The following is a 220,234-nucleotide window of genomic DNA, read 5'->3' as shown; positions in this document are numbered from 1 at the left end:
ACGAAGTATCTGACCTTTAGAACGGAGAAGAGAAGGGAACTGATAAGAATAACCGATACGGTAAAAGAGGCGGTTGAAGAGTCCGGGATAAAAGAGGGTCTATGTCTAGTCTCAGCCATGCACCTGACGGCGGCGGTTATAGTTCAGGATGACGAGGAGGGACTTCACGACGATATATGGGAATGGCTTGAGAAGCTTGCTCCTTTCAGGGCGGATTACAAACATCACCTTACGGGGGAAGACAACGCCGATGCTCATCTGAAGAATCTTCTCGTTCACCTCCAGGTGGTCCTTCCCATAACAGAGGGGAAGCTTGACTTAGGACCCTGGCAGGAGATCTTTTACGCCGAATTCGATGGACAGAGGCCGAAGAGGGTAATTATAAAGATCATAGGGGAGTAATTAAAAAAAAGACCCCCTCCCGACCGGAAGGGGATCCACACATTCTTAGAACTTCCAGTTCAGACCGACTGAGATGGAGTCTTGAACCATTTTGGCACCTGCGAGAACTGCACAATTCGTTCCTTGCGCACAAGCCTCAACTTTCTTGTCCAAGGCTCTTACATAGGAGAAGTCGACACCAAAGGTTTTAGAAACTTCGTAACCGACACCAAGGGTTATATGCTGCTCAGCTATTGCAGGAAAACCTATTAAGTTGAACCAAGCTATGTTGAAGTCTGAAAACGGTGCATTTAAATTGGGTATATTGGGTGCAGCAGGAGGTGTTGTATCCTTGTCCCCTCCATCTATAGGAGACTCTCCAAAGTTATAACCAATCCTGAGAGCAAGATTGCTTATAGGCCTGTACTCAGCACCTATAGCATAGACCCACTGGTCGTCCCACTGAAAGTCTCCATAACCGTCGGCATCCTTCCAGTTGATCCATCTTATATCAAGTCCAACTCTCAAACCATCCAGTGGGGCGGCACCTATACCAAAGGCAAATTCTTGAGGTTGCTGGAGTTTTAGGTCCTCATATATGTTTGTAGGATCCATCATCTGGTTATCGGCATCGAATACGTTCTTATAGGTCATAGAGACTGGAGATTGATAAGTTACACCTGCATAGAGAAAATCTCCAAAGTTAAGCGATGCACCAACTTGGAATCCTATGCCGAGAGCTTGAGATTGTCCACCACTGGCGTTCCAGCATGTAGCAGGATCCATAGGATCCGCACACATAACAGCTCCCATATCAAGTGATCCCCATGCTCCATGGAGAGCTCCGGATACAGTTATCATTTCATTAACTTTGAATGCTATGGCTGGGATTATTCTCATAAACTGAAAGGTTGTATGCATTTGGGCCAATCTTGGATCCTTGTCCCTATAATCTACTCCCATCCCCGAAACACCAAAGGCACCCAGACCAAATGTAAGTCTATCACTAATCTTGTAAACTATTCCTATTTCAGGAACTACGAACGTATCCGCTCTACTTTTAACGTAACCGGTATCCCCCATTCCTGGATACTGAAACCTACCCTTCACCTTCGGCATAAAGAGAATTCCACCGAACTGAACGGTGAACTTGTTCTCCATAACGCCCATCCAGGCAGGGTTCCTGAAGATAGAGTCAACGGATCCTACGGGCATACCTACACCTATTCCACCCATACCCCTCGAGGCGGGGGTAACCCCTATCATGTTGTCTCCGTTGGTTGCAAAGGTCAGCGTTGCCGTTGAAAAGAGAGCACTTATAAGTAACACTTTCCTCATCTTTCTACCTCCCTTTTACAGATTTCTCTTTGAATTTTAAACCCCAAGGGGTTCAAAGGTCGCTTTTCATTTTCTTATAGAGGAAGAACTTTAAGTTATATCACTATATTCGAATTTTCTTATAATCTCTCCTCCAAGATCGTAATCCGCAGCTTGAGTTATTTTAACTTCAATTATATCTCCCGGCTCTAAAGCGAGTCCTTCGCTCTCTATATAAATTACGCCATCCACCTCGGGAGCCTGAAGGTAAGCTCTGCCTTTGGGAACGAAGGAGAACTCTTCTGAGTGTCCGTCTATGAGAACTTTAAACTTCCTTCCGATGAGTTCTCTATTTTTCTTTGCCGTTATCTCCCTCTGCATTTCCATCAGCTCTTCTCTTCGTTCCTTCTTAACCTCATCGGGGACTGGATCTCCAAGGGAATAGGCGTGAGTGTCTTCCTCCTCTGAGTAGGTAAAGACTCCGAGCCAGTGGAAGTGCCCTTCCGATATGAAATCCCTTAGACGTTTAAAGTCCTCCTCCGTTTCTGCAGGATATCCCACGATAAGCGTTGTTCTCAGGACCGCTTGGGGTATCTCAGTTCTTATCTTTTCAACAAGATCCCTTACAAATCTCTCGTCGTAGCCCCGTCTCATGCTCTTCAGAACCGGTGTGGAGATGTGTTGTATCGGAATGTCGAAGTAGGGAAGAACCTTCTCAGAGTCCTTTATGTAAGAGATCAGATTACTGCTCACCTCCGTCGTATAGAGGTAGAGGAGTCTTATCCACTCTATCCCTTCCACCTTTTCAATCTCCCTCAATAGGTCTATCAGCCTGAACTCTCTGTAGAGATCCTTCCCGTAGTAGGTGGTGTCCTGGGAGACTACGTTTATCTCCTTAACACCTCGCTCTGCGAGGTCCTTTACCTCGGAAAGGATATCTTCGATAGATCTCGACCTGTGTCTCCCTCTGATCTTGGGTATGGCGCAGAAGGAGCAGAGTCGGTTGCATCCTTCCGCTATCTTCAGATAGGCGTAAGACTTAGGTGTAGTTAAGAGTCTGTAGGAACCGTTGTATTTCGGTTCAAGTCCCAGGTGTCTGAGTATCTCGTCCCAGCTCTGGGTCCCGAAGTAGGCTTCCACCTCGGGTATCTCCTTCTCAAGTTCCTTCTTGTACCTTTCTACGAGACAACCCATAACAAGGACTCTCTTGCCGCTTTCTACCGCCTCGAGTATGTTGTCTATGGACTCCTTCTTAGCGTCTTCTATAAAACCGCAGGTGTTCACGATTATGCAGTCCGCCTCTTCGAGTTCAGGGGTAAGCTCTACACCTGCACTCCTGAGCTTTCCTAAGAGTATTTCCGAATCGACTAAGTTCTTAGAACAGCCGAGGCTTATCAGGGCAATTCTCATGGGAGAATAATATAGTCCATGAACAGATGGAAGGACTGGAGAGATCAGGCTTACAGGGATATGGAGAGGGCTCAGTTAGACGTGGAGCACGGCTTTTATGAATGGGCATGTTTCACCGCTCAGCAGGCGGCGGAGAAGATGGTAAAGGCTCTCGGAATGAAGCTCGGTATTGAACTCTGGGGAAATTCCCTAACACAGATGCTCAAAGCCATCGCTGAAGAGAAGAGTATAGATATACCTACATCGGTTTCTGAGGCGGCGAGGGAGCTTGATAAGTACTACATACCCACAAGGTATCCCAACGGATTTGCGAGCGGGAAGCCGGCGGATTACTTTAGTAGAAGAGATGCGGAGAGGGCGCTCGGCTCGGCTCGTGAGATCTTCCAGTTCTGTGAAGGCTATCTATCTGGACAGGGAGAAGGTTCTTGAGGAGGTAAAGAGAGCCTCCGAGATTGCTAAAAGAACCCAACCCTTCGTGAAGGAGGTCTTCCTCTTCGGTTCTCTTGCAAGGGGGGAGGAGCACGGACTGAGCGACGTTGATATCCTCGTGGTCGTGGACTCCCTCAGGAGGGAGGAGTTCTGGGAGAAGTTCGGCAAGGTTCACAGGATCTTTGCGGATAACCTGAGCGTAGATTTCGATCTCGTTCTCGTGCCGGAGGAGGACTTTAAAAAGCACCCTGATAGGTTCGGAAAGCTCGCTCGGGTATAATATTCCTTCTTATGAAGGAGCTCAAAGAATACAATCCGAAGGAGATAGAGGAGAAGTGGTCCAAGTTCTGGATAGAGAGCGCCCTTTACCACGTCGAGAAGCCCGATAAGAGAAAGAAGTTCTCCGTTGTCATACCGCCTCCCAACGTTACCGGTTCTCTTCACATGGGACATGCCCTCAACTCCACCCTTCAGGACATAATCGTGAGATGGCAGAGGATGAAGGGGAGGCAGGTGGTCTGGGTTCCGGGCTTTGACCACGCGGGGATAGCGACCCAGTACGTTGTGGACAAACAGCTCCAGAAAGAAGGGAAGAACAGGTTGGATCTCGGAAGGAAGGAGTTTTTGAAGAAGGTGTGGGAGTGGGTTCCCAAGTCAAGGAACGCCATAAGGACGCAGTTAGAGAAGCTCGGGGTCTCGGTGGACTGGAGGAGGGAGAGGTTCACCCTCGACGAGGGCTTTTCGAGGGCGGTCAGAAAGGCTTTCAGAGAGCTCTACGAGGCGGGTCTCATATACAGGAGTCAGTACATAGTGAACTGGTGTCCCAAAGACCTGACAGCCCTCTCTGATCTTGAGGTTGAGCACGAGGAGGAGAAGGGAAAGCTCTGGTATATCAAATATCCTTTGGAAGACGGTTCGGGTCATATAACGGTCGCAACCACGAGACCTGAGACCATGCTCGGGGACACCGCGGTGGCGGTTCATCCCGAAGACGAGAGGTATAAGCACCTCATCGGCAAGAGGGTAAGACTTCCCTTGGTCAGGTGGAAGAGGAAGACCCTCACGGGTGAGGAGATAGACGAGCTCATTCCCATAATAGCGGACGAGAGGGTAAAGCCCGAGTTCGGAACGGGAGCGGTGAAAGTAACCCCAGCCCACGACCCCAACGACTTCGAGATAGGGAGAACCCACAACCTGCCCTCCGTGAAGGTGATGGACGAGAAGGCGAGGATGAACGAGAACGCCGGGGAGTTTCAGGGACTGGGAAGGTACGAGGCGAGGGAGAGGATAGTAAGGAGGTTGAAGGAGGAGGGACTCTTAGAGAAGGAGGAGGAGCACGTCCACGCGGTGGGGAGATGTTACAGGTGCAAAACAATCGTCGAGCCGATGGTCTCCGAGCAGTGGTTCGTCAAGGTCTCCGATCCGAGGATAAGGGATATTTCTATAAAGGTCGTAGAGGAAGGGATAAGGGAGAAGGAGGAGAAGGAGGTATTTCTCCAGCTCGCCGAGGTTACGGGACTATCCATAAACATACCCGTTGAGGACGAGATCTCAGGGCAGACCAAGGTGGTAGTTGTCCTCACCGAAGGTATAGAGTTCCTCGCAGGTGTGAGGGAGGGAGAGCTCGCCTACATCTACTATCCCGAAGGGAAACCTGAAAACGTAGATACCGCCAAGAAGCTCGCCTACGAGTTCATGAAGAAACCTACAGGTATGGAGTTCCTGATCGGAGTGGAGGGAGAGGTTACGGTTGCGAGGATGGGAGTTCAGCAGAACCTGGGAAAAGGAAAGTATCTCATAGCTCAGGAGGGGAACAGACTTAACCTCTACCGGTGGGAAGATAGCTCTTACGAGTTCTTAGAGGTCATAGAGACGGGAAGGGGAAGGTTAGAGCCCGCCCAGAGGTCCATAAAGGTTAGAGTTGAGAAGGAAAAGAAGGTGATCGAGGAGGAGAGGAGAGTAAGGTTCATCCCTGAGCATTGGAAGAAGTTCTACCTCGACTGGATGAACAACCTCAAAGACTGGTGTATCTCAAGGCAGATCTGGTGGGGGCACAGGATACCGGTCTGGTACTGTCAGGACTGCGGTGAGGTGAACGTCTTTACCGACGACGACTTTGAAAGAGCCTACGACAAGATAATCTTCAACCTGATAGCGGACGGAAAGATAGGAGTAGAGTTCACACCCGAGGAGATAGAGAAGATCCTCCACTCGCCTAACTTCGTCCACTCGGAGATGACTGTCTTAGACTTCTACAAGAAGTTCGTCTTTCACAGGTACCACTCCACCGAGATGGACGCCAACTCCCTGAGGCTCTTCTTCACGCAGGAAGCCAACCCGATGGCTATGCTCACCCCCGGAGTCTCCACCAAGGGACTCTACCGCTACGACTCCAAGAGCAAGAAGTGGAGGATGGTCTTAAGGTGCAAAAGGTGCGGATCTGAGAATCTCAGGCAGGAAGAGGACGTCCTCGATACATGGTTCTCCTCAGCACTCTGGCCCTTCGGCGTATTCGGATGGCCCGAGAACACGGAGGATCTAAAAAACCTATACCCGACCGACCTCCTCGTTACGGGTTTTGACATCATCTTCTTCTGGGTCGCACGGATGATAATGATGGGGACCTACTTTATGGAGGATATACCCTTCCACGACGTTTACGTCCACGCCCTCGTTCGGGATGAGAAGGGTCAGAAGATGTCCAAGACCAAAGGGAACGTGATAGACCCCTTAGACATAATAGAGAGGTACGGGGCGGACGCCCTCAGGTTCACCTTGGCGATCCTGACGGTTCAGGGGAGGGACATAAAGCTCTCCGAAAAGAGGTTTGAGGGATACAAGCACTTCGCCAACAAGATCTGGAACGCCTCCAGATACGTCCTGATGAACACTCCCGATGACTTCGCCTCCAACCTACCTTACATGGCTCCTCTGAGACCCGAAGATAAGTGGATAATGACGCTCCTGAGCGAAACCGCCGATAAGGTAAACAGAGCCTTGGAAAATTACGACTTCTCCCGCGCAGCTCAGGCTATCTATGACTTCTTCTGGTCGGACTTCTGCGACTGGTACATAGAGTTTACCAAAGAGAGGATCTACAGAGAACTCCCTGAGGAGGAAGAGGAGAAGGCAAAGGTTATCTCGGAAAAAACGACCGCTCTCTACACCCTCCACTACGTTTTGGAGAAGGCTCTCAGAATTCTTCACCCCTTTATGCCTTACATAACCGAGGAGATATGGCAGAACCTCCCAGCGAGCGATGGGGAGAGTATATCTTTGAAGGACTTTCCTGAGAAGAAGCAGGAGGAGATCTTCCCCGAAGAGACCGAGAGGGTGGAGCGGCTCAGAGAGATAATAACCGCCATAAGATCCTTAAGATCCGACCTCCAGATAGAGCCCTCCAGGAGACTGAAAGCCTATTACAGGACAGAGGGAGAGCTTTCAAAGAGCGTTATAGAGGAGTTCAAGAGCCACATTCTCAATCTCGCGAAGTTAGAGGAGTTCGAAGAGGTTTCCGAGAGACCCCAGAATACGGTAGCCACCTTCTCCAAGGACACGGAGATATTCCTCTCGGTTGAGGGACACGTGGATCTTGAAAAGCTTATAGAGAGCTACGAGAGGAAGAGGGAAAAAATACTTTCGGAACTCGAGAGAGTGAATAAAAAGCTCTCCAACGAGAACTTCCTCAAAAAGGCTCCTCCCGAGGTCGTGGAGAAGGAGAAGAGTATAAGGGAGGAGTTAGAAAGAGATCTTGAGAAGGTTGAAAGAATACTTAAAGCGATCTCAACGGCTACCTGAGTGAACATCACGAAGGAGAGCAATGTACGACATCTTAGCGGTTGTAGGAGCGTTGGTTCTCGGAGCTATACTTATCTATATGTTCGTTGCAATGACTAAAGCCATTCGGGAAGAAGGTAAAAGTACGTGAAGCTAACAGAGCTTAGAAAGGAAGCCTTTAATCCTCTCTATGCCCTCTTTCAGCTTTTCCTCCTCCCTCGTGTAGGCGAGCCTTATGTATTCGTTGGTTCTGTTCCTTCCGAAGTCCACCCCCGGCGTTACGGCAACCCTCGCCTCCCTCAGCAATCTTAGGGACAGGTCGTAAGAGTCTTTGGTGTATTTACTGACGTTAGCCCATAGGTAGAAAGCCCCCTGAGGCTTTGCGTCTATGTCAAAGATGTCTTTCAATCCTTCGTATAAAACCGCCCTCCTGCGGGCGAAGGTCTCCTTAACCTTATCCAGATACTCCCAGTCAAAGGCTTCTAAAGCCGCGTACTGGCTTAAAGTAGGAGCGGATATAAAGACGTTCTGGATAACTATCTCCGCATGCCTTACAAGATCCTCGGGCAGGATAATCCATCCTATCCTGAAGCCGGGCATGCAGAAGAACTTGGAGAAGCCGTTTATGACGATCGCCCTGTCGGAGAACTCCAAAGCGGTGTGTTCCTTTCCTTCGTAGACGAGTCCGTGGTATATCTCGTCGGAGATCAGGTATATGCCTTCCCTCTCGCAGTAATCGGCGAGCTTCTGGAGGGTTTCTCTCGAGTAAAGATTCCCCGTAGGATTTGCGGGGGAGGATATGTGAAGGGCTTTTATCTTTTTTCCTTCGAGCATATCAGTCCTTATCTCGTAGTTCGTGTCTTTGGAAACGGGAATGAACTCAGGCTCTATATCTAAGATATGGGCGAAGTTCTTGTAGCAGGGATAGGAGGGATCCGCAAGGGCTATCCTGTCCCCGGCGTTCAGGGCTATTGCGTAAGCGACGAGGAAAGCTCCCGAAGTTCCCGTGGTTACCGCTACCCTCTCGGGTGAGATCTCAACGCCGTATTTTCTCTTGTAAAAGTCAGCTATCCTCTCCCTTAGCTCGTGCAGACCCAAGGCTGGGGTGTAAAAGTACTTCCTCTCCTTTATAGCCCTCTCTAAAGCCTCCAAAACCTTCGGAGAGGGGTCAAGATCCGGTTCGCCTATCTCAAGGTGGATAACGTCTTCGTACTTCTTCGCCTCCGATAGGATGTCCATAACGATGAAGGGGGTGAGCTTATCCTTTCTATCCATGATGCGCTTGTTCGGGTTTGTCCGGTTTTCTTGTTACGTAGAGAGCAAACCCCGCCATTATTAAGAAGCCTAAGAACAAGATTATTAGCCCCTCCATAGTTAATCCTCCGGCATAACTTTTCAACCCACTACCAAAGATATTACCCCAATTGCAGCTATAACAAAGCCCACACTCGCGGTCAGCCTGTCAGTTAGAAAAGCACCTATCAAACCGACGGTGAAACTATATTTGGCAATATCGAAGAAGGTTTTAGCGAGTTCCTGCCTCTTTTTCACTCTTCCTCCTCCAGCTCATGATTATTTCCGTTACCTTCGCCGCCTTCTTTGGATCCATAGCCGCAAGGATCTGCCCCGCCTGACGTTCTTTGAGCCTTATCAGGATCTCAGCCGCTATCCTCGGCTTAACCTCGTTCAGAATCGCTCCCGCCTCGTCAGAAGGGGTCTTGCTAACTATCTTTATGAGCTTCTTTACCTCCTTTTCCTCCTCCTCCGTTAGGGGCCTCTTCCTGAGAGCCTCGAGCTTCTTTCTCTCCTCTATTATCTTCTTTAGCTTCTCGTCGATCACCTTCTCTATTTCCTTCAGCCTGTTTTCTTGCTTACTCCTCTCCTCCTGCATCAGCTTCTCCTGAAGGGCGCTCTGTCCGTAGGCGAGGAAAGACAATAGCAGAATCATTTTTAGCCCTTTCCTAAGGAGGTGGATAAAGCCGAGTTGGAGGAACTCCTTTTTAAGGGAAGAGGCGTAGTTTTCATAGGCTATCTTGTCCCTCAGTATTTTTACAGCTTTCTCCTCCCTTTTAAGATCTTTTAGGTTCTCTGTTTCCTCTTCCTTTGCCTCCTTGAGCTGGGCTATCCTCTTCTCTATCTCGCTTATCTTGGAGACAAAGGCTTTCTGTTTAAAGATCAATTTCAGCGCTTCTCCAGAGAGAGTTAGCTTCTCCTGACAAGCTCTAAGTTCTTCCTCGTACCTTCTCTTTTCCTCCAACAGCTTTTCTATCTCCTCCTCTATCTCCTTTATCCTTCTTGCCCGTTTTTTCTCCTCTATCTCTTTAATTCTCAGAATTCTCTTCAAATTCATCCTATCAACTCCAGAACCCTCCTGAGATCCTTCTTTGTGTTCATATTGAGAAAGGATATTAACTCCGGATCTTCTTTGTAGACGTCTTCCTCCGTCAAAAGGTGGTAGTCCACGCTTTCGAGAAATCCGATCACGCTCCTTCCGCCGAACTTGAGGTATTCCCCGAGCATAGGAAGGATCCCTTTTGAGTATATCCCTATTAGAGGATGGAGTTTGCCTTTTATAGAAAAGATGGTAACAGGCTCTCCAAACTCCCTTATAAGAATTCTAAGGACTTCCGGCTTTATTAGGGGAAGGTCGCCACTCAGTATCATAGCCCTGTCCATCCCTGTTTCTTCGAGAGCTGTATAGAGTCCTACCGCCGGTGACTGGTCAGGTAGAAGATCCTCTATAACGTCTGCATCAACGCCTTCGAACTTTTCCCTTTCTTTGGTCACCACATAAACTTTGGAACACACCTCCTTGGCAGCTCTTATAACGTAGTCTATGGTTCTAAGAGAGCCTATCCTGTAAAGGAGTTTATCCTCCCCGAACCTGCGGCTTTGCCCACCGGCGAGAATAAAACACTCCATCAATCTTTAATATATACGACAGCTCCGTTCTCGAGACGAAGCACCTTGGTGCCTTTAAGAGGATTTCCAGAAACTTTTATAATTATCCTGCTTCCCTCCCGCCTCCTAATCTCGTGAACTTCCTTGAGCTCTCTTTGTTCTGAAACCTTTCCTCTTGCCACCTTGATGGGAGTTTTCCTTACAGGTTTAACCTCTATCTTCCTATTGGCTTTAGCGACCTTGCTCTCCCTCTTAGGAACTTTCTTTGTTTTTAAGTTCGTCCTTTCGGAATGCGTTTTCTTTATGGATCCGGTCCTTGTGTGTGTATTCTCTAATCTCCGGGCGATCTTTGTGCCTTTCTTCCTAACGCTTGCCGTTTTCGGCTTTTCCCTTTCAGGAACGTAAACGAACACACCTGAAGGTATGTAATCACCCCTTATGTGGGGATTGAGATCTCGGAAGGTGCTCTCCTTCAGGCTCACGGTCCTTACAAACTCCCTTACACCTACTCCCTTGCTTACATATCTCTTGCCTATTCTCAGATTCTCAAGCTCAACGTTCAAGCCATATCTCTCCGGAGAGTAAGCTATCAGTAGAGCGGCGAAAAACATGGGAACGTACTTTCTCGTCTGATCAGGAAGAGCCCACTTGGATTTCCAGAAATCGGCCCCTCCGGTTCTTCTACGGACGCATCCTTCTCCACAGTTGTAAGCCGCGAGGACCAGCTCCCAATTCCCAAACATCCTGTAAAGATCCTTGAGATACCGCGCTGCAGCCTCGGTAGAACGGTAAAGGTCAAACCTCTCATCAACCGATCCGCCCACCCTAAGACCGTATCTTTTAGCCGTCTGGGGCATAAGTTGCCAGAGTCCACCCGCACCAGATCTTGACACTGCAAATGGGTTAAAACCACTCTCTATCAAAGGCAGAAGGGCGAGCTCCTCTGGAAGTCCGTACTTCCTCAGTATCGGTTTTATATAGGGTGCGTAGAGGTTCGCTCTCCTGAGGGCGGTTTCCAGACTCCTCTTATCTCTTAAAAATAGGCGAAGGTGCTTTCTTATTTCCTCGCTGTCAGGTATTCTCATACCCAGCTTTTTCGACTCCCTCCTGATTAGCTTCCTGTCTTCTTCGCTGAAGTAAAAGTGCCCCTTCTTCACAACTACAACGTCAGGTTTGTTCTTGTAGATCGCCACCTTTTTAACAGTAGGCGTGCATCCGAAGATAAAGAGCCCTCCCAAGACGAGAAGTATTTTTATCATCCTCAATAATTATAGGATCGGTGGGCTTCTCGAAGTTTATAATCTTACTTACCATGAACAACAGGAAGATAGTTCAGGAGGCTTTAGAGGTTCTTCCCGGAGGTGTAAACAGCCCTGTCAGAGCCTTCAAGGCGGTCGGAGGTGAACCGATAGCCCTCGTGAAGGGAAGGGGGTGCAGAGTCTGGGACGCTGACGGAAGGGAATACATAGATTTCCTCGCCTCCTGGGGACCTCTCATACTCGGTCATGCTCACCCGAAAGTAGTAAAGGCTGTAAAGGAAGAGGTGGAAAAGGGACTTTCCTTCGGGCTGACAAACCCTCACGAGGTAAGACTTGCCCATCTCGTTGTGGAGATGGTTCCTTCGGTGGAGAAGGTGAGGTTTGTAAACTCCGGGACCGAAGCCACGATGTCGGCAATCAGACTCGCCCGCGGTTTTACTGGAAGGAAGTACGTGGTGAAGTTCGACGGGTGCTACCACGGACATTACGATAGCCTCCTCGTGAGTGCGGGTTCGGGAGTGGCAACCCTCGGAATTCCGGGAACTCCGGGGATACCGGAGGAGATAGCAGGACTTACTATAGTCCTCCCCTTCAACAACAGGGATGCGGTCGAGGAAGCATTCTCAAGGTACGGCGATGATATAGCCTGTGTGATAGTCGAACCGGTAGCAGGGAACATGGGCGTTGTACTGCCCGAGGAGGGCTTTCTTGAATTTCTCAGGGACATAACAAGCAGGTATGGAACACTCCTTATATTCGATGAGGTCATAACCGGCTTCAGGCTTTCTAAGGGAGGTGCTCAGGAGCTCTTCAGGATAGAGCCGGACATCACCTGCTTAGGTAAGATCCTCGGAGGCGGCATGCCCGTGGGAGCATACGGAGGCAGGAAGGAGATAATGTCTCAGATAGCTCCGGAGGGACCCATCTATCAGGCGGGAACGCTCTCCGGTAACCCTGTCGCCATGGTCGCGGGTGTGGAAACCCTGAAGGAGCTAAGGGATAAAGAACCCTACTTAGAACTCGAGAATAAGATGGAGAAGCTCTCCGACGGTGTCTTCTCCATACTGAAGGATAAGGGAATAGCCCACAGGATAAACAGGGTGGGTTCGATGATGACCGTATTCTTCACCGACAGAGAAGTTAAGGACTTCGAAAGCGCCAAGAGTTCGGATACTGAGCTCTTTGCCTCCTTCTTTAGGAAGCTCTTGGAAAAGGGTGTCCTCATACCTCCGTCCCAGTTCGAGGCTTGGTTCGTGGGTACTGCCCACGAGGAAAGGGATATAGAAGAAGCCCTCAATAGGATAGAGGAGGCGGTAAGAGAACTCTGATGAGAAGAAGCTTCATATACGGAACCCTGCTCCTCGTACTAATTCTCCTTGTAAGCTTTTCTTACATATTCCTTAAAACCTTTTCCAAGGAAACCCTCGGCGTCCTATTCAATCTTAAGAGGAGATACCTCCTCTTATCTATCGTATTTCTTTTTCTATACCATACCTTCGACAACCTACGGCTCTTCGTTCTCTCGAGGGCGGTAAACCTCAAGTACTCCTTTCTCTACGGGTACATCATGTCCTTCGTAAATACCTTTGGTGCAACGGTAACCCCAGCCCACGTAGGAGGTGAGCTTGCCGCAGTCTACATGCTTCTCAGGAAGGGAGCAAGCGTCCACAAGGTTATGAGCATAGTTACTATGAAGACTATATCGGGACTCTCCTTCTTCATCTTAGCCCTGCCCATACTTGTAATTCACTTCAAGAGAAACCCCCAGCAGATAATCACGGTGTTGGAGATATTTATCGTTATAGTCGCCCTCTTCGGACTTGCCTATTTGCTGGGGAATCTTCTCTTTAAGAAGAACGTAAGCAGACCGACCCTCGGCAGGATAAGGGAGAGTCTGAAGAAGTACATCTATTATCTCAGGATTTTCAGCTTCAAGAAGAAGAGCTATCTGCTCGCTTCTGTCCTTTCGAGCGTCGGTTTATATATATGCTTCCTACTGATAGCCCCTGCTCTTGCCAAGGCTTTCGGGAAGGAGGGGAGCTTCTTTGAGCTATTTCTCTCCCAAGTAAGTCTCCTTTACGCTATCTTCGTCAGTCCCACCCCCGGCGGGAGCGGTGTGGGGGAGATCGGAGGTCTTGCCGTATTCGCCGGTTTCTTCGAGCCCTTCGAGCTCGGGGTATTTGTTATACTCTGGAGACTAATAAGCCAGTATATCAGCGCATTTCTTGGAGGAGTTCTGTTCGCCCTATGCTTGGTAAAAGATCTGAAGAGATAGGGAAGATCCTTGTCTTCTCAATACTCTTTTATCTTGCCTTCTCAAAGTTGAACCTGTGGTTTCTTATCGTCCCCGCCCTCCTTATCCTTCCAAGTATAAGAACCTTTCGCGGATGGTTTTTTGCGGGCTTTCTGTCCTTCCTGCTTTCCCTCCTGTGGATAAGGATAGCGATGATAGATTACGGAGGTGTTTATCCTATCGTCGCCTACTCCTTGATAGTGCTCCTCGTTCTCTTCCTAACCCTCTACCAGTTCGGACTGACCTACCTCCTGTGGAGGTTATTCAAATTCAACGTCCTCTTGCTTCCCTTCTTATGGGTTCTTGCAGAAGTACTGAGATCCCATATCCCCTACGGGGGTTTCCCGTGGCTCATACTGGGAGAACTCTCAGTAGATTTTCCTTTTCTCAAGAGCTACCTAAGCGCCGGCGGTGTCTTCCTCGGTTCTCTCATGCTCTTTTACCTCTCCCTCATACCTTACCTGATCAGGAGGAGAGTGGGAATTGTAGTCCTCCTTCTACTGTTCCTTCTACCCGCTCCCTTCTTCAACAGGGAGGTCAGGGAACCGAAGGACCTTAAGTTAGCCACAATTCAGCCGGTGGTTCCTGAGGAGGTAAAGCTCGACAGGAGAAGATTCTACGGGTACCTGCCTAAGTACTGGGAGCTTATGGACGAAGCTATCAAGTACAAGCCGGATATAATCTTCCTTCCCGAATCGGCTTTCCCCTTTTTTGCGGAGGAGCTCTATTCGAAGGGGGAAAAGCTCTTGGCTTACTCCCACAAGGCGGTTATAGTTACGGGACTGATAGATATAAGGTACGGTGAGGGATGGGAACCCTACAACTCCGTTTTCGTAATTCACGGAGGAAAGGTACTCGACTTCTACGATAAGACGAGGCTGCTTCCTTTCGGCGAGTACGTTCCCTTTCCCTTCGGCTTCGTGAAGGAGATATTCGGTGCCATCGCGGGAATAGATTACACGCCGGGAAGGGGGACAAGGTGCCTAAAACTCGACGGTATAAGAATAGGAACGCCTATCTGCTTCGAGGTCTCCTACTTCGGACTGGTGAGAGGTATGGCGGAGTGTGCCGATCTTCTCGCGGTCCTTACCAACGACGGCTGGTTCAGGGACTCGGACGGAACCTTCCAGCACCTCAGGCAGGCGAGGGTCAGAGCTCTGGAGAACGGAAGATACCTCCTCTGGGTGAACAACACCGGTCCCTCCGCCGTTATATCCCCCCAAGGCGAGATTCTCAAGGAGATTCCCTACGGGAAACCCGGCGTTCTATTCTTTAGTTTTCAGGAGTAGAGCCTCGAACAGCTCTCAACCCCCTCGACGGACTTTATGGACCTCATCACCTCCCTAAGATGCTTCTTTGTAGTAACGTCTATGGTGAAGTCCATGAGAGCGGTTCCGTCGCTCATCGTCTTTGTGGAGGACTCCCAGATGTTCGACCCCTTCTCCGCTATGCTCCTCGTTATCTCCGAAAGTATACCTATCCTGTCCTTGGCCTTTATCCTTATCCTCGTTCTGTACTTACCTTCGGGCCTCAGCTTAGCCCTTAAAACCTTCTCGGGGAAGTTCTCCATTATGTACTTGAGGTTTGAGCACCCCTTCTCGTGAAGGACTATCCCCTTGCCCCTCGTGATCACTCCGTAGATCTCGTCCCCGGGAACGGGATTACAGCACTTCCCTATCTCGTACATAACACCTTTCAGACCCTCCACGCTCGCCTCTCCCCTTCCCTCCTCTTCCTCCCTCTCCTGCATCCTCTTTTTGGGAAAGAGGAGCTTCATAACCTTAGAAAGGCTCAACTTTCCGCTCCCAAAGGCAACGAGAAGCTCCTCCTCGTCCTTGAACTTCACCTTCTTAGAGAGCTTCTCTAAGAGTTCCTCCTTAGAGAGGTTCGTGTTCTCCCTCAGCTTCTCGAATATCCTCCTCCCCTCGGCGATGAGCCTCTCCCTCTCGATCTGACGGAGGTAGTGCTTTATCCTCGTTTTAGCCTTGGAGGTGACCACGAACTTGAGCCAGTCGGGATTGGGCTTTTTCGTCGGACTCGTTATTATCTCCACCTGATCGCCGCTTCGGAGTCTGTAGTTTAGGGGAACTATCCTGCCGTTAACCTTTGCGCCGACGCAGTGATTACCCACCTCGGTGTGGATGTGATAGGCGAAGTCTATCGGTGTAGCACCGGCGGGAAGGACGACGAGATCTCCTTTGGGAGTGAAGACGAAGACCTCTTCGGAGAAGAGCTCCCTCTTGAGGTTGTCGAGAACCTCACCGGGGTTCCTGCTCCCCTGAATGTTCTCAACGAGCTCCCTCAGCCACGTGAATATCTCTCCCTCCTCTACCTTCTCCTTACCTTCCTTGTAAGCCCAGTGGGCGGCGATCCCTTTCTCAGCCCTCAGGTGCATGTCCCACGTCCTTATCTGGAACTCCACCATCTTCCCCTTCGGGGCTATGACCGTCGTGTGTAGGGACTGGTAGAGGTTAGGCTTGGGGAGGGATATGTAGTCTTTGAACTTGCCGGGCACGGGCTTGAAGATACTGTGGATCACTCCTAAGACGGCGTAGCACTCGGGAACCGAATCGACTATTATCCTCACTCCCAAGAGGTCGTGAACCTCCTCGAGACTTATGTTCTTCCTGATAGTCTTCTGCCATACGCTGTATAGGTGCTTCGGTCTGTAGGTTATATCGGCCTTTATCCCCAAGTTCTTCAAGCCTTCCTTGACCTTTGGGATTACGAACTTCTTGAGGTATACCTCGAGATCCTCCAAGGACTGGCTCACGAACTTCCTTACCCTCTCGTACTCCTTGGGGTATAGATACTTGAAGGAGAGGTCCTCCAAGCTCCTCTTTATCTCCCATATACCGAGTCTGTGGGCTATGGGGGCGTATATCTCAAGGGTCTCCTCCGCAATCCTTATCCTTTTGTCTCTCCTCAGATGACCGAGGGTTCTCATGTTGTGGAGCCTGTCGGCGAGCTTAACTATAACCACCCTTATGTCCTTAGCGGTAGCGAGTATCAACTTTCTGAAGTTCTCAGCCTGAGCTTCCTTCAGGTTCTTGAACTTTATCTTTCCTATCTTGGTGACTCCCTCGACTATGTCCGCCACGTCCTTTCCAAACAGCTCTTTGATTTCCTCGTAGGTGGCGTCCGTGTCCTCGAGAACGTCGTGGAGGAAACCTGCTATAACAGTTGTGGAGTCCATATTCAGGTCGGAGAGAATTTTCGCCACGTTCACCGGATGAACAACGTAGGGCTCACCCGACTTCCTAAGCTGTCCCTCGTGTTTCTCCAAGATATACTCGTAGGCTCTCCTTATACGTTCCTCTTCCCCCGGATAACGCTTCTCTATCTCTTCCAAAACTTCGTCCAGCCTAAGCTCTTTAACTGCCATTAGAATAAATATAGGCTTTTAGAGGGAGGAAAGATGTTATTGGACAAGTTTTTAGGCTTTCTTTCCAACAACATAGGGATCGATCTAGGGACTGCGACGACGGCCGTTTACATGCAGGGCAAAGGGATAATCCTCTACGAACCTTCGATTGTGGCTATCGACGTCAAGACGAGGAAGGTTCTCGCTGTAGGTAAGGAAGCTAAGGAGATGGTGGGGAAGACACCGGAGAACATACAGGCGATAAGACCCCTCAGAGACGGGGTAATAACGGACTTCGAGATAACGCAGGTTATGCTCTCCTACTTCATCAAAAGGGCTCTGGGTAACACGCTCTTTAAACCAAAGCCGAGGGTAGTGATAGGTGTTCCAACGGGGATAACTCCCGTAGAGAAGAGGGCTGTCATAGACGCGGCTAAGAGCGCGGGAGCGAGAGAAGTTTATCTGATAGCGGAGCCGATGGCAGCGGCTATAGGAGCCGACATGCCGGTGGATGAGCCCATAGGAAACATGGTGGTGGATATAGGAGGGGGAACCACGGAGATAGCGGTGATATCCCTCGCAGGTATAGTCGTTTCCAACTCTCTGAGGGTTGCGGGGGACGAGATGAACGAGGCTATAATCCAGTATATAAAGAGACAGTTCCACATACTCATAGGAGAACAGACCGCCGAGAGAATAAAGATAGAGCTTGGAAGCGCGGTAATGGAAGACGAGGAGAAGAGTATGGAGATACGGGGGCGGGACATGACGGGACTCCCGAAGACTATCAAGATAACCAACCACCACATTACGGAAGCTTTGGAGGATACCGTGGGAGCTGTTATAAATGCAATCAGGGTGACGCTTGAGAGAACGCCTCCGGAGCTCGCCGCTGACATAGCGGACAGGGGAATAGTGCTGGCGGGAGGAGGTTCGCTACTGAAGAACATGGACAGGAGGATCCAGTTAGAGACAGGGATCAAAGCCTTCTACTGTGAGGAGCCCCTTACCGCCGTGGCGAGGGGTGTGGGTAAAATCCTCGACAACCTTGACCTTATCAGGAGAATCTCCATGGAATGACCGGTAAGAGATTTCATATACTCTCCCTGCTGATAGTAATTTTTGGAATAGTAGTTTTCGTATCCGATCTATCTCACCTGTCCTACGTAAGGAGCGCAACGAAAGCCGTGAACGTGCTGGTCTCACCCATACTGAGGTTCAAGGAGAGGACCCTCTCTGAACTCGCCGAAGAGCTTGGGGCGTACTTTCACAGGGTAGAGGTAGAGAAGGAGAACGTAAAGCTCAGGAGAATGGTAAATACACTGCTCTTGACAGAAAAGGAGCTTCAAGCCTGCCTTTCCGAGCTGAACAAGTTGAGTGCAAAGCTGAACATCTCACCTCCCTTCGAGAAACTGAACTACGCTCTCTCGAGGATAATCTACTTCGACCCCTCTGGCTTCGATCTCTTCATAGTGATAGAGGGTGGTAGAGACAGGGGCTTTCACGAGGGCGATGTGGTGGTAACTGAGGATAGGATTGTGGGTGTTGTAGAAAGCGTCTTTGCATCCACGAGCAGGGTTATTACACCGTTCAACGAGAAGTTCTCTCTGTCGGCGGTCGTGGGTAAGAATAGTAAAAGGTACATATACAGGGGTGGTTTTCCCTTAGGAAACCTGCTTCACGTAAATGTGGAAGACGAGGTGAAGAAAGGAGAGGAGGTCTTCGTAGCAAGCCTAAAGAGAAAGATACCGACATTCCTTATAGGAAGGGTGGAAAGGGTCTCCCGGGGTAAAGATCCCTTCTTTAAAGAAGTTAAGGTGAAACCGGCGGTAGATCCGAGAGCCTTGGAGTACGTGTTTGTGATAAGGGGGAAGCGTTGAGGTTCTTCCTTTTACTCATCCTCCTCACCTTAATAGACGCCCTTTTTCTGCACGTCCTTTTCAAGCCCGGCTTTGTAGCTCCGGATCTCGTTCTCATAGTACTGCTTTCGAAGGCTTATCTGAAGGGGAGGGAGACGGTTCTCTGGGCTATACTCGGTGGTATCCTCCTCGACCTCCTAACCGACAGCATAGGGCTGAACCTTGCCGCCGAGGTTCTCTCAGTTTACGCCTTTCTACTTGTGATGGAAAGGTTTCTGATAAAGAGTGCCTTTACCTTTCTGATCCCTTCAGCCCTGATCCTGGCGTTAAAAAAGTTCTTCTCTCTATTTCTCGTGAGTATCAAGTTCTCCTTTGAGGTGAGTGTCTCCTATCTGGCCGTTTCTTGGATAGTAGAGCTTTCCCTGCTGTCCGGGATATACTTTCTCTATCTTAGAAAAAAGGAATGAGCAGAAGGCTTTTCCTCGCACTCGTCTCCCTCTGCGTAGGGATCTTTACCTTAATAGGTTCCCGGCTCTTTCAGGTTCAGATAGTTGAAGGAAAGAGGTACAGGGATCTCTCCAAGAAAAACTATCTCCGCAGGAGGTATCTGTATCCCCCAAGGGGAGAGATATACGACAGGAACGGGGAAAAGCTCGCTTACGATGAGCCGAGGTACGTTCTCTCCCTTGACTACCAGAGGTTGAATCGGGATGAACTAAGGAAGCTCGAAGACGCTTTGAAGGAGGTTTTCAATATAGACCTGCAGTCCGTTCTCTCTAAGGAGAAGGAAGGTATAGAACCCATCAGAATAAAGGAAGATCTAACTCAGGAGGAACTGAGCCTTTTTTACTCCAACAGTTACAGGCTCCCCGGTGTGTTCGTGGAGGTAGTTCCGAAGAGGGTATACCCCAAGGGGAAGTACCTGTGCCACGTTCTCGGATACGTAGGTTATCCCTCTAAGGGAGAGCTCAGGAGATACGGAGAAAGGATAGCCCTAAAAAGCTTGGTGGGAAAGCTCGGTCTCGAAAGAAGCATGGACAAGATCCTCTTGGGAAAGCTGGGGAAAGAGGAGGTTATGATAAACGCCCTCGGTAAGGTTGTTAAAACGGTCAGCAGGGAGGAACCGGTTAAGGGCAACAGCTTAGTTCTCACCATAGATATGAGAATGCAGAAGATAGTGGAGGACGTTTTCAACGAGTCGGGGCAGGTTGCCGGTGCGGTCGTATTGATGAACGCAAAGACAGGGGAGATCCTTGCCCTTGCCAGCTTCCCCGGCTTCGACCCAAACAGGGTTTACGAGAGGTGGAGCAGTTTGAAAAAGAACAGGCTAAAGCCCATGTTCAACAGAGCTACCAACGGTAGGTATCCTCCCGCCTCGGTCCTGAAGGTCCCTATCTCCTACGCCATATTAGAAACCAAGACCGCCTCCCCCTGGGACAGCGTTCTCTGCACGGGAAGTTACTACTTAGGAGATAGGAGGTTCTACTGCTGGAAAACAAGCGGGCACGGATCGGTAAATCTTATAAAAGCTCTTCAAGAGTCCTGCGACGTTTACTACTACACCTACGGATACGATCTGGGACCCTCCCTCATACTCAGGTACGCGAGAAAGTTCGGTTATGGGGATGAGGTGCCCTTAGAGATACCAGTTTCCAAGGGCTTCCTTCCCACTCCCGAGTGGAAGAGGAGAAGGTTCGGAGAACCCTGGTACGACGGAGATACGGTAAACCTAAGCATAGGTCAGGGATACATGCTCTCAACACTGATAGAACAGACTCTGATGATGATGGGGATAGTGAACAACGGTGTTATATACAAGCCCACTCTCATCCGGGAGATAAGGGATCCTTCGGGTAAAACGGTCTGGAAGAACAGAAGGAAGGTCTGGAAGGTGGTAAAGGGCAGGCAGGAACACTTCGCGATAATACGCAGGGGGTTGAGAGAGGCTGTGAGAAGGGGGACAGGAGCGTTAGCCTTCTCGAGGATAGTCGATATAGCTGGCAAGACGGGTACCGCTCAGGTAGCTTTAATAAAGAGGGGTGTTAAGAGAAAGAGGGTCCCTTGGAGGTTGAGGGATCACGCATGGTTCGTAGGCTTTGCCCCGTACAGGGATCCTCTATTTGTTATAGGGGTCCTTGTGGAGCATGGGGAGTCCGGAGGAAGGGTCGCCGCCCCCATAGCGAGAAGGATAATGGAGAAGATATACATCGAGGGGCTAAACAGGGAGCTTTAAACCTCGTCGGAAAATATGACTTCCGGTATATCGGTTTTTACTATTCCCCTTTCCCTTCCCAGTCTCAGGAGTAATCTGACCGCTTTCCTGCCATCGTGTCCGTAATCTACGGTTCTCTCGTTCACGTACATTCCTACGAACCTGTCCGTCCTCTCCCTGTCCTCCTGAAGATCACGGGCATAATCTATGGCGTAGGCAAGAGCCTTCTCCCTCTCCCTAAGGGAGTACTCTATACTCTTTCTCATGAGTCTCTCTATCTTCCTTATCGTTTCGACACCAAGATCCCGACGGACAACATTACATCCGAGGGGAAGGGGTAGATCGTACTTCTCCTTCCACCACTCGCCGAGATCGATTATCTTCGTGAGTCCGTGGTCCGAATAGGTGAGCTGACCCTCGTGGATCACAAGACCTGCATCTACGCTTCCCTTAAGCACCTCCTCTATTATCCTGTCAAAGGGTACTACGACCTCCTCAAAGTCGGGTTCGTAGAGCTTTAAAGTCAGGAAGGCTGTGGTTAGAGTTCCCGGAACAGCTACTCTCTTTCCTTTCAGAGAATCGAGCTCTTCCCTGGCGACTACGACCGGTCCGTAGCCCTCTCCAACGCTCCCACCGCTGGGAAGGACGAGGTACTTATCGGCAACGTAAGGGTAGGCGTGGAAGGATATGGCAGAGACCTCGTAGGTTCCCTTCAGAGCCTCCCTGTTCAAGCTTTCTATATCGGCGAGAACATGCTCTATCTCCAGACCTTCCGTGTCTATCTCTCCTTTAACGAGGGGATAGAACATGAAGGCGTCGTCCGAATCCGGGCTATGGGCTATACGTATCCTCATGGGGGATATTTTAAGGCATTATTCTGAGGAGTTTTAGTATGAAAATCAGGGCGTCCTGATTCAGGAAGACGATCAGGAATATAACGATCAGGAGCAGGACGGTGAACTTCTTATCAAGCCTGTATATCTCCTCGCGGAGGAATTTTTCTACCCGCTCTATCTTCTGATCGAGCCCGTGCATCTCCTCCCGAAGAGACTTTTCCATCCGCTCTGTCTTTTGATCGAGCCTGTGAATTTCTTCCCGAAGGGATTTTTCTACCTGCTCTATCTTTATATCAATCCTATGTATATCCTCTCTGACTTCCTTTATCTCCTTACGAATTTCTCTTATTTCTGTCCAGATCTCCTTTTCTTCCTTAACATCTGCCATGTTAATAATTTACTTCTTCTTAGGCTCGGGCAACTGGATTATAGGTGTCATATTTGTGTCGTAAGGGATAAGTATTATCGTGTTATTTCCACTTTCGGCGTAAGCCTTTATGTTTTCAAGGAACTTCCACATCAGGTACTCTTTGGTAAGCGATCCAGCTATTATCCTGTTCGCCTCGGCTATACCCTTAGCCTCTATCTTCTTCCTCTCCGCCTCTAACTTCTCCTTCTCAACGAGGAACTTCATCCTCTGGGCTTCCTCGAGTGCCCTCCTCTTCTGCTCTATGGCTTCCACTACCTTCCTCGGTAGCTTTATATCCCTTATCAGTATCTCGTCTAAGTGTATGTATCTCTTTTCAAGTTCACTCCTGACCTGCTGGGCTATCTTCTGCTGTATGAGAGCCCTCTCCTGATAGACCTGAGCGCTGTCGAGTGTAGCGATGACATCCCTGACCGCCGACCTTATCACGGGCTTTATTATCCTGTCCTCGTACCAGGGTCCGTACTCGACGTATATCTCCGCCGCCTTGTCGGGCATGATCTTGTAGAGTGTCGTCAGCTCCACGTTTATGGTAAGTCCGTCCTTCGAGAGAGCGTTTATGGAGTTGGCTCCCGTAAGGTCGTAGCTGTGGGTTCTGACTGACATCTTTTCAACCCTCTGGAGGAAGGGGACTATAAGATGGAGTCCGGGCTTCAGCTCTTCGTAGCTCGCCTTGCCGAGGGTGAGCTTTACGCCCACGTAACCGCTGGGAATAATGACGAAGGGATTTGAAATAAGGGCAATTATTACAAGAGCTACTATTCCAACACCTAAAGCCACAAGCCCCTTTGGAACCTGGGGAGGTCTCGGGTATCTCTGAGGATCGAAGTCCATTGAACTATAATACTACATCTGACCACTTACCCGATAGACGAGGTATGGACGAGGGTAATCTGATAAAGAGGATCGCCGACGGGGACGAGGAGGCACTTAAAAAACTCATAAGACTTTACAGAGACAGAGTTTTCCTTTACGTTTACGGACTCACGGGCAACTACGAGGACAGTGAAGAGATAACCGCTGAGACCTTCTTTCAGATATGGAGATCCGCAAAGAACTTTAAAGGTCTCTCAAAACCGAGCACGTGGATATTCGGCATAGCGAGGAACCTGACCATGAACCTGCTCAGGAAGAGGAGGAGGGAGCTGCAGGCTTACGAGCTTGAGGATAGGGACTTTCCCGTTCAGGACGAGGAACTTCCCCAGAACGTCGAACTTCTGCGCGCGGCGATAGAGAGGCTCTCTCCCATACACAGGGAAGTTATACACCTGGCCTTTTACGAGGAACTCTCCTACTCGGAGATAGCGAAGGTGCTGGGGGTGCCTGAAAACACGGTAAAAACGAGGGTCTTCTACGCAAAGAAGAAGTTAAAGGAGATCGTAAGGGAGCTTGAAGGTGAGCATAAAAAGGGCACTTGAGGAGTTCTACGAGGGTGTCGAGCCTCCAGAGGGGCTCGAGTACAGAGTGATAGCGAAGGTGGAGAGGGAGAGGAGGAAGAGGCTGAGGAGGCTCCTTGTAGCGGAGTCCCTCGCCCTCCTTCTGATCTCCGCGCTGCTCCTGCATGCCTACCTAGGATCGAAGGAGTATGAGGTCATGGGTGCGGAGGAGAGCGTGGCGGTGGAGGTGGTGAAGGATGCTTCCCTGATCGAACTATCGGGAAAGCTTTCTGAATACAACCTCCGCATAGAGGGACCCTACGGAGGTGTGTTCTACCTGAAGGGAGATCCGGAGAGTCTCAGGAAATTCTTAAAAGAGAACAGCGATCTCTTCCGCGCCGCGGACTGACTCTCTCCGGACGTAGCCCCTCCCGTCGGCGGTAAAGCAGGTGATACTGTAATCCCATATCTCCTCATCCTCTTTCTCCCAGAGCTTCCTGATCTTCAAATAGCTCCTCTCGGGAGGTATGCGATCCACAAGAACCCTGACATCTTCGGAGGAAAGCTCGAGGGAGCAGTAGTAGAGATCCCCTACCCTCCTGAAGGAGAAGTAGATGTACTCCCCGAGATCTTCTAACTTTATATCTTCAATGTCAACCTCGGGCAGGGAAGGCGATGGGTCGGTCAGAAGGGTTCCCACCGCTCTCCCGAGAGAGTAAACCTCAAGGGTCATCGGAAGGTCCGAGTAGTAGGGAATTCGAAGGGAAACCTCCGAAGAACCGGGGCAGAAGGCACTCAGCTGAAGCTCCTCCGAGAAGACCCTTATCACACTATTATCCAGAAGCTTCAGAAGCAGGCTCTTCTCCTTTATACTTACCTCGGCGTTCCCGTCAAACTCTTCTCCGAGTGAGACCTTCAAAGTCCACCCCCCGAAGCACCCGCCCTCCGTCTTGAGATCGCCGTAAACTCTCAGGAGGTAGCTCGGTCCCTCCAGCTTCCAGAACATTCCCTCCCTGTCCGTTCTGAACTCTATGCCTCCCTCCGAAGCGTAAACCTCATAACCCGAAGGGGAAGAATCTGTAAAGACCACGCTCAGGGGAAGGCAGTCCTGCTCCTCCCCCGTCCTGCAACTCTCTTCTGAGAACTCAACGGGACTCTCCGCCGAGGTGTTCAGGTAAACCGCCCTGCCGATTCCCGAAAGGAGGGCAAAGCCTCCCTTTCTAAGCTTCTCCGAGCTCACGCTTACGGTTTCCCCGTCCACAACGTAGCCCTCGCAGCTCCCGCTCAGCAGGAGGATCTCCTCGTCCGGAGGGAGCCTTACCTCGAACTCGTAGATCTTGGAGATCTCGAGGGTTGTATCCGAAGGCTTCTCCACAAACATAAGGACCCACTCCCCCGGAGATCTCTCGTAACCGATGTATCTCCCCGCGAGATAGCTTTCCTTACTTCCCTGCCCTCCCGTGCTGTCCCGAAGGTTCACGGAAAGGAGATCCCCGCTCAGAAGGTAGAACTCAACGTTTTCCTCCGGGACTCCTCCGTCGGCGAACTTCTCGACGCTCGACACAACTGCAGGGGTCGGATAGAGGTTTATCACCACCTCACCCGCCGGAGTGTTCTCAAGTTCCGAGCCGTAGTAAACGGGATTCCCCGAGGGGTCGAAGACGAGAGCCTCAAAGAGCCTCTCCTCTCCCGGCGGGATCTCTATATCGAAGCTGACCAGATCCCCCGGATAGAAGGGTCCTTCCTTTGATGTCTCTATCGGATCGAAGTCCGGACCCGATACCCTCACCCTTACCTCCGAGAAGTAGGGAACATCCACAACGCCGGTGAACCTGAGAACTACGGCGTTCTCCTCCCTACCTCTTCCGCAGGAGAGGATCAAGAAAAGAAGCAGAATCACGATCCGCATACTAAAATTCTAATCCGTGAGGGTGTTTATAAGCCTCCTCCTCTTCTTGTCGCTCTCCTTCTCGGAGACGGTGATAGTCCCCATTCCGGGGGAGAGGGAGGAACAGCCCGGAGGAAACGGAGGGGGCGGAAGCTCCGGCATAGGAACCGCCATAGGCGTCCTGATAGGGGCAGGTCTGATCTTTCTGGTAACCAAGGCTATTCTCGCCAAGCCTTCAGAACCTCCAAGGCTCGCCTTCATACCCTTCCAGTTCATAGTGGTTTATAAGGGTTCCCTCCCGGAGGACGTCGAAGTTTTAGAGAGCCTTAGCGTGGAGGATCTCAACTTCTCTCTCCTGAAGTGGGAGAAGGAGCCGGAGGAGCTGAAGAGGAGGCTGGAGAAGGAGGTTCTCATATTCCAGCCTAACTACGTTTACGAGCTGATGGGAGAGGTTCAGAAGCTGAATGAAGAGAATGAGGGAGACAAGGGAGAGGGCACAGTTGCGGTTCTCGACACGGGGGCGGATCCTAAGATCCTCGGAGACGCCCTTCTTTACGTGAAGAACCTCAGACCAGAGCCCTACAGGCCGGAGCCCCACGGAACGGCGGTGGCCTACCTCGTCCATCTTCCTAAGAAGGCGAAGGTTGCCCTATACCGGGTGTGCACGGAGAGGAGGTGCGACAGCTGGAGCATAATAAAAGCTCTCGCGGACGTCCTGAGGAGGGGCATAAAGGTGGTTAATATGTCCTTCGGCACAAGGGCGGAGGATCCGGCGGTAAAGCTCCTCATAAAGCTCCTTTCTGCGAGGGGCACAAAGATAACCGCTCCGGCGGGCAACTCACCCTCGGAGGAGCTCCCCTTCCCCGCGAGGGTTCCGGAAGTCATAGCGGTTGCAGGCTCCCCCTGCTTCCCTGAAAAGGTGTGCAAACTGGCTAATGTTAGAGAAAAATATATCTTTGAACTGCCCATCGGAAAAGTTAAAGGAACTTCCTTTTCCAGCGCATTTTATGCAGGGAAGATCGCCCGTTAATCTCCGTAATCTTGCATTATTAAATTTTAAAAGTTAATTTAGTATGCAGGAAACCTTAGCGGGAGGTGGTAGGTATGAAGAAGGGGTTTTTGTTCTATGTAAGCTTAGCCGTACTGGCAGTGCCCTTTCTGAGCATTGGTGGGGAGAGGGATACTGCTACGGACATGAAGGCACGGATAGTACAGAAAATTGAAGAGAAGCAGGCAAGGCTGGAAATGTATAAGCAGTGCGTTCAGAACGCGCAAACAAAGGACGACCTGAGAGCCTGCAAGGAACAGTACAGGCAGTCCAGGCAGTCTGACAACAACTAACCTCAAGGGAGGGATAGTCATGGTCGGTAGGGCGTTGCTCTTTTTAGGGACTTTGGCCGGAGTGTCGATGGGTGCTGTATTTAACGTTTCAACCCCCACAGAATTTCAAAACGCTCTTACAACTGCTCAGAGCAACGGAGAAGACGATACTATTATAGTTGCTCCGGGGGTTTACAACATAACATCAACCCTCACGTACTCTGCAGCCGCGACTGAACAGTACTCTCTCAAAATAGTAGGTCAGGATCCTGTAAATCCTCCCATCCTCGACGGAGGAGGAACAACTCAGATCATGAACATTGACACAACGGGAGCTACAGATTCCAGCGCGTACGTGCACATAGAGAACATGGTCTTCAGGAACGGGTATGTACCGATGGCGAGCGGAGGAGCGCTTTATGTCCGAACGACGAACGCGCCCATAATGTTGAAAGACTGCAGGTTTGAAGATAACTCCACTGATTTTGGTGATGGTGGTGGGGCTTTTCTGTCTACTGACAGCAGTACAGGCGTAGAAGTCCATAACTGTGAATTCTTTAACAATTTCACTGACGGAGGATACGGTGGTGGTTTATACGTTGAGGTAAGTAATAATGGGTACGTTTACATAAAAGACTCGCTCTTCATAGGCAACTACTCATATTACGAAGGAGGAGGAGCCTACTTAGAAATCTTCACGGGAAATATACACGTGGACTCTTCCCTCTTCGAAAACAACTTCTCCGATGAGGATGATGGTGGAGGGCTGTACGGTGAAACTACCGAGGGTTCTATAAGTGTATTTAACAGTACGTTTACAAACAACCAGTCTGAAGAGGATGATGGTGGAGGAGCCTTCCTGTACGTTGATGACCTGGGAGACATAAATATCTCCAATTCAACCTTTGAGGGAAACAGCTCCTATTATGATGGCGGTGGTCTGTACGCTTACGTTGATGGTTCCGGAGATATAAATGTAGGGAATACGGTATTCAGGAACAATAGCTCATCAGATGGCTACGGAGGGGGTGCTTACCTCTACACCGACTACGACAACATAAGGGTAGAGAACTCCCTGTTTGAGGGGAACAGTGCCGGTTATGATGGCGGCGGTCCGTACGTGTATGCGGATACGGATCTAATTATCATATCCACGCTGTTCAGGAATAACTCCTCCGACGAAGATGGAGGAGGCGCCTATTTGGAGAGCGATGAGGGCAGGCTTCTCCTGATGAACTCCGTGTTCCTCGGCAACGAGGCGTCCAATGACGGAGGGGGTGCCTATGCGGAAATAGGCAACGAATCTACAGATAACGTTGTTGCCAACTCCGTTTTCTGGGAGAATATAGCCGGTGACGACGGAGGAGGTCTCGCCTACGATCACGATGATCCCGCCCGCAGCGCTCTTGTCAACAACACCTTTGCCTTCAACCAGGCCACCGGTGACGGAGGCGGGCTGTGGTTTGATGGATGCTGTACCGACGTGGGTGGGGACTTCTACAACAACCTCTTCTGGCAGAACACCTCTACCTCTAATGGAGACGATATGTACATAAACGATCCGTCCGATCTGACCCTGATTAACCTTTTCAACAACAACTTCTCGGGCAACGCCGACTTTAACAATCCCCAGTCGGAGGATCTTTACTTCGAGACTTTGACAGGCTACACCTACAAATATGGAAACAACATTCAGCAGGATCCCCTATTTGTGGACGTGGTGAACGACAACTTCCACCTGTCTTCCAACTCACCTATGATAAACGCCGGAAACAACAGCGCTCCCCATCTACCCATCGAGGATATAGACGGTCAGAACAGGATAATGTTTGGCATAGTTGACATAGGAGCCGACGAGGCGGCCTCCGCTTCGGGAGGTGGAACGGGAGGAGGTAGTTTACCGAACATGAGCTTCTCCTTCGATCCTGCGGCCGGTATAAACTTCGGGAGTGTCTCCCCCAACGGATCCGTATCTCAAACACTATCCTTCTTCAACAACGGACCGGGTATCCTCTACATAAGGGAGGTTGGTCTGATAGACTCCAACAGCACGCTGACGATGGGACTGGTTCCCAGACAGCTCAGCTCCTCCCTGAGCGGTTTCACGATAACTTCCGACAGCTGTACCGGTGCCTCCATACCCGCGGGAGGTTCCTGTGAGGTCGAAATAAGCTTCACCGGTCAGGATGAGGGAACTTACTCGGTGCAGCTGGTTGTCAGGAGCAACGATCCGAACAACGATCCGCTGGTGATTCCCCTGTCCGCCACGGTAAGCTCTGGGGGCGGTGGAGGCTGTTCCTCCTCACCCGTAACCTCGATCCCCTTCTACCTTCTCATCCCCGCTGCCTTAATGGTGAGAAGGTTCCTGAGAAGGTGATCCCCCGCACCCCTCGCGGGGTGCCTTTCTTTTATCCTCCCTTTGAACTTTTTTACTTTTTTTTTACACTAACCTTAATGAAAAACGAAAAAAATGTTGAGTAAACCGAACAAAAACAACAAAAATCTTGACTTGCAATTAAGGTAGTTTTATAATTGGGGTAGCTTAAATTAACTAAAGGAGGGATGCATCATGAGCAAGAGGAAGAAGAAGCTACTCTTAGCTTCGGCGGTTTTCGCAGCAGGCATGTTTGCAGCCTCATGCGGTGGAGGAGGAGGCGGGACAACATCAACGACACCACCCCCACCACCCCCACCGGCACCTAATCTGGTCGGTAATGCTCTCGTTGGAGCGATCAAAGGCTTTACAACACCGGGAACTCTGATAGGCTACTACGTGGCTGACATCTACGATGACGGAACGGCGCAGTATACGGAGATACCCACACCCTTCGATGTCATGCTGGATTACGTACACGAGTTTTCCAACGGAAACGTTCTCCTCACAACGGTGGTAAACAACCCGGCCCCACCGCCACCATACATGCCTACGAACATGCTTTACTTCTACGACCACAGCACAGGCTCCATAACCCCCATATCTAACTGTGTAGACTACGCCACGGGAGCTACGGTGGGAGCAGGAACAACCCTTACTAATACTGTAGGGCTACCGAACTTCTACATAGACGATGTGGGTGGTGATATAGACTTTATAGTAACCTCCAGCGGGCAGTGTATAGCTCTCTCTGCTTCAGTTGGAGCAACCGATACCGCTTCAGAAAGACTGCTCTATGCCGGAAACAACTACTTAGTAATAGGGGACGGTACCGCCGCTGAGTCCGTTTATATAATAGATGTGAACGGAACTGTAACCCTTCTGGACGGCGTCGCTACTCCAGACGGGGCCATACCAGATCTAACAATTAACATCAACCCATTCCCAGCACCGGCTATAGTTTACGATAAGGTTCCCGGAACGGACATAATCCTACTCGGCGCCAATGGTGCCAACGCCATAATGTACATGATAAGAAGTAACGGCACCCCTGTCAGACTCGTGAACGAGGAGAATGTGATAGCCGGTGATAATCCACCCCCGAACGGTGTCCCCGCCGGCTGGGCAAAGATGAGGATGGATCAGAACGGAGAGGTTCACATAGCCTGGGTTGACGGAGGAGCAGGGGGTAATCTCTACTACGTTAAAACCCATTCGGTCGGCGGTATCAACGTCTACTCTTACCCGAACTTCTATCCCTTCGTAAATAGTACAGGGAGCGTAGCCCAGTTCGGATTCGACCGGGACGGTTATCTCTACTTCGTTTCCGACGCTGGCGCTGCAGGTTTAGCATCTTGTGAAACCGCTGCGGATGCTGGTTGGGGAGAGCTCATAGTCCTTCACATAGACAACACGAACACCGCCATAACACCCGCGGTTGACTGTGAGGACCATCCGCTAACAAGTACAGAGCTCGCTTCCATCATCGCCTTCCAGGACGGCGTGGTCGGTGTAGATACGGCTCTTAGTACCAACTATTTCCACTATCTGAGGGGTGCATCGCTTACGAACGCCGCCCTCGCTCCCAGGACACAGAACGCCTTCGTAGGTTGTTCAACGGCAAAGATATGGGAAAACATTCTATCACCGCCCCTCTACACCGGTGTTGAAGATAGGGTGTTCGAAGGTGAGGGAACGCAGACCGTCCAGTGTGCTCCTCCCACTGGGCTACCTTCATTCGCTTACTCCTGGCTTGCAGGGGATCCTTCGACGGGAACTTACTCCGGGGACGTTATAGACCCCTCAAGCGGTACATCCCTCACTACTGGAACAGCGGACACGGTACCTGAAATGCCCTTCTACATGGGCAGCAACAACCTCGTCTTCCAGATCGGAACCCCGGTTCCGTTTGCGACGACAGGAACTGCGGACTGTGTCGCCGGTCCCCTTACAAATCCGGCCGGAGGAAGCTGTGCCTCCTACTCTCTGTCCGCGCCTTACATAAACGGCGTCTACACGTGGGGCAACTTCCCCGCAAAGATAAAGACAGACACCAACATCATTTCCGACGGGGCAGCAATATCTTATGGATGGGATCCCCTGTGGCTTGGTGTGGCTCCCAACATCACCGCCGCCTTCTTTGGAACAACTATAAGCACTCCTTATATAGTCAACGCCCAGACGGGAACTGTTAACACAACGACCCTTCAGGTTCCCTTCTCCACAACTCTCTTGCCGGCGAGGGGCGGTAACGTAGACCTCGGCCTCTCCAAGGTTGTCAACGTATGGAGTCCTATTGGAGGCGCCTGCGTTTCGGTAGGGCTGTTCGACGGTCTGATGTACGACGACGGAACGCTGACGACCCCGCTCCAGATAAACTCGAGGCCGGCAGGTACCTGCCTCTTCAACGTCCTCAAGACGTGGTAAGCTTTAAAGGGGACCCTCGGGTCCCCCTCTTCTAAAAAATCTTCCGGAGGTTCCGATTATGAAAAGGACAATTGCACTGATCACGGGAGGGTTAGCTATGGTAGGAGTGTGGTACCTTCTCTCTCAAGGGAGTAACGAGCCTGCAAAGACGGAGGCGCTTACGCAGAAACCCAGAGTAAATCAGGCTTTTAAGAGTTTTCTCTCCCAACAGAAGGTAGAGGAGTCAAAGAAAACTGCTGAAAAGTCTGCAGAAAGCGAAGTGGTTCTACCCAACCCGATATTGCACAAGAGGTTCGAGGAAAAGGTTGAAAAGCAGGTTCGCTGGAAAAGTATGGAACCCTATGTAAAGGCTCAACAGGAGTTTAACAGGAAAGTACAGGAGTTTATGGGTTCCTACACCCAGAAGATGCTGGAAGCCCAGAAGAGTGGGGGTTCCTGGGTAGAAACATTCAAGGAATACTCTGCTAAGGTAGATACGCTAAACAGGTTGATGTACGAATTCAGAATTGCCGTTGCAAAAGGCGATCAGGCTGAGATACAGAGGCTGTCGGAAGAGATAAAGGCTATAGTTGGTGCTGCTCCGCCTGTGCCGCCAAAACGTTCTAAGGAAAAATACAGCATGTTTCAAAGATGATCAGGTGGGAGTTCTTGGATACTAAGAAGGATGCAGGTCTCAGATGGAGGTGTCTTGGGGAGGACTGCCAGACCTCCTGCTGTGTTAACTTCTTCCTCATCCACGTCCCGGTGGCCGAAGTCCCCCACCTCTCCAGATACTTCCCCGTGGTCGTAACCCTCAGGCAGACAGAGAGAGGGAGCGTAGCCTCCTTCTCCGCCGTTCTGAGGCTGAGGGAGGACGAGAGGGGCTGTATATATCTGAAAGAGGAGGGCTGTTCTCTGAAGGAGGAAAGGCCTTTTTTCTGCAAGGCTTACCCCTTCTCCGTAGTTCCCGCCAACGGTAAAAACCTGGTTGCCATAGACAGATCCTGCCCGGGATTCTCCGAGGAGGAAGGTGAGAACCTGTTTGCGGAGCCCGGCAAACTCAACGAAGTGTTCGATAGGGACTTCCTCTCCTACGCCAACCTTATAAAGGAAGATGCGGAGAAAAACGGAGTTCTCTTAGAGGAGATCCTTAACAACAAGCTACTGACGGGCGGAAGGTTTATCTACAAACTGGGAGACAATGAACAGAAGGAGATACCCTTTAACTTCGTTGATGAGAGAAAGCTCTTGGATCTGCCGAGGGATAAGATAAAGAGCCTTGCTGAAAAAGGGTTTATGTCAGTAATATACGCCCACCTGAATTCCCTCCAGAACTTTACAAGGCTTCTGAAAGCCTACACAGAAAGAAGGATCTGAGGGTACCATGTTTATACTGATCCTGCTGTTCCTCCTTTCCCTTGCTTTTTCCTACGATCCGAAGCTCAGCCCGGATCTCAGAAGGATCCTGCACGAGGGAGGCGGTCTATCTACTAAGGCGATAGGACTTGAGGAGGTAAAGGTTCTCTACCGCGACGGGAGGGTGGAGGTCGTTGACGTCGGCGAGGGAGATCTCCTGAACCTTCTGAGCAGGGAGGACGTTGTCTACATAGAGGCTCCGAGAGAACTTAAACCCCTGACTGATGTTGTAAGGGTTTCCTCTATAGGTGTTCACGGGAGCGGAAACCTGACACTCTCTTTAAGGACAAGAGACGGGCAGAGTTTGAGCATAAGGGGCTTCAGGATTTCTGGCGTAAATCTCAGCGGTAGCTGTACCGGTTCGCCCACAAGCCTAAGGTGTTCTTCGGGATCTCTTGATATAAACGTTTCCTCGAGCGGTGATTTCAGACTGATCATATCTTCCGAAAATGAAGAGGTGAGGGTATCGGACCTCAGCGGTGCTACAGCTTACTACTTGGGAACCTCGGCATCCCTATCGGGGAAAACCGGTAGGGGTGTCATTATAGCGGTAGTGGACACGGGCATAAACCCATGTCATCCCGCCTTTTTAAAAGGGGATGGCTCGACGAGGATACTCTTCTTCTACGAACCAAAGTCCGATAAAGAGTTAGACAGTGCCCAGATAAATTCTGAGATTCAAAATGGAAGGTGTCACTACGACAGCAATGGGCACGGAACACACGTAGCGGGCATAGCGGCCGGTGGCGACCCGAACACGCCCTATAAGGGTATCGCTCCCCAAGCCGAGCTTATAATTGTGAAGCTTGTTGACTTTACGGATACTGAAATCATCAAAGCGCTTGACTATCTGATAGAGAAGCGTCAGAGCCTGAACAAACCTATAGTTGTGAACATGTCTATCGGAGGACACTTCGGACCTCACGATGGAACCGGGCTACTGAGCAGGGCTGTGGACAACGCTGTTAATTCCGGCCTATTCGTAATAGTTGCGGCGGGCAATGAGGGAAACAGACCTATACACGCCCAGATGAACAACCTCACTTCTGAAGAAACGGTAAATCTGGAGACCCTTACCCCGGGTGGAGATCAGATAAACGGCTGGTACAGGGGGGGGAGCCTCTCCGTATCTTTCTGCAAGGGAACATCGTGTATAAGTGCTCCCTCGGGCGCTGTCGCGAGCGGGAGTTTGGGTAGCTGTTCCGTTTACATAGACAACTCTGTTACCTCAAGCCCCCTTAACGGAGATGGAGAGTTCCTTATAGCGTACGACTGCAGCGGTTCCTTTTCGGTTAAGCTGGATCCCGGATCAGGCACGGTTAGCAGGATAGATATGTACTTCGTGTGCCCCTTCTGTTACTCGGAGTTCAAGGATCACGTGCCTTACGGACCGTACGGAGGGGTGCTCGGAACCGTGGGTGTGCCGGGCGTTGCCAAAAAAGCGATAACCGTTGGGGCAATAACTTCTAAGCCTATTCTGGGAACCTCCGAGATAAACACGAGGTCTTTCGCTGACCTTGGGAAGATAGCCTTTTTCTCTTCAAGGGGACCTACGCGGGACGGCAGGACAAAACCTGATGTTGTTGCAGGGGGACTGTTCGTCTATTCCGCCTCGAACGATGGAAGATCGTACGTACCTCAGGCAGGGACGTCCATGGCGACACCCGTTGTTAGCGGAATAGTTGCCCTTATGTTAGAGGGATCTCAAGAAACCGCATCCTACTATACCTCAAAGCAGATAAAGGATTCTCTGGTTTTAAACGCGATAGCGGATCAATCCACAGGTCAGGTACCGAACAACATCTACGGATATGGGAAGGTTTACCTTGGTAAATCTGGAGTGGATGAGGATCAGGGGGGTAGTCCGAGTAAAACCTCTGGCGGCGGAGGTGGTTGCTCTGTATCAGGATCAGGTCTGTCAAATGGTATAATATTGATAACAGCTTTATTGTTATACAAACGCATACGGAGGCGCGCTCATGGAAAAGCGTAAATTCTACATTCTATCGATTGGGCTCTTAATATCTTCATGCTATACGCAGCCCCAAAATTGCCCCTCTGAAGAGAGGGTAACGCAACTTATGAAGAAACAGGGGGCAAAGACTGTCAATATTGAGAGCATAAATGAGGTAAAAGATATCCCCGGACTGTGTGAAGTTGTAATAAGGGACGGTATAAATCCTATTATCTTCTACATAAATAAAAGGGGAGATAGAGTTATAGTCGGCAATATTTTGGATGCAAACACTAATGAGAACTTAACCATAAAAAGGAAAAAGGAGCTTAGACGCCTGAGTAAGGATCAAGTTGCCCAACTTGAAAAGTTGGTTGATTTTGAACACGGCGAGGGTAATGTCGAAGTATATTACATAACAGATCCGGACTGTAAAATCTGCAGGCAACAGGAAAAGAAACTGCTTAAGTGGGCTGAAGAAAATAAAGTTAAATTAAAAGTTATCCTTTACCCCATTCCCATTCATAAAAAGGCTTATGATAGGAGTGTTTCAATCTTATGCGACAAGAAAGGGTTCAAAGGAGTTATGGAGGAGTATGAATCAGAGAATACGTGCACAGAGGGGAAAGAGAAAATCCTTAAAAATATGAAGTATCTGGGAACAGAATTAAAGCTCATAGGTCTTCCCCATGTAATAGGTAAAAACGGCCGTATAGTATCCGGAATCCTCAAAGAAGAGGATCTGAATAGCCTGATCAAATGACTAAGTCAAAAGGTTGGCAAGCACTGGTCTCCTTCGGTTTGAAAATCAGCAAGTCTCACGCTTATTTCAACATTTACAGATTCAGTATCTCCTCCAAAGAGTTCAACTGCATTGAAATTTGCGGTTGCTAAGTACTCGCATATACCAGTAAAAACGGTTACGGGAGGAAGATTTGTTACACATCCGTCAATATTAGTGTAAGTCACGGATACCTGTGATCCATACGACAGAACCTGCTCCTTTATCAGCTGAGAAATAAGGGAGAGCGCGAAGGTGTGGATTTCTTCATTGGGCTGTATCGTGAAATTTACAGCCTGCACAGTTGATGGTAGGTCGGGACATCCGTTTGTAAGGGTTTTGTAAGTTATATAAACATCCTGAAGAATCACGGGTGAGGAGTACGGTGAAATAGGCTCCCCTTTAAAATTCTTTTTTGGCTCAAGGACGAAGTCTATACTAACGTAATCATCGACCAAGCTGGTTCCAATACAGAGATCTACGGTTGTTGTTGCTACACAGCACACGTTTTGAAAATTCGGATAACTCGGCCCAACATCCCCACAACATATCTCACCTTCCTCACACACACCATCGCCGTCCCCACTTATTTCAACCGTCGGATCAACAGCCCACACCTGCACGGGAACGGTATGCCAGTAGGCCACATCACTTTGAAGGGGTTGAGGGCTTACGCTGCTCACGTAAAGTATGACACTGTTAAACTCATTTTCAAGCCCAGAACCGAAGTCTCCCTCTCCTCCACAGCCGTACATAACCCCGAGCAAGGGAAGAAGATAAACATATCTTTTCATAATCCTGCCCTCCGGTTAAGACCTGTATCTATTATACGGTAGGAGGAAGATAAAGTTTAGAAGTAAGTTAAGATAATAAAGCTGATGAAATGTGAAGTCTGCCTTTGGGAGAGAAAGAGAGATTTTGAAGGCTTCGTCCTCAGAACCTTCGATCTTTCCCCGGAGGAGATAGAGGTCAGGCTGAGGGGACTCAATTTCAAGCTCGAGGTAAGCCTCTGGGGGGTAGATATACTCTTTGAGGGAAGAGAAGATTGGGAGAGGGCAAAGGAGGAGATAGGGGAGTGGGTTTACTCTGGGAGCTGGGAGAGTATGGAAGAGGTTATAGGAAAGCTGCTGAGAGAGAAGGATCTTACTTTATCTACCGCGGAGAGCTGTAGCGCGGGGCTCCTTTCGGCGAGGATAGTTAACGTTCCCGGAAGTTCAGAGTACTTTGTGGGCGGTGTTGTGGTTTATTCCAACGAGCTTAAGAAGAAGCTCCTCGGTGTTAGTGAGGAGACCTTAAGGAACTTCGGGGCGGTCTCTGAAGAGACCTGCAGGGAGATGCTCAGAGGTCTTAAGGAGAGGTTCGGAACGGACTGCGGGATAGCGATCACAGGGATAGCTGGACCGGGGGGCTCAGAGCACAAGCCGGAGGGTCTGACCTACATAGGAGTTTACGTCGGTGAAATGATCCACATAGAGGAGAGAATATTTGGCATGGGGAGAAATCCCAACAGGTTCCTCTCCACTCAGGTGGCGATGAACACTCTGAGGAGGATGGTTGAGAGGTTGGAATGAGCGGGTTGGCTATACACGGTCTGCGCTTCCTGATGCCGATATCCTTACGTATGCATACAGGGCTATTAAACCGAGCCCACCGACAAGCGCCATCAGCACAGGGGTCTTGTACATACAATCTATTCTAAAGGAGGCGGCATGAAGGTACATTCCACGAGCTATGTGAGTAAGGAGGCGAAGATTGCCGAGGATGTAGAGATAGGAGCTTTTTGCATAATCGAGGGAGACGTGGAGATAGGCAGGGGAACGAAGATAGGAAACAGGGTAACGATAAAGGGAAGGGTGAGAATCGGCGAGAACTGCAGGATCTACGAGGGCGCCGTGATAGGTGAGGATCCTCAGCATCTGAGGTATGAAGGAGAGGAGAGCGAGGTGATAATCGGGAACAACGTGATAATAAGGGAGTACGTAACTATTCACAGAGGAACGAAGATAGACAAGATGAAGACGATAATAGGGGACGACGTTATGCTCATGGCCTACTCCCACGTAGCCCATGACTGCATAGTCGGAAAGGGGACGATAATGGCAAACTGTGCCACCTTGGGAGGTCACGTTGAAGTTGGAGAGTACGTCTTCATAGGTGGTCTCTCAGCGGTTCATCAGTGGGCGAGGATAGGTTCCTACGCGATGGTGGGGGGTCTCACGGGAGTGTCCCTCGATATACCTCCCTTTACAAGAGCTTCAGGTCAGCACGCTCTCCTCTATGGTGTGAATACAGTAGGCTTGGAAAGGAGAGGCTTCTCCAAGGATAGGATCAGGGCTATAAAGAAGGCTTACAGGTTACTCTTCAGGAGCAATCTTCTCAGGAAGGAGGCGATAGAGAAACTCCGTAAGGAGTTCGAGGGAAACGAGGATATAGAACTGCTTATAAACTTTATAGAGACTTCGAGGAGAGGTGTGGCAAGGGACGCGGGAAGCAAGGGATAGTGATGGAAAGGGTTCTTGAAGAATTCGACAAGTGGTTCCTGCACTTCGCTCTGGGTGTTGCGATAATACTGATTGTTCAACCAATTCCAAAAGGGGGCATTGATCTATCAACGACTTTTAAAGTAATAAGTGTGGTGGTTATTTTTCTTGCAATCGGAGGAGTCTTGCTATACCTTAGTTCTAAGGTGAGGACTAAGAAATGATAGATTTTGGAGACGCTGTTTTGATAGTAGGGATAATAGGTACACTGATAGGCTTAGTCCTTATATTCCTTGGACTGCGGGAACTTAAGAGAAAGGAAACCCAACCTTCTTAAAAATGAGAAAGGGTCGGAATGATGGACGCTTACACGCTTATGTTACTTGGGTTGGTAATCTTGGCTCTTGGTGTTACGTTCTTCCCTTTGACATTTATGAAACCCGAAAAACCCGAGAAAGCTAAATGAAAGCGGTTATACTTGCAGCAGGGCTTGGGACGAGGTTTAAGAGCGAGAAGCCTAAGGTTCTCCACGAGATCTTAGGAAAACCCATGCTGTGGTACGTGATAAACGCGGTAAGGAGGGGAGGTATAGAGGATATAGCGGTAGTTGTAGGTTACAAGGCGGAAGAGGTAAAGGAAGCTATAGGTAAGGGTGTGGAGTACTTCCATCAGGAAAATCCTAAGGGAGGAACAGCGGACGCCGTATTAGCCTCGATAGACTTCTGGAGGAACAGCGACGACTATCTGCTCATAGTGAACGGAGACTCTCCCCTGATAACCTCCGAGACGATAAAGAACATGCAGCGCTTTCTTGCTATGGTGGAGGAGTACGAGAAGGTGAGGCTCGCCGGCGTGGTTTTGACCTCTGTTCTTCAGGATCCCACCGGATATGGAAGGATAGTGAAGGAGGAGGGAACCGATAGGATACTGAGAATCGTGGAGGAGAAGGACGCCTCTCCGATGGAGAGGAACATAAAGGAGGTAAACGGTGGAGTTTACATGTTTTACATTCCTTATCTCCTCGAAGCCCTTTTCAAGATAAAGCCGAGCGAGGTGACCGGTGAGCTCTACCTTACGGACGTGGTCTCCTACCTGAGCGAGAGGGGGTATGAGGTCAGGAGCTTCATGGCTTCCGATCCTACGGAGATACTCGGTGTTAACAACCGCTGGGAGCTCAGCTTTGCGGAGAACATACTCAGGCTAAAGCTCATAAAGTTCTGGGCCGAAAAGGGTGTTACCTTCCATATTCCGGAAACCGTCTGGGTGGAGCCGGACGTTACGTTATCTCCAAATGTGGAGATACATCAGGGCGCGATCCTGAAAGGGAGAACGAAGATAGGAAAGGGCACTGTTGTCGGTCCAGGAGCGGTTATAGAAAACTCGGAAGTAGGGAGTTCGGTCAGGATAGGGGCTTACTCGATGATAGCCGATAGTCGGGTGTTAGACGGTGCGGTAATAGGTCCCTTCGCCCGCATAAGAAACGGATCTCAGATAGACGAGGAGGCGGAGGTTGGCAACTTTGTGGAGGTTAAGAACAGCAGGCTCGAGAGCAAAGTTAAGGCAAAGCATTTAGCTTACATAGGGGATGCTCAGATAGGGAAGGGGACCAACGTGGGCGCCGGAGTCGTAACCGCAAACTACGATGGCAAAAAAAAGCATGAAACCCATATCGGCAGGAACGCCTTTATAGGGAGCAACTCACTTCTGATAGCCCCGATAAGGATTGGAGACTTCGCTTACGTCGCAGGTGGTTCCGTGGTGAGTAAAGACGTCCCCGAAGGAGCCCTCGCCGTTGGAAGGGCTCAGCTGAAGATCCTCAAAGAAAAGGGAAAGAAGAAGCTGACCTGATCAGCCTCTCTGGGCTCTTATGAACAGGTCAGAGTAGATCCTTCCCAGAAGATCTATCATATCCCCGCTACCTTCCTTTACCTCGACAGCCGAACCCTCCGGTCCGGATCTGATAACCTTTCCGATAACCTTCACCTTCCTGTTCCTGTAGGTCAGGTAAAGTTCACACTCCCCTTCGGGGAATCCTGTATCCACGCTCAGGGAAGTCAAGCTTATGTCCACAAGGCTCCCTTCATAAATCCTTCCGGAACATACCGCCTCCACCCTTACGTCGAGTAAGCCTTTCACGCTCACCCTCGGGAGTTTCCTCCTATCCTCGGTTACAAAGTCCACCTCTGCCTCGAGACTCCTGTCCTCCTTCTTCTTTATCCGCATCTCAGCTATCAGATTCTTTTCGTTTTCCACGAGAGCGTACACAACATCGCCCTCTTTCAAGTTCTCGAACACCTTAAGGGGCAGGAGATAGCGAACCCTGACCTCCTTACCACCAACAGGATACAGATTAAAGGTCACAGGAGTGTAAACACCATCTACGGGAGCAAAGCCCCTGTACCTCTTACCCGACTGAAAGAGCTTCCTTACGTCTATCACTCAAGTACCTCCTCAGTATCTGATAGTAGTAGTTTATCTTGATCATCATCCTGTGGGCTTCCTCACTTCTGCCTATTCTGTCCGGGTGGAACCTTTTTACCATCTCCCTGTAAGAACTTTTCAGCCTATCTTCGGATATCTCGTCGAGGTTAAAGAATCTTACGGCTTCCTCCACCCTTACAGGATGCTTCCTTGGATTCTTGCAAAAGTCCCAGTAGGTTCTGACGTAGGTTCTTAGAAGATTTCTCTTTGTGTTTCTCAACTCCTCGAAGGAGGACACTATCACCGAAGGCGGGAAGTGGGAGACGAGTTTTCTAATTATCCTCCTGTCAAACCACTCTCTAAGAAAGGTCTCCTCGTCCAGATGGTTGTAAAGGCTGTAAAGCTCATAGAAGGAAGATATGAACTCATCGAGCTTCCTTTCGTACATGTACTCGACAACTCTCCTACAGAAAGAGCTCATCCCTCTTCCCCGGAGAGCTTACTCTCTATTATGCGCCTTGTATCCTGTATTAGGTGCAGGATAGCCTCAAGCTTGGAGGACACCTCTTCGTACTTGCCCCTGAGAGCCTCCATCCTGTACTGGACAAGATAAAATAGCTCTTCCACGTCCGAAGCCTGGTTTTTCTGAGAGTTCGCTTCCTTTGCCACCTCCTCTATATGCGTCTTCGCCCTGTTTACCTTCTTTTCCACATCCTTCAGGAGTCTGTCTATGTTCTCGGTGAACTCCATCGTCTTTCCGGCGAGCCTTCTGACCTCTTCCGCGACCACGGCGAACCCCCTTCCCAACTCTCCTGCACGTGCCGCCTCTATAGCAGCATTGAGAGCCAAGAGATTTGTTTGCTCCGAGATCTCGTTTATTAGGGTGAGGATCTTAGATATATCCTCCGACTGCCTACTGAGCTCGTTCACCAGCTCGAGGTCTCTCTTCAGACTCTCCTCCGTTCTTGCGGACGCCTCACTCATCTGCTTCACTATCTCGAGGCCGTTGCTAACTATCCGAAAGACCTCATCGAGTTCCGTAAAGCTCGCTGCCGCCTGAGAGGAGAGTCTATTTATGTCCTCAAAGATAGGTTCGAGCTGGGACTTCAGCTCTCCAAGACATTCACTATCCTTCTCTTCCTCCTCCACGGGAGACAGCTCTTCTCTCCTTTTAAAGACTAAGAAGGATTCTCCTTCAGCCACAACCTCTATGTCTTCGCCCATCTCCTCAATACTTCTTTCCCCGAGGATACTCTTACCGCTCTCGTTGATATACCTGATCTTACCGTCCTCTAAAAGGACCACACCCTCCTCAAGGCTCTCGATAACACTTAGCAGGAACCTGTTCTCCTCCCTGCATCTTCCGAGCTCCTCTTCGAGCTCCCTTATCCTCCTCTTGTCCCCAAACATAATCCACCTCACTTGAATATCTTTTCCATCTTTTCCTTCAAAACCTCCGGTGTAAAAGGCTTAACTATATAGTTGTTAACTCCGGCTTTCAAAGCTTCAAGGACGTTCTCCTTCTTAGCTTCGGCTGTAACCATCAGGACGGGGAGATGTTTAAGATCGGGATCGTTCCTTATCTCTTTCACTAAGGTCAGTCCGTCCATCTCCGGCATGTTCCAGTCGGTTATGACGAAGTCGTACTTCTCGTTCTTGAGCTTCGCGAGAGCCTGCTTCCCGTTCTCCGCCTCGTCCACGTTCGAGTAACCGAGCTGATTGAGGATCGTTTTTATTATCCGCCTCATGGTGCTCATATCGTCCACCACGAGAATCCTCGCATCAGGAGGTGGCATCGGCATCCTTTTTCCTCCTAAAGCCCGAATTCTTCGAGCAATTTATCAACATCCTCTTGAGATATTCTATCCTGAGAGAGTAGCTCGCTGACCTTTCCTTTTATCCCCGATATTTCCTCCTCTTTCAGATCTCTACCGGCGGTGACCTGCGAGACTATTATGTCCATCAGAGCTTTCTTGATCCTGTCGAGAACGTTGATGACAAGCTTTAACTGCTGACCGGCGAGATCATGAAAGGACATGTGGGTGTATAGCTCGAGCAGTGTGTTTAAGTTATCCGTATTCTTCTCCCTTATGGATTCGAGCCTCTCCCTAACCTTTGAAACGGGGTTCAGAGATAGTAGGAACTCGACATCCTTCTGTATCTGGTTGGAGTTCTCGTTTATCCTCTCAAGCAGGTTCATTATGGTGTGGGAGGTCTCTTCGAGGAAGGCCATAACGTCCTCTATATTCTTGGCCGTTTCTGGTATCAACTGGGAGCTTTCGCTCACCGGCTTCTTGATTCCCTCTATTACGTTCTCAAGCTCCTTTACGTTCTGTAGAAGCTCCTTTATTATCCCCTCAAGCTCCTTCATCCTACACCTCTTCCCTCGTGGTAAGTATAGGATTCTATCTTAACAGCCTTCTTCCCAGCCGACTCCCCCAGTATGCCCCTGAACATCGGAACACCCTCTACCTTTACTATCACCGACTCGGTGCTTCTACTGTCAAGCTGTATAAAATCCCCCTCCTTAAGCTCCACAAGATCACCCACGCTTATTTCTACGGAGGGAAGGACAGCTTCCAGAAGAACCTCCACTACCATCAGATTTTCAAGGATAACGTCCCTCAGGGTGCCACTTTCCGTTTCCGCAGTTCTCAAGATGTCCTTTATAGGATCTATAGTCCTCAAGGGGATAGCTAAGAATATGTCCCCCTTGAATCCCTCTATCTCCACCTCAAGGTTGATAACTATGACCCTTTCGTTTCTGCTTACCGTTATCAATCTCCTCGGGTTCTCCTCGAGCCCCGTGAACTCTATTCTCCCTTGACCTACGAACTCCTCCCAGGCGGTACTGAGATGACGGACGAGTATATCAACGAGGTTGCGGATTATCCTAAGCTCAAACTTGGTGAAGCTCTTTCCCTCCACCTTGTAGGGCTGTGCCGGTCCTCCGAAGATTATGCTTATTATCGTGTAGATCAGCCTCGTATCTAAGACTAAGTACATCCTACCGTTCAGAGCCTCGACGTTCAGAACCGCAATGGCTGCAGGCAGAGGTATCTTAAGGACGAAGTCCGATATCTTCTCCGTCTTTATCTCCTTCACAGATATGGTATCCAAGTTGAAAACTATACCTCTTAGCTCCGAGGTAACCGAGGCTATCCATTGGTTGAGTATCTGTTCGAGCTTTACAAGCCTTGTAGGAAGTATCCTCTCGAGCTGGTTTATGTCAAAGGGCTTGTACTCTACCTCCGCCTTCTCTCCTCCCTCTTCCTTACCGAGGGTCTGAAGCAGAAGGTCTATCTCCTCCTGAGAAAGGAACTCTTCATCTGCCATATCAAAATTTAAATATACCTTTCGGAAAACGATTAAATATTTTTAAGCAGGGAGGTTAAAAAATGAACGAGTGCGCCAAGTATATAGATGAACTCTCGAAGTTGACCGAAAGCCTTATGAAGATAGCCAAGCAGTCAAACCTCCTCGCCCTGAACGCCGCGATCGAGGCTGCGAGAGTAGGGGAGTCCGGGAAAGGTTTTGCCGTTGTGGCGTCGGAGTTCAGGAAGCTGGCGGACAACACCTCAAAGCTCTCCAAAGAGATAAAGACCATAGTGGACAAGATAGCAGAGTCGGTATCTTCGGAGGACGAAAATGAAACCGGATAAGTCCTACGGAATGCCTGATATCCTTGAGACCGGTAAGAACGAGCTGGAAATAGTTGATTTTCGCCTTTATGAGGATGTTCCAGAGGGAACTTACGAGTGGATCTTCGGTGTGAACGTGGCGAAGGTTAGGGAAGTCCTGAGAATGCCTCAAATCACCAAGGTCCCCAACATGCCTCCGGAAGTAGAGGGTATGGCGGAGATAAGGGGTAAGCTGATACCGGTGATAAGCCTCGCCCGGTGGATGGGCATAGATGAGCCTCCCGAAAGGAAGAGGTTCCTCCTACATTTGGAGTTTCTCCGGGAGAATGTGGGTGTTATAGTACACGATGCCAAGAGAATAAGAAGGATTTCTTGGAGCGATATAAAGAAGGCTCCCGACACGTTGAACCAGAAGTTGGGAGGGAGGATCACCGGTGTAGTAGATACGGAAGACGGGCTCCTAATAATCTTAGACTTTGAAGGGATACTCCACGACATAGGGCTCCTCAAGGTGTTCCGCGAAGCTGAGGCAAGGGAAGAAGCCAAAGAAACTAAGGAGACTTATACGATTCTCGTTGCGGAAGACTCTGCGGTAGCAAGGAAGATAGTGAAGGATATACTCGAGTCCGCAGGACATAAGGTAATAGAGACGGAGGACGGTCTCGAGGCTTGGAACGTTCTGAACAATTACTTTGAGAAGGCTAAGAGTGAAGGAAAACCTATAACCGATTACATACAGCTTGTTATAACGGACATAGAGATGCCCAACATGGACGGACTTACCCTCACTAAAAAAATAAAGGAAACCGTGGGTCTTATGGGGCTCCCTGTCATAGTGAACACGACATTGAGCGATGAAAGCAATAGACAGAGAGCTTTCAGAGTGAACGCCGACGGTTTTATAGTGAAGTTCGACGCTGAAGAACTCTTAGAGCTGGTTAACAAACTCGGAAAGGGGAGTAAACCATGATAAGCGACGAGATGAGAGAGATCTTTAGCGAGTTCGTCGTTGAGGCTGAGGAGAACCTCCAGAAGGTGGAGGAGAACCTTTTAGAGCTCGAGAAGGACCCTACCAACGAAGAACTGCTTAACGCCACCTTCAGAGCGATGCACACGCTGAAAGGCGGAGCCGGGTTCCTGGGTCTAAAGGCAGTAGTGGAGGTAGCTCACGCTGCGGAGGACGTTCTTGGAAAGCTTAGAAGTGGAGAGCTTACATTGACTCCAGAGATAAACGATGCGATCCTCGAGGCAGTGGACTTTATAAGATCCGCTTTACCGAGATATGAGGCGGGGGAAGATGTAGACGTTCCCGAGGATCTGGTTAGAAAGCTCAGGGAGCTTGAAAGCGGAGAAGTTTCTAAAACCGAAAGGAAGGAAGAGGAGAGCATAGACAAGCTCCTTGAAAAGTACGGATTCTCTCACCTCAAGGGGAAACCTATAGAGGAGATTCTTGAAGAGCTTATACTTCTTCCCCCGGACGAGAGGCCATCCGAGCTTATTGAGGAGTTAGATAAGATCCTGAGCTCTAGTGAAGTAAAACCCTCTGAAGAGAAGGAGAGGGAGGCTGAAGAGAAAATGATAGAAGCCTTAGACGAAACACGGGAAGAAACCAAGGAAGAGGCACGGGAAGAGAAGAAAGAAGATAAGAAGGAAACCCCTCCTAAGAGAGAGGTTCCTGTAAAGTCTGAGGGGGAAAAGATAGTAAGGCTCGATATCAAGAAGGTAGAGGATCTAATGAACCTTGTTGGGGAGCTCGTTCTTGAGAGAAACAGACTTTTGAGGGTCTTCCAGAGGGTAAGAGAGGAAACCTACTCAAAGACGATGGACGAGCTCGAAACTGTGCTCTCCTCCCTCGACAGGATAGTGGGGGATCTTCAGCTCGCTGTGATGAAGACGAGGATGCAACCGGTGAAGAGGCTCTTCCAGAAGTTTCCGAGGGTCGTCAGAGATTTAGCGAGGATGCTTGGCAAAGAGGTTGAGCTCGTCTTAGAAGGAGAAGATGCAGAGATGGACAAGACGGTCTTGGAGAAACTCGAGGAGCCTCTTATACACCTCATAAGGAACGCTGTCGATCACGGGATAGAGCCTCCTGACGAGAGGGAAAGGCTCGGGAAGCCGAGGAAGGGAACGGTTAAGCTTAGCGCTTACTACCATGGAGACAGAATTTATATAGAGGTGTCCGACGACGGGAGGGGTATAGATACGGAAAAGGTAAAACAAAAAGCCCTCGAACGTGGACTGATCAGTCCCGACAGGGCGGAGAAGATGACTGAGAAGGACATACTCTTTCTCATATTCCACCCCGGCTTTTCCACTGCCGAGGGGGTCTCTCAGGTCTCGGGAAGGGGCGTGGGGATGGACGTTGTCATGAACACGGTCTCCGCCTTCAGGGGAATGATAGATATAGAGACGGAGAGGGGAAAAGGAACGAGGATAGTCCTTTCCTTCCCTCTGACCGTAGGAATAATTCGCTCACTGCTCGTCTCGGTGAACGGAAGATACTTCGCCATCCCGATATACTCCGTACTCGAGATAATTCAGGGGGAGGACGCCCAGATAACCACCGTGTCGGGGAAGGAGGTTCTCATTCTGAGGGAGCTGACTATCCCGCTCATAAACCTCGGGGAAGCTTTGGAGATGGGAAGCGGAAACGTAGGCTACGTAATAGTCTCTCAGGTAGGGAGCCAGAAGGTAGCCTTTACGGTTGAGGACCTCTTCGGTGATGAGGAGGTGGTGGTGAAGCCTCTCGGAAAGATAGTCGGTGAGGTTCAGGGAATATCGGGAGCCACCATAACGGGAGACGGAAAGGTGGTTCTGATCCTCGACCTCGATGGAATTTTAAAGAGGGAAATGAGAAGCTTAGCGCTCTTGTGAGGTGTGTGATATGGCTGAGTTAATGCCTGTAGGTGAAACGAGCCCAGAAAGAGTCTTTACGAACTTTGAAGAGTTCTTGGGAATTTCTCTGGAAAGAGAGCTGATAGGTATACCTCTGAAAAAGATACTTACGATATCGAAGGTTTTAGAAATAGTAAAAGTTCCGTACACTCCCTCTTACCTCGTTGGGGTAATAAATCTGAGAGGTGAGATCATACCTGTGCTCTCCTTGAAACAGCTTCTTGGGCTTTCAGAGAGCAGGGAACCGACCAGGATAGTAGTTCTCGACTCACCACACGGAAAGGCTGGCGTGCTGGTGGACAGCATAGTAGGTGTTATAAGGGTTCCTCAGGAAAGACTCGAACCCAACCCCATGGTGGGAAGGTACAGCACCTACATAAGCAACGTAGCCCAAACCGAGTACGGTTTAATGGAAATCCTCGATATAGATAAACTGATCAATTCGATAATAGATAAAGACTAAAAGCCTATTTGCTCCAAGCTTAACGGTGCCTTACCCTGCCTGAAGAAGAGCTTAATAAAGCTATTTTCATAAAACTTGACACAAAATCACTAAAGGTTTAAAATAATTGACACATAGTAAGAGAGGAGGTGGAAAGATGGCTGAGAAGATCCTTGGAATAGACCTCGGGACCACGAACTCCGTTGTGGCTGTTATGATGGGGGACGAGGCTGTCGTTATACCAAACCAGGAGGGAGCGAGGTTAACACCTTCGGTGGTCTCATGGACCAAAGAGAAAGAGATACTCGTCGGAGAACCCGCCAAGAGAAGGGCAGTTCTCGATCCTGAAAACACCATATATGAGTCCAAGAGGTTCATAGGCAGGAAGTTCGACGAGGTAAAGGACGAAGCCAAGAGGGTATCTTACAAGGTGGTTGCGGACGACAAGGGAGATGCCGCCTTTGACGTTCCCAACGCGGGTAAGATAGTCCGTCCGGAGGAGGTGGGAGCCCACGTTCTCAGGAAGCTAAAGGAGGCTGCCGAGGCGTATCTGGGTGAGAAGATAACTAAGGCAGTCATAACCGTTCCCGCCTACTTCAACGAGAGACAGAGACAGGCTACCAAGGACGCGGGAAAGATAGCTGGTCTTGAGGTTCTCAGAATTCTGAACGAGCCAACCGCAGCAGCCTTAGCTTACGGACTTGATAAGAAGTCCGACGTCAAGATCTTGGTTTACGACTTCGGAGGCGGAACATTCGACGTTTCCATCTTAGAAGGTGGGGAAGGAGTTATAGAGGTCAAAGCCACCTCCGGAGACACCCACCTCGGCGGTGCGAATATAGACGAGAGAATAATGGAGTGGCTCATAGAGGAGTTCAAGAAGGAGACGGGGATAGATCTCAGGAAGGACAAGACCGCCCTCCAAAGGCTCAAGGAGGCTTCCGAGCAGGCCAAGAAGGAACTCTCCTTCAAGCTCGAGACGGAGATCAATCTCCCCTTCATAACGATAGATCCCAATACAAATCAGCCCCTCCACCTCCAGAAGAAGCTCACGAGGGCGAGACTTGAGGAGATGATAAAGGATCTCATCGACAGGACCATGGACATAGTCAAGAAAGCCCTCGAGGACGCCAAGCTAAAGCCCGAAGACATAGACGATATAGTTCTCGTCGGAGGATCAACGAGGATACCCCTCGTCCAGCAGAGGATAAAGGAGTTTTTCGGTAAAGAGCCCCACAAGGGGGTGAACCCTGACGAGGTGGTCGCCGTAGGTGCTGCAATACAGGCGGGAGTCCTCTCCGGAGAAGTCAAGGAGATACTCCTCGTTGACGTTACACCCCTCTCCCTCGGAGTGGAGACCTACGGAGGTGTAATGACCGTTCTGATACCGAGGAACACGCCCATACCCTACAAGAAGTGTGAGGTCTTCACGACCGCCGCGGACTACCAGACGGAGGTGGAGATCCACGTCCTTCAGGGAGAGAGACCCTTAGCAAAAGATAACAAGTCCCTCGGTAAGTTCTACCTTACAGGAATACCTCCCGCACCGAGGGGAGTTCCCAAGATAGAGGTCTGCTTCGACATAGACGCGGACGGAATACTACACGTTACCGCCAAGGATCTCGGAACGGGTAAGGAGCAGTCCATCAGGATACAGCCCTCCTCCGGTCTGACGCAGGAGGAGATAGAGAAGATGGTAAAGGAGGCGGAAGCCCACGCGGAGGAGGACAGGAAGAAGAAGGAGCTCATAGAGAGCAAGAACCAATTAGACCAGCTCATCTATAACCTCGAGAAAATACTCAAGGAGAACAGGGACAAGCTTTCCGAGGAGGACGTCAAAGAGGCGGAGTCCGTCATAGAGGAGGCTAAGAAGACGATACAGGAAGCGGAGGACATAGAAAGGATCAAGTCCATGACCGACAGGGTCTTAGAGGTCTCCTCCAAGATAGGAGCCAAAATGTACGAAGGCGCAGGCAAGCAGGCGGGAGGAGAGGAAGGTAAGAAAGAAGGAGGAGACGACGTAGTCGATGCAAAACCCGTTGACTGATCCCTGTTCCTCCCGCCCCTCCTCTTTCCTGTTTAGTGTAAGACGTTCTAAAGTAATCAGCAAACTCCAAGCTCCTTTTACTTGAAAACTTCCGAAAGAGAACCCTTGAAGAGCAAGATCAGATCATGCTTAGGATGTATGTCCCATATATCCCGCAAATTACCTTTGAGTTTGTGAAGGTTATATCTCGCAGACAACGGTTGTTCCCTGCATACCCACTTAAGCAGATCTTCAACTACGGTATCCAAAAAGTTCTTAAGGGTGGACGAAGAAACCAAGAGGGAAGCAGAAAGAATAGTCAGGAAGCTCGGCATTCCGATGTCTTCCGCCATATACGCTTTCCTAAAGGCAGTTCCGCCCTATCCTTATGAGGGAGGTCTTGCAAAAATAAGAAATGCAGAGCTGTCCGAGCCCTCTTTGAAGTCTCTCAGAGAACTGGAGGAGGGTAAAGTAGAACCATATTGAGGTAAAAAGTTAGGGGGGATGAATAATGATAAAAGACTGGTTCATTCCTCTGAGCGCGCTTGTGGTTTTACTCTTAATGGCATACTTCGCCTTCTTCACGGAACCTGACAAACCTTCCGAAAGTAAATCTTAGCCCGTTCAATACGGCTCTACCGCAGGTATAGGGCGGAACTGAGTTTGGCGGACCCTCTGAAAGCGGAGGTAAAATCACGATACTATATAATTCAAAGCATGAGTTTGAAAAGGAAAATAACCTTTTCTGTAGCTTTACCTCTGTTGTTCATGTTCCTCTTTTCGCTCATTCTTTCCGTAAAGTTCTGGTCTGATTACAACTCTTCAAAGAAGGTTATCGAGATTTCCGAGCTTGCCAAGGGTGCCCTGTTGCTCGTTCATGAACTTCAAAAGGAGAGGGGGATGAGTGCCGGCTTCGTGGGTAGCGGGGGTAAGAAGTTCGGCGATAAGCTACCGAAACAACGGACCGAGACGGATAAGCGCCTCAAGGAGTTCAGAGAGGTAGCGAAAAGGATTAAGCTCCCACCCAGAGCCAAGGAGGTTCTGGACAGGATCTCTTATGAGCTTGAAGAACTGAACTCCGTCAGGGATAGGGTGGACAACTTCGCAATTCGGGTAGGGGACGTAGTCCAGTACTACACCGCTATAAACGAGGATCTGATAGGACTTGTAGGTACGGCTACGAGGTACCTGCAGGATGTAGATGCTGTGGCGAGGGTGATAGCCCTCAAGGAGTTCTCCTATGCGAAGGACACCGCGGGTATAAAGAGAGCCCTCGTCAGCGTGGTCTTCGGGAAGGACTCCTTGGACACCAACATACTGGCGAGATACAAGGAGATAGACGGCAGGGAAAAGGCTCACATGAGGTCCTTTTCAGACGTTGCTCCCGAGGAATACATAGAGCTCTTTAAGGAATACTCGCGGCGGGAGGAGTTCGTCAGGGCGTTCGAACTTGAAAGGCTCGCCTTCTCTAAGGGGTCCGACTACGGGGTGGATGCGGAACACTGGTTTCAAATTCAAACCGAGAAGATAAATATCCTCAAGGAAATTGAGGACAAAATGCTCTCCGATGTGCGGAACTTCGCAGTAGCGTTGAGCAGATCGTCCCTCGTTAAGTTCGTTTCCGTTGTTGTTCTTTCTGTTGCGGTCTTCTTAGGGGTGTATATCTTTGTGCACAGAACGCTCCGCTCCGTAAACACCAGAATAGAGGACGTTGTAGGGAAGGTGGTTGACATAGCACGCAGGATGGAGTTCAAAGTGCAAGGCTCTTTGAGCGACGTAAAGGATGAGTTCTACCACCTTGAGAAGGCGGTAATTGACATGCTCACTAACATAGGTTCGGTGGTCCACAACCTGGCTGAGATAATGAAGGAGGTGGCGAAGGGTAGGCTCAGGCATAAGATTGAGGGGGATTTCCGCGGTGATGTAAAGATCTTGGTGGATAGCATAAACACCTCCTTAGATAACCTACAGAGGGCTATGGATTCGATAAAGGGAGTTATGGAGGCGGTTTCCAAAGGTAATCTGAGAAAGAGGATAGAAGAGGAGTTCAGCGGGGATCTTAAGGAGCTTGCAGAGTATATAAACAGCTCCCTTGACGATTTGCAAAAGGCTCTGCTCCAGATAAGGGAGGACATAGTAACGGTTACCTCCAACCTTTCAGGCATAGTTACCTCCGTAGATGAAACCTCCGAGGCTATAAGGCAGATATCGGAGGAAACCTTGAAAGCGAGGAACATATCCATAGATATGAAAGACACTATAGACGACGGCAAGAACAAGGTAGAGCTTATGCACTCTGCTATAAATCGCATAGTTGATGTGAGCGCGAATATAAACTCCATAACGGAGACGATAATAAACATAGCGGAGCAGACCAATCTCCTTGCCCTGAACGCGGCGATAGAGGCTGCGAGGGCGGGAGAGGTGGGGAGAGGTTTCGCAGTTGTTGCGGATGAGGTCCGCCGGCTCGCGGAGATATCGGGGAACGCCGCCAAGGAAATATCCGAGCTTGTTGAGAGGGCTCTCAGAACCGTTGAGGAAGGCAAGAACGCATCCGAGGAGGTGGTGGAGAGCTACCTTAAGATAGATGAGGTTACCAAAGAAATAGCCACCGCAATAGACGCTATAGCCACCGCTATGGAGGAGCAGAGCAGGGCGGTTGATACAATCAGGGACAACATAACCGAGATATCTAAGAGCACGGAGAGTATAGAGAACAACATAAAGAAGTTTGAGCTTTAGGGGGGTGAAGGAAGAATGAAAAGGGCAGTGCACACTGAAAAGGCTCCCAAACCGGTAGGTCCCTACTCCCAAGCTGTAGAGGTAGGAAATACCCTTTACCTCTCTGGACAGATAGGGATAGATCCGGAAACTAACAGGCTCAGGGAAGGGTTTGAAGATCAGGCGAAGCAGGTTCTATCGAACGTGGAGGCTGTTCTCGAGGCTGCAGGATATTCCAAGGAGAATGTAGTGAAGGTCACCATATATCTTACCGACCTTAGTAAGTTCGGGATATTCAACGAACTATACGAGGAATTTTTCAAAGATGTGGAACCCAAGCCGGCGAGGGTGACGGTGGGAGTTAAAGAGCTCCCTCTCGGAGCCGAAATAGAGATAGAGGTGGTGGCGGTAAAGGATTAAGTTATTAGTATGCTCTCTCTCAATATAAAACCCCCTTACGACGAGTCGGCTGAGAGATCGGTTCTCGGAACTATGCTCGCCGACCCAGATAACATACCCACGGTTTTGGAGTACCTCTCGGAAGAGGATTTTTACATAGAAGAGCACAAGCTCCTCTTTTCCATAATCGTCAAGCTCTGGCAGGAGCACGGAAACAACTGGGACGAGGTGGTCCTGAGAGACTATATAAGGAAGGAGGGTCTTGAGGAGAGGCTCCCCTTCGACTGGATCTTGGGGATTTACGAAGAAGCCGCTCCAATAAACACGTTGGAAACCGCCTGCAGGATAGTCAAGGAGAAGGCAGGACTGAGATCCGTCCTTGAGCTCTCCATGAACCTGATCAAGGATATAAAGGAGCTTCAGGACTTCAATACGATAATAGAGATAGCCCAGTCGAAGATATTCGAGATATCAGAGAAGACCACCGTAACCCACTACCACCATATAAAGGACGTAGCTAACGAAGTGATAAAGATGATAGACAACTTCAGAGAGACCGAGAGGCTTGTAACCGGGCTCTCGACAGGATTCACAGAACTCGATATGATGACCACCGGTTTCCATCCCTCCGACTTGGTTGTTCTGGCGGCAAGGCCGGGAATGGGTAAGACATCCTTTATGCTCACCCTCGTCCACCACGTTGCCTTCGTAGAAGAGAAACCCGTAGCCATTTTCTCCTTAGAGATGAGTAAAGAGCAGCTCGTTATGAGGCTCCTATCGAGTATGGCTGAGGTTCCCCTCCAGAAGCTAAGATCCGGCTTCGTTACTGAAGAGGAGAGAGAGAAGCTCCTAACCGCCGCCTTGGAGCTTTCCAAGTCCGAGATCTATATAGACGATTCCCCTTCCCTTACGACAACAGAGCTCAGAGTGAAGGCGAGGAAGCTTAAGAAAGAGAGAGGTGTAGAGTTTGTGGCTATCGATTACCTTCAGATGCTGAGGTCTCCCGTGAGGAAGTCCTCCCGTCAGGAGGAGGTCGCCGAGATCTCGAGGAACCTCAAAGCCCTCGCCAAGGAGCTCTCCTTACCCGTCTTAGCCCTCGCACAGCTCTCAAGGCAGGTGGAGCACAGGAGTGACAAGAGACCTCAGCTCGCGGACCTAAGAGAAAGCGGTCAAATAGAGCAGGACGCGGATCTAATAATCTTCCTCCACAGACCTGAGTACTACAAGAAGAATCCCTCTCCCGAGGAGAAGGGGATTGCGGAGATAATAGTTGCCAAGCAGAGGCAGGGACCCACAGGGATAATAAAGGTCGCCTTCATAAAGGAGTTCGCCAAGTTTGCCTCCTTAGCAACGCCTGCATCTCAGATAGAGGAGGACGTTTTCGAAGAAGAGGAGAGCTTTTCAGACGAGGACTACGACCTTGATTTTTAAGGGTGTGAGGGATAAAATTTAATTTCTGCATCCGGGGTAGCTCAGCTGGCAGAGCGGGTGGCTGTTAACCACCTGGTCGGGGGTTCGAATCCCTCCCCCGGAGCCAATATGATGTCTGTTTCGAACTCCTTCAGAGCCTCCTTCCGACTTGCCCGCACGAAGGAACTTGACTTTTTGCCTTCCTTTGCTATATATCAATCATCATATGAGGGAGTTAACCTTATGATGAAAGGTCTCTCTGAAATAATGACACTAGAAGAGACCGCAAAATATTTAAAAACTACAAGGGAAGGAAACCTTGAAAGTGGTGTTGATTTAAGATATGTTCAGAAGATACTCGGACATAAAAGTAGTAAAACAACGGAGATTTATACACATGTTAGTAAAGCAGGCATAGCAAGTACAAAAAGCCCTATTGACACATTTTTTAAAGGGAGGAAACCATGATTGCACCCAGAGGGATGTATATACGCAATATTGCGTATATACCACTAAATCATCAGGATATCCGCAATGCGGATATAAACGAGTTATCTGCCATTATGCCAATCAAAAATGAATATAGGAGGAATGAAAAATGAGTTTGGTTACAGAAATCCAGAAAGTCCATGACTTCCTATATAAAGAAATAGGGGACACAAAAATCTTGCTGCCTCTAATGCTGACGATATTGGATAAATACAAAGAAAAGAAAAAATCAGGAAGTACTGACCCAATAAATGACCTAAGAAATGAACTGCAAAGACTAGATAGAAGGATGATGGAACAAACACTACAAAAAATTAGAAGAGAACATTCAAATCTAAATCCATTATTGGAACGTTTAATAAACGATTCCTTAAATGCAATAAGTCCTGATAGACTTCCAGACGCTAAAATAGAGAGCAAAACAAAGAATTCTTAGAGCTGACAGTTTCTTAAGAGGATTGGAGAGGGAAGAGGATTTTATTGGAATTCTTTTTGAAACTTTGGCTGCTCACAGCGGAGTGTTTGATAAAAAAGAGGGGCGATTCTTTACTCCAAAAAATATTATTCTTACAGTAGTAGAAATAGTCGGGTCTCTTTTTGAGAAAAGTTCCGTTGAGTTTTCTAATTTATCAGTTTGCGATCCCTGCTGTGGCTCAGCCCGATACTTAGTTCACTGGGTAAATAGACTAAAGAGAGAGTATAATTTATCTGATAAATACATACAAGAAATTTATTCAAATAAGATTTTTGGAATAGATATAAGCCCAGATGTCGCAAGTTGGGCGGCGTGGAACATGATTTTCCACGGTGATGGAGCTGCTAACATAGAAAATGCAGACTCATTGAACTGGTATGGGTTTTTGGTCTATTGGGACTTAATCCAGAAGTTATTAGAGGAGCTCCAGGGAAAAATAAACGAACTGAAAAGGATGTATCGTCAAAGAGATGTGTTAAAGGTAATCGATCAAATAGAAGAAATATCAAATGTGGCTCTGGGGTTGAAAGAGAAATACGATGTAGATTTAGAGTCTGAAGAGATAAAAGGATTGTTTGTAATGCTCGACAGATTAATTGATCTTCACCACAAATTAAATTTAGAGTGGAATACTTTAGAAGAACTCAGCAGAAGAAGAGATTTTAAAAGTATAGCAGAAATAATAAAATTAAGCTGGTCAGATAAGCATTCAGAAATTAAGAATGGTTTTGACTTAGTAATAACCAACCCACCTTTTGGAAGAGGAAGTCAAGATTTGATGGTTACAAATCCGTTTATCCTCTGTCAATACAAATTAGCAACTGAGCTCTGGTTAGGAGATATGAGTAAAGAGATTGCCGAAAAACTTTTAGAGAAACAATTTGGAATGGGTATTGCAGACTTTTACAGGCAATGCCTAAGAGAGATGGGAATTAGTGAGGTAAAGGAAGAATATGAAATAAAATTCAAAGATCTACCAAGCAATCTGTTAAAAGCATTAGCAGCTAAACATGGTGTTTCAACGCGAGGAAAAACTAAAACTCAAATTGTAGAGGAATTACAAAACAAACTTAACCGTGAATTTCTGATATATGGTGAATTATCCTTAAATTTAAACTCGCTGCCTGACTCCTTTATCAAGAAACTTGCATCCAAAATTCTTTATGAAAAAGAAGGAGGAAAATCTAAGGTTGGTGAATTCTTGTACAAAAAGATTGAGGAGAAATTAGGGAGAGAATGGATAACAATCGAAGATGTTTATAATTATTCTAAGAAACTGGTTATAAGGGATAGTTCCACTGGTGATGAGCATATTATATATTATGATGATGCTGGAAGACCGATACTCTTCAAAGATGCTTTACCTAAACAGGTTGTCTTTCTTGAAGAGTTCTTAAGATTTGTTAAGGAGGGTGGGTATGTCTTTACGGTTGTGGATACTGGCGTCTTATCCAACAGCGAAGACGAATATGTAAGGAGATTTCTTTACAGAAATTCAAGAATTCATGCTATTGTAGAGTTTCCACACAATGCATTTAAAGCTGCAGGAACGGGTGTCAAAACCGCAGTTATTCTATATCAGAAAATGAAAAACCCACCTGAAGATTACGAAATCTTCGGCTCATTACCTCAGTATCTTGGTTATGTATTAAATAAACAGGATACCCCGCCAGATCCAGATCACAACGACTTGGGTAAAGTTCTTTGTGACTGGAGAAATTACATTGGCTTAGGCAGAATGTGTGATCCGTGCAAGAATCCAGACGCTAAGGAGGAAGAGTGTTGCGATTGGTATAAAAATGGATACTGCCCTGTCTGGAGGTATGAAATTGAAAAAGCGGATTTGTGAGGGGGTGGGGAGATGAAAGTGATATCAGAAATCTCAGTAATTTCAACGCTTCAGAATTATCAAAGGTTTTACCGAGCAGACCCTTACTCAGTTCATCCGAGGAAAGTGAGGAGTATTGAAAAGGTAAAAGAAATAGCCGAAGAAAATAGCTACGATGTTTTACCTCTACTAAAATTATTGGAAACACCGCCATCTTCGGGCAGAGGAGGTTTACCGCTTTCATCTGATGGGGAAGTTAAAATAGTAAAACCCGCAAATCTTACAGACTTATTTTTTGTAGATCTTACAAACTGTGAGAGAACTACCATTGATGCATACAATTCGTCAGAAAAAGGACGCCTGCAAGATGGAGATATTCTTGTCCTATCTGCCGCTCATGCAGAAGGATATATCGGAACAAATACATCCATAGTCCATTTAAACGATAATGAGAAAGCAATTTGTATAGGAGAACTAATTCGTCTGCGACCAAATATTGAAAAAATCAATCCTTATTATCTTATCCTCTATCTTAACAGCATGATTGGGAAATACATGCTCAATTATTCGGTAAGGGGCCAAACTGTTCATCTGTATCCAAAAGATATAGAACATTTACCCGTCTTACTACCTCCACGAGAAATTCAAGATTCCATCGGCAACAAACTAAAGCAAGCCATAGAGGCAAAAATTGAGGCGGAGAAGAAGAGGAAGGAGATTAAGGAGATTTACGCGGAAATTTTACCTGATACTGAGAGGTTAATAAGATATAAAAAAGAGATTTCCACTATTGTGAGGATTCAGGATGCTAAAAGGATTGGCAGAGTAGATCCTCAATATTTTTCAAAATGGATCAAGCAAATTATTGAAAATGTCCAGCAAATAGGTTGTTTCTTTTTGGAAGAAAGCAAATTTCTAAGAGGGAAAACTCCGAGTGAAAAGGAATATAAGAATTCAGGTGTATTTGTGGTAAAGGTTAGAAACATTCTCCAAGACGGAAGAATAGAGATAAAAGGTGAGAAAAGCTACATTGATGAAACTGACTTTGATAAAAATTACAAAAACTTTGCTATAGAATATGGAGATATTATCTTTGTAGCTACTGGAAAAGGGTCAATAGGAAGAGTAGGTATATTTCTCCATGATTTGAAAGCTGTGTGTTCTGGTGAATTGCTTATATATAGAGAATCTGACGAAATAAAAAGATGGCTCATCTTAGGATTATTTCTACAGCCAGTAATGCAGGAAGTGCTTGATAAGATAGCTTTGGGTCCAAGCGGCCAAACTCATCTCTACCCTAAACAAATAACTAAAATTCCAATACCTAAATTTTCAGAGGATAAAATCAGAATTCTTGTGAATAATTTGAAAAATTACTTTTCGGTAATAGATGAATCTTTACAGCTCCACATTCAAGCAATGGAAGAACTTAACAAACTTCTTGGCTTAAATTCTGGAGGTGATAATTATGAATAATTTGAAGAAAGAAGAACTTAAAAAAATAGTGGAGGAATTTAAACAACAGTATCTCAATACTGAGCGTGGAAAGGAGCATTTAGAAAGATATGAAAAAGAAAGGGAAGAGGTCAGAAAGGTTTTTAACGAAATCAAAGAAAAGAAGAGTAGGAAAGAAGATATTACAGATTTAGTTTTGTATAGGTTGCTTCCGTATCAGATTAACGAACCTAACGAAAAAAGAGGATATAGAACAAGTATATGGGGTGTTGTTACAAAGGATATTAAATCATGGTTTGAAAATGCTGGATGGCAAACTTCAGATAACTGGTCAAATGTTGCCGAAGCAATATTTAATCTAATTGAAACTTTAGTTGAAAATGATGATGTTGAGACTCAAAAAAGGGCAATAAAGCTGTTTGTGGAGAGTGAGTATAGCAAAGGATTTCAGACAGGATTTATAACACCAATACTTTACCCATTAAAAAATGACTTTCTAATTATAAATAATAAAACTGTTGACACTGTTCACTTCATTTCAAGGAATTTTTATGGAGAAGGGGTTAGAATTTCCACATTGCTTGATGAATATCTAGAAAATAATGATAAATTAAAAAAGTTTATTGAGACAGTATCTCAAGATATTCTAGAGTTCTTTGATTTTGATATATTTGATATGTTCTGCCACTGGATGTGTGACAAAAATTTGGGAGGTTATGCAAGAAAAGTTGTTTATGTTCCACATGAGGAAAGAGAGGCTATTTCTCTCGCTCGAACCACAGATGACCCTAAGGTATTAGGAGAACTCTATAAGCAGCATAAGGAAAAACCAAGAGTTGTAAAGGTTATCGTAAATAATCCATATTGCCCCTCTAATATCAAAAGAGATTATTTAGATTATGTCCTTAACAACTATCTTAGAGCGTATAAAGCCAGATTGAGAACATACATTACCGACTGGGATGACCTTCTTGATGCCATGGAGATATGTCTTGAAGTATGGAATCCACCTCGTGAGGTTGCACCCATTCCAGAAATAGATTTAGAAGACCCAAGAATGAAAGAAATCTTTGAATCTATACAGAACTACAAACAAGTTATTCTCTATGGACCACCGGGAACAAGTAAAACATACTACGCTAAGGGGTTGGCATTTGCCATAGCCAATGATCCGAACAACATCGAATTTGTCCAATTTCACCCCTCCTATTCATATGAAGATTTTGTAGAGGGCATTTTCCCTGAGGTAGATAAAGAGACTGGACAAATAGCCTTCAAAATTGAAGGCAAGATTTTTAAGAAATTGTGTAAAGAAGCAAAAAGTAATCCGGATAAGAATTATGTCCTTATAATTGACGAGATTAACAGGGCGGATTTATCAAAAGTATTTGGAGAGATATTTTCTGCTCTTGAATACAGAAAAGAAGTTGTTAAATTGCTATATTCAAGAGAGAGTTTTACAATTCCCACAAACCTATACATCATCGGCACTATGAATACCTTGGACAAGTCCACAGTAGATATAGACTTTGCCTTAATGAGACGGTTTAAATTTTTTGAAGTTGGGCCTGACACAAATGTTTTAAGAAAAATACTAAAAGAAAATGGAGTAGAAAATGATTTAATTGAAAAAATCATAGAGGTTTTTGAGAAAATACAGGAATTCTATCCATTGGGGCATGCCTACTTCAAAGATGTAAAGTCCAAGCAAGACCTGAAACTATTATGGGAGCATCAACTCTCTTTTCTTTTGAAAGAGTATTTCACTGATTTGAAGAAAGATGTCTATGAAAAAATCAGAGAGATATACTGGGAGGGACTTGAACTTGAGGATTGATCTCAAAGAATGGCAAGATATTGGGGAATTACCAGAATTTAGGGATAACCCTTTTTTGCCACTCAGGAGCATCTCCTCAGATATCAGACCATTCATTGATATAACTGATGTTTCTCCAGCTGGAGTAAGAATTAAAGCAAAGAATTATGTTGGCATTTTACCCATAAGTGAAGAGATTATAATAACAGTTAATCCAAAAGCCCCAATAGAAAATTTTCTTTACATACTTTACAAAGCTCAGGGAAGAAGAGTATCTATAAAGGACTTAAAGGAAATTGTGCAAGTTGGGAGAAGATACGCAAAAGAATATCCTAACGTTTTTCATTTTCTGATATATGTTCTCTTAGTTGAGTTAGAGAAGATAAAAAGATTTGGCTTTCTGAAAACATCACAATATTATACTCAAGATACACTAGTAAAAGGTAAATTGTTGGTTAAGGAAACAATAAATAGTTGGCTAAAAGGGAATAAATCAAAAGTTGTTTGTGGAAATTTTGAGTTATCTAAAGACAATCCTGAAAATAAAGCAATAAAATTTACTTTGTGGATGCTTTTATCTCTATATTCTCATTCGTTGCGAGGCGAAATAAGAAACAGCTTCTTTGAAAAATACAGGTGGTTTGAAGGTATTCCTTTACCACGAGGTATTGACTTTGTGAATGAGATTGAAGAAGCAATCACCTATCAAACTCTTCCAAATAGCAGGAGTTATTATTATGATATACTTAATTTGTGTATGTTTTTTATTACACATTCAACATTAGACATTAAATCAGCAAAAGAGGTTAAAGTAAAATCATTTGTAGTTGATATGAATAAAGTTTTTGAAGAGTACATTTATAATGTGCTTAGGGAAAAGCTAAATGAACAATATAAAGTAAAAAGATACCAGAAACGACCACTGTTCGATAATACATTGAAATACGAAATTGAACCAGATTATTTAATTCTAAAAAACGGCAATGCCATAATTATAGCGGATGCAAAATATAAAAACGAGCCAACAACTGATGACTTTTACCAAGTATTAGTTTATGCTGAAAGATATAATGTAACGAACAGCATACTTATCTACCCTTCTTGGTCAGGTGAGACCCATACTGAATCGTTTACATTCAAAGGGAAACAAACAAAGGTAATCTATTACAATATGTTGGATGTTGAAAGGTCGGAAGAGGACTTAATAACAACAATAAGGAGGTTACATAATGGGCGCAACGGCAGATAACAAGCGGGTATTTGGCTTCGGCTTACGCCTCCGCCCAAATTCGCTCCGCAAACTTCAGATACCCGCCAGCCGTTAGTAGAAATTTATAAGACCTGTTCAAATTTTGAAAGAGCTGTCAGGTAGGGAAGCCAATCAAACCACCTCTAAGATCCTCTCAGGTAAAACCTCTCCTACGATCCAGAAGTCAACGCCGAGTTCCTTAGCTTTGCTCTGCAAATAATCTTCCTTTTCCCTATCGATCGTGAAAAGAAGTCCTCCCGACGTGACCGGATCGGAAAGCAGGATAAGCTTCCAGAGATCCAGATCGCTCCTCAGATGTTCTCTTACAAAGTTCAGGTTATCTATAGCTCCCTTAGGATAAACCTTCCTCTTAACAAGTTCTACCGACAGCTCATATATGGGAATTCTGTCAAACTCTATTCTCGCACCTACCTCAGAGTTCATGCATAGGTTCCAGGCGTGCCCTAAGAGCCCAAAACCAGTGACGTCCGTGCAGGAGGTAGCTCCAAGAGATAGCATCAGGTCTTTCGCCTTATCGTTCAGTGTGAGCATATTCTCTATCGCATCGCTTATGTCCTTCTCCTCGAGCAGTCCCTCCTTTACACCTTTCACGAGTATTCCTGTTCCCACGGGCTTGGTAAGAACGAGAAGCTGTCCCGGTTTGGCTCCGCTCTGGGTTACGTATCTCCCATCAAGACACACCCCTGCAACGGCAAGACCGAACTTGGGCTCCTTGTCGTCTATCGTATGTCCTCCGAGGAGAACGGTTTTGGCCTCCCTCAGTTTATCCACCGCCCCCCTCATGACCTCTTTAAAAACGCTCACGTCAAGATCACAGTTGTTGAAACCCACTATAGCGAGAGCGTTTAAGGGAGTCCCTCCCATGGCGTAAACGTCGCTGAGGGAGTTTGCGGCGCTTATCGCTCCCCAGAGGTAGGGATCGTTGAGTATAGGTGTTATGAAATCAACCGTATGAACCCAGACGGTGCCGTTGTGTTCGTAGACTCCCGCATCATCCCCTATGGACACGAGCGTACGCTCGTCCGTGTAAACATCCAAGCCCTCTAAGATCTCCCGCAGGTCACCCGGACCCAGCTTGGCCGCTCAACCCGAAGAACGAACAAGTTTGAGAAGTTCCACCATGTTTAAAAGTTTAATGTTATCGAAAGCTCGGTTCTTTAGAGTTTTTGGAACCTTTGCCACTCCTTCCTTTGATAAAATCGAAACTACGAATTCGGGAAGAAGCTCGCCCTCATAGAGCTGAAATAAGAGCTTTCCTTATATCCTCAAGTTCTTTATCAGATACGGTTCTCATGTCGAGGAGGAGTTTATCCTCCCTTATCCTCCCTATAACCGGTGGATCGGCCGATCTTAGCCTCTTGCTAAGCTCCTCTACAGAAAGATCCTTGTGCCTTACCGCCACGCAGTAGGTCGGAAGCTCAAGCTCCGGAAGCGATCCCCCTCCGGGCTTGGCTATATCCTTCACAATTTCGGTCTCGAACCCTTCTAAGTTTTTCAGAAGCCTAAAGAGCTTCTTAGCCCTTCTCTTGAGAATCTCCTCCCCTTCGGAGAGCATCCTTACGACAGGTATCTCACCATACCTCCCCTCGAGATACAATCTGAGAGTCATCTCGAGCCCAGCGAGAGTCAGCTTGTCTATCCTCAAAGCCCTTGCCATCGGATTTTTCTTTATTCCCTCGAGGTAAGCCCTCCTTCCCACTATTATCCCAGCCTGAGGACCTCCCAAGAGTTTATCTCCGCTTCCGGAAACCACGTCTATTCCTGCCAAGATACACTCCTTAAAACTCGGCTCCCGTGAAGGAATGCCCAGCGCTTCAGGATCCATAAGTAGACCGCTTCCCGCATCGTAGTATGTGGGTATCTTGTATCTCCTGCCAAGCCCGGATAGCTCCTTAGGATCCACCTCATCGACAAACCCTTCCATGTAGAAGTTGCTCCTGTGAACCTTCATAAGGAGAGCGGTGCTTTCGTTTATTGCTCCCTCGTAATCGCTCAGTCTCGTTTTGTTGGTAGTTCCCACCTCCCTCAAGATTGCTCCGGAAGCCCTCATTATGTCAGGTATCCTGAAACTTCCTCCTATCTCCACCAGCTCACCCCTCGAGATGACAACCTCCTTTCCGTTTGCAAAGGTGTTAAGAACTAAGAAAACCGCTCCGGCGTTGTTGTTCACTACTAAGGCCGACTCTGCTCCGGTCAGCTCTTTTAAATAATCTTCCACGTGAGCGTTCCTCGAGCCTCTTCCGCCCTCTTCGAGGTCGTACTCGAGATTAGAGTAGCCTGCCCCTATCGCTGTTATGAACTCGAGCACCTCGGGATTTAAGGGAGCCCTTCCAAGGTTCGTATTTATAACTATTCCCGTAGCGTTTATAACCCTCCTGAGCTTCGTTTTCATCAGGTCCTCTATCCTCTTCCTTACCTCTTCGTATATATCCTCTACATCCGTTCTCTTCCTCTCCCTTATCTCCTTTCTGAACCTCTCCGTTACCTCCCTTGCCGCCCTTTTAATATACTCTTCCGGATATTTATCCTTAAACGTCTCTATCAGCTTCGATACCTGAGGTATCTTTCTGAAAAGGTTGTTCATATCGTGCTATTTTAATATCTATGCTCTGGATATTACTGTTCCTTCTCGCTATCTCCATATCGTGTTCCACAAAGCCAGAGGGGAAAGAAAGTAACTTTGAGATAGGTGTTAGAGGGAAGATCGAGTTAAAGCATAGCCGATGAGGTACGTCCTTTTCGCGACCGCAGGACACGTGGATCACGGTAAGACAACTCTCATAAAGGCTCTCACCGATATAGATACCGACAGGCTCCCCGAGGAAAAGAGAAGGGGATTGAGTATAGACATAGGTTTCGCCTACTTGGACTTCCCCGAGATAGAAACGAGGCTCGAGCTCATAGACGTTCCCGGACACGAGAGGTTTGTGAAGAACGCGATAGCTGGTCTGTGCTCCGTTTCCGGTGTTCTCCTGGTGGTAGATGCAGGTGAAGGTGTCATGCCCCAGACCGTGGAACATCTCCGAGTGGCTAAGAGCTTCGGAGTACGTAGAGGGGTCGCGGTTCTCACAAAGATAGACAAGGTAGAAAAGGATCTTGTGGAGGTTGCGGAGGAGGAGCTCAAGGACTTCCTAAGGAGGGAAGGGTTCAACGTACCTATAGTTAGGGTTTCTGCCTTTACTGGCGAAGGTTTGGAGGAGCTGAAGAAGGCTCTCAGAGAGGTTATCGAGGATTTGGAGGAGAACAGAAGAGAGAAGCCCCTGCATATATTCGTTGACTCAGCCTTTACAGTAAAGGGACACGGAACCGTTCTGAGAGGAAGCTGTTTTGAAGGTCAGGTTAAGGAAGGTGAGAGAGTGATTGTAGAACCCATAGGTGTGCTATCAAGGGTCAGGAGGATACAGAACCACGGCGTGTTCGTGAAAAGAGCTGTTGCGGGAGAGAGGGTGGCTCTGAACCTGCCAGAGGTTGATTTTGCAAAGGTGGAGAGAGGCTTCTGGGTTTTAAAGCCCGGAAGTTACGAGAAGAGCAGGCTCCTTCTCATAGGGACTGAGGTACCGCTCAAACCCGGCAGGATGTATCAGCTCTTCTTCGGAATGAGAGAGGTCAGGGGAAGGGTAAGAGTTATAGAAGAAGACCTTTATCTATTCAGGCTTGAGGAGGAGGTTGTGGTCCGCCGGGGGGACAGGCTCGTCCTGCTGGACTCATCGGGAAGTTTTCTCGGAGGGGGTGAGGTTCTTCATCCTAAGGTACGCGTGACTAAAAAGGCTTTCATAAAGGAAAACATCGAAAAACTGAAGGACAGCTTCGAGAGCTATCTCCTGAAGGAAAGGGGTCCACTCGGTTTAACGGTAGAGTTCTTCAGAAGACTGACCGGCGAGAATCCGAGGGTGGAGATTTTGAGATCAGAAGGCGTTGAGATAAAGGGTGTTTACTATCCAAAGGATCTCGTCGGGAATATGGAAAGGAAGCTAAGGACGTTCCTCGATAGAGAGCTCAAAGACGCCTTCGGCGTAGATAAGGAGAGGGTTAAGGAGAGGTTTTCGCTCAGCGACGAACTCTTCGAATACCTGCTTGGGAAACTTAAGAACTATCGGCTCCTGAACGAGCTGATAATAGATGAGAGGAAGAGCGATCTTACAAAGAATGAAGATTTCCAGAGGCTTAAATCAGTCCTTAAAGAAGGGATCAAAGAGGAAAGGGAGATACTCTTGGAGGGAGTGCCTAAGGAGATACTGAGCCTTGCGGTTAAGAGAAAGTACGTTCACAGGATAGGCGAATACCTCATAATCTCTGACGAACTGTTGAATAGATACATAGGCGAGCTTAAAGAAATAGGAGATACCTTCAACGTTCAGGAGGCTAAGGAGAGACTCGGTCTTACGAGGAAATACCTGATCCCGCTTCTCGAGTACCTCGATTACTTAGGTTTTACTGTTAGGGAAGGAAACGAGAGGAGGTGGAGGCGCTAAGCCCTCACAAGTTTTATTCTGTAAACGAAGCTCTTTGGCTCGAGCCAGTTCAGAGGTTCACCCTCCACCTCTGCGTAGGGGTATCCGAACAGGTTCAGAGGCTTTACCCTCTGGGGAGGTTCCAAGACGAGGTCCCTTCCCCAGTTGTAGGCTATCCAGTGGGGATCCCAGTTCCCGAAGAGATAACGGCGGGCGAAGTCCACCCTCGGATGGTTGCGGGAAAGTTTCTCCTTGAGTATCAGTTTTGTTACGTCCGCAGGATCGACCGGTATCCACTCACCCGCCCAGAACTCAGCCCTGCAGTGCTGCGCCTTGGTTATATCTTTGCTCCCGGGCTTTATGGAGAGCTCTTTAGAAAAGCTCGAGGGTAACACCCTTATACCAAATACCTCCCTTGCTGGAACACCCACCGATCTGCACAGTGCTACGAAGAGGGAACTCTGATCCGCACACTTCCCTCCTATCTTCTCTCCCTTATCAAGGAGTTCGAGCATGAGGTTAACATCACCCGGGCCACATCCCTTCACCTTCTCATCCCTGTAGGTATTATCTACAACCCAGTTGTATATAGCCCAAGCTTTCTGAAGGGGTGTCTTCTTTCCTTCGGTTACTTTTAGAGCCACCTCCTTGACCTTACCCTCCGTCGGGAGATGCTCTGTGGGTTGCAGGTATAGGGATAGCTCCCTGGGTGGTTTAAAGTTATCGTCCACAAAACTGACCCTTCTTGGAGAGAACTCTACCGCCACCTCAAGCCTCAGAATCTTCTTTCTGTCCCCACGAGGGAACTCGGCGTAAAGGGCGGGAGATCCGTAGGTTCTGTCCCTGTATATCCCCGTACGTCTGTAAGTCCCCTCAAACCTTAGACTAAGAACTCTCTGGTAGCCAGTATTTATAGGAAGCGGAAGCCAGAGGTGAGCCTCTCCTTCGTAGGGCAGATCCACATCGTAGCTGAGGGCAACCTTCCTTGAAGAGAAGGAGAAGCTTGGAAAAGCAAAAGATATACCGAAGGCGGAAATCCCTTTAAGAAAGTTCCTCCTGTTCATAACCCCACCTCCTCCCTTAGATTTTCTTATGTGGACAGCGGTGAATCCTACGAAATTTTTGCAATTAACTGGAGATACACTTTGAAAAATTTGCAGTATGACTTTACTCCATATATTACGGAGTAAGGAGTTCTATAATCAGTTTTAGGGGATGCTAAGGGACATAGATCTGAAGCTTTTGGAGATATTTTGTTGTGTTTACGAAAAAAGGAGCCTCACCGAAGCTACCAAATGCCTCCATGCCTCCCAATCTACTCTATCCTTTCATATCAAAAACCTTGAGAAACAGGTAGGGCAGAAGCTCTTTTACAGAAAAGGTAAAACCCTCGTGCCGACGACCTTGGCCGACAGACTCTACGATTACGCACGGGAACTGATGGATTTCAAACTCAGGTTAATAGAGGATATAGGCAAGTATTCGGGAAGACGGGGAGGAGTGGTAAGAGTCGGGGCGAGCAGTATCCCGGGGAACTATATACTTCCAAACCTTATAGGTGAGTTCACCGCAAGTTTTAAAGGAAACCTCAATGTAGAGCTCGTGATCGGTGACAGCAGAGAGATCTACGAGAAGGTGATCGGCGGTAATGTTGATTTCGGGATCATAGGTTACCTTCCGGAGAAGGAAAGTATCGAGTTCGTAAAGTTCTACGAGGACAGGATATGGGCTGTTGGAAATCCCGAACTCGAGGACAAAACTTACACCCTCGAAGAGCTTAAGTCTATTCCCTTGGTCATCAGGGAGGAAGGCTCCGGAACGAGGAGCATGGTAGAGGAGAAACTGAGAGCCTACGGGCTTTCTCTGAAGGATATGAACGTTGTGGCTACCCTGGGAAGCAACGAGGCGGTTAGGAAGGTTCTGAGATACGTGAGGGGATTCTCCTTCCTGTCGAACTACACGCTTAAAGAGGACAACTTCTTAGTAAAGCTCAGGGTCTCCGAACTGGGAAGTATAGTGAGGAATTTCTACTTGGTGAGGGACAGGTCACGCCCGCTGTCCCAACTCTCCCAAGATTTCCTGGAGTTTTTGCTTTACAAGTCTAAAACCTCGTTTGATTTTTGATATAAAACAATTCGATTTTATTTTTTGAAAAGTTGAATATAAAGATTGTCTTATATAAAGTTATTCGCATATAGAGAAGAAGATATAACGCCTGTCTTCCAGAGAATTGGCGTAAGCCCCAGGGTCAGAAAATATACTGCTATAAAAGGAGCTCACGAGGTCAATTTTTAGGCTTTTAAGTAACAGAGATATTAATTAAAAAGTTGAAAACTCCATAGAGGGGGTGTAAAGATGGAGATCTCAAGGAGAGGATTTCTCAAGCTTTCGGCAGGAGGCTTGGGAGCCGGCATTGTGGGAGGTCTTGGCTTCGACCTCACGCAGGCTCATGCGCGGGTGCGGGAACTCAAGATAGCCAAGGCTAAGGTTACAAAGAGCATATGTCCCTATTGCTCTGTATCCTGCGGCGTTTTAGCCTACTCCCTTTCAGACGGTGCTATGAACGTCAAGGACAGGATAATCCACATCGAGGGAAATCCGGATGACCCGATAAACAGGGGAACCCTTTGCCCTAAGGGAGCTACTCTGAGAGACTTCGTGAACGCTCCCGATAGACTTACCAAGCCCCTTTACAGACCCGCTGGAGCCTCCGAGTGGAAGGAGATAAGCTGGGACGAGGCTATAGAGAAGTTCGCAAGGTGGGTAAAGGATACGAGGGACAGAACTTTTATTCATAAGGACAGGTCCGGGAGGGTGGTAAACAGATGCGACTCCATAGTGTGGGCTGTGGGCTCGCCCCTTGGGAACGAAGAGGGGTGGCTCATGGTGAAGATCGGCATAGCTTTGGGTCTCTCGGCGCGAGAAACACAGGCGACTATATGACACGCACCTACGGTGGCCAGTTTGGCCCCAACCTTCGGAAGAGGAGCGATGACCAACAACTGGATAGACATCTCCAATTCGGATCTCGTCTTCGTTATGGGAGGGAATCCAGCGGAGAACCACCCCTGTGGGTTCAAGTGGGCTATAAAAGCCCGTGAGAAGAGGGGAGCTAAGATAGTCAACATAGATCCGAGATTCAACAGAACATCGGCGGTGGCTGACATCTTCGTCCAGATAAGACCTGGAACCGACATCGCTTTCCTCGGTGGTCTTATCAACTACATCCTTCAGAACGAGAAGTATCAGAAGGAATACGTGAGGCTACACACCACGGGACCCTTCATCGTGAGGGAGGACTTCGGCTTCAAAGACGGGCTCTTCACGGGATACGATCCTAAAACGAGGAGCTACGACAAGACCACGTGGGACTATGAGTTCGATCCCGCCACAGGCTATCCCAAGATGGATCCGGAGATGAAGCATCCGCGTTGTGTTCTCAACATCCTGAAGAAACACTACTCGAGATACACACCGGAGGTGGTCTCAAAGATATGCGGATGTTCCAAAGAGGATTTCCTCAGAGTTGCGGAGGAGGTGGCGAAGTGCGGAGCTCCCGACAAGTTCATGACGATCCTCTACGCCTTGGGATGGACCCATCACTCCTACGGCACCCAGCTCATAAGAACCGCCTGTATGCTCCAGCTCCTGCTCGGAAACATAGGCTGTCCGGGAGGTGGAATAAACGCCCTCAGAGGTCACTCCAACGTTCAGGGAATGACAGACCTCGCCGGCCAGAACAAAAACCTCCCAACCTACATAAAGCCTCCTAAACCCGAGGAGCAGACCTTAGCTCAACACCTCAAGAACAGAACTCCTAAAAAGCTCCATCCCACGAGCATGAACTACTGGGCGAACTATCCTAAGTTCTTTATTAGCTTCCTCAAGTGCATGTGGGGCGACGCCGCAACACCTGAAAATGACTTCGCCTACGACTACCTATACAAGCCCGAGGGAGGTTACAACTCCTGGGACAAGTTCATAGACGATATGTACAAAGGAAAAGTGGAGGGAGTGGTAACGGTAGCTCTAAACTTCGTAAACAACACGCCTAACGCCAAGAAGACGGTAAGGGCTCTAAGGAACCTCAAGTGGATGGTTGTAATGGATCCCTTCATGATAGAGACAGCCCAGTTCTGGAAGGCGGAGGGAGTAGATCCTAAGGAGATCAAGACGGAGATACTCGTCCTCCCAACGGCTACCTTCTTAGAGAAGGAAGGTTCCTTTACCAACAGTGCAAGGTGGATAAAGTGGAAGTACAAGGCTACTGACCCTCCCGGAGACGCCAAGGATGAGTTCTGGATATTCGCAAGGTTCTTCATGAAGATAAAGGAGCTCTACGAAAAGGAAGGGGGAGCGTTCCCCGATCCCATACTCAACCTTGTCTGGCCCTATCAGAACCCCTACTATCCGACGGCGGAGGAGATACTCACCGAGATAAACGGCTACTACACCAGAGACGTGGACGGACACAAGAAGGGAGAGAGGGTAAAGCTCTTTACAGCACTTAGGGACGACGGATCTACGGCCTGCGGAGGATGGCTCTACTGTGGAGTTTACCCGCCGGAGGGCAACCTGGCTAAGAGAACTGACCTGCACGATCCCCTCGGCTTAGGGACCTATCCCAACTACGCCTGGAACTGGCCCGCCAACAGGCGAGTTCTCTACAACAGAGCCTCCGCCGATGCAAAGGGAAGACCGTGGGATCCCGAAAGACCTCTCCTGAGATGGGATCCTGAAAAAGGAAGATGGGTAGGAGATACGCCGGACACTGCAGCCACCGCACCGCCTGAGAAAGGTATAGGTGCCTTCATAATGCTCCCTGAGGGAAGGGGAAGACTCTTCGCCGCCAAGAGCTACGCCACCTTCAAGGACGGACCCCTGCCGGAGCACTACGAACCTTACGAGTCTCCCGTGACCAACATCCTCCATCCAAACGTTCCCCACAACCCGGTCGCGAAGGTTTACAAGGCGGACATAGACCTACTCGGAACGCCTGACAAGTTTCCCTACGTCGCCACAACCTACAGGCTAACCGAACACTACCACTTCTGGACAAAGCACATATACGGAACTGCCCATCTCGCACCCGTGATGTTCGTCGAGATACCGGAGGAGCTGGCTAAGGAGAAAGGTATCCAGAACGGAGATATGGTAAGAGTCTCGACGGCACGGGCTTCCATAGAAGCTGTGGCTCTCGTTACCAAGAGGATAAAGCCCCTTCAGGTCGCAGGGAAGACCGTTTACACCATAGGGATACCTATACATTGGGGATTCGAAGGTCTGGTGAAGGGCGCTATAGCCAACTTCATAACGCCCAACGTCTGGGATCCGAACTCGAGGACGCCCGAGTTCAAGGGCTTCCTTGCCAACATTGAGAAGATAAGAGCTTAAGGGAGGTGGAAAGATGAGCACATTAACGACAGGCGGAACGGTAGGATTAGGGATTAAGAGGCTCTCCGCCTCCAAGGAACCCGATCTTTCAACGAAGACCTATCCAGAACTTGCGATCCTCGTTGATATCTCTGCCTGTATTGGGTGTAAAGCCTGCGAGGCAGCCTGTCAGCAGTGGCACGACACCACCCCTCCCATACTAACGCCCGAAGAGGTAGTCCAGAGGAAGATCGCAGGCTACCAGTCCCATCCGGATCTGAGGCCTGACACCTTCATGCTGATGAAGTTCAAGGAAGGTGAGACGAGCCGGGGATTTACATGGTTCATAACCAAGTACCAGTGTATGCACTGTAGCGAGCCTGGCTGTCTGATCGCCTGTCCCGTTCCGGGAGCTGTCATCCAGTATCAGAACGGTGTGGTGGACTTCGATCACTCCAAGTGTATAGGATGCAAGATGTGCCTTGTGGGCTGTCCCTTCGACGTTCCGAGGTACGACGCTAACAACAAGCCGTGGAAGTGTAATTTCTGTATTGACAGGGTGAGCGCGGGGTTAGAGCCCGCCTGTGTGAAGACCTGTCCGACCAACTGCCTCTCCTTTGGCTTTAAAGAGGACATGGTGGAAAAGGGTAAGAAGATCGTGGAAAGGCTCAAGAGCATGGGCTATCCGAACGCTACCCTCTACGATCCTCCCGGTGTTGGAGGAACTGGATACATCTACGTCCTTCCCCATGGAGACCACGTGGAGGACTATCAGCTCCCCGAGAACCCACGGGTGGATGCCTCGATAGCTCTGTGGAAGGGACCTCTAAAAACAATAGGAAGTATAGCCTTTTGGGGTACACTCCTTGGCGTGTTCCTTCAGCTGATACTTTGGGGACCGATAAAGGTCCTCGGCGGAAAGGAAGAGAAGAGTGAGGAGGGTTGATCATGGCGGTAGAGAGCACGAAGGCTTACGAAGAGCAGATAGAGAGGTTTTCAGCCCTCGACAGGGTTCTCCACTGGACCACAGCCCTCGCCTTCCTGTACTGCCTCCTGTCGGGGATAGGAATAGCCTACGCCAAGTTCAGCTGGCTGCTGACCCTTCTCGGTGGCGGTGAGTTCGCCCGCTGGCTCCATCCGTGGGCCGGCGTGGTCTTCTCAGTAGGTGCAGTCTTGATGATCTTGAAGTGGGCGAGGGACATGGTGATAACCGGAGAGGACATAGTTTGGCTCATGAAGATAAAAGCCTACATAAGCGGAAGGCACGAAGAACTTCCCGAAGTCGGCAAATACAACGCAGGACAGAAGCTTTACGCCTGGATAGTCTTCCTGAGCGCTATAGTCTTCTTCCTTACGGGTATAGTCATGTGGTTTCCTGAGAACTTCGGCATGGGGCTGGTTCGCTGGTCCGTAGTGATACACGAGATAGCCTTTATAATAGCCGGTGCCTTTACCGTAATTCATATATACATGGGAACTATAGGCGTTCCGGGCTCATTGTGGGGCATGATAGGAGGTAAGGTATCCGCCACATGGGCTAAGTTTCACCATCCCAAGTGGTACAGGGAGGTAAAGGGAGAATGAACGTATTCAAGCAGAAGGAGAGGGAGTTCGCCCTCGGGCGGCTCCCGGCTCTAAAGGAAAAATTCCCAGAATCTTCCCAGATCTTGGACTTCCTCTCCTGCATCTTGGAGTATCAGAACTTAATGATCGTCGATCTCTCCGAATCGCGACTATACTTAGACACTTTCAATGCCCAGAGTAGGGTAGAGAAGGGCAAACCTGCTTTTAAACTGAAGGATCTCGATCTATCACCCTTCCTCAAGTATCTCTATCCTTTACTCGAAAAGGCTTCTGAGTGCGGAACTCCCGAAATAGAGAAGGGATCTGAGTACTTGAGAAGTTTGGAAAGAGATGAACTCTTGTCTCTTATCAATTACTTCTTAGAGAGTCAGATGGCGGACGATGTATCGAGACTACTCTTTATAAGCTTTCTACAACCTATAATGTACGTATCCGCCGACAGGGTTAACTTCGAACAGGAGAAATGGCTCAAGAACCACTGTCCGGTCTGCGGCTTCAAGCCTTCCGTTTCCTTCCTTATGGATACGGAAGAATGGGAGGGAGCGAGGTTTCTAAGGTGTAGCCTGTGTCTTACCGACTGGCTCTATGTCAGAACCAAGTGCGTTAACTGTGGCAACGTGGAGGACGACAAACTCGATTATTTCACAAGTCCAGATATCAACTACATAGATATACAGACCTGTAAGAAATGCAACCACTACATAAAGATCGTTGATCTCAGGAAGGAGGGGCTCGCCGTGCCCGACCTCGAAGATATAGCTTCCGTTAGTCTCGATCTGTGGGCTCAGGATCAGGGTTTCGTTAAGTTCGAAAGAAACCTTTTCGGTTTCTGAAAATGAAGAGGAGGGACTTTCTTAAATCTATCTTCCTCCTCGCTCTGTTAAACTCGAAGTTTGCGATGGGGAAGAAGCTGGAAGTTTTAGGATGTTCCCTGTGGGACGACAGACTTTACAGGGTAGAACCACACAGAATGCTCTTTCAGTGGGTGAAGGAGGAGGAAAAGGGAGTCTATTCGGTGGGGATGGCATCGGTGCTGGCCGCCCTCTCCTATCCTCTCTACTCCATAAGGGTTAAGCCCGTAGGAACAAAGTTAGAGTTCGACGACAATCTCGCTACCGTGGAGGCTGGAAAGAGGATAGCTACGTTCCCCACGCCCCTTTCGGGTGAAGTGGTAGAGGTAAACAAAAAGGTTTTAGAGGATCCTGAGATCATAAACAGGAAACCCTACAGCTCCTGGATAGCTAAGATAAGGGCTACTAAGCCTGAAGAGACCATGAGCTTAAAGAGGGCGGACGAGGTTCTCCCGGTTATCAGAGAAGTTATAATCAACGAGGATGTAGATTGTTCGAAGGTAGAGGAGTAGGGAGAGGTTGGTAGGCTGGTGCCGCCCCTGGACTTCAAATCCAGCGGGAGGTCCCGCAGAGGGATCTCCGGAGGGTTCGATTCCCTCCCTCTCCCGCCAGACCTGAACATGAAAAGAATTTACTTGGACAACGCGGCTACCACGCCTCTCCTGCCGGAGGTCAAGAAGTTCTTGTGCGAATCCCTCGATACCTTTGGTAATCCATCAAGCCCTCACGCGGTTGGTAAGGAAGTAAAGGGGCTGATAGAGGATGTGAGGGGAAAGATAGCAAAAACTCTCAAAGTTAGTTCTGATGAACTGGTTTTTACCTCCTGCGCCACGGAGGGGAACAACACGGTCTTAGCGAGCGTTCTGAAGGGGAAAAGGGGTAACGTGGTTTTATCCGCGATAGAGCACAAATCGGTGAGTGAGGCGGTAAAGCTCTGGGGAGGAAGAGATGTAGAGATGAGGGAGGTCCCGGTTAATAAGGAGGGAGTGATCGATCTCGAAGAGCTTGAGAAGCTGGTAGATAAAGATACGCTCCTCGTATGCGTCATGTACGTTAGTAACGAGTTTGGAACGGTTCAGCCGGTGGAAGAGATAGCCAAGATATGCACCTCTAAGGGGGTCCCCTTTCTTTCAGATGCTGTTCAGGCAATAGGAAAGGTTCCCGTAGATCTTAGAAACGTTTCCTACGCCACCTTTTCGGGACACAAACTCCATGCTCCCAAGGGTGTGGGTTTTACCTTCGTTTCGGAAGGTTCTCTATATGAACCTTTGCTCGTGGGCGGAGGTCAGGAGAGAGGGAAGAGATCGGGGACCGAGAACCTGACGGGCATATTAGCGATGGGGAAGGCTCTTGAGGTCGTCTATTCTAAGTTTGAAGAAAATGTAAAAAGTCTGAAGAAACTCAGAGACCTTTTTGAAGAGCTTCTCCTCGAGGAACTTCCGGACGCTAAGATCGTAGGAAAGGAAGCCGAGAGGAATCCCTCCATATCTGCCGTAATAATGCCTAAGTTATCGGGGTGGGAGATAGTACAGAGACTATCTGAGGTCGGCGTAATGTGTTCTTCTGGTTCAGCTTGCACTTCTGGAGAGGTCCTGCCTAACCAACATCTCCTGAAGATGGGTTTCACCGCCGAGGAATCTATCCGAATGGTTCGCTTCTCCTTCGGTCTTTTGAACAACGAGGAGGAGGTAAGAGAGGCAGTGAGGAGAATAAAGGGTCTGTATAATTGAACAGATGAGGATTTTGCTCGGTCTCTTTGCAACAATGACTTTATGTTTTTCCATCGAAATCTACCTGTCACCCAGGTATATGATCTGGGAAGAGTTTGAAAACGGTGAGAAATTGCTCGAGGAGGAGGGTCCTATCTTCGCCGCCGGTATTAGAGGGGAGATAAGTTTCCTAAAGGCGGGGTTGGATATATACGGAGGGAGCGTAGAGTACGACGGACAAACTCAGGGGGGAGATCCCGTAAAGACAGACAGCCGCTACACGGGATCGAGCTTCTACTTCGGTGTCTTTAAGAGTTTCGGGGATAGGCCCGCCGTAGAACTCGACCTCCTGTACAGAGCAGAGCTGTGGCTCAGGGATATAAGATCCACTTCTAAGGCTATAGGATACAAAGAGTTATGGTTTTACGATCTGATAGCACCCGGAGTTAAACTGGAGTGGGATCCTGTTTACGCCTTTGCAAGGTACGGTTTCATGTTCAGGAACGCGAGGATGCAAGCAAATATAGCTGGTGTTCCAGAGCTCAGACCTAAGAGGGGTCCTTCCTACGATTTAGGTCTTGGCTTCCGCAGAAATCCCTTCGGGATGGAGTTATCCTTCTCTTACATAAAGTTCAGGAGATCGAATCCGAAGCCCTTCGACGGAGGTTACGTTCTCCAACCCGAATCCGTCCGCCGTATAGTGTCTCTGACGCTATTCTACAGCTTCTGAGCTAAGAGTAGAGCCTGTCTCCCATATCTCCAAGACCAGGAACTATGTAGCCCTTGGAATTGAGTCCCTCATCTACGCTGACGGTAAAGAGCCTGTGATCCGGATAGGCCTTCTCTATCCTCTCTATACCCTCGGGAGCGCAGACTATATGAACGCTCACCGTATCGTGGGGTCCGAACCTCCTCACCTCCTCGATAGCCTTCTCAAGCGTTCCTCCCGTTGCGAGCATAGGGTCAAGGATTACAACCCTCTTACCCTCTATCTTTGGTAGCCTCGAGTAGTATATCTTCGACTCCAAGGTCTCCTCGTCCCTCTTCATGGCTAAGAAACCGACGTTCGCGTTGGGAACGACCCTGAGCGCGCCCTCCAACATGGGGAGCCCGGCTCTCAGTATCGGAACGAAGACAACACTCTTCTCATCGATAAACTCGAACTCCCTCTTACCTATCCATATCTCCACCTCCCTCGGCAGGAGCTCCATATCCGAGAGGACCTCGTAAACCATGAATGAGGCGATATCTTCGAGCAAACCTATCAAGTCGCCTCTTGGGGTGGAGAGATCCCTTATCCTGCTGAGTTTGTGAATCAGTACGGGATGGTTTAACTTTTTAACCATTTTTACCTCCCTATTCCCGAGGTTATCTCTGTAAGTGGCAGGAGGACGCTCACCACTATTATTCCCACTACGACTCCTATAACGAGGATAGAAACAGGCTCTATCATCCTTACCCATAAGTTTATGCTTCTTAGGGCTTCCCTTCTGTACATCTCCGCAAGGAGATTGAGCATCCTCTCAAGCTCTCCGCTCGCCTCGCCCGTCTCGACAAGGTTTATAAAGAGAGGAGGGAAAATACCGGACCTTTTAAGGACCCACGAGAGACTCCTTCCTCTCTCTATCTCCTCGGTGAGCTCTTCCACTCTTCCCCTTACATAGCTGTTTCCCATACTCCCGAGCGCTATCCTAAAGGCTGAAGTTATGGGGACTGCCGCCGAGAGGGTCATGTAAAGGGTGTAAGCGAACCTCGAGAGATCAAAAGCGAATAAAATTTTTCCAATGCCGGGGAGTTTGAGGAGAAACTTATCCAATCGCTCCTTTCCGATGATCCTTTCCCGATAGATAAAGAGTAGAAGTAGTAGCGGGGAGAGGTAGAGGAGCAGAGTCATGAGGTCTGACAGGAAGATGATCCCCTTAGTTATGAAAGGAAGCTCCCTTCCAAAGCTCTCCAATACCTTGGCTATACGAGGGACAACGAACTTGATCGCCACGAAAAGAGCTACCACACTGAAGCCTATAACGATAGACGGATAGGTAACTGAGCTGATTATCTTCGACTTCATGTCCGCCACAGTTTCCAAGTGCCTGCCGGCTATCTCGAAGATCCTCTCCAAGTTTTCCCCTGTTTCGGCTGCTGTGAGCATCTGGGGAAGGAACTCTGGGAAGAGCCCGCTCCTCCTGAAGGCTGAGGACAGGCTTTCACCCCTCTCTACGTCCCCCTTTATCTGTAGGAGGGCGCTCGATATTCTCGAATCCTCCGTCTGGGAAGCGACGAGCTCCAAGGATCTTGCGAGGGATAAACCCGACTCCAAGAGTACGGAGAGCTGGGTTAGTATGAAGGCGAGTTCCTCTTCGGAGGGCTTTCTCAGGTGAAACTCCCTCTTCCAGAAGGGTCTTTTCTCGCTCACCTCCTCAACACTGAGGGGAACAACACCCTGATCCCTTAGCTTCGAGATCACCTCCCTCCTGCTCTCTCCGGAGATTTTCCCCCTTATCCTCTTACCTTCTCTGAGACCTTCGTAAAGGAACTCTCCCATCAGTAGATCCTCTTGTAGAGAATTTTATTCGCTCCTCTGTCGTAAACGAGCTCCAAGGTCGTTTCCACATCCCCCGTTCTGATCGTAGCCTTTATCCTGAAGTTCCTGCTCTTTACGTCTATGTAGTTCTGTATCCTGTACAGGATATCGAGGGTAACCCCCTCTACAAGGACGAGATCCTGAACCTTCTTAAAGGGCTTAGAACTCCTGTACTCTATTATCCTGTCCGCCACAGTTCCGTCTATTCTTGGATCGAGAGCCATAAGGACATACTTGGGAGCGGTGTTTACATTTATCTTTCCCGAAGAGTAGGCGCTCACGAGGCTGAGTAATCCAGGGTAGGTCACGTCTCCGACAGTTCTTCCGTACAGATCTTCCTGGGACATACCGAGGTATCTAAGCTCTTCGGGAGAGTCGAAGGGGGCTCTCTTTATGGGGTATTTGGTATCGAAGCTCGAGGTTTCCACACCTGTCCATGCGAGCATCCTGCCCACGTATCCGGGACTTATCTCCAAGAGCCCAAGGAGCCGCTCCATGATCTCCCTCTGGGTTTTATCCTTCAGGTGGTTCAGACTCACAAACCTATCTTCGTCGTAAATGACCACCTCGAGCTTACCCTTTTCAGTCTCCACTTCGAAGGGGAGAGCCCAGGGATCTAAAAGGGTGTCCACACTGTTATCCTCTCTCCTGAGTTCCTGAAGTATGTAGGGGATTAAAGAGGAAAGTGCGTGGTATGCTTGCTCCTTTGCGTACACTTCCCTTACAAACCTCTCCGCTGAGCCCGAAGATTGAAGGGTTGAGACCACGTAGCCCGAGAGGACCAAGAAGAAGGAGAGGACGAGTAGTATTACTACCTTGCGACCTCCCACTCGGTAATTAGCTGGTTACCCCTCTTGAAGTGGGATCTCAGTCTCAGGTGGAGTATGTCCTTGAGCTTCTTAAATCCCTCACCGCCGACGAGGGTAGGAACGTTCTCTCCTCCCACGATTACCGGCAGGTGTATTATCCTTATCTCGTCCACAACCCTCCTCCTTATGAACTCCCAGTTGATAGAAGCACCACCCTCCACCATCAGGGTCTTTATCCCCATATCGTAGAGCTGGGGAAGGAGTAGGTCGAAGTCTACAAGCTCGTCCCCGGCATAGATCACCTTCGCTCCCTTCTCCTTAATCCTCTCAACCCTCTCCTGAGGAGCCCTGCTGGTAGTAACTATGATCGTAGGAGCCTCTTCGGTGTTGAGGACGTTGGCGTCCAAAGGAACGTTGGCCGTGGAACAGGGGATTATCCTTGTTGGATTCTTCCCTTCGACGTATCTGACCGTTAAACTCGGATTGTCCGTTCTAACGGTTTCACATCCCACCATTATCCCGTCCACCTTCGCCCTTATCTCGTGGAGGTACCTGTAAGCCTCCTCATCCATAAGGCTCATCAACTCCTTGGAGGAGGCACCTCTGTATAGAGTCAGCTTCCCGTCGATGCTGACTTCGGAGACGATTATCACGTAGGGTCTCTTCATTATTCGTACTCCCTTCCATAGTTCTTGTAAAGGTAGATAACCCTCGTGAGGAGGGAGAAGAGGGTGAGGAGAGCTATGAGCTTTATACCGAAGTTAAGCCCCAAGGGGAAGTGGGCTCTCTCAAGGAGTGCAAAGATTATCAGAGTTATGTGGGTCTCGGGTCTTCCGAAGAAACCCACTCCTTCTAAGGGGTCCAAGATCTTACCCTTGACCCTCTCAGAAAAACCTATTTCGGCGTAGGCGACGGGTTTTATGAAGGAGTGGAGCATAGAGACCGTTACCGCCGTGACAGCTACGAAGGGTGAGGCAAAGGCAAACCCCACCGCTCCGAGAACGAAGCCGTCCACCCACTTGTCCGCTATCCAGTCGAAGACCGCACCGAACTTGGAAGCTCTCTCCGTCTCCCTCGCCACGACCCCGTCCATCAGATCGAAAAGTCCCGAAAGAACGAGAAAGCCCGTGGCTGTTAGAACCTTCTCATGATAGAAGAAGTAAGCGGAGAGCGTTCCGAGAAAGAGGGAAATAAGAGTTATCAGGTTCGGGTGTATCCCCGTCCTTGCCAAGGCGAGCCCCAAGGGGACATAGAGTTTCTTAAGGTTTTCCCTCTTGCTGGTCAGGTTCATTTCAGCTCCTTGCCCGTTATCCAGGGCATCATCTTCCTGAGCTCCTCACCCACCTTCTCTATAAGGTGTTCCCTGTCTCTCTCCAAGAGGGCATGGTAGACAGGTCTTCCAGCTTTATTCTCTAAGACCCACTCCCTTGCAAATTCTCCCTTCTGGATCTCTTTAAGTATCTCCTCCATAAGGGGCTTTACCCTCTCGTATATTCTCTCCCCTCGCGTCACATCTCCGTACTTGGCTGTGTCAGAGATGGAATACCTCATGCCCGATATTCCATACTGGTAGATGAGATCCACTATGAGCTTGAGCTCGTGAAGGCACTCGAAGTATGCCACTTCAGGCTGGTACCCCGCCTCGACGAGGGTCTCGAATCCCGCCTTTATGAGAGCTGTAACACCCCCGCATAAAACGGACTGTTCGCCGAAGAGATCCGTCTCCGTCTCCTCCTTAAAGGTGGTCTCTATAACGCCCGCTCTCGTCGCTCCGATCGCTTTGGCGTAGGCGAGGGCTTTGTCGAGACAGTTTCCCGAAGCGTCCTGATGTATGGCAACGAGTGCCGGAACGCCTTTACCCTCTTCGTACATCCACCTAACGAGGTGTCCGGGACCCTTGGGGGCTACCATGAAGACGTCCACGTCTTTTGGAGGAACTATCTGTCTGAAGTGTATATTGAAGCCATGGGCAAAGGCTAAGGTCTTTGATGAATCGAGGTTAGTTTCAACGGCTTCCCTGTAAAGATCCGGCTGAACCGTATCGGGAACCAAGAACATTATTATGTCCGCAACCTTAGAAGCTTCATAAGGGGTCATGACCTCAAAACCGTCTGCCTTAGCCTTCTCCCTCGATCTGCTCCTCTCGGGGAGGCCTATAACCACGTCAATTCCACTGTCTTTAAGGTTGAGGGCGTGGGCGTGCCCCTGACTTCCGTAGCCGAGTATAGCCACCTTCTTTCCCTTCAGGGGATCGAGGGAAGCGTCCGCATCGTAGTATATCTTAGCCATTTCTTACCTCCGCAAACTTCCTATCAGAATTATATAACAACACTTCCGCTATTATTTCGTTCGCAAGGAGCATGTACTCCTCCTTTATGCCAATACCTTTCTCGCCCTCCTCAAAGAATTTAAGAAGATGATCGGGTATAAGGCTTACCGTATCCTTAGGAAGCCCTTCCTTCAGCCTAAGCTTGAGCATAAGGAATTCCTCGAACCTGTCTTTCTCGGTGAGCCTGATCTTCATCGCCACCGGCGACTTTCCCTTCATTACGGAACCCATGTAGGATTTCAAGTTCTTTGTGTTCCCGTATCTCTCCTCCTTCAAAAATCCCCAAGCGGAAACGCCCAAACCGAGGAACTCCTCCATTCTCCAGTAGATAAGGTTGTGCCTGCACTCGTAACCCTCCTTAGCCCAGTTGGAGATCTCGTACCTCCTGTAGCCGAGAGCCTTAAGTCCTCTCCAAAGTCTATCGTAGATCTTGGCTATTTCCTCCTCTGAGGGTAGTTCTAACTTTCCAGAGAGAATCTGAATACCTAAGGGGGTTCCCTCGTAGGACGTGAGCATGTAGGCTGAAAGATGTTCAGGTTTAAGGCGTTCTACCATTTCGAGCTCCTTCTCAACGTCCCCAACCCTCTGACCAGGATAGGCGTATATGAGATCGATGTTTATATTTTCAAAGCCCGCCTCCCTTGCTTCAGAGTAAGCCCTTATTGAGTCCTCAATACCGTGCCTCCTACCGAGAGCCCTCAGCCCCTTCTCTAAGAAGCTCTGCACCCCGATACTGAGCCTGTTTACCCCCGCCTCCCTTATCCTCCTGAACTCCTCCCGTCTGTAAGTTTCTGGGTTGCACTCCACGGTTATCTCCTGAACTCCCGAAAGGTCAAGTATCCTGTCGAGAGAGTCTATGAGCTTAGCTATTAGCTCGGGATCCAAGATGGTCGGTGTTCCTCCTCCGAAGTATAGAGTTTCTATCTTTCTTTCGGTGTCGTGGTAGAACCGTGCTTCCTTAAGGATAGTAGCGATGTAATCTTCGTGATGGAAAGCGCCGGTGATAGAGACGAAGTCGCAGTAGGGACACTTGTAAGAACAAAACGGGATGTGAACGTAGAGACCTTTTACCATTACTCATAATTTACTTCCTTTACAAGAACGGGCATCTTTCCCCTGTATTCCCTGTAAATGCTCAGGAGCATGCCTATAGCGAGGCTGAAGGTGATCATGGAACTGCCTCCGAAGCTCACGAAGGGTAGCGGGATACCCACGACGGGAAAGAGACCGAGGGTCATCAGCATGTTAACCGAGTATTGAAAGAGGAAGAGGGAGAACACCCCCACAACGAAGAGCCTCTCCGAGGCTGTCAGGGCAACGTAGGTGTAGGATAAAATTCTTAATAGAAATAGCAGAACTAAAAGGGTGAGGATGATGCTCCCGATAAAACCCAGTTCCTCCCCGATGACGGAGAAGATGAAGTCCGTATGGGCTTCGGGCAAGAACATAAGCTGGGACTGAGTCCCTTTCATTATCCCTTTTCCCGTCAATCCCCCAGAACCTATCGCTATAACCGACTGGATCAGCTGATAACCGCTACCCAAGTAGTCAGAGTAGGGATCTATAACTGCTAAGATTCTTTTTTTCTGATAATCCTTCATAAGATCCCAGATCAAGGGCAGGAAGGCGATGAAGATCAACCCCAAGGCTATAAAGTATCTGAGCTTTACACCTCTCGCCAGAAGCATCGCAAAGAGGGGAACGAAGTAAGTTGCCGTAGTCCCCAGGTCTGGCTGTTTAAAGGTAACCACCGCAGGTATAGAAAGGGCTAAGAGAAGGAGAAGAACCTTCCTGTCCTTTAAACCCTTCACTATAGGAAGGAGATAGGCGCTCAAGAGTATAAGGGAGAGCTTCATGAACTCAGAAGGTTGTACGTTTATGAATCCGAGGCTGAGCCATCTCTTAGCTCCGTAGACCTCCTTTCCCGCAACCAGTACGAGAACGAGAAGGAAGAGATTAAAGAGGTAAATGTATAGGGATAGGTCGAGAATATTTCTAAACTTCTCCCTTGAAAGTATGAGTATAAGTATCCAGCTGAGGAACAGGTAGATAAGATGCTTTTTGAACAGGACGGGCATCCCCTCGCTGTGGGATGCGCTGTATATACCGATAACGCCGAATATCTGTATACCGACAAGTAGAAAAAGGAGTATCCAGTCTAAGCCCCTAAATCCCCCCAGAGATAGCATTTACAACCCTAATATTATCACCCTCCTCAACGTAATCCTCCTCGGATATAACTTCGTCGTTCTTCACAACGAGGGAGGAGAGGGGGGAAAGACCGAGCCTCTCCAAAAGTTCCTTAGCCTTCAGCCTCTTCTCCGGGAGCTCGATCTCCTTTCCTCTGTAAAGAACCCTTATGGGCATCTCGATGTATCGGATTGTACCTCATCTATGGCATCGAGGAAAGCCTCGAAGGGTCCCATGTTCCTCATAGCAACACCTTTAGGTCCCTTGAACTTAAGCCTTCCGAAGAACATAGCTTTCATCGGACCGTACTCCTTCCTTCCCATCTCGAGCCATCTCTTGGTGTCGGCGTACATGAGAAAGTCGTTGTCCGTTCTCTCGTCCTTCTTCCATCCGCCGTAAACGCACGTAGCCTTCCCGTTCTCGTTTTTTATCGTCAGCTGAACAACCTTATCTTTGCCACAGTCCTTCCGGTAGAGGAAAAGCTTCCTTTCGGGAACTTCGTTCCAAGCGCTGTTCTGTCCCAGCTCGTTCACAAGTGTGGGTGTGTTGTTCCACACCTCGCAAAAGGCTTTAGCCCATTCGGCGTCCATAAAGACCGGCTGGGCGAAGGAAAAAGATCCCAATAGAATTCCTCCTAGTACGAGCTTCTTCATCTTTTCACCTCCCGCTTTACTGCGTTCTGTCAATATTTAAAGCACTGAAATGACGTAGAAGTGTTAAGAATTTTTAATAGTTTAAAAAGCTATAAAAATATGCTAATAACCTAATCTTCGTCGAGGATCCTTTCCCCCTCTACTGAATAAAAGGGAACCTCATAAGAGGAGTAGTAGTAAGGGGTATAGGCTACGAACTCGCCGGCACAGGTATCAACACCCTTAAAGCTTGGTCTTATGCCGAACCTCCCCCTGAGTTCTCTCACCTCCCGCTCCTCAACTCCCCTTATTAAGGCTATCTCTCTGTCCGAGTAGCCGAGCTCCTTCGCTCTCCTTAAGAGATCCTCTGTAAGATCCTCCTTTAGTTCCTCCTCGAACCTCACTATCTCCTCTACGTTGTATAGAAACCACCTGTCTATCTTGCTGTACTCGTAGAGCTCATCGATAGAGTATCCCCTCCTTATCGCCTCCGCTATGTACCAGAGCCTATCTTCGTTTGGGATCCTTATGTTCCTTACAAGATCCTGATCGCTCACTTCGAGCTTAGGAAAGGCGAGACCGAACCTATCGAGCTCCAAGCTCCTTATAGCTTTAAGTAGAGCCTCCTTAAAGGTTCTCCCTATCGCCATAACTTCACCTACGGACTTCATCATCGTCGTGAGGGTCGTGTCCGCTCCCGGAAACTTCTTGAAGTCGAACCTCGGGATTTTGACCACCACGTAGTCTATGGACGGCTCGAAGGAGGCAGGTGTGAACCTCGTTATGTCGTTCTTGAGTTCGTCAAGGGTGTAGCCTACGGCGAGCTTTGCGGCGACTTTAGCTATGGGAAACCCGGTAGCCTTCGAAGCTAAGGCGGAGGAGCGGGAGACTCTTGGATTCATCTCTATGACGTAGAAGTCTCCGTTCTCTGGATTTACAGCGAACTGGATGTTGGAACCCCCTGTATCCACACCTATCTCCCTTATCACCGCTATGGAGGCGTCTCTGAGAATCTGATACTCCTTATCCGTCAAGGTTTGTGCCGGTGCCACCGTTATGGAATCGCCCGTATGAACGCCCATAGGATCGAAGTTCTCTATGGAGCAGACTATTATCACGTTGTCCGCCTTGTCCCTTATGACCTCAAACTCAAACTCCTTCCAGCCTATCAGGGACCTGTCGAGAAGAACCTGATGTATGGGAGATGTCTTCAAGGCAACGGCGAGCTTGTCTCTGAACTCTTCGATATTGTAAGCTATAGAACCTCCCGTCCCTCCAAGGGTGAAGGCCGGTCTCAGGATCACTGGAAAGCCTATCGCCTTGACCGCCTCGAGCCCCTCCTCCTCGGAGGAAACGACCGCACTCTCGGGAACCTTAAGACCTATGTTTTTCATAGCCTCTCTGAAGAGGTCCCTATCCTCTCCCTTCTTTATAGCCTCGTAGTTCGCCCCTATCATCTCCACACCGTATTTTTGTAGAATCCCCTCCTCGTACAGCTTCACCGAGAGGTTCAGGGCTGTCTGACCCCCGAGGGTGGGAAGTAACGCGTCAGGTCTCTCTATCCTTATTATCTCCTCCAGAATCTCCTCCGTTAGAGGCTCCACGTAAGTTCTGTCCGCTATCTCTGGATCGGTCATTATCGTGGCGGGGTTGGAGTTCACCAAAACTACCTCGAAACCTTCTTGTTTAAGAGCTTTGCATGCCTGGGTTCCTGAGTAATCGAACTCCGCCGCCTGACCTATGACTATTGGACCAGATCCTACGATTAGGATCTTCCGAATGTCTTTTCTCTTGGGCATTAAAAATGGTATTATAATAAACGATACAACTAAGACAGGAGGGAACTGATATGAAAAGACTTACTGCCCTTTTACCCGTACTTGGAATAGCTGCCGTAGCCGTTTTCTCCCAATCCTGTGCGACCAAGGCTGAAGTAGAGGCTTTGAGGAAAGAGGTAGAGGCTCTTAAGAAGGATACAGAACAGGTCAGGAAGGAAACGGAAGAGGTTAAGAGGGAAGCACAGGAGATAAAACAGCTCGCTGAGGAGATAAGCAGGAAGGTGGACGAGCACGCAAGCGATACCAGCATCCACTACGGCGGACAGTAAGGAGGTAAGATATGAGAAGGGAACTGATAGCTCTCCTTCCTGTTTTAGGTCTCTCCGCTGTCTTTGTAGTAAACCAGTCCTGTGCTACGAAGTCTGCCCTCGAGGAGGTTGAGAAGGAAGCTCAAAAACCTAAGGAGAACATCGTTCAGGCTAAAGAGAACCTTAGGGAAAGCAAGAGCCTCTTGGGAGAAGCGAGAAGGATTCTCGAATCCGCCAAAGAAAAGTTAGATCGACATATTGCGAACAAAGCCCTCCACACACCACCCCCACCACCACCTACTCCTGAAGAGAAGGCTCCGGAGTACGGAGAGGTAACCGTAGGATGGTGTGATACCCTGTGGGACATATCGGCAAGGATTTACGGTAACTCCCTCTACTGGCCCGCCATATATCACCTTAACGAGGAAAAGATCGGTGAGGATCCCTGGATACTTACTCAAGGGATAGTTCTAAAGTACAAGATGGAGCTTACAGAAGAAGAGAAGAACGAGGCGGTAAAAGAAGCACTCGAATGGGATCTCAAGTTCAAGGACAGACCGAGGTCTCCTAAGTGTCCTCCTAAGTGATTACTCCCACTCGATAGTAGAGGGGGGTTTGGAAGATACGTCGTAAACTACCCTTCCTACCCCCCTTACCTCATTTATTATCCTTCTCATAACGTGGTCTAAGAAGTCGTAAGGGAATCTGTACCAGTCGGCGGTCATACCGTCGGTGCTCTCCACAGCCCTGAGAGCGATAACCTTTTCGTAGGTTCTCACGTCTCCCATAACCCCAACGGATCTTATCGGGAGGAGGACGGCGAAAGCCTGCCACACCCGATCGTAAAAGCCATTTTTCTTCAGCTCTTCTATGAATATGTGATCCGCCCTCCTCAGTATCTCAAGATCTTCCCTGTTTACCTCTCCGATAATCCTTATGGCGAGACCGGGACCAGGGAAAGGATGTCTGCCGAGTATCTCCTTGGGAACTCCGAGGAGCTTCCCGATCTTCCTCACCTCATCCTTAAAGAGTTCTCTGAAGGGTTCTAAGAGCCTCAGGTGCATCCTCTCAGGCAGTCCCCCAACGTTGTGGTGGGTCTTTATCTTAGCTGCACCCTTTATACCCGCACTTTCAACCACATCGGGGTAGAGCGTTCCCTGCAAAAGGAACTCGGCTCCCTCTACCTTCTTCGCCTCCCTTTCGAAGACCTCTATGAAGGTGTTTCCGATTATCCTCCTCTTCTCTTCAGGATCCTCAATGCCTTTGAGTCTCTCCAAAAAGAGCTCGCTCGCGTCCACGACGGTTAGGGGAAGACCCAACGATCTTAAGCTTCTCTCCACCTCCTCCCTCTCACCGAGTCTCAGAAGCCCGTGGTCTATGAAGAAGCAGTGAAGCCTATCGCCGATAGCTCTGTGAACCAGAACGGAGGCTACTGTAGAGTCCACACCCCCGGAGAGAGCAGCTATAACCTTGGAGTCCCTCACCGTTTCCCTTATTTCCTTTATCTTCTCCTCTATAAAGTCCCCCATCTCCCAGTTTCTTTGAGCTTTGCATATCCTGTAAAGGAAGTTAGCCAAGAGCTCTTTCCCGTAGGTCGTGTGAACAACCTCCGGGTGAAACTGGAAGCCGTAAATCCTTTTATCTCCGCTTGCTATTACGGCGTGGGGGGAGTTCTCAGAAACGGCGAGGGTTTCAAAGCCCTCCGGAAGCTGAGAGACCTTGTCCGCGTGAGACATCCAGACGTCAAACTCTGTAGGGACTCCTTCGAAGATAGGATCTCTCTTTACGATCTTCAGCCTCGCCCTTCCGTACTCCTGCTTTTCCGATTTCTCAACCTTACCTCCGAGCTGATAGGCTATCACCTGAAGCCCGTAGCATATACCGAGTATGGGAACATCCAGATCGTATATCTCCTCGGGAGGGAGAGGGGCTCCCTCTGCATAAACGGAGGCAGGACCACCAGAGAAGATTATCCCGTAGGGTTCCTTCGATCTTATCTCCTCTATGTCCGTGTCCCAGTGGACTATCTCGCTGTAAACGCCAAGCTCTCTGACCCTTCTCGCTATGAGTTGGACATACTGAGAGCCGAAGTTCACTACGAGAACGGGACGCCTTCTCATAGGAAGTTTATTATAAGCCCGAGCATCAAAGGAGCAGCAGGTAGAGGATAAAGGAGGTAAGGATTCCGGCTATAAGATCGTCTAACATCACGCCGTAAGCTCCGGGGAGTTTCTCAAAGAGGTTCACTGGGAAGGGCTTGAATATGTCGAGAAGTCTGAATAGAACGAAGGCGAGGATGTAGGTTTTCAGATTCGGGCTTACAAGAATAAAGCAGGCGAGGTATCCTACTATCTCATCAATTACTACCTCCTCGGGGTCAGGCTCTCCTGTTATCCTGATGACTTCGTTGGAAGCTATTAGACCGGCTACGAAGAGAACGGCTATCGCCATGAGAATGGTCCAGAGATTGAAGGAGACGAGGTAAACGAGAGGTATTCCGAGTAACGTCCCCAAGGTTCCCGGAGCGAAGTTTATCCTGCCCACATAGAAGCCTGTGGCTATGAGCTCGTAGAGCACTCCTTTATAATAACTCACTCCGATGGAGGACAGGAAAAGATTGGAACGTATGGAGGACAGCCTCAAGGATTTAAAGAAGGACATAGAGAGTATGAAAACCCGTATGGAAAGATCCGAGAAACCGGACAGGTTCGGTATAGACGACTTCATTCAACAGGTTCTGGGAGCCTTCATAGTAGCGCTGCCTATATCGATGACCGAAGAGATATGGGAGATATCCCAGAAGCTCTCCCTGCTGAGGGTTTCTATAATTATGCTCGGAGCCCTGGTGGCGGTTTACTTCTTTATAAAGTACTCCCGTCTCCAGAGGTGGGAAACGGAGGATATAGGGGGCTTGCTTCCCTTGAGGTTGGTAACGAGTTTCCTGATAGCCTTCGTGGTCTCCTCGATCACACTCTACACTCTGGGTATATATCCCAACTTCCTGAGTAACGTGGAGTGGTTTCTGAAGACGTCTCTACTCGTTACAATCTTCTCGATTGTGGGAAGTCTCGGCGTGGATATGGTTAGATAGCCTTAGCGAGCCTCTTCCTGTAACTCTCGAACTCCTCGGGAAACTTCTCCATAGCCTGTTTAATCAACCTTCCCGCAACTGCACCGAGACCACAGATAGAGGTGGGTTGGATGTACTTGTTGACAAAGATGAACCCTTCCCAATCCCTCTCGGAAGCTTCGCCTCTGAAGATGTTTTCTAAGAGGTAAGCCTGCTCGTGGCATCCGACCCTGCAAGGAGTGCACTGACCGCAGGTCTCGTGCTCGTAGAACTTTGCCACCTGAAGGCATGCTTCCACTATATCGTCCTCTTCGGTGAAAACTATAACCGTTCCCGTCCCTCCGAACCCGAAGGGTGAGTAGTCCATCGGCATGTCAAGCTCCTCTGCGGAGAAGCAGTCTAGGGCACCGGAGAAGACCGCTTTTACTCTCCTGTTCCCCAAAGTTCCTCCCGCGTACTTGTATATAACCTCCCTTAGGGTTGTATTCATGGGAAGTTCGTAAACACCGGGCTTTTTAACCTTCCCACTTACGGGGAAGAGCTTGGGTCCAGCGTAATCGCTCGGTCCTATGTACCTGTACTCCTCCCATCCCATGCTGATTATGAAGGGGACGTTACAGATAGTCTCCACGTTGTTTACCACCGTCGGTCTTCCCCACAGACCCACCTGAACGGGATAGGGAGGCTTGAGCCTCGGATGTCCCCTCTTCCCTTCGAGGGACTCTATCAATGCCGTTTCCTCGCCGCAGATGTAGGCTCCCGCACCGCGGGCGACGTATATCTCTAAGTCGAAGCCTGAGCCGAGGATGTTCTTCCCGAGAAATCCCTTCCTCTTAGCTTCCTCGATGGCGTCCCTAAGTATGTAGTATCCGGCGGAATACTCTCCCCTTATGTATATGAAAGCTTCATTAGCTCCGATAGCGTAAGAGGAGATGATCATCCCCTCTATAAGCAGGTGAGGGTCCCTTTCTATTAGTATCCTGTCCTTGAAGGTTCCCGGCTCGGATTCGTCAGCGTTGCAGATGAAGTATCTGGGGGTAGGGTTCTGAACCGCGAACTTCCACTTGGTTCCCGTCGGAAATCCCGCACCTCCTCTGCCTCTGAGGGTACTCTTCTCTACCCAGTCTATTATCTCCTCCGGGGACATGTTGAAAGCCTTCTCGAGAGCCTGATACCCTCCGTCCTTGAGGTATTCCTCTATGGTATGGACTCTGGGCTTCTTAGCCCTTCTGAGGAGCATATTTAAAGCGGTCTCAGCGTATATCTCAGGTATAGCGGGATAGGATCTCATTTAACTTCTCCTCTCCTTCAAATTTGTAGGTGTCCTCGTTCACCATGAAAACTGGCGCTTCAGAACAGGCACCGAGACACTGGACGGGAACTATCTTGAACTTCCCGTCGGGTGTAACCTCTCCCGGCTTTATCTTCAAAATCCTCTCGAGAGCCTCCAGGAGCTTACGCTTACCCATGAAGTGGCAGACCACGCTCACGCACACCCTTATCCTGTACTTGGCAGGTGTCTCCCTGTCGAACATATCGTAGAAGGCGACGACCTGCTCAACGTGATTTAGGGGAAGGTCAAGAAGGTCTGCTAAGGGTCTCAGGCTCTCCTGAGGTATGTATCCGTAATGATCCTGTATTTCATGGAGGCAAAGGAGTATTGCCTGCTCCTTCCTCGGAAAGTAGTTTATGTGTTCGCTGAGCCTCTCTAAGAGTTCCTGCTCAAACATGGTTATAGATTTTACATCTTGAGTCCGAGAATGCAAAGCTTAAAATCATCAAACCTCCTGCCTCTCTTTATGTCCGTGAGGAACTTAAAAAACCTCGACTCCGAACCCCTGTATATCCTCCACCTTCCCACGGGCTCGCACTCTAAAAGTCCGTCCTTGACCAGGATTATCGCGGGGGGTTTTATATCTTCAGGTCTCGCGTTCCTGATAATCACCCTGTCGGCGTAGAAGGGGAGATTGTGGTGGAAGGCTCCGAGCTCGTAGGTTCTGAGATCTCCAGAGAGATCCATTTCTTTGATCCTGTTCCCTATATCCCTGTAGGGTCTGTGAGCTTCCACGGAGGAAAGCAGTACCGAAGACAGGTACAGAAGCAACCCGAAGCCTGCCACCGCAGGGGAGAGTTCGAAGCTTTTTTTAAGGAGAAATAGTGCGGTGAGAATAGTGATTAACAAAAGGTAGGGAACGCTTACCTCAAACATGAACGCTCCTATCCAAACGGCGAGGATCATCAGGAGACTCAGGAAGATGGATGAAGGGACAAGAACCTTCCGCCACTCTCCTTCGGCGAGGAATTTTCCGGTTACTATAGCCATCGCGGGGAAAGCGGGCATTATGTAGACGGGGATCTTCATCTTGACAAGGGAAAAGAGGACGAAGATGGTGAAGAACCATACTAAGGGGAATAGGAGCTCTCTCTTTCTGTTTTTCAGTGTCCAGAAAAGGGCAGCGTAGAATATAAAAGAGTAGGGGAGGAAGGAAACGTTTATGTCAAGAGCGTAGAAGTAAATGGGATCCTTCTGAAGGGCGTAGATCCTCTTTATATTCTCCTTCAAAAATACCTCGAGAAACTCCTCCCTGTTTACGAGGTACTGATAGAGGAACCACCATCCTCCGGTCAGGACAACGTAAAGGGTTCCGATGTAATACCTGACCTTGAGTAGCTCCTTTGGATCGGTGATAAGTAGATATATAAAGATAACGGCGGCGGGGAGGGCGAAGCCAGCCGGACCCTTAGTGAGAACTGCGAAGGTAGAGGCGGTGAGGGCGAGGAAGAAGAGCAGGTTGTCCTTCCTTTCGTAGCTAAGATACCAGAGGTAAAGGGAGAGGGTTATGAAGAAGGTAAAGAGCACCTCCGGGGAGGTGTAGCGGGCGTTGGCTATAAACTGAAAGGAGAGGGTAAGGGCTAAGAAGGAATAAAGAGCTGTCTCTTCTTTCCCGAATTTCCTTCCGAAAAGGTAGGTTATGAGGCCGGTGCCAAGACCGGCGATAGCCTGAAAAAACCGAAGGGCGAACTCGTTTATACCGAAAAGGAGAAAGCTTAAAGCCGTTAGCCAGTACGTCATAGGAGGCTTATTTAGCCTGAGCTCTCCGTTGTAGATCGGAGTGAGAAAGTCCCCTGTTTTCAGCATGTTCTTAGAAGCATCCGCATAGAAGGCTTCGTTTGGTTGCCAGACTTGATTTAGTCCAAGGTTATGGAAGTAAAGGAAAACCACGGCAAGGATGAGAATATAGGGAAGCATATAAGAATTTTAAAAGTTTAGACCGTTCAAAGAAGGCGCTTATATTTAAGGTTAGCTCTTAAACACAGGGAGCAGGGAGAATGGGTATAAGGTTGATGGGTGTTTACAAAGGTGTAAAGCGCATAGGTTATGAGATATTCTTTGGAATGGAGGCCCGTTTCTTCCCTCCCAAAGAGGATCTTGTAAACCTTCATAGGAACATATTGATGGTGAGGAACAGAAAGGATGGTTTCTTACTCTTTCTAAACGTAAACCTTGCCACCGTTGTAGAGGAAAAAGAACGACTGAAGGAACTCTTTAGAGAGTCCGAGGAGATACCCTTCATAGCTATAGTCGAGCTCAGGATGGACGAGTTGAAGGAGTATCTGGATAGGTATCCGAGGGACATAGAAGAAACGCTAAGCAGCGTTAGATACGATTTCCCAGCGCCGTTGAGTTTTTCGGGGACAAAACTAACCCCTGAAGATTACGAAGTTATAAAGAAGTTCTCTCCAGAATACGTAAAGCTCTCCATAAAAGAGGTTGCCTGTTTGTCGCAGGAAGCTATAGAAACTTTAATACTTATGTTCGAGGAAATCACCAGCTCGGCGGTGGTGTTTACCCATGTGGAAACAGAAGAGGAGTTCAGGAAAGTTCCAAGAGACGCCCTCTGGCTTGGCTATTACGAGGAGCAGATGCTCAGCGCTAACCGAGGGTCCCTATAGCCCACTTCAAAGTATCGATAACGTAGTTTATCTCCTCCTCGGAGATCACGAGAGGCATCATAAGGACCATGACGTCCCCCAAGGGTCTCAGAAATACTCCCTTCTCTCTACATTTATAAGCCACCTTAAAACCCGTCCTCTCCCCGTAAGGGAAGGGCTCTCCCTTATCCTTATCCTTGACGAGCTCTATCCCTGCCATAAAACCGAGCTGGCGAACGTCCCCTACGTGATCGAGCCCCCAGAACTCCTTCAATCTCTCTGTAAGAAGATCTATCTTGGGCTTTAACTTCTCCAGGGTTCTCTCCTCTTCGAACACCTCCAAGTTCGCGAGAGCGACCGCACAGGCTAAGTTGTTCCCGGTATAGGTGTGTCCATGGTAGAAGTGCTTAGCCTCCCCGAACTCACCTAAGAAAGCTTCGAATATATCGTCGGTCGTGAGCGTAGCCGCTAAGGGAAGGTAGCCACCCGTTATTCCCTTACCAAGGCACATGAAGTCTGGAGTTATTCCCTCCTGTTCGCAGTAGAACATGGCTCCCGTCCTTCCAAAGCCTGTGGCAACCTCGTCCACTATGAGGAGGGTGTTGAACCTCTTTGTAAGCTCCCTAACACCTTTCATAAAGCCTTTCGGATAGGGGAGCATCCCCGCTGCCGCCTGAATTCCACTTTCCAAAACCACTGCCACCACGTCCTTACGTGCTCTGAGCAGCTCCTCTAACTTTATAAGAAGATCCCTTAGACATGTATCCGAGAGCCCGCCGTGCTCCTCCTTGCAGTAAAGGTAGGGAGAAGGTAACCTTATTGTCTCGAAGAGAAGATCCTTATAGGTCCCGTGGAAGAGGTCTATGCCTCCAACGCTGACCGCTCCTATGGTGTCCCCATGGTAGGCTTCCGAGAGGGTTAGGAAGACCTTCCTCTCCTCTCCCTTATTCCTCCAGTAGTGGTAAGCCATCTTGAGGGCTATCTCCACTGCCTCAGCTCCGTCCTCGGAGTAGAAGACTTTGTTGAGTCCTTCCGGAGCTATCTCCGTAAGCTTCTTTGCCAAGAGTATGGCAGGAACGTTCGAACTTCCGAGGGTCGTCGTGTGGGCTACCTTACAGAGCTGTTTCATAAGGGCGTTGTTGAGCTTGGGATGGTTGTGTCCGTGAACGTTACACCACAGGGAGGATATGGCGTCTATATACCTCTTTCCATGGATGTCGTAGAGGTAAACACCCTCTCCCCTTTCGAAGATCAGGTTCTCCTCCTCCCTGTATACCTTCATCTGGGTGAAGGGATGCCAGAAGTGTTCCTTGTCCCACCTCTCGAGGAGTTCAGGGTTTATATCCATGAGGAGTTATTTTACACTCAGTCCCCCAGATGCAGAGCCGTTGTGGCATCCCACTGGGCTATGTGGAGCTTGAGCCATGGGACGAACTTGTTCTCGAGAAAGTCCTTGACCTTCTTAGGATCCTTATCCTCCTTCCACCGGCGGTAAACTTCCTCGAGCTCCTTCCTCATCCTGTCGTGATCCGCCTTGTGCATAGGGTAGCCAAAGAAATCCGACTCCTTCATCAGCACCTCCTCGGTGGAGAAGTGATCCTCCACGTCCGCGACAAATTCGTCCATCAACTTATCCGCCTTCTCGATGTCGTTCTCCAAGAGGGCCTCGTAGAGCTCGTTCAGTATCTCTATCTCGTCCTCGTGGACAGCGTTCATGAACATGTTCTGAACCTTCTGGATCTCCTTCGGATCAACAAGCATTTGCTTACCTCCTTGCATCATAGAAGGAAAAGATAGCGAAGATTCGGAGGAAAACAAGTGTTTACATCATAATTACCTGTGGAGTCTCAGGCTCACATCTCCCGCAGCAATACTCTTCACACCCTCCGCGGTCTGGAGAAGGAGATAACCTTTATCATCTATGCCGAGCATTATCCCTACAACTGGCTCTTCTGAGAGAACGATTACCTCTTCCCCTTTGAAGATCAATCTTTCCTCTATTTCCTTTTTGAACGCCTTGAAGCCTTCCCTTTTATATGCATCAAGGGCTTCGGCTATACTGCTCAGGAGGCCGGAGAGGATCTCCCGCCTGTCGAAGATCTTTCCCGTCTCTAAATAAAGGGAGGTCGCCGAATCCTTAAGCTCTTGAGGGAAATCCTTCTGATTGACGTTAAGACCTATTCCCACGACTATCTTCCTACCTATCTTTTCCGCTAATACGCCGGCGGCCTTTTTCCCCCTCAGATACACGTCGTTGGGCCACTTTATTGCAGTCCTTATGCCTACGTCCTCTAAGAACCTAACCACTGCAAGACCTATAACTAGAGGGAGGGAGAGGTAATCCCTAAAATCCTCCTCGCAGAGGACGAAACTAAAGTATAAGCCTCCCTCCTGGGACTCCCACCTCCTTCCTTTCCTCCCTTTTCCCTCTTTCTGTCTGTCTGCTATAAAAACCATACCGCAGGGGTAGTTTCCTTCCCTCAATCTCTTCTGAGTCGAGTCTGTCTCCCTGAGCCATACCGCGTACTCAAACATCAGTGTCTGAAGTGTCTCGTCTTTGTTAAAACCATAGCGATCCCGTGCTCGTTTGCCGCCTCTATGACCTCCTTATCCCTTATAGATCCTCCGGGATGGATCACCGCCGTTATACCCGCCTCCGCTGCAAGGTCTATCGAGTCCCTGAAGGGAAAGAAGGCTTCCGAGGCGAGGACGGCTCCCCTGAGATCGAAACCGTGCCTCTGAGCCTTCTCTATCGCACACCTGAGACTATCAACCCTCGAGACCTGACCCGAACCTATCCCCAAGGTTTTCCCCTCCCTGGCTATCACCACCGCGTTGGACTTCACATACTTGCACACCTTCCAGGCAAAGAGGAGATCTTTCCTTTCCTCCTCCGTTGGCTCCCTCTCGCTCACCACCTCCCACTCCCGATAAAGCTCTGTGTCCTCGTCCTGTATAAGAAAACCACCGCTCACCTTCTTTATGTCGAAAGTGTATCCAAGCCCGTGGAATCTTATTACTCTGAGGTTCTTCTTCTTAGAGAGAACTTCGAGAGACCTCTCCTCGTAGTCGGGAGCTATCACCACCTCCAAGAACATGGAGGTCAGTTCTTCGGCGAGCTCTGGATCGACGGTATCGTTGAAAGCCACTATTCCTCCAAAGGCTGATTCGGGATCTGTCTCCTTGGCTCTTAAGAAGGCTTCCTTCAGATCCCTTCCCAGGGAAACCCCGCAGGGGTTATTGTGCTTGACTATGACACAGGCAGGATCGTTGGGAAATTCCAGAACTATCCTCACCGCCGAGTCCGCATCGAGGTAGTTGTTGAAGGACATCTCCTTACCCTGAAGAACCTGGGAGCGGGCTATCCCGACCTCCTCTAAGGGGTTGAGGTATAGAAACCCTCTCTGGTGGGGATTTTCCCCGTAGCGGAGTTCTGAAGAGAGCCTCATCGGTATCGTCCTCTCCTTGCCCTCCTCCTCTATGTTGAAGATAGACTTGAGGGCGTTCGATATGACGCTGTCGTAGTAAGCGGTGTGAGAGAAGGCTTTCCATGCGAGGTAAGCCCTGTCCTCCTTTATGAGATCTCCCTTCTTGAGCTTCTCTACAACCCAGTCGTAGTCTTCAGGATCGACAAGGACGATCACTCTGAAGAAGTTCTTTGCCGCCGCCCTTATGAGGGAGGGTCCGCCTATGTCGATGAACTCCATAAGCTCCTCTTCCTCAAGGTTCTCCCTCATCATCTCCTCGAAGGGATAAAGGTTTACCACAACGACGTCTATGGGGAGGATACCGAGCTCATCGATCTCCTCCCTGTCCTTCTCTACCCAGTCCCTGTAGAGTATCCCTCCGTGGATTACGGGATGGAGAGTCTTCACCCTACCGTTCAGTATCTCGGGGAACCCCGTTACCTTGGCTATCTCCTCGACCTCTATACCATGTTCTCTCAGAAACTTTGCGGTTCCACCTGTTGAGAGTATTTCATAACCGAGATCGACGAGAGCCTTGGCGAGCTTATCGACACCTTCCTTTCTGTAAACTGAGATTACTGCCCTCATGGTTCTATTATACTTTTGGAGGGGGATGGTAAGGACTTTCCTATACGAGATACTTGAGAACGACAGATCTAAGTACTTCATCTTTTACCAGAGCTTCTCCTTCAGCGTTCTGATGCTCTCGATAATCTTCGGAATATACGACGAGCTGAAGGGTTTCCACTCTGAAATCCACCCCTTTGTAAGAAAGTTCGAACTCTTCGTTTCGGGAGTTATCCTCTTCGAGTACACCGGAAGGCTTATACTCGCACCCCGCAAGGTAGAGTACGTGCTGAATCCCCTCTCTATATTAGATCTAATAGCGGTCATTCCCTACTTCCAGCCCTTCAGGTTGCTCAGGTTCGTTGTCATAGGGGCGAGGCTTCTCAGGATAGCTTACAGGTACAGATACTTCGTGAGGGGTCTTCTATTCATCTTTAGGACCATATCCTTCGAGTTCTACTTTATGTTCTCCCTTTTTACACTCTTTTTTATCTCTTCCGTAGTCATTATGTACTCCCTCGAGAAGGGCTCGGGGAACCCCCACGTTAAGGACTTCTTCGACGCCCTTTACCTCGTTGTCATAACAATGACCACTGTGGGCTACGGAGACATAACGCCGTTCACATGGGAGGGGAAGGTACTATCGATGCTCCTCGGGGCGGGTGGGCTCTTTCTATTCTCAATGTCCATAGCGGTGGTGAGCGCCGGCTTCTTCAACTACGTTCAGATGGTCAGGATGGGTATGATAAGCTTTAAGGACATGAAGGATCACATCGTCATCTGCGGATGGAACGAGACCGCCCAGGTGATAATCGAGAACCTAAAGCCCTTGAACAGAGACATACTTCTGATCACGACCCAGGACATACCAAAGCCAGAAAACTTCCACTACAAGAAGGGAGACTTCGGAAGGGAGGATATCCTCCTCGACGCCGGTGTGGATAAGGCTTACATGGTCATAGTCTTGGGAGAAAAGCTTCCCGGCTTCTCCGAGGATTCCATAGACGCGAGAACGATCTTGACTGGAATGCAGGTAAGAGATATAAACAGGGAAGCCGTCCTCGTTCTTGAGATTCTCCTTAGAGAAAACGCCAAGCTGATAAAGAGGAGGAAGATCGCGGATTACATAATCATCGGAGGGGAAATGCTCGGAGTCATCATATCGAAGTTCGCGCGGGAGAAGTTCTACGGAGAGTTCTTGAATCATATAGTCGAACGTACAGACATAGAAGCTTTCGAATGGGAAGAGGATATGAGTGTGGAAGAGGCAGAGAAGAAACTTGAGCACAAGGGTTACAGGATAGTCGGTGTTGTAAGGGATGGAAGGATATCCTTCTTTCCCAGAACTTCTTATCAGCTCAGGAAGGGTGATAAACTTCTCTTGATAAGAGAACATCATAAGGAGGAAAGGACATGAAGAGGTTAGCCCTCGGTTTAGCCCTCCTCGGTTCGGTCAGCTTCGCCCAGTACTTTGAGGGGGACGTTGTTAGGGAGTTTGGCGTAAAGACAGGGCTCGTAAAGGTAAAGTACGACAGTGTGGACGGCTCCAAACCGGACAAAACGCTCGAGGACTTTCTTTCAGTTTACGGATACCTTGGGGCAAGGACTACGGCAGGCTTTACGGCGGGCGCTTCGATAGAGCTCTCTACCGGAAGTAAGATGGAGAGTGGAAGAACCGTGATATACAGCGCTGTCGAGCTGAATCCTTCCGTAGAGTTTGTCTTCGGTGACAGGCTGAGAGCCGTCACAGGCTTTGGCGGTTCCATAAACAGGCTCAAGGAAAGATCCGGGGGAGTAACCAACAAAGATACTAACCTCGGGCTTCAATTCCTCGTAGGATTAAAGTACGACCTCTTTTCCACTTTTGGAATACTGGGAGAGTATAAGGGTAAGATCTTTATGACGGGAGATTACGATGGGAACATCATTCACCACTTCAACGTGGGCATGTACTTCCTTATATATTAGAGCCCGAACCTTACGGGCTTTCCTCCTCCGGGTATCTCCTTTAGAGGGGGCTTGTGCTTCAGCATATTGAGGGAGAAGTTCAGGTTATCGTACAGGTTTATGGAGTAGTTATCCCAGAAAACACAGGTTCCCGCAAGACAGAAGTAACCCCCGCTCGGAGGAGCTATCTGTTCCGCGATAAGGAGGGTATAGTTGTTGTGATCAGAACGGGCGGTATCCTCAGCCCTCGCCACTATCTTTATGTCGGGCATTACCGGTCTTATAGAAGCGGTGCAGGGCAGGACTATCTTCTCCACGTTTACCTCGTTCTTCTCACTCTTGTTATACCTCCTGATCTTCGAGGTAACCACAAAATATTTGTCTCCGTTATGGTTGTGTACCTCGTCAGTCACCTCGTCGGGGTTCAGTTCCATCCCGAACCTTCTCGCCAAGGTGTTACAGGTATCAGCTATGTGGTCCTCGTTCTTGTAGTAGCCTAAAAGTATAACCTTCTTTCCCTCTTCCCAAACCCACCTCTCTACGTCCTTACACTCCTCCTCATTGAAGGGGATCTCTGGATAGTTGAAGACTATGGTGTCGTATTCCCCCAGTTTCTTCCAGTCGTCCACTTCGTCTATCTCAATACCAACCTTCCGAGCTTCCCTCTGAAGTATGGAAAAGTAGTAGTAATCGGTTATGGTAAACTCCTGATGGGTTATGCTCCAGCCCACTCTCACTTTCTGCATGGTATTTAATTATAAGGGGAGCTCAGAATTCTCTGTGTCTGAGCTTGAGAATACAAACAGGAATTGGACTAAGGTAGATCACGGTGTTGTTGAGATAATGGTTCCTGCGGATAAGGGGATAGTAAGATAGATCGCTCAGCACGGTAAAGATATTAGACACCACGAGGAGTGGGACGGGACAGGATACTTTACGGGAGAAGTGGGGAAAGCCTTCGATCCTGAACTTATAGATCTCTTCTTCGAAAACCTCGGTGAAGTAGTTGAGATGCGGGAGAGATATAAGAACTGAGAAGTAATGTAAATTTCTTCAACGTTGTGTAAAACTCTTTTACAGCACCTCTATAGCCCCAATCATTAATATTTAGAATCTATAGAGTGGTTTTAATGTAAACAAAATTTACACTTTGTGATTTTACGCTTCTCCTTTAAGAGGGACCTCAATGTTAAGCTTAATAATTACCATTAATAACAACTGTACGTTTTGGTATGTTAATTGCAACAGTTTACAGTAAGATAGGGTTTTGGATTCTTGGGGATCAGATTCACTCTCTCCAAAGATCCATCAAACCCAAAGGAGGCAAGGCATGAAATCTATTTTGGTTCTATTTGGGATAAAGATCTTCCTCTTTAGCATGCTCTTCGGTAAGGAGCTTTACGTGTCTCCAGTTAATCAGGGAGACACCTGCACGCAGGTCTTTCCGTGCTCCTTCCAGTCTGCTTTGAACAAAGTGGGTGACAACGGAGAGTCAGACACCATTTACGTATCTCCTGGAGTTTATACGCTTACAACCACCCTTCAAGTTGATATAAGGGATGAAAAGAGCTTGACAATAAAAGCCCTTGACCCAAATGACATGCCCGTTCTTGATGGTGGGGGAAGTGTGAGGATAATGAACATAACTTACCTGGAAACAAAAGTGACCATAGACGGTTTGATATTCAAAAATGGAAACGCCCAGCAGGGAGGGGCACTGTACGCGGTCGGGGAGCTATCACAGGGATTTACGGTTAGAAACTCTGTATTCGTCAACAACACGGCAGTCCAGGGAGGGGCTGTATATCTATACAGCACCGTCAGTAAGGCTTTTATATTGGGGAATCGCTTTGAAGGTAATGGGTCCAGCGAAGGTAGCGCTTTATATATGCCCTGTTACTCCTATGGGCAGATAGACTTTGCCCTTGTGGAGAGAAATATCTTTGTGAACAATATAGGAGACACCACAGCTCATCTAACAGTTAGCGGTGGAAACTGTTCTGTCACGGGCAATCTCTTTGCTAACAACGAACATACAGATATACCCTACGGTGTGATCTATATGAATGTGTTTAGCAAAGCTCACGTGATAAACAACACTATATACGGTAGTGAAATGGTGGGTATTTATGCAGACCAGAAAAGTCCCACGTCGGAGATAAACGTTTACAACAACATAATCTGGAGTACTGGCTCAATTGCGGTAGCGGGTAAAAGCCTTTTTATACTCGTTAATACCGGTAGTGTAAAGGTATTCAACAACATATTTGGGCAGGAGTTTTTCTTTGATCCGGATGCGGACGGAACTCCCGATGACACCGTTGCCTCAAAGGGAGTTTATTTGAAGGATACCGACCCTTCAAGGTTCAACTACGGTTCAAACCTCTTCGTGGATCCTCAGTTTGTGGATGCCGCCGGAGGAGTTTTTAGTCTGAAGAATACATCTCCAGCGGTAGATTCCGGAACAGAAGATATACCCTTGGGAGCCTACCTCGGTAGCAAGGACCTATACAAAAACCCACGGGTTCTGGATGGAAACAGAGATGAGGTCCTGGCCGTGGATAGGGGGGCTGTGGAACACAACCCCCAAGGTGTACTTACTGGTGGTTGCTCGTCCACTCCCGGAAGTGTGTTGGCTCTGTGGTTGACCATTCCCTTCCTACTAAAACGTTTATTCAGGCTGTAAGTTCTGTAGTATACTTTCTAACTGATGAGTCAGTCACAAAGGGAAGAAACGAAGGAAAAACTTGTCAAAGCGGGAAAGAGAGTAATATTCAAGAAGGGCTTCCACAGGTCGCGGATCTCGGACATAACCCAGGAGGCAGGTCTCGCCCACGGTACCTTCTACCTCTACTTCAAAACGAAGGAGGACTTCCTGTTAGAGCTTCTCAGTTCAGTGAGGGGAGAAATGCTATCCCTGATGGAAGAGGGTATAGAACTACTCTCTCAAGGCAGAGTGGAAGAGGGAAAGGATCTCATTTTCATGAGGACATTCGATCTTATGGTAGAGGAAAAGGAGCTCGCCAAGATATTCTTCTTCGAAGCTATATGTGGTAGTGAGAACTTTCAGGCGTTTTACAGAGAGGGGAAGACTCTTTTTCTGGAAAAGCTCACGGAAGCTCTCTCCCTTATGAAGGATAAAAACCCGCAGGTTAAGGCTCACATACTCTTAGGAACTGCCAGGCATCTAATAGAGACTGCAATACTGAACCAGAGCGAGGTAAAGGAACTATGGAAAGAGTCGTTGCGGGAGCTTGGACTTTCATCCTGATACTCCCTGTGATAGTCTTCGGGATAAGCCTGAAGGAGGCGGAGAAGAAGGCAATGGAGAACTTTCCAAAGCTGAAGACTGAAAAGATAGAGGAAAAAAAGAAAACACAAGAGAGGCTGGAAAAGCTGGGGAAGCTCTTACCTACTGTAAATATAGAGGCGTCCTTCAACCTCGCAAAGAAGCAGAGTTTTACCTTTCAGATACCACCTGCCCCACCTCAGGATATAGTTTTTCAGAAGGGGAGTTATCCAAGGTTTACTCTTCAGGTAGTCCAGGACCTATTTAACTACACGAGCTTTAAGGAGTACGAGCTTGCTAAACTTGCCGAGAGCGTCCAGAGCCACAAAACGGAAGAGGAAAGAAATAAACTCCTCTACTCGGTGAGGGAAGCATACATAAACGCTCTAAGGGCTCGTTCCACCGTAAGGATTTACGAAAAGCACCTTGAGATGGTTAAATCCCACCTCAGGGACGTAAAGCTTCTTCATGAAGAGGGGCTCGTAGCCTTCAAGGACGTTCTGGAGACAAAGGTAAAGCTGTACGAGGTGAAGGAAAAGCTCGCTACTGCCGAGGCTAACTACAGAAAAGCCCTGTCTTACCTCTCTTACCTGATTGGCGAGGAGGTTGAAGATCTTGAAGAAATAAGAGAGGAGCCCATCGGCGAGTTGCCTGAGAGGGACTTCAATAGACTTTTCGAACTCATGAAGGAAAGAAGACCGGCGCTCAGGTACGTTAGGGGGCTCGTTGATATATCGAAGGGCTCGGTGGAGCTCAGCAAAACGAGCTTCTATCCGAGGGCGGTTCTTGAACTAATCTATCAAAGGACCGAGGAGTCCGACATCTTCCCCAAGGACAGATACTTCGTCTCCTTCGCCTTCAGATGGAACCTTTTCAGCGGTTTTAAGAGGTTTAGAGCCCTAGAGTTGAGCAAGCTCTCTTACAGGCAGGCTCTCGAGAACTATAGGGACTTGGAGGAAAGGTTGAAGGTAGAGCTCAGGTCTGTCCTCGAAGAGATAAAGGCAGCGAGGGCAAAGGTGGAGTTCGCCCAAAAACAGTTAGAAGATGCTAAGGAACATCTTAGGATAGCGGAAGAAAAGTATAAGGCGGGGCTCGGAACGAACACGGAAGTTCTCGACGCCCAGAGTTACCTGACCACAGCAAGGGAGACCCTATCGATAAACAGGTACGAGCTACTCTTGAAACTCTACAAGCTCAGGGAGGTTCTGGGATATGAGTAAACGCCTCATCGGGCTGTTTCTGCTGATAATAATACTCGCCGTCCTCGGAGTGCTTGGGTGGAGGTGGATACACTACAGGCTCACCCACTCCATAACCAACGCGGTATTTGTCGAGAGCGATACCTTTACCAATGTAGCTTACAGGAGAGTGGGAGGAAGAATAGCGGAGCTCTACAAGGAGGAGGGTGATAAAGTGGGTAAAGGGGAAGCTCTTGCGAAGATAGAGGACAAGGATATAAGGGTAAAGCTCGAGGAAGTAAAAAAACAGATAGAGAGATTGGATAAGGAAAAGGAGTCTCTTAAGGTAAAGAGGGAAACCCTCGGCAAAGAACTGAAGGAAAGGAAAGAGGCGGTGGAGGCAAAACTGGAGGAGATCGGCAAGGGGATCGAGTCCTTAGAGGTCCAGATAGATCAGCTCAGGAGGGATAAAAGAAGATTCGAGGAGCTTTACAAGAAGGGAGTAGTTCCATCGAGGAAGTTTGAAGAAGTAGATACTAAGCTCTCCGTTTTAGAAAAAAAGAGGGAGGCTCTGTTCGCATCTCTAAGAGCGGCAAGGCACGAACTCGGGATAGTGAAGATAAAGTTGGAAGGGCTCAGAGAGATCGATCTAAAGATAGAAGCTTTAAAGAAGAGAATCGAGGCTCTCGAGAAGCAGAAGGAGGATCTCGAGAATCTCCTGTCCGAGACGGTCTTGAGGAGTCCTATAGAGGGCTACGTGGTGAAGAGATACGTGAGCGTAGGTGAGGTGGTCCGTCAAGGGCAGGCGGTTTATGCAGTTTACGATCCGAGAGACGTTTACATCCTTGTGCTTCTGGAGGAGACCAAGCTCGAAGGTGTAAAGGAGGGGAACAGAGCCTACATAGAGATAGACGCCTATCCCGACGAGAAGTTCGAAGGCGTGGTGAAGGAGATAAACAGAGCCACCGCCGCCAAGTTCGCTCTTATACCGAGGGATGTGACAGCGGGAGAGTTCACGAAGGTCGCTCAGAGGATACCGGTAAAGATAGAGATAACAAGGGGAGATAAAAGCCTGCTCAGGATCGGAATGGGAGGGGAGGTAGCTATCGAGAAAACCCCTTAAGATTAGGAGTTTATCAGCTTCAAGAACTCCTCCCTCGTTCTAATGTCCTTTAGGAAGACGCCCCTAAGGGCGGAAGTTACCGTCTGGTGCCCGGGAGACATGGCTCCCCTCATAGACATGCAGTTTCCTGATATGGAGGTTCTTCCCTTCCTCCTTACTAAGATAAATCCTGAAGGTACGGTTACAGAGTAAATGTAACCTTCGTAAGGTTCTTTAGAGGACTCCCTCACTTTAGAATAAAACTTATACCTGCCTCGTTTATCGTTTCTTGTCTCTAACCTATAATAAACCTGGCCGTTTGCATAGCCCTCATAAACGGTTGTACTTATACCTATGGTAACCAAAAGAGCTTGTATATCATCCATAAGCTTTTTAGACTTGCTAACAAGGTGAAGTTTACCATTGGGTTTTATGTAACCGTCTCCTAAGGAATAGTATTGCAGGAATAGAAGTTTTTGATCTGGTGTAAGGCTAAAGATTTCCTTTGGTAGTTTTTTATCTTCTGATCTACCCAACGGCGAAAGGAAATTGCACAGAGTCTTTGAGTTTATAAAAAATTCAACAACGCCGTTTGTCCTCTTGTGCTTAAACACTTTGAAAGGCATCTCCTTTAACACGCTTTCTATTATTCCCGCTTTGTACCCTTCTTTCTGAACTATTCTGACCTTGTGAACTCTATAATTTGAATTTTCATACACACAACCTTCTGCAATGTATATACCGAGAAATTTTAGAAACGTATTGGCGTTTATCTTCATAGCACGAGTTTTTAAGGCTACGTTTCCATAGTAGCTTACATTATTTTCATTTTCTAATTCAAAATATTCCTTTTTATAACCCTTCATAATACCAGCTTGCGGTACTATAATAGTTCGATCTAACAATTTATCCGCTCTTTCTGTAAGCCATACATTGTTTCTTTTCGATTTGTAGAATATCCAGTCTGTAGAAAACAACATTTTGTGGTCAGGAGATACCAGCAAATCAAGAGATTTATTTCTAAAGTTTATCATGTACCCTTTATAAGGATATCTATGGTACATAACAGGTTCTGTAAACTCTATCTCTAATGTGTCTGGATACACCTGAGCAACTTTTTCTGTACCGTCGAGGTCTTTAAACAACTTCCACCCTTGATCCGTTAATATTTCAGTATCTTCCGAGTAGCAAAGATGTTCTGCTGATATAACAACAGCCACTCCCTTAGGTTTCAGCTCCCTCTCCAAGAAGTCCGCTATCTCTTCGGTAAGCCTCTCCTGAACTTGAGGGCGGAGGGCAAAGGCTCTTACCGTTCTTACGAGCTTAGAAAGTCCACAGATTACTCCGTCGGGTATGTAGGCTATGTGAACAGTTCCGAAGAAGGGTAGAAGGTGATGCTCACAGAGGCTGTAAAACCTGATATCTTTCACGAGAACCATCTCGTTGTAGCTTCCGAACTCTTCAAAGAGCTTCATATCGAAGCTCCTCATGCTCTCGAACTCCTCCCACATCCGGGCGACCCTCTCGGGCGTTTCCCTGAGGCCCTCTCTATTGGGATCTTCACCTATACCTTCCAGAAAGAGCCTTATAGCCTTCTTTATCTTCTCCCTATTGATCATTCCTTACCTCCTGAGCCTATCCACACTTCACGAGAAGGTTCCAAAGAAGGTCAGCGGTCTTCTCCTTTATATCTGAGATCCTCCCCCTGACTATACCCATGCTCCTGTATAGAAAAATCCTCTCCAAGGTTCCTGTAAGGAGGGCGAGGGCGTACTCCGGCTCTACTTTAAGCAGCCCAGAATCCTCAAGTTCAAGGACGATCCTTTTAAGGAGGGCGAAGGGGATCTTTTTAAACCTCTTCACCTCTTTTCCTCTTAGGTAGTGGAAGATGTTTAAGTATCTGAAGGCATCGGGATTTTTAAAGGCGAAGTCGAGGAAGGTCTTAACCACCTCCTTAAACCTTTCCTCCCTGTCCTTATACTCCTCTATAACCTTAGCTATCCTTTCGTAGAGTTCTTCAGAGTATCTCCCGAAGAGTTCGTAGACTATCTGCTCCTTGCTCTCGAAGTGGCGGTATATGGCTCCTTCGGTTATTCCGACCGCTCTCGCTATGTCCCTTACGGTCGTCTCTTTTATCCCCTTCTCGGAAAAGAGCTTTAAAGCCTCCTCAAGTATCGCCTCTCTCGTACTCATCTTTCAGAAACATTGTAATACCAGCGACTCCATAGGCGCCGTTTTTGTAGCAGAGCTTTATCCTGTCCCAGGTTATCCCTCCGAGGGCGTACACAGGAACATCGTATCTCTGGGTAATCTCCTCCAGCTTCATAGTTCCCAAGGGTTTGGCTTCAGGGTGGGAGCTCGTCTTAAACACCGGACCGAGGGTAACGAAGTCCGCACCCTCCTCCTTCGCATACTTCACACCTTCCTCCGAGTGAGCGGAAAAACCGACTATGAGATCCGGGAAGAGCTTTTTAACCACGCTGGGAGGGAAGCTCTCTTCAGGAAGGTGAACTCCGTCTGCTCCGACAGCAACCGCCACGTCGAACCTTTCGTTTATGAGAAGGAGAGCATCGTACTTCTTTGTCAGTTCCCTCACCTTCAGGGCAAGCTCGTAAAGCTTCCTCCCAGAAAGATCCTTCTCTCTCAGCTGAACCATCTTGACTCCCTTACGGAGTATTCTCTCGAGGGTTTTGAGAAAGTCATCTCCATAGAGTCTTCTGTTCGTTATGGCGTACAATCTTGGCAGCTCTTTCATGGTGGTATATAATATAAACTTCAAAAGCCGGAGTGGCGGAACTGGCAGACGCGCCGTCTTGAGGGGACGGTGCCCTTTACGGGCGTGCGGGTTCGACTCCCGCCTCCGGCACCACAATCATGAAAAAGATCGGTGTAATCCTTCTAAACATGGGAGGTCCCGACAGTCTCGAAGCTATTCAGCCCTTTCTTTACAACCTCTTTTCCGATCACGACATAATAAGGATTCCGAGACCCATACAGAAACCGGTAGCGTGGATCATATCTAAGATCAGAGCGAAGAAGACGAGGCATTACTATGAGCTGATGGGGGGGAAGTCTCCCCAGAGGGAGCAAACGGAGGAACAGGCGAAGTATCTTCAGGAGCTTCTCGGAGATAGGTTCAGAGTTGTAGTCGCGATGAGATACTGGCACCCTTTCACCTCCGAAGCGCTCAAAAAACTCTTTACGGAGGATATAGAGAGAATTGTTCTTCTTCCGATGTATCCCCAGTTCAGCTCCACCACAACAGGATCATCCTTTAACGAGTTTGAAAGGACTTACTCCAAGGGAGATTTTCCGAAAGTTCCAGTCGTTAAAGTAAAGAGCTATCACGACAATCCCCTCTATATTAGAGCTATGGTGGAAAACATAAAGGAGAACCTCCCGAATTGGCAGGATTACTTCTTCCTTTTTACAGCACACAGCCTGCCCATGTATGTAATAGAAGAGGGAGATCCCTACAAAGAACAGACGGAGGAAACTGTTAAGCTCGTGATGAAACACTTTCCGGAAGTAGATTACGCCTTAGGCTACCAGAGCAGGGTGGGACCGATAAGGTGGCTCGAGCCAATGACGGACAAACTCATAGAGGAACTTGCCCGGAAAGGAGTAAAGAGGCTGGCGGTGATACCTGTTTCCTTTGTCTGCGAGCATTCGGAAACACTTTATGAACTTGACGTTCAGCACAGAGAGCTGGCGAAAAGCCTTGGGATAGAAGAGTTTGTGAGGATACCTACACTACGGACCCATCCGACCTTCATAAAAGCTCTCGGGAATATAGTGGAGAGGGAGTTAGAAGTAGCATCAGGGCGTTTGTAAATCTTTGATACTTCTTCAAAATTTTTTAGACTGACAAAGATCATATTTGAATTTTCGGTATATCTGCTTAAATTCTTGTGTAAGTAAGGGAGGGTCGAGATAGCCCTCACGGCTCCTTGGCAAGGGAATAGGCAAAAATTAGCTCAAACCCTTGGGGGACAGTCTAAATCAAAAACTCATTGATATTTCTGCAAAATCCCGACGCCGAGTCTAATTGAGAACAATTCTCGCTCTGTCCTCCTTGAAAATTAGGGATTTCAATCCGACCTCTTGCAATGCCCTAAGGAAAGGAAGGGATTGATCTTTATTCCTCCAATCCATATACATAAAAAGGTGCTGGCAAAACCGAGGATCGTCGTAAGCTCCTGTCTTGCGGGTGAGAACGTCAGATACGATGGAAAACCTGTAGAGGATGAGTTTTCTAAGAAACTCTTAAAACACGTCGAGCCAATAAGGGTTTGCCCGGAGGTAGGTATAGGCTTGGGTGTTCCGAGAGAAAAGATAATAGTCTATCTCCGGAACGATGAGACAAGGCTTTCCCAGCCTTCAACGGGTCTTGAGCTTACGGAGGAAGTTAAAGAGTTCTCCAATGACTTCCTCGATAGCCTTCCAGAGGTGGACGGCTTCTTGTTAAAGGCTAAATCCCCCTCCTGCGGTGTTTCGAGGACCAAAACCTACCGGGACAGGGAAGGAAGAAGTTACAGAGGTCTCGGAAAGGGACTTTTTGCCCTCGAGGTCATGAAGAGGTTCCCTCACCTCCCTGTTGAAGACGAAATCAGGTTAAGAAATGAGAGGAGAAGGCTTCTCTTCCTTTTGAAGATCTTCTCCCTTGCAAAGCTGAGGAACAGTTTGCCGGAGGATTTTCACAGAGAGGTTTGGGAGGTTATCAGGACCTTTTCTCCAAAGTTAGAGAGTAGGATGAGGAAGACGGAAGACAGAGGAGCTTACAGAGGATTACTTCTCAGAGCGATCGAGAGGCTTCCCACAGGAGCGGTTAGTGAGTTGAGCGGGAGAGTTGTCCCCGATGACCTACTCTAAGGATCTTACAAACTCCTCGAACTCTTCCCTGCTCACCTTTGCTCGGTAGCCGTGCCCGGGCAGTATCCACCGGAACTCGTAGCTTAGGAGCTTCCTGAGGGAGTCCTTCAGTTTGTCCCACGAGTACCAGCAGTAATCCCTGAAGGCTACGAGCTTATCTCTTTTCCTGCTGAAGGCTACGTGATCTCCCGTGAAGAGAAAGCGGTTTCTGTAAAGGAGAACCATATGTCCCCTCGTGTGTCCGGGAGTGGGAATTATTAGAAAGTCTTTACCGAAAGGGATAGGATCGTAACCCTTCACCTTTATCTCGGCGTCGGGAGCTGCTTTTGAATCCTCTAAGTGGATTATCCTCTCAGCTTCGAACTCCTTCGCGAACTCATCGCAGTCCCCCACGTCGTCCTCGTGGGTCAGGAAGATGTATCTGATCCCTCCCAATTCCTTTAACCTTTCCACGAGGTGCCTGTTAAATCGGGGTGAATCGATGAGCCAGTTTCCTTCAGAGTGCCTGATAAAGTAGCTCAGAGCTCCGTATGTTTTCTTTGAGGCAAAGCCCGTGAAATACACCTCTCCCTCTATCGGTATGGGAAAGGTTTTGAATATCTCCCCGGGAACCTCCTTCGATACCGTTCCTATCGCCGAGACGGGACAGGATATAAGAGCCTGAAAAGCCCTGATTTCCTCTTCGCTTCCGTTCGGCTGTCTTACTACGCAGGCGGTATCCTTGCCGTTTCCGAAGGTTTCGGGAGCTATCTCCCTGCATACCGAACAGTCTATACAGCTCTCATCCACGAAGAACTCTCCTTTCGCGTTACAGGGAAGCCTCCTCTTTAAACTCGCCATGAGATTATGTTGATCTTTCAGTAAAGAAGAGGTTATGACTCAGCATATCCTCGGGAGGAGCTCTCCGGAGGGAGCCTCCATCACTCTCCTCACGCCGTAAGGCGTCTTTAAAACTACCCTCGACCTGTCTTTCGACACCACTCTCCCTATTATCCGAGCTTCAGATCCGTAGGGATGGGATTTTAGAGTCTTTAATACCTTTTCCGCATCCTTCTCTGCAACCGAGAGAACAACCATCCCCTCGTTGGCAAGGTGGGTGGGTTCAAAGCCCAAAAGCTCGCACAGTCCCTGAACCGCCTCCTTTATTGGAATGCTCTCCTCCTCCACCTCTATCTCCACTCCCGACTGCTCAGCCCACTCGTTCAGAACTGCGGCAAGACCTCCCCTCGTGGGATCTCTAATGGCGTGTATCTCCGCTCCTGAGACTAAAACCTTTTCAATCATATCCCACAGGCTCCTGCAGTCGCTCTCTATGGGGATGTCGAACTCCAGCCCCTCCCTCTCGGCGAGTATGCAAGCTCCGTGATCCCCGACCGTTCCCGAGACGATTATCACGTCCCCCACCCTCAAATTGTGGGCGGATAAGCCCTCGTAGATCACCTCCCCAATTCCCGAGGTGTTTATGAATATCCTGTCCACCTGTCCCTTTGGAACAACCTTGGTGTCTCCCGTGACCACCTTTACTCCTGTTCTCTCAGACTCCTGAGCCATACTTATGACTATCTCCTCGAGCTCCTCGAAGCTGAGTCCCTCCTCAATTATGAAGCCAACCGAGAGGTAGAGGGGTCTCGCTCCCATGACCGATAGGTCGTTTACCGTTCCTGCGACAGCGAGCTTACCTATGTTCCCTCCTCTGAAGAAGGGCGGGGAAACGGTGAAGGAGTCGGTGGTGAAGGCTACTTTGGAGGGGATTTCAAGGACGGCTGAGTCCTCCATCTTTTCCAAGACCGGGTTGGAGAAGTGCTTTAGGAAGAGACCTTTTATCAATCTCTGGGTTTCCTCGCCTCCGGAGCCATGGGAGAGGAGAACTCTTCTCATAATAGGTTATATTAAAGCTCATGAGGACGATAGACGTTAGCAACAAGTTCGAGACCCACAGGAGCGCGAGCGCCTATGGAAGGATAAGACTAAGGCCTGAGACGGTGAAGCTCATAAAGGAGAGGAAGCTCCCGAAAGGAGATCTTGTGGAAGCAACAAAGCTGACGGGAGTATTTGGTGCCAAGAGGACGGGAGAGATACTCCCCTTCTGTCATCCCATCTCTTTAGACTTCGTTGAGGTCAAGGTGGAAGTGAACGAGGACAGCGTGGAGGTATTTTCCAAGGTGAGTGGAATAGCGAGAACGGGTTACGAGATGGAGGCTCTCACAGCTGTTATGAGCGCACTCCTAAACGTTTACGACATGTGCAAGGGAGTGGACGACAGCATGGTGATAGAGGAGGTAAAACTGACCCAGAAGAGCGGAGGGAAGTCGGACTGGAGTGGGGATCTTAGGGGTGTTAAGGTGAACGTTCTATCTCCTGACGAGAGGTTGAGAGAACTTGCGGTTGATTACGTAAAAAACCTCGGAGGAGAGATAAACAGAGATGCCCGTCTTTTGATAGTGATAGGGGAACCCTACGAAGTAGTGGGGGAGCTAAGAGCCTTTGAGAGCGTGATAGCCCTATATGACTTCAGGAAAAACCCCAAGCTCGTCGGTGAGGAGATAAGGGTCGGGAAGGATAGGGATGGAACCCTCGTAGTTATAATCCCTGAGAGGGAGGAAAAGGTAAGACTCTTCTTTGAAACCTTCGGTGGGATTCTCAGGAGCCTTCTCTGATGGACAGGTTCGTCCTCTGCATGACGGGTGCGAGCGGCGCAATCTACGGATACAGAACCCTCCAGGTTCTTTCAGAGAGAGCCCACGTGGACGTTGTGGTATCTGGCGCCGGGAATATAGTCCTCCGAGAGGAGCTCGGAAAGAGCGTTAAGGATATAAGATCGGAATTTCCACAGGTGCGCTTTCACGAGGAGAGGGATCTCACCTCCCCTTTGGCGAGCGGATCCGTTCTCACAAGGTACAGAGCAGTTTTAATAGTTCCCTGTTCCACGAGCACCTTGGGAAGTATCGCTTGCGGTGTGAACAGTAATTTGATCCACAGGATAGGGGAAGTAGCCTTAAAGGAGAGGGTCAGGCTCGTTATGCTCGTAAGGGAGATGCCCTACTCGAAGATACACTTAGAGAACATGCTCAGGGTAACCGAAGCGGGAGCGGTAGTTCTGCCCGCAAGTCCCGGCTTTTACCACAGACCTGAGAGTTTGGAGGATATAGTAAACTTCGTTGTTGGGAAGATCCTTGACGTTGTGGGAGTGGAGCACGACCTCTACGATAGGTGGAAAGGAGGGGGATGAAGAGGTTCCTTTTACGCCTCCATGGCTTTTCTAAAGCTCCTGGGGTTATGACAGGTTCATTCTTACGGAGAACAGCGTTCTATACATAGTGGGGATAGGCAGGCTCAACAAGGAGTTCAAGCTCCTCGATATGTTTTAATATTCTCTCCTATGACCGAGAACCTCCTCATAATCGGTGTCGGTTTCATGGGTGGATCCTTCGCCTTAGCTCTCAGAGGGAAAGGCTTCGAGGGGAAGATATACGGCATAGACATAAATCCTGAAAGTCTTGAGAAGGCAAAAGAGCTTGGCGTTATCGAGGAGGGAAGCACCGAGCTCTCCTCAGTAAGAGATTTCTCCCCGGACATCGTGGTTCTTGCATCCCCCGTGAGAACCTTCAGGAAGATAGCGAAGGGGATAGCTCCTTACGTCGAGGAGGACTGCGTGATTACGGATCTCGGGAGCGTAAAGGGAAAGCTCGTTTTAGATCTCGAAGATATACTCGGAAGCAGGTTCGTCGGGAGCCATCCGATCGCAGGAACGGAGAAGTCGGGGGTGGAGCATAGCTTCGGGGAGCTGTTCGAGGGGAAGAAGGTGATAGTGACTCCCACGAAGAGAACGGACAAAGGGGCTCTCGAAAAGGTCGTCCGACTCTGGGAGATAACGGGAGGGGTGGTGGAGTTCATGGATCCCTACCTCCACGACTGGGTCTTTGGAGCGGTCTCCCACCTTCCCCACGCTGTAGCCTTTGCGCTAATAGATGCCCTAATAGAGATGTCGGACGAGGTGGATCTCTTCAGGTATCCGGGGGGAGGTTTTAAGGACTTCACGAGGATAGCGGCGAGCGACCCGATAATGTGGAGGGATATCTTCCTGGAGAATAAGGAGAACGTCCTGAAGGCGATAGATATTTACACTTCCTCACTCAAAAAGCTCAGGGATCTTATAGAGAGCGAGGAAGAGGCAGAGCTTACCGAGTTCCTAAGAGAAGCGAAGACGAGGAGGATGAGCCTGGAATGATGAGGATAGTAAGGAAAGCAAAGAGGGTAAGCGGAGAGCTGAGAGTCCCTTCGGACAAGTCCATATCCCACAGAGCTCTGATCCTTGGATCCTTAGCGAGGGGTGAGACCTTCGTTTACAACTGGCTCTCTTCGGCGGACACGAGAGCTACTATGAACATACTTCGTGAGCTCGGAACGAGGATCAGGAGGGGGAAAGGTAAGATTGTGGTCGAGGGGAGGAACTATCTATTTGAGGAACCAAGAAACGTCCTCGATGCCAAGAACTCGGGGACTACCGCGAGGATAATGCTCGGTGTCCTTTCCGCCCAGCCCTTCTTTAGCACACTGACCGGGGACGAGAGCCTCAGGCAGAGACCCATGCTCAGAGTGGTGGAGCCTCTCAGGGAGATGGGAGCGTATATAGACGGAAGGGAGAGCGGGAACAAGCTACCTCTCTCGGTTAGGGGAGGATCCTTGAAGGGGATATCCTTCTTTAACAAAAAAGCTTCCGCTCAGGTGAAGTCCTCCCTACTTCTGGCTGGTTTGAGAGCGGAAGGTATGACTGAGGTAATCGAGCCGGTTCTTTCGAGGGATCACACGGAGAGGATGCTGAAAGCCTTCGGCGCTGACGTCATAACCGTACCGGAGGAGAGGGGACACATAGTAAAGGTAAGAGGGGGGCAGGAGCTCGAGGGCACTGAGATCTTCTGTCCCGCAGATCCCTCTTCGGCGGCCTTCTTCTGCGCCTTGGCGGTTCTTGTGGAAGATAGCGAGCTCTTGCTTAAGGACGTTCTCGTAAATCCTACGAGGGACGGATTTTACAGGAAGCTCAGGGAGATGGGAGCGGACGTAAGCTACGAGAACGAGAGGGAGATCTCGGGAGAACCTGTAGCGGACATACTCGTGAGGGGAAGAAGGAGGCTAAAAGGTGTGAGAGTAATTGGAGAGGAAGTTCCTTCCATGATCGACGAGATACCTGTCCTCTCTGTTGTGATGGCTCTCGCCGAAGGAAGGTCTGAGGTAAGGGGTGCGGGGGAACTGAGGGTAAAGGAGAGCGACAGAATAAGAGCGGTTGTTCAAAACCTGAAAGCTATGGGAGCGAAGATCGAGGAGTTTGAAGACGGCTTCGTCGTAGAAGGTGTAGAGAGGTTAACAGGAGCAGAGATAAGAACTCTCGGTGATCACAGGATAGCCATGGCTTTCGCGATTGCAGGCTTAGTGGCCGAGGGAGAGACGATAATAGACGATCCCAAGTGTGTAGAGATATCTTATCCGGCTTTCTTCGAGGATCTCGAATCAATCGTTGAGTATTCTTGAAAGCCTCTTTATAGCCTCTACCTTCTCTCTGTTACCAACCTTAGCCCTTTCTATAGCCCTCTTTAGTGTATCTATAGTAACGTCGTAAACATCTCTTTGGACGGGGTAGGGGTGCCCGTCCTTCCCCCCGTGGGCGAAGCTGTACCTCGCCGGATCTTTGAAGGAGGGCTTTGCTCCGTAAAGGAGTTCACTGACGAGGGCGAGCGCCCTTATCGTCTTGGGACCTATACCCCTCTGCCTGAGCAGATCCTCAAAGCCGTTCAGAGAGCTCTCATCCACCTTCTTTATCGTATCCCTCAACTTTTTTACGTTGAAATCTTCGGGCGTTATGTAGTGCCTCCTCGGGAGTTCAAGCTTTCTCACCCTCTCAAGCTCTTTAAGAAGGGTCCCTTTGTCCTTCAGGAGGTTCAGAATAGCGTTTCTACTCTCGGAGGATTCGGATGATGTCATGTCCAAGGTTATCCTCTCGTGAACCTTCTGGGCGGAGATACCGCTGTGGGGTTCCTCGACAAAACTCTTCAAGTTCTCTCCGAACCAGTGGTACCTGCGGGCGTATCTCTCCTTCTCGTTCATACCCTGCTGAACTACAGCCCATAAGCCCTCTTCGGTGAATATCAGGGTGTGGTGGTAGAGCTGGTAGCCGTCCTGAAGGAGGGTGTTATCCACTTTCGCCACGAGCCTGCTGATGTCCTTTAACCTCTCCGTATCGATCCCGAGTATCTCTCCGATCCTGTCGAGTTCTTCGGGAGTCCTAAGAGCGGTCTTCCCCTTTCCTCCAGCCATAAAGACTCCGATATCCCTTCCGATGTCCTTAAGAGCCTCCTTTATCGCTCCGCAGACGGTGGTGGTGAGACCGCTCGAGTGCCAGTCAAAGCCGAGAACGCACCCGAGGGACTGGAACCAGTAGGGATCGGAGAGCCTTTTCAGGAGAACCTTTCTCCCGTGCTCCATAACCATGAACTCGAGGACATACCTCGAGAGTTTGACCATCCTCTCGAAGATCCAAGGGGGAGCCTTTCCGTAGTGGAGAGGAAGGTTGGCGATACCTCTTCTCATTCCTTTAAATATAGCTCCTTGATCCTCCTCAGTATAAACTCCGCACTTTCGAGCTTGGTCCTGAACTCGAATTCCTCGTAGCCTTCTGGTGTTATGAAATACCCCCTGTGATGCCCACTTCCCATCACCTCAACAGGGTTAGCTACGATAACGTCGAGGTTCTTTCTATTTAGCTTTTCCTTCGCGTTCTCAAGGAGGTTCTCGCTCTCCAGGGCAAAACCAACCAGAACCTGGTTTGTTTTCTTCCTTCCCAGTTCTTCGAGTATGTCTGGCGTCTTTTCAAGCTCTAAAATCAGCTCATCCTTCTTCTTTATCTTCTGCTTACTGAGCTCCTTGGGTCTGTAATCGGCGACGGCGGCGTTCATTATCACTACGTCGCTCTCTTCAAACTTTCTGAGAACGGCTTTAAACATATCCTCCGAGCCAACCACCCTCTCTATATTGACCTCGGGAGGTTCCTGTGCGGTTGTAAAACCAGCTATAACATCAACCTCAGCCCCTAACCACCTCGCAACCTTAGCCAGGGAAAAACCCATTTCACCGCTCGAATCGTTAGATATAAAACGAACGGGATCTATATACTCTCTCGTGGCACCGCAGGTGATTAGAAGCCTCCTGCCCTCCAGAGGCTTAGGGTAAAGTGCCCAAACTACCCAGTCTAAAAGCCTCTCGTTGCTCGCCAGCTTACCCTCCCCTTCCTCCTCGCAGGCTAAAACTCCCCACTCGGGCTCTATCACCACTACCCCCCTTTCCTTCAATTTTCTGATGTTCTCCTGAATCGCGGGATTTTTATACATGACGGTGTTTGCCGCCGGGGCTATAAGAAGCCTGCCGCCGTAAGCAAGTGCCGCAGTTGTAAGTAGGTTGTCCCCTATACCTAAGGCTATCTTTGAGAGGGTGTTCACCGTGCAGGGCGCTATTAGAAAGACCTCAGCCCAGCGGGCGAGCTCGATGTGGGCTAAGGGTTCTGATTCCCACTCTGAGTCGGTATAAACCCTGTTGCCCGACAATGTCGCGAAGGTAAGCTTACCTACAAACCTTTCTGCAAAGGGGGTCATTACAACCCTAATCTCAGCTCCCGCTTTCCTGAGATCCCTCACAAGCTGAGCCACCTTGTAAGCCGCTATCCCGCCGGTGATACCTAAGAGTACCCTTCTGCTGTTCAGTAGCTCCATTGGAATATACCCTAACATGAACGAGGTCAGTATCTTAACGGGTAAGAGGTTAAAATTAAGCTGTAATCGGATGGGTTTAAAGGTAGGTAAAGTCGGTTATCTCAATACGGTTCCCCTCTTTTATTCGCTCGAAGGTTTTGATGTAGTAGAGGGGCATCCTTCCGAACTTGTTAAAGAGCTGAGGGCGGGGAAGATAGACGCGGGCATAGTTTCCTCGGCAGAGCTATTCTTCAATCCCGAGAGCTACTATATACTTTCCGATCTTTCTATCTCTTCAAAGGGAAAGGTCTGTTCCGTCCTACTCCTCTCCAACGAACCAATGGAGGAGATAGAGCGTATAAGGGTAACCCCCAACTCCCTCACCTCGAGGTTTTTGCTCCTTTACATACTCAAGTGCATTTACGGAAGGAAGGTAGAAGAAGTCGCGGAGGGAGAGGACGCCTTCTTAGCTATCGGAGACGAAGCTATTCAACTGAGGGATAAGTATCCATATACCTACGATCTGGGAGAGGAGTGGTTCAAGGCTACGGGATTGCCCTTCGTCTTTGCCCTTTTCCTCGTCAGGAGGGAGGTCCCTAAGGGGGAAGTGAGGAGGTTGAAGGAAGAGGTGGAGAAATCGGTAGAGAGATTTTACAGAGACATGAGAGAAGGAAGAACACCTTACTCAAAGGGTTTTTACAGGAGGTACTTCACCGAGTGCATAGATTACAGTTTGGGGGAGGAGCACCTAAGAGCCCTGGGAAAGTTCTTCTCCTTCCTGGAAGAGGAGACGGGAAAGCCCGCCCCCAAGCTTATCTCTCCCTCTCTCCTCTGATGAACTCTTCGACCATCTTCTTAGCCTGCCAGTCGGGGTACTGGATAGGGGGATGCTTCATGGTGTAGGCGCTGATCGAGTAAAGAGGACCTCCTATTCCCCTGTCCCTCGCGAGCTTGGCACACCTAACGGCGTCTATCATGGAACCGGCGCTGTTGGGAGAGTCCTCGACGTCGAGCTTTAGCTCCACGTACATCGGAACGTCACCGAAGAGCCTCCCCTCGAGCCTTATGTAAGCTATCTTCCTGTCCTTGAGCCAGGGGACCCAGTCGGAGGGACCTATATGGACGTTCTCCCAGCTCATACCATTGGGAACGAGAGAAGTTACCGCTTCCGTCTTGGAGACCTTCTTGGTCTTTAATCTCTCCCTCGCGAGCATGTTCAGGAAGTCCGTGTTTCCTCCGAAGTTGAGCTGGTAGGTCTTGTCGAGCTGAACCCCTCTGTCTATGAAAAGCTGAGTCAGTGTCCTGTGGACTATAGTAGCTCCCACCTGAGACTTTATGTCGTCCCCCACAACGGGTATTCCTCTCTCCTCAAACTTCTTAGCCCACTCAGGATCTGAGACTATAAAGGTAGGCATGGCGTTGATGAAGGAGACTCCTGCTTCGAGGCAAGCCTGAGCGTAAAATCTCGCCGCCTGCTCCGATCCGACGGGAACGTAGTTTATGAGAACATCTGCTTGAGTTTCCTTGAGTACTCTCACGATGTCCTCGAGCTCGTCTTCCCTTTCATCGGCGAGAACGAAAGTCCTGTCCTCAGGATACTCCCTCATGTGAGGGGCAAACCCGTCGAGAACCTTACCCATCCTTACCTTTACTCCAAGGTGAGGGACCTCGGGCTCGAACACGGCAGTGCAGTTAGGAGGGGCGAAAATGGCTTCAGAAACGTCCTTTCCTACCTTCCTTGCGTCGATGTCCCAGGCGGCAACTATCTCAATGTCCCAGGGTTTGTATCCGCCTATATCCTCGTGCATGAGACCGCTCGTCCCAACGGTCCCCTTCTTCTTGTAGTAGTAAATCCCCTGCACGAGAGAGCTTGCACAGTTGCCAACGCCCACTATGGCAACCCTCACCTTTCCTGCCATTCTCACCACCTCCTTAGGATTTTCTTATCTCTCGATTTTTAAATTATATTAACATGGTCTCGTCCTTACAACCCTGCTATCATAACATTTAAATCGAACAACGGGAGGTTTGAAATGCTTCCAAGGGAGCTTATAGATCTAATGAGGGATCTGGGCGTTTTTCCTGTAGTCGTTGGAACCGTTGATGGAGAAGGAAATCAGCACATGACCTTTGTCACTTGGATATATCCGATAGACGAGAGAACCCTAAGGATAGCGGTCAGCTCCAAAGCCAGGACTTCGGAGAACATAAGGCAGACGGGCAAGGTAGTGGTCCAGATATTTGCTCCCGACAAGTGCCTTACCTGCTACGGAACAGCTAAGGAGATTCTTGAAAGGATAGAGGGCGTTCCCTTTGATGTCTCCGTATTCGAGATGAGCATAAAGAGCGTTGAGAACTCCCTCTTTCCCGGCTCTACTATAACCGGGATAATACCCTTCGCCCACACTGGAAACGTCAAGAAGATGGTAGAGCTCGACGAAACGGTTCTGTCTGCCCTAAAGAACAAGGATTAATGCTCCTTAAGGTTCTGCTGCCGGGAGGAAGAGCGAAGCTCTGTAAAGGTGAATGGATCAGGGAGGAGAGCCCTGTAGGCTGGAGGGTTCTCGTATCAACTCCCGAGGGAGGGAGAACAGGTGTAGTGGTCGGTGTCCAGGAGGAGGGAGAAGTTCAGGCTGAGATAATCTCCTTCCCCGACAAAATGCCTCTGCTTACAACCGCTCAACTCTCCCTCCTCGATGATCTTGCCTCCTCTTACCTTATGCCTAAGGGTGTCCTCCTGTTCAAGCTTCTTCCATCGACTTTCCTCTGGGAAGAGGAGGAGGTTATAGTTACAGGAAGGAAGGGCTGGGAGGGTTTAGATAGAAGAAGCAAAGAGGTTTTAGAGTATGTCAAGAAACGAAGAGGCGTGAAACCAGAGAATCTAAAAAAGCGCTTCGGCTCCGAGCTTGTCAGGCTTCTGCTGAACAAAGGGTTTTTGACAAGGGAGAAAAAATGGAAGGTCCCAAAGGTTGAGGTGAGATTTTACAGGCTCAACCTCCCCCTCCAAGAGGCTATGAAGAGAGTAAGGAGCAAAGAGAAGAAGAGAATACTCGTATTTCTAAGCGGAAGGCTCTCCGTGAGCGAGGAGGAGCTCTTAGAGTGGGGATTTAAAAGGTCCGACGTAAACGATCTCGGTAGAAAAGGTATCCTGTCGATAGAAAAGGAGTACGTGGGTTCAATAAGAGAAATCCCCCTGAGGCAGAGGACGGTCTCCCTGAAGAGGTGGGGGGATAGGGCTGTCCTGTGGAGTCACTTCAAGAGAGCCGTCGATGAGATCTCATATATAGCGGATCAGAACCTCTCTCGTGGAAGATCGACTCTCCTATTGTTCCCCGATTCAGAGGAACTTCTCGAAGTTTCTCAAAGGCTGAAGAGTGAATTCGGTGACAGGGTTATTGAAATTTACTCGAAGGTGAACTCAAGAGAGATCGTAGAAGGCTGGTTTTCAGCCCAGGAGAGGGAAAGCATTGTAGTGGGAAGCTACATAGCTTCCTTATGCCCTGCTAAGGATACGGAAAGTGTAATCCTCTTTAATGAAAGCTCTCCTGGTGTAAAGCTCAAACACATGGGGAACCTCGATCTCAGAAGGCTGTCCCTGCTCTTGGCAAGAAGAGTTGGAGCGAACCTTCTCTTTACAACACCCGCCCCCTCCTTAGGAACCTTCCTGATGGTCAAAGAGGGAAAGATGGATATGGACAGGGAGGAACAAACTGCGAAGACGGTGATACTTAAGAGGGATCCGGAGGAGGTGTTGACCGAGGAGGCTTTCAGGATTCTCGAGAGTTCCCGGGAGAAAGATATACTCTTTTTAGTCCCGAAGCACGGATACAGCTACGTTTACTGCCCAAGGTGTGAGACTCCCGTCGAGTGTCCGGAATGTGGAACTTTTCTTACCTATTCCAAGGCGAAGGGAGAGATCCACTGCACCACCTGCAGTTATAGGCTCGAGGAGTTCAGCTGTCCGGAGTGTGGAGGACACGTTGAAGAACTCGGCTTCGGTATAGAGAAGGTTATAGAGACTGTGGAAAGGAACTTCGGCATTAAAGAGAACTTCCACTTTTCCACCTACCCCACGTGGTCGAGGACTTACGATATAACTCTCATAGCTTCGGCGGACGGATTCCTCTCTATACCCTCTTACAGAGCTACGGAGGACTTATTTCTCTACCTTGTGCGGTCTCTGTACTCCACCAAAGACAAGCTCATCGTTCAAACGGTCTTCCCGGAGGAGGAGATTTTTAAAAAGGTCTCCCGTAAGGATTTCGAAGCCTTTTACGAGGAGGAGCTTGCTTATAGGGAGAGAGAGATGCTCCCTCCCTTCTGGAGGATGGCTCTAATAAAGGTGAAGAATAAAGAGATCAGGAGCTATATATTCAAGACGGTATCTCCAAACGTCAAGATGAGCTACAATCTCAGGGAAAAGTGCTACGACATACTTGTGAAGTTCAAGGACAGGAGGGCTCTTTTCAAGCTTGCGGGGCTCAAGAAGAAATTCGGCAAATATATAATTGAGCTCAGGGTAGATCCTTTCTGATGAAACTGGCAAGGTTCGCTTTCGGATTCGCCCTCGGGACATTGATAAGCAGAATCCTTGGTTTTTTGAGAGATGCGACCATAGCCTACTTCTTCGGTGCTTCACACATCTCGGACGCCTTCTTTGTAGCCTTCAGAATACCGAACACCTTTCGCAGACTGTTCGGAGAGGGAGGATTTAACGCAGTCTTTATTCCCCTCTACACAAAGGCGATAGAGGAAGGAAGGGAAAAGGATTTTTTGAAGAAAGTTCTCGGCTTTTACATAGTATCGAACCTTAGTGCAACCCTACTGGGAATTCTCCTTTCCGAGTATATAGTCTCTCTGATAGCCCCTGGGCTTAGAAATAGGGAAACCTTTTCCCTCGCCGTCTTCATGGCAAGGTTCCTCTTCCTGTATCTATTCCTGATAGGGCTCTCCGCCTTCTTTATGGGTATCATGAACGTGAAGGGAAAGTTCTTTATACCTGCCGTATCTCAGGCTGTATTCAACGCTTTTTTCCTTGCGGTTCTGCTTATCAGTGCAGAAAGGTTCGGCTACGTGGCTCTAATTGTCGGTGTCCTTACAGGGGGAATAGCCCAAATCCTTATTTACCTCCCTTATCTATTCAAAGACCGGGTTTCTCTCTGGATAAGTCTCAAGTTCGACGATGAAGTAAAAACGCTCTTAAAGAGACTCCTTCCAGCCCTTGGCGGCTTCGGTGTGGGACAGCTCTCCGTATTTATAGACACCTTCTTAGCCTCCTTCCTCAGAACGGGAGCTATATCCTACCTTTACTACGCCAACCGAATCTACCAGCTACCTTTCGGAGTCATATCGGTGGGTGTGGCTAACTCCCTGCTCTCCCTCCTCTCCAAGAGGGGCATCGACAGGGGAAGGGAGCTTACCAACGCCTTCCGTCTCATAGCAATACTGACCGTTCCTGCCTCGGCAGGTCTCTTTCTTCTCTCAGAGGAGATTGTTAGGGTGGTTTACTACAGAGGTAGCTTTACGGAGACGGACGTATTCTACAGCTCTAAAGCGATCTCTCTCTACAGCCTCGGGCTCTTCTTCTTCTCCCTTCAAAAGACCCTCTCCTCCTCATTTTTCTCAAGGGGCGATACAAGAACCCCCGTGAAGGCTTCACTCCTCACCGTTCTTAGCGAGGGTGCCTTCGCTTCTATCCTCGCCTTCGTGATCGACCTCGGAGTCTTAGGACTCCCTGCAGGAACATCCCTCTCCTCCTTAACAGGTCTTATTTACCTGCTTATAAGAACTAAGGACAGACCTATCTGGAGCACCTTTATGAAGACACTTCTTAAGGTCTCGATAGGAACCGGCGTAATGGCTCTCTTTATACTTCTTTTGAAAGTGTTGAACATAGGACACACTACAACCCTTATGGTGGCTATCCCGGTAGGCGCCTCCCTCTACCTTCTATCCCTCGTTATACTCAAGGAGGACTTAACTCTGAGCCTCGGCAAGGGCTTTGTTAAGAAGCTCCTGAACCCTTGAGGCTCTCCTCGCAGCCTCCCTCTTGTGGATAACTCCCTTGCTCGCCGTGTGGTAGATAATGCTTATTACTTCGGGGAGGAACTCCTTAGCCTCCTCCAACCTTCCTTCCCTCACCATCTCCCTGAACTTCTTGATATAGGTTCTCATTCTGGACAGGTGGTACCTGTTCCTTTCCCTTCTCCTTGCGTCTCTCCTCGCCCTCTTGGCTGCCTGTCTTGTGTTCGCCATCTCTGACTTACCTCCGAATTTACGAGTTGGATATTTTACAACAAATCGGTTATACTTTAAACCTCTAAAACACTGTTCGGAGGACCGGAAATGGACCTTTACGAGTACGAGGCCTACGAAAAGATATTCAAGAAGTACGGGATACCTACCTTAAGGTATATGTTTGTCGATCACATAACGGAAGAGGTCGAGAACTTTGTAAATCAGCTCGGCGAGTGCGTGGTAAAGTCTCAGGTTCTCGTTGGAAAGAGGGGAAAGGCTGGAGCGGTAAGGCTCTGCTCCTCTTCGGAGGAGGCTTTGGAGGAGATAAAGACACTCTTGGAGTATCCCGTTTACGGGGAGATGCCCGTCGGTGTCCTCGTAGTTGAGAAGGCCAACATAGTCAAGGAACTCTACGCTTCTATAACCTACTCAACGGAGACGAGAGGTCCGGTTCTCACCCTTTCCTTAGAAGGTGGTGTGGACATAGAGGAGGTTCCTCCTGAGAAGATAGGCATATTCCCGATAGATCCCCTTAAAGGTCTTTACCCCCACATGGTCAGGAACTACCTGCTGGAACTCGGTTTCCCCCACGAGTACATGTCGGCTCTTAGGGAACTTTCTGAAGTCGTGGCTAACATGTACAGAGCCTTCTGGGAGGCTGAAGCGAGACTCTTAGAGATAAATCCTCTTGCGATAGTGGATGTGGGCGGGAAGCTGAGGGTCAGGGCACTCGATGCGGTGGTCAAAATTGACGACGATGCCTCCATTCCACCAGCTAAGATCTACGGTGTCAGGACTGCCCTCAAGAGACCTCCCACGGAGAGGGAGATAGCTGCGGCGGAGATAGACAAGGACGATCACAGGGGTAAAGCTGGATCTTATGTGGAGATGGATGGCGACATAGCGATGATGACCTTTGGTGGTGGAGGATCTACGGTTACCATAGAAACGACCTACGCCATAGGTATGAAGCCCGCCAACTTCACCGATATAGGCGGTAATCCTCCAGCGGAGAAGATGTACAAGATAACGAGGATAATCCTATCCAAACCGGGAATAAGAGGGGTTCTGGTCTGCGGCGGAACAGCGAACAACACGAGGATAGACGTCACCCTCGGAGAAGGCGTGGCAAACGCTATAAGGGACCTTAAGAAGGAAGGAAAGCTCGACCCCAACTGGATATGGGTTGTCAGGAGGAACGGACCTGAAGCGGAAAAAGGTCTGAAGATGCTCTACGAAGCCTTTAAAGAGTGCGGTGTTAAGGGGGAGATCTACGACTCCTCTCTTCCGCTTACCGAAGCCCCTGTGAGACTCAAGGAGCTTTTAGACAGGTGTGAGTCCAAGGCTGAGGAGATAAAGGATCAGGAGAGGGTCCTTACGGACGAACAGGCGAGCGATATGGGCGTCTGATGGGTAAGATCCTCGTCCTTTACGACTCGAGGACGGGAAACACCCGGAGCATGGCCGAGCTCGTTGCAGAGGGAGCAGAGAGTATTCCGAATACCGAAGTAAGAATAAAACACGTAGATGAGGCGACAAAAGAAGACGTCCTCTGGTGTGATGGTATAGCTGTCGGTTCCCCCACCAACATGGGTCTCGTGTCATGGAAACTAAAGAGGTTCTTCGACGACGTTCTCGGAGAGCTGTGGGGTGAGATAGACGGAAAGATAGGGTGTGCCTTCTCCTCCTCTGGAGGTTGGGGAGGCGGTGCAGAGATAGCCTGCATGTCCATTCTCACGATGCTCATGAACTTCGGCTTTTTGGTCTTCGGCGTTACGGACTATGTTAGCGAGGATCTCACCCTTCACTACGGAGCGGTCTTGGAAGGAAAGCCAAAAGACGAAGCTGAGAGGGAGGCTTGCAGGAGACTGGGGAGGCGGTTAGCTCAGTGGGTGGCTATATATGTGGAGGGAAGGAGGGAACTTATAGAAGAGGTTAGGAAGGAGGCGGGAGGTTAAAGTCCTCTGACCCAATCAAGTATCCTATCCACAACCTCACCATCCCTGCCAAAGAATCCGTGGTAGGTCAGACCTGAGCAGGGGTTGTCCGCCGGTTCGGAACCTCCACGAACACTTATAAACCTCTTATCCTTTGCCTTCAATTTTCTAAAGACCTGCCTTATCTGGGGGTAGCCCGAAGACACACATCCGTCGTTTACGTTGTGAACAAAGAGGACTCTCTTGTCGGTTTTCTCAAAGCCCGTGCAGGCGATAAAGTCGTCCGCCTCGTCGGGGCAGTAGTCCATAAAGTGAGGGTCCGAAGATAGAGTTGCCGTTAGAACTACACCTTTAACAGAAGGCAGTTTGTTGGCAAGGTATGCAACCGACAGAGTTCCCCTGCTCGTTCCTATCAGGTAAACTTCCTTCACGCCGAAGGCGTCCTTTAAATAAGAGATAAGATTTTCTACGTCCTTTGCATGCTCCGGAGATACTCTGTAGGCGCTCGCCACGAGCTTGGAGTTCTTGCCTATGAACCTCCCCTTTACGTCCGAAGGCATATCTACAAGGACGACGATGTCTCCCTTGCGTGCGAACTTGATTACGTTCCTCGCGAGGAAGTTGTTGCTCACCCAGATGCTATCAAGATAGTTCCTTCGCTTTTTGCAGGGGCTTTCCTTTCTCCCAAAGTGGCAGGTTCCGTTCCCGCCCGGAAAGAGGATTAGGACTCTCCTGAAGTTTTCTGTATTCTTTCGATGGACGATGAGGAAATCTAACTCGGCACCGCGGGTATTTATGCTTCGAACTTCAACGCTGTAACCTTCGGCGGAAGGGGGCGTGAAGGTCTTGGAAGAGCAGGAAAGGAAGAAGAAGGAAAATAAAATCATAGGTATATAACCATGCTCCCCTCAATCAAATCTCCTCACTATCCTGTAGTAAGTATCCCTCTGGGCAGGTATAAAACCAGCGTCCCTGATAGCTTGAACCATGTCCTCTACCTTGGGTATGCTCACCTTGAAGTCTGTTGAGGATATAACGTTCTCCTCTATCATCACCGAGCCGAGGTCGTTAGCTCCGAAGTGAAGACCGATTGTTCCTACGGGCATGGTCTGAGTAACGTGTGAACTCTGGATGTTCTCGAAGTTATCAAGGTATATCCGCGAGAGAGCGAGAACCTTCAGGTAGTAAACGCTTGAAGCGGGTTCTACAAAGTCAAGCTCGGTGTTCCCTCTCTGGAAGGTCCAGGGAATAAAAGCGGTAAAGCCTTCCGTTTCGTCCTGAATTTTCCTGATCCTCTCAAGGTGTTCAATTATGTGCTCAATACTCTCAAGATGTCCGAACATCATCGTCGCCGTGGTGGTCATTCCGAGTTCGTGGGCCGTTCTGTGAACCTCCTCCCATTCCTCCACGGAACACTTGCCGGGCGATACTTTGTTTCTCACCTCCTGAGAGAGTATCTCAGCCCCTCCGCCGGGAACAGACATCAATCCTGCCTCTTTAAGCCTTCTTAGAACCTCTCTTACGCTGAGTTTTTCAAGCTTCGAAAGATAAACGATTTCGGGTGCGGAGAAGCAGTGTATTTGCACCTGAGGAAATCTCTCCCTTATCGCAGAGATCATCTCCTCATAAAAGCTCAGGGGAAGGTCTGGATTTATACCTCCCTGCATGAGAAGCGTCGTCCCACCCCAATCAACGAGTTCCTGAACCTTCTGGAGTATGGTCTCAAGCTCTAAGGTGTAGGCGTCGGGGTCACTCTTCCTCCTGTAAAAGGCGCAGAACTTACACCCAGCTATGCAGACGTTGGTGTAGTTAACGTTTCTGTCTATGACGAAGGTAACGATATTATCGGGGTGCTTTCTTTTCCTGATCAGATTGGCAAGCATTCCAAGGGCTGTCAAATCTGAATTTCTGTAAAGCTCAAGGGCTTCCTCGGGGGTAAGCCTCTCACCGTTTATAACCTTATCCTTTATGTAATCTACCGACAGTGTCCTCATTCCGCTTCCTCCGGACTCACTTTAATTCTTCCTTTAAATCTCCCTTCATAGCCTCTTCGTAATTATAAGGGCATTTTTCGGGTGCATTAAAGTCTTCGGAATCGTAGTCGTTGTTTCTGAGCCGTATTTCAAGTTTACTCTGTGCTCTTACCCAAGCCCTTTCTATTTCCGATGGAAGCTCGTTCCTGAGGCTCGGATATTCCTTCAACATAGCTCTGATTCTGGTTCGTGAATTTTCCACGCTTCTGATCCAGCTCTTTCCTCCTTCCGCTCCCGCTAAATTTTTAAAGTTATCCCACTTGTAGAAATGCTCCAAAATGATTGCAAAATAGCTTATACGGGCATCGAGGTATCTCCTTCCCATATCCTCTATCTCCTCAAGGAGGTTCTCCCAGTCCACGAGGTCGTAAGCTTTTTCCCTAAGGAACTGGAGGTTAATATCAACCCACAGGGGAAAGTCCTTATCGTAGAGTTCTTTAAGCTCCTCCCTGCTGACGGCTTTCATGCTCTATAATATAAGCCCGTCCTTAGGAAATTTTTACCTCGCCTGAACGCAGTTATGTTTAGCGTCCCAACTGCCTACACACGTTCAGGTGGGCTATCAGGAGTGGGTTCACACCCTCGTTCCTTGCTATCTCCTTCAGACTCATACAGCAGATACGGACGTTTTCGTTTTCTTTTAGAGAAGGGACACCCCCGTGGGCGTATTTACCGAGGACGTGACCACAGTCTATCACCTGTCCGTTGTAATTTACTAAACCGTTATACAAAGTTTGGGAGAAAACGAGAAGGGGAAAAAGGAAAAGAGTAAGTCTCACCGATAGCCTCCACCGTAGTTGGGCATACCTTGCATACCTTGACTGGGGACTTTCAAAGGTTTGTAGTCTTTGGGGACGGAGAAGAAGCTTTTGGGAAGATCAGTCTTTTTTACGGATTTGATTTTTTCAACAATGATCATACCGTTAGGATTCACGTTCTCCGACATAACTGTAGCACCATACTTTTTCAGGTGTTTAGTGAAGAGTTTTTCAGCATCCTTGATCATCTTTATGAAAGACGGAGAACTTTTTAAGTTAGCGTCTTTTTTAACTGATTCAATGAAGTTATTGAACCTTACGAGTTCTGCTTCCATAAGGAGTTTGTCCTTTGCAACCCACTGAATTAATTCAACTTCGTTCTTCATCATCATCACTTTTGTTTTATTTATTATCTTCCTTGCCTTCCATTTGCCCACTTTTTTAAATTCATTCGTTATCCTTATCTTCTCTCCCTCTTTCTTGGGCTTACAGTTAGTAGTACCCTTTTCACAGTCAAAGAAAGTCATAAATATGGCAAATGCTCCTAAACTGGCAGGAAGCTTGAGAACTGTGTAAGATTTATTTTCGTGATTTATGTTGTGAACGACCAAGTTGGGTCCCTTGAAGATTGTGAGCTTCTCAAACTTTACTCTTCTAACATTAGTGCCTTCCTGCTGACCAGGCATATTTTTCATCATAGGCATCATCTTATTTTTTGTAATTGACTCGGTAATCTCCTTTTCTGCACCTTTTGTTATGTAGACAGTTTTTTTCTCAGTTTTATCAAACCAGTTTGTTCTGGTTATCACCTCCTTTTCAATCACGTAAACGGGGATAGAAAAGCTAAAAGATACGAGTCCTATGATAAGTAGGGTTAAGTGTCTCATCTCACTCCCTCCTTTATTAGAACTCTCCAAAGATCAGCTTGTTCGGGTCCTCGTCCGAGAGCTTGACATCCTTACTCAGAATATACTTTTCGAGGTTTCCTTTATCCTTCAGGGGTGTGAGTCTTCTCTCCCCCTCGGGAGTTTCCCATAGAACGGAATAAGAGTCTCCCTTAACGACTACATCGGGATTCAGCTTCTTGAAGCCATGAGATTCCATAACCTTTAGGAAGGTGTCCTCCTCGAGAGCCAAAACGAACAGGGGATAATCCTTCTTAACTTCAGGAGAATCCTCTACCGTAACGTCCAGTTTCCTGAACACCTCGAGCATAGCTTCCGAAATAGCGTTCCCGAAGTCTTCCTCAGTGAGATCGTTCTTTCCCGTGAACCAGAGTTCAAATCTATCCTCGTAGGAGTTAAGCTCGAGTTTGAAAAACTTCATGCTAATAATTTACCTCTCCACGAGATAAGCAGGTATCTTTATCGGCTCCCAAGATGGTGTGTGAGGTATCCTCTTGCTTCTACCTTCCATTATGAACTTCTGGACGTGTGGGGGAACGTTCGGGTTTAGTTCAAAACTGTAGAGGTAGTACCTGACCCTTACCTTAGGCACAACTCCCGCGGTCATGGCTATGGGAACCTCTATCGTGTCTTCAAATTCAGTCTTGGATTTCTCGTTCCTTATAGCTTTAAGAACCTCTGCGAGAACCCTACTACCTGCAGCGTTGTCCAGGTAATTCTCCATCTCCCTGTTCCTCTGTTCAAGTCCAAAGGGGCTGTAATCCGAGGGCTGTTCCTGCCTGTGTCCAAAAATGTAATGAGGGTCGGAGTATATGTCCGCATGGTAATTACTGTAAGTGTCTGACCAGACAACTATTGTGGGTATGTAGGTATCACCGCTCTTTGTTTCTAAAAATACCCAGGCGCAACTCCTGGGCGGCTCAGGGTCCACACCGGTAGGTGATACGTATCCCTTGATACCCATAGCCATCATGGGGGGAATCATCGGCATGCCACCTTCGAGGCTTAGGATCTCTATGTGTCCGCAGTATTTGAAGCTCTTGAGAACCTGTCCGAAGGATATTAAAAAGGGAAAGAGCATAAGAATTAAAAACCTCATCATCCCCTCCTAAATTAATGATAACTCTACAGATCTCCTTAGTGGTGAAACTTATCCTCTCCTCACCTTATAGAACTTCTTCTTCCCCACCTGAACCTTTAGTTCTCCGTCTATCTTTATTTTCTGATAAGGGTCGGCGACCTTCTCAAAGTTTATCTTGAGCCCTCCTCCTTGAATTATTCTCCTCCCCTCGTTCTTGGAGGAAACAGCTCCGAGTTTTAGGAGAAGGTCAAGGGCGGTAAGCTCTTCTTCGGGGATCTCTACAACAGGGGCGTCCTCCGGGAACTGCCTCTTAGAGTAGGTGCTCTCAAACCACTCCCTCGCCTTTCTGGCTTCCTCCTCCGAGTGAAACCTCCTAACTATGAGTTCGGCGAGGTGTTTCTTCGCCTCCATCGGGTGCCACTCTTTCCTCATCCTCTCTATCTCTTCCTCCGTGTAGTCTGTCAGAAGGAGGTAGTAGTCCCACATGAGTTCGTCGGATATGGACATGAGTTTCCCGAACATGGTCTTGGGGTCCTCGGTTATCCCCACATAGTTTCCGTAGGACTTGGACATCTTCCTGACGCCGTCCAGTCCCACCAAGAGAGGAAGGGTTATACAGACCTGGGGCTCCTGTCCGTACTCCCTCTGAATGTCCCTACCTATCAGGAGGTTGAACTTCTGGTCTGTCCCGCCGAGCTCAACGTCCGCCTTTATAGCCACCGAGTCGTAAGCCTGAAGGAGCGGGTAGAGGAACTCGTGGATGTATATGGGGACTCCCTCCTTGAAGCGTTTTGAGAAGTCGTCCCTCTCCAACATCCTCGCCACGGTATACTTCGCCGAGAGCTTTATGAGCCCTTCGGTTCCGAGTTCCTGAAGCCACGTGCTGTTGAAGACTATAGTCGTCTTTTCGGGATCGAGGATCTTAAAGACCTGATGCTCGTAAGTCTTGGCGTTCTCGAGAACCTGCTCCTTCGTGAGGGGAGGTCTCGTCTCCGACCTTCCCGTCGGATCCCCTATCATGGCTGTGAAGTCTCCGACTATGAAGTAAACCTCATGACCTAACTGCTGGAACTGCCTCATCTTCTGGAGCAAAACGACGTGTCCCAAGTGAAGATCGGGAGCGGTGGGGTCAAAACCCGCTTTTATGCGGAGAGGTCTTCCTTCCTTGAGCTTCTTAAGGAGCTCTTCCTCCTCTATTACCTCTACCGTTCCCTGCTTTATAAGTCTTAGCTGTTCCTCCGGACTCACGGGAGAAAGATTATATCAGGTATGGCTTAGCTTTAGAGGATAATAATTAGCCTCTATACACTTGCTCTGCTATGGATTATGTGTATATTTATGCGTATGGTAAAAAGGTTGAACATCACCCTTGATGAAGAGGTTGCGAGGGAGCTTGAACACATAAGCAAAGAGCTGGGAGAAAAGAAGAGTAAGCTTATAGAGAGGGCTTTGACCTTTTACTTTGATTACCTTGATGTGAAACTGGCTGAAGAGAGACTTAAGAGGCTTGAAAGGGGGGAAACACAGACCATCTCTGCGGAAGAGGTTTACAGAGAGCTTGGACTGTGAGCTACAGGATAGAGTTTTTAAAGGAAGCCTACGAGGAGCTGAAGAAACTTGATAGACCTGTTCAGGAGCTGATAAAGGAGAAGCTGGACAAGCTCTCAAAAGACCCTGAGGCTCTGAAAAACAACATAAAGCCCCTTAAAGGGAAATACTCAGGTCTTTACAGGCTGAGGGTCGGCAACTACAGAGTTATTTACAAAATGGAAAAGGACAGACTCCTGATTCTGATAATAAGGATAGGACACAGGAGGAAAGTATACTGAGGTTCAAACCCTATAGTAAGGGAGCTCCGTTATAGGCTTGCCCGTTATTCGGAAGAGGGCGTTCGCCACCGCGGGGGCTATCGGCGGAAGTCCCGGCTCACCTATACCTCCCATCTCTCCCTCGGAGCGGACTATGTGAACCTCTATCTCTGGAGTCTCCTCCATTTTAAGTATCGGATAGGTATCAAAGTTCCTGTTTACGGCGAAGCCGTCCTTGAACTTAACCCCTTCGTAGAGGAAGGCGCTCAGTCCCATGATTATTCCGCTCTCCATCTGCTGGACGACGAGGTCCGGGTTCACTACCATAGGTCCGAGGTCAACAGCACAGAAGACCCTGTGAACTTTGACCCTTCCGTCCACCAGGGAGACCTCGGCAACCTGAGCGACGTGGGTCCCGAAGGAGTAGTGATAGGCTATTCCGAGAGCCTGCCCCTCTTTAGGTCCCTCGTGCCATTTGGAGACCTCGGCTACCTTCTCTATAACTCTTTGAGCCCGCATGTGGAGTCCGAGGAGTTCCAACCTGAGCTCTACGGGGTCTCTTCCTCCGAGGTGGGCGAGCTGGTCTACGAAGGTCTCCATTATGTAGGCGTTGTGGGTGTGTCCTACCGAGCGCCAGAACCAGACTGGTATCTTTATCTTGGACTTTACGAACTCCACCCGTATGTTGGGAAACTCGTAGAAGGTGTTTGCCACTCCCGAAACCGCCGCGCTGTCAACCCCCCTTCTCTCCTTACCTATCGCCCACTCAAAGACCGCCGGGACCGCTATCTTGAAGTAAAGGGAGTTCGGCATTCCGCTCTTGTCCACCGAACCTTTCAGACGAGCCATGCACATGGGTCTGAACCATCCCGACTGAACATCGTCCTCCCTCGTGTAGAAGAGCTTCACAGGTCTTCCCGTCTTCTTGGCTATCTCGAGAGCCTCAGCTAAGAACTCGGAGTTGGACTTCCTGCCAAAGCCTCCCCCTAAGTAGGTGGTTATCACTTTAATCCTGCTTTCGGGCAGTCCCGTTATCCTACGGGCATGCCTGAGGACTGAGGTCTGGCTCTGGGTCGGAACGTGGATCACGCACTCCCTTCTGTCTATCTTGACTGTGCAAGCCATAGGCTCCATACAGGCGTGATAGAGGTAAGGGAGGGTGTAGGTGAGCTCTATCCTCTTCTCGGAACTCTCGTAAGCGTCCTTGAAATCCCCGTCGTCCCTCGCTACGAGTCCTCTCTTCTTCAGGAGCGTTCTGAAGTGTTCCTTAATATCTTCCGTGTCTCCGACCCTCTCTTTGCTCCACTTAACCCTGAGCTTCTTCCTCCCCTCCAGAACCGTCTCAGGACTCTCACCGCACACCGCCACACCCTTTCCTACTCTAAAGACGTGGGTAACTCCCCTGACCTTCTTCGTTTCGCTCGCGTCGTAAGATAAAACCCTACCGCCGAAGGGCGGTCTTTCTATAACGGCGTAGAGCTGTCCTTCATAAAAGTGGTCTAATCCGAACTTGGCCTCCCCGTTTACCTTGTCCTCCAAGTCTATTCTCGGAACGGATCTGCCTATGTATCTAAACTCTTCGGGAGATTTGAGCTTAGGATACAGAGGAACGGGCAGTTTCATGGCGAGGTCGGCGAGCTTCCCGTAGGGAGTCCTTTTCCCCGTTTTCCCGTCTATCACGTAACCGAGTTCCGCCTTCAGTCTGTTCTTCGGAACCTTCCAGAGACGACTTGCGCTCTCCAAGAGCATCTCCCTCATGGCGGCTCCGGCAGAGCGCATTATGTCCATCATGTGCCTTATGCTCGTGCTCCCTCCCGTGAGCTGGGAGCCCATGTAGGGGTCCATGTAGGGCTTCCCTGCGGGCGCCGGCTTTACCCTCACCCTCTCCCAGGGGAAATCAAGCTCATCGGCGACGAGCTGTGCTATTCCCGTATAGACCCCCTGCCCCATCTCCGACTTGTTTACGAAGACCGTCAGGTAGTTGTCCTCGGAGAGGTTTATCCACAGTCTCGGAGTGTGCCTCTTTAGCTCACTCGCCTTGACAAGTTTGAACCCAGAAGAGGTGAAGGTTATAACAAGGCTTAGACCTCCGAGCTTGAAGAACTCCCTTCTCGTAATCATCGAAGCATCTCCGAGGCCTTCATGACAGCCCTGATTATCCTCGGATAGGTCCCGCACCTGCAAAGGTTCCCGTTCATAGCCCTAACTATGTCTTCCCGTGCAGGCTTAGGGTTTTCCTTGAGCAAGGCGTAGGCTGTTACAATCTGACCGCTCTGGCAGTATCCACACTGGGGGACTCCCACCTCCTTCCAAGCGACTTTAACGGGATGGTTCCCCGGTATGCCTTCGACGGTGATAACCTCCTTTCCCAAAGCCTCCTTTAAGGGAGTTATACAGGAGCGAACGAGCTTGCCTTCCAAGAGAACGGAGCAACTCCCGCAGATTCCCGTCAAACATCCGAACTTGGTTCCTGTGAGCCTGAGATGTTCCCTTATGACCCAGAGAAGAGGAGTTTCCGGATTTGCATCAACTTTGTAAAACCTGCCGTTTACCTTTAGCTCCATCCCGCCCTTGAATTAAAAATATATGTCAATCCAAAGCAACCTCGTAAAAGCTCCTCACCTGCGGAAAGGGGAAGTTCTCTATGGGTTCGTTCTCCCCATCCCTCGCAAACCTCACTACCTTCATACCAGCTTTAGCGGCAGCCTTTATCTCCTCGGGATTGTCGGAGAGAAATAAGATCTCTCCCGGTTTAAGTCCAAGCTCTCTCGCTATCCTTCTGTAAGACTCAGGTTCCTTCTTGTTCCCTATCTTTGTGTCAAAGTATCCGGAGAAGAGGTAATTGAGGTCTCCGTATTCGGTATGTCCAAAGAGGAGTTTCTGAGCCTTTACAGAACCGGAGGAGTAAACGTATATGGGGATACCTCTCCCGTGCCACTCCTTGAGCTTCTCGTAAGCGTCCTCATATATATGTCCCTTAAGCTCTCCGCTCCTGTATCCCTCCTCCCATATTAGTCCCTGAAGTTCCTTGAGGGGTGTTATCTTCCTGTCCTCGTCGACCCATCTCAAAAGTGTCTCTACAGGGTCTCCCGGCTCTATCTCCTGAACCTCTCTGAGAATTCTTTTAACCTGAGGATCGTCGCTGTGTCTCTGGACGAAGTCCCTGAGCTTATTCTTTGAATAAGGAAAAAGAACCTCTTTGACGAAGGATAGGGAGGAGGTTGTTCCCTCTATGTCGGTGAGGACAGCCTTAATCAAGGGCTACTATCCCCTCGTATTTAGGAAACTTCTTGGCTATGTCGGAGCCTGTGTAGCTGGCTATCCAGCCCTCGGGAGTAGTGAAGAGCCTTATGCACTTAAAGTTGGGCCTCTCACCCATGTCGAACCAGTGGGGCGTGTTGGGAGGAACGCTTATGAGGTCTCCGCCTTCGCAGTGAACCACGTAAACCTTGTCGTTCGGGTGAAGGTAGAATACCCCGTCTCCGTAAACGAAGTATCTGACTTCAAAGTCCGAGTGGGTGTGCTCGTCGAGGAACTTCTTTCTGAGTTCATCTTTCTTAGGGTTGTCCGGTGTGAGAGCGACCACGTCGCAGGACTGGAAGCCGAACCTTATCATGAGCCTGTTTATCTGATCCTTGAAGGCGTCTAAGACTTCCTCCTCGCCAGCATCTTCGCTCAGGGGAACGCTCGGCTCCCACCTCTCGAAGAGAACGTTTATCTCGGAAAGCCTATCGGCTATCTCCTTTGGATCCTCTACCTTCTCGAGAAGCCTTCCTTCCTCGTCGTAAATAAGAAGCCTGCTCATGGTGAATATTTTAAGATTAAATCACGAAACAGGTCCACTGTTCGCAGGAAGGAATAATTTTAAAAGGAGGAGGTTTTATCATGAAGTGGCTTATGTTGCTTCTCGGAACAACTTTACTTTTTACAGTTTCTGCCAAAGCTCACTGGGATAGGTATTTATGTCATCACTACTACTACGATGAACACGGCTTTATGGTTATTGTCCCCGTATTCCACGACTGGGATCATCCCCACGCAATACATGGTATAACTCTGATCCACATTCCTGTGGTTCACCACACTCACGGGATCCATACCATTCACAAACATGGACACAAGACAGGGGGAAAACACTACCATAGACACAGACCTGCGAGACATTTCCATAGGGGACACTAAATAAAGATTAAGATAAAATCTTAAGCTATGGTTATCAGCGGATTTCCCTTTTTGAGACCAAGAAGACTGAGAAGAAACGAGAACATCAGAAGGCTCGTTTGTGAGAACCACTTGACACTCGACGATCTCATATACCCGATATTCGTCCGATACGGGGAGAACGTGGTCGAAGAAGTTCCCTCTATGCCGAGGGTTTACAGGTATTCGGTCGACAGAGTGGTGGATGCGGTGAAGGAAGCACGGGATTTAGGAATCAAGGCGGTTATACTCTTCGGAATTCCCGAACACAAGGATGAGGTTGGCTCGGACACCTGGAGCGAAGAGGGGATAATCCAGAGGACTCTTCGTGTTCTGAAGAAGGAAGTTCCCGATATGTACTTGATCACCGACGTATGTTTCTGCGAGTACACCTCCCACGGACACTGCGGAGTTCTGCACGACCACGAGGTGGACAACGATGCAACCCTTGAGAACCTGAAGAAGCAGGTTGTGTCCCACGCGGAGAACGGGGCGGACATGGTGGCGCCCTCAGGCATGATGGATGGTATGGTGAAAGCCATAAGGGAAGCCCTCGATGAAGCGGGCTATACTCACGTGCCCATAATGGCTTACTCGGCAAAGTTCGCTTCCGCCTTCTACGGACCCTTCAGGGATGCCGCAGAGAGCGCTCCAGCTTTCGGAGATCGTAGGAGCTACCAGATGGATCCGGCGAACGCGAGGGAGGCTCTGAAGGAGGTCCTCTTGGACGTTCAGGAGGGTGCAGACATCGTTATGGTAAAGCCCGCTCTCGCTTACCTCGACATAATCTCAAAGGTCAAAGAGAACACACTCCTTCCCGTGTGCGCCTACAACGTAAGCGGTGAGTACTCCATGATAAAGGCGGCGGGGAAGTTGGGATGGATAGATGAGAAGAAGGTTATGGTCGAAACGCTCCTATCTATGAAGAGAGCCGGGGCGGATATGATAATCACTTACTTTGCAAAGGAAGTCGCCCAGATGATAAACAGAGGGGAGATATAGCATGAGGTTTTACGGCATACCTTCTGAAGAGAGGGTCCTTGAGATAGTTAAGGGAATAGACTCCGGAGAGTGGATCTTTGAGGATCTGAAAACGGGAAGTAAGGAGTATCTTGGTGCAGAAGGAGTGAGGGAGAAGCTGAAGGAGATCGTCGAACAAGTAAAAAAGTGGAAAGAAGAGTTCACTACTATGACCAAGGCAACGGTCTTTATATTCGTCCACGAGCCAAGCGATCCTAAGGCTTTCAAGATATACGACACCTCTTCCCTCGGATGCTCCACGGAGTTAACCCCTCCCAGGTGGAAGGTCTATCTGAGGGAGCTTGAAGGTAGGGTATGAATGGATAAAGTCTTTTACGAAGTAGGCAAGCACTTCCTTTCCGTGGGTCTCGCTGTTATAGCATTTGTCCTGATTAAGTTCGGGGTTGAAGGTAGCATATCCTTTATTCATGGAAGGAAGAAAAAATGGAGGTTAAAATAGATTTCAACACATTCGCCCTTATGCTCGGCATAACAGCTATCCTTATAACATTCGTCCTTATCAGCTTCAACAAGCTATATCAGGGGCACAGGAAAGAAAAACCTCTTTGAGATAGTATGAAGATCTACAGAGCGGGTAAGCAGTCAAACCTCCGTTCCATAACCCTCTTCCACGCGATGGCGAGGCTTGGATATGAGGGGCTGATTGTAACCTCTCCCGCCGAGACCTTCGTGAGCGTCGGGTACTTCGATAGAACTCAGGATATAGTGGACGTAGAAAGGTGCAGGGAAAGGGGAATACCGATCTTCAGGAGAGAGATCGGGGGCGGTGCTGTCTTGCTCGATGAGAACCAGGTCTTCTACCAGCTCATCATCAAAAGACACTCCGGAAAGCTTCCCTTCAAGATAGAGGAGGCTTACAGGAAGTTTTCTGTTCCGGTGATAGAGACCTACCGTAGGCTCGGAGTTGAAACCGAATACAGACCCATAAACGACATAGTTGTGAAGAGCAACAAGAGGAAGATAAGCGGTCAGGGGGCGGCGGACATAGGGGAGTCCTTTGTATTCGTGGGAGGGATACTCCTGAGATTCAACACAAGGCTGATGTCCGAACTCTTCAGAGTTCCCGAGGAGAAGTTCAGGGACAAACTCTACAAGAGCCTCGAGGAGAACATAAGCTGGGTGGAGAGGGAAACGGGAAGGCTTCCAAGCTACGGAGAGGTGGAGAGGATACTTATAGAGGAGTTCTCGAAGCTCCTTGACTTTGAGGGGGAGGCGGAAATACCGCCGGAGGCGGTCTCTTTAGCCGATAAACTTAAAGAAGAATTTACCTCCGAGGAGGTTCTCTTCGAAGATACGGGGAGGAAGCACAGGGTGATAAAGATAAGGGAAGGGGTCTTTGTGAGAAACGGCGTCCACAAGGCAAAGGGTGGCCTCCTGAGGGCAGAGGTTCACATATGGGAGGGCGTTATAGAGGATCTCAGGATTTACGGGGACTTCACTCTATATCCGAAGGATGCCCTGAGGGAGCTCGAGGAGAGCCTGATAGGTGTTCCCTTCGAGAGGGAAGCGATAGAGAAGAAGGTGGAGGACTTCCTGAAGAGAGAGGAAGTTGAGTTCCCCGGGGTGGAGGTTCGGGATCTAATTCAGGTCATTTACGGGGACTGAGGAGCAGGGGATAATCTTTGGGGTGAGGAAGGAGAAGCTTGAAAAGGTTTTGAAGGCTCTCAGGGAAGGTTTAAAGCTCGGAGATATTTTACTCAGATCAGGAGAGCCGAAAGGGGGCAGGTTTGTCGAGGAGTTAAATCTCGATATCTACGCCTTTAGAAAAGATAGCAGGCTATCCCTCCTCTACGTGAAGATCTTTACGGGAAGAGCTCACTACAGGGACTGGATAGAGATCTTCGGGATAAGCAGGGAGGTTTTTGGCAGGAACTACTTCGGATCCGAACTCGAAGGGAAGGTTCTCGACCTCTTCTGTCCCCTTACGGGGAGGATCTTCGTAGAGTACTTCGAGGATAAGGAGACGGTCAGGGAACTCTCCGCCGGCGTTCCCCCCGCACTTTCGAGGCTCGGATTTGAACTTGCAAAGCGGGGATTTACCTGGTTCAAGGACTGGTACTTTCCCGAGGGTCTTATGGAGGGAGGACACAAGCTTCAGGCGGAAAAGCCCTCGAGCGATGAGTGGAGAGAGAGGCACGTAAAAAAGATAGAGGAAGGGCTCAGGAAATTCCTGAAAACGGGAGCGGAGGAGATCCTTAAAGAGAGAGCCCTTGAAAGGTTTAAAATACTTGAAAGCCAATGGAAAAAATCCTGATACTGAGCGTACTAAAGCTCATCGTTGGTATAGCCGTTCTCGTGAAGGGGGCGGATCTCCTCATAGAAGGAGCCTCAGGGCTCGCCCGAAGGGCAGGGATACCAAAGTTCGTTATAGGCCTCTCCCTCGTCGCCTTTGGAACTTCCCTTCCGGAGCTTACGGTTAACGTTCAAGCAAGCTTCAAAAACGCCTCGGAGATAACCCTCGGAAACGTTATCGGGTCGAACATAGCCAACATCCTCCTCATCTTAGGAATAGCTGGGCTGATAAGACCCCTCTCCATTCACAGAACCTTTGTAAAGAAGGAGATACCTCTAAACTTCCTGAGCATACTCGTTCTCTTTGCGATGGTCTCCGACAGGATACTCGACGGGAGTTCGAGCGCCTTCGTGTCCCGGTCGGAGGGACTGGTTCTCATAACTACCTTCGTAGGCTACCTTTACTTCCTCGCCGCCTTCCTCGAGAGGGAGTCCGCTGACGACAGTTCGGAACGGATAGGGTTTTCAAAGGCTGGAGTTTTTATCCTGCTCGGACTTGCCGGACTCATCTTAGGCTCGGAGTGGACCGTGAGCGGAGGGGTAAACCTCGCCGCTACCCTTGGGGTGAGTCAGGTGATAATCGGCCTCTTCCTTATAGCGGTGGGAACCTCCCTCCCCGAGCTGACGACCTCCGCCGTAGCTGCTTACAGGGGAAATCCCGATATAGCCTTAGGAAACGTGGCGGGCTCTAACATATTCAACGTATCGCTCGTTCTGGGGGCGAGTGCGCTTATAAATCCTATTCCCGTACCCGACAGGGTCTTCAGAGATCTGGCTTTACTCTTTGTAGCTACCTTTGTTCTCCTCCTCTCGAATTACACCGGAAGAAAGTACACGGTCTCCCGATGGGAGGCAGGGGTATTCCTTGGGATATACCTGTTTTACGCCCTATACTCTTGGTACGGGGAGATAGCACGATGAGAGTTAAGGATATAGCTGCACTCACGGTCGGGTTGAACTTAGTAGGCGGAATAATAGCCGGTCTTCTCGTCGGTTACTTCATAGACTGGGGGGCTGAGAACTGGTTCGGTATAAAGACCTCTCCGTGGGGATTACTGATCTTCTTCTTCATCGGAATAATATCGGGCTTCCTCAACGCTTACAGGGACATGAAGAGACTCGAAGACTGATATAATCGATTTCCATGTTTTTGCTCCTCATCCTTCTGCTGGTCGGTATATCCCTTTCCCAAGATAATAAGGAAAACAACAAGAGGGAGAAACTCTGGAAGGTGCATATGGAACTTTCCTACGTTAGAACCTCCGGAAACATAAGAACGCAAACATTATCTGAAAAGTTGGAGATAAAGAGAGAAGGAGAGGTGAACAGGTTTTATCTTAAGAACTCTGCCCTGTACGCTACCCAGGAGGGATCGGAGACAGCCAACAGGTTCGATGTAAACGGAAGGTGGGAAAGGCTCTTTACAGGAAGGTTCTTCGGCTTCCTGACATCAGGCTACGAAAGGGACAAGTTCTCGGGCTACGAGTACAAGCTGAGCGGCGGACCGGGTATAGGCTACGACATAATTAAAACAAAGAAGCACGACCTTAAGGGACTCCTGTCTGTACCTTACTACTACAACAAGATAGAGGGGAACGGAATAGACAACTATGCCACCGCTAAGGCGGAAGTTTACTACGAGTGGGTCGTAAGGGAGAACCTGAGGTTTAAGGAAAATCTCAACTACCTCGTCAACCTCTCGGATACCAAGACTTACTTCATAAACTCAGAGACCTCCTTGGAGGTGAAGATAAACCAATATCTCTCCCTCGGTGTAGGTTACAAGGTGGCCTATCAGAACAAACCTCCCGAGCCGGGGGTAAAGAAGACGGATACGACCTTCTCAACCTCCCTGATAGTGGATTTCTAATCTTTTAGCCTCCTGAAGGGTATTGAGAGTAGGACGCCGAGGATGTTTTGAGATAGACTGAATACCGCCGAGGGAAGGGCTGAGAGCTCGGAGAAGTACTTGAGGGCTAAGACGGTCGAGAGTCCAGAGTTCTGCATCCCCACTTCTATGGAGAGGGTCTTGGTGAGCCTGTTGTCGAGTCCCATGAACTTGCCGAAGAGAAAGCCGAGAATAAAACCTAAGAGGTTGTGGATAAGGACTCCTCCAAGAACGGGAAGGCTCATACCGCCTATTCTTCCCTTGTTCAGGGCAAAAATCACGGCGATTATGAAGGATATGGAGAGAACCGAAAGGTAAGGCAGGAAGACCTCGAGCCTGTAAACCTTATCCTTCAAAATTCCTCTAAGTAGCATCCCTATCAGGACCGGGAGGATAACTATCTTCAGGGTCGTCAGAGCCATGCTCAAAAAGGGAACGGGAACATACTTGCCGGCAAGGACGAGAGTCCACAGGGGCGTGAGGATAGGTGAAAGGAGGGTCGAGAGGGTGGTCATGGATATCGAGTAGGAAAGATCCCCTCCCGAGATGTAGGTCATCAAGTTGGAGGCAGTTCCTCCGGGAGCCGAGCCTACGAGAACGAAGCCCGCAAGGAGCTGGGGGTTAAAGCCTAAGAACTTCGAGACGGAAAAGCCCAAAAGAGGCATTATCGTAAACTGAAGGAAAGCTCCGTAGAAGATGATAAGGGGTCTTCTCAGTATACGCTTAAAGTCTTCAGGGGTAAGAGTAAGTCCCATGCTGAGCATTATCACGACGAGAAGGGGAACGATCAGGGGTCTGAGATCTTTGAAAATCTCGTCGAAGATGAATCCTGCAAAGGAGAAGGTTATAAGGATTATGAGAAAAAGGAAGCTCTGCATGACTATAATTAAACCTGATGCCTGAGAAAAAAAGGAAGCTCTACGAAGGTAAAGCGAAGATAGTCTATGAGACCGAAGATCCCAAGAAGCTGATCCTTGAGTTCAAGGACACAGCCACCGCCTTCGACGGGGTTAAGAAGGCAGAGCTTAAAGGTAAGGGATCGCTCAACAACGAGATATCTTCCCTGATCTTTGATATTTTGAACCAAAAAGGTGTGAAGACCCACTTTATAGAGAAGCTCTCAGACAGGGAGATGCTTGTCTGGAGGGCTGAGAGATTTCTCGTTGAGGTCGTGGTCAGGAACGTGGCGGCGGGGAGCGTGGTGAAGAGGCTTGGATTTAAGGAAGGAGAGGAGTTTAAGAAACCTCTCGTTGAGTTCTTCTACAAGAACGATGAACTTCACGATCCTTTGGTCTGCGAAGCACATATAGAGCTTATGAATCTTGCTCCGATCGAACTCGTTCCAGAGATGGGAAAGATAGCCCTGAAGGTCAACGAGATACTCAAGAGCTTCTTCGAAGAGCACGGGATAAGGCTTGTGGATTTCAAGTTAGAGTTCGGGAAACTTCCCGACGGTAGCCTTGCGATAGTGGACGAGGTCTCTCCTGACAGCATGAGGCTCTGGGATATGAAAACGGGGGAGAAGTTGGATAAAGACAGGTTCAGGTTCGACTTGGGAGACCTCTTGGAGGGCTACAGGAAGATCCTCAAACGGATATTATAACACTAACCATCTTGACACAGATCAGTTTAGATCTAAATTCTCAAGAGGTTATGCCCTCGGATATAGACGAGCTTAGAAGGGAGCTTGACATCGTCGATGTTATATCAGACTACATCCACTTAGAGAGGGCTGGAAACAATTACAAAGCTAACTGCCCCTTCCATCCCGACAGGACTCCTTCCTTCTACGTTTCCCCCTCAAGGCAGATCTTCAAGTGCTTCGGTTGCGGTGTGGGCGGGGATGCCATAAAGTTTGTCTCTCTCTACGAAAACGTTTCCTACCTTCAGGCTGCTAAGGAGCTCGCCAAGAGATACGGGATAAAGCTAAGCGTAAAGGAAGATTCCTCGGAGAAGAAGAGAGCTCACAGTGTTCTCGAAGCTGTTGCCGATTTCTACCACTCCAAACTAAAGGAGAACAGGGAGGCTCTTGACTATCTGAAAGGAAGGGGGATAGAAACTTCCACCATAAAGAGGTTCAAACTCGGCTATTCCCCCTCCTCGGGGGAGCTTGTAAAGTTCCTCAAAGATATAGACGGATTGGAGGTCTATGAAAAGACAGGAAACGTAAATAAGCTCGACGAGGGGAAGTACAGGGATCTATTCAGAAACAGGCTCATCATCCCGATAAGGGATCCACAGGGACGGGTGGTGGGCTTCGGAGGCAGGATACTTAGAGGTGAAGGACCCAAGTACGTGAACTCTCCTGAGAGCGAGATCTTCAAGAAGAGAGAGATTCTATACGGACTCTACGAGGGGATAAACTACCTCAGAGACCTGAAGAGCGCCATCTTGGTTGAAGGCTACTTTGACGTCATAGCTCTCCATCAGGAGGGTTTCAGGAACGCCGTCGCCACGCTCGGAACCTCTTTCGGCAGAGAGCATGCGAGGGAGCTTTCTAAGTTCGTGAATAAAGTCTATCTCCTTTTCGATGGAGACGACGCTGGCAGGAAGGCTATGAGGCTCGCCGTTCCCCACATACTCAGGGAAGGGATGGAGGTTTATCCTGTATTCCTACCTGAAGGGACCGATCCCCACGACTTGGTGATAAGGGAGGGGAAGGAAGCTCTCAAGGAAATACTCGGAAGATCTGAAGAGCTCTTCTCTTCACTCATCGGGAAGATTAAAAGGGGTGAGGGAGAAGAGGAAACTCTCAGGGACCTCCTCTATTTCATCTCCTTCATGAAGGACGAGATAAGAGCCTTCAGTTTGCTATCGGAGCTCAGCAAGCTCACGAGGATACCGGTTGATGTTCTCGCGAGTAGGATGTACAGAGTTGAGGAGAAGAACGAGGTTGACGGAGAGAGATTGAGCTTCACCGAGAGGGTATTCTTAAGAGGTTTGATGGAACTCCGCCCTGAGATAGACCTCGAAGAGCTTAACCTCAGACCTAAGATCAGAGAGTACGCGGAGAAGATACTCAGGGAAGAGTACTACGATGTCCCTGAAGAGGTTATAAACCTCAAGCTTCGGGATCTTGAAGGAGAGTTCTGGGCGAGTGTGGAGAAGCTCAGGATAGAGATACCGGAGGAGGAGCTCCGAGTTACGTCTATCAGGGAAAGTGTACGGGAGATGATAAGGAATCATAAGGGAGGAATAAAGCCCACTTCGGTCAGGAAGTGGAGGGGCAGACTTGAAAGCTAAGGATCTCAATCTTACCTTAAATAAATTTGCAGGAGGTAAAGGATGATAGACAGGGAAAGCCTCAGGCACCTTATTGAGCTTGGCAAAGAGAAGGGGTTCGTTACCTACGACGAGGTCAATGAGATTCTTGACGAGGACTTTGTCTCCTCGGACAGTTTTGAGGAACTGATCGACACCTTAGCCAACTTCAACATTCAGGTGGTCGAGAGCGAGGAAGAGTACGAGGAGAAGGAACACTTAGACGAGCTCGTTGTATCCACTGAATCCTTCGCTGTAATGGGTAGAGATGGGGACCCTGTCAAGCTTTACCTCAAGGAGATGGGAAAGATACCCCTTCTCACGAGGGAACAGGAGATCCACTACGCCAAGCAGATAGAGATAGGAAGGAAGATAATGAGAAGGGGACTGCTCAGGAGCTCCTTCCTTGTGGAAAAACTCCTTCAGGACTGGGCTAAGCTCTGCAACGGTAAGCTTAAAATAGGCGACATAATGGATCTCATCGACGAGGATCCCAACAGCGACTGCTATGAGGAAAACTGCGAGAAGCACGAAAGGTTCTTTATGGAGAAGGGTCTCGAGCTTGCAAAAGCCTACAAGGAACTCTTGGAGGCGAGGGAGAGGTACATAAGGGAAGGTACACCTGAGAGGAAGAGGGAATATCTCTACAAGCACGCTCAGATGAACAGGATAGTCCACCAGATGAGGATAAAGTACTCCAAGTTCGAGAGGATAGCGGACGAACTCCTTAAGCTCTATCAGAAGTATGTGAGGAAGAAGAGGGACTTCGAATCGAGGAAGAGGAAGCTCCAGGCTATACATCCTGACATAGACGAACTTATAAACGACTACCTCGCCAGCAGGGAGCTTCAGGAGAAGATAAAGAGCGCAGGATACTCCTTCGACAGGTTCAACACTCTCGTGAGCGAGTACGTATCACTCAAGAGGGAAATAGAGAAGCTCGGAAACGAAATAGGGATAATTCCTGAAGAGATAAAGAGGGTGATGGGGATAATAGAGCAGGGTAGGAGGAAGGTCGTAAAGGCTAAGCAGGTGATGATCCAGTCCAACCTCAGGCTCGTCGTTTCCATAGCCAAGAAGTACGTAAACAGAGGTCTCCACTTCCTCGACCTCATTCAGGAGGGGAACATCGGACTGATGAAGGCGGTTGACAAGTACGATTACAGGAAGGGATACAAGTTCTCCACCTACGCGACCTGGTGGATCAGACAGGCTATAACGAGGGCGATAGCCGATCAGGCGAGGACAATCAGGATACCCGTTCACATGATAGAGACTATAAACAGGATAATAAAGGCTTCCAAGAAGCTCTTCCAAGAGCTCGGCAGGGAACCGACCCCCGAGGAGATAGCCAAGCACCTCGGGATGACCCCAGAGAAGGTGAGGAAGGTTCTAAGATCCGCTCAGGAGCCCATATCCCTTGAGACTCCCATAGGGGATGACGAGGACACCTTCCTTAAGGACTTCATAGAGGACAAGTCCATACCCAACCCCGAAGAGTACGTATCGCGAAAACTCCTCAGAGAACAGCTTGAGAAGGTCTTAGAGACCCTATCCGAGAAGGAGAGGGAGATCCTCAGATACCGCTACGGACTCGTGGACGGGACGGAGTACACCTTAGAGCAGGTTGGAAAGATGTTCAACGTAACGAGGGAGAGGATAAGGCAGATAGAGTCCAAGGCTATAAGGAAGTTGAGACACCCTTCAAGAGCCAAGTATCTGAAGGACTTTGAGCTCTAAAGGGAGGTTTTTCCTCCCTTCTCCTTTATTAACCTGTATATAACTGAAAAGTCCAAAGCCCCCAAGCCTTCCGCTTTAGCCAGCCCGTAGGTCTCCTTAACCGCAGCGGTAGTAAAGGAGAATATACCGAGTTCTTTTACAAGATCCTGAGCGTAATGAAGATCTTTGTATATTAGATCTACTGAAAAGTGTGTAGAGAAGTCCTCCTCTAAGAGCTTCTTCTTCTTGACGTCAAGGATGTAGGACTTCCCCGCTCCCGTTTCCAAGATCTCTATCATCCTATCCTTAGGAATTCCCGCCTTCTCCGCTATGGCGATCGCTTCGGCGAGGACGTCCATTATCCCGCCCAGAACTATGTTGTTGATAAGTTTGACCTTAGTAGCCTTACCCGCTTCGCCAACGTAAAAAATGTTCTTACAGAATTTCTCAAAGAGAACCCTGTTCTCCTCGAACTTCTCTTCATCTCCCCCCACCACTATAGTCAGCTCTCCCTTCTGAGCAGGGATAACGCTCCCCAAGACGGGCGCGTCAAGGTAAAAAGCTCCGAGCTTTTTCAGCTCCTCGTAGGCGAGCTTTGCATAGGTGAAGTGGTTAGTAGTCATGTCTATTATCGTCTTTCCCTTTATCTCCCCACGGACGAGCCCCTCCTCACCAAATATCACCCGCTCCGAAGCCTGAGAGTCAAAGACTATAACAAATACCCTCTCAACCTCTTTTATCAACTCCGCCGGACTCTCCACTACCTTGGCTCCCGTTTCCTCAGCGAACTCCTCAGCCTTCTCCCTTGTTCTGTTCCAAACGATGAGCTCAACACCCTGCTCTATAAGCCTCTTGGCGATAGCCCTTCCCAAATGTCCGAGTCCGATGAAGCCGACCTTCATTTTTTGTCCTCCTCTATCATCGCTTTAACTTTATCTACCGCCTCCTCTATAGGAACATCCCACCTCTCTCCTGTGGCTCTCCTCTGGATTTCCACCTTACCCTCTTTCACCTTCTTCCCTACCACTATCCTGTAGGGGAAACCGACAAGATCCGCATCGGCGAACTTGAAACCTGCACTCTCCTCCCTGTCGTCGTATATCACCTCTATACCCTTCTCCTCCGCTTCCATGTAGAGTTTTTCGGCGGTCTGAACAAGATCCTGATCGGACATGTTCAAACAGATTATCTCTAATTCAAAGGGAGCCACGGGCGTGGGCCACTTTATCCCCTTATCGTCGTGATACTGCTCCACTATCGCTGCCATTATCCTTGATATTCCTATCCCGTAGCATCCCATAACGATAGGTTTCTCGCTCCCGTCCCTGTCCGCAAAGTAAGCCTTCATCGGCTCGGAGTACCTCGTTCCGAGGAGGAATATATGACCGAGCTCTAAGCCAGTTCTCACCTTAAGCGGGCTACCGCACCTCGGGCAGGGATCGCCCTCCCTCACCTCTGCAACGTCCACGAACTCCCCGTATTCGAAGTCCCTTCCCGGATTGACATTGATGTAGTGGTAGTCCGGCTCGTTCAGTGCGACGACGAGGTTCTTCACTCCGTAAAGGGAGTTGTCCCAGAGAACCTTTATCCCTTCGGGAAGGTTGAATATGCCTATAAAACCCTTTTCAGTTCCCAGAAGTTCTCTGACCTCCTCGTCCTCGGCGAGCCTGAAGTTCTCCGTTCCGAGAACCATCTCCAACTTGTTCTCGTCTATATCCCTGTCGCCTCTGATAAGAACGAGAGAAGGCTTCCCGTCCACCATATAGAGAACCGCCTTCATTATCTTGGCAGGAGAGACCTTGAGGAAGCTCGCCAGCTCCTCTATCGTTCTCACATCGGGAGTGTGAACCTTCTCAAGGGGTTTCTCCTCTTCCTCTTCTGGTTCGGGTTTGGACAGGGGAATTATCTCGGCGTTGGCAGCGTATCCGCAGTTTTCGCAGTAGCCTACTTTAGCCTCTCCGTAATCGGTAAAGGCTATGAACTCGTGGGACTGCTTACCTCCTATCTGCCCTACGCTCGCCTCGGCCATTATCACGTCGAGCCTGAGCTTTTTGAATATCCTGTCGTAGGCGAACTTCATCGTCTCGTAGGACATCATCGCCGACATCTCGTCGGTATCGAAGGAGTAGGCGTCCTTCATTATGAACTCCCTTCCCCTTATGAGTCCGAACCTCGGTCTCTTCTCGTCCCTGAACTTGACCTGTATCTGGTAGAGTATGACAGGGAGTTGCCTGTAGGAGTGGATCGTTTTTCTTGCCAGATCCGTTATCTCCTCCTCGTGGGTCGGTCCGAGGCAGTACTCCCTACCGTTCCTGTCCTTGAGTCTGAAGAGTTCGTTTCCGTAGGTCTCCCACCTTCCTGTTTCCTTCCATAGCTCCGCCGGGTTGAGAACCGTAAGGAGCAGTTCCTGAGCACCGGAGCGATCCATCTCCTTCCTGACTATGTTCTCTATCTTTCGTAGAACTCTCCAGCCCGCGGGAAGGATCTCGTATATCCCTGCCGAAACCTGTTTTATAAAGCCCGCCTTCAAGAGCAATCTGTGGGAAGGTGCCTCCGCTTCCGCCGGCTCCTCTTTGAGCGTATAGAGAAAGTATCTGCTCCACCTCATAGGAGAATATTGTAAGGCTTTACCATCCTGTTGGATAGTTGGACATAGAGCAGACTAAAGCAAAGCATGAACCCAATAATATAAGACTCCCCGTCAGAGTGGCAACCAGCGCTTTCCTCTTGTATCCCTCAACTCCAGCCTTTTTCAGATAAAGATACGATGCACCGTAGGCGGCAAGAAGAGTGAATAGGGGAAAAGTTTCGAACCATATTTCTTTCAAAAATCCCTGAATTATATTGGTAATAAATATAATAAGGAAAGGATGCATAAAAACCACGATTATTGTAGCAATAATCATGTGAAAACAGGTGCACACCTTCACTTTCTCCATACGATAAACTCCTCGCCAAGCTCAATGTTAAATTTATCCTTCGCGCTCCCCATCGGGGTGAAGATCTCCATAAAACCGAAGCTCCCGCAGATCAAATTCAGTTTTCCCCTCTCCCCCGCCTGAAAGAAGGGAACAACCTTAAGGCTCTCTCCCCTGAACTCTCCGTGAGAGTACTTCCCGCAGGGTATATTGGTTATGGCGTTTCCGAACCTGTCGAAGTGGATTATCTCACCTCTTAGCACGCTTCCCTCCTTCCTGACTTCAGGGAAATTGAGCTTAAGTTCGTAACCGAGCTCCCTTCCGAACTCCTTCAAGGGAACGCCCTTAGATATGTAAGCGGCGGCAGGAGCGAAGATGTCCCTTCCGTGGAAAGTGTTGTTCACCCTCGGCAGTTGATACTTTCTATTTTCTAAAACCACCGCCGAAGGCGGTCCTTCCAGCTCTCTAACTACAAGATCAAAGATCCCGTTATCGGGTCCGACGAAGAAGTATTCCCCTACCCTGAGGGCAATAGGCTTTCTCTCCGAACCCACACCGGGGTCAACTACGGCGACGAAGATGGTTCCCTTCGGGAAGTATTTGTAGTGAGCTTTCAGAAGGAGCGCTCCCTCGAGGACGTTGAAAGGCTCAATCTCGTGGGAGATATCAACTATCTGAACGCCGGGGTTTATGGAGAGGATAACGCCTTTCATCGCTCCTACGAAGCCGTCCTGCGTCCCGAAGTCGGTCAGAAGAGCTATTGGCATCCTAAGGATTTATGTTAGAATATTTTTTCCTGAAAGGAGGTGATGTAGTTGGCGGTAGTTATAGTTCATGAAGGAGAGCCGCTCGAGAAGGTTTTAAAGAGGTTCAAGAGGCTCGTGGATCAGGAGCAGATACTTACCGAGGTAAAGAGAAGAGAGTATTACGAAAAGCCGAGCGAGCTCAAAAAGAAGCGCGAGAGGGCAAGGAGAAAGAGGATACTAAAAGCTCTTAAAAAACAACAACAGCTTATGTGAGTCTTATCTCTTCCGCATACCTCTTAGCAAGCTTAAAAAGCCTTCTTGCCTTCTCCTCAGCCCGTTCCTTCTCCTCCTCCGACACGTGAGGATCGTCTAAGAGGAAGCTCGTAACCTTTCCCCTTACGTAGGCTCTGTAACACTTAAAGAAGGGGAGAAAGATATCAAACTCCGGATCTTCCGTTATTTTCAGATACTCCTCCTCGTAGGCTTTTCTCAGATCCTCCCGACCAAAGAAGTCAAGTTCCATAGAGAGGAAGCACATATCGTTTAAAACGTCTCCGTATCTGAACCTGTCGTTGAACTCTATGCAGTCGAAGATGCATACTCCCTCATTCAAGAAGGCTACGTGTTCGAGCCTTATGTCCCCGTGTCCGTCCCTGATCCTCCCCTCCTCCATACGCTTGTAAAAGAGCTTTTCGAAAGCTTCGTAAAATTTGTTCGTTCTCTCCTTTATGAAGTTGTAATCCTCTTCCGATATGGTTATCCCCACGTACTTTCTGGTCTGTTCAAAGTTCTCATCGGTGTTGAACTTCATTACCTCCGGTTTACCGAACTCGTCCACCCTATCGGCGGAGAGGTGGAACTCTGCTACAACTTGAGCAACCTTCCTGAGATCTTCCTTCGTAGTATTGTCGAGCCTGTTCGGAAGGATCCTGCTTTCAGGTATCCTTCTCATCTTAACCGCGTATTCAACGACGTTCGTGTCATCCTCTATCCTCCACTCACCACCGATCTCGCTTATGGGAACCACCCCGATATAGACCCACGGGCAGAGCCTCCTGTTGAGAACAACCTCTTTCTCGCAGTTCTCCTTCCTCTTTTCTAAGGTAGAGTAGTCGAGAAAGCCGAAATTTACGGGTTTCTTGATCTTGTAAACTATGTCTTTGAGAAGGATCACCCACGAGGTATGAGTCTGAACTATCTCCCCTCCGAGCTTTTCCGCAAGCTCCTCGATCATAGGCTATATTATAGCAGGCGGTGGCACACGAAGCTCCTGAGCCTATAATATATCTTTTAGGAGGTTGGAAGTATTGGAAAAGAAGCGTGTTCAGGACGTAGCTAAGGAGCTCGGAATAAAACCGAAAGAACTGATAGACTTCCTCGAGGAGTGGGCGCCCAGGGACGATGGAAAGAAGTGGTCTAACTTTCACACCCTTGAAGACTACCATCTCGAGATGATCTATCAGGAGTTCGGAGAACCCAAAAAGAAGGAAACCGTCGTAGCGGTGAAGGAAGAAGAAAAGGTATCGGAGACCGCAGCGGTCGAAGAGGAAGAGATAAAGGTGGAAGAGAAGCCTATAGAGGAGGTCGTGGCAGAGGTTCTCGGCAAAGAGATAAAGGAGGAAAAACCCAAAGAAGAGCTAAGACCTCCCAAGCCGGAGAGGAAGCCGAGGGCAGAGAAGAGACCGGTAAGGGAGTTCAGGAAACCTCCGAAGGAAGAGAAACCCAAAGAACCTCCTAAACCTGTGGAGGAAAAGAAGGAGGAGAAAAAGCCCCAGCCCGTCTTGGAAGAGAAAAAGAAGGAGAAACTTTCTAAGGAAGAGGAGCAGATCCTGAAGAAGCTCCAGCAACAGATAGAGAGGGAGAAAAAGAAGGAAGAGAGGAAAGAAAAAGAGAAGAAGGAGGACGAGATAAAGATCGTCGAGATATACGAGGGCATAACGGTCAGGGAACTCGCTGAGATGCTGAAGGTCCCCGCCAATAAGGTGATAGCGGAGCTTATGAAGAAAGGTATCTTAGCTACTATAAATCAGGCGGTGCCCACGGACGTTGCGGTCGAGGTAGCGGAGAGCTTCGGATACCTTGCAGAAGCTAAAAAAGAGGAAGAGGAGGAGGTTCTCATAGAGGAGATACCGGACAATCCGGAGGACCTGAAACCGAGACCTCCCGTAGTAGTCGTTATGGGACACGTTGACCACGGAAAAACTACTCTCCTGGACACTATCAGGAAGACGAACGTTGCCGAGAGGGAAAAGGGAGGCATAACCCAACATATAGGTGCGTCCCAGGTAAAGCTCCCCGACGGCAGGATGATAACCTTTCTGGATACCCCCGGGCACGAAGCCTTCACCTCCCTCAGGGCGAGGGGTGCCCAGATAACGGACATAGCGGTTCTCGTGGTCGCTGCCGACGACGGGGTCATGCCCCAGACTGTAGAGGCTATAAACCACGCCAAAGCCTTCGACGTTCCCATAATAGTTGCGGTGAACAAGATAGACAAACCCGGCGCCGATCCTATGAAGGTGAGGAGAGAACTTTCTGAGCACGGTCTTATCCCCGAGGAGTGGGGTGGTGATACCGTATTCGTGGATGTTTCAGCAAAGACAGGGCAGAACGTCGATCAGCTCTTGGAGATGATAACCCTCGTGGCGGACATCCTCGAGCTGAAAGCCAACCCAAACAAGAGAGCGAAGGGCGTTATAGTTGAGACCAAGCTCGACAGGAAGAAGGGACCCACGGCTACGGTGATAGTTCAGGAAGGAACGCTTCGCGTTGGGGACATTTTCGTCGCAGGGATAACCCACGGAAGGGTGAGGGCTATGTTCGATGATAAGGGAAGGCAGGTTAAGGAGGCACGACCCTCCACTCCTGTTGAAATACTCGGTTTCGAGGACCTCCCTGAGGCTGGAGATACCCTCGTCGTTGTTGAAAGTGAGAAAAGGGCGAGGGAGATAGCGGAAAAGATAAGGGAGAAGAGGGAAAAGGAGGAGAAGCTCGCCCAGAGCGTGAAGCTCGAGGACATATATAGGAAGATAGAAGCGGGAGAGATTAAGGAGCTCCGGCTGATAGTTAAGGCTGACACAATGGGTTCTCTTGAGGCTCTGAAGAAGTCCCTCGAAGAGCTCTCCACGGAGGAGGTCGCTGTAAGGGTGATCCATGGAGCGGTTGGAGGAATAACCGAGAACGACGTCATGCTCGCTAAAGCTTCCGGGGCGATAATTGTAGGCTTCAACACAAGGCCTGACCCCAAAGCAAGGGAACTTATAGAGAAGGAGAAGGTGGACGCACGTATGTACGGAATAATCTATCAGGTGATAGACGATGTGAAAAAGGCTCTCCAAGGTCTCCTGGAACCCGTTGAGAGGGAAGAGGTTCTCGGCTCGGCGGAGGTTCGGGCTACCTTCAAGATCAAGAAGGCGGGTACGGTTGCAGGTTGCTACGTCTTAGACGGGAAGATAGTTAGGGGCGCGAAGGCGAGGCTAATAAGGGACGGTGTAGTGGTCTACGACGGACAGATAGAGTCCCTAAAGAGGTTCAAGGAAGACGTTCAGGAGGTAGCAAGAGGTTACGAGTGCGGTATAAAACTCAAGGACTTCAACGACGTCAAGGTCGGGGACGTAATAGAATGTTACGAGATCAAGTTAGAACAGCCAACGCTCTGAGCGTAAACGAGATATACGAAACCATACAGGGAGAAGGGCTCCTTGTAGGTACTCCTTCCCTCTTTATCAGACTTCAGGGGTGCAACCTCAGGTGTCCCTGGTGCGATCAACCAGAAGCATTAGATAAGAAAGAAGAGTTTACTAAGTTGGATGATATTCTCGAGAGGGCGGAAAGATCTACTTTTAGACACGCCGTAATAACGGGAGGGGAGCCCCTCTTACAGCCCGAGATTCACCTTCTTGTCAAGGGTCTCATAGAAAGAGGCTTCTCCGTTCAGATAGAAACTAACGGGACCCTATGGAACGAAGGTCTTGAAGAGGTTGCAGATAGGATACACATAACCTGCTCTCCTAAAGCGGCCGCCAGATTCTTTGTCCATCCAAAGATCTTAGAGTGCGCGAAGGAGTTGAAGTTCGTAGTGGACGAGGAATTCGATACGAGGGTTCTCTTAAAAAACGAGTTCCTGCCCTTCTTAAGGAAAGGACTCGTCGTTCTCCAGCCTGAGAGCAACAGAAGGGATATGTTTGAAAAAGCGTTGAGTATAGTGGAGGAAATAGCCCAGAAAGGGTTCTCTATCAGGATCGTACCCCAGATCCATAAGTTCCTCGGCATACCTTAGAGAAATAAAAACTCCAGAGTAGAATCCTAGATCGTGAAATTATATTAGCTTTTTCCAGATATAGGACTTATATTGTATGGGCAAGGGAGGTGGATCATGCTAAAACACTTCCAAATTTTTATTACCCTTTTTGGATTTGTTTTGGCACTGTCCTGTGGCAAAGGCGGCGGTTCTTCCACAGCTCCTCAAGAAACTATTCCAATAAGTCCATCCTCAGGAATAGTCCAGCTTTTCCAAAACGTTTACCTTTATGAGAATCTACAAAGCACTTTATCACCACAACAGGCTGAGTCGATAGCGATAAAACAGACAGATCAGGGGTTATACTCTGGCATAGGTTATGTCAAGGTCGATACGGATAAACTAAGTAATCTTGGGATTGACCTCGGATTCCTGCAAATCTTTCTTGATAATGGAGAATGGGTTGCAAAAAATATGCCTCTCTTTGCCGGTGTAGGTACACTTGGAGGGGATTTTAAACTCGCAGATGAGGTTGAGTACGGCCAAGCCATTAATAGTATACAAGCTTATGTAGTTATAACTCCGGAACCATTAGATCTAAATAATCCTTCAATAACACCTTCAGACTTTGATGAATGGTCCATTTCTCCAAGGGAGGTAAACGCTGAGGGGCGAGAAGAACCTGTCTTATACCTACCAGAGGTAGGCACTTATGAACCAGAGAGTGTGGGGGCAAAAAATCTCAGGACAAAACAGGAAGAGGATCTTGAGAAAATATTCGAAAATGTAAACACCAAGGTGATAGAGAAAAGAGAAGCGAGCCGTGGAAGCAGCAAAGTAATTTCTTGTTTACAAAAGAAGCAGAAGGGAGAGTTATGGACAAAATATACAATACAGGCAGCAAATAATCAATGTGGACCTGCAGCAGCTGCCGACAGTTTGGCATGGCTCAAAGATAAATGGGGCATTCAAATACCTCACGAACATAAAAAAGGACTCAGAGGCGATAACACTCTTGTGGGGAAGCTTGATGAGCTAATGAATAGAATTGTCAATAATAGAGCTAAAGGCGATCCTATATATGATAGTGACTTTATTGAAGGCAAGCTAAAATACATGCTTCAGAATAATATATGTCTTGTGGTTAAGCATCAGGACGATGTGCTAACGGATGTTAGTGTAACTGAAGGTGGGCACACGATGACTTCAAAGGATAAAGGGTACGCTTCCTTTAAATTTTTATGCGAAGAAGTGTGCAAAGGGCAAGATGTTGAAGTAGGCTTTAGTTACTTACCAGGAGGTCACTGGGTGAGAGTAGTCGGATGCGGAATTCTCAAAAGAGAATCCGAAACCTACCCGTTTATATTATATGCTCATGATGCCCGCCAGACAAATAGGGATCCGGATGACAAAAAAGGAGTGGATGTAGACTTAAGTTATGTCAGAAGTAAACCTTCTAAGTGGACTAGAAAAATTGGTGGGAAGACTTACTCCACAACAGGTATCGCAGCGGCAGGAAAAACAAATCCGGAGGTCGATCCGAAAGATGGATTAAAAGGAATAATAGATATTGTGGTTTCTGAATCCCCTCCAGAAGCCGAAGGAAAGACTGTCAAGGATGTGTGCCCCTGGATGGTCCCTCCTCCGGTGAATGAAAAGTGTTCTGGTGTGGAGCATGGAGCAGGGGAAAGTTATATATGGGTGTGCTTTGAAGGAAACTTCCAAGCCGGAGATGTGATATCTGTCGATTTTTCTGGCCTTGGAAGCTGGAGCACAGAGTTTACATCTTCGGTAGCTTGTGTGTGTACCTCAAGGCAAACTATATATTCTTACGGAACGTATTCTTATTCTGGCATTTACATACCGGTTTCTGGATCTACGTACGAGTTTAGCGGTTCCATATCCGTTGATTCAGGGAGTAGGGCATGTAGCTGTGATTAAAGAAATCCTCCGACTTTAAGGTTTATATAAAGTATAAGCTTAGGGTTACCTCCTAAGGTGAGATAGGGATTATTTATGCCCTTTATACTTGCAATAAGAAAGCCTTATACTATAATTAAAGTTTGATATGATCGATATTTCCAAGCTCAAGACTTTCGTTACGGTAGCAGACCTCGGAAGCTTCTCCAAAGCCTCGGAGATCCTATATATAACACAGCCGGCGGTAACCCAGCAGATAAAGGCTCTTGAAAAGACCATAGGAGCTAAGCTCTTTCAGAGACAGGGAGGGAAGATGTGCCTCACCGAGGAGGGCAAGAGAATATACGAGATAGCGAAGATCCTTTTAGGAAGCTACGAGGGTCTTATGGAAGAGATAGCCAAGATAAAGAAGGATCTTAAGGACACTCTCTTTCTCGGCGTGAGCGCGACCCTCAGCGAGTTCGTAATTCCCCAATTGATCGCTGACTTTCACAAGGAGTTTCCGAGCGCAACGGTAAAGGTATTTACCGGGAACTCCCACGACGTAGAGGAGGGCTTAATCTCGGGAGTTTTGAACCTCGGGATAATAGAGAGGGAGGCTTCTTCGAAGTTCGTGAGCGTTCCATGGCTCGAGGACGAGATAATCTTCTTCACCCATCCCGAAAGTCCCTTGACGGAGGTGGGAGAGATAGAGCCCGAGGACCTCTACGAGGTAGACCTCGTCATGAGGGAGATGAACTCGGGAACGAGGAAGATAGTGAGGGAAGCCCTCGAGAAGCTCGGCATAGTTTTCGAAAGGCTGAACATAAAGATCGAAGCCAACAACAGCAGAACGATACTCCACATAGTTAAGGGAGGATACGGAGCTTCCTTCCTCTCCAAGGGTCTCCTGATAAGGGAGATAGAGATGGGAACTGTCGTCCCCGTTAAGATAAAAGGTTTCAGGGTGAGAAGGAGGTTCAACATAATCTATCCCAAGAACTCCAACGTTACCTTCCTTGCCAGTAACTTCGTTAAGTTCATCCTCTCAAAGACTCAGGAGAACGTCCCCGAAAGGGTCTGATATGAAGGCGGTTATCTTCGACGTTGACGGCGTTATAGTGGACGTAAGAGAGAGCTACCACTACGCTATAAAGGAGACAGCAGAGCACTTTCTCGGCAGAGAGGTCCCCTTAGAGGTGGTCAAGGAAATCAAGTTCTCCAAGGCTATAAACAACGACTGGGACGTAACTTACGAGGTTATAAAACACTACGGTAAAGAGGTAAACTACGAGGAGCTTGTGGAGAGATTTACGGAGATCTACGATAGGCTCAAGCATAAAGAGAAGCAGATACTCAGCAGAGACCTCTTTCTATATCTGAAGGAGGCGGGAGTTCCCCTTGGAATAGTTACCGGCAGACCGAAGGTAGATCTCGATTTCGTTTTGGAGAGGTTTGACCTCGGAGGGCTCTTCGACACTACGATAGACGAGGACGACATAGCGGACAAGAATCTGAGGAAGCCCCATCCCTTTCCCCTACACCTGTGTATGGAATCCCTTGGAGCGGAAGAAGGTATATACGTTGGAGACAACAACGCGGATAGAGAGATGGTCCTTTACTACAGGAAGATGTACGGAAAGCCTATGAAGTTCATTCACTTTAGAAAGGTCGTCGATCTCGATATTCCTGCGGACTTCAGAACGGACAGCGAGGAGGAACTCAAGGATTTCCTCCTGAGAGAGGTTTCCCCGAGTCGGGAAGGAGGACCGGTATCCCTTCCTTGATCTCGTAATAGACTTTGCACCTTTCACATATCAAAATATCCTTCTCCTCGTCGTACTTAAGATCCCCCTTACATACAGGGCAGGCTAAGATCTCCAAAAGCTCTCTGTCTATCATCAGCTGAGCTCCTTTATGTAATCCCAGAGTTCGTTCATGAACCTCTTGAACTCCTCGAGATCCTTCTTCGAGAGCTTCTTAGAGAGTTCCACGTCGTCGAAGATGAGCTCCCCCGTCGTTGGGGCGTAGTCCACATACTGAAGGTCAGAGATGTTCAGGTCGAACACACACATGTACTGCTGGGCTTCCTTCTTGAAGAATACAAACTCAGCCTCGTAGGGCTTGGAGACCTTAGTCTCCCACTGAAAGGCTCCCCCGAAGGGGTTTAGCCAGTACTGTTCGTTCTCAGCCATACACATCTCAGCTCTCTTGACCGACATAACGTCGTACATGAGCTCCCCGTCGGGCGTCATTACAGCCCAGACCTTGTCGTTCTTTAGGGGATTGAGCAGAAACTGAACCGTTCTGTCCATAAACTTCCTCCCTTTGGTAATATTATAAGGGACATGCGCTTCAGGATCTTTATATCCGGGCTCGTTCAGGGGGTGGGTTTTAGAGCCTACACTCAGAGGATCGCGGAGAGTTATGGACTTTCGGGGTGGGTCAGGAATCTTCCCGATGGAAGGGTTGAGGTTCTCGTAGAAGGGGACGAAGAGGTCCTATGTCACTTCGTAAAAGATCTCTGGAAAGGACCGAGATTATCGAGGGTAGATAAGCTTGAGATAATTAAGGAGGAGGTAGATGAACCTCTTTCTGGTTTTGATATTAGGTATTAGCCTTCTCTTTGGGGAGGCGTATGCGGGCAAGTGCAGACTCTATCACAGAGTAAAGAAGGGTGAGAGTCTCTGGACCATAGCTGACAGGTACAACATCTACATAAAGGACATACTCAGGGTAAATCCCAAGCTAAAAAAGAAGAAGTTCCTTAGGGTCGGTCAGAAGATATGTATTCCTCACAAGAAGAGGGTCGTGAAAAAAAGTAAGAAGTATAAGAAAAGCTATGTGATCTACAGAGTCAGAAAAGGGGATAGCCTTAAGAAGATAGCAAAGAAGTTTGGGGTGAGCTGGAGAGAGATAAAGAGGGTGAACGGACTTAGGAGCGATATAATCCGGGTTGGGCAGAAGTTGAAGATTCCAAGGAAGAGGGCCGTAAAACGATACAGGAAAACTTACAGGAAAAGGGACGTGGTCTACGTAAAGTACAGGGTGAGGAGGGGAGACAGCCTTATAAAGATAGCGAAGAAGTTCGGAGTGAGCTGGAAGGAGATAAAGAGGGTAAATGGACTCAGAAACAACATCGTTAGGAGAGGACAGCTGATAAAGGTTCCTGTTCCAAAAACCGCTTTCGAGAGGAGGTACCTTGACAAGCCCAAGATATCTCTCTCTTTTTTGCCGGTTGAGGGCTCTTTAAAAAAATCTACGAGGGGTCTTGACATCTTCGCTCCCTGTGGAGAAAAGGTTAGAGCTGTGGAAGGAGGCAAGGTCATATACAGCGGTGATGATCTGACCAACTACGGAAACATGATAATGGTAGAACATTCAGGATACATATCTATATACGCTTACAACATGGAGAACCTTGTAAGGAGGGGAGACAGGATATCCAAGGGAGAGGTGATAGGGAAGGTGGGACTGAAACCCGGATCAGGAAAGTGTGCCCTCCATTTCGAGATAAGGGCGAAGGACGGAACGGTCTTAAATCCCCTTGAATATCTTGTTAAAAACAAGTAAAATATTGGTTTCCTGAAAGGAGTGTGGGATGAAGACATACAGGGTAAAGCCCCAAGAGGTTGAGAGGAAGTGGTACGTGGTGGACGCAGAAGGCAAGGTTCTCGGGAGACTCGCCAGCGAGATAGCCAAGATCCTGAGAGGTAAGCACAAACCCTACTACCAGCCCGATGTAGATTGTGGAGACTTCGTCATCGTGGTAAACGCCGAGAAGATAAGGGTTACTGGTAAGAAGCTCGAACAGAAGAAGTACTACTGGCACTCCAACTACCCGGGAGGTCTCAAGGAGCGATCTCTCAAGTGGATGTTGGAGAACAAGCCTGAGGAAGTTATAAGGCTCGCTGTCAAGAGGATGCTTCCTAAGAACAGGCTCGGGCACAGGATGCTTAAAAAGCTCAAAGTTTACAGAGGTCCAGAGCATCCCCATCAGGCTCAGAAACCCGAACCTCTGGAGGTCAAGGTATGATGAAGCTCAAGGACTTCAAGATAACGCCGGAGAACTCTCACTACGGAACGGGAAGAAGGAAGGAGTCCATAGCGAGGGTCTGGATACTCAAAGATCAGCCGGAGAAGTTTGTTGTAAAGGTGGACAGAACCGGTAAGGAGTACAACCTTAAGGACTACGTCCAGAGGGAAACCCTCTTCCAGAAGATAATGCTTCCCTTCAAGGTTACCGGAACGGAGGGCAAGTTTGGGATATACGCTACCGTTGAGGGTGGTGGAATAACCGGTCAGGCAGAAGCGATAATGTACGGAGTAGCAAAGGCGCTCCTTTCCCACAATCCCGACTTCAGACCTGCCCTGAAGAAGGCTAACCTCCTTACGAGGGACGCGAGGGAGAAGGAGAGGAAGAAGTACGCTCAGATGGGAGCAAGGGCTAAGTACAGGTGGAGCAAGCGTTAAAGGTCTGTGTATTTGGTGCTACAGGCTATACTGGAATTGAACTGCTCCGCATCCTTTTCCGCCATCCCAAGGTAGAGGTTACAGAGCTCATCTCAGCCTCGAACGCCGGGAAACCTCTCGGTGATGTGGTGCCTTCCCTGGGAGCTACACCTTACGGCTCCTTAATACTCAGGAGCACTCCGGCGGAGGATTTCGATATCGCCTTTCTCTGCCTGCCTCACGAAAGCTCGTTAAATATAGTTCCCGAACTGGTCGCCCAAGGGAAAAGGGTGATAGACCTCTCAGGAGCTTACAGGATAAAGGACAGGAAAGCTTATCCGAAGTTCTACGGCTTCGAACACACGCATGGGGAACTTCTCGAAGAAGCGGTTTACGGACTCCCGGAGATCTTCAGGAAAGATATAAAGAAGGCTAAACTCGTTGCGAATCCAGGATGTTATCCCACCGCAACTCTACTGGCCATTTACCCCCTACTTAAAGCCGGTGTGGAGCTTGAAGGAATGACGGTTCACGCCCTCTCCGGTGTCTCCGGTGCAGGAAGGAAGCCCAGGCAGCACTTTCACTTTCCTGAAATGGAGGAAAACTTCTTCGCCTACTCTGTAGAAAAGCACAGACACGTCCCGGAGATGGAAAACGTTGCCAGAAGGATAAGGGGTAAAGATATAAGGTTAAGGTTTACGCCCGTAGTCGTTCCCGCTTCCAGAGGAATGCTCTCAACCGTTTACGTAAAAACTGAGCCAATCAACTTTGAGGAGATTTACAAGGAAACCTACGCGAACGAGCCTTTTGTCAAGGTTTTAAACTCCCCTCCTATGACAAAGTGGGTGCTTGGAACCAACCTGTGCCTGCTCTATCCCTTTTACGATAAGAGGACAGGAGATCTCGTGGTCATCTCCGCCATAGACAATCTCGGCAAAGGAGCTTCCCATCAGGCGGTTCAGAATATGAACATAATGTTCGGCTTTGATGAAACAACAGCCCTGCCAAAAGCTCCTCTATTCCCATAAGAAAATTCTTATATGCAAAAGATTTTAAATTAGACTTGATTATCTTCTCATAAGTAACAGTTAAGCAGTTCACAGAACTCTTTCCTCTAAATTATTTAGTGCTATGCTAAGGCTGATGCTCACTTTAAGCCTTATCCTTTCTGTATTTGCCGGTGCTGGAGAGTGGGTAACGGACTTCAATAAAGGTGTAGAGCTCGCCAAGAAAAAAGGGAAAAATATGCTAATTTACTTCTACGGGGAGCACTGTCCTTATTGCTGGCAGATGGAAGAGTTCGTTCTTGGGGATCCCGAGGTGGACAGATTCATAAGTGAGAGATTTGTGGTCGTGAGCCTTGACGCTGATAGGGAGAGGGGGCTCGATAGGAAGTTCAACGTCTTCGGAACTCCCTACTTCGTAATCTACGATCCTAAAAATGATAGAATTGTTTTCAGATTATTCGGAAGTAGGGAGAGGGACGATTTCCTGAGTTTGCTTATGAAGGCCTGTGATAAATCCAGCCTAAGGAGGTGTTAGCCATGATCACAAGAAGGGACCTGCTAAAGGTCGCAGGAGTGGGAGCGGTGGCGCTTGTTGCAGCTCCCGGGGCAGTTAAATCTTCCTTCGGGGCGAAGCCCAAGAAGATCTCTATCGACGACGCCCTGAAGGAGCACTTGGGGGTAACCCTGTCGGGGCTTAAGGAGAGCAATCTTATCAACATCAAGGCTCCTTCCATAGCCGAATCTGGTGCAAACGTTCCTGTTCAGGTGAGTGCGAACATCCCCGTAGATCAGGTTGAGGCTCTTTACATATTTGCCGATTCGAACTTCAATCCTTGGGTAACTACTGTAGAACTCAGCCCGATGAACGGGGAAGTTTTCTTTGCTACAAGGATAAAGCTGGCAAAGACCTCACCTGTCAGGGCTGTCGTTAAGATGAAGGACGGAACGCTCCTTGCTGCCGCCAAGGAGGTCAAGGTTACCGTAGGTGGTTGTGGTTAAATCTCAATAAAAACCTGAAGGGAGGTAGAAGATGGCAAGATTAGGAAGAGCTATAGTGAGGGTTCCAAGAAGAATCTCTAAGGGCCAGGTGTTCAAGGTCCAGATGGTCATCACCCATCCCATGGAGACCGGACTCAGGAAGGACAAAAAGACTGGCAAGCTCATACCCGCCCACTACCTTACCAAGGTCGAGTTTCTCTTCAACGGTAAGAAGGTAACGACGCTGCACACCGGACCGGGTGTGAGTAAGAATCCTTACTTCGCTATCAAGATGAAGGCAAGCGAGTCCGGAACTCTTACCATCAAGTATGAAGACAACAAAGGAGGCAAGTGGGAGAAGAGCGTTAAGATCAACGTCAGCTGATAAGGAGGGGTTGATATGAGGAAAAAAGCGCTTTTAGCGTCCGCCGTTTTTGTCGGAGGGGCTGTTATAACCGCAGCGGTGGCACAGGAACAGATGCCCACACACCTAAAGGAGCTCCTTGAGCTCGGTATGCATCCTGGACACGCCTTCGTCGATGAAGGCAGGGAGATGTTCCACAAACCGGGACCTAACGGCAAGTCCTGTGCTACCTGTCATGGGCAGGACGGCGTTAAGCTCGAAGGCGCCTACGCAAAGATGCCCAGATACTACAAAGACATAGGTAGGGTTGCCGACATAGACACGAGGATACTCGCCTGTATGACCAAGTACATGGGCTATGATCCTAAGGATAAAAGCTTCATGAAGAAGTTCAACAAGTGGAACGGTCCCTACAGGGTACCTCTTGCGACCTACGTGGCATCGCTGAGCAACGGTATGACAATAGACGTTAAGCTCGACGATCCTCAGGAAAAGGAGATGTACAAGAAGGGAGAGGAGCTCTGGTTCATGAGGGTAGGAGCAAGAGACTTCTCCTGCGGCATATGTCACACGGTTCTTGCTGGAAAGAGGATAAGACTTCAGGGACTGCCTGATCCGGTTAAGGCGAAAGTCTACAGCCACTGGCCCGCCTACAGGTTCGGTTCTGACAGGATGTGGACGATGGAGGACAGGGTAAGGAGCTGCTTCAAGGCGTACTTCCTATACATGAAGCAGTGGAATGAGAAGAAGGACTGGGTCAAGAAGCCGCCACCTTACTCCGACTGGGTCATAGCTCTGGAGCTCTACATGAAGCACGCAGCTAACGGTGCAACCGTTGAAGTTCCCGGACTCTTGAGGTAAAAGGAGGGGCGATTATGAAGAAAATACTTTTAACAGGTGCGATAGCAAGTCTTGGTCTGTTGGTTGCCTGTCAGCCTGCAGCCCAGAAGGCTGAGGCTCCGAAGAAGGAAGTGAAAGCTAAGAAGAAACTCAGCAAAGCTGAGAAGTTCAGGATAGCTCTGGCTAATCAGGACAAGTGGCAGAAGGCTTGCTCCAATCCTAACCAGCTCGTTCCCGAAGGCATTGACATCGAAACCTTTAAGAAGGAGATGCTTGCCACGGTTAAGTTCCCCGAAGGTGGGGTCGTCGGCAAGGACATAAAGAGGGGTGAGAAACTCTTCGGAGATCCTAAGAAGGGCGGAAAGAGCAGAAGGGGTAACTGTTACGCCTGTCACTGCGGAGATCCTCAGATAATAGCCTGCGGAAACATCGGACCTTCCCTCAGAGGCTACGGAAAGAGGGGAATAGATCCCAAGGACACCTACATCAGAATATACAACTCCTGGGCTGTGAACCCCTGTTCCGTCATGCCCAGACTCGGATACCACGGCGTTCTCAAGCCTGAGGAGATCGCCGACATTGTCGCCTACATGCATGATCCCAACTCTCCCCTTAACAAGTGATCTCTCTACGGGGGCTCTTCGCCCCCCTGATTTTCAACATAGATTCCCGAGCCTGAGTTATCCTTTTTTTAATTTTTAGAGGAGGTAACGGCAGATGCATTTGACGAGAAGAGATTTCCTTGAACTTGCGATCGTTACAGGGGCATATCTGAGTGCAAATCCCGTATCGGCATTAGCTAAGATGACCTACGACGACATAATGAGTTTCAAGCCGGTGGGTAACGTAACACTGCTATTTACTACCGACATGCACGCGCACCTCGACCCTCTTTACTTCGCAGAACCTATGAACCTTGTGGCTCCCAAGAAGTTGATGGGAACCCCCGGCTATATAACCGGTACGGATTTCCTGAGATACTACAAGATCGCCCCTGGAACCCTCGAAGCCTACTTCACGAGCTGTGTGGATTTCCCCAAGCTCGCCCAGAAGTTCGGTAAGATGGGCGGAGCTGCTCACATAACCACGATCATAAAGCACGTTATAGCTGAACGGGGAAGAGATAAGGTCCTGGTAATGGACGGCGGGGACACCTGGACAACAACAGCAATAGGAACCTTCACGGAAGGTAAGTCCGTGGTTGAGTGGATGACCTACACAGGTTATGACCTGTTCGTAGCCCACTGGGACTTTACCTTTGGAAAGGAGATCTTCTTAAAGAGGATAGAGGAGCTTGAAAAGGGTGGCTGTGAGTTTATAACTCACAACGTGGTCGATGAACTTTGGGGCGACCTCATCTTCAAACCCTACACTATAAGAGAAGTTGGTGGTGTCAAGCTCGGTATCATCGGTAGTTCCTTCCCCTTCACGCCCCTCGCAAATCCGAGGCAGTTCGTTGAGGGATGGAGTTTCGGGATAAGGGAGGATCAGCTACAGCAGTTCGTAAACGAGCTCAGGGAGAAGCACAAGGTCGATGCGGTCATATTCCTCACCCACAACGGATTCCCCCTTGACCAGAAGATAGCGAAGGTAGTTAAGGGAATAGACGTCATCATCTCCGGACACACCCACGACGTTACACCTAAAGCGGTCAGAGTAGGAAAGACCCTCGTTCTTATAGCGGGATCTCACGGAAAGTTTGTCGGAAGGCTCGACCTCGACATAAGGAACGGAAGGATAAGGGATTTCAACTTCAAGCTCTATCCCGTAGCAACGAACCTTGTCCCCGCAGACAGGGGAGCTCAGAAGATAGTAGATAAGTGGAAGAAGCAGGTAACCAAAACACACAAGCTCGACGAGGAGATAGGCGTCGCGGAGGTCATGCTCTATAAGAGGGATACCTTCTTCTCTACCTGGGACTGGCTCGTAGGAGAAGCTATAAACGACTACTACGGCGGAGACCTCGATGTAGTTACTTCGCCTGGATACAGGTGGGGGACGGTTGTCCTTCCCGGCCAGAAGATAACAAGGGATCACGTTTACGACTACACAGCCATAACCTACCCCAACGTTTACGTTCTCAAGAGGACAGGAAAACAGCTCTTAGAGGTCTGGGAGGACGTTGCGGATAACGTCTTCAACCCTGACCCCTTCTACCAGCAGGGTGGAGACATGTCGAGGCTCTGGAACGTTGAGTACGAGATAGAGGTGAACGGACCCCAGTACAAGAGGATAAAGAGGGTCTGGATAGGAGGAAAGCCTCTCAAGGAGAACAAGGAGTATCTTATGGCGGTTTACGGAGGTCCACCACCGCCTCCCGATGCGATCCACCCGGACTACAAGCCCGTCCCTGTCTACGACATACTGATAGACTACATTAAGAAAAAGAAGAACATAAAGGTGAGAACGAAGCCCAACGTCAAAGTCCTCGATGCTCCCTACAGAACCTACGATGAGTGTTTCGGAGCATGAAGGCGATAATGTTTTTACTGGGCGGTTTTCTCGCCGCCCTCGCTTTTATTCTCTACGCCAAGCACTACATACTGACTCCAAAGAACCTGTTCTTCTTCACCGTAGAGGTCGAAGGAAAGAGCCATGAACGTGTCGTGAAGGAACTTGTGGAGAGGTTAAACAAGAAAGGTTTAAAGGTAATAAGAACCCTTCCCATGTCCAAAGTTCTCCACGAAAGGGGAGTCAAGGACTTTCCCAATTACACCACTGTATTAGCCTGCGACATACCAGAAAAGAAGGAGCTGCTGCTTAAGGTTCCCTTCATGAGCGTTTTGATACCCTGCACAGTCGCGATATACGAGCAGGAGGGTAAGGTTAAGATAACGTCCCTAAAAGAACAGCTCTTTCTGAAGGACTTCTCAGAAGAGCTCGGGGACAGGTACATACAGCTGCTCACTGACGTCTATCAGAAGCTCAGGATAGTTATGGTAGAGGTAGCCAAGGGGAGAGAGAGATGAGAAGGTTTTTAGCCCTGTTCCTTGCAGCATTTTTAATAGCTTTAGCTCAGAACGGCAAGGAACATCCCCTGAGGTACGAAGAGGTCATAGAAGGAATGGACTTTGAAGACGTCAAACTCCTTCTAAAGACCGCTCTCGACGGGAGAAACATGAACGTCTTAGGAGTTGTTGACGTATCCACCGAAAAGCCGAGGTATTCCTACATGCTCGTCTGCAACCTCTCCTACGCCGAGAAGATATTTAGGGAGATGCCCCAGCTCGGTGTAATGGCTCCCTGCAGGATATACCTCTACGAGAGGGAGGACGGCGCGGTGGTAGTGGGTTTCATAAACGTAGATACCCTCCTTAAGGTCTTTGAGAAGGATCTCTCAGCGAGGGCTAAGGAGGTTTTCAGAAAGGCGGACGGAGACGTTAAGTCTGCCATAAAGGAGGTAAAAGGAGAACTGTGAGGGCACTTTTACTCCTCCTCATAGCGAGCGCTGTCTTCGGGGGAGAGTATCCCAAGCACGTTAAGGAGACCCTTAAGAAGATAAGGGACAACGTTTACGGTGTATTTGGGGTTTACGAGCAGGTCAGCTACGAGAACAGAGGTTTTATCTCCAACGCCTACTTCGTGGTTACGGAGGGCGGCGTTCTCGTCTTCGATACTCTTACCACATACAAACTCGGTAGAGAGCTCGTAGATACAATAAGGAGTGTTACGGACAAACCGATTAGGTTTACCGTCGTATCCCACTATCACACAGATCACTTCTACGGCGTGGAAGCTTTAAAAGAGAGTGGAGCGGTCGTAATAGCCCACGAGTGGGCTTTTGACTATCTCTCCCAACCATCGAGCTTCAACTTCTATCAGGCGAGAAAGAAGCTCCTTAGGGAGCACATGGACGGGACCGAGATGGTTCCTCCCGACATAACCTTCACAAGGGATCTGAAGATCCACATGGGAGAGCACGAGTTCGAGGTCAAACACTACTGCAAAGCGCACACACCCGGAGACATAGTCGTCTGGATGCCCGACAAGAAAGTCCTTTTCAGCGGAGACATCGTATTTGACGGCAGGCTCCCCTTCTTAGGCTCTGGGAACTCTAAGAGCTGGCTCGTCTGTCTGGATAAAATACTGGAGCTCGATCCTGAGATACTTTTACCCGGACATGGGAAGCCCATGCTCACTAAGGAAAGGATAAGGGACAGGGTTTTGTGGACGAGGAAGTATATATCCGACCTGAGGGAGACGATAAGAAAGATGATAGAGGAGGGTAGGGATATAGATTACGTGAGGGAGCACATAAACGAAGCTCTCTTGGAGATAGATCCCTCCTACGCACAGGTTCCCGTCTTCTTCGACGTAAATCCTGTCAACGCTTACTACGTCTATTTCGAGATAGAGAACGAGCTCTTGGAAGAGGGAGAGTAGAGGTCTGTGAATATCAGAACTTCTTTCCCCTGAACCCTCGTGGCGGGAATGTCTTCTCCGTTGAGTATCTTTTCAAGAACGTTCCTTTTTCTCTCCCCAAGTACTATAAAGGCTTTTCTCTTAGAGCGGTTTATGAACTCGAGGCTCATGCTCACCCTGTCAAGTCCGTCGGGCGATCTGCTCATACAGGCGTTCTTACCGCAGGATAAACAGGGAATTTCCGGGAAGAGGGAGGCCGTGTGTCCGTCCTCCCCTACGCCGAGGAGGATAAAGTCGAGATTCCCCGCCTTGGAGAGGGCTCTATTAAAGTCCCCGCAGGCTTCCTTGAGGGGATTCTCCGTCTTTACCCTGTATATCTTGGCTCTACTCCCTAAGGTTTCCCTCAGCATCCGGTAGTTGCTCCTCGGATCATCGGAAGGGACGTACCTCTCGTCGGTGGGAAAGATCAGTAAGTTTTCCCATTTTTCGAAGATAGCTCCAAATATCTCGTAAGCCCTCCTCGGTGAGCTACCCCCCGCAAGCCCGAGCTTTGCCGCGCCCTTCTCCTCTACGGTCCGTTCGGAGATCTCCTTCAGGAAGTGGGCTAACCTTCCACTAACCTCCTCCCAATCCTTTCCGCTTACGATCCTATACAAGGATCCATCTCCTACCGTCCATGCGGATGAACTCTTCCGCCTCCTCCGGTCCCCAGCTCCCCGGTTCGTAAAGAGGTATACCCCTCCTCTCACTCCAGGCTTCCACTATCGGCTGGACTATCTCCCAAGCAAGTTCCGACTCGTCCTCCCTTATGAAGAGGGTCTGATCCCCCTCTAAGATATCTTCCATGAGGGTTTCGTAGGCTTCGGGAACCTTTCCTCCAAATTGTTCCGCTATGTCCACTTCCATTCTACTCTCCAAGGTGCAGGTGAGAAATCCTTTGGGAGGCATCAGCTGGAAGGAGAGCTTTACCTTGGTGTCCGGCGCTATTCCGAAGGCTATCTTGTTCTGCTCGGGCATACAGCCCAGTAATCTGCCGAAGTTCCCGGGTATCTCTTTGAATACCACCACAGCCTGAGTTATCTTCCTCTTCAGTCTCTTGCCAGTTCTAAGGTAAAAGGGAACTCCCTCCCACCGAAAGTTCTCTATCATGAGCTTCACCGCAGCGTAGGTCTCGGTGTTGGAATCTTTTCCAAGCTCCTCCCTGTAGCCTCTGTACTGACCCCTCACCGCGAAGCGGTCTATCTCAGATACATCGAACCTTCTTATGGAAGCGAGAACCTTCACCTTCTCGTCCCTTATCCTCTCAGCCTCCATCACCGCCGGTGGTTCCATCGCGAGGAAGCCCATTATCTGGATCAGGTGGTTCTGGATCATATCCCTCAGAGCACCTATATGGTCGTAATAGCTAACCCTCCCTTCGAGACCCACCTCCTCGAGGGCCGATATCTGAACGCTGTCTATAAAGTTCTTGTTCCATATCCCTTCGAAGATGTAGTTGGAGAACCTCATCGAGAGTATGTTCTGTATGGGAACCTTTCCGAGGAAGTGGTCTATCCTGTATATCTCGCTTTCGGTAAAGTAGCGCCTGAGTTGGAAGTTGAGCCTCTTGGCAGATTCGATATCGAAACCGAAGGGCTTTTCAATAACTATCTTCCTCGGATTAGAAAACTTCCTCAGGATAGATCCGAGGTTCACTATGGTGGTCTCGAAGAGGTTCGGTGGTAGGGCGAGGTAAAAGATCAGCTCCACACCGTGTAGGTCCTCCATCTCCTCTGAGAGCTTTGAATAATCCTCCCTATTTCGGACATCAAACTTTATGAACCGGAAGAACTTTACTATGCCATTACCCAAACTTTCCACGTACTCCCTTATCTTCTCCTCCCTCCTTCCGAGGGCGTAAATCCCCTTAAGGTTCTTGAGCTTACCCTTCCTGTATAAACTCTCTAAAACGGGATAGAGCTTTCTCCTGGCGAGATCTCCCGTCCCTCCGAATATGAATATGGCGACGGGCTTATCCATCCTTCCTCTTTACCTCGTGTCTTCCGAACTCGTACCTGAGAGCGGCAAGGAGTTTGTCCCTGAAGGAGTCCGACTGCCTCGACCTGAAGCGATTGAAGAGGGAATCGGCGATAACCCAGAGGGGGACACCCAGTTCCACAGCGGTCTGAACCGTCCACCTGCCCTCACCCGAATCCTCAACGTAGGGCTCTATACCCTCGAGACCTCTGAAGTCCTTCAGAGCTTTGTGAGTTAAATCTATCAGCCACGATCTTATCACACTCCCTCTCGTGTAAACCCTCGCCACCTCCTCGAGGTTCAGGTCGAACTCGCTCTCCTTCATGAGCTCAAAGCCCTCTGCGATCGCCTGCATCATTCCGTACTCTATCCCGTTGTGAACCATCTTGACGAAGTGTCCGCTCCCCGCCCTGCCCATGTATCCGTAGCCGTCTCCTCCGTAGGAGAGATCCTTAAAGAGTTCTTCGATCTCTCTGAATACGCTTTCCTCACCTCCGATCATAAGGCAGTAACCCTGCTCCTCTCCCCACACACCTCCGCTCACACCCACGTCGAGGAAGTGAACTCCTATTCTCGATAGCTCGTTGAATCTCCTTACGGAGTCCTTGTAGTAGGAGTTGCCACCGTCTATGACGATGTCCCCTTCCACGAGATTGGGTTTCAAAGAGACGATAGCCTCGTCCACAGCCTTGGCGGGCACCATTATCCATATAAGCTTCCTGTCAGAAAACTCCCCGCAGAGGAAATCTACGTCCTCGAAGACCTCTATGCCTCCCTCCTCGGCTCTTTTCCTCGCCTCCTCGCTCCTGTCATAACCGAAGACCCTCCAGCCCCTGCGAACCAGCCTCCTCCCTATCCCCAAGCCCATCCTTCCGAGACCGACGATTCCTATCTCTTTCATAGGGATATTCTAACCGCTCTTTATGAGAAGCTTTAAGGCTCTCTTTTCGGTCAAGGGTTTTGAAAAGTAAAAGCCTTGCCAAAGTTCACACCGCATAGCCTTCGTAAGTTCAAACTCCCTTTTATTTTCGATACCCTCTGCAACGACCTTCACACCCATATCACAAAGGGCGCTTACGAGACCCTCGGCCAATCTCCTCTTATTTCGGCTCCCTACAACATCCTTTAGAAATCCCCTGTCCAGCTTTACTATTTCTATGGGGTATTTAACAAGGTACTTTATCGAGGTGTAACCGGCACCGAAGTCATCTATGGCAAATATTACCCCAGCCTCCCTCAGCTTGATTATGTTCTCTTTTACGAACTCTTCGTTCCTTATGAGAGCGTTCTCAGTAATTTCAAAGACGAGCCATCTCTTAGAAATACCGCTGTCCTTGAGAAGCTTTAACGCTCTTCTCACAAACTTAGCGTTGAGTAGGTTATTAGGGGATACATTCACCGACACCAACAAACCTTCACCGGACAACTTTTCAGCTCTTTTAAGAAAGTCTATTGCTCTTTCTATGATCCATAGGCTTACCTCGTTTATCGCTCCAGTGTCTTCAAGAATCGGAATAAATCTTTCAGGGGAGATCCTCCTTCCTTTCCACCTGAGTAAAATCTCAAAGGCTCTTACACCACCTGATTCGCTCACTATAGGTTGAAACCTTAAGGAAAATATTTCTCCCATTCTTGCCCTGAGCAGATCCTTAGTAAGATTTACACTCTCCCTCGCCCTTCTGGTCATTTCAGAATCGAAAATGACTAAGTGGTTTTTACCCTCCTCCTTGGCATGTGCAAGGGCGACGTCGGCGCTTCTCAGCAATTCTGAGAGAGTCTTCCCGTGAAAAGGATAGAGCGATATACCCGCACTGGCAGTCACCGCTATGCTTCTCCTTCCTGCCCTTATAGGTTCAGACACGGCTCTAAGAAACTTTCTTGTCATGGCTGCAGCTCTTTTCTCCGAGCCTAAACCGGGTATGATTATTCCAAATTCGTCACTTCCAAGGCGTGCAACGAAGGACCCCTCCGGTAATAACTCCCTAAACCTGCTAGCAACTTCGGAGAGGATAAGGTTTCCTGTTGCCGTTCCGTAGGCTTTGTTTATAAACTTGAAGTTGTCTATATCTACAACGACCAAACACAGGCGGTCAGCCTTCCTTAACACTTCGTTTCCTTTGCTTATGAAGGCGTTTCTGTTCGGTAGTCCAGTTCCTTCATCAAAGAAAGCGAGCCTGTAAATGTGTTCCTGATACTTCCTCTGCTCGGTGACATCCTTTCCAGTGGCAACGAACCCTACGACCTTGCCCTCTCTGTCCTTGATAGGTGTTATGGTCTGATCCACGTAAAATATATCACCGTCCCTACCCCTGTTTATGAATACAGCTCTGAAGCTCTTTCCTGATAGAACTGTCCTCCAGAGTCTTTCGAAGAACTCCTTGGGATGAAAGTCGGACTTCCATATACGAGGAGTTGCCCCAATGATCTGTTCCCGCTTGAAACCGGATATCTTCTCCACTGCAGGATTTACGTACTCTATTCTCCCGTTTCTATCCGTTATAACCACCCAATCTGGAGCCTGTTCGACCGCCAAGGAGAGTTTTCTATCTCTGTTTAAAAGGGTGGTGTAGTTTATCACGTCCGCCACAGCCATACCTATGGATCTGAGGAAGGCTTCCTCCACCGGATCGTAGGGGTGTTTGTGCTCGAGGTAAAAAGTTATAACACCTATCAGGTCGCTTTCATGGACGAGGGGGATGCAGTAGTGTCCGTGTTCTGGCATACCGTCAAAACGTACCGTATGTCTTGGATCGAGGCAGTCAGCAAAGACTATTTCCCTGCTCTGAGCTGAAAGTCCGCAGAGACATTCCCCTATCCCCACCCTACTGCACCTATCCCGAATAAAGGCTGGCAATCCTCTGCTCACCTTCATTTCAAGCAGATTTAGCTTGGGGTTGTACAGGAATATAGCTCCTTTCCGAACGGGAGGAAGCCAAGGAATATTCATAAGTATATCGATTATCTTCTCAAGAAGATTCTGCAGGTCCTCCTCGGATCCTGTCAGGGAAAGTATTCTGTGGATAACTCTCTGACTCTCAAGTATTTTATTTATGTCCGCCCCACTTCCCATAATTTTTTTGATTAAATTTATACCACAATGATAAGCACGTCCAGATCGGAATCCTGCGAAACAAATTTAAGAGACCGATCGGTTCTTATCATAAGAAGATCAGCTGTGGAGCACAACGTGAAAGAACTCCATAGATTTTCCGGGAAAAGGATAATAGCGGTAATAAAGTCCGACGCCTACGGGATGGGGGTGAAACACGTAGCTCCCATACTTAGAGAGCTTCCTGAGATCGATTCCTTCGCCGTCGCCTGTGTGGAGGAGGGAGTTCTTCTGAGGGAGATGGGCGTTAGGAGAGAGATACTTATCCTCGGCGGTGTTTTACCTGAAGAGATAGAGGCGGTAAAGGAGTATAACCTGACCCCCGTAGTTTCGGACGTGGAACACCTCAAGGTCATAGGCAAGGAGAAGATAAACTTCCACGTAAAGTACGACACGGGTATGGGAAGACTTGGTTTTCTGGACGAGTTCATAGACGATCCCCGTGTTGTAGGTGTGATGAGCCACCTCTCAACCCCCGCCGACAGGGAGTTTTCCTTAGAACAGATAAGAAGGTTCGAGGAGATAGTGAAGAGGTACGGCAGAGTGATAAAGGTTCACATGGAGAGCTCGGCGGGCGTGGTGTACAGAGTTCCCTTCACCACCCATATAAGGGTTGGGCTCGCTCTATACGGAGAGAAACCTCTCAGGGACTATCCCCTCAATCTGAAGCCCGCTGTGAGCGTGAAGGCGAGACTTATATCCGCCAAGGAGGTCCCCTCCGGGTTCCCCATATCCTACGGAAGGACCTACGTAACTGAGCGAAGGACGAGGATAGGTGTGGTAGCCTTCGGATACGCCGACGGACTTATGAAGAGCCTTTCCAACAGGGGTTATCTCCTATTCAAAAAGGAGAAACTTCCTATCCTTGGAAACATAACGATGGACATGACTGTCGTCGATTTGGGGGATACGGAAGCGAAGGTGGGAGACTGGATCACGATAGTGGATGAAGGAAGAACCTTCGGTGATCTTTCCAGGGAGGCTGGGACGATTCCCTACGAGATAATGTGCAACATATCGAGCAGGGTGAGGAGGGAGGTTATTTGAGGCTTAGAATCCACTCGGCCAACCTCTTAGCCTCCTCCTGGGTTACGGGTTGGGGCGTCATGGGTATAGATCCCCACTTTCCCATGCTTCCCTTGGTTATGCTCTTTACAAGCTCCTCCACCGCATTCTCCTTACCGGCGTACTTCTTGGCCACATCTACATAAGATGGTCCTACCTTCTTTTTATCGATGTCGTGGCAGGCAAAGCATCCCTTCTTATCGGCAAGGGCGCGGACGTCAGACACCGTAGCCGTAGCGACCGGCTTCGTCTCCTCCTTCTTCTGTTCTACCTGTTGGGTCGTCTGCTCCTGCTTAGGTTTAGGAGCCTCCTCCGCCTTCTTCTCCTCCTTTTTCTCGCAGGACAGAACGCCGAGCAGAGCGAGAGTACCTACGCTTAAAAAGAACCTTTTCATCCCTTAACCACCTCCTCCAAGGGTACGAAGCCTTTCCTTTAATATTTTAACAGCTTCCTCCACGCCGGCGGGATTACTACCCCCTCCCTGCGCCATGTCCGGGCGACCTCCGCCTCCTCCCTTGAGAGCCTTCCCGAGCTCCTTAATTATCTCGTTAGCCCTCACCCTGTCAGAGATATTTTTAGAGACAGCAACCACGGTAGATAGCTTCCCGTCCTTCTCAGAGACCAAGAAGACAACGTCCCTTCCAGTCTTATGTCTGAGCATATCCGCGAGGTTCCTGAGCTCCTCCGCACCTACGTCCCTGAACCTTCCCCAGAAGAGGGTGAACTCCCCTATCTCCTCTCTCCTCACGGAGGTCTCTATCTGAGATTTGAGGAGCTCCCGCCTGAGCCTCGAGATCTCCCTCTCCTTCTCCTTCAACTCCTCCTTGAGAGCTTCTATTCTATCGAGTATATCCTCCTCCTTGGCGTTGAGGGAAGCACCTATATCCTCGAGCAGGACATGCTCTCTGAAGGCGGTATCCACAGCCCACCTTCCCGTTTGGGCTATCAACCTCCTAACCCCAGCTCCTACGGAGGACTCGGAGATTATCTTGAAGTAGCCTATGTCTCCTGTCCTCGATACGTGGGTCCCACCGCAGAGCTCCTTAGAGAAGTCACCCGCCGATATTACCCTGACCCTATCCCCATACTTCTCCTCGAATATGGCAACAGCTCCGCTCTTTATAGCCTCCTGATAAGCCATCTCCCTAACTTCGACAGGGAGGTTTTCCCTTATCTTCTCGTTCACGAGCTCTTCTATCCTCATTATCTCTTCCCTTGTCAACGCTTCGAAGTGGGTGAAGTCGAACCTCAGATACCTGTCGGCAACGAGAGAGCCGGCCTGTCTCACGTGCTCACCGAGGAGGTTCTTGAGGGCCGCGTGGAGGAGGTGGGTCGCTGTGTGGTTCCTCATTATGTCCTTCCTTCTCTCGACATCTATCCGCGCCATCACCCTCTCGCCCACGTGGAGTGTACCCTTGACCACCTTACCTTTGTGAACTATCACACCCTCAACGGGACTCTGGGTATCCTCCACCCTGAAGAGAGCTCTGTCCGTTTCAATTATCCCCGTGTCCCCTATCTGGCCTCCCCTCTCAGGATAGAAGGGCGTCTCCCTGAGCATAAGCTCCGCCTCCTCTCCTTCAGACACCTCGGAAACGAGGTCCTCACCTCTAACTATCCCTATCAACTCCGTTTCATACTCGTGGTGGTCGTAGCCAACGAACTCCGAAGTCTTTCCTATGTCCTTGAGGTGCTGATAGACAGGCTTTATCTTCTTAGCCTCAACCTTGAAATGCTTCCTCGCCCTCTCCCTTTGCTTCTCCATCTCTTCCTGAAAACCCGCGAGGTCTACCTCCAGCCCCCTCTCACGAGCTATCTCGTCTATCAGGTCCAAGGGAAATCCGTAAGTGTCGTAAGCCATGAAGACCTCCTCTCCCCTCAGGATCTCCCTGCCTTCCTCCTTAGCCCTCTCTATCATCTCCTCAACCGCCTCCATTCCCGCTTTCAGGGTCCTTATAAACCTCTCCTCTTCTCCTCTCACTATCCCTTTCACAAACTCCCTCGACATCTCAAGCTCAGGGTAGGGCTCTTTCATTATCTCTACAACGAGATCCACTCCCTTATGGAGGAAGGGCTCCCCCACTCCGAGCTTATAGCCGAACCTGAGAGCTCTTCTTAAAATACGTCTGATAACGTAACCCCTACCCTCGTTGGAGGGTATCACTCCGTCGGAGATAGCAAAGGTCAACGCCCTAAGGTGATCCGCTATAACCCTCAGCGCCACGTCCTTTTCGAAGGACTCTCCGTACTTAGCTCCGGAGATCTTCTCCCCGAACTCTATCAGAGGATAGATTATGTCTATCTCGTAGTTCGTCCTGGTTCCCTGGAGGACGCTCGCTATCCTTTCTAAACCCATTCCCGTGTCTATGTTGGGGTTTGGCAAGGGGGTGAGGTTTCCCTTCTCATCCCTGTTGTACTGCATAAAGACGAGGTTCCATATCTCTAAGTATCTCTCCTCTCCCTCGTACTCCTCCCCTCTGTCTATATAGATCTCCGATGAGGGTCCGCAGGGTCCCGTCTCTCCCATCTGCCAGAAGTTGTCCTCCTCCCCGAGTCTCCATATCCTCTCGGCAGAAACACCGATCTCCTCATTCCAGATACTGTAAGCTTCCTCGTCATCTTTATATACGGACACGTAGAGCTTTTCCTTTGGAAGCTCAAGAACCTCGGTTACGAACTCCCAGGCGTACTCTATAGCCTCCCTCTTGAAGTAGTCTCCGAAGGAGAAGTTGCCGAGCATCTCGAAGAAGGTGTGGTGCCTTGAGGTGTATCCCACCTGCTCGAGGTCGTTGTGCTTCCCCGAAACCCTAAGACACTTCTGACAGGAAACCGCCCTCCTGTAAGGTCTCTTCTCTATTCCGAGAAAGACGTTCTTAAAGGGGACCATTCCTGCGTTGACAAAGAGCAGTGTCGGGTCGTTCTCGGGAACCAGGGGGGCACTCTTTACCCTAACGTGTCCCTTCTTCTCGAAGAAGCTGAGGAAAAGCTCTCTGATCTCGTGGGCACTTAAACTCATGGCATTTAAATTATATCCGTTAGCGATCCGATCAAAAGGTGTAGGTCATGAAAGTGGACGGTGTAGGGAAGATCGTTGAGGAAAGCTTAAGGCTTGCTATGGCTACACAGAGTCTCAGAGTAGCCGAACAGAAGGTGAGGATGCACGAGCTCGCTCACAAGACGGTAGCGGGCGATCTTGCCGGTCCAGTTAGGTACAGATACACAAAGGGTCCAGATGGGAAACTCTATATAACCGGAGGAGAGGTTCCATTACGTTTAAAGGAGGGCAGAACGCCGGAAGAAACCTTAGAAATAGCCCAAAAGGTGAAGAGAGCAGCCTTAGCTCCAATAAACCCTTCTCCTCAGGACAGGGCTATAGCTGCGAGGGCAACCGCCATGGAGATGAAGGCTCGTATGGAGATGCTCACCGAGGACGATAGGGAAGGTGTATTCATAGAGATCTTTACATAGTTTATACTTTTAAATATGCTCGAACTGCTCACCGAAAAGTTTTCTGGAACGCTTTCCAAGCTGAAAAATGCAAGGAAGCTCACCGACAAGGTGATAAACAACGCCCTCAGAGATATAAGGTTAGCCCTTTTAGAGGCGGACGTAGATTACGAGGTTACCAAACGCTTTCTCAAGAGGGTTAGGGAGAGGGCGCTCTCTCAGGAGGTAAAGAAGAACCTATCTCCGGCGGAGCAGGTTATAACGATAGTTTACGAGGAACTCGTAAATATCCTCGGCAAGGAGAAGGAGGATCTCAAGAAGGGAACCGTCCTCTTCGTCGGTCTTCAGGGAACGGGTAAGACGACGACCATAGGTAAGATAGCTAATCTTCTTAAGAAGAAGGGTTTTAAGGTGGCTGTCTCCTCTACCGATGTCAGGCGCCCGGCGGCGATGCTACAGCTTGAGAGGCTTGCAGAGAGGATAGGCGTTCCTTACTACTCCTTCGAGGGTGATCTCTCGGCGGTCCGGATAGCGGAGAGGGCGGTTCAGAGGGCGAAACAGGAAGGGGTAGATTACCTCCTCCTCGACACGGCCGGGAGACTCCACGTAGACGAGGAACTTATGGAAGAGCTCAAGGAGATAAAGGAGAAGGTAAAGCCCTCGGAGATAATCTACGTTGCCGACGCCATGCAGGGACAGACCGCCTTAGAGACAGCGAAGACCTTTCACGAGCTCTTGGGTCTGACAGGGGTAGTTCTGACCAAGATGGACGGAGATGCGAGGGGAGGTTTAGCCCTTTCCGTGAGGGAGACCCTCGGAGTTCCTATAAAGTTCATAGGAGTGGGTGAGAAGGTAGAGGATATAGAGCCTTTCTACCCCGACAGGGTTGCCCAGAGGATACTCGGCTTGGGAGACATCCAGTCCCTCGTAGAGAGAGCACAGGAGGTTATCCCAGAAGACAAAGCTCAGCACCTCTCCACGAAGGTTCTGGCGGGAGATTTTGACTTAGAGGATCTGAGAGAGATGCTCCGCATGATCCAGAATATGGGACCTTTGGACAAGCTCCTGAGCATGATACCCGGAATCGGTGCCCAGATGAAAAACATAAAGGTGGATGAAAAACAGTTCAAAAAGATAGAGGCTATCATCAACTCTATGACACCGGAGGAGAGAAGGAACCCCAGGATAATAAACATGAGCAGGAAGAAGAGGATAGCCAAGGGGAGCGGAACGAGTATATCTGAAGTTAACAAGGTTCTCAAGAGATACGAGGAGATGAGAAAGATGATGAGGAAGATGAAGGGGATGGCGGGGATGCCTATGCCTAAGTTTCCCTTTAAATTCTGATATAATAATTGGCTCAGGTTTTGAGGAGGTCGGTATATGGCAGTAAGGATCAGACTTGCCAAGTTCGGAAGGAGACACCACCCCATATACAGGATAGTGGTTATGGACGCCAAGTCGCCAAGGGAAGGAAACTACATAGACATACTTGGAACCTACGATCCCAAGAGGAAGGTTCTTCTGGACATAAAGCCTGAGAGGGTGAAGGAGTGGTTTTCTAAAGGTGTGGAGATAGCCCATAGGGCTAAGGCTATATTTGAAACCGCAGGCATACTAAAGGATGCTATACCGGAGGGTTGTGAACTCAAAAGGGTCGGTGATTACTGGGTTCTGAAGAAGAAAACCACGAAGGAGGTGCACGGATGAGCGCAATGAAGGAGATAGTCGAGACAACCGCCAGATCCCTCGTGGACAATCCTGACAAGGTTCAGGTCACCGAGATCGAAGGCGAGAAGACCATAGTTATCGAGCTCAGGGTAGATCCCGCGGAGCTCGGGAAAGTCATAGGCAAGCAGGGGAGGATCGCGAGAGCCCTCAGGACATTACTCTCCGCTATGGGGAGGAAAACGGGGAAGAGGGTTGTATTGGAGATCTTAGAGTAATCAATAGAAGCCTATATTTTTGTAGTGTTGAACCTCCCCCCTAAGGACTATTATTAGATCTATGCGGAAGGGGGTGCTCAGCCCCCTTTCTTCCAGGAACCTGTAAGCACAGGTTATTATCCTGCTTAACTTCCTGTTGTCGAATCTCTCTATCGGATGTCCGAACTCTTCCGTATCCCCTCCCTTAACCTCCACAAATACCAGGGCGTTTCCGTCCATTGCGATTATATCAATCTCTCCAGATCGGCAGAAGTAGTTCCTCTCGAGAATCTCGTATCCCAAACCTTTGAGAAACTCGCAGGCTATCTCTTCGTAGTCACTCCCCTTCCTCATCGAGCTCCCTTACTATCTCCTCGGGAGTCACGCTCGCCGTTCCGAACTCACCAACCACTATCCCCGCGCAGAGGTTCGCAAGCTCACAGGCTTCCTCCCAAGTCGCTCCTGCGAGGAAGAAGGCGGTTAGGGAAGCTATCACCGTATCTCCCGCACCGGTAACGTCGTAAACCTCCTTAGCCCTCGCGGGGAAGTTCTCCACCTTTTCTCTGAAGAGGGTCATTCCCTTAGGTCCTCTCGTCACGACGAGGGTCTCCGCCTCAAGCTCCTTCTTCAGCATCTTTCCAAGAGTCTCAACACTCTCTTCCGAGTGAGGGTCGGTCATCTCCCTCAGTTCCCTCTCGTTGGGTGTTATCAGGCTCGTCCACTGGTAGAGCTTCTTGTTTACTGGTCTCGGATCTATCGCGAAGAAAACCTCCCGGTCTCTTATGCTCTCCATAACCCTCTGGGTTATCACGCCCTTGGCGTAATCTGAAACTATTATCCCGTCGTACTCTTCTTCGGAAATAACCTCCCTTATATGCTTGAGAGCCTCCCCTCCTACCCTGCTCCTGTCCTCCCTGTCTATCCTTAGGAGCTGCTGGGACATGGAGACAACCCTCGTCTTCTCCGTAGTGGGTCTCTCGTCCTCGAATATTCTCGCCACTATGCCGTTCTCCTTGAGGAGTTCTGATATGGTCTCTCCCGCTCTGTCCTTCCCCACAACCCCGGTGAGAAGGGTCTTTACTCCCAGAGCGGAGAGGTTCTTCGCCACGTTCCCCGCTCCGCCGAGTCTCACCTCCTCCCTCTCGACCTCCACTATGGGAACGGGTGCCTCGGGAGATATCCTCTCCACCTTCCCGTAGAGATACCTATCCAAGATTATGTCGCCTACGACGAGGATCTTGAGGTTCTTAAGGTTCTCGAGGAGTTCCTTGGCTCTATCTACCCTCATTCCTCGTTCTCTATCTTTATATCTTCCCCGTCCTCTATGAAAGCTTCGTGGAGAGCCCTCACGGCGAGTTCTGCGTACTTCTCGTCTATAAGGCAGGAGATCTTTATCTCCGAGGTGGAGATGGCCATTATGTTCACACCGTTCTTCGCTAGGACATCGAACATCTTCGCAGCGGTTCCGTAAGAGCTCCTCATCCCAAGTCCAACTATGGAAACCTTAGCGACCCTATCGTCCCTTACCACCTCCTTGGCGCCTATCTCCTGAGCCACCTTTCTGACTATCTCCTCAGCCTTGGGAGCGTCCGTCTTGCTAACGGTGAAGGACATGTCAGTGTAGCCCTCGTGGGACACGTTCTGGACTATCATGTCCACGACTATGTGGGCCTCCCCGAGAGCCTTGAAGAGCTTCGCCGCTATGCCTGGTTGGTCGGGAACGCGAACCACGGTTATCCTCGACTCCTTGGTGTCCACCGTTATGCCTCTTACAACCACCTTCTCCATGATCTCATCCTCCGGAACTATCCAAGTCCCCTCCTCTTCCTCGAAAGAGCTTCTGACGTGTATCCTCACCTTATACTTGGCTGCAAACTCCACGCTCCTTATCTGCATCACCTTGGCACCGAGGGAGGCGAGCTCCAACATCTCCTCGTAGGATATCCTGTCTATCTTCCTCGCCTGCGGGACTATCCTCGGATCGGCGGTAAAGACTCCCGTAACGTCGGTGTATATCTCGCAGTCCGCCCCAAGAGCAGCAGCGAGGGCGACCGCCGTCGTGTCCGAGCCTCCCCTCCCGAGGGTAGTTATCTCCCAGTCCTCGGTAACACCTTGAAACCCAGCCACCACGGGGATGTAGCCCTCGTTTATAAGGTTCCTGAGCCTCTGAGTTCCTATCTTTTGTATCCTCGCCTTGGTGTGGACGTTATCGGTGACTATGGGAACCTGCCACCCGCAAAGGCTCACCGCGGGGTAGCCGAACCTTCTCAGCGTCATCGCGAAGAGGGATATAGCCTTCTGCTCTCCAGTGGCGAGAAGCATATCCATCTCCCTCTCGTTGGGGAAGTCCGTTATCTGATGAGCCAAGTTTATGAGTCCGTCTGTCTCACCCGCCATAGCGGAGGAAACAACGACGACCCTGTAGCCTCTCTTTACACTATCGATCACTCTTTTTGCAGCGTTCTCTATCCTCTCTAAGCTCCCTACCGACGTGCCTCCGAACTTCTGAACTATCAGCTCCATGATCTCAGACGGAAAATTATAACATCGTGCCTACGTTCCGATATACCCCTTAGGGGATATGCTCGAAGGGCCGAACTTTGAGGAGATACTATCAGCTTTAGCACCCAGGCTTAAGGGTGTAAGTATAGAAGATGTAAACTTCGAGGACATACTGATTTCATTAGTCCAGATCGCAGACAGAAATGGTTACACGATCGATAACCCCGAAAGCGGGAAGGCTAAACCCCAAGAGTGGAAAAGGGCAGACGGAGTTCCCCAAGAGGTCATCCGGATTCTAAATTCTGCGCTAATCCCATTACCTGAGCAGGTGTACGATGGCGAAGGGGAGGAAGTTCTCAGAGGCACAAAGCAGTCCGACCCTATAAACGAGGAAGCGCGATTTAAAGACTCGGGGAAAACGGCAGTCACCGGACGGTATCCAGCTCCGCTCCCCGTCGATCTTGACCTTCTCCCAAGGGAATCCTCTAAGTTAGGAGAGAATTTCCCTCAGCCTGAGGTAAAAGGAGCACCAGTTACCGAAAACGAGGGCTTACCCGCACTCACTCCAAGGCTGGAAAGAGATGCTTCCGTAATCCAAACAGATACAGCGGAGAGTCGCACACCTGTGGTAGAACGAAAGATAACCCGTTTGAAAGAAAATACTGGTACAACGATAAGGGTGGAGCCTGAGCCTGAAGAGAATCCCCAGCGCCGGATACTTCCGCCTGACGAAAGAGCTACCGTGAATAACCCGCAGCCCGCTCTCAGAAACGAAGAAGTCCGATCGAGAGGTGAAGACAGAAAGACGGTACGTGCTGACCTGACGTCAAAAAAGTTACATATAAAGGTTCCGGAAGGTGGCTTTAGAAAGGTTCTGGACAACGACACTCAGGATACATCCGCCGTATCTTTTAAAGGGGTGCTCGATTCGAGCTATGAAGAGGTCCAGCAGCACCAGACCGGGAGCTTCGCCCACAGTAGATGGGTTCAACACACAAAGACGGGGAAGATGCCGGAGATAAACTTCAGGCAAGAAGATCGGCGGGAAAATGAGAACTCCCAAACATCTCACCGAGTCCATACTGAAGAAAGCGAGGGTGGAGTTGAAACAAATTCTTCGAAGTTTACAAAAGAGGTTCCAGTTAGCATGAATACACCTAAGGGCTCCCTCCACACCGGCACGGAGAAAGTGGCAGTAAACAAAGGAGGTTTAGATAAGGATGCTGAGCCGGGACACTATGAGGTCAAAACCGAACTGAAGGTAATCGAAGAGAACGCGCATAGGGAGAGTTCCTTAATCGTTCCGGATTCCCAACGGAAAGAACACTCGAAAGCAACCTTCGACAGAAACCTCTTCATAAGTCAGGGAACACCTACAGTCCGCGCTCAGGAGAATAAAGACGGCGGGTTGGGTAGCTATCAATTCTGGAACGGAGGCACCCCTGAGAAGTTTTCAGCCCTTCAAAAGGGAACTGAGGAGGAGTTTGCGGAGGAGGTACGAAGGAGGGAAGTTATAGAACCTCAGATAAAAGGAGAAACCAAACACTTGAACATCAGAATAGAGGGGGCAAATCTCAGATTCAGGTTGCAGAATACAGTATTTACCGTAGATATAAAGATGCAGGAGAGCTTAGAGAGAAGCCTGTCCTACCTTGACATCCAAAAGCTTAGCAAGAGTATTCAAGCACTCGGCTTGAACATGGAAGCCCTGAGAGTAAACGGTGTTGAGCTCCTTTCGAGGAACGTAAAGATCGGCAGGAAGGAGGACAGAGAGAGAGTTAATATAAGAGAGGATGCAGGATCTGGGAAGGAAGCTAATAGTAGCCTTTCTGATAGTTCTAATTTCAGCTTACTCCTATAACGCGGAACGCACTAAGGATCCAGAATTAGCAAAGGAGTTCTTCAACAAGGGTGTAGAGAGTCTCAAGATACTGAACTACAGGGACGCCCTGCTCTACTTCTCAAAGGCTTACGCTCTTGATCCTAAGTCTCCTTATGGAGAGCTCTCCTTCCTCTACCTTGGGAAGAGCTATGCCCTTTACTCCTACGCTTACGGTAGCAAGAAGGGTGTCCTCGCGGCGATAGGATACCTGAACCAGTATCCCTTTCACTACAAGGTTCCAAGGTATCTGAACACCCAGCGCGAGTTTATAGCCGACTCCTATATCCTCCTACAGTGGTATGAAACCGCAAAGAACATATACGCAAACCTATACGGGGAAACCGAGAGGGTTGAGTACATGATAAAGTACGGATACGCCTCAGCCCTGAGCGGTAACATAGAGGGATATAACTACATTTCTTCTCTCAACACTAAGGGGGTGCCCGCAGACTACCTCGACCTCTACTACATGACGATGGGGTTTTACAACTTCAACCTCGGGAGATACTCCCTCGCCGTGGAATACTTGACCCGTGCCATGAACGTGAATACGTATCTGAGGGAGGATTCTCATCTTCTTTTCAGGCTCGGAGTCTCCTACCACAAACTGGGAGACTGGAGGAAAGCCCTCCTATACCTCGAGCTATCCTTAAGGAACGACCCCTTCAAGGTCTATGAGGAGAAGGGAAACTTCTACCTCGCGATAATAAACCTCGAGACCAAGAACTTCAGAGAAGCTTACGAAAACCTAAAGAAGCTAACCGAGAACGACAGGCTATTTTACAGCAAACTCGCTCAGATACTCTTTTCCTCCCTATGGTACTACGAAGGTTTCTTAGAAGTTTACGGGCAGAGGCTCGGTGATTACAAAAGTAAGCTTTTAGATCTTGGCTGGCTCAACGTTGAGGACGTTTACGGCGAACTCCCAGCCCTCGGGCTATACTACCTTTCCCTAAAGGATAAGAGGATCGAAGCTGATGAGAGGGAGTTCTTGAGTATAAAGAAACTGACCCTCAGGGAGTTCGTTTTCGAGAACGATCTCTTTACCTTCGGTAGGTTCGTGAAGCGCTTGAGGGAACTCCTGCAGGATATGAAATTCTACATTAAGGAGGACGCCCTCCTACTGTCGGATATATATAAGACCAACAGGGACAATTTTCTCAAGGTCTTCGGAGATCAGAGGAGTCTGGAGACCCTCGCAAGATCCATGATCTTCTTGGGGGACAAAGAGGTAAAGAAGCTCCTTCCCTACATAAAGGACGAAGGGGTTTACAGCCTCCTTTACGCCAAACTCCTGATACTTGAGGATAAAAAAGATAGCGCTGTGAAGGTTCTAAAAAAGGGACTTGACTCTATGAAGGGTGACGACCTCCTCGAGGGAAAACTGCTCTTAGCCTACCTGAGTGAGGATCTTGAAGGTATGAAGGAGGTTTTCAAAAGCTTGGACTTCAAGAGTCCGAGGTTTGCATCCTACAGACCGGTTCTTCTTATTAAACTTGCGGACCTACTATACGATAGAGGAGATATGAAAGGAGCTCTCTCCTACTACAGAGAGATACTTAAGGAAAGTGTGCCCGAGGAGACGAAGGGTTGGGCTATGTTCAGGATAGCGCTGATAAGTGAAAATATTAAAGATGGGAGAACATTAAAGTGGGTTGTAAGGAAGGCGAAGGAGATGGATAATATATGGAGCAGGGTCATAAGAACTCTCTGGGAGGGTTGAAGTGGACATATTCAAAGGGATAAGGAAGGTTGAGCCTCACGTGGACTTCACCTGGAAGAGGCACAAGGTTATCCTGAGCAACCTTGCCAACGTGGACACGCCCAATTACAGGGCAAAGGATCTCGAGTTCAAAAAGCAGGTTGAGAGGATACCTCTAAAAACCACCAACCCGAAACATATCAAACCGCTTAGCGAAGAGGGGTTCAGAGTCATTGAGGTGAAGAGGAGGCTCGTGGGGAACGACAGGAACAACGTCAGCGTGGAGGAGGAGATGGCTAAGCTTGCCCAAAACAGGATTGCTTACGAAGTCTATATGAAGATGATCTCGGGTAACGTGGAGAAGCTCAACAATATAATCAGAGGTGGAAGAAGATGAACGACCTATTCAGAGCCTTTGAGATAAGCGCCTCTGGAATGTACGCCCAGAGGATCAGGATGAACACCGTAGCCTCCAACCTCGCCAACTACGAGTCCTACAAGCAGACGGGCGAGCCCTTCAGAAAGCTGGAGATAGTCTTTCAGGCGGTTTACGATCCCGAGAAACTCAAGAAGGGAGAGATCCTCGTTGTGGTTACCGAGATAAGAGAGTCGGACGCTCCCTTCAAGGTAATATTCGATCCGGGTAATCCGAGAGCCGACGCCCAAGGCTTTGTCAGGCTTCCTAACGTGGATCTTGTGAAGGAGATGGCTGACATGATCTCGGCTGTGAGATCTTACGAGGCTAACTTGAACGCCTTTAACCTCACCAAGGAGATGGCAAACCGTACAATAGAACTATGGAGATAGGTGGAATAAACTTCGGAGCTTTCGAAAGCTTTTTGAGGGAAAGGGGTAAGGAAGTCAAAAGTCCGGCGGATTTTGCCGATGCCCTGAAGGAGTTCATTCAGTGGGTGAACTCCCAACAGGAGAGGGCTAAGGAGGTAAAAGAGGCAGTTCTCAGGGGTGAGGAAGTTCCCCTGCACAGGATGGTAATAGAGTTCGAGAAGGCGGGCGTAGCCCTGAATCTCCTGATGGAGATAAGGAACAGACTCTTGGAGGGCTATCAGGAGATACTCAGGATGCAGGTGTGATATGGCGGACCTCGGAGAGAGATTCAAGGAGCTTCATAACCGCTTCTCAGCCCTTCCTCTTTCCCAGAAGATACTGCTCGTAGGTCTCCCGGCGGTCCTCTTCTCACTCATCATTACGGTTCTCATCTACTCCTTACAGCCCAACTACGCCATCCTTTATGGAAATCTAAATCCAGAAGACATGAACGCCGTCTTGACGGAACTGGATAAGGAGGGTGTTAAGTACAAGATAGGGAAGGACGGAAGAAGCATACTCGTCCCAGAGGACAAGGTCAGGGACATAAGGCTCAAGCTCGCCGCGAAAGGAATACCAAACAAGGGAGTTATAGGTTACGAGCTCTTCGACAAGAGCACCATAGGACTTTCCGAGTTCCAGCAGAGGGTCAACTTCAAGAGGGCTATCGAGGGAGAGCTCGTAAGAACCATCCTGAGGTTCAGGAACATCGAAGACGCCAGGGTTCACATAGCCCTGCCGGAGAGATCCATATTTCTAAGGGACGAGAAGGAACCGAGCGCCTCCGTTTTCATAAAGCTAAGACCCGGAGCAGATATAACCTCCCAGCAGGTAAGAGCCATAAGGAACCTCGTGGCGGCGAGTGTGGAGGATCTGAAGCCCGAGAACGTGGTAGTGATAGACGACAGGGGAAGGAACTTAACCGCAGCCTTAGATGAGAGGGAGGAAGAGGCTGTATCAAACAAGCAGCTCAGGATAAGGAGGGACTTCGAGAGGGAGTTAGAGAAGAAGATACAGACCGCCCTCGAGGAAGCTCTCGGATACGGGAACGTGAAGGTGAGGGTCTCTGTAGAGCTCGATTTCTCTAAGATTCAGAGAAGGGAGGAGATATACGACCCTGACATGACCGCGATAGTGAGCGAGCAGAAAAGAAAGGAGAAAACGACGGGAACTCCTACGGGAGGCGTGCCTGGAGCGGCGGCAAACATACCGCCCGGAACTGGTGCGGTTCAAGGACAGGCTGGAACGCTTACGGAGAAGAAGGAAACTATAACTAACTACGAGGTCAGTAAGAAGGAGATAGTTTCTGTAGATCCAACGCTGAAGATAAAGAGGCTCAGTATCGGTGTGATAATAAACAGCTCCCTGAAGAACGTGGACGTGGAGAGCATAAAGAGCATAGTCTCCGCGGCGGCGGGGCTTGATCCCAAGAGGGGGGACACTCTCTCCGTGGTCACTGTTCCCTTCCAGAAGCCCGAAGTTGTGGGCAAACCAGCACCGCCCATGCCAGCGTGGCAGCGCTTCGCGATCCCGGCGGTTGTTGGGTTAGTTCTCGCCCTGCTAATACTCTTCGGACTCTTCAAGTTCATGAGGAGGAAGCCCGCTCCTGCTCCTGTTCCTGCTCCTACACCCGCCGAGGAGATGCCCACCATAGCTGGAGCTGAAGCTCTCAGAGAAACCGCTAAGGAGCTCGAGATAGTCAAGACCGTTACCGAGGTTGCGAGAAAAGAACCTAAAAAGGTGGCAGCGTTGATAAAGACGTGGCTCAGGGAAGAGTAGTTACCTGTTCCTCCTTATAGCCACCTTCTCTGCAGGTATCGGATACTCGTTACTGAAGCAGGCATCACAGAAAAGTCTACTGTCCTCCACACAACTCCTGAGACCCTCGAGGGACAGATACCTTAACGAATCCACACCTATGAAGTCCTTTATATCCTCAAGGCTCATCCTGTTGGCTATCAGCTCCTCCCTCGTGGGCGTATCTATGCCGTAGTAGCATGGTCCTACCACCGGAGGAGAGGCTATCCTCATGTGTATCTCCTTAGCTCCCGCACGCCTGAGCATGTTCACTATCCTCTTTGAGGTCGTTCCCCTTACCAGAGAGTCGTCTATAACAACTATCCTCTTACCTTCCAGCACAGCCCTGTTTGGGCTCAGCTTCATAAGAACCCTCAGGTTTCTGAGCTCCTGGGTAGGCTCTATGAAGCTCCTTCCGACGTAGTGGTTCCTTATAAGCCCCATCTCCAGAGGAATTCCCTTCTCCTGAGAGTAGCCTATCGCCGGAACCACACCCGAGTCCGGGACAGGAACGACTATATCGGCATCTACATCATCCTCCCTCGCCAGCTGACGTCCGAGACCCTTTCTTACGTTGTAAGCCCACTCCCCGAAGAGAAAGCTATCAGGTCTCGAGAAGTATACGAACTCAAATATGCACTGGGCCACCCGGTCGCTCCTCGGCAGATAGTAACTCCTTATCCCAGCCTCATCAACGACAACGACCTCCCCCGGCATTATCTCCCTCCAGAACTCACCCTCAACTATGTCAAAGGCACAGCTCTCGGAAGCGAAGAGAAGTGTTTTCCCCTTTCTACCTACGACGAGGGGTCTGAACCCGTAGGAATCTCTTCCCGCTATCAGCCTGTCCTCATGCAGCATTAGGAAACTGTAGGCTCCTTCCAAACGGTTGAGGGCGTAGAATAGCCTGGGTATGAAATCGGTATCTCTCGGATGTACCTCCACACCTTCGGGGACATAGGTCTCCCCTGTGTCCAAGAGCGTAAGGAAGAGTTCCGTATCGGAGTTAAACTCAAACTTTATCCCCTTAGACTCGATCTCCTCCCTCAACAGAACGTAGTTGATTATGTTCCCGTTGTGAACTACCGCCACCTTTCCCAGTGAAGTGTCTCTTACAAGAGGCTGAGCGTTCACAGCTCCCGAGTCGCCCGCTGTGGAGTATCTCACGTGAGCTATAGCGTTTGTCCCTGTAAGGTAGTTGAGCTCCTTCTGTGTTATCGATTCAAGAACTCTCCCAGCCCTCTTAACGGTTCTGATCTCCTCTCCATCGGAAGAGCTTATACCCACACTCTCCTGTCCCCTGTGCTGTAGGGAGTATATCTGTAGGAATGCATACTGAGAAGCGTGGGAGCTGTTAAAGACGCCGGCTATACCGCACACAACTAATAAATATAAACTATCTGAGCCGAACAGATATGTTAGTGAGCTTACCTTTTACTATAAGCTTGCCCACCGATCCCCTAAACTCAGCGTTTATCTCCGTGTTCTCAATATTCCGCGGATCTATCTTCAATGTCCCACCTCCTACGAGCTTCATACCCATATAGCCAATTTCACCATCGAAGTTTCTGCCTTTGAAAGTTAGCTTCAGCGAATCTATTCTTAGATTTTTCATGACGAGATCCCTTACAACCAGTCTTCCTCTTAGCTTATTCTCCTTAAGCTCCAGCTTCCCGGATGCAGTTCCCACGTGCTCAAAGCAGTCGGCTGAACTTAAATCCAACCTGAGAGATCCGATTCCAAAGCGTGCATTTATCCTACCGTTCCCGCATATTGCCGATAGGTTTACACCCGTTGGACTCAGCCCCACCCGAGCTCTATTAAACCTTCCGATGGGTTCGTTCCTGAAAAAGACTTTAAGATCTTCGAAGCTCACGTGAGCGATACCCTCCTCCACCCTGCTGGGAAGAAGATATACACCCCTCTCCGTGAGCAGTCTGTCCATGAAAACCGACTTAGGGAATGCAAAGATAAGAACTAAACCCGTTAAGAGAAACAGGATCAACAGCGAGAGGAGCACCTTAGAAGTAGAAGTCTTCATCCTCTTCACTCTCAACCTCTTGTTTCTTTCTCTTCTCCTCCAGCCTTCTCTTTATCTCCTCCGATATCTTTCTGTGCTCCTCGGTTATCTTAGAGAGCTCCTCCGGTGAGGAGATAACATAGGGTGTTATGAAGATAAAGAGCGTTGTCTTGTCCCTCTGCTCCACATCCCTCCTGAAGAGCCTCCCCAAAAGAGGAACCCTCCACAGACCCGGCACGCCCTCTAACGTTTTTAAGGTCTTGGTGCTCACGAGCCCTCCGAGTATAACCGTCTGACCGTTCTCTATCACCACGTCTGAGTTCACTTCTCTGTTAGAGGTTACCGGGACAGTGTAACTCGTAGCTCCTATCTGGTTAGTAACGAAGTCTATTATCTCCTGAAGGGAGAGGTTTATCGTCAGCCTGAGGTTATTACCCGAAATTCTCGGTGTTACGTCGAGTTCGAGACCTACCTCTTTGTAATCGTATGTTATGATCGGTTGTCCGTTTATGTCGAACTTAACACCCTCGGCGTAGGGAACCACCTGGCCGACCTTTATCACCGCCGGCTGATTATCCAGGGTCAGAACCTTCGGGTTAGAAACTATGTTGAAGCCCGAACCTGATTCGAGCAAAGAGAAGAGTAGGACGAGGTCGGGAAAGAAGAAATCCGTTCCTCCTATGGTTATAGTCCTCCCAACGTCGGAGAACACTCCCATAAGGAAGCTCCCGGAGAGGAACGAGCTGTATATGTCGGTAAGGGAACTCCCCTGAAAGGCAGCTCCTCCCCTTTTGCCTAGGATCTGCCATCTCACACCTATATCAAGGAGGCTCTTTGCCGAAGCCTCAACAACGGTTGCAGCTATAAGGACCTGTCTTCTCCTTACGTCCAGTCTCGATATCAGTTTCTTAATGCCTTCGTACTCCAACTTGGTCGCGTAGAGTATTACCGAGTTGGTTCCTTTATCGAAGCCTATCTTCATTCCCTCCCTCGTGGTTATAAAAGGGATCGGCTGGGCTTTCTGAACGGGCTGAGGTTTTCTCCTGACTCCCCTCTGTCCCTTCTGAGCCTGCCTACTCTGAGCTTTCGGGGATGTATAACTCTTTCTGCTCGTGGTTTGCACTTTCCTTGTTCCGGAGCCGAAGAGACTCTGCAAGCTCTGGGAAAGCTCGTCTGCGGAGATGAAGTTTAGGGGAATTATGTAAAAGCTCCGCTCTTCGGAAACCACGTCCTCCGTGTCTACTTGATTTAAAATTCCCTCTATCGCCTCATGGGCGGGCTTTGGGGCAAAAACTACAAGAGAATTTGCCTCTTCGCTGGAGGAAACTACGAGGGGTGTTCCAAAACGCTTATTGAACACGGAACTCAAAGGAGAAACTATCCTTACTGCGTCTTTAACCGACATGTGTTTCAGTTTGTATACTCTGACCTCCCCTTCTACCTCGCTCCTGTCGATTTCCGAGAGGATTTTCTTAACCTTATCTATGTTCTCCCCCACGTCAGCAACTATGAGGGAGTTGGAAGGGTTGTGAACCGAAACCCTCGCAAAGGGAGACAGAAAGGGTCTTATAGAGTTCATTGTAGTCTGGGCATCGGTAAACTTGAGACTGAAAACGAGAACGGCGAGCTCTCCCTTAGAGGGCTTCGATTTGAAACGAGCTATGGAGACGGCCTCGTTAAGCGGCATGATCTTAACGCTATTTTCCTCCTCAACTACACCGTAGCCTTGCATAAAGAGGGCAGAGGTGAAAACATCCCATGCTTCTTTAGGCTTCAGAGGCTTAGAGAAGACGAGGGTCATCTTCCCTCTCACGGCAGGATCTACAACTATGTTCTTCCCGATGAGCTCGCCCATAAAGAGGGCTAAGTCCTGTATATCCGTTCCCTGAAAGTTGAGGACTACCTCACCTTTCTCCTTAGCTTCATTCGCTAAAACTTCCAAATCCACTTGCTGAGCAAACAGAGTAAGGTTCAGGAGAAGAAGCAGAGCTGTCAGAACCTTTACCATAGCTTTATGTTGAGTATTATATTTAAGTTTTGTATGAATTTAAAACTCGAGCTTGAGACCCTCTACGAGGTAAGCAAGCTCCTCTCAGGTTCCCTGAATCTCGAAGCTACCGTTCCTTACATATTCAGACTTCTTCGGAAGCTAATGGGCTTTGAGAGAATCACCCTGACCATATACGATCCCTCCACCGATCAGATAGTTGTGAGGGCTACTTCCTCGGGAAAGTTTTCTCAGGAGGGTTTCAAGAGGGGAGAAGGGATAACGGGAAAAGTCTGGAAACACGGAGTTCCCATAGTAATTCCCGACATATCCCAAGAGCCTGAGTTTCTGAACAAGCTCTGGAAGAGGAAGGATATAAGGAAGAGGAAGATAGCCTTCATAGCGGTTCCAATAAAGAGTGGTGGAAAGGTCATAGGTGTTCTGAGTGCAGACAGGGAGCTATCCAAGAGGACCTCCCTTGACGACTACACGAGGTTCCTTAACATGGTCGCAACGTTGATCGCCAACAGTTTTTCCCTTGAGAGAAAGGTGGAAGAGGAGAAAAAGAGTCTCGAAGAAGAAAAGAGGGCTTTAGAGGCAGAGCTAAAGAGGGTCTACGAGAAGCTCCACGTTGAGGGTATAGTGGGAAGGAGCAGGGAGATATTGAGCGTCCTTGAAATTGTCCACAGGGTAGCGCCAACCAACGCAACAGTTTTACTGAGAGGGGAGAGCGGGGTGGGAAAGGAGGTCTTCGCAAGGGCAATACACTTTCTCAGCCCGAGGGCGGACAAACCTTTCATAGCTATAAACTGTGGGGCCATACCAGAGAATCTATTGGAGGCGGAGCTCTTCGGATACGAAAAGGGAGCCTTCACAGGAGCTTACTCTTCAAAGAAGGGGAAGTTTGAGCTCGCTAACGGCGGAACACTTTTCTTAGACGAAATAGGGGAACTTCCGTTGCACCTTCAGGTAAAGCTCCTGAGAGCTATTCAAGAGAAGGAGATAGAGAGGCTCGGAGGTTCAAAACCTGTAAAGGTGGACGTGCGCATAATAGCAGCGACCAACAGGGATTTAGAGGGTATGGTGAGGGAAGGTAGGTTCAGGGAAGATTTATACTACCGCCTCAACGTAGTCCCCATATTCATACCACCTCTCAGGGAGAGGAAGGAGGACATACCTGTCCTCGTCCAGCACTTTTTGGAGAAGTTCAAGAAGGAGTACGACAAGGAGGTCTCTATATCACCGGAGGTGATGGACGCCTTTATGAGATACGAGTGGAGAGGAAACGTCAGAGAACTTCAGAATGTGGTGGAGAGGATGGTCATACTGGACACCGACGGCGTTCTGACGGAGGAGGACCTCCCTCCGGAGATAAGGGACAGGAAGGTAAAAAGTTATTCTACTCTCCTGCCGGAGGAGGGATCCATCTGGGAGGTGGAAAAGAAGTTAATAGAGAGAGCGCTTGAGGAGAGCGGTTTTGTCATAAAGGAAGCGGCTAAGAAGCTCGGGATGACCCCGAGGCAGGTGGGCTACAGAATACAGAAGTACGGGATAAAATTACCAAAATGAGCGGTAATCCCTTTCTCACAAGGATAAGAATATTCCCTATCAAAGGGTTAGATCCCTTGGAGGTTCAATCAGCGAGAGTATTACCCTCGGGTTCGCTTGAGCATGATAGGGAGTTTGCCCTGTACGATGAAGAAGGAAACGTAATAAGCGGAAAAAGGGAGAAGAAGATTCACAGAATAAGGAGTGAAGCGGACTTCGAGACAGGAGTCTTCAGGTTCAAATACGAAGGAAAGGTCTATGAATTTACCTTCGAGGAAACGAAGGCTATAGAAGACTTCTTTTCCGAAGTTTTCGGATACAGAGTATTTCTTAAAAGATCGGAAGAAGGCTTCCCCGACGACAGAAAGGCTCACGGACCCACACTTGTAAGCACGGCAACCATAAGGGAGATAGCCGAGTGGTTCGGACTGGAAGAAGAGAACGTCAGGAGACGCTTCAGGGCTAACTTAGAGATAGGTGGAGTGCCAGCATTCTGGGAAGACTCTCTTGTAGGAGAGGATTATCCTAAAAAGTTCTACGTAGGAGAGGTTTTGCTTAGCGGTGAAGGTATATCCAAGAGATGCCCTGTTCCCACGAGAGATCCCTTTACGGGAGAGGAGTTCAAGGGCTTCGTCAGAAGGTTTGTTGAGAAGAGAAAGGAAACTTTTCCCGAATGGTCTCCCAAGAGGAGGTTTGAGGATACCTTTTACCGGCTCTGTGTAAACACCTGCGTCCTTGAGGGAGGAGTTCTGAAGGTGGGGGATAAACTGAGGGTGTTTTAGGGTTTGTAAGCTTCTCCTCTCTGAGCTATATTCACCACGGCAATTATCCTCTCCTCCTGTATGAGGGCGAATATCACTCTGAAGTCTCTGACCTTCAGCCGATAAAATCCTTTGAGCTTTCCTACAAACGGTCTAATTTGTCTATGAGCCGAAGGATCATTACTCTCGCTCAGTTCCTCAAGGGCGTCCTTTATCCCTTTTCTGGTACTCTGGTCAAGTCTCCTATACTTTTTCTCAGCGGTAGAAGAGGACTTAATCGTCCAGTTCATTCAGTGTCTTCCCTCTTCCCTTTTTTATCTCCTCAAGTCCATCCCTGCACCCTTCCAGAAAACTCGATATGGAAAGAAGTTCAAGGATCTCTTTGTGCCTGTTTATATACCCACCTTATCAGCTTGTTCAAGTATATAGTTTATTCTCCTACCTTCGTAGCTGGAACGTTTTCAAAAGCCTCGCTTTCTCCTCATCAAGTCTAAGCATGGTAGTCACCTTTTTCCTGCGTCAAGACGTCATAAACTTTGCTCCTTTGCCTCTTGGCACCCCAAGTTAGGTTTTTTATTAAAAAGAACAATTTTGCAGCTTGTATCCTCCCACTTTATATAGGAGGAGGATCAAGGATTTCCTCATGCCTGCTTTATTTAGTTTAGTCTTAGTGAGGAACCTCAGCTATGTGAGAGGCATGTATTTCCACAGCACCTCTTTTACACTCTATTGTGAGGAAATTACCTCCTTCAACTTTTTTAATATCCCTGCCGTGAATATGGCATATAGCGTATCCTGAAAACTCCCTTATAGATTTACACGAGCATCCCGCCCTATCTAAAACATAATGTGCAAGGGGGGTTACTATGTACTCGTCTGCCATGGCAGGCACTGATACAACCAAAAACCCCACGACCAAGATAAGAGTTCTTAGCTTTCCCATTTCACACCTCCCAATACGATTTTCACTAAAAATTTTAACTAATTTTATGCGTTGTCCAATACGAATGCTAAGAGTAAGAGAAAGGTAAGAAGAAAAGGGGCAGACCACCCGCTTACCTTCCCAGCTCATACGGCTACTTGTTTTCATCAAGTTCGCCCTCAAACTCCCCTATAGGCAAACGGAGGGACTTGCAAGAGAATTATTCAGCTCCCTGGAACTAAAGGTGCCTAACTTTAGAACACTCCACTACAGATTCACAACCTCTAACTTCAACCTTTCCGATTTCCCTGACCCTGAAGAACTACCTGATGACTTTGTAATCATCCTTGACTCTTCTGGGATAAAGGTAACCAACAGAGGGGAGTGGCTAAGGAAGAAGCATGGGAAGAAGACAAGGAAGGGATGGATAAAGCTACACGTAGCCTTAGACCTGAAGAGGAAGAAAGTAGTGGAGCTTGAGGTAACAGATGAAAGAGTTCATGACTCGCAGAAGGCTAAAGAGCTTATAGAGAAGTCAAAGAAGAAGGCAGAAGAGAAAGGGAAGAAGATCAGCAAGGTTATAGCAGATGCAGGGTATGACACTCATGAGTTTTTCAGGTATTTGGGAGAGGAAGGTATAGAGCCTGCGGTGCTTGTAAGGAAGGAAGCCAAGATAAAGGGAAATCCTGCAAGGGATAATGTGATAAGGCAGATAAGGAAAGGGAAGAGGAAATGGAAGGAGATGGTAGAGTATGGTAAGAGATGGCTTATTGAGAGTTTCTTTTCAGCCTTCAAGCGATGGTTTGGGGAGTATGTAGTAAGCAAGAGGTTTGATAAATACAGGCAAGCCCTACGCAGATGAGAATATGCTGCTAAGATCCATGCTCAAAGAACTTGGCTTTAGAGCAAGGCATTTTCTTGGGGATGCTTACTATGGAAAGTCTGTGGGAATTTTAAGGGAGATAAGGGAACTAAGGATGGAAGCCATAGTTCCTGTGAGGGATACTACGCATACGAGAGTTAGGAACATGCATAGGCTATGGGCTAAGAGGAATTATGAGGTAAGGAGAAAGGTTTATAAGAAGAACAGGTTTAGAGTTGAGCAGGTGATAGGGATAGTTAAGAACAGGCTTGGGGACAGGGACAATGTTTATGACTTTGGGATTGCGAGTCTGGATGTTCTTGGTAGGTTTGTTCTTTACAACCTGATACTTCTTCTGAAGCTCCTCCTATTGTGCTTTAAGCTTTTGAGGACTGCATGGGCTTTGAGTCGCTTGATATTCCAAGCTATAAGGATTTTTTCAACAAGCTCTGGCAAACTTGAAAAGAAATACGGAAGAAGTCATTCTTCATAGAATTAGCAAGTGCAATCCTTACCACCTCCCCCACCACCATCACCGCGGGCGGGTTTACCTCCGGCGGGTTCTGGGCGAGTTCCTTCAAGGTGGTGAAGACCTCCCTCTGCTCGGAAGTTGTAGCCTTCTCTATAAAGGCAACGGGCTCGTTTGGGTCTCTTCCCGCATTTATAAGTTCTGTCGCTATCCTCTGCCTGTTCTTGACACCCATCAAAACGACGAGGGTGTCTATCCTTGCGAAGGCTCTCCAATCTATATCCCTGTTGGCATGTCCGGTAATGACCGCAAAGGAGGAAGCTATTCCCCTGTGGGTTACCGGGATGAAGGCGGAGGAGGGCGCAGCGACAGCCGAGGTTACACCAGGCACCACCTCCACCTCAATGCCCTTTTGCAGCAGATACAGGAGTTCCTCCCCTCCCCTTCCGAATACAAAAGGGTCGCCTCCCTTGAGTCTAACTACAATTCTGTAGCTCCTTGCAAACCTGTGCAGGAGCTCGTTTATCTCTTCCTGAGGTAAGGAGTGTTTTCCGTCCCTCTTACCTACGTATATCCTCAGACAATCCCCTCTGGTGAAATTAAGTATTTCCCTGTTTATCAGGGCGTCGTAAAGGACGACGTCGGCTTCCTTCAGAATTCGGTAAGCCTTTAGGGTCAGAAGTTCGGGATCTCCGGGACCTGCTCCGACGAGACAGACCTTTCCCATATCAGGCAGCCTCCTCTACCACATCCGCGGGCTTGGACTCCTCCCTTCTTCTGTGGGTCAGGTAGAGGGTGAGCCCTGTGAATGTAAATCCAGCCACGAGGTTTCCGAGGGTTACGGGTATCTGGTTCCAGAACCACCAGTCGTAGATGGTTATATTTGCTCCGAAGAGCATCCCGGTGGGCATGAGGAACATGTTTACAACCGCGTGCTCAAAGCCGAGAGCGAAGAAAGTGAGAATGGGAAGCCACATGGCGGCTATCTTCCCTATAACGTGTTGGGAAACGAGAGCCATGACCGCTCCGAGGGTTACCATCCAGTTACAGAGCATAGCCTTCACGAAGGCGACCGTCCAACCGTTCACAAAACCGAGCTCCGCATAGCCGAGGGTGTTCGCCTCCGCTACCTTGGCTATCATCTTTCCAACCACTGGCTCGGGAACCGCCCCCATCTTCGTCGCCCCGATGTAAAAGAGGAGTCCGTAGAAAAAGGTTCCCATCAGGTGTCCAATGTAAACCCATGTCCAGTTGTAGAGCATACGACCGAAGGTCGTCCTCTTCTCCATAACTGCCAAGGGTATAAAGGCGAAGTTCCCCGTAACGAGCTCCAAACCAAGGAGAACTATCATCACGAATCCCAAGGGAAAGACCAGAGAACCCACTATCCTCATATCCGATTGGGCTATCGCCGAGAAGGCTACTGTAACCGCGTAACCTAAGAGCGCCCCCGCGAGGAAGCCCCTTATGAGCAGGTCCTTAGCCGATAGGCTCGCCTTGTAGGCTCCCGCCTGAATCATCTGGTCTACTACCGCTTCGGGTTTAACGTACCCCATGTTTCACCTCCTGCATAAGGTTTATAAAAACCGCCCTGAGATTATCCGCCCCCACCCTGTGGGCGAAGTCCGCAAAGCTCTCCCCCTCTCGCCTGTTCTCCAGATAGTAGTTGAGTAGTAAGTAAGTAGCTTCCTTTACCTTGTCTAAGGGAAGTCCCTGGACCACCTTGAAACCTTCCTTGGTTGTAGAGCCTCCAGCGAAGATGTCAACCGCAAGAACCGCTTCCCCGTTCAGTTTGGTCTTGGTTCCCACAAAGCCGATGTCCCCGGAACCGTGTTGACCGCATCCCTTGGCGCAGGCGGACCAGTGCATCCTCACGGGAATGTCAAGCTTGAGTTTCTCACTCAGATAGTTAGCAACCCTGACCGCGTCGCTCTTGTTGGGTATCACACCGAAGGCGCAGGTGTCGCTCCCCGCGCAGGCTATAAGGTGGGTCATGAAGGGAGAGCTCACGGTCGGATACTTCCGGAAGAACTCTTCCTCAAGGAGAGCGCCCAAGTTCTCCTCAGGAACGTTAGGGATGTAGAGGTTCTGATAAACGCTCAGTCTCAGTTCCCGGCTTCCATATTTCCTTGAGAGCTCCGCCGCCTCCCTCAGTTCCCTAGCCTTTATCTTCCCCGCCGGGACTATCGCCGAGACCGCAAATGTTCCGTTTCTCAAGTTTACAACCCCCTCCCTCTCTCCCCATCTGTTTACAAGGTCTTCTCCCTTGGAGGGCATGGGTTTGTAGAGCCTCTGTTCAATCTCCTCCCTGAACCTGTCCACACCCCACTCCTGAAGGAGGAAAAAGAGCCTGTTTCTGTTTCTGTTCTCCCGATTGCCGAAGGTTGAGTAGATGTCAAATATCACCCTGCACAGGTCGGGAACATCGTAGGGCTCTACGAACATGTCCATGTCTATCGCCTTCACGGGACCTCCGGAGCCTATCTTCCCGCCGAGGTAAAGGTTGAAGCCGAGCCTTCCGTCCCTTTCCGCGAGGTAGAGGCAGATGTCGTTGAACATGGCGTTTATGGAGTCGGTTTTAGAGCCGAGAACCGCCACATTGAACTTCCTCGGCAGATCCGCATACCTCTTCTTACCCAAGAAGATCCTCGTTATCTCCTGAGAGAGCTTTATCGTGTCTATGAGGGAGTCTTCCGCAAGACCGGTAAGGGGGTCTCCGGTAACGTTCCTTATGTTGTCCATTCCCGTCTGGAGGGTGGAAAGTCCGACGCTATTGAGAGCTTCAAGTATTTCCGGAAGGTTTTTAAGTTCTATCCACCTTATCTGGAGTTGTTGGCGCGAAGTTATCTCCACCTCCCCCCTGCAGAACTTTTCTGAGAGGTGGGAGACTACCTTAGCCTGCTCGTAGGTGAGCCTCCCGTTGGGAACACGTATCCTCACCATGAAGTAGCCGGGAGTCGCCTTCCTGTAAAATATCCCGTACCACTTGAGCCTTACATCCCTGTCGTCCTCAGGAATGTTCTCCCAGTTCCCGTTGGCGAAGTATCTTTCCATACGCTCCTTGAACTCCAGGTCAAAGGGGTGAAGTTCCTTCTTTATCACCTCTATCTTGTTGACTCTTGCTGGTTTCTCCTTGACGAACTGCCTGAGTATCTGCTCAACCAGTTCCTGACAACTACCACAGGAGGTTGAAGCCTTCGTTTTCTCCTGTATCTCTTCAAGGGTTTTGCACCCTTCCTGGATGCACCTGACTATTTCCCCCTTCGTTACCGCGTTGCAGTTGCAGACTATATCGGTGTCCCTTAGCTCCTCAACCTCGGTCAAGTCCTTCGGGACTATGTGCTTTATGAGGAAGAAGGGTCTCTCTTCGGATATATCCTTACTGCTTTTTATGAGGTCTAAAAAGTAGTTGTTTCCCCTTATATCTCCATACAAAATTGTACCTACAATTTTGTTGTTGTTTATGACTGCCTTTCTGTATATGGACTTTCCGTTATCTATGAATGAAACGACCTCGTCGCCCTGCTCCTCGGTAAACTTACCAGCGGAGAAGAGGTTAATACCCGCAACCTTGAGCATAGCGTAGGTAACGGAGCCTTCATACTTCCTCTCGTTCCCGTGGACAACGTTGTGGGCGCAGACCTTGACCTGCTCCATTATGGGAGCTACGAGTCCGTAGGTCTTCCCCCTGTGCTCTATACACTCTCCGACGGCGTAAACGTCGCTCGCGGAGGTCTCCATGTAATCGTCAACCACTATCCCTTTGTTCACTTTCAGTCCGGAGTTTATGCCTACGTCCACGTTGGATCTTATACCCGTGGCTATGACAACGAAGTCCGCAGGAAGTTCCTCGCCGTCCGCAAAGCGAACCCCCTCCGCCTTTTTGTCTCCCAGTATCTCCCTCGTGTCCCTTTCAAGGAGAACCTTTATGCCCATCCTCTCAAGGTCCTTCCGGAGAAGTTCCGAGGCGGTTCTGTCAAGTTGTTGCTCCATAAGGGTGTCAAAGAGGTGAACTAAATAAACCTCAAGCCCTATGTCCCTTAGAGCCTTAGCCACCTCAAGCCCCAAGAGTCCCCCGCCTATCACCACCGCCCTTTCAGAAACCCTCGCGTAGTCTAATATCCTGAAGACGTCCCCCGCGGTTCTGTAGGTGAAGACTCCCTTCTTTTCCGTTCCCTTAATTGAGGGGGGTATAAAGGGCTTGCTCCCCGTCGCTATTATGGCTTTGTCGTAGCGGTAGAGCTCTCCGTCCTCGGTTACGAGGAGCTTTTTCTTTGGGAAGAGCCTGTCCACCTTTTTCCCGACCTCAAGCCTCACTCCCCTCTCCTCATACCACTGCCAGCGCTTGATGTATATCTCGCTCATGGTCTTTCTGCCGGCGAGGACTTCGGTAATGAGTATCCTGTTGTAGCCTATGAACTTCTCGTCTCCGAAGACCTGAATTCTCACGTCTCCACCGTCTGTTTCCCGAAGTATCTCCTCAACGAGAGCAGTCCCGGCAATTCCGTTACCCACTATAACCACCTTCATCTCCTTTCCTCCTGAAAGGAAAAGTGCAAGAAGTGTGCCAATTGGTGGGACAGATTTATCCTTGGAACATAAATCCCGTAGATAATGAAAACATAAATAAGATGCAATAGCTTCTTAAGGTTTACAGAATATCAGGAAGGTGATGCTTTTCAAATAGACTGAAGGACTGATTTCAAGTCCTGTGCCTTCTTTGGCTGAATTTGAAAGATAAAAGCTCAAGAAGTTTTTTTATTTAAAAGCCCCCGTTGCCGGGGGAATGAGGGAGTTAGACTCTTCGCAATCTCCTCAACATCACAAGAGCTGGCACTACAAGCCATGCAAGCAGGTTCACAGGAGACACGCCAGATGTCATAGAACAGCCTCCACTACCTTCACTGCTACCTGTGTTACTCTCTTCATTAGCTTTCTGCAGATCAAACACAGCAGTACAGGTCTTATCAGAATTCATGGTTATTTTACAAGTTGTATCGCTTTCACAAGCTGAACAGTCTCCGCTCCAACCTGCAAAAACTGATCCAGGATCTGGAGTTGCTGTCAGGGTTACACTCGCGCCTTTAGCGTAAGATCCTCTACAACTGTCTCCACAATCTATACCCACAGGATTACTCGTAACTGTTCCCGAACCCATTCCTGTTTTATTAACTGTTAGAGTATAGTTCACAATCGCATTTACAGTTACATTTACATTAACGGTTTTAGAAGTAGTCCCACCCTTTCCGTCGTTAACTGTAAGCTTTGCGGTGTAAGTTCCCGCCGTGCTGTATGTATGATTTTGAGAAGTGTTTATAGCACAGTTGTTTATTGTGTATTCATTTACACCATCATTATCTACGTCAATGTAGCAGGTCAGTGCATAACCTTCAAGGCTATAGACATACCACGAAAATGTCGTGGTCAGAGGTGCAAAACCCGTATCAGGATTCGCGGTGAAGTAGAAAAGGAACGGAGGTCTCAACTCGTGAATGCACAGAGTTGTAACTGTGGAACTTGTATCGGCAGGTTCAACATTTGTATCGCTCCCGACAACATTTGTATCATTCACATCAGCGTTTGAATCCTGTGGATTCACGTTCGTATCCTGAGGAGAAACCTGAGAAGACCCCGTGCTACATGAAGGAAAATCTCCATTAGGGGATAGTTTCATTATCCATACATCACTTCCACCGGCTCCAAACGATAATGTCTCACCAGCCACTATGTAGCCTCCGTCCGACGTCTCTTGGATGGAATATGCCCATTCCCCATCAGCACCGCCGTAGGTTTTCTGCCACAGAACATTCCCGTTTGAATCAAGCTTCATTATCCATACATCACCTCCACCGGCTCCAAACGATGATGTCCTGCCAGCCACTATGTAGCCTCCGTCCGATGTCTCTTGGATGGAAACTGCATAGAACACTCCTGATCCATCATTATTAGCCCCGCCGTAGGTTTTCTGCCACAGAGTAGCTGTGTGTGCTCTTTCTGTCCTAAAAAGCAGGAAAAAACCACCAGGAAAAACCACCTGTTGAAAAAAAGACGAGGGCATCCATCTGCTACCATGACCAGCACCTCCCACCACTTATTGGAAAGTTCTATCCTTCCACCAAAAATTTAGCAAAGTAGAAATGGACAAAATTTTTGAACATTTATAATTAAAGATGCAAGAAGTGTATCAAAAAAGTTATCGGGAGAGGAATTTTTTATAGATAAACAACCCCACAACGGGAAAGATAGCCATCAAACCTGCAGAGAGTTTAAAGTTGTCTCCCGTAATCATGAGGAAAAAACTCCAGACAAAGAGACCGGAGGTGGAGGCTACCCTTTCCGTCAAGGAAAGAAAGGATAGTCTGATCGACGCTTCTCCCTCCGGGAACTCCCTGAGTATAAGGACGCGGGAGGTCGTCCAAACGTGGGAGAGGGAGAAACCGGCGAGAAAGCCGGCAGGGAGTATAAGCGACCTCGGAAGAAGGGGCAAAAGCACTAAAAAGGTTATCCACAGAAGGAAGCCTACAGGGAAAACTCTCTTCACTCCAAACCTGTCGCTCAGAACACCCCAGAAAAAACCTCCCAGAACACCGCCTAAGGCAGATAGACCTATAACCCTGTATATCTCTATATTCTCCATCCCGTAAACTTCTCTGAGATATACGCCCATCATAGCTATCAAGGTGTTAGCCACCTCGGTTATAGATAGCACGGAGACTATCAGAAGCAGAAACCTGCGATCTCTAAGTATATTTTTAATACTCACCTCCGAACGCTGAACAGGATTTTCGAGGTTCAAAACCGCCGGGAGCAAAAGAAAAAGGAAGATCAGAGCCACGAAAAAGTAAACGTCGGGTTCCTTCAAAAGTTTGGCAAGAAAGATGAGGGCGAAGGCGGAACCCACGTAACCGAAGGCGACTCCGAGACCGGAGGTAAAACCCTTCCCTTCGAAGTTAAGGAGGAGGGAGTTGTAGAAAACAAGGGTCTGCTGGTGGGATATGGAGAGTAGCAGAAACACGAGGAGGGCAAGGAGAGGTAAACCGATGGAGAGTCCTATGCTGAAGCAGAGCAGAGAAGTCAGGACTCCGAAAAGAGTAAAAAGGTTCTTCCTCAAAGCCCTCCTGTCGGCGAGCTTTCCCAAGTGAAGAGCTAAAAGGAAGGAAAGCAGAAAGGAAGCTCCGTAGAGGAAGCTGTAGAGCTTTACATCGACGTGCTTTGTTATAAAGAGGGGGAAGAAGGTGGAGAATACAAGAGCACCGAGTATTGTCTCCCCGGTATCGAAGAGGGCAAAGGATACTTTTTTAATCACCTGCTCAGTATCTCAACCTCGCAGACGTCCGTCTCTCCGTAGGGATCCCTCTTGCACTGCTCCAAGGGAATAACCTTCCAGAACTTACCCAGGAAGTCGTTGAAGTTCTCCAATATCTCCTTCGCTCTGGGGCTACCGGTGTAGCGGTAGTGCCTTTCGATAAGGTCTCTGAGCTCCGCTATCTCCTCCTCTCCGACCAGCCGTCTCGCGTAAACGTAGGAGTAGTTTAGCTTGTGCTCTAAGGTGCCGTCCTCGTCAAGGATGTAGGCATGTCCTCCCGTCATTCCACCCCCAACGTTGTAACCCACCTCTCCGAGGGAGACGATGATCCCTCCGGTCATGTACTCACAGAGGTGGTGTCCCGTTCCCTCAACCACAGCTATGGCTCCGCTGTTCCTCACGCCGAACCTCTCCCCTGCTCTTCCCGCGGCGTAGAGCTCACCGCCTATGGCTCCGTATAGGCAGGTGTTACCCATTATCACGTTCTCATGTGTTCTCTCCACCCCTTCGGGAATGAGGATTATCTTACCTCCCCACATACCCTTGCCCACGTAGTCGTTGGCATCTCCTACGAGTTTGAGAGTAACCCCTCTGTGATTGAAGGCTCCGAAGCTCTGTCCCGCCGTTCCCCTGAAGGTGAGCCTTATGGTATCTTCGGGGAGCCCCTCGTCCTTGTATTTGAGAGATATATAGTAGTTTATCTTGGTCGGTATGGTCCTGTGGACGTTCCTTATCTCGTACTCCTTCTCGAAGGGTTCTCCCCTCTCTATGTAAGGCAGGACGTCCTTGAGTATCTCGTCGTTGAAGTTGGGGGCGGGGTTGTCGTTCCTTTCTACGAGACACCTTCTCGGCCTGTCCTCGGGATAAGACTCTAAGAGAGCTTCCACCTTTATCCTCTTAGATCCCGGATACTCGTCGTACCTGACTACATCTATCAGATCGGTTCTTCCTATTATCTCGTCGAGGGATCTGTAACCCATCTCCGCAAGTATTTCTCTCACCTCTCTGGCGACAGCCCTGAAGTAAGCCATCACGTTCTCAACCTTACCCTTGAACTTGGCTCTGTACTTGGGATCTTGGGTTGCCACTCCTGTGGGGCAGGTGTTTAGATGGCAGGCTCTCGCCATAACGCACCCTTCCGCTATCATCGCGGCGGTTCCGAAGCCGAACTCCTCCGCTCCCAAGAGGGCGCCGATTATCACGTCCTTACCCGTCCTCATTCCTCCGTCCACCCTCACCCTTATCTTGTCCCTGAGGTTGTTCTCCATGAGGACCCTCTGGGTCTCCATCAAACCTATCTCCCAGTAGTTGCCGGCGTTCTTTATAGAGGAGTAGGGGGATGCCCCCGTTCCCCCTTCCGCACCGCTGATCTGGACGACGTCCGCGTAAGCTTTGGCGACACCCGCCGCAATAGTTCCCACTCCTTTCTCCGAAACGAGCTTCACGCAGACGCGGGCTTCCGGATTAGCCTGCTTGAGGTCGTGGATGAGCTGGGCGAGATCCTCTATTGAGTAGATGTCGTGGTGGGGAGGAGGGGAGATGAGGGTTACGCCGGGCTGGGAGTGCCTTAGCTTGGCTATGTACTCGTTCACCTTGTGTCCGGGTAGCTGACCTCCTTCTCCCGGCTTGGCTCCCTGAGCTATCTTTATTTCAATATCCTTCGCGCTCGCAAGGTAGGTGGGTGTAACTCCGAACCTTCCGCTCGCCACCTGCTTTATGGCGGAGTTCTTTATTGTCCAGTACCTTTTGGGATCCTCTCCCCCCTCTCCGGAGTTGGATCTCATTCCGAGCCGGTTGCAGGCTTCCGCTATTACCTCGTGAGCTTCGGGAGAGAGGGCTCCGAGGGACATACCTCCCGTAACGAACCTCTTGAGGATTTCCTCTTCGGGCTCCACCTCCTCTATCGGTATTGGCTTCTCCGCCTTTTTGTAGGTGAGGAGATGCCTTATGAAGGTGGGATGCTGGGAGTTGGCGAGCTTGGAGAACTCCTTGTAGTCGTTGTAGTCTCTGGTGTCTAAGAACTTGTGGAGTGCTCTTACTACGTGAGGAGACCAGGCGTGGAACTCTCCCCCCTTCCTGAACTTCATATCTCCACCGTAGTCGAGCTTTGGCTCCTCTGTATCGTAGGCGGCGCTGTGTCTTGCGAGGGTGGAGAGCTCTATCTCCTCTATCCCGTCCGCCTCCAAGGTAACGGGTGTTCCCGTGAAGAACATATCAACGAAGTCCTTGTTGAGACAGACGGTGTCGAATATCTGGGCGCCGTGATAGGAGTTGAGGGTGGAGATACCCATCTTGGACATGATCTTCAGGATCCCGTCCTCTAATGCCTTCTTGTAGTTGAAGATCGCCTCCTCGTAGTGCATGTCGAGCTTACCACTGTCGCAGAGCTCCTTGATCGTCTCGTAAGCTAAGTAGGGATACACGGCACTCGCTCCGTAGCCGATTAGACAGGCTATCTGGTGGGTGTCCCTCGCCTCTCCCGTCTCCACTATGAAGGAAACCCTGGTTGACAGTCCGAGCTTTGCAAGGTGCTTCACGCACGCCGAGACCGCAAGGAGGGAGGGGATAGCTACCCTGTGCTTGTTTACGTACTTGTCCGATAGGATTATTATCTCTACTCCTTCTCTGACCGCCTCCTCAACCCTCCTCTGGAGGGTCTCTATGCCGATGAGCATATCGTTTATCGGTATCTCCTCGTAGAGGGCGTCCATGAGGATCTCGGAGACCCTCCTCTCTCCGCACATGTCTTGAAACTCGACGATGTTGTAGCTCCTCTCCTTCGGATAACATATGGGTATCCTGCAGACCTTGAACTCGGTCTGCTCCTCTATAGCCTTGAGCTGGTAGTCTAAGAGTATAGGGGAGTCTATCTGGAGCCTCTTGGCGTGTTCGGGAGTTTCTTTAAGGAAGTTCCTCTTGTGTCCGAGGTTCATCTTGAGGGACATAACGAGCCTCTCGCGGATCGGATCTATGGGAGGGTTGGTCACCTGAGCGAACCTCTGCTTGAAGTACCTGAAGAGGAGCTTCGGTTTCTCCGAAAGGGGCGGGAGGGGTGTGTCGTCCCCCATGGAGAAGGTGGGCTCTTTACCCGTCTGAGCCATGTACTGGATAACGTTCTTTATCTCCTCCTCTGTCCAGCCGAAGGCTATCTGCTTCCTTATCCTTTCAGGATCCTCCTTGGGAACTCCGAGAACCTTACCCTCGGTGAGTTCCGAGAGTCTGAGGAGGTGTTTGTCGAGCCACTCCTTGTAAGGCTTGCTTTTTGCGAGCTCCTCCAGGATCTCCTCGGTCTTCTTCACCTCTCCCTTCCGGAGATCAACCACTACGGTATCCCCGGGACCGAGCCTCCCTTTCTCTTTGACCCTCCTCTCTGCGAGGTCTATCATCCCGACCTCGGAGCCCAAAACAAGGATCCCGTCTTCGGTAAGGACGTACCTCGCGGGTCTGAGTCCGTTCCTGTCTAAATGGGCCCCTATCTTGTCTCCGAAGACGAAGGCTATCGCTGCGGGTCCGTCCCAGGGCTTCATCAGAAGGGACTGGTACTCAAAGAAAGCCTTGACCTCCTCGGATAGTTCGGGAACGTGCTCCCAGGCGGGAGGTATGAGCATGTTTATGGCGTGTTCGGGAGAAAACCCGACTAAGCAGAGGAGTTCGAAGACCCTGTCCAAGGATGCGGAGTCGCTCTCTTCGTGGGATACGAGGGGCTTTATAAGATCCCTTCTGTTTCCAAGAACCTCGTGTTCGAGCTCGTGCTGGAGGGATAGCATCCAGTTCCTGTTTCCCTGTATGGTGTTTATCTCTCCGTTGTGGGCTAAAAGTCTTAAAGGCTGGGCGAGCCTCCAGTTGGGAAGGGTGTTGGTCGAGTACCTCTGATGGAACATGCAGTAGGCGGATTCCACGTCGGAGGAGGTTAGATCGGGATAGAACCTGTCGAGCTGAGGGGCAACGAGCATACCTTTATAGACGATGTTCTTGGTTGAAAGGGAGGGAACGTAAACCTTCTCTCCGAGCCTGTTCTCTATCTTCCTCCTCACGAAGTAGAGCCTTACCTCCCTCTCCTCCTCGGGCACACCCTCCATATCCAAGAGGAGGTGTTTTATCCTCGGCATGACCTTGAGAGCGGACTCTCCGACGGCATCGGTGTTTACAGGAACGTCCCTCCAACCGAGAACCTTTATCCCTTCTTTGATAAACTCCGCCTCTACTTTGCTCTCAACTTCGTCGTACAGGAAGAAGACCCCAACGGCCAAGTTGTCTATCGAAGATATCTGAAAGCCATTCTCCTCTATGATCCTTTGGAAGAACTTCTTAGGTATCTGGAAGAGGACTCCCGCTCCGTCTCCCGTTTTTCCGTCTCCTCCTATCGCTCCCCTGTGGGTTAGGTTCTTTACCGCTTCCACTCCCCATCTTACTATCTGATTAGTAGCTCTCCCGTTTATATCACAGACGAAACCGACACCGCAGGAGTCAAGTTCTTCTATTCTCATAACCACACCTCGCAAAGAAATTGCAGGGATTTATAATATAACGAAGGGCGTCTTATAAGTCTATACCGAGATCCCGGGCTATCTTCCGTCTTAGATCCTTGTTTACTGCAGAGAGCATGCTCCTAAAAGAGTCTTTCAATACCTCCCTGTCTTCGGGATACATTCCTTCCCAAGAGGAGTAAATTGCCGTCTCCTTTATATCTAAAACCTCAGATCTGAACAGGAAACCCTCTTGCGGATAAATGGCGAGTATGTAGGGTAGGAATACCCACTTGAGAGTTCTGTCTATGTAGAAGTAAGCGGTAGATTTGGGACCTTCAATCTCAGGAACGTTCACCTTTTTAGAGGTAAGTGTCTTCGCCACCCCGGAGGCTACGATCTTTATGGCAGTTTCGAAACCTTTGAAGGGAACCTTTGCGGAGAGGTTATTACGTTTAACCTCTATCATAGCATTCGCAACCTCTTCATCTCCGAAGTTATCCCTTATCCATTCCCAGACCCACCTGTCCGTGTCTATCCCGTCAGTCGCTATAACGGAAAGAACGAACCTATACATACTCTTCTTTATTAAGTATTACCTTTGGAGGTTTTATATACCGCTCCGCTTCGTCCAAAGCCTTCCTTCTGTAAGTCTTATCTACGGAAGGATCGGCGAATGTCCTCAGTAGTGCTACCGCGGTTAAGATCTTCGCGCCCATATCCAGCTCCGAACGGTAGTCTTCCCCTTCCAAAAGGGCAAACAAGGTTTCCCTCGCTTCTCCACCTACCAGCTTGCACAGCACAGATGACTCGCTCAGCAGAGATATTGTTTCTTCTGGAAAACCTTTACTCTGGAGTCTTCGCCTCACACCTTTAAAGATCTTACTGAACAGCTCCGTAGGTATCTTTAACCTGTACTTCCTGCCGATCTCCTTGATGAACTTCTTTACTCTAAGCTCATCCTCGTAAATCTCCCCATACCTATTCTCCTCCAGAATACCCTCCGCTATATCACCAATTATATTTTTTCAACTTCATCGAATGTGCGTACGCGGACTTTGTCATCTCAATAGATCTTTTAAAATTTCCCTTTAGGTTAGCTATGTAGGTAACGACAAGATCCATAGCGGGTCGTCTATAAAAAACTGCCTCAGAGCCTCCGCAAAGCAGAGGTTTCTATCGCAATTAAACTTCTGATGATGTGAGAGAGGGGTTCACCCTTGTCATACTCTCTCAGGGCTTCCTTAACCTCTTCGGACTCCGGTCCTAAAATTGCTTCCAGTAGGACACTCTTCACAAAATTTTCAAGATCATCTATGCTCCTGAACATGGAATTTATTTTAGTCCCAGAGGATAATTTATCTATTATGGAAAGGGAAATTCTGGAAGCTCTGAAGGAGGTAAAGGACCCTGAGATACCCATAGACATAGTGAACTTAGGGCTAATCTACGGGATCAGGGTCAAAGATGACATCGCCTACATAGACATGACTCTGACGGTTCAGGGATGTCCTGCCAAGCAGTTCTTTGCGGAGCACATCAAGCAGAAGATCCTTGAAAAGTTCCCTCAGCTCAAGGACGTTGTTGTAGAATTTGTATTTGAGCCTCCATGGACGAAAGAGAAGATCTCGGAAGAGGGAAAGGCTCAACTGAGGCGCTTAGGATGGGATATCTAAAGGACAACATAAGGGCTCTCGCCGAAGCCATAGAACGTGAATCCGTTCTTATCCACAGGGACGCTCTCATAGACGGTTACAGGGATGTCTATAAGCTTTCAAAGTTCGGCATAGACAGGATCATAAAGAAGGCGGCGGAGTATGGAGGAAAGAAGGGAGCAAAAACACTGAAGGAGAGGTACGGAGTATATACCGATAGACTGGACGAGGCTCTTGAGCTCCTGACCATAATAGCCGAGTCCTCAAGGCTCATAGACCTATTCGAATACGATCTGGGAAGCATGGAGATATACGTTGAGGGGTCCATACTCGTTGAGGCTATAGGGAGGAGTCAGAAACCCGTTTGCAAACCAATGGCAGGTTTCTTCAAAGGTTTTCTGACGGATCTCTTAGATAAGAAGTTCGAGGTAGAGGAGGTAACCTGCGCCGCTCAGGGTTACGAGAGGTGCACCTTCAGGATAAGGCAGAAGTGATCACTTTATAGACATCATCTTTATCTCGCACTCAAAGAGGAACTCGTAAGCCTCCGCGTGGATGAGAGCGCTCTCCATATCCTTTCCCCACGTGTAGAGCCCGTGAGAACCTATCAGAAACCCGAAGACATCATCATTCTCCTTCAAATAACTCTCCACCTTCAGGGAGAGACTCCTCATGTTCTGATCGTTCTCAAAGACGGGAACGACTATCTTGACCTCATGGGTCTCTATCTCCGGAAAGGCTTTAAGAAGCTCGTAGTCCTCAAGCTCCACCTTATCTCTGACGAGCCTTGAGATTAGTGTGGCGTTGGGGGAGTGGGTGTGGACCACGGCGTTTACCTCTGGATAGAGGCGGTAGATGAGAACGTGAAGAAGAGTCTCCGCCGAAGGCTTCCCGTCGACTAAGGAATTTCCCTCCCTGTCGACTAAGAGTATGTCCTTCTCTGTCAGTCTCCCTTTGTGCCTTCCCGACGCAGTTATGGCTATTCTCTCTTCATCAAGTCTCACCGATATATTCCCGCTCGTTGCAGGCACCCAGCCTTTGGAGTCTAAAAACCTTCCTGCCTCTACTATCTCCTTTACAGCAGTCCCCCAATCCTTCATAGGTCTTAAAGTATATTTCAGGAGAGAGTGAACTCTGTAACGAAGTCTACCAGCTCCCTTTGGGGATCGGAGAAGTAGGTCTTTACTCGAATATCGAGCCTGTACAGGCGATCGATTAGAACTCCTATCCTCTCCTCGTTCATCTCCTCCATATACTTCTTGAACTTCATCTTAGCAAACTGGTGCTTAACGCCCACCGCTTCCAAAGCAGCGTCGAGGTTCTCTCCCTTCCTCCTGAGCTCAAAGGCGGTATAGAGCTTTATGGCGTAGTTGTAGAGGAGTCCCAAGATCTGGAGCGGAGGCACTCCCTTGGAGAAGGCGTCCTTAAGAGATCTGAGAGTTTTATCGAGATCCCCCTGGAATAGGTAGTCTATAAAGTCGAACAGAGTATAGCTATCGGAGGGAACGCAGACCCTCCTGACGTCCTCTGGGGTGACCTTCTTCCCGTCTGCGTAGGTTATAAGCTTCTCGCTCTCCTGCTTCAGGATCATGAGGTTTCCACCACACATGTTTATCAGTAGCTCGAGGGCTTCCTCCTCTATTCCTCCTCCTTCCTTCTCGAACTTCCTCCTCACTATCTCCGTTATTTTTTTAGGGTGGAGTCGGTCGGCGAGGACTAAGTCCCCTATGGAAGCTATCGTTTTGAAAGGTTCTTTGGACAGCTCCTGAGAGCTCAGTTTCCTGCTGACTACGAGGAATAGCCTGGAGCTCTTTATCCTCTTCAGTGTATTGAGAAGGGCTTCAATACTCCTCTTTTTCCTGCCTATCTTCCTTAGAAACTCCTCGAAGTTGAGAATAACTATGACGTTTTCCGAACCCCCGAAGATGCTCCCCTCCGAAACGAGGGAAAAGATCTCTTCGGGTTCGAGCTCGTCTCCCCATCTCAGGGAGAGGGAGTTTCCATAGGCAGATCTCAGCTTGTCTATGAAAGCCTTTACAAGGTACTCCTCCTCCCCGTGTATCAAGGTTACGGGCTTTGCCTTCCCCTTTTCGAGGACCTCCTTCTGATACTGGAGTATCTTGAACATCAGTCTTCCGACTCTATCTCTATCTCATCACAGCTCTCGTCCTCTATTATGAGCTGACAGGTCAGTCTCTCCTCCTCATCGACCGCTCCTATCCTCCAGAGGGTTTCCTCCTCATCCTCAGAAGGCTCGTTGAGGCACTCGAGACCTCTGAGAACCCTCGCAACGCATACACCGCACTGGCCGTCGGTGCATCCGAACTCTATGCCAGCCTTCTCTATCTCGTGGCTGAGCTCTCCGAATCTGACCCCTTTAGGAATATCAAAGACCCTTCCGTTGATCTTTACCTTCATAGAGCTTAATTTTACCCGCCTCGTAGGGAATTTTTATGATTTCAAATATCCCTAATCGAACTTTACCCCTTCCTCCACAACCTTCCTCGCTTCATCTTCGTTGGGAACTCCGACGAAGGCTAACTTCCCGTCCACTATGGAGGAGGGAACGCTCCTTACCATCAGCTTGTTTACCCAGTATCTACCCTCCGGAGTTGCTATATCGAGAACTTCGTACTTAAAGCCGTACTCTGCCTGGAGCTTCCTCCAGAGGGCGTCCGCATGAGGACAGGTAGGACACCACTGAGAAACTAAGAGTATAACGTGCCTCTCCTCTGCACTCATCTCACATACACCTCATACATACTATATCCCACTCGTCTATATGCTCCTTCATCTTTTCAAGAGCCTCCTCACCCGTAACGAGATCCTTCAGATCTCTCTCAAGGTCTGCCGGCTTCAGCTTCACTATCCAAGCCTCCCCGTAGGGATCTATGTTTATAAAGTTGGGATCGTCCATGACCCTCTGGTTTACCTCCACCACTTCACCCTCAACCAGAGCAGGCACAGGACCAGCCCACTTCCCGCTCTCCAAGGTGGCAACGGGCTTTCCTTTCTTAACCTTTGTTCCCACTGGTTTGATCCTCGCATGAAGTAGCCTCCCCGCCCTCGTCTGTCCCACGTCGGTGAGTCCCATCGTTACCGTTCCATCCTCGTTAACCTTAAGCCACACCTGATTTTCTATGTCGTAGTAAAGATCCTTCGGTATCATGCAACCCTGATACTCCCAGGCGTTACCGAAGTCCTGAGTTTGCTTTTCCATACCTAATAATATAAACGATTATTTACGGTAGGGACAGGTTCTATTTGACTTTTCTCTCAAGGAGATTATAGTAAATAACTGATTACTCATGTGAGGAGAGGAGAATGTTCTACGTCTCGAAGGTATCTCCCTTCTTCTTTCTTATAGCCATACTGAGCCTCCTCCTGTCTCTCGGTTTCAAGGTCACAGGATCTCACAGCCACACCTTCTTCATCTCTCTCGTTTTTGGCTTCATAGGAACGACTCTCGTGGGAGCCATGTATCAGATAGTTCCCAACTCCCAGAACAGAAGGCTATCTCTCTCTTGGATCTCCTACATCGTGTTTCTGGGAGTCCTTACGGCGCTATCCCTCCTCTACCTTGGATACTTTAAGGCCGGTTCCATAATCCTCTTTCTTTCCTACTCGGTCTTCTTTATTCACCTGCTTCTGAACATAAGGAACTGGATGCCCCTCACCGTCAGGTTCCTCGGCTTTTCCCTGTTCTACCTTCTGCTCTCCTCCCTGTTTCTTTTCCTTCACTTCAGCTTGGGGATAGTTCCCTTTCAGCTCGCGATCCACACACTCACCGTAGGATCCATGCTCAACGCCATCTACGGAGTGGAGATAGCTTGGATACCGATGCTCCTGATGGAGACCCTAAACATCAGAAAGTCTCAAAGACTCTTCTACTTCAAGCAGGCCTCCACGGCTCTGGTTCTCGTAAGCTTCTTTCTCCTGAACTACAAACTGATAGCTCTCTCCCTCCTCTTAGAAGTCAGCGTTGCCCTTTACTACATCTACCTCATTTATTCGCTCATAAAGCAGAGGAGAATGCCCTCCCCTCTTCCCTATGTCGTAAAGGTCTTCATCGTAGCCCTCCTCTTCCTGCCCCTCGGCTTCCTAATCGCGGGGGCGATGGCTTCCCATCCTAAGACGCTACCCGTTCTGCTCAATCTCCATATAGACCTCCTCGTTTACGGCTTCGGAGCTTTCACTATCTTCGGAGGAATGGCGCACCTGTTTCCGAGGATCCTATGGAACTGGAAGTTTGCCAAGATGGGAGGGAAGGCACCTGCCATTAACGAGCTGATAGCGGAGGAAGAGTTCCCGAAATTCTTGGAAATGTCCCTTATCTTTTACACACTCTTTCTGGTGGTTGACGTTCTTTTTTATCCCCTGAGTCTCGTGGCTCCCATCCTCTACCTCTTTATCCTCGGCTACTTCTTCAAGATCGTCTTTCTTCATGCTTTTAAAAAGATAAAGGAGGTTGAACATGGCAAAGGTGGCTAAGCTCGAAGAGAAGTTCAGTGAAGAGTCTCCTCAGAGGGAGCTCGTCTATCAGGACAGAAACGCGAGGGTGATAAGGTTTTACCTAAAGGGAGGTCAGGAGATAAAGCCCCATACTTCCCCCTCGAGCGTGTTCATAACCGTTCTCAAAGGGAAGCTCTCCTTCTGTGCAGGCGCGGTGGATAGAGAGGAAATCTTAGAGGTAGGAAGCACGATCTTCTACGAGCCTGAAGAGCTTCACGGCTTTAAAGCTCTCGATGACTCTGTGGTGGAAGCGGTGATAACCCCTAATCCTGCTCAACGTATATAGGTGATTATCAGTGTTATCAGCACTCCGAGGATAAGGTTTATCCATACGAAGTTGGGAATGTGCTTAAAGAGCCTTTTCCTGAATAGGTAGAAGTATATGTAGATAAAGTTCACCACCATTATCCCGAAGAGGAAGAGCTTTATGTGAAAGAGAGGATTGTTGCTAAAGTCCATTCTCACGCTGTGCCACATCCACATCCCCGTGAGGAAGAGGACGAATATGGAGAGCCATACCCCTAAGAAGAACCTGCCGAGAACCTTGCCTGCCAAGGTGCCTCTCACATCCTCTCGGAGTTCCCTGACGGCAGGGTGTAAGAAAAGGAGGTTGAAAACCATACCCCCTATCCATACCATGGCGAAGAAGATATGTAAAAAAAGCATGGACTTATACATCACGCCACCTCCCTTTCAGGCTTTAAGCATTATAATTCAGGGACTCTGAGCCGATAGGTTGAAAAGATCATACTCTCAAGAACATAGGTTTTCTGCCGTAAGTTTCTGAAATTCGGGAAAAACTCGATGTCTATATCCGAACATGGAAATCTATAGTTAATTACATGGCGGGTCTGCTCACGAACATAATCAGAGTAGTGAGAGGAAAGGACAGAAAAAAATTAAAGGAGAAGGTTAAAAAGATAGTCGAGAAGGACCGCGTTCTCTACAACAAACTCGCCAAGGCAAGTTGAACTTGAAATCCTACCGCCTTTGTAGGATAATCTTTAGCCGGAGGTTGGAATGGATATAGGAGTTATCCCTAACATAACCCTCCTCATAATGGCAGTTCTATTCTTAGCCTTCGTATTCCTGATAAACCTTATCTACGTAAAGCCTTACACACAGGTTATAGAGGAGAGGGAAGCCATAGTAAGGAGAAACCTGGAAGAAGCCCAGAGGCTCAGAGGCGAGGCAACCCAGTATCTCGAAGAGGCTAAGGAGATCCTCGAGAAAGCGAGGTCAGAGGCGAACAACATCTTGGAAGAAGCCCGTAAGGAAGCCAACAGGATAAAGAACGAGATCCTCGAAAAGGCGGAAGAGGAAGCTCAGGCAGAGGTAAGCTCAAAGGTTGAGGAGATAAGGAGATCCCTCGAGGAGGAAAAGAAGAAGTTGGAGGAGGCAGTTAAGGATATCGCACAGGCGATCGTCAAGAAGATACTCGGAGAGGCAGCATGAGTAGATATCTGCTTTTAGTCCTAACGAGCGCGGTAGCCTTCGCCGCCGAAGAAGGCGGAGCTCACCACGACCCCCTCGAGCTTGTATGGAAGGGAGTGAACATACTTATCTTCCTCGGAATAGTCTACTGGTTCGGAAGAAAACCCATAGGCGAAGCCTTCAACAATTTCTGGAGATCCCTCACGCAGGAAGTGGAAAGCTCTGAGGGGGAACTGAACAAGGCTAAGGAAGAGCTTGCCAGAGCCAAGGAAGAGCTCGAGAAAGCTAAGGTCAGGGCGGACGAGTCTATAGCCCTCGCGAGGGAATCAGCCCAGACGGAGATAGAGAACACCAAGAAGCACGCTGAGGAAGTAGCCCAGAGGATAAAGGACAAGGCGAGGGAAACGGTCGAGATAGAGCTAAAGAAAGCCAAGGAGGAGCTTGCCCTCTACGGAATGGCAAAGGCGGAGGAGATAGCCAAGAGTATGCTTGAAGAAGCCTTCAGCAAGCCCGAAGTTCAGAAGAGGTATATAGAGGCACAGCTACGAGTTCTGGAGGAAAGGAAGAATGCTTAAGAAGAAGGAGATAGCGAGGAAGGCGGTCCGCCTACTCGTGAGAAAGCTCCCAAAAGATAAAGAGACCTTAATCAACACAGGATCCTTTATAGAACTCCTCGCAGGACTTTACAGAAAGAACAGGGATGCGAGGAACTTCTTCGTCAGCCCCTTCGTTCCCAAGGAGAGGAAGATAGAACTTCTGAAAAATCTAATGGAAAAGTACGGCGTTCCCGATACAGCTTTAGAGGTCTTCGACTACCTGATAGAGATAAACGCCCTCTCCCTACTCCCCGAAATGAAGAGGTTATACGACCACGAGGTAGAGAGGATAATGAGAATGTCCAAAGGCTACCTCTACTTGGCGAGGGAGATAGACAAGGAGGAGACCGAAAAGATAGTGTCCGCCATTCAAAAAGTTCTGAATAGAGAGATAGAGGTTGAGATCGGCTACGACGACTCCCTGATCGGCGGTTTTGTTTTCAAGACTTCCGGATTTGTCGTTGATACATCCGTCAAAAGACAGCTCGAAAAGCTCTTAATCCACGGAGGTTAGACCTTATGGAGAGAACCCTGATAATCATTAAGCCCGATGCGGTTCAGAAGAAGGCTATCGGCAAGATCCTCGATAGGTTCGTAGAGGAAGGTTTTGAGATAAAAGCCCTCAAGATGTTCAGGTTTACCGAAGAGCAGGCAAAGCAGTTTTATATAGTCCACAAGGACAGACCTTTCTACGGCGAGCTTGTGGAGTTTATGACCTCCGGTCCCGTGGTGGCGGCGGTCTTAGAGGGAGAGAACGCCATCCAGAGGGTTCGGGAGATCATAGGTCCCACCGATAGCGAGGAGGCAAGGAAGGTCGCTCCCAACTCCATAAGAGCTCTCTTCGGAACGGACAAAGGAAAGAACGCCATACACGCCTCCGACTCAAAGGAATCCGCAAGCTACGAGATACCTTTTATTTTTTCTGGTCTGGAGATAGTTTGAAATCAGAATGTCCTTGAGGCTTTCAGCCTTACTGATTTTATTTTCTCTTTTTTCTATGCTTCCTAATATTTCTTACTTTTCCCTTTGGATGGAGGAGTCCCGCAGAGCTTTAGTAGCTTTTGAAATGTTTCATTCTGGCAACTGGTTCCAGCCCACACTGTTCGGCGAACTTTACTACAACAAGCCCCCTCTCTTTAATTGGCTGATAGCAATATCAGCTAAATTCTTCGGTTGGAATACTTTATCGCCCAGAGCTGTAACCTTATTTTTTCTGTCTATGACGCTTGTTCTAATTGCCGCTTTTTCATTCTATCTATTCAGAAACCTGTCCTTGTCTCTTATGTCTGCTTTGTTTTTTCTTACATTCTCAGATATTCTCTTTTGGTACGGATGGTTAGCCGAGATAGATATGACTTTAAGCTTTTTTTGTCTTCTTATGTTCTTCTTCTTTATAAAATTCTATGAATCTCTTAAACCTATATACCTTTACTTAACCTCTATAGTGTGCGGCTTAGTATTCATGCTGAAGGGTTTCCCTGCATTCGCCTTCTGGGGAGCCAGTTTTATAACCTTAGTTTTCTTGAAAAGACAGCCCAAATTGATTTTTAGTAAAGAGTTCTTAACTGCTGTTTTCATAGCTTTAGTGGCTTCCTTTTGGTGGATTCCTCTTTCCCATAGTCCCATTGAGTACTTGAATGTCCTGTGGTCAGAAACATTTAGCAGAGTTGAAAGCTCAACATCTCCAACGAACTTTGTAAAGCATCTTATGACCTATCCTCTACTGAATATAAAACAAACCCTCCCCTACAGTGTTTTCCTCTTATTCATATTATGGAAGTTTAGAAAAGAATTAGTCCTAAACCCAAAAGCAAAGATCTTAATCGTCCTTATACTTGTAAATTACCTTCCCTACCTATTATCCGCTTCCAGCAGGGGAAGGTATATACTACCCCTGCTCCCTTTAATAGCTATCGTTCTTCCCTCTCTAATGGTAAATGCATTAGACATCTCGAAAAGAATAAGAAAGCTATTACTCGCTTCCATTCTACTTTTCATAGTGTTGAGGTTCTTCTACGGACTGCTTGTCTTACCCTACTTAGAGGAAAGAAGAGGACATCCAAAAATTACTGCAGAACATATACAGAACATAGTAGAAGGAAAGGAGTTAGCCTGCGATTGTGAAGGTCTGAGAAGTTTATGTATGTATGTCGCATTTTTAAGAGACGAACCTTTGCTTAAGAGCAGTCTGGCGGAAAAGGATGTTTCTTACATTTTGGATTGCAAGCCGAGGGAAGGATACAGAATTTTAAAAGAGTTTACAGTGGATAAGAGAAAAGCACTATTACTGCAAAAGGAAATATAATAGTTGTCAGTAGGATGTTCAAAGGAGAAAGGATATTTACCCCTGGACCCGTAGAAATACCCGACAGGATAAGGGAAGTTCTTGGAAGGCAGATAATCCACCACAGGACAGCGGAATTCACCGAAGCCTTTTTGGAAACGAGAGAGCTTTTTAAACAACTCGTTGATTGCAAGGAGGACAACTTTGTCTTTTTCGCCTCCTCCGGCACAGGGGCTATGGAAGCTTCTATACTTAACTTCTTTGAAGAGGGAGACAAGGTAATAGCAATCGTCGGCGGAAAGTTCGGGGAAAGATGGGCGGAGCTTGGGAAGAGGTGGAAGCTTAGAGTTACAGAGCTTGAGGTTGAGTGGGGTAAGAGCGTAGATCCGGGAGCGGTTGAGAAGCTTTTAAAGGAAAACCCGGACACTAAAGGTGTTCTCGTACAGGCTTCGGAGTCTTCCACGGGCGCCTATCACGATGTTAAAGCACTTGCACAGATAACTAAGGATACTGACGCCATACTTGTGGTTGATGCGATTACCGCTCTTGGGGTCTACAACATGAAACCCCACGAGTGGGGATTGGACGTGGTTGTCGGAGGTTCACAGAAAGCTTTTATGCTACCTCCCGGTCTGTCTATGCTCTGGTTCTCTGAGAAAGCTAAGAAAAGAC

At 49.0% G+C, this 220,234-nt stretch carries 230 protein-coding genes, 3 tRNA genes and 5 pseudogenes (2 of these 238 cut by a window edge); 135 read left to right on the top strand and 103 right to left on the bottom strand.

Annotated features, from left to right (window positions below):
- Window positions 1-402 carry the 3' portion of a secondary thiamine-phosphate synthase enzyme YjbQ gene (locus ACZ483_RS09635; protein WP_464323959.1) on the top strand. It extends 12 nt beyond the left edge of the window, so 402 of the gene's 414 nt are visible here — the last part of the coding sequence; the start codon falls outside the window, past its left edge; its stop codon occupies window positions 400-402.
- A gap of 45 nt (window positions 403-447) precedes the next feature.
- Here the strand turns inward: ACZ483_RS09635 and ACZ483_RS09630 are convergent, their stop codons facing one another.
- Both ACZ483_RS09630 and rimO read right to left on the bottom strand, forming a co-directional pair.
- Window positions 448-1,719, bottom strand: a complete 1,272-nt coding sequence (locus ACZ483_RS09630) for an OmpP1/FadL family transporter (protein ID WP_464323958.1) — start codon at window positions 1,717-1,719, stop codon at window positions 448-450.
- Between the two features lie 90 nt (window positions 1,720-1,809).
- On the bottom strand, window positions 1,810-3,108 hold the full coding sequence (gene rimO / locus ACZ483_RS09625) for a 30S ribosomal protein S12 methylthiotransferase RimO (RefSeq protein ID WP_464323957.1): 1,299 nt from the start codon (window positions 3,106-3,108) through the stop codon (window positions 1,810-1,812).
- Between the two features lie 18 nt (window positions 3,109-3,126).
- On the opposite strand from rimO, the gene ACZ483_RS09620 reads away from it, so the two are divergent.
- Genes ACZ483_RS09620 through ACZ483_RS09610 form a run of 3 tightly spaced genes read left to right on the top strand, consistent with a single transcriptional unit; the run spans window position 3,127 to window position 7,335 of the window.
- The gene (locus ACZ483_RS09620) at window positions 3,127-3,537 is read left to right on the top strand and encodes a HEPN domain-containing protein (RefSeq protein ID WP_464323956.1); all 411 of its coding nucleotides are present in this window, start codon (window positions 3,127-3,129) and stop codon (window positions 3,535-3,537) included.
- The gene (locus ACZ483_RS09615; RefSeq protein ID WP_464323955.1) at window positions 3,500-3,817 is read left to right on the top strand and encodes a nucleotidyltransferase domain-containing protein; all 318 of its coding nucleotides are present in this window, start codon (window positions 3,500-3,502) and stop codon (window positions 3,815-3,817) included. Before ACZ483_RS09620 ends, ACZ483_RS09615 begins: the two co-directional genes overlap by 38 nt.
- A gap of 11 nt (window positions 3,818-3,828) precedes the next feature.
- Window positions 3,829-7,335: a class I tRNA ligase family protein gene (locus ACZ483_RS09610; protein WP_464323954.1), complete on the top strand. Its 3,507-nt coding sequence runs from the start codon at window positions 3,829-3,831 to the stop codon at window positions 7,333-7,335.
- Between the two features lie 132 nt (window positions 7,336-7,467).
- On the opposite strand, the gene ACZ483_RS09605 is transcribed toward ACZ483_RS09610, so the two are convergent.
- From ACZ483_RS09605 to ACZ483_RS09590, 4 genes are all read right to left on the bottom strand, one after another.
- Entirely contained in the window at window positions 7,468-8,589 is a 1,122-nt protein-coding gene (locus ACZ483_RS09605; RefSeq protein ID WP_464323953.1) for a pyridoxal phosphate-dependent aminotransferase, read from the bottom strand.
- A 250-nt stretch (window positions 8,590-8,839) separates the two neighbouring features.
- Window positions 8,840-9,664, bottom strand: a complete 825-nt coding sequence (locus tag ACZ483_RS09600) for a MotE family protein (protein ID WP_464323952.1) — start codon at window positions 9,662-9,664, stop codon at window positions 8,840-8,842.
- Window positions 9,661-10,236: a molybdenum cofactor guanylyltransferase MobA gene (gene mobA / locus ACZ483_RS09595; protein ID WP_464323951.1), complete on the bottom strand. Its 576-nt coding sequence runs from the start codon at window positions 10,234-10,236 to the stop codon at window positions 9,661-9,663. The genes ACZ483_RS09600 and mobA overlap by 4 nt, the downstream gene beginning before the upstream one ends.
- Window positions 10,236-11,474 carry a lytic transglycosylase domain-containing protein gene (locus ACZ483_RS09590; RefSeq protein WP_464323950.1) on the bottom strand — a complete coding sequence of 413 codons (1,239 nt, stop codon included), beginning with the start codon at window positions 11,472-11,474 and terminating at the stop codon, window positions 10,236-10,238. The genes mobA and ACZ483_RS09590 overlap by 1 nt, the downstream gene beginning before the upstream one ends.
- 53 nt (window positions 11,475-11,527) lie before the next feature.
- Between ACZ483_RS09590 and hemL the strand changes: the two genes are divergently transcribed.
- The 3 genes from hemL to lnt are packed head-to-tail and all read left to right on the top strand — an operon-like array spanning window position 11,528 to window position 15,056.
- Window positions 11,528-12,802, top strand: coding sequence for a glutamate-1-semialdehyde 2,1-aminomutase (hemL, locus tag ACZ483_RS09585; RefSeq protein WP_464325148.1), 1,275 nt, complete (start codon window positions 11,528-11,530; stop codon window positions 12,800-12,802).
- On the top strand, window positions 12,802-13,749 hold the full coding sequence (locus tag ACZ483_RS09580; RefSeq protein ID WP_464323949.1) for a flippase-like domain-containing protein: 948 nt from the start codon (window positions 12,802-12,804) through the stop codon (window positions 13,747-13,749). Before hemL ends, ACZ483_RS09580 begins: the two co-directional genes overlap by 1 nt.
- The gene (gene lnt, locus ACZ483_RS09575) at window positions 13,722-15,056 is read left to right on the top strand and encodes an apolipoprotein N-acyltransferase (protein ID WP_464323948.1); all 1,335 of its coding nucleotides are present in this window, start codon (window positions 13,722-13,724) and stop codon (window positions 15,054-15,056) included. The genes ACZ483_RS09580 and lnt overlap by 28 nt, the downstream gene beginning before the upstream one ends.
- On the opposite strand, the gene ACZ483_RS09570 is transcribed toward lnt, so the two are convergent.
- Entirely contained in the window at window positions 15,047-17,152 is a 2,106-nt protein-coding gene (locus ACZ483_RS09570; RefSeq protein ID WP_464323947.1) for a RelA/SpoT family protein, read from the bottom strand. The genes lnt and ACZ483_RS09570 overlap by 10 nt on opposite strands.
- Window positions 17,153-17,185: 33 nt before the next feature.
- On the opposite strand from ACZ483_RS09570, the gene ACZ483_RS09565 reads away from it, so the two are divergent.
- From ACZ483_RS09565 to mrdA, 4 genes are read left to right on the top strand one after another with little or no spacing between them, the layout of a single operon-like run.
- Entirely contained in the window at window positions 17,186-18,211 is a 1,026-nt protein-coding gene (locus ACZ483_RS09565; protein ID WP_464323946.1) for a rod shape-determining protein, read from the top strand.
- On the top strand, window positions 18,208-19,011 hold the full coding sequence (locus tag ACZ483_RS09560) for a rod shape-determining protein MreC (RefSeq protein ID WP_464323945.1): 804 nt from the start codon (window positions 18,208-18,210) through the stop codon (window positions 19,009-19,011). The genes ACZ483_RS09565 and ACZ483_RS09560 overlap by 4 nt, the downstream gene beginning before the upstream one ends.
- Entirely contained in the window at window positions 19,008-19,457 is a 450-nt protein-coding gene (gene mreD, locus ACZ483_RS09555; RefSeq protein WP_464323944.1) for a rod shape-determining protein MreD, read from the top strand. The genes ACZ483_RS09560 and mreD overlap by 4 nt, the downstream gene beginning before the upstream one ends.
- Entirely contained in the window at window positions 19,454-21,223 is a 1,770-nt protein-coding gene (gene mrdA / locus ACZ483_RS09550) for a penicillin-binding protein 2 (protein WP_464323943.1), read from the top strand. The genes mreD and mrdA overlap by 4 nt, the downstream gene beginning before the upstream one ends.
- On the opposite strand, the gene ACZ483_RS09545 is transcribed toward mrdA, so the two are convergent.
- From ACZ483_RS09545 to ACZ483_RS09535, 3 genes are read right to left on the bottom strand one after another with little or no spacing between them, the layout of a single operon-like run.
- A complete protein-coding gene (locus ACZ483_RS09545) occupies window positions 21,220-22,056 on the bottom strand; it encodes an MqnA/MqnD/SBP family protein (protein WP_464323942.1) in 837 nt (278 codons plus the stop codon). The genes mrdA and ACZ483_RS09545 overlap by 4 nt on opposite strands.
- A 10-nt stretch (window positions 22,057-22,066) precedes the next feature.
- Window positions 22,067-22,426, bottom strand: coding sequence for a hypothetical protein (locus tag ACZ483_RS09540; RefSeq protein ID WP_464323941.1), 360 nt, complete (start codon window positions 22,424-22,426; stop codon window positions 22,067-22,069).
- Between the two features lie 9 nt (window positions 22,427-22,435).
- Window positions 22,436-23,299 (bottom strand): prohibitin family protein, encoded by an 864-nt coding sequence (locus tag ACZ483_RS09535; protein WP_464323940.1) that lies wholly within the window; start codon window positions 23,297-23,299, stop codon window positions 22,436-22,438.
- 44 nt (window positions 23,300-23,343) lie between these two features.
- On the opposite strand from ACZ483_RS09535, the gene ACZ483_RS09530 reads away from it, so the two are divergent.
- Together ACZ483_RS09530 and ACZ483_RS09525 are read left to right on the top strand one after the other, a co-directional pair.
- Window positions 23,344-23,883 (top strand): RNA polymerase sigma factor, encoded by a 540-nt coding sequence (locus ACZ483_RS09530; protein WP_464323939.1) that lies wholly within the window; start codon window positions 23,344-23,346, stop codon window positions 23,881-23,883.
- On the top strand, window positions 23,861-24,250 hold the full coding sequence (locus ACZ483_RS09525; RefSeq protein WP_464323938.1) for a hypothetical protein: 390 nt from the start codon (window positions 23,861-23,863) through the stop codon (window positions 24,248-24,250). The genes ACZ483_RS09530 and ACZ483_RS09525 overlap by 23 nt, the downstream gene beginning before the upstream one ends.
- Here the strand turns inward: ACZ483_RS09525 and ACZ483_RS09520 are convergent.
- Window positions 24,212-25,741 (bottom strand): hypothetical protein, encoded by a 1,530-nt coding sequence (locus ACZ483_RS09520; RefSeq protein ID WP_464323937.1) that lies wholly within the window; start codon window positions 25,739-25,741, stop codon window positions 24,212-24,214. The genes ACZ483_RS09525 and ACZ483_RS09520 overlap by 39 nt on opposite strands.
- Window positions 25,742-25,766: 25 nt before the next feature.
- Between ACZ483_RS09520 and ACZ483_RS09515 the strand changes: the two genes are divergently transcribed.
- The 8 genes from ACZ483_RS09515 (at window position 25,767) to ACZ483_RS09480 (ending at window position 35,962) form a co-directional block, all read left to right on the top strand.
- Window positions 25,767-26,759, top strand: a complete 993-nt coding sequence (locus tag ACZ483_RS09515) for a S8 family serine peptidase (RefSeq protein WP_464323936.1) — start codon at window positions 25,767-25,769, stop codon at window positions 26,757-26,759.
- A gap of 74 nt (window positions 26,760-26,833) precedes the next feature.
- Window positions 26,834-27,070, top strand: coding sequence for a hypothetical protein (locus ACZ483_RS09510; RefSeq protein ID WP_464323935.1), 237 nt, complete (start codon window positions 26,834-26,836; stop codon window positions 27,068-27,070).
- A gap of 19 nt (window positions 27,071-27,089) precedes the next feature.
- Complete coding sequence (locus ACZ483_RS09505) at window positions 27,090-29,426, top strand: right-handed parallel beta-helix repeat-containing protein (protein WP_464323934.1); 2,337 nt, start codon at window positions 27,090-27,092, stop codon at window positions 29,424-29,426.
- Window positions 29,427-29,618: 192 nt separating this feature from the next.
- The gene (locus ACZ483_RS09500) at window positions 29,619-31,850 is read left to right on the top strand and encodes a hypothetical protein (RefSeq protein ID WP_464323933.1); all 2,232 of its coding nucleotides are present in this window, start codon (window positions 29,619-29,621) and stop codon (window positions 31,848-31,850) included.
- Between the two features lie 58 nt (window positions 31,851-31,908).
- Window positions 31,909-32,484, top strand: a complete 576-nt coding sequence (locus ACZ483_RS09495; protein WP_464323932.1) for a hypothetical protein — start codon at window positions 31,909-31,911, stop codon at window positions 32,482-32,484.
- Window positions 32,481-33,206 (top strand): SapC family protein, encoded by a 726-nt coding sequence (locus ACZ483_RS09490; protein ID WP_464323931.1) that lies wholly within the window; start codon window positions 32,481-32,483, stop codon window positions 33,204-33,206. The genes ACZ483_RS09495 and ACZ483_RS09490 overlap by 4 nt, the downstream gene beginning before the upstream one ends.
- Before the next feature lie 7 nt (window positions 33,207-33,213).
- Window positions 33,214-35,238, top strand: a complete 2,025-nt coding sequence (locus ACZ483_RS09485) for a S8 family serine peptidase (protein WP_464323930.1) — start codon at window positions 33,214-33,216, stop codon at window positions 35,236-35,238.
- Window positions 35,225-35,962 carry a disulfide isomerase DsbC N-terminal domain-containing protein gene (locus ACZ483_RS09480; RefSeq protein WP_464323929.1) on the top strand — a complete coding sequence of 246 codons (738 nt, stop codon included), beginning with the start codon at window positions 35,225-35,227 and terminating at the stop codon, window positions 35,960-35,962. The genes ACZ483_RS09485 and ACZ483_RS09480 overlap by 14 nt, the downstream gene beginning before the upstream one ends.
- 5 nt (window positions 35,963-35,967) lie before the next feature.
- On the opposite strand, the gene ACZ483_RS09475 is transcribed toward ACZ483_RS09480, so the two are convergent.
- Window positions 35,968-36,774 carry a hypothetical protein gene (locus ACZ483_RS09475; protein WP_464323928.1) on the bottom strand — a complete coding sequence of 269 codons (807 nt, stop codon included), beginning with the start codon at window positions 36,772-36,774 and terminating at the stop codon, window positions 35,968-35,970.
- An 84-nt stretch (window positions 36,775-36,858) separates the two neighbouring features.
- Here ACZ483_RS09475 and ACZ483_RS09470 point away from each other — a divergent pair, with 84 nt between their 5' ends.
- The 4 genes from ACZ483_RS09470 (at window position 36,859) to glmU (ending at window position 40,308) form a co-directional block, all read left to right on the top strand.
- The gene (locus ACZ483_RS09470; RefSeq protein ID WP_464323927.1) at window positions 36,859-37,551 is read left to right on the top strand and encodes a CinA family protein; all 693 of its coding nucleotides are present in this window, start codon (window positions 36,859-36,861) and stop codon (window positions 37,549-37,551) included.
- 138 nt (window positions 37,552-37,689) lie between these two features.
- On the top strand, window positions 37,690-38,481 hold the full coding sequence (lpxA, locus tag ACZ483_RS09465) for an acyl-ACP--UDP-N-acetylglucosamine O-acyltransferase (RefSeq protein WP_464323926.1): 792 nt from the start codon (window positions 37,690-37,692) through the stop codon (window positions 38,479-38,481).
- Between the two features lie 2 nt (window positions 38,482-38,483).
- Window positions 38,484-38,684, top strand: a complete 201-nt coding sequence (locus ACZ483_RS09460) for a hypothetical protein (RefSeq protein WP_464323925.1) — start codon at window positions 38,484-38,486, stop codon at window positions 38,682-38,684.
- A 238-nt stretch (window positions 38,685-38,922) separates the two neighbouring features.
- The gene (gene glmU / locus ACZ483_RS09455) at window positions 38,923-40,308 is read left to right on the top strand and encodes a bifunctional UDP-N-acetylglucosamine diphosphorylase/glucosamine-1-phosphate N-acetyltransferase GlmU (RefSeq protein WP_464323924.1); all 1,386 of its coding nucleotides are present in this window, start codon (window positions 38,923-38,925) and stop codon (window positions 40,306-40,308) included.
- Here glmU and ACZ483_RS09450 read toward each other — a convergent pair whose 3' ends face one another.
- Genes ACZ483_RS09450 through ACZ483_RS09425 form a run of 6 tightly spaced genes read right to left on the bottom strand, consistent with a single transcriptional unit; the run spans window position 40,309 to window position 44,217 of the window.
- Entirely contained in the window at window positions 40,309-40,899 is a 591-nt protein-coding gene (locus ACZ483_RS09450; protein ID WP_464323923.1) for a PilZ domain-containing protein, read from the bottom strand.
- On the bottom strand, window positions 40,865-41,362 hold the full coding sequence (locus ACZ483_RS09445; RefSeq protein ID WP_464323922.1) for a J domain-containing protein: 498 nt from the start codon (window positions 41,360-41,362) through the stop codon (window positions 40,865-40,867). Before ACZ483_RS09445 ends, ACZ483_RS09450 begins: the two co-directional genes overlap by 35 nt.
- A complete protein-coding gene (locus ACZ483_RS09440) occupies window positions 41,359-42,303 on the bottom strand; it encodes a methyl-accepting chemotaxis protein (RefSeq protein WP_464323921.1) in 945 nt (314 codons plus the stop codon). The genes ACZ483_RS09445 and ACZ483_RS09440 overlap by 4 nt, the downstream gene beginning before the upstream one ends.
- On the bottom strand, window positions 42,300-42,683 hold the full coding sequence (locus tag ACZ483_RS09435; protein ID WP_464323920.1) for a chemotaxis response regulator CheY: 384 nt from the start codon (window positions 42,681-42,683) through the stop codon (window positions 42,300-42,302). The genes ACZ483_RS09440 and ACZ483_RS09435 overlap by 4 nt, the downstream gene beginning before the upstream one ends.
- Window positions 42,684-42,694: 11 nt before the next feature.
- Window positions 42,695-43,252 carry a protein phosphatase CheZ gene (locus ACZ483_RS09430; protein WP_464323919.1) on the bottom strand — a complete coding sequence of 186 codons (558 nt, stop codon included), beginning with the start codon at window positions 43,250-43,252 and terminating at the stop codon, window positions 42,695-42,697.
- Entirely contained in the window at window positions 43,249-44,217 is a 969-nt protein-coding gene (locus tag ACZ483_RS09425) for a flagellar motor switch protein FliM (protein ID WP_464323918.1), read from the bottom strand. The genes ACZ483_RS09430 and ACZ483_RS09425 overlap by 4 nt, the downstream gene beginning before the upstream one ends.
- A gap of 62 nt (window positions 44,218-44,279) precedes the next feature.
- Between ACZ483_RS09425 and ACZ483_RS09420 the strand changes: the two genes are divergently transcribed.
- The 5 genes from ACZ483_RS09420 to dnaK all read left to right on the top strand — a co-directional run bounded on the left by ACZ483_RS09420 (window position 44,280) and on the right by dnaK (window position 49,906).
- Window positions 44,280-44,543 carry a methyl-accepting chemotaxis protein gene (locus ACZ483_RS09420; protein ID WP_464323917.1) on the top strand — a complete coding sequence of 88 codons (264 nt, stop codon included), beginning with the start codon at window positions 44,280-44,282 and terminating at the stop codon, window positions 44,541-44,543.
- Window positions 44,530-45,492 carry a chemotaxis protein gene (locus tag ACZ483_RS09415; protein WP_464323916.1) on the top strand — a complete coding sequence of 321 codons (963 nt, stop codon included), beginning with the start codon at window positions 44,530-44,532 and terminating at the stop codon, window positions 45,490-45,492. The genes ACZ483_RS09420 and ACZ483_RS09415 overlap by 14 nt, the downstream gene beginning before the upstream one ends.
- Entirely contained in the window at window positions 45,489-47,396 is a 1,908-nt protein-coding gene (locus ACZ483_RS09410; protein ID WP_464323915.1) for a chemotaxis protein CheA, read from the top strand. The genes ACZ483_RS09415 and ACZ483_RS09410 overlap by 4 nt, the downstream gene beginning before the upstream one ends.
- A gap of 10 nt (window positions 47,397-47,406) precedes the next feature.
- On the top strand, window positions 47,407-47,880 hold the full coding sequence (locus ACZ483_RS09405) for a chemotaxis protein CheW (RefSeq protein ID WP_464323914.1): 474 nt from the start codon (window positions 47,407-47,409) through the stop codon (window positions 47,878-47,880).
- Between the two features lie 136 nt (window positions 47,881-48,016).
- Window positions 48,017-49,906: a molecular chaperone DnaK gene (gene dnaK / locus ACZ483_RS09400; protein ID WP_464323913.1), complete on the top strand. Its 1,890-nt coding sequence runs from the start codon at window positions 48,017-48,019 to the stop codon at window positions 49,904-49,906.
- Between the two features lie 77 nt (window positions 49,907-49,983).
- On the opposite strand, the gene ACZ483_RS09395 is transcribed toward dnaK, so the two are convergent.
- Window positions 49,984-50,220, bottom strand: coding sequence for a type II toxin-antitoxin system YafQ family toxin (locus tag ACZ483_RS09395; RefSeq protein WP_464325147.1), 237 nt, complete (start codon window positions 50,218-50,220; stop codon window positions 49,984-49,986).
- On the opposite strand from ACZ483_RS09395, the gene ACZ483_RS09390 reads away from it, so the two are divergent.
- The 11 genes from ACZ483_RS09390 to ACZ483_RS09340 all read left to right on the top strand — a co-directional run bounded on the left by ACZ483_RS09390 (window position 50,168) and on the right by ACZ483_RS09340 (window position 61,727).
- Window positions 50,168-50,371 (top strand): hypothetical protein, encoded by a 204-nt coding sequence (locus tag ACZ483_RS09390; RefSeq protein WP_464325173.1) that lies wholly within the window; start codon window positions 50,168-50,170, stop codon window positions 50,369-50,371. The two genes, ACZ483_RS09395 and ACZ483_RS09390, sit on opposite strands and share 53 nt — an antisense overlap.
- 231 nt (window positions 50,372-50,602) lie before the next feature.
- Window positions 50,603-52,627 (top strand): methyl-accepting chemotaxis protein, encoded by a 2,025-nt coding sequence (locus ACZ483_RS09385; protein ID WP_464323912.1) that lies wholly within the window; start codon window positions 50,603-50,605, stop codon window positions 52,625-52,627.
- 15 nt (window positions 52,628-52,642) lie between these two features.
- The gene (locus ACZ483_RS09380) at window positions 52,643-53,026 is read left to right on the top strand and encodes a RidA family protein (protein WP_464323911.1); all 384 of its coding nucleotides are present in this window, start codon (window positions 52,643-52,645) and stop codon (window positions 53,024-53,026) included.
- Between the two features lie 9 nt (window positions 53,027-53,035).
- Window positions 53,036-54,436: a replicative DNA helicase gene (gene dnaB / locus ACZ483_RS09375; RefSeq protein ID WP_464323910.1), complete on the top strand. Its 1,401-nt coding sequence runs from the start codon at window positions 53,036-53,038 to the stop codon at window positions 54,434-54,436.
- Between the two features lie 30 nt (window positions 54,437-54,466).
- A tRNA-Asn gene (locus tag ACZ483_RS09370) sits at window positions 54,467-54,542 on the top strand.
- A 116-nt stretch (window positions 54,543-54,658) separates the two neighbouring features.
- Window positions 54,659-54,883 carry a tyrosine-type recombinase/integrase gene (locus ACZ483_RS09365; RefSeq protein ID WP_464323909.1) on the top strand — a complete coding sequence of 75 codons (225 nt, stop codon included), beginning with the start codon at window positions 54,659-54,661 and terminating at the stop codon, window positions 54,881-54,883.
- A 130-nt stretch (window positions 54,884-55,013) separates the two neighbouring features.
- Window positions 55,014-55,340 (top strand): hypothetical protein, encoded by a 327-nt coding sequence (locus ACZ483_RS09360; RefSeq protein ID WP_464323908.1) that lies wholly within the window; start codon window positions 55,014-55,016, stop codon window positions 55,338-55,340.
- A 22-nt stretch (window positions 55,341-55,362) separates the two neighbouring features.
- A complete protein-coding gene (locus ACZ483_RS09355; RefSeq protein WP_464323907.1) occupies window positions 55,363-57,228 on the top strand; it encodes an N-6 DNA methylase in 1,866 nt (621 codons plus the stop codon).
- Window positions 57,229-57,240: 12 nt separating this feature from the next.
- Window positions 57,241-58,683: a restriction endonuclease subunit S gene (locus tag ACZ483_RS09350; protein ID WP_464323906.1), complete on the top strand. Its 1,443-nt coding sequence runs from the start codon at window positions 57,241-57,243 to the stop codon at window positions 58,681-58,683.
- The gene (locus tag ACZ483_RS09345) at window positions 58,676-60,499 is read left to right on the top strand and encodes an McrB family protein (RefSeq protein ID WP_464323905.1); all 1,824 of its coding nucleotides are present in this window, start codon (window positions 58,676-58,678) and stop codon (window positions 60,497-60,499) included. Before ACZ483_RS09350 ends, ACZ483_RS09345 begins: the two co-directional genes overlap by 8 nt.
- A complete protein-coding gene (locus tag ACZ483_RS09340) occupies window positions 60,450-61,727 on the top strand; it encodes an McrC family protein (RefSeq protein ID WP_464323904.1) in 1,278 nt (425 codons plus the stop codon). Before ACZ483_RS09345 ends, ACZ483_RS09340 begins: the two co-directional genes overlap by 50 nt.
- Before the next feature lie 132 nt (window positions 61,728-61,859).
- On the opposite strand, the gene selD is transcribed toward ACZ483_RS09340, so the two are convergent.
- Together selD and selA are read right to left on the bottom strand one after the other, a co-directional pair.
- Window positions 61,860-62,822 carry a selenide, water dikinase SelD gene (gene selD, locus ACZ483_RS09335; RefSeq protein WP_464325146.1) on the bottom strand — a complete coding sequence of 321 codons (963 nt, stop codon included), beginning with the start codon at window positions 62,820-62,822 and terminating at the stop codon, window positions 61,860-61,862.
- A gap of 157 nt (window positions 62,823-62,979) precedes the next feature.
- Window positions 62,980-64,332 carry an L-seryl-tRNA(Sec) selenium transferase gene (gene selA, locus ACZ483_RS09330; protein ID WP_464323903.1) on the bottom strand — a complete coding sequence of 451 codons (1,353 nt, stop codon included), beginning with the start codon at window positions 64,330-64,332 and terminating at the stop codon, window positions 62,980-62,982.
- Window positions 64,333-64,471: 139 nt separating this feature from the next.
- On the opposite strand from selA, the gene selB reads away from it, so the two are divergent.
- The gene (selB, locus tag ACZ483_RS09325; protein WP_464323902.1) at window positions 64,472-66,220 is read left to right on the top strand and encodes a selenocysteine-specific translation elongation factor; all 1,749 of its coding nucleotides are present in this window, start codon (window positions 64,472-64,474) and stop codon (window positions 66,218-66,220) included.
- Here the strand turns inward: selB and ACZ483_RS09320 are convergent.
- Window positions 66,217-67,263, bottom strand: a complete 1,047-nt coding sequence (locus ACZ483_RS09320) for a transglutaminase-like domain-containing protein (RefSeq protein WP_464323901.1) — start codon at window positions 67,261-67,263, stop codon at window positions 66,217-66,219. The two genes, selB and ACZ483_RS09320, sit on opposite strands and share 4 nt — an antisense overlap.
- A gap of 151 nt (window positions 67,264-67,414) precedes the next feature.
- Between ACZ483_RS09320 and ACZ483_RS09315 the strand changes: the two genes are divergently transcribed.
- From ACZ483_RS09315 to ACZ483_RS09275, 9 genes are all read left to right on the top strand, one after another.
- Window positions 67,415-68,323, top strand: coding sequence for a selenium metabolism-associated LysR family transcriptional regulator (locus ACZ483_RS09315; RefSeq protein WP_464323900.1), 909 nt, complete (start codon window positions 67,415-67,417; stop codon window positions 68,321-68,323).
- 231 nt (window positions 68,324-68,554) lie between these two features.
- Entirely contained in the window at window positions 68,555-71,593 is a 3,039-nt protein-coding gene (gene fdnG / locus ACZ483_RS09310) for a formate dehydrogenase-N subunit alpha (RefSeq protein WP_464323899.1), read from the top strand.
- A 13-nt stretch (window positions 71,594-71,606) separates the two neighbouring features.
- Window positions 71,607-72,518 carry a formate dehydrogenase subunit beta gene (gene fdxH, locus ACZ483_RS09305; protein WP_464323898.1) on the top strand — a complete coding sequence of 304 codons (912 nt, stop codon included), beginning with the start codon at window positions 71,607-71,609 and terminating at the stop codon, window positions 72,516-72,518.
- Between the two features lie 2 nt (window positions 72,519-72,520).
- Window positions 72,521-73,156 (top strand): formate dehydrogenase subunit gamma, encoded by a 636-nt coding sequence (locus tag ACZ483_RS09300; RefSeq protein ID WP_464323897.1) that lies wholly within the window; start codon window positions 72,521-72,523, stop codon window positions 73,154-73,156.
- The gene (locus tag ACZ483_RS09295) at window positions 73,153-73,989 is read left to right on the top strand and encodes a formate dehydrogenase accessory protein FdhE (protein ID WP_464323896.1); all 837 of its coding nucleotides are present in this window, start codon (window positions 73,153-73,155) and stop codon (window positions 73,987-73,989) included. Before ACZ483_RS09300 ends, ACZ483_RS09295 begins: the two co-directional genes overlap by 4 nt.
- Before the next feature lie 2 nt (window positions 73,990-73,991).
- Window positions 73,992-74,519 (top strand): biotin/lipoyl attachment domain-containing protein, encoded by a 528-nt coding sequence (locus ACZ483_RS09290; RefSeq protein ID WP_464323895.1) that lies wholly within the window; start codon window positions 73,992-73,994, stop codon window positions 74,517-74,519.
- Window positions 74,519-74,618: transfer RNA gene (locus ACZ483_RS09285), tRNA-Sec, on the top strand. The genes ACZ483_RS09290 and ACZ483_RS09285 overlap by 1 nt, the downstream gene beginning before the upstream one ends.
- A 9-nt stretch (window positions 74,619-74,627) precedes the next feature.
- Window positions 74,628-75,737, top strand: coding sequence for a cysteine desulfurase family protein (locus ACZ483_RS09280; protein WP_464323894.1), 1,110 nt, complete (start codon window positions 74,628-74,630; stop codon window positions 75,735-75,737).
- Between the two features lie 4 nt (window positions 75,738-75,741).
- Window positions 75,742-76,446: a hypothetical protein gene (locus ACZ483_RS09275; RefSeq protein ID WP_464323893.1), complete on the top strand. Its 705-nt coding sequence runs from the start codon at window positions 75,742-75,744 to the stop codon at window positions 76,444-76,446.
- 1 nt (window position 76,447) lies between these two features.
- On the opposite strand, the gene upp is transcribed toward ACZ483_RS09275, so the two are convergent.
- From upp to carB, 11 genes are all read right to left on the bottom strand, one after another.
- Entirely contained in the window at window positions 76,448-77,062 is a 615-nt protein-coding gene (upp, locus tag ACZ483_RS09270; protein ID WP_464323892.1) for a uracil phosphoribosyltransferase, read from the bottom strand.
- A 2-nt stretch (window positions 77,063-77,064) separates the two neighbouring features.
- Window positions 77,065-78,258 (bottom strand): type II secretion system F family protein, encoded by a 1,194-nt coding sequence (locus ACZ483_RS09265; protein ID WP_464323891.1) that lies wholly within the window; start codon window positions 78,256-78,258, stop codon window positions 77,065-77,067.
- A complete protein-coding gene (locus ACZ483_RS09260; protein ID WP_464323890.1) occupies window positions 78,258-79,127 on the bottom strand; it encodes a type II secretion system minor pseudopilin in 870 nt (289 codons plus the stop codon). The genes ACZ483_RS09265 and ACZ483_RS09260 overlap by 1 nt, the downstream gene beginning before the upstream one ends.
- Window positions 79,109-79,774: a dihydrofolate reductase family protein gene (locus ACZ483_RS09255; protein WP_464323889.1), complete on the bottom strand. Its 666-nt coding sequence runs from the start codon at window positions 79,772-79,774 to the stop codon at window positions 79,109-79,111. Before ACZ483_RS09255 ends, ACZ483_RS09260 begins: the two co-directional genes overlap by 19 nt.
- Complete coding sequence (locus ACZ483_RS09250) at window positions 79,774-80,397, bottom strand: CDP-alcohol phosphatidyltransferase family protein (protein WP_464323888.1); 624 nt, start codon at window positions 80,395-80,397, stop codon at window positions 79,774-79,776. Before ACZ483_RS09250 ends, ACZ483_RS09255 begins: the two co-directional genes overlap by 1 nt.
- Window positions 80,394-81,395 carry a ketol-acid reductoisomerase gene (gene ilvC / locus ACZ483_RS09245; RefSeq protein WP_464323887.1) on the bottom strand — a complete coding sequence of 334 codons (1,002 nt, stop codon included), beginning with the start codon at window positions 81,393-81,395 and terminating at the stop codon, window positions 80,394-80,396. Before ilvC ends, ACZ483_RS09250 begins: the two co-directional genes overlap by 4 nt.
- Window positions 81,388-82,509, bottom strand: coding sequence for a radical SAM family heme chaperone HemW (hemW, locus tag ACZ483_RS09240; protein WP_464323886.1), 1,122 nt, complete (start codon window positions 82,507-82,509; stop codon window positions 81,388-81,390). The genes ilvC and hemW overlap by 8 nt, the downstream gene beginning before the upstream one ends.
- A complete protein-coding gene (gene rodA / locus ACZ483_RS09235) occupies window positions 82,509-83,624 on the bottom strand; it encodes a rod shape-determining protein RodA (RefSeq protein ID WP_464323885.1) in 1,116 nt (371 codons plus the stop codon). The genes hemW and rodA overlap by 1 nt, the downstream gene beginning before the upstream one ends.
- Entirely contained in the window at window positions 83,602-83,802 is a 201-nt protein-coding gene (locus ACZ483_RS09230) for a MoaD/ThiS family protein (RefSeq protein WP_464323884.1), read from the bottom strand. Before ACZ483_RS09230 ends, rodA begins: the two co-directional genes overlap by 23 nt.
- On the bottom strand, window positions 83,793-84,278 hold the full coding sequence (locus ACZ483_RS09225) for an SCP2 sterol-binding domain-containing protein (protein ID WP_464323883.1): 486 nt from the start codon (window positions 84,276-84,278) through the stop codon (window positions 83,793-83,795). Before ACZ483_RS09225 ends, ACZ483_RS09230 begins: the two co-directional genes overlap by 10 nt.
- 110 nt (window positions 84,279-84,388) lie before the next feature.
- Window positions 84,389-86,056 (bottom strand): carbamoyl-phosphate synthase large subunit, encoded by a 1,668-nt coding sequence (gene carB / locus ACZ483_RS09220; protein ID WP_464323882.1) that lies wholly within the window; start codon window positions 86,054-86,056, stop codon window positions 84,389-84,391.
- Window positions 86,057-86,106: 50 nt separating this feature from the next.
- Between carB and ACZ483_RS09215 the strand changes: the two genes are divergently transcribed.
- The gene (locus ACZ483_RS09215; RefSeq protein ID WP_464323881.1) at window positions 86,107-86,364 is read left to right on the top strand and encodes a hypothetical protein; all 258 of its coding nucleotides are present in this window, start codon (window positions 86,107-86,109) and stop codon (window positions 86,362-86,364) included.
- An 11-nt stretch (window positions 86,365-86,375) separates the two neighbouring features.
- Window positions 86,376-86,930, top strand: a complete 555-nt coding sequence (locus ACZ483_RS09210; protein WP_464323880.1) for a LysM peptidoglycan-binding domain-containing protein — start codon at window positions 86,376-86,378, stop codon at window positions 86,928-86,930.
- Here ACZ483_RS09210 and guaA read toward each other — a convergent pair whose 3' ends face one another.
- Window positions 86,931-88,463, bottom strand: coding sequence for a glutamine-hydrolyzing GMP synthase (gene guaA, locus ACZ483_RS09205; RefSeq protein ID WP_464323879.1), 1,533 nt, complete (start codon window positions 88,461-88,463; stop codon window positions 86,931-86,933).
- Window positions 88,464-88,488: 25 nt separating this feature from the next.
- Complete coding sequence (locus tag ACZ483_RS09200) at window positions 88,489-88,920, bottom strand: phosphatidylglycerophosphatase A family protein (protein WP_464323878.1); 432 nt, start codon at window positions 88,918-88,920, stop codon at window positions 88,489-88,491.
- A gap of 49 nt (window positions 88,921-88,969) precedes the next feature.
- Between ACZ483_RS09200 and ACZ483_RS09195 the strand changes: the two genes are divergently transcribed.
- Window positions 88,970-89,434, top strand: coding sequence for a DUF2391 family protein (locus tag ACZ483_RS09195; RefSeq protein WP_464323877.1), 465 nt, complete (start codon window positions 88,970-88,972; stop codon window positions 89,432-89,434).
- On the opposite strand, the gene nuoF is transcribed toward ACZ483_RS09195, so the two are convergent.
- The 3 genes from nuoF to ACZ483_RS09180 are packed head-to-tail and all read right to left on the bottom strand — an operon-like array spanning window position 89,427 to window position 92,663.
- The gene (gene nuoF / locus ACZ483_RS09190; protein ID WP_464323876.1) at window positions 89,427-90,704 is read right to left on the bottom strand and encodes an NADH-quinone oxidoreductase subunit NuoF; all 1,278 of its coding nucleotides are present in this window, start codon (window positions 90,702-90,704) and stop codon (window positions 89,427-89,429) included. The genes ACZ483_RS09195 and nuoF overlap by 8 nt on opposite strands.
- A complete protein-coding gene (gene nuoE / locus ACZ483_RS09185) occupies window positions 90,679-91,143 on the bottom strand; it encodes an NADH-quinone oxidoreductase subunit NuoE (protein ID WP_464323875.1) in 465 nt (154 codons plus the stop codon). Before nuoE ends, nuoF begins: the two co-directional genes overlap by 26 nt.
- An 11-nt stretch (window positions 91,144-91,154) precedes the next feature.
- Window positions 91,155-92,663, bottom strand: coding sequence for an ArnT family glycosyltransferase (locus ACZ483_RS09180; protein WP_464323874.1), 1,509 nt, complete (start codon window positions 92,661-92,663; stop codon window positions 91,155-91,157).
- A gap of 80 nt (window positions 92,664-92,743) precedes the next feature.
- On the opposite strand from ACZ483_RS09180, the gene ACZ483_RS09175 reads away from it, so the two are divergent.
- Window positions 92,744-93,367, top strand: a complete 624-nt coding sequence (locus tag ACZ483_RS09175) for a hypothetical protein (RefSeq protein ID WP_464323873.1) — start codon at window positions 92,744-92,746, stop codon at window positions 93,365-93,367.
- Here ACZ483_RS09175 and bioA read toward each other — a convergent pair.
- From bioA to purH, 4 genes are all read right to left on the bottom strand, one after another.
- On the bottom strand, window positions 93,348-94,694 hold the full coding sequence (bioA, locus tag ACZ483_RS09170; protein ID WP_464323872.1) for an adenosylmethionine--8-amino-7-oxononanoate transaminase: 1,347 nt from the start codon (window positions 94,692-94,694) through the stop codon (window positions 93,348-93,350). The genes ACZ483_RS09175 and bioA overlap by 20 nt on opposite strands.
- Before the next feature lie 17 nt (window positions 94,695-94,711).
- A complete protein-coding gene (locus ACZ483_RS09165; protein ID WP_464323871.1) occupies window positions 94,712-95,107 on the bottom strand; it encodes a bacteriohemerythrin in 396 nt (131 codons plus the stop codon).
- 72 nt (window positions 95,108-95,179) lie between these two features.
- Window positions 95,180-95,881 carry a biotin--[acetyl-CoA-carboxylase] ligase gene (locus tag ACZ483_RS09160; protein WP_464323870.1) on the bottom strand — a complete coding sequence of 234 codons (702 nt, stop codon included), beginning with the start codon at window positions 95,879-95,881 and terminating at the stop codon, window positions 95,180-95,182.
- Window positions 95,881-97,401, bottom strand: a complete 1,521-nt coding sequence (purH, locus tag ACZ483_RS09155) for a bifunctional phosphoribosylaminoimidazolecarboxamide formyltransferase/IMP cyclohydrolase (protein WP_464323869.1) — start codon at window positions 97,399-97,401, stop codon at window positions 95,881-95,883. The genes ACZ483_RS09160 and purH overlap by 1 nt, the downstream gene beginning before the upstream one ends.
- Window positions 97,402-97,426: 25 nt before the next feature.
- On the opposite strand from purH, the gene ACZ483_RS09150 reads away from it, so the two are divergent.
- Both ACZ483_RS09150 and ACZ483_RS09145 read left to right on the top strand, forming a co-directional pair.
- Window positions 97,427-98,797, top strand: a complete 1,371-nt coding sequence (locus ACZ483_RS09150; RefSeq protein WP_464323868.1) for an ion transporter — start codon at window positions 97,427-97,429, stop codon at window positions 98,795-98,797.
- On the top strand, window positions 98,794-99,348 hold the full coding sequence (locus ACZ483_RS09145) for a hypothetical protein (protein WP_464323867.1): 555 nt from the start codon (window positions 98,794-98,796) through the stop codon (window positions 99,346-99,348). The genes ACZ483_RS09150 and ACZ483_RS09145 overlap by 4 nt, the downstream gene beginning before the upstream one ends.
- Here the strand turns inward: ACZ483_RS09145 and ACZ483_RS09140 are convergent.
- Entirely contained in the window at window positions 99,345-100,073 is a 729-nt protein-coding gene (locus ACZ483_RS09140; protein WP_464323866.1) for a hypothetical protein, read from the bottom strand. The genes ACZ483_RS09145 and ACZ483_RS09140 overlap by 4 nt on opposite strands.
- A gap of 584 nt (window positions 100,074-100,657) precedes the next feature.
- Between ACZ483_RS09140 and ACZ483_RS09135 the strand changes: the two genes are divergently transcribed.
- The 4 genes from ACZ483_RS09135 to ACZ483_RS09120 are packed head-to-tail and all read left to right on the top strand — an operon-like array spanning window position 100,658 to window position 104,917.
- Window positions 100,658-102,013, top strand: a complete 1,356-nt coding sequence (locus ACZ483_RS09135; RefSeq protein WP_464323865.1) for a hypothetical protein — start codon at window positions 100,658-100,660, stop codon at window positions 102,011-102,013.
- Window positions 102,014-102,037: 24 nt separating this feature from the next.
- Complete coding sequence (locus ACZ483_RS09130; RefSeq protein WP_464323864.1) at window positions 102,038-102,598, top strand: TetR/AcrR family transcriptional regulator; 561 nt, start codon at window positions 102,038-102,040, stop codon at window positions 102,596-102,598.
- Window positions 102,559-103,836 (top strand): TolC family protein, encoded by a 1,278-nt coding sequence (locus ACZ483_RS09125; RefSeq protein WP_464323863.1) that lies wholly within the window; start codon window positions 102,559-102,561, stop codon window positions 103,834-103,836. Before ACZ483_RS09130 ends, ACZ483_RS09125 begins: the two co-directional genes overlap by 40 nt.
- Window positions 103,829-104,917: an HlyD family secretion protein gene (locus tag ACZ483_RS09120; RefSeq protein ID WP_464323862.1), complete on the top strand. Its 1,089-nt coding sequence runs from the start codon at window positions 103,829-103,831 to the stop codon at window positions 104,915-104,917. Before ACZ483_RS09125 ends, ACZ483_RS09120 begins: the two co-directional genes overlap by 8 nt.
- A gap of 2 nt (window positions 104,918-104,919) precedes the next feature.
- On the opposite strand, the pseudogene ACZ483_RS09115 reads toward ACZ483_RS09120, so the two are convergent.
- The 5 genes and pseudogenes from ACZ483_RS09115 to thiE all read right to left on the bottom strand — a co-directional run.
- A pseudogene (locus tag ACZ483_RS09115) lies at window positions 104,920-105,039 on the bottom strand (GTP cyclohydrolase I); the annotation flags it as partial.
- Between the two features lie 120 nt (window positions 105,040-105,159).
- Window positions 105,160-105,522 (bottom strand): annotated as a pseudogene (locus ACZ483_RS09110) (LAGLIDADG family homing endonuclease); the annotation flags it as partial.
- 555 nt (window positions 105,523-106,077) lie between these two features.
- Window positions 106,078-106,515, bottom strand: a pseudogene (gene folE, locus ACZ483_RS09105) (GTP cyclohydrolase I); the annotation flags it as partial.
- A gap of 16 nt (window positions 106,516-106,531) precedes the next feature.
- The gene (locus tag ACZ483_RS09100; RefSeq protein ID WP_464323861.1) at window positions 106,532-107,089 is read right to left on the bottom strand and encodes a TetR/AcrR family transcriptional regulator; all 558 of its coding nucleotides are present in this window, start codon (window positions 107,087-107,089) and stop codon (window positions 106,532-106,534) included.
- Window positions 107,064-107,651: a thiamine phosphate synthase gene (gene thiE, locus ACZ483_RS09095; protein ID WP_464323860.1), complete on the bottom strand. Its 588-nt coding sequence runs from the start codon at window positions 107,649-107,651 to the stop codon at window positions 107,064-107,066. Before thiE ends, ACZ483_RS09100 begins: the two co-directional genes overlap by 26 nt.
- Window positions 107,652-107,677: 26 nt before the next feature.
- Between thiE and ACZ483_RS09090 the strand changes: the two genes are divergently transcribed.
- From ACZ483_RS09090 to ACZ483_RS09080, 3 genes are all read left to right on the top strand, one after another.
- Window positions 107,678-107,765: transfer RNA gene (locus ACZ483_RS09090), tRNA-Leu, on the top strand.
- Between the two features lie 5 nt (window positions 107,766-107,770).
- Window positions 107,771-108,730 (top strand): ferrochelatase, encoded by a 960-nt coding sequence (gene hemH / locus ACZ483_RS09085; RefSeq protein WP_464323859.1) that lies wholly within the window; start codon window positions 107,771-107,773, stop codon window positions 108,728-108,730.
- 333 nt (window positions 108,731-109,063) lie between these two features.
- Window positions 109,064-109,768, top strand: coding sequence for a 2-thiouracil desulfurase family protein (locus tag ACZ483_RS09080; RefSeq protein ID WP_464323858.1), 705 nt, complete (start codon window positions 109,064-109,066; stop codon window positions 109,766-109,768).
- On the opposite strand, the gene ACZ483_RS09075 is transcribed toward ACZ483_RS09080, so the two are convergent.
- Entirely contained in the window at window positions 109,760-110,608 is an 849-nt protein-coding gene (locus tag ACZ483_RS09075) for an MBL fold metallo-hydrolase (RefSeq protein WP_464323857.1), read from the bottom strand. The two genes, ACZ483_RS09080 and ACZ483_RS09075, sit on opposite strands and share 9 nt — an antisense overlap.
- A 39-nt stretch (window positions 110,609-110,647) precedes the next feature.
- Window positions 110,648-111,646, bottom strand: coding sequence for a hydrogenase expression/formation protein HypE (gene hypE / locus ACZ483_RS09070; protein WP_464323856.1), 999 nt, complete (start codon window positions 111,644-111,646; stop codon window positions 110,648-110,650).
- 20 nt (window positions 111,647-111,666) lie between these two features.
- On the opposite strand from hypE, the gene moaC reads away from it, so the two are divergent.
- From moaC to aroA, 4 genes are all read left to right on the top strand, one after another.
- Window positions 111,667-112,425 carry a cyclic pyranopterin monophosphate synthase MoaC gene (gene moaC, locus ACZ483_RS09065; protein WP_464323855.1) on the top strand — a complete coding sequence of 253 codons (759 nt, stop codon included), beginning with the start codon at window positions 111,667-111,669 and terminating at the stop codon, window positions 112,423-112,425.
- Window positions 112,425-112,997, top strand: a complete 573-nt coding sequence (locus tag ACZ483_RS09060; protein ID WP_464323854.1) for a UbiX family flavin prenyltransferase — start codon at window positions 112,425-112,427, stop codon at window positions 112,995-112,997. The genes moaC and ACZ483_RS09060 overlap by 1 nt, the downstream gene beginning before the upstream one ends.
- Window positions 112,998-113,147: 150 nt before the next feature.
- Complete coding sequence (locus ACZ483_RS09055; RefSeq protein WP_464323853.1) at window positions 113,148-113,996, top strand: prephenate dehydrogenase; 849 nt, start codon at window positions 113,148-113,150, stop codon at window positions 113,994-113,996.
- Complete coding sequence (gene aroA / locus ACZ483_RS09050) at window positions 113,993-115,294, top strand: 3-phosphoshikimate 1-carboxyvinyltransferase (protein ID WP_464323852.1); 1,302 nt, start codon at window positions 113,993-113,995, stop codon at window positions 115,292-115,294. The genes ACZ483_RS09055 and aroA overlap by 4 nt, the downstream gene beginning before the upstream one ends.
- On the opposite strand, the gene ACZ483_RS09045 is transcribed toward aroA, so the two are convergent.
- Together ACZ483_RS09045 and coaBC are read right to left on the bottom strand one after the other, a co-directional pair.
- On the bottom strand, window positions 115,274-116,350 hold the full coding sequence (locus ACZ483_RS09045) for a DUF763 domain-containing protein (protein WP_464323851.1): 1,077 nt from the start codon (window positions 116,348-116,350) through the stop codon (window positions 115,274-115,276). The two genes, aroA and ACZ483_RS09045, sit on opposite strands and share 21 nt — an antisense overlap.
- On the bottom strand, window positions 116,347-117,525 hold the full coding sequence (coaBC, locus tag ACZ483_RS09040; protein ID WP_464323850.1) for a bifunctional phosphopantothenoylcysteine decarboxylase/phosphopantothenate--cysteine ligase CoaBC: 1,179 nt from the start codon (window positions 117,523-117,525) through the stop codon (window positions 116,347-116,349). Before coaBC ends, ACZ483_RS09045 begins: the two co-directional genes overlap by 4 nt.
- Window positions 117,526-117,595: 70 nt before the next feature.
- On the opposite strand from coaBC, the gene ACZ483_RS09035 reads away from it, so the two are divergent.
- Entirely contained in the window at window positions 117,596-118,339 is a 744-nt protein-coding gene (locus tag ACZ483_RS09035; protein WP_464323849.1) for a menaquinone biosynthesis protein, read from the top strand.
- Here ACZ483_RS09035 and ACZ483_RS09030 read toward each other — a convergent pair.
- Window positions 118,317-119,423, bottom strand: coding sequence for an inositol-3-phosphate synthase (locus tag ACZ483_RS09030; protein ID WP_464323848.1), 1,107 nt, complete (start codon window positions 119,421-119,423; stop codon window positions 118,317-118,319). The genes ACZ483_RS09035 and ACZ483_RS09030 overlap by 23 nt on opposite strands.
- A gap of 114 nt (window positions 119,424-119,537) precedes the next feature.
- On the opposite strand from ACZ483_RS09030, the gene ACZ483_RS09025 reads away from it, so the two are divergent.
- The 3 genes from ACZ483_RS09025 to murJ are packed head-to-tail and all read left to right on the top strand — an operon-like array spanning window position 119,538 to window position 123,531.
- On the top strand, window positions 119,538-119,978 hold the full coding sequence (locus tag ACZ483_RS09025) for a PNPOx family protein (RefSeq protein WP_464323847.1): 441 nt from the start codon (window positions 119,538-119,540) through the stop codon (window positions 119,976-119,978).
- Complete coding sequence (locus ACZ483_RS09020; RefSeq protein ID WP_464323846.1) at window positions 119,978-122,038, top strand: primosomal protein N' family DNA-binding protein; 2,061 nt, start codon at window positions 119,978-119,980, stop codon at window positions 122,036-122,038. Before ACZ483_RS09025 ends, ACZ483_RS09020 begins: the two co-directional genes overlap by 1 nt.
- Window positions 122,038-123,531: a murein biosynthesis integral membrane protein MurJ gene (gene murJ / locus ACZ483_RS09015; protein ID WP_464323845.1), complete on the top strand. Its 1,494-nt coding sequence runs from the start codon at window positions 122,038-122,040 to the stop codon at window positions 123,529-123,531. Before ACZ483_RS09020 ends, murJ begins: the two co-directional genes overlap by 1 nt.
- Here murJ and rpsT read toward each other — a convergent pair.
- Window positions 123,481-123,759 (bottom strand): 30S ribosomal protein S20, encoded by a 279-nt coding sequence (gene rpsT, locus ACZ483_RS09010; RefSeq protein ID WP_464323844.1) that lies wholly within the window; start codon window positions 123,757-123,759, stop codon window positions 123,481-123,483. The two genes, murJ and rpsT, sit on opposite strands and share 51 nt — an antisense overlap.
- Window positions 123,760-123,849: 90 nt before the next feature.
- On the opposite strand from rpsT, the gene ACZ483_RS09005 reads away from it, so the two are divergent.
- Together ACZ483_RS09005 and ACZ483_RS09000 are read left to right on the top strand one after the other, a co-directional pair.
- Window positions 123,850-125,151, top strand: a complete 1,302-nt coding sequence (locus tag ACZ483_RS09005) for an ATP-grasp domain-containing protein (protein ID WP_464323843.1) — start codon at window positions 123,850-123,852, stop codon at window positions 125,149-125,151.
- Entirely contained in the window at window positions 125,151-125,699 is a 549-nt protein-coding gene (locus ACZ483_RS09000) for a flavodoxin family protein (RefSeq protein ID WP_464323842.1), read from the top strand. Before ACZ483_RS09005 ends, ACZ483_RS09000 begins: the two co-directional genes overlap by 1 nt.
- On the opposite strand, the gene ACZ483_RS08995 is transcribed toward ACZ483_RS09000, so the two are convergent.
- The 8 genes from ACZ483_RS08995 to tyrS are packed head-to-tail and all read right to left on the bottom strand — an operon-like array spanning window position 125,696 to window position 131,703.
- The gene (locus ACZ483_RS08995) at window positions 125,696-126,565 is read right to left on the bottom strand and encodes an alpha/beta fold hydrolase (protein ID WP_464323841.1); all 870 of its coding nucleotides are present in this window, start codon (window positions 126,563-126,565) and stop codon (window positions 125,696-125,698) included. The two genes, ACZ483_RS09000 and ACZ483_RS08995, sit on opposite strands and share 4 nt — an antisense overlap.
- A 21-nt stretch (window positions 126,566-126,586) precedes the next feature.
- Window positions 126,587-127,672 carry a cyclic dehypoxanthinyl futalosine synthase gene (mqnC, locus tag ACZ483_RS08990; protein ID WP_464323840.1) on the bottom strand — a complete coding sequence of 362 codons (1,086 nt, stop codon included), beginning with the start codon at window positions 127,670-127,672 and terminating at the stop codon, window positions 126,587-126,589.
- A gap of 16 nt (window positions 127,673-127,688) precedes the next feature.
- On the bottom strand, window positions 127,689-128,177 hold the full coding sequence (locus ACZ483_RS08985; protein ID WP_464323839.1) for a DUF29 domain-containing protein: 489 nt from the start codon (window positions 128,175-128,177) through the stop codon (window positions 127,689-127,691).
- A gap of 58 nt (window positions 128,178-128,235) precedes the next feature.
- Window positions 128,236-128,490 carry a hypothetical protein gene (locus tag ACZ483_RS08980; protein ID WP_464323838.1) on the bottom strand — a complete coding sequence of 85 codons (255 nt, stop codon included), beginning with the start codon at window positions 128,488-128,490 and terminating at the stop codon, window positions 128,236-128,238.
- Window positions 128,487-129,356: a hypothetical protein gene (locus ACZ483_RS08975; RefSeq protein ID WP_464323837.1), complete on the bottom strand. Its 870-nt coding sequence runs from the start codon at window positions 129,354-129,356 to the stop codon at window positions 128,487-128,489. The genes ACZ483_RS08980 and ACZ483_RS08975 overlap by 4 nt, the downstream gene beginning before the upstream one ends.
- Window positions 129,357-129,372: 16 nt before the next feature.
- Window positions 129,373-129,795 (bottom strand): hypothetical protein, encoded by a 423-nt coding sequence (locus ACZ483_RS08970; RefSeq protein WP_464323836.1) that lies wholly within the window; start codon window positions 129,793-129,795, stop codon window positions 129,373-129,375.
- 9 nt (window positions 129,796-129,804) lie between these two features.
- Window positions 129,805-130,476: a hypothetical protein gene (locus ACZ483_RS08965; protein ID WP_464323835.1), complete on the bottom strand. Its 672-nt coding sequence runs from the start codon at window positions 130,474-130,476 to the stop codon at window positions 129,805-129,807.
- A 48-nt stretch (window positions 130,477-130,524) separates the two neighbouring features.
- Window positions 130,525-131,703, bottom strand: a complete 1,179-nt coding sequence (gene tyrS, locus ACZ483_RS08960; protein ID WP_464323834.1) for a tyrosine--tRNA ligase — start codon at window positions 131,701-131,703, stop codon at window positions 130,525-130,527.
- Window positions 131,704-131,793: 90 nt separating this feature from the next.
- On the opposite strand from tyrS, the gene relB reads away from it, so the two are divergent.
- On the top strand, window positions 131,794-132,024 hold the full coding sequence (gene relB, locus ACZ483_RS08955) for a type II toxin-antitoxin system RelB family antitoxin (RefSeq protein WP_464323833.1): 231 nt from the start codon (window positions 131,794-131,796) through the stop codon (window positions 132,022-132,024).
- Window positions 132,021-132,284: a type II toxin-antitoxin system RelE family toxin gene (locus ACZ483_RS08950; protein WP_464323832.1), complete on the top strand. Its 264-nt coding sequence runs from the start codon at window positions 132,021-132,023 to the stop codon at window positions 132,282-132,284. The genes relB and ACZ483_RS08950 overlap by 4 nt, the downstream gene beginning before the upstream one ends.
- A gap of 3 nt (window positions 132,285-132,287) precedes the next feature.
- On the opposite strand, the gene ACZ483_RS08945 is transcribed toward ACZ483_RS08950, so the two are convergent.
- Genes ACZ483_RS08945 through ACZ483_RS08930 form a run of 4 tightly spaced genes read right to left on the bottom strand, consistent with a single transcriptional unit; the run spans window position 132,288 to window position 136,068 of the window.
- The gene (locus ACZ483_RS08945) at window positions 132,288-134,384 is read right to left on the bottom strand and encodes a xanthine dehydrogenase family protein molybdopterin-binding subunit (RefSeq protein ID WP_464323831.1); all 2,097 of its coding nucleotides are present in this window, start codon (window positions 134,382-134,384) and stop codon (window positions 132,288-132,290) included.
- On the bottom strand, window positions 134,381-134,827 hold the full coding sequence (locus ACZ483_RS08940) for a (2Fe-2S)-binding protein (protein WP_464323830.1): 447 nt from the start codon (window positions 134,825-134,827) through the stop codon (window positions 134,381-134,383). Before ACZ483_RS08940 ends, ACZ483_RS08945 begins: the two co-directional genes overlap by 4 nt.
- A gap of 25 nt (window positions 134,828-134,852) precedes the next feature.
- Entirely contained in the window at window positions 134,853-135,521 is a 669-nt protein-coding gene (mtnC, locus tag ACZ483_RS08935; protein WP_464323829.1) for an acireductone synthase, read from the bottom strand.
- On the bottom strand, window positions 135,514-136,068 hold the full coding sequence (locus ACZ483_RS08930) for a 1,2-dihydroxy-3-keto-5-methylthiopentene dioxygenase (protein ID WP_464323828.1): 555 nt from the start codon (window positions 136,066-136,068) through the stop codon (window positions 135,514-135,516). Before ACZ483_RS08930 ends, mtnC begins: the two co-directional genes overlap by 8 nt.
- A gap of 80 nt (window positions 136,069-136,148) precedes the next feature.
- On the opposite strand from ACZ483_RS08930, the gene ACZ483_RS08925 reads away from it, so the two are divergent.
- Genes ACZ483_RS08925 through ACZ483_RS08880 form a run of 10 tightly spaced genes read left to right on the top strand, consistent with a single transcriptional unit; the run spans window position 136,149 to window position 141,666 of the window.
- Window positions 136,149-136,445, top strand: a complete 297-nt coding sequence (locus ACZ483_RS08925; RefSeq protein WP_464323827.1) for a hypothetical protein — start codon at window positions 136,149-136,151, stop codon at window positions 136,443-136,445.
- A gap of 27 nt (window positions 136,446-136,472) precedes the next feature.
- Complete coding sequence (gene hemB, locus ACZ483_RS08920) at window positions 136,473-137,465, top strand: porphobilinogen synthase (protein ID WP_464323826.1); 993 nt, start codon at window positions 136,473-136,475, stop codon at window positions 137,463-137,465.
- A 1-nt stretch (window position 137,466) separates the two neighbouring features.
- Window positions 137,467-137,802: a hypothetical protein gene (locus ACZ483_RS08915; RefSeq protein WP_464323825.1), complete on the top strand. Its 336-nt coding sequence runs from the start codon at window positions 137,467-137,469 to the stop codon at window positions 137,800-137,802.
- Window positions 137,803-137,943, top strand: a complete 141-nt coding sequence (locus tag ACZ483_RS08910; RefSeq protein WP_464323824.1) for a hypothetical protein — start codon at window positions 137,803-137,805, stop codon at window positions 137,941-137,943. It begins immediately after the preceding gene.
- On the top strand, window positions 137,928-138,053 hold the full coding sequence (locus ACZ483_RS08905) for a hypothetical protein (RefSeq protein WP_464323823.1): 126 nt from the start codon (window positions 137,928-137,930) through the stop codon (window positions 138,051-138,053). Before ACZ483_RS08910 ends, ACZ483_RS08905 begins: the two co-directional genes overlap by 16 nt.
- A gap of 6 nt (window positions 138,054-138,059) precedes the next feature.
- Window positions 138,060-139,109, top strand: a complete 1,050-nt coding sequence (locus tag ACZ483_RS08900; RefSeq protein ID WP_464323822.1) for a lipoate--protein ligase — start codon at window positions 138,060-138,062, stop codon at window positions 139,107-139,109.
- Between the two features lie 22 nt (window positions 139,110-139,131).
- Window positions 139,132-139,758 (top strand): DUF1122 family protein, encoded by a 627-nt coding sequence (locus ACZ483_RS08895; protein WP_464323821.1) that lies wholly within the window; start codon window positions 139,132-139,134, stop codon window positions 139,756-139,758.
- Entirely contained in the window at window positions 139,743-140,717 is a 975-nt protein-coding gene (locus ACZ483_RS08890; RefSeq protein WP_464323820.1) for a calcium/sodium antiporter, read from the top strand. The genes ACZ483_RS08895 and ACZ483_RS08890 overlap by 16 nt, the downstream gene beginning before the upstream one ends.
- Entirely contained in the window at window positions 140,714-140,926 is a 213-nt protein-coding gene (locus ACZ483_RS08885; protein WP_464323819.1) for an AtpZ/AtpI family protein, read from the top strand. The genes ACZ483_RS08890 and ACZ483_RS08885 overlap by 4 nt, the downstream gene beginning before the upstream one ends.
- 14 nt (window positions 140,927-140,940) lie before the next feature.
- Complete coding sequence (locus ACZ483_RS08880) at window positions 140,941-141,666, top strand: DUF481 domain-containing protein (protein WP_464323818.1); 726 nt, start codon at window positions 140,941-140,943, stop codon at window positions 141,664-141,666.
- Here ACZ483_RS08880 and ACZ483_RS08875 read toward each other — a convergent pair.
- Window positions 141,663-142,562 carry a bile acid:sodium symporter family protein gene (locus ACZ483_RS08875; protein WP_464323817.1) on the bottom strand — a complete coding sequence of 300 codons (900 nt, stop codon included), beginning with the start codon at window positions 142,560-142,562 and terminating at the stop codon, window positions 141,663-141,665. The genes ACZ483_RS08880 and ACZ483_RS08875 overlap by 4 nt on opposite strands.
- Window positions 142,563-142,579: 17 nt before the next feature.
- On the opposite strand from ACZ483_RS08875, the gene purC reads away from it, so the two are divergent.
- The 3 genes from purC to rpoD are packed head-to-tail and all read left to right on the top strand — an operon-like array spanning window position 142,580 to window position 146,685.
- Entirely contained in the window at window positions 142,580-143,287 is a 708-nt protein-coding gene (gene purC, locus ACZ483_RS08870) for a phosphoribosylaminoimidazolesuccinocarboxamide synthase (RefSeq protein WP_464323816.1), read from the top strand.
- A 50-nt stretch (window positions 143,288-143,337) separates the two neighbouring features.
- Window positions 143,338-144,927 carry a DNA primase gene (gene dnaG / locus ACZ483_RS08865; RefSeq protein WP_464323815.1) on the top strand — a complete coding sequence of 530 codons (1,590 nt, stop codon included), beginning with the start codon at window positions 143,338-143,340 and terminating at the stop codon, window positions 144,925-144,927.
- A gap of 42 nt (window positions 144,928-144,969) precedes the next feature.
- Window positions 144,970-146,685 (top strand): RNA polymerase sigma factor RpoD, encoded by a 1,716-nt coding sequence (gene rpoD, locus ACZ483_RS08860; RefSeq protein WP_464323814.1) that lies wholly within the window; start codon window positions 144,970-144,972, stop codon window positions 146,683-146,685.
- Here the strand turns inward: rpoD and ACZ483_RS08855 are convergent.
- The 4 genes from ACZ483_RS08855 to ACZ483_RS08840 are packed head-to-tail and all read right to left on the bottom strand — an operon-like array spanning window position 146,682 to window position 150,349.
- Window positions 146,682-147,566 (bottom strand): NAD(P)-dependent oxidoreductase, encoded by an 885-nt coding sequence (locus tag ACZ483_RS08855; protein ID WP_464323813.1) that lies wholly within the window; start codon window positions 147,564-147,566, stop codon window positions 146,682-146,684. The genes rpoD and ACZ483_RS08855 overlap by 4 nt on opposite strands.
- A complete protein-coding gene (locus tag ACZ483_RS08850) occupies window positions 147,563-149,272 on the bottom strand; it encodes a proline--tRNA ligase (RefSeq protein ID WP_464323812.1) in 1,710 nt (569 codons plus the stop codon). The genes ACZ483_RS08855 and ACZ483_RS08850 overlap by 4 nt, the downstream gene beginning before the upstream one ends.
- 19 nt (window positions 149,273-149,291) lie before the next feature.
- Complete coding sequence (locus ACZ483_RS08845) at window positions 149,292-149,603, bottom strand: hypothetical protein (protein WP_464323811.1); 312 nt, start codon at window positions 149,601-149,603, stop codon at window positions 149,292-149,294.
- The gene (locus ACZ483_RS08840) at window positions 149,591-150,349 is read right to left on the bottom strand and encodes an SAM hydrolase/SAM-dependent halogenase family protein (protein WP_464323810.1); all 759 of its coding nucleotides are present in this window, start codon (window positions 150,347-150,349) and stop codon (window positions 149,591-149,593) included. Before ACZ483_RS08840 ends, ACZ483_RS08845 begins: the two co-directional genes overlap by 13 nt.
- A gap of 48 nt (window positions 150,350-150,397) precedes the next feature.
- On the opposite strand from ACZ483_RS08840, the gene rpsU reads away from it, so the two are divergent.
- Entirely contained in the window at window positions 150,398-150,601 is a 204-nt protein-coding gene (rpsU, locus tag ACZ483_RS08835) for a 30S ribosomal protein S21 (protein WP_464323809.1), read from the top strand.
- Here the strand turns inward: rpsU and ACZ483_RS08830 are convergent.
- On the bottom strand, window positions 150,594-151,562 hold the full coding sequence (locus ACZ483_RS08830; protein ID WP_464323808.1) for a gluconokinase: 969 nt from the start codon (window positions 151,560-151,562) through the stop codon (window positions 150,594-150,596). The genes rpsU and ACZ483_RS08830 overlap by 8 nt on opposite strands.
- Before the next feature lie 73 nt (window positions 151,563-151,635).
- Here ACZ483_RS08830 and infB point away from each other — a divergent pair, with 73 nt between their 5' ends.
- From infB to ACZ483_RS08805, 5 genes are all read left to right on the top strand, one after another.
- Window positions 151,636-153,987, top strand: coding sequence for a translation initiation factor IF-2 (infB, locus tag ACZ483_RS08825; protein WP_464323807.1), 2,352 nt, complete (start codon window positions 151,636-151,638; stop codon window positions 153,985-153,987).
- Complete coding sequence (locus tag ACZ483_RS08820; RefSeq protein WP_464323806.1) at window positions 153,951-154,607, top strand: 7-carboxy-7-deazaguanine synthase QueE; 657 nt, start codon at window positions 153,951-153,953, stop codon at window positions 154,605-154,607. Before infB ends, ACZ483_RS08820 begins: the two co-directional genes overlap by 37 nt.
- A 96-nt stretch (window positions 154,608-154,703) precedes the next feature.
- A complete protein-coding gene (locus tag ACZ483_RS08815) occupies window positions 154,704-156,509 on the top strand; it encodes a hypothetical protein (protein ID WP_464323805.1) in 1,806 nt (601 codons plus the stop codon).
- A gap of 127 nt (window positions 156,510-156,636) precedes the next feature.
- Window positions 156,637-157,551, top strand: coding sequence for a LysR substrate-binding domain-containing protein (locus ACZ483_RS08810; RefSeq protein WP_464323804.1), 915 nt, complete (start codon window positions 156,637-156,639; stop codon window positions 157,549-157,551).
- A gap of 1 nt (window position 157,552) precedes the next feature.
- Window positions 157,553-158,254, top strand: coding sequence for an HAD family hydrolase (locus tag ACZ483_RS08805; RefSeq protein ID WP_464323803.1), 702 nt, complete (start codon window positions 157,553-157,555; stop codon window positions 158,252-158,254).
- Here the strand turns inward: ACZ483_RS08805 and ACZ483_RS08800 are convergent.
- Together ACZ483_RS08800 and ACZ483_RS08795 are read right to left on the bottom strand one after the other, a co-directional pair.
- The gene (locus ACZ483_RS08800) at window positions 158,190-158,369 is read right to left on the bottom strand and encodes a Trm112 family protein (RefSeq protein WP_464323802.1); all 180 of its coding nucleotides are present in this window, start codon (window positions 158,367-158,369) and stop codon (window positions 158,190-158,192) included. The two genes, ACZ483_RS08805 and ACZ483_RS08800, sit on opposite strands and share 65 nt — an antisense overlap.
- Window positions 158,369-158,782 (bottom strand): hypothetical protein, encoded by a 414-nt coding sequence (locus tag ACZ483_RS08795; protein WP_464323801.1) that lies wholly within the window; start codon window positions 158,780-158,782, stop codon window positions 158,369-158,371. Before ACZ483_RS08795 ends, ACZ483_RS08800 begins: the two co-directional genes overlap by 1 nt.
- Window positions 158,783-158,815: 33 nt before the next feature.
- On the opposite strand from ACZ483_RS08795, the gene ACZ483_RS08790 reads away from it, so the two are divergent.
- The 14 genes from ACZ483_RS08790 (at window position 158,816) to ACZ483_RS08725 (ending at window position 168,491) form a co-directional block, all read left to right on the top strand.
- Window positions 158,816-159,085 carry an acylphosphatase gene (locus tag ACZ483_RS08790; protein WP_464323800.1) on the top strand — a complete coding sequence of 90 codons (270 nt, stop codon included), beginning with the start codon at window positions 158,816-158,818 and terminating at the stop codon, window positions 159,083-159,085.
- Window positions 159,051-160,040: a murein hydrolase activator EnvC family protein gene (locus ACZ483_RS08785; protein ID WP_464323799.1), complete on the top strand. Its 990-nt coding sequence runs from the start codon at window positions 159,051-159,053 to the stop codon at window positions 160,038-160,040. Before ACZ483_RS08790 ends, ACZ483_RS08785 begins: the two co-directional genes overlap by 35 nt.
- 28 nt (window positions 160,041-160,068) lie before the next feature.
- Window positions 160,069-160,503, top strand: a complete 435-nt coding sequence (gene rplM / locus ACZ483_RS08780) for a 50S ribosomal protein L13 (protein ID WP_464323798.1) — start codon at window positions 160,069-160,071, stop codon at window positions 160,501-160,503.
- On the top strand, window positions 160,500-160,940 hold the full coding sequence (gene rpsI, locus ACZ483_RS08775) for a 30S ribosomal protein S9 (RefSeq protein ID WP_464323797.1): 441 nt from the start codon (window positions 160,500-160,502) through the stop codon (window positions 160,938-160,940). Before rplM ends, rpsI begins: the two co-directional genes overlap by 4 nt.
- Window positions 160,925-161,947, top strand: a complete 1,023-nt coding sequence (gene argC, locus ACZ483_RS08770; RefSeq protein ID WP_464323796.1) for an N-acetyl-gamma-glutamyl-phosphate reductase — start codon at window positions 160,925-160,927, stop codon at window positions 161,945-161,947. The genes rpsI and argC overlap by 16 nt, the downstream gene beginning before the upstream one ends.
- Window positions 161,948-162,062: 115 nt before the next feature.
- The gene (locus ACZ483_RS08765) at window positions 162,063-162,461 is read left to right on the top strand and encodes a thioredoxin family protein (RefSeq protein WP_464323795.1); all 399 of its coding nucleotides are present in this window, start codon (window positions 162,063-162,065) and stop codon (window positions 162,459-162,461) included.
- A 2-nt stretch (window positions 162,462-162,463) separates the two neighbouring features.
- Entirely contained in the window at window positions 162,464-162,925 is a 462-nt protein-coding gene (soxY, locus tag ACZ483_RS08760; protein WP_464323794.1) for a thiosulfate oxidation carrier protein SoxY, read from the top strand.
- Between the two features lie 31 nt (window positions 162,926-162,956).
- On the top strand, window positions 162,957-163,289 hold the full coding sequence (gene soxZ / locus ACZ483_RS08755) for a thiosulfate oxidation carrier complex protein SoxZ (protein ID WP_464323793.1): 333 nt from the start codon (window positions 162,957-162,959) through the stop codon (window positions 163,287-163,289).
- A 15-nt stretch (window positions 163,290-163,304) separates the two neighbouring features.
- Entirely contained in the window at window positions 163,305-164,129 is an 825-nt protein-coding gene (gene soxA, locus ACZ483_RS08750) for a sulfur oxidation c-type cytochrome SoxA (protein WP_464323792.1), read from the top strand.
- A 14-nt stretch (window positions 164,130-164,143) separates the two neighbouring features.
- Window positions 164,144-164,731: a sulfur oxidation c-type cytochrome SoxX gene (gene soxX, locus ACZ483_RS08745; RefSeq protein WP_464323791.1), complete on the top strand. Its 588-nt coding sequence runs from the start codon at window positions 164,144-164,146 to the stop codon at window positions 164,729-164,731.
- Window positions 164,732-164,825: 94 nt separating this feature from the next.
- Complete coding sequence (soxB, locus tag ACZ483_RS08740) at window positions 164,826-166,580, top strand: thiosulfohydrolase SoxB (protein ID WP_464323790.1); 1,755 nt, start codon at window positions 164,826-164,828, stop codon at window positions 166,578-166,580.
- Window positions 166,577-167,077 carry a DUF302 domain-containing protein gene (locus ACZ483_RS08735; RefSeq protein WP_464323789.1) on the top strand — a complete coding sequence of 167 codons (501 nt, stop codon included), beginning with the start codon at window positions 166,577-166,579 and terminating at the stop codon, window positions 167,075-167,077. Before soxB ends, ACZ483_RS08735 begins: the two co-directional genes overlap by 4 nt.
- Window positions 167,074-167,526 carry a DUF302 domain-containing protein gene (locus ACZ483_RS08730; protein ID WP_464323788.1) on the top strand — a complete coding sequence of 151 codons (453 nt, stop codon included), beginning with the start codon at window positions 167,074-167,076 and terminating at the stop codon, window positions 167,524-167,526. The genes ACZ483_RS08735 and ACZ483_RS08730 overlap by 4 nt, the downstream gene beginning before the upstream one ends.
- Window positions 167,523-168,491, top strand: a complete 969-nt coding sequence (locus tag ACZ483_RS08725; RefSeq protein ID WP_464323787.1) for an MBL fold metallo-hydrolase — start codon at window positions 167,523-167,525, stop codon at window positions 168,489-168,491. The genes ACZ483_RS08730 and ACZ483_RS08725 overlap by 4 nt, the downstream gene beginning before the upstream one ends.
- Here ACZ483_RS08725 and pgl read toward each other — a convergent pair.
- Genes pgl through ACZ483_RS08705 form a run of 4 tightly spaced genes read right to left on the bottom strand, consistent with a single transcriptional unit; the run spans window position 168,449 to window position 173,556 of the window.
- Entirely contained in the window at window positions 168,449-169,126 is a 678-nt protein-coding gene (gene pgl / locus ACZ483_RS08720; RefSeq protein WP_464323786.1) for a 6-phosphogluconolactonase, read from the bottom strand. The two genes, ACZ483_RS08725 and pgl, sit on opposite strands and share 43 nt — an antisense overlap.
- Window positions 169,119-170,489 carry a glucose-6-phosphate dehydrogenase gene (gene zwf / locus ACZ483_RS08715; protein WP_464323785.1) on the bottom strand — a complete coding sequence of 457 codons (1,371 nt, stop codon included), beginning with the start codon at window positions 170,487-170,489 and terminating at the stop codon, window positions 169,119-169,121. Before zwf ends, pgl begins: the two co-directional genes overlap by 8 nt.
- Window positions 170,482-171,387 carry a phosphogluconate dehydrogenase (NAD(+)-dependent, decarboxylating) gene (gene gnd, locus ACZ483_RS08710; protein WP_464323784.1) on the bottom strand — a complete coding sequence of 302 codons (906 nt, stop codon included), beginning with the start codon at window positions 171,385-171,387 and terminating at the stop codon, window positions 170,482-170,484. Before gnd ends, zwf begins: the two co-directional genes overlap by 8 nt.
- 9 nt (window positions 171,388-171,396) lie before the next feature.
- Window positions 171,397-173,556, bottom strand: a complete 2,160-nt coding sequence (locus ACZ483_RS08705) for an EAL domain-containing protein (RefSeq protein WP_464323783.1) — start codon at window positions 173,554-173,556, stop codon at window positions 171,397-171,399.
- Window positions 173,557-173,583: 27 nt separating this feature from the next.
- Here ACZ483_RS08705 and alr point away from each other — a divergent pair, with 27 nt between their 5' ends.
- A complete protein-coding gene (gene alr, locus ACZ483_RS08700; RefSeq protein WP_464323782.1) occupies window positions 173,584-174,642 on the top strand; it encodes an alanine racemase in 1,059 nt (352 codons plus the stop codon).
- Here the strand turns inward: alr and ACZ483_RS08695 are convergent.
- Window positions 174,635-174,886, bottom strand: a complete 252-nt coding sequence (locus tag ACZ483_RS08695) for a c-type cytochrome (protein ID WP_464325145.1) — start codon at window positions 174,884-174,886, stop codon at window positions 174,635-174,637. The genes alr and ACZ483_RS08695 overlap by 8 nt on opposite strands.
- A gap of 171 nt (window positions 174,887-175,057) precedes the next feature.
- Window positions 175,058-177,676 carry an alanine--tRNA ligase gene (gene alaS / locus ACZ483_RS08690; RefSeq protein ID WP_464323781.1) on the bottom strand — a complete coding sequence of 873 codons (2,619 nt, stop codon included), beginning with the start codon at window positions 177,674-177,676 and terminating at the stop codon, window positions 175,058-175,060.
- A 47-nt stretch (window positions 177,677-177,723) separates the two neighbouring features.
- Here alaS and ACZ483_RS08685 point away from each other — a divergent pair, with 47 nt between their 5' ends.
- Genes ACZ483_RS08685 through ACZ483_RS08670 form a run of 4 tightly spaced genes read left to right on the top strand, consistent with a single transcriptional unit; the run spans window position 177,724 to window position 180,053 of the window.
- Window positions 177,724-178,128 carry a putative metalloprotease CJM1_0395 family protein gene (locus ACZ483_RS08685; protein WP_464323780.1) on the top strand — a complete coding sequence of 135 codons (405 nt, stop codon included), beginning with the start codon at window positions 177,724-177,726 and terminating at the stop codon, window positions 178,126-178,128.
- Between the two features lie 15 nt (window positions 178,129-178,143).
- Entirely contained in the window at window positions 178,144-179,454 is a 1,311-nt protein-coding gene (ffh, locus tag ACZ483_RS08680; protein WP_464323779.1) for a signal recognition particle protein, read from the top strand.
- A gap of 36 nt (window positions 179,455-179,490) precedes the next feature.
- Window positions 179,491-179,817, top strand: a complete 327-nt coding sequence (gene rpsP / locus ACZ483_RS08675; RefSeq protein ID WP_464323778.1) for a 30S ribosomal protein S16 — start codon at window positions 179,491-179,493, stop codon at window positions 179,815-179,817.
- Window positions 179,814-180,053: a KH domain-containing protein gene (locus ACZ483_RS08670; protein WP_464323777.1), complete on the top strand. Its 240-nt coding sequence runs from the start codon at window positions 179,814-179,816 to the stop codon at window positions 180,051-180,053. The genes rpsP and ACZ483_RS08670 overlap by 4 nt, the downstream gene beginning before the upstream one ends.
- Here the strand turns inward: ACZ483_RS08670 and ACZ483_RS08665 are convergent, their stop codons facing one another.
- The 3 genes from ACZ483_RS08665 to ACZ483_RS08655 are packed head-to-tail and all read right to left on the bottom strand — an operon-like array spanning window position 180,054 to window position 182,555.
- Complete coding sequence (locus ACZ483_RS08665; RefSeq protein WP_464323776.1) at window positions 180,054-180,386, bottom strand: YraN family protein; 333 nt, start codon at window positions 180,384-180,386, stop codon at window positions 180,054-180,056.
- Entirely contained in the window at window positions 180,370-181,320 is a 951-nt protein-coding gene (gene rfaE1 / locus ACZ483_RS08660; protein WP_464323775.1) for a D-glycero-beta-D-manno-heptose-7-phosphate kinase, read from the bottom strand. The genes ACZ483_RS08665 and rfaE1 overlap by 17 nt, the downstream gene beginning before the upstream one ends.
- A complete protein-coding gene (locus tag ACZ483_RS08655) occupies window positions 181,317-182,555 on the bottom strand; it encodes an aspartate kinase (protein ID WP_464323774.1) in 1,239 nt (412 codons plus the stop codon). Before ACZ483_RS08655 ends, rfaE1 begins: the two co-directional genes overlap by 4 nt.
- A 58-nt stretch (window positions 182,556-182,613) precedes the next feature.
- On the opposite strand from ACZ483_RS08655, the gene ACZ483_RS08650 reads away from it, so the two are divergent.
- Genes ACZ483_RS08650 through fliF form a run of 6 tightly spaced genes read left to right on the top strand, consistent with a single transcriptional unit; the run spans window position 182,614 to window position 188,722 of the window.
- The gene (locus ACZ483_RS08650; protein ID WP_464323773.1) at window positions 182,614-184,395 is read left to right on the top strand and encodes a hypothetical protein; all 1,782 of its coding nucleotides are present in this window, start codon (window positions 182,614-182,616) and stop codon (window positions 184,393-184,395) included.
- Window positions 184,328-186,139: a tetratricopeptide repeat protein gene (locus ACZ483_RS08645; RefSeq protein WP_464323772.1), complete on the top strand. Its 1,812-nt coding sequence runs from the start codon at window positions 184,328-184,330 to the stop codon at window positions 186,137-186,139. Before ACZ483_RS08650 ends, ACZ483_RS08645 begins: the two co-directional genes overlap by 68 nt.
- A gap of 1 nt (window position 186,140) precedes the next feature.
- Window positions 186,141-186,515 (top strand): flagellar basal body rod protein FlgB, encoded by a 375-nt coding sequence (gene flgB / locus ACZ483_RS08640; RefSeq protein WP_464323771.1) that lies wholly within the window; start codon window positions 186,141-186,143, stop codon window positions 186,513-186,515.
- On the top strand, window positions 186,512-186,925 hold the full coding sequence (flgC, locus tag ACZ483_RS08635) for a flagellar basal body rod protein FlgC (protein WP_464323770.1): 414 nt from the start codon (window positions 186,512-186,514) through the stop codon (window positions 186,923-186,925). The genes flgB and flgC overlap by 4 nt, the downstream gene beginning before the upstream one ends.
- Window positions 186,916-187,209 carry a flagellar hook-basal body complex protein FliE gene (gene fliE, locus ACZ483_RS08630; RefSeq protein WP_464323769.1) on the top strand — a complete coding sequence of 98 codons (294 nt, stop codon included), beginning with the start codon at window positions 186,916-186,918 and terminating at the stop codon, window positions 187,207-187,209. Before flgC ends, fliE begins: the two co-directional genes overlap by 10 nt.
- A gap of 1 nt (window position 187,210) precedes the next feature.
- The gene (gene fliF / locus ACZ483_RS08625; RefSeq protein ID WP_464323768.1) at window positions 187,211-188,722 is read left to right on the top strand and encodes a flagellar basal-body MS-ring/collar protein FliF; all 1,512 of its coding nucleotides are present in this window, start codon (window positions 187,211-187,213) and stop codon (window positions 188,720-188,722) included.
- Here fliF and purF read toward each other — a convergent pair whose 3' ends face one another.
- The 3 genes from purF to gspD are packed head-to-tail and all read right to left on the bottom strand — an operon-like array spanning window position 188,723 to window position 192,768.
- The gene (purF, locus tag ACZ483_RS08620) at window positions 188,723-190,120 is read right to left on the bottom strand and encodes an amidophosphoribosyltransferase (RefSeq protein WP_464323767.1); all 1,398 of its coding nucleotides are present in this window, start codon (window positions 190,118-190,120) and stop codon (window positions 188,723-188,725) included.
- Window positions 190,121-190,136: 16 nt separating this feature from the next.
- A complete protein-coding gene (locus tag ACZ483_RS08615; protein ID WP_464323766.1) occupies window positions 190,137-190,790 on the bottom strand; it encodes a hypothetical protein in 654 nt (217 codons plus the stop codon).
- Window positions 190,762-192,768 (bottom strand): type II secretion system secretin GspD, encoded by a 2,007-nt coding sequence (gspD, locus tag ACZ483_RS08610; protein ID WP_464323765.1) that lies wholly within the window; start codon window positions 192,766-192,768, stop codon window positions 190,762-190,764. Before gspD ends, ACZ483_RS08615 begins: the two co-directional genes overlap by 29 nt.
- Window positions 192,769-192,801: 33 nt before the next feature.
- Between gspD and ACZ483_RS08605 the strand changes: the two genes are divergently transcribed.
- Entirely contained in the window at window positions 192,802-194,316 is a 1,515-nt protein-coding gene (locus ACZ483_RS08605) for a sigma-54-dependent Fis family transcriptional regulator (protein ID WP_464323764.1), read from the top strand.
- Window positions 194,313-195,077: an MOSC domain-containing protein gene (locus ACZ483_RS08600; RefSeq protein WP_464323763.1), complete on the top strand. Its 765-nt coding sequence runs from the start codon at window positions 194,313-194,315 to the stop codon at window positions 195,075-195,077. Before ACZ483_RS08605 ends, ACZ483_RS08600 begins: the two co-directional genes overlap by 4 nt.
- Here ACZ483_RS08600 and ACZ483_RS08595 read toward each other — a convergent pair.
- Window positions 195,074-195,346 (bottom strand): type II toxin-antitoxin system RelE family toxin, encoded by a 273-nt coding sequence (locus tag ACZ483_RS08595; RefSeq protein WP_464323762.1) that lies wholly within the window; start codon window positions 195,344-195,346, stop codon window positions 195,074-195,076. The genes ACZ483_RS08600 and ACZ483_RS08595 overlap by 4 nt on opposite strands.
- A gap of 377 nt (window positions 195,347-195,723) precedes the next feature.
- On the bottom strand, window positions 195,724-195,999 hold the full coding sequence (locus ACZ483_RS08590) for a hypothetical protein (protein ID WP_464323761.1): 276 nt from the start codon (window positions 195,997-195,999) through the stop codon (window positions 195,724-195,726).
- An 89-nt stretch (window positions 196,000-196,088) separates the two neighbouring features.
- Between ACZ483_RS08590 and ACZ483_RS08585 the strand changes: the two are divergent.
- Window positions 196,089-196,840, top strand: a pseudogene (locus tag ACZ483_RS08585) (IS5 family transposase); the annotation flags it as partial.
- Window positions 196,812-197,258: pseudogene (locus ACZ483_RS08580) on the top strand (transposase); the annotation flags it as partial. The pseudogenes ACZ483_RS08585 and ACZ483_RS08580, both read left to right, overlap by 29 nt.
- 7 nt (window positions 197,259-197,265) lie before the next feature.
- Here ACZ483_RS08580 and cobA read toward each other — a convergent pair.
- From cobA to ACZ483_RS08535, 9 genes are all read right to left on the bottom strand, one after another.
- A complete protein-coding gene (cobA, locus tag ACZ483_RS08575) occupies window positions 197,266-198,036 on the bottom strand; it encodes a uroporphyrinogen-III C-methyltransferase (protein ID WP_464323760.1) in 771 nt (256 codons plus the stop codon).
- Window position 198,037: 1 nt separating this feature from the next.
- On the bottom strand, window positions 198,038-198,865 hold the full coding sequence (locus tag ACZ483_RS08570; RefSeq protein WP_464323759.1) for a formate/nitrite transporter family protein: 828 nt from the start codon (window positions 198,863-198,865) through the stop codon (window positions 198,038-198,040).
- On the bottom strand, window positions 198,852-201,839 hold the full coding sequence (locus ACZ483_RS08565; RefSeq protein WP_464323758.1) for an FAD-dependent oxidoreductase: 2,988 nt from the start codon (window positions 201,837-201,839) through the stop codon (window positions 198,852-198,854). Before ACZ483_RS08565 ends, ACZ483_RS08570 begins: the two co-directional genes overlap by 14 nt.
- A 265-nt stretch (window positions 201,840-202,104) precedes the next feature.
- On the bottom strand, window positions 202,105-203,238 hold the full coding sequence (locus tag ACZ483_RS08560; protein ID WP_464323757.1) for an InlB B-repeat-containing protein: 1,134 nt from the start codon (window positions 203,236-203,238) through the stop codon (window positions 202,105-202,107).
- A 264-nt stretch (window positions 203,239-203,502) separates the two neighbouring features.
- On the bottom strand, window positions 203,503-204,615 hold the full coding sequence (locus ACZ483_RS08555; protein ID WP_464323756.1) for an MFS transporter: 1,113 nt from the start codon (window positions 204,613-204,615) through the stop codon (window positions 203,503-203,505).
- Window positions 204,612-209,102, bottom strand: coding sequence for a glutamate synthase large subunit (gltB, locus tag ACZ483_RS08550; protein ID WP_464323755.1), 4,491 nt, complete (start codon window positions 209,100-209,102; stop codon window positions 204,612-204,614). Before gltB ends, ACZ483_RS08555 begins: the two co-directional genes overlap by 4 nt.
- A 52-nt stretch (window positions 209,103-209,154) precedes the next feature.
- Window positions 209,155-209,658, bottom strand: a complete 504-nt coding sequence (locus ACZ483_RS08545; RefSeq protein WP_464323754.1) for a hypothetical protein — start codon at window positions 209,656-209,658, stop codon at window positions 209,155-209,157.
- A complete protein-coding gene (locus ACZ483_RS08540) occupies window positions 209,651-209,950 on the bottom strand; it encodes a hypothetical protein (RefSeq protein WP_464323753.1) in 300 nt (99 codons plus the stop codon). The genes ACZ483_RS08545 and ACZ483_RS08540 overlap by 8 nt, the downstream gene beginning before the upstream one ends.
- Window positions 209,951-210,231: 281 nt before the next feature.
- On the bottom strand, window positions 210,232-210,411 hold the full coding sequence (locus tag ACZ483_RS08535; RefSeq protein ID WP_464323752.1) for a hypothetical protein: 180 nt from the start codon (window positions 210,409-210,411) through the stop codon (window positions 210,232-210,234).
- A 37-nt stretch (window positions 210,412-210,448) separates the two neighbouring features.
- Here ACZ483_RS08535 and ACZ483_RS08530 point away from each other — a divergent pair, with 37 nt between their 5' ends.
- Window positions 210,449-210,757, top strand: a complete 309-nt coding sequence (locus ACZ483_RS08530; protein WP_464323751.1) for a metal-sulfur cluster assembly factor — start codon at window positions 210,449-210,451, stop codon at window positions 210,755-210,757.
- On the top strand, window positions 210,745-211,230 hold the full coding sequence (locus ACZ483_RS08525; RefSeq protein ID WP_464323750.1) for a V4R domain-containing protein: 486 nt from the start codon (window positions 210,745-210,747) through the stop codon (window positions 211,228-211,230). The genes ACZ483_RS08530 and ACZ483_RS08525 overlap by 13 nt, the downstream gene beginning before the upstream one ends.
- Here ACZ483_RS08525 and ACZ483_RS08520 read toward each other — a convergent pair whose 3' ends face one another.
- Genes ACZ483_RS08520 through gcvH form a run of 5 tightly spaced genes read right to left on the bottom strand, consistent with a single transcriptional unit; the run spans window position 211,231 to window position 213,956 of the window.
- On the bottom strand, window positions 211,231-211,836 hold the full coding sequence (locus ACZ483_RS08520) for a methylthioribulose 1-phosphate dehydratase (protein ID WP_464323749.1): 606 nt from the start codon (window positions 211,834-211,836) through the stop codon (window positions 211,231-211,233).
- A 17-nt stretch (window positions 211,837-211,853) separates the two neighbouring features.
- Window positions 211,854-212,864: a DNA polymerase III subunit delta gene (gene holA, locus ACZ483_RS08515; RefSeq protein ID WP_464323748.1), complete on the bottom strand. Its 1,011-nt coding sequence runs from the start codon at window positions 212,862-212,864 to the stop codon at window positions 211,854-211,856.
- A complete protein-coding gene (locus ACZ483_RS08510) occupies window positions 212,864-213,154 on the bottom strand; it encodes a 2Fe-2S iron-sulfur cluster-binding protein (RefSeq protein ID WP_464323747.1) in 291 nt (96 codons plus the stop codon). The genes holA and ACZ483_RS08510 overlap by 1 nt, the downstream gene beginning before the upstream one ends.
- Before the next feature lie 51 nt (window positions 213,155-213,205).
- Window positions 213,206-213,478, bottom strand: coding sequence for a thioredoxin family protein (locus ACZ483_RS08505; RefSeq protein WP_464323746.1), 273 nt, complete (start codon window positions 213,476-213,478; stop codon window positions 213,206-213,208).
- A 1-nt stretch (window position 213,479) separates the two neighbouring features.
- Complete coding sequence (gene gcvH / locus ACZ483_RS08500; protein WP_464323745.1) at window positions 213,480-213,956, bottom strand: glycine cleavage system protein GcvH; 477 nt, start codon at window positions 213,954-213,956, stop codon at window positions 213,480-213,482.
- Window positions 213,957-214,060: 104 nt separating this feature from the next.
- Between gcvH and ACZ483_RS08495 the strand changes: the two genes are divergently transcribed.
- Window positions 214,061-215,227 carry a hypothetical protein gene (locus ACZ483_RS08495; protein ID WP_464323744.1) on the top strand — a complete coding sequence of 389 codons (1,167 nt, stop codon included), beginning with the start codon at window positions 214,061-214,063 and terminating at the stop codon, window positions 215,225-215,227.
- Window positions 215,211-215,534: a cupin domain-containing protein gene (locus ACZ483_RS08490; protein WP_464323743.1), complete on the top strand. Its 324-nt coding sequence runs from the start codon at window positions 215,211-215,213 to the stop codon at window positions 215,532-215,534. The genes ACZ483_RS08495 and ACZ483_RS08490 overlap by 17 nt, the downstream gene beginning before the upstream one ends.
- Here ACZ483_RS08490 and ACZ483_RS08485 read toward each other — a convergent pair.
- Window positions 215,522-215,926: a hypothetical protein gene (locus ACZ483_RS08485; protein WP_464323742.1), complete on the bottom strand. Its 405-nt coding sequence runs from the start codon at window positions 215,924-215,926 to the stop codon at window positions 215,522-215,524. The two genes, ACZ483_RS08490 and ACZ483_RS08485, sit on opposite strands and share 13 nt — an antisense overlap.
- Before the next feature lie 164 nt (window positions 215,927-216,090).
- Here ACZ483_RS08485 and ACZ483_RS08480 point away from each other — a divergent pair, with 164 nt between their 5' ends.
- The 7 genes in view from ACZ483_RS08480 to ACZ483_RS08450 are tightly spaced (at most 49 nt apart) and all read left to right on the top strand, a layout consistent with a single transcriptional unit that may run on beyond the window.
- The gene (locus tag ACZ483_RS08480) at window positions 216,091-216,219 is read left to right on the top strand and encodes a hypothetical protein (protein ID WP_464323741.1); all 129 of its coding nucleotides are present in this window, start codon (window positions 216,091-216,093) and stop codon (window positions 216,217-216,219) included.
- A gap of 49 nt (window positions 216,220-216,268) precedes the next feature.
- Window positions 216,269-216,703, top strand: coding sequence for an ATP synthase F0 subunit B (locus ACZ483_RS08475; protein WP_464323740.1), 435 nt, complete (start codon window positions 216,269-216,271; stop codon window positions 216,701-216,703).
- Window positions 216,700-217,257 (top strand): ATP synthase F0 subunit B, encoded by a 558-nt coding sequence (locus tag ACZ483_RS08470; RefSeq protein WP_464323739.1) that lies wholly within the window; start codon window positions 216,700-216,702, stop codon window positions 217,255-217,257. The genes ACZ483_RS08475 and ACZ483_RS08470 overlap by 4 nt, the downstream gene beginning before the upstream one ends.
- On the top strand, window positions 217,250-217,792 hold the full coding sequence (atpH, locus tag ACZ483_RS08465; protein ID WP_464323738.1) for an ATP synthase F1 subunit delta: 543 nt from the start codon (window positions 217,250-217,252) through the stop codon (window positions 217,790-217,792). Before ACZ483_RS08470 ends, atpH begins: the two co-directional genes overlap by 8 nt.
- Window positions 217,793-217,797: 5 nt before the next feature.
- Window positions 217,798-218,220 carry a nucleoside-diphosphate kinase gene (gene ndk / locus ACZ483_RS08460; protein WP_464323737.1) on the top strand — a complete coding sequence of 141 codons (423 nt, stop codon included), beginning with the start codon at window positions 217,798-217,800 and terminating at the stop codon, window positions 218,218-218,220.
- Window positions 218,221-218,227: 7 nt separating this feature from the next.
- Window positions 218,228-219,583 carry an ArnT family glycosyltransferase gene (locus tag ACZ483_RS08455; RefSeq protein WP_464323736.1) on the top strand — a complete coding sequence of 452 codons (1,356 nt, stop codon included), beginning with the start codon at window positions 218,228-218,230 and terminating at the stop codon, window positions 219,581-219,583.
- 14 nt (window positions 219,584-219,597) lie between these two features.
- A protein-coding gene (locus tag ACZ483_RS08450; protein WP_464323735.1) for a pyridoxal-phosphate-dependent aminotransferase family protein crosses the window boundary here: on the top strand, window positions 219,598-220,234 show its 5' portion. It continues 494 nt past the right edge of the window; the window shows 637 of its 1,131 coding nt (coding positions 1-637); its start codon is at window positions 219,598-219,600; the stop codon falls past the right edge of the window.

Source organism: Hydrogenivirga okinawensis, from assembly GCF_055385515.1.
Note: the sequence above shows the minus strand (reverse complement) of the source record. Positions and strands in the feature narration are given on the sequence as shown.

What these genes read in the sequence shown, in the direction of transcription:
- ACZ483_RS09630 (WP_464323958.1), bottom strand. Translation starts at nt 1,719, where the DNA reads ATGAGGAAAGTGTTACTTATAAGTGCTCTCTTTTCAACGGCAACGCTG.
- rimO (WP_464323957.1), bottom strand. Translation starts at nt 3,108, where the DNA reads ATGAGAATTGCCCTGATAAGCCTCGGCTGTTCTAAGAACTTAGTCGAT.
- ACZ483_RS09620 (WP_464323956.1), top strand. Translation starts at nt 3,127, where the DNA reads ATGAACAGATGGAAGGACTGGAGAGATCAGGCTTACAGGGATATGGAG.
- ACZ483_RS09610 (WP_464323954.1), top strand. Translation starts at nt 3,829, where the DNA reads ATGAAGGAGCTCAAAGAATACAATCCGAAGGAGATAGAGGAGAAGTGG.
- ACZ483_RS09605 (WP_464323953.1), bottom strand. Translation starts at nt 8,589, where the DNA reads ATGGATAGAAAGGATAAGCTCACCCCCTTCATCGTTATGGACATCCTA.
- ACZ483_RS09600 (WP_464323952.1), bottom strand. Translation starts at nt 9,664, where the DNA reads ATGAATTTGAAGAGAATTCTGAGAATTAAAGAGATAGAGGAGAAAAAA.
- mobA (WP_464323951.1), bottom strand. Translation starts at nt 10,236, where the DNA reads ATGGAGTGTTTTATTCTCGCCGGTGGGCAAAGCCGCAGGTTCGGGGAG.
- ACZ483_RS09590 (WP_464323950.1), bottom strand. Translation starts at nt 11,474, where the DNA reads ATGATAAAAATACTTCTCGTCTTGGGAGGGCTCTTTATCTTCGGATGC.
- hemL (WP_464325148.1), top strand. Translation starts at nt 11,528, where the DNA reads ATGAACAACAGGAAGATAGTTCAGGAGGCTTTAGAGGTTCTTCCCGGA.
- ACZ483_RS09580 (WP_464323949.1), top strand. Translation starts at nt 12,802, where the DNA reads ATGAGAAGAAGCTTCATATACGGAACCCTGCTCCTCGTACTAATTCTC.
- lnt (WP_464323948.1), top strand. Translation starts at nt 13,722, where the DNA reads ATGCTTGGTAAAAGATCTGAAGAGATAGGGAAGATCCTTGTCTTCTCA.
- ACZ483_RS09570 (WP_464323947.1), bottom strand. Translation starts at nt 17,152, where the DNA reads ATGGCAGTTAAAGAGCTTAGGCTGGACGAAGTTTTGGAAGAGATAGAG.
- ACZ483_RS09565 (WP_464323946.1), top strand. Translation starts at nt 17,186, where the DNA reads ATGTTATTGGACAAGTTTTTAGGCTTTCTTTCCAACAACATAGGGATC.
- ACZ483_RS09560 (WP_464323945.1), top strand. Translation starts at nt 18,208, where the DNA reads ATGACCGGTAAGAGATTTCATATACTCTCCCTGCTGATAGTAATTTTT.
- mrdA (WP_464323943.1), top strand. Translation starts at nt 19,454, where the DNA reads ATGAGCAGAAGGCTTTTCCTCGCACTCGTCTCCCTCTGCGTAGGGATC.
- ACZ483_RS09545 (WP_464323942.1), bottom strand. Translation starts at nt 22,056, where the DNA reads ATGAGGATACGTATAGCCCATAGCCCGGATTCGGACGACGCCTTCATG.
- ACZ483_RS09540 (WP_464323941.1), bottom strand. Translation starts at nt 22,426, where the DNA reads ATGGCAGATGTTAAGGAAGAAAAGGAGATCTGGACAGAAATAAGAGAA.
- ACZ483_RS09535 (WP_464323940.1), bottom strand. Translation starts at nt 23,299, where the DNA reads ATGGACTTCGATCCTCAGAGATACCCGAGACCTCCCCAGGTTCCAAAG.
- ACZ483_RS09530 (WP_464323939.1), top strand. Translation starts at nt 23,344, where the DNA reads ATGGACGAGGGTAATCTGATAAAGAGGATCGCCGACGGGGACGAGGAG.
- ACZ483_RS09510 (WP_464323935.1), top strand. Translation starts at nt 26,834, where the DNA reads ATGAAGAAGGGGTTTTTGTTCTATGTAAGCTTAGCCGTACTGGCAGTG.
- ACZ483_RS09505 (WP_464323934.1), top strand. Translation starts at nt 27,090, where the DNA reads ATGGTCGGTAGGGCGTTGCTCTTTTTAGGGACTTTGGCCGGAGTGTCG.
- ACZ483_RS09500 (WP_464323933.1), top strand. Translation starts at nt 29,619, where the DNA reads ATGAGCAAGAGGAAGAAGAAGCTACTCTTAGCTTCGGCGGTTTTCGCA.
- ACZ483_RS09495 (WP_464323932.1), top strand. Translation starts at nt 31,909, where the DNA reads ATGAAAAGGACAATTGCACTGATCACGGGAGGGTTAGCTATGGTAGGA.
- ACZ483_RS09490 (WP_464323931.1), top strand. Translation starts at nt 32,481, where the DNA reads ATGATCAGGTGGGAGTTCTTGGATACTAAGAAGGATGCAGGTCTCAGA.
- ACZ483_RS09485 (WP_464323930.1), top strand. Translation starts at nt 33,214, where the DNA reads ATGTTTATACTGATCCTGCTGTTCCTCCTTTCCCTTGCTTTTTCCTAC.
- ACZ483_RS09480 (WP_464323929.1), top strand. Translation starts at nt 35,225, where the DNA reads ATGGAAAAGCGTAAATTCTACATTCTATCGATTGGGCTCTTAATATCT.
- ACZ483_RS09475 (WP_464323928.1), bottom strand. Translation starts at nt 36,774, where the DNA reads ATGAAAAGATATGTTTATCTTCTTCCCTTGCTCGGGGTTATGTACGGC.
- ACZ483_RS09470 (WP_464323927.1), top strand. Translation starts at nt 36,859, where the DNA reads ATGAAATGTGAAGTCTGCCTTTGGGAGAGAAAGAGAGATTTTGAAGGC.
- lpxA (WP_464323926.1), top strand. Translation starts at nt 37,690, where the DNA reads ATGAAGGTACATTCCACGAGCTATGTGAGTAAGGAGGCGAAGATTGCC.
- ACZ483_RS09460 (WP_464323925.1), top strand. Translation starts at nt 38,484, where the DNA reads ATGGAAAGGGTTCTTGAAGAATTCGACAAGTGGTTCCTGCACTTCGCT.
- glmU (WP_464323924.1), top strand. Translation starts at nt 38,923, where the DNA reads ATGAAAGCGGTTATACTTGCAGCAGGGCTTGGGACGAGGTTTAAGAGC.
- ACZ483_RS09445 (WP_464323922.1), bottom strand. Translation starts at nt 41,362, where the DNA reads ATGAGCTCTTTCTGTAGGAGAGTTGTCGAGTACATGTACGAAAGGAAG.
- ACZ483_RS09435 (WP_464323920.1), bottom strand. Translation starts at nt 42,683, where the DNA reads ATGCCGATGCCACCTCCTGATGCGAGGATTCTCGTGGTGGACGATATG.
- ACZ483_RS09430 (WP_464323919.1), bottom strand. Translation starts at nt 43,252, where the DNA reads ATGAAGGAGCTTGAGGGGATAATAAAGGAGCTTCTACAGAACGTAAAG.
- ACZ483_RS09425 (WP_464323918.1), bottom strand. Translation starts at nt 44,217, where the DNA reads ATGGCAGATGAAGAGTTCCTTTCTCAGGAGGAGATAGACCTTCTGCTT.
- ACZ483_RS09420 (WP_464323917.1), top strand. Translation starts at nt 44,280, where the DNA reads ATGAACGAGTGCGCCAAGTATATAGATGAACTCTCGAAGTTGACCGAA.
- ACZ483_RS09415 (WP_464323916.1), top strand. Translation starts at nt 44,530, where the DNA reads ATGAAACCGGATAAGTCCTACGGAATGCCTGATATCCTTGAGACCGGT.
- ACZ483_RS09410 (WP_464323915.1), top strand. Translation starts at nt 45,489, where the DNA reads ATGATAAGCGACGAGATGAGAGAGATCTTTAGCGAGTTCGTCGTTGAG.
- ACZ483_RS09405 (WP_464323914.1), top strand. Translation starts at nt 47,407, where the DNA reads ATGGCTGAGTTAATGCCTGTAGGTGAAACGAGCCCAGAAAGAGTCTTT.
- dnaK (WP_464323913.1), top strand. Translation starts at nt 48,017, where the DNA reads ATGGCTGAGAAGATCCTTGGAATAGACCTCGGGACCACGAACTCCGTT.
- ACZ483_RS09395 (WP_464325147.1), bottom strand. Translation starts at nt 50,220, where the DNA reads ATGCCGAGCTTCCTGACTATTCTTTCTGCTTCCCTCTTGGTTTCTTCG.
- ACZ483_RS09385 (WP_464323912.1), top strand. Translation starts at nt 50,603, where the DNA reads ATGAGTTTGAAAAGGAAAATAACCTTTTCTGTAGCTTTACCTCTGTTG.
- ACZ483_RS09380 (WP_464323911.1), top strand. Translation starts at nt 52,643, where the DNA reads ATGAAAAGGGCAGTGCACACTGAAAAGGCTCCCAAACCGGTAGGTCCC.
- dnaB (WP_464323910.1), top strand. Translation starts at nt 53,036, where the DNA reads ATGCTCTCTCTCAATATAAAACCCCCTTACGACGAGTCGGCTGAGAGA.
- ACZ483_RS09365 (WP_464323909.1), top strand. Translation starts at nt 54,659, where the DNA reads ATGATGAAAGGTCTCTCTGAAATAATGACACTAGAAGAGACCGCAAAA.
- ACZ483_RS09360 (WP_464323908.1), top strand. Translation starts at nt 55,014, where the DNA reads ATGAGTTTGGTTACAGAAATCCAGAAAGTCCATGACTTCCTATATAAA.
- ACZ483_RS09350 (WP_464323906.1), top strand. Translation starts at nt 57,241, where the DNA reads ATGAAAGTGATATCAGAAATCTCAGTAATTTCAACGCTTCAGAATTAT.
- ACZ483_RS09345 (WP_464323905.1), top strand. Translation starts at nt 58,676, where the DNA reads ATGAATAATTTGAAGAAAGAAGAACTTAAAAAAATAGTGGAGGAATTT.
- ACZ483_RS09340 (WP_464323904.1), top strand. Translation starts at nt 60,450, where the DNA reads ATGAAAAAATCAGAGAGATATACTGGGAGGGACTTGAACTTGAGGATT.
- selA (WP_464323903.1), bottom strand. Translation starts at nt 64,332, where the DNA reads ATGAACAACCTTTTCAGAAAGATACCTCAGGTATCGAAGCTGATAGAG.
- selB (WP_464323902.1), top strand. Translation starts at nt 64,472, where the DNA reads ATGAGGTACGTCCTTTTCGCGACCGCAGGACACGTGGATCACGGTAAG.
- ACZ483_RS09320 (WP_464323901.1), bottom strand. Translation starts at nt 67,263, where the DNA reads ATGAACAGGAGGAACTTTCTTAAAGGGATTTCCGCCTTCGGTATATCT.
- ACZ483_RS09315 (WP_464323900.1), top strand. Translation starts at nt 67,415, where the DNA reads ATGCTAAGGGACATAGATCTGAAGCTTTTGGAGATATTTTGTTGTGTT.
- fdxH (WP_464323898.1), top strand. Translation starts at nt 71,607, where the DNA reads ATGAGCACATTAACGACAGGCGGAACGGTAGGATTAGGGATTAAGAGG.
- ACZ483_RS09300 (WP_464323897.1), top strand. Translation starts at nt 72,521, where the DNA reads ATGGCGGTAGAGAGCACGAAGGCTTACGAAGAGCAGATAGAGAGGTTT.
- ACZ483_RS09295 (WP_464323896.1), top strand. Translation starts at nt 73,153, where the DNA reads ATGAACGTATTCAAGCAGAAGGAGAGGGAGTTCGCCCTCGGGCGGCTC.
- ACZ483_RS09290 (WP_464323895.1), top strand. Translation starts at nt 73,992, where the DNA reads ATGAAGAGGAGGGACTTTCTTAAATCTATCTTCCTCCTCGCTCTGTTA.
- ACZ483_RS09280 (WP_464323894.1), top strand. Translation starts at nt 74,628, where the DNA reads ATGAAAAGAATTTACTTGGACAACGCGGCTACCACGCCTCTCCTGCCG.
- ACZ483_RS09275 (WP_464323893.1), top strand. Translation starts at nt 75,742, where the DNA reads ATGAGGATTTTGCTCGGTCTCTTTGCAACAATGACTTTATGTTTTTCC.
- upp (WP_464323892.1), bottom strand. Translation starts at nt 77,062, where the DNA reads ATGGTTAAAAAGTTAAACCATCCCGTACTGATTCACAAACTCAGCAGG.
- ACZ483_RS09265 (WP_464323891.1), bottom strand. Translation starts at nt 78,258, where the DNA reads ATGGGAGAGTTCCTTTACGAAGGTCTCAGAGAAGGTAAGAGGATAAGG.
- ACZ483_RS09255 (WP_464323889.1), bottom strand. Translation starts at nt 79,774, where the DNA reads ATGAAGAGACCCTACGTGATAATCGTCTCCGAAGTCAGCATCGACGGG.
- ACZ483_RS09250 (WP_464323888.1), bottom strand. Translation starts at nt 80,397, where the DNA reads ATGAACCTGACCAGCAAGAGGGAAAACCTTAAGAAACTCTATGTCCCC.
- ilvC (WP_464323887.1), bottom strand. Translation starts at nt 81,395, where the DNA reads ATGGCTAAGATATACTACGATGCGGACGCTTCCCTCGATCCCCTGAAG.
- hemW (WP_464323886.1), bottom strand. Translation starts at nt 82,509, where the DNA reads ATGGTAAAAGGTCTCTACGTTCACATCCCGTTTTGTTCTTACAAGTGT.
- rodA (WP_464323885.1), bottom strand. Translation starts at nt 83,624, where the DNA reads ATGCTATCTCTGGGGGGATTTAGGGGCTTAGACTGGATACTCCTTTTT.
- ACZ483_RS09230 (WP_464323884.1), bottom strand. Translation starts at nt 83,802, where the DNA reads ATGCCCATAAGGGTTCTTTACAGAGGAAAGGAGATCGAGCTCCCGGAG.
- ACZ483_RS09225 (WP_464323883.1), bottom strand. Translation starts at nt 84,278, where the DNA reads ATGAAGAAGCTCGTACTAGGAGGAATTCTATTGGGATCTTTTTCCTTC.
- carB (WP_464323882.1), bottom strand. Translation starts at nt 86,056, where the DNA reads ATGCCCAAGAGAAAAGACATTCGGAAGATCCTAATCGTAGGATCTGGT.
- ACZ483_RS09215 (WP_464323881.1), top strand. Translation starts at nt 86,107, where the DNA reads ATGAAAAGACTTACTGCCCTTTTACCCGTACTTGGAATAGCTGCCGTA.
- ACZ483_RS09210 (WP_464323880.1), top strand. Translation starts at nt 86,376, where the DNA reads ATGAGAAGGGAACTGATAGCTCTCCTTCCTGTTTTAGGTCTCTCCGCT.
- guaA (WP_464323879.1), bottom strand. Translation starts at nt 88,463, where the DNA reads ATGAGAAGGCGTCCCGTTCTCGTAGTGAACTTCGGCTCTCAGTATGTC.
- ACZ483_RS09195 (WP_464323877.1), top strand. Translation starts at nt 88,970, where the DNA reads ATGGAGGACAGCCTCAAGGATTTAAAGAAGGACATAGAGAGTATGAAA.
- nuoF (WP_464323876.1), bottom strand. Translation starts at nt 90,704, where the DNA reads ATGAGATCCTATCCCGCTATACCTGAGATATACGCTGAGACCGCTTTA.
- nuoE (WP_464323875.1), bottom strand. Translation starts at nt 91,143, where the DNA reads ATGTTTGAGCAGGAACTCTTAGAGAGGCTCAGCGAACACATAAACTAC.
- ACZ483_RS09180 (WP_464323874.1), bottom strand. Translation starts at nt 92,663, where the DNA reads ATGCTTCCCTATATTCTCATCCTTGCCGTGGTTTTCCTTTACTTCCAT.
- ACZ483_RS09175 (WP_464323873.1), top strand. Translation starts at nt 92,744, where the DNA reads ATGGGTATAAGGTTGATGGGTGTTTACAAAGGTGTAAAGCGCATAGGT.
- bioA (WP_464323872.1), bottom strand. Translation starts at nt 94,694, where the DNA reads ATGGATATAAACCCTGAACTCCTCGAGAGGTGGGACAAGGAACACTTC.
- ACZ483_RS09165 (WP_464323871.1), bottom strand. Translation starts at nt 95,107, where the DNA reads ATGCTTGTTGATCCGAAGGAGATCCAGAAGGTTCAGAACATGTTCATG.
- ACZ483_RS09160 (WP_464323870.1), bottom strand. Translation starts at nt 95,881, where the DNA reads ATGTTTGAGTACGCGGTATGGCTCAGGGAGACAGACTCGACTCAGAAG.
- purH (WP_464323869.1), bottom strand. Translation starts at nt 97,401, where the DNA reads ATGAGGGCAGTAATCTCAGTTTACAGAAAGGAAGGTGTCGATAAGCTC.
- ACZ483_RS09150 (WP_464323868.1), top strand. Translation starts at nt 97,427, where the DNA reads ATGGTAAGGACTTTCCTATACGAGATACTTGAGAACGACAGATCTAAG.
- ACZ483_RS09145 (WP_464323867.1), top strand. Translation starts at nt 98,794, where the DNA reads ATGAAGAGGTTAGCCCTCGGTTTAGCCCTCCTCGGTTCGGTCAGCTTC.
- ACZ483_RS09140 (WP_464323866.1), bottom strand. Translation starts at nt 100,073, where the DNA reads ATGCAGAAAGTGAGAGTGGGCTGGAGCATAACCCATCAGGAGTTTACC.
- ACZ483_RS09135 (WP_464323865.1), top strand. Translation starts at nt 100,658, where the DNA reads ATGAAATCTATTTTGGTTCTATTTGGGATAAAGATCTTCCTCTTTAGC.
- ACZ483_RS09130 (WP_464323864.1), top strand. Translation starts at nt 102,038, where the DNA reads ATGAGTCAGTCACAAAGGGAAGAAACGAAGGAAAAACTTGTCAAAGCG.
- ACZ483_RS09125 (WP_464323863.1), top strand. Translation starts at nt 102,559, where the DNA reads ATGGAAAGAGTCGTTGCGGGAGCTTGGACTTTCATCCTGATACTCCCT.
- ACZ483_RS09120 (WP_464323862.1), top strand. Translation starts at nt 103,829, where the DNA reads ATGAGTAAACGCCTCATCGGGCTGTTTCTGCTGATAATAATACTCGCC.
- ACZ483_RS09100 (WP_464323861.1), bottom strand. Translation starts at nt 107,089, where the DNA reads ATGAGTACGAGAGAGGCGATACTTGAGGAGGCTTTAAAGCTCTTTTCC.
- thiE (WP_464323860.1), bottom strand. Translation starts at nt 107,651, where the DNA reads ATGAAAGAGCTGCCAAGATTGTACGCCATAACGAACAGAAGACTCTAT.
- hemH (WP_464323859.1), top strand. Translation starts at nt 107,771, where the DNA reads ATGAAAAAGATCGGTGTAATCCTTCTAAACATGGGAGGTCCCGACAGT.
- ACZ483_RS09075 (WP_464323857.1), bottom strand. Translation starts at nt 110,608, where the DNA reads ATGGCGAGTTTAAAGAGGAGGCTTCCCTGTAACGCGAAAGGAGAGTTC.
- hypE (WP_464323856.1), bottom strand. Translation starts at nt 111,646, where the DNA reads ATGAGAAGAGTTCTCCTCTCCCATGGCTCCGGAGGCGAGGAAACCCAG.
- moaC (WP_464323855.1), top strand. Translation starts at nt 111,667, where the DNA reads ATGAGGACGATAGACGTTAGCAACAAGTTCGAGACCCACAGGAGCGCG.
- ACZ483_RS09060 (WP_464323854.1), top strand. Translation starts at nt 112,425, where the DNA reads ATGGACAGGTTCGTCCTCTGCATGACGGGTGCGAGCGGCGCAATCTAC.
- ACZ483_RS09055 (WP_464323853.1), top strand. Translation starts at nt 113,148, where the DNA reads ATGACCGAGAACCTCCTCATAATCGGTGTCGGTTTCATGGGTGGATCC.
- aroA (WP_464323852.1), top strand. Translation starts at nt 113,993, where the DNA reads ATGATGAGGATAGTAAGGAAAGCAAAGAGGGTAAGCGGAGAGCTGAGA.
- ACZ483_RS09045 (WP_464323851.1), bottom strand. Translation starts at nt 116,350, where the DNA reads ATGAGAAGAGGTATCGCCAACCTTCCTCTCCACTACGGAAAGGCTCCC.
- coaBC (WP_464323850.1), bottom strand. Translation starts at nt 117,525, where the DNA reads ATGGAGCTACTGAACAGCAGAAGGGTACTCTTAGGTATCACCGGCGGG.
- ACZ483_RS09035 (WP_464323849.1), top strand. Translation starts at nt 117,596, where the DNA reads ATGGGTTTAAAGGTAGGTAAAGTCGGTTATCTCAATACGGTTCCCCTC.
- ACZ483_RS09030 (WP_464323848.1), bottom strand. Translation starts at nt 119,423, where the DNA reads ATGGCAGGAAAGGTGAGGGTTGCCATAGTGGGCGTTGGCAACTGTGCA.
- ACZ483_RS09025 (WP_464323847.1), top strand. Translation starts at nt 119,538, where the DNA reads ATGCTTCCAAGGGAGCTTATAGATCTAATGAGGGATCTGGGCGTTTTT.
- ACZ483_RS09020 (WP_464323846.1), top strand. Translation starts at nt 119,978, where the DNA reads ATGCTCCTTAAGGTTCTGCTGCCGGGAGGAAGAGCGAAGCTCTGTAAA.
- murJ (WP_464323845.1), top strand. Translation starts at nt 122,038, where the DNA reads ATGAAACTGGCAAGGTTCGCTTTCGGATTCGCCCTCGGGACATTGATA.
- rpsT (WP_464323844.1), bottom strand. Translation starts at nt 123,759, where the DNA reads ATGGCGAACACAAGACAGGCAGCCAAGAGGGCGAGGAGAGACGCAAGG.
- ACZ483_RS09005 (WP_464323843.1), top strand. Translation starts at nt 123,850, where the DNA reads ATGGACCTTTACGAGTACGAGGCCTACGAAAAGATATTCAAGAAGTAC.
- ACZ483_RS09000 (WP_464323842.1), top strand. Translation starts at nt 125,151, where the DNA reads ATGGGTAAGATCCTCGTCCTTTACGACTCGAGGACGGGAAACACCCGG.
- ACZ483_RS08995 (WP_464323841.1), bottom strand. Translation starts at nt 126,565, where the DNA reads ATGATTTTATTTTCCTTCTTCTTCCTTTCCTGCTCTTCCAAGACCTTC.
- mqnC (WP_464323840.1), bottom strand. Translation starts at nt 127,672, where the DNA reads ATGAGGACACTGTCGGTAGATTACATAAAGGATAAGGTTATAAACGGT.
- ACZ483_RS08985 (WP_464323839.1), bottom strand. Translation starts at nt 128,177, where the DNA reads ATGAAAGCCGTCAGCAGGGAGGAGCTTAAAGAACTCTACGATAAGGAC.
- ACZ483_RS08975 (WP_464323837.1), bottom strand. Translation starts at nt 129,356, where the DNA reads ATGAGACACTTAACCCTACTTATCATAGGACTCGTATCTTTTAGCTTT.
- ACZ483_RS08970 (WP_464323836.1), bottom strand. Translation starts at nt 129,795, where the DNA reads ATGAAGTTTTTCAAACTCGAGCTTAACTCCTACGAGGATAGATTTGAA.
- ACZ483_RS08965 (WP_464323835.1), bottom strand. Translation starts at nt 130,476, where the DNA reads ATGATGAGGTTTTTAATTCTTATGCTCTTTCCCTTTTTAATATCCTTC.
- relB (WP_464323833.1), top strand. Translation starts at nt 131,794, where the DNA reads ATGCGTATGGTAAAAAGGTTGAACATCACCCTTGATGAAGAGGTTGCG.
- ACZ483_RS08945 (WP_464323831.1), bottom strand. Translation starts at nt 134,384, where the DNA reads ATGATTACGAGAAGGGAGTTCTTCAAGCTCGGAGGTCTAAGCCTTGTT.
- ACZ483_RS08940 (WP_464323830.1), bottom strand. Translation starts at nt 134,827, where the DNA reads ATGGAGCTAAAGGTAAACGGCAGGTTTTACAAAGTTGATGCAAATCCG.
- ACZ483_RS08930 (WP_464323828.1), bottom strand. Translation starts at nt 136,068, where the DNA reads ATGAGCAGGCTTCTTATTTACGACGAGGAAGGAAGGCTTCTCGAGAAG.
- ACZ483_RS08925 (WP_464323827.1), top strand. Translation starts at nt 136,149, where the DNA reads ATGAAGTGGCTTATGTTGCTTCTCGGAACAACTTTACTTTTTACAGTT.
- hemB (WP_464323826.1), top strand. Translation starts at nt 136,473, where the DNA reads ATGGTTATCAGCGGATTTCCCTTTTTGAGACCAAGAAGACTGAGAAGA.
- ACZ483_RS08915 (WP_464323825.1), top strand. Translation starts at nt 137,467, where the DNA reads ATGAGGTTTTACGGCATACCTTCTGAAGAGAGGGTCCTTGAGATAGTT.
- ACZ483_RS08910 (WP_464323824.1), top strand. Translation starts at nt 137,803, where the DNA reads ATGGATAAAGTCTTTTACGAAGTAGGCAAGCACTTCCTTTCCGTGGGT.
- ACZ483_RS08905 (WP_464323823.1), top strand. Translation starts at nt 137,928, where the DNA reads ATGGAGGTTAAAATAGATTTCAACACATTCGCCCTTATGCTCGGCATA.
- ACZ483_RS08900 (WP_464323822.1), top strand. Translation starts at nt 138,060, where the DNA reads ATGAAGATCTACAGAGCGGGTAAGCAGTCAAACCTCCGTTCCATAACC.
- ACZ483_RS08890 (WP_464323820.1), top strand. Translation starts at nt 139,743, where the DNA reads ATGGAAAAAATCCTGATACTGAGCGTACTAAAGCTCATCGTTGGTATA.
- ACZ483_RS08885 (WP_464323819.1), top strand. Translation starts at nt 140,714, where the DNA reads ATGAGAGTTAAGGATATAGCTGCACTCACGGTCGGGTTGAACTTAGTA.
- ACZ483_RS08880 (WP_464323818.1), top strand. Translation starts at nt 140,941, where the DNA reads ATGTTTTTGCTCCTCATCCTTCTGCTGGTCGGTATATCCCTTTCCCAA.
- ACZ483_RS08875 (WP_464323817.1), bottom strand. Translation starts at nt 142,562, where the DNA reads ATGCAGAGCTTCCTTTTTCTCATAATCCTTATAACCTTCTCCTTTGCA.
- purC (WP_464323816.1), top strand. Translation starts at nt 142,580, where the DNA reads ATGCCTGAGAAAAAAAGGAAGCTCTACGAAGGTAAAGCGAAGATAGTC.
- dnaG (WP_464323815.1), top strand. Translation starts at nt 143,338, where the DNA reads ATGCCCTCGGATATAGACGAGCTTAGAAGGGAGCTTGACATCGTCGAT.
- rpoD (WP_464323814.1), top strand. Translation starts at nt 144,970, where the DNA reads ATGATAGACAGGGAAAGCCTCAGGCACCTTATTGAGCTTGGCAAAGAG.
- ACZ483_RS08855 (WP_464323813.1), bottom strand. Translation starts at nt 147,566, where the DNA reads ATGAAGGTCGGCTTCATCGGACTCGGACATTTGGGAAGGGCTATCGCC.
- ACZ483_RS08850 (WP_464323812.1), bottom strand. Translation starts at nt 149,272, where the DNA reads ATGAGGTGGAGCAGATACTTTCTCTATACGCTCAAAGAGGAGCCGGCG.
- ACZ483_RS08845 (WP_464323811.1), bottom strand. Translation starts at nt 149,603, where the DNA reads ATGGAGAAAGTGAAGGTGTGCACCTGTTTTCACATGATTATTGCTACA.
- ACZ483_RS08840 (WP_464323810.1), bottom strand. Translation starts at nt 150,349, where the DNA reads ATGCCAATAGCTCTTCTGACCGACTTCGGGACGCAGGACGGCTTCGTA.
- ACZ483_RS08830 (WP_464323808.1), bottom strand. Translation starts at nt 151,562, where the DNA reads ATGATCGAGGAGCTTGCGGAAAAGCTCGGAGGGGAGATAGTTCAGACT.
- ACZ483_RS08820 (WP_464323806.1), top strand. Translation starts at nt 153,951, where the DNA reads ATGTTACGAGATCAAGTTAGAACAGCCAACGCTCTGAGCGTAAACGAG.
- ACZ483_RS08815 (WP_464323805.1), top strand. Translation starts at nt 154,704, where the DNA reads ATGCTAAAACACTTCCAAATTTTTATTACCCTTTTTGGATTTGTTTTG.
- ACZ483_RS08810 (WP_464323804.1), top strand. Translation starts at nt 156,637, where the DNA reads ATGATCGATATTTCCAAGCTCAAGACTTTCGTTACGGTAGCAGACCTC.
- ACZ483_RS08805 (WP_464323803.1), top strand. Translation starts at nt 157,553, where the DNA reads ATGAAGGCGGTTATCTTCGACGTTGACGGCGTTATAGTGGACGTAAGA.
- ACZ483_RS08800 (WP_464323802.1), bottom strand. Translation starts at nt 158,369, where the DNA reads ATGATAGACAGAGAGCTTTTGGAGATCTTAGCCTGCCCTGTATGTAAG.
- ACZ483_RS08795 (WP_464323801.1), bottom strand. Translation starts at nt 158,782, where the DNA reads ATGGACAGAACGGTTCAGTTTCTGCTCAATCCCCTAAAGAACGACAAG.
- ACZ483_RS08790 (WP_464323800.1), top strand. Translation starts at nt 158,816, where the DNA reads ATGCGCTTCAGGATCTTTATATCCGGGCTCGTTCAGGGGGTGGGTTTT.
- ACZ483_RS08785 (WP_464323799.1), top strand. Translation starts at nt 159,051, where the DNA reads ATGAACCTCTTTCTGGTTTTGATATTAGGTATTAGCCTTCTCTTTGGG.
- rplM (WP_464323798.1), top strand. Translation starts at nt 160,069, where the DNA reads ATGAAGACATACAGGGTAAAGCCCCAAGAGGTTGAGAGGAAGTGGTAC.
- rpsI (WP_464323797.1), top strand. Translation starts at nt 160,500, where the DNA reads ATGATGAAGCTCAAGGACTTCAAGATAACGCCGGAGAACTCTCACTAC.
- ACZ483_RS08765 (WP_464323795.1), top strand. Translation starts at nt 162,063, where the DNA reads ATGCTCACTTTAAGCCTTATCCTTTCTGTATTTGCCGGTGCTGGAGAG.
- soxY (WP_464323794.1), top strand. Translation starts at nt 162,464, where the DNA reads ATGATCACAAGAAGGGACCTGCTAAAGGTCGCAGGAGTGGGAGCGGTG.
- soxZ (WP_464323793.1), top strand. Translation starts at nt 162,957, where the DNA reads ATGGCAAGATTAGGAAGAGCTATAGTGAGGGTTCCAAGAAGAATCTCT.
- soxA (WP_464323792.1), top strand. Translation starts at nt 163,305, where the DNA reads ATGAGGAAAAAAGCGCTTTTAGCGTCCGCCGTTTTTGTCGGAGGGGCT.
- soxX (WP_464323791.1), top strand. Translation starts at nt 164,144, where the DNA reads ATGAAGAAAATACTTTTAACAGGTGCGATAGCAAGTCTTGGTCTGTTG.
- soxB (WP_464323790.1), top strand. Translation starts at nt 164,826, where the DNA reads ATGCATTTGACGAGAAGAGATTTCCTTGAACTTGCGATCGTTACAGGG.
- ACZ483_RS08735 (WP_464323789.1), top strand. Translation starts at nt 166,577, where the DNA reads ATGAAGGCGATAATGTTTTTACTGGGCGGTTTTCTCGCCGCCCTCGCT.
- ACZ483_RS08730 (WP_464323788.1), top strand. Translation starts at nt 167,074, where the DNA reads ATGAGAAGGTTTTTAGCCCTGTTCCTTGCAGCATTTTTAATAGCTTTA.
- zwf (WP_464323785.1), bottom strand. Translation starts at nt 170,489, where the DNA reads ATGGATAAGCCCGTCGCCATATTCATATTCGGAGGGACGGGAGATCTC.
- gnd (WP_464323784.1), bottom strand. Translation starts at nt 171,387, where the DNA reads ATGAAAGAGATAGGAATCGTCGGTCTCGGAAGGATGGGCTTGGGGATA.
- ACZ483_RS08705 (WP_464323783.1), bottom strand. Translation starts at nt 173,556, where the DNA reads ATGGGAAGTGGGGCGGACATAAATAAAATACTTGAGAGTCAGAGAGTT.
- alr (WP_464323782.1), top strand. Translation starts at nt 173,584, where the DNA reads ATGATAAGCACGTCCAGATCGGAATCCTGCGAAACAAATTTAAGAGAC.
- alaS (WP_464323781.1), bottom strand. Translation starts at nt 177,676, where the DNA reads ATGAGTTTAAGTGCCCACGAGATCAGAGAGCTTTTCCTCAGCTTCTTC.
- ACZ483_RS08685 (WP_464323780.1), top strand. Translation starts at nt 177,724, where the DNA reads ATGAAAGTGGACGGTGTAGGGAAGATCGTTGAGGAAAGCTTAAGGCTT.
- ffh (WP_464323779.1), top strand. Translation starts at nt 178,144, where the DNA reads ATGCTCGAACTGCTCACCGAAAAGTTTTCTGGAACGCTTTCCAAGCTG.
- rpsP (WP_464323778.1), top strand. Translation starts at nt 179,491, where the DNA reads ATGGCAGTAAGGATCAGACTTGCCAAGTTCGGAAGGAGACACCACCCC.
- ACZ483_RS08670 (WP_464323777.1), top strand. Translation starts at nt 179,814, where the DNA reads ATGAGCGCAATGAAGGAGATAGTCGAGACAACCGCCAGATCCCTCGTG.
- ACZ483_RS08665 (WP_464323776.1), bottom strand. Translation starts at nt 180,386, where the DNA reads ATGAGGAAGGGGAGTGACTACGAAGAGATAGCCTGCGAGTTTCTCAAA.
- rfaE1 (WP_464323775.1), bottom strand. Translation starts at nt 181,320, where the DNA reads ATGAGGGTAGATAGAGCCAAGGAACTCCTCGAGAACCTTAAGAACCTC.
- ACZ483_RS08655 (WP_464323774.1), bottom strand. Translation starts at nt 182,555, where the DNA reads ATGGAGCTGATAGTTCAGAAGTTCGGAGGCACGTCGGTAGGGAGCTTA.
- ACZ483_RS08650 (WP_464323773.1), top strand. Translation starts at nt 182,614, where the DNA reads ATGCTCGAAGGGCCGAACTTTGAGGAGATACTATCAGCTTTAGCACCC.
- ACZ483_RS08645 (WP_464323772.1), top strand. Translation starts at nt 184,328, where the DNA reads ATGCAGGATCTGGGAAGGAAGCTAATAGTAGCCTTTCTGATAGTTCTA.
- flgC (WP_464323770.1), top strand. Translation starts at nt 186,512, where the DNA reads ATGAACGACCTATTCAGAGCCTTTGAGATAAGCGCCTCTGGAATGTAC.
- fliE (WP_464323769.1), top strand. Translation starts at nt 186,916, where the DNA reads ATGGAGATAGGTGGAATAAACTTCGGAGCTTTCGAAAGCTTTTTGAGG.
- fliF (WP_464323768.1), top strand. Translation starts at nt 187,211, where the DNA reads ATGGCGGACCTCGGAGAGAGATTCAAGGAGCTTCATAACCGCTTCTCA.
- gspD (WP_464323765.1), bottom strand. Translation starts at nt 192,768, where the DNA reads ATGGTAAAGGTTCTGACAGCTCTGCTTCTTCTCCTGAACCTTACTCTG.
- ACZ483_RS08605 (WP_464323764.1), top strand. Translation starts at nt 192,802, where the DNA reads ATGAATTTAAAACTCGAGCTTGAGACCCTCTACGAGGTAAGCAAGCTC.
- ACZ483_RS08600 (WP_464323763.1), top strand. Translation starts at nt 194,313, where the DNA reads ATGAGCGGTAATCCCTTTCTCACAAGGATAAGAATATTCCCTATCAAA.
- ACZ483_RS08595 (WP_464323762.1), bottom strand. Translation starts at nt 195,346, where the DNA reads ATGAACTGGACGATTAAGTCCTCTTCTACCGCTGAGAAAAAGTATAGG.
- ACZ483_RS08590 (WP_464323761.1), bottom strand. Translation starts at nt 195,999, where the DNA reads ATGGGAAAGCTAAGAACTCTTATCTTGGTCGTGGGGTTTTTGGTTGTA.
- cobA (WP_464323760.1), bottom strand. Translation starts at nt 198,036, where the DNA reads ATGGGAAAGGTCTGTCTCGTCGGAGCAGGTCCCGGAGATCCCGAACTT.
- ACZ483_RS08570 (WP_464323759.1), bottom strand. Translation starts at nt 198,865, where the DNA reads ATGGGGTACGTTAAACCCGAAGCGGTAGTAGACCAGATGATTCAGGCG.
- ACZ483_RS08565 (WP_464323758.1), bottom strand. Translation starts at nt 201,839, where the DNA reads ATGAAGGTGGTTATAGTGGGTAACGGAATTGCCGGGACTGCTCTCGTT.
- gltB (WP_464323755.1), bottom strand. Translation starts at nt 209,102, where the DNA reads ATGAGAATAGAAGAACTTGACTCCTGCGGTGTCGGTTTCGTCTGTGAT.
- ACZ483_RS08545 (WP_464323754.1), bottom strand. Translation starts at nt 209,658, where the DNA reads ATGTATAGGTTCGTTCTTTCCGTTATAGCGACTGACGGGATAGACACG.
- ACZ483_RS08535 (WP_464323752.1), bottom strand. Translation starts at nt 210,411, where the DNA reads ATGTTCAGGAGCATAGATGATCTTGAAAATTTTGTGAAGAGTGTCCTA.
- ACZ483_RS08530 (WP_464323751.1), top strand. Translation starts at nt 210,449, where the DNA reads ATGGAAAGGGAAATTCTGGAAGCTCTGAAGGAGGTAAAGGACCCTGAG.
- ACZ483_RS08525 (WP_464323750.1), top strand. Translation starts at nt 210,745, where the DNA reads ATGGGATATCTAAAGGACAACATAAGGGCTCTCGCCGAAGCCATAGAA.
- ACZ483_RS08520 (WP_464323749.1), bottom strand. Translation starts at nt 211,836, where the DNA reads ATGAAGGATTGGGGGACTGCTGTAAAGGAGATAGTAGAGGCAGGAAGG.
- holA (WP_464323748.1), bottom strand. Translation starts at nt 212,864, where the DNA reads ATGTTCAAGATACTCCAGTATCAGAAGGAGGTCCTCGAAAAGGGGAAG.
- ACZ483_RS08510 (WP_464323747.1), bottom strand. Translation starts at nt 213,154, where the DNA reads ATGAAGGTAAAGATCAACGGAAGGGTCTTTGATATTCCTAAAGGGGTC.
- ACZ483_RS08505 (WP_464323746.1), bottom strand. Translation starts at nt 213,478, where the DNA reads ATGAGTGCAGAGGAGAGGCACGTTATACTCTTAGTTTCTCAGTGGTGT.
- gcvH (WP_464323745.1), bottom strand. Translation starts at nt 213,956, where the DNA reads ATGGAAAAGCAAACTCAGGACTTCGGTAACGCCTGGGAGTATCAGGGT.
- ACZ483_RS08495 (WP_464323744.1), top strand. Translation starts at nt 214,061, where the DNA reads ATGTTCTACGTCTCGAAGGTATCTCCCTTCTTCTTTCTTATAGCCATA.
- ACZ483_RS08490 (WP_464323743.1), top strand. Translation starts at nt 215,211, where the DNA reads ATGGCAAAGGTGGCTAAGCTCGAAGAGAAGTTCAGTGAAGAGTCTCCT.
- ACZ483_RS08485 (WP_464323742.1), bottom strand. Translation starts at nt 215,926, where the DNA reads ATGTATAAGTCCATGCTTTTTTTACATATCTTCTTCGCCATGGTATGG.
- ACZ483_RS08480 (WP_464323741.1), top strand. Translation starts at nt 216,091, where the DNA reads ATGGCGGGTCTGCTCACGAACATAATCAGAGTAGTGAGAGGAAAGGAC.
- ACZ483_RS08475 (WP_464323740.1), top strand. Translation starts at nt 216,269, where the DNA reads ATGGATATAGGAGTTATCCCTAACATAACCCTCCTCATAATGGCAGTT.
- ACZ483_RS08470 (WP_464323739.1), top strand. Translation starts at nt 216,700, where the DNA reads ATGAGTAGATATCTGCTTTTAGTCCTAACGAGCGCGGTAGCCTTCGCC.
- atpH (WP_464323738.1), top strand. Translation starts at nt 217,250, where the DNA reads ATGCTTAAGAAGAAGGAGATAGCGAGGAAGGCGGTCCGCCTACTCGTG.
- ndk (WP_464323737.1), top strand. Translation starts at nt 217,798, where the DNA reads ATGGAGAGAACCCTGATAATCATTAAGCCCGATGCGGTTCAGAAGAAG.
- ACZ483_RS08455 (WP_464323736.1), top strand. Translation starts at nt 218,228, where the DNA reads ATGTCCTTGAGGCTTTCAGCCTTACTGATTTTATTTTCTCTTTTTTCT.